The sequence below is a fragment of the Acidobacteriota bacterium genome (assembly GCA_039683095.1).
Lineage (GTDB): Bacteria > Acidobacteriota > Aminicenantia > Aminicenantales > Saccharicenantaceae > RBG-16-66-30.
The window spans coordinates 57672-241341 of record JBDKSB010000011.1; the positions used below are offsets into that span (position 1 = coordinate 57672).

The 183670-nt window shown below is 67.2% G+C and carries 153 protein-coding genes and 1 tRNA gene (1 of these 154 running past the window's edge); 80 read left to right on the plus strand and 74 right to left on the minus strand.

The genetic code is table 11. The features are described from left to right. The 4 genes in view from ABFD52_07065 to ABFD52_07080 are tightly spaced (at most 13 nt apart) and all read left to right on the plus strand, a layout consistent with a single transcriptional unit that may run on beyond the window. On the plus strand, nucleotides 1-510 hold the 3' portion of the coding sequence (locus tag ABFD52_07065) for a hypothetical protein (protein ID MEN6560516.1). 57 nt of this gene lie to the left of the window's left edge; 510 of the gene's 567 nt are visible here — the last part of the coding sequence; its start codon lies off the left edge, out of view; its stop codon occupies nucleotides 508-510. A gap of 13 nt (nucleotides 511-523) precedes the next feature. Further along, nucleotides 524-1153 carry a TlpA disulfide reductase family protein gene (locus ABFD52_07070; protein ID MEN6560517.1) on the plus strand — a complete coding sequence of 210 codons (630 nt, stop codon included), beginning with the start codon at nucleotides 524-526 and terminating at the stop codon, nucleotides 1151-1153. Then, the gene (locus ABFD52_07075) at nucleotides 1150-1284 is read left to right on the plus strand and encodes a CD1871A family CXXC motif-containing protein (protein ID MEN6560518.1); all 135 of its coding nucleotides are present in this window, start codon (nucleotides 1150-1152) and stop codon (nucleotides 1282-1284) included. Before ABFD52_07070 ends, ABFD52_07075 begins: the two co-directional genes overlap by 4 nt. 7 nt (nucleotides 1285-1291) lie before the next feature. After that, nucleotides 1292-2239, plus strand: coding sequence for a 4Fe-4S binding protein (locus ABFD52_07080; GenBank protein MEN6560519.1), 948 nt, complete (start codon nucleotides 1292-1294; stop codon nucleotides 2237-2239). 36 nt (nucleotides 2240-2275) lie between these two features. Here the strand turns inward: ABFD52_07080 and ABFD52_07085 are convergent, their stop codons facing one another. Continuing rightward, nucleotides 2276-6898, minus strand: a complete 4623-nt coding sequence (locus ABFD52_07085) for an AMP-binding protein (protein ID MEN6560520.1) — start codon at nucleotides 6896-6898, stop codon at nucleotides 2276-2278. Between the two features lie 159 nt (nucleotides 6899-7057). Here ABFD52_07085 and ABFD52_07090 point away from each other — a divergent pair, with 159 nt between their 5' ends. Genes ABFD52_07090 through ABFD52_07130 form a run of 9 tightly spaced genes read left to right on the plus strand, consistent with a single transcriptional unit; the run spans nucleotide 7058 to nucleotide 16877 of the window. After that, a complete protein-coding gene (locus tag ABFD52_07090) occupies nucleotides 7058-8062 on the plus strand; it encodes a GntR family transcriptional regulator (GenBank protein ID MEN6560521.1) in 1005 nt (334 codons plus the stop codon). Continuing rightward, nucleotides 8062-8484, plus strand: coding sequence for a methylaspartate mutase subunit S (gene glmS, locus ABFD52_07095; GenBank protein MEN6560522.1), 423 nt, complete (start codon nucleotides 8062-8064; stop codon nucleotides 8482-8484). Before ABFD52_07090 ends, glmS begins: the two co-directional genes overlap by 1 nt. Further along, nucleotides 8484-9905, plus strand: a complete 1422-nt coding sequence (locus ABFD52_07100; GenBank protein ID MEN6560523.1) for a glutamate mutase L — start codon at nucleotides 8484-8486, stop codon at nucleotides 9903-9905. The genes glmS and ABFD52_07100 overlap by 1 nt, the downstream gene beginning before the upstream one ends. Beyond that, on the plus strand, nucleotides 9902-11359 hold the full coding sequence (locus ABFD52_07105; GenBank protein ID MEN6560524.1) for a methylaspartate mutase subunit E: 1458 nt from the start codon (nucleotides 9902-9904) through the stop codon (nucleotides 11357-11359). The genes ABFD52_07100 and ABFD52_07105 overlap by 4 nt, the downstream gene beginning before the upstream one ends. Further along, nucleotides 11356-12612 carry a methylaspartate ammonia-lyase gene (locus tag ABFD52_07110; GenBank protein MEN6560525.1) on the plus strand — a complete coding sequence of 419 codons (1257 nt, stop codon included), beginning with the start codon at nucleotides 11356-11358 and terminating at the stop codon, nucleotides 12610-12612. Before ABFD52_07105 ends, ABFD52_07110 begins: the two co-directional genes overlap by 4 nt. A 2-nt stretch (nucleotides 12613-12614) precedes the next feature. Next, nucleotides 12615-14009 carry an acyclic terpene utilization AtuA family protein gene (locus ABFD52_07115; protein MEN6560526.1) on the plus strand — a complete coding sequence of 465 codons (1395 nt, stop codon included), beginning with the start codon at nucleotides 12615-12617 and terminating at the stop codon, nucleotides 14007-14009. Next, entirely contained in the window at nucleotides 14006-14317 is a 312-nt protein-coding gene (locus tag ABFD52_07120; protein ID MEN6560527.1) for a DUF4387 domain-containing protein, read from the plus strand. Before ABFD52_07115 ends, ABFD52_07120 begins: the two co-directional genes overlap by 4 nt. Nucleotides 14318-14328: 11 nt before the next feature. After that, nucleotides 14329-15276, plus strand: coding sequence for an alanine-tRNA synthetase second additional domain-containing protein (locus ABFD52_07125; protein ID MEN6560528.1), 948 nt, complete (start codon nucleotides 14329-14331; stop codon nucleotides 15274-15276). Beyond that, on the plus strand, nucleotides 15273-16877 hold the full coding sequence (locus tag ABFD52_07130; protein ID MEN6560529.1) for a fumarate hydratase: 1605 nt from the start codon (nucleotides 15273-15275) through the stop codon (nucleotides 16875-16877). The genes ABFD52_07125 and ABFD52_07130 overlap by 4 nt, the downstream gene beginning before the upstream one ends. Here ABFD52_07130 and ABFD52_07135 read toward each other — a convergent pair. The 3 genes from ABFD52_07135 to ABFD52_07145 all read right to left on the minus strand — a co-directional run bounded on the left by ABFD52_07135 (nucleotide 16852) and on the right by ABFD52_07145 (nucleotide 21669). After that, entirely contained in the window at nucleotides 16852-17436 is a 585-nt protein-coding gene (locus tag ABFD52_07135) for a hypothetical protein (GenBank protein ID MEN6560530.1), read from the minus strand. The two genes, ABFD52_07130 and ABFD52_07135, sit on opposite strands and share 26 nt — an antisense overlap. A gap of 64 nt (nucleotides 17437-17500) precedes the next feature. Further along, nucleotides 17501-19603, minus strand: coding sequence for a DUF3857 domain-containing protein (locus ABFD52_07140; protein ID MEN6560531.1), 2103 nt, complete (start codon nucleotides 19601-19603; stop codon nucleotides 17501-17503). Next, nucleotides 19603-21669 carry a DUF3857 domain-containing protein gene (locus ABFD52_07145; GenBank protein MEN6560532.1) on the minus strand — a complete coding sequence of 689 codons (2067 nt, stop codon included), beginning with the start codon at nucleotides 21667-21669 and terminating at the stop codon, nucleotides 19603-19605. Before ABFD52_07145 ends, ABFD52_07140 begins: the two co-directional genes overlap by 1 nt. A gap of 163 nt (nucleotides 21670-21832) precedes the next feature. On the opposite strand from ABFD52_07145, the gene ABFD52_07150 reads away from it, so the two are divergent. Next, nucleotides 21833-22087 (plus strand): DUF4177 domain-containing protein, encoded by a 255-nt coding sequence (locus ABFD52_07150; protein ID MEN6560533.1) that lies wholly within the window; start codon nucleotides 21833-21835, stop codon nucleotides 22085-22087. Between the two features lie 246 nt (nucleotides 22088-22333). Here ABFD52_07150 and ABFD52_07155 read toward each other — a convergent pair whose 3' ends face one another. The 6 genes from ABFD52_07155 to ABFD52_07180 all read right to left on the minus strand — a co-directional run bounded on the left by ABFD52_07155 (nucleotide 22334) and on the right by ABFD52_07180 (nucleotide 25367). Further along, nucleotides 22334-22966 (minus strand): hypothetical protein, encoded by a 633-nt coding sequence (locus ABFD52_07155; GenBank protein ID MEN6560534.1) that lies wholly within the window; start codon nucleotides 22964-22966, stop codon nucleotides 22334-22336. Nucleotides 22967-23016: 50 nt separating this feature from the next. Next, on the minus strand, nucleotides 23017-23529 hold the full coding sequence (locus tag ABFD52_07160) for a hypothetical protein (GenBank protein ID MEN6560535.1): 513 nt from the start codon (nucleotides 23527-23529) through the stop codon (nucleotides 23017-23019). A 55-nt stretch (nucleotides 23530-23584) separates the two neighbouring features. Then, complete coding sequence (locus ABFD52_07165) at nucleotides 23585-24121, minus strand: hypothetical protein (protein MEN6560536.1); 537 nt, start codon at nucleotides 24119-24121, stop codon at nucleotides 23585-23587. Between the two features lie 11 nt (nucleotides 24122-24132). Continuing rightward, a complete protein-coding gene (locus ABFD52_07170) occupies nucleotides 24133-24327 on the minus strand; it encodes a hypothetical protein (protein ID MEN6560537.1) in 195 nt (64 codons plus the stop codon). A gap of 12 nt (nucleotides 24328-24339) precedes the next feature. Beyond that, nucleotides 24340-24969 (minus strand): hypothetical protein, encoded by a 630-nt coding sequence (locus ABFD52_07175; protein ID MEN6560538.1) that lies wholly within the window; start codon nucleotides 24967-24969, stop codon nucleotides 24340-24342. Nucleotides 24970-25272: 303 nt separating this feature from the next. After that, a tRNA-Sec gene (locus ABFD52_07180) sits at nucleotides 25273-25367 on the minus strand. Between the two features lie 170 nt (nucleotides 25368-25537). Between ABFD52_07180 and ABFD52_07185 the strand changes: the two genes are divergently transcribed. After that, a complete protein-coding gene (locus ABFD52_07185; GenBank protein ID MEN6560539.1) occupies nucleotides 25538-28828 on the plus strand; it encodes a PDZ domain-containing protein in 3291 nt (1096 codons plus the stop codon). Nucleotides 28829-28928: 100 nt separating this feature from the next. Beyond that, a complete protein-coding gene (locus ABFD52_07190; protein ID MEN6560540.1) occupies nucleotides 28929-29345 on the plus strand; it encodes a hypothetical protein in 417 nt (138 codons plus the stop codon). 56 nt (nucleotides 29346-29401) lie between these two features. Here the strand turns inward: ABFD52_07190 and ABFD52_07195 are convergent, their stop codons facing one another. Next, nucleotides 29402-31051, minus strand: coding sequence for an AarF/ABC1/UbiB kinase family protein (locus ABFD52_07195; protein ID MEN6560541.1), 1650 nt, complete (start codon nucleotides 31049-31051; stop codon nucleotides 29402-29404). Between the two features lie 113 nt (nucleotides 31052-31164). On the opposite strand from ABFD52_07195, the gene ABFD52_07200 reads away from it, so the two are divergent. Beyond that, nucleotides 31165-31923: a tetratricopeptide repeat protein gene (locus ABFD52_07200; GenBank protein MEN6560542.1), complete on the plus strand. Its 759-nt coding sequence runs from the start codon at nucleotides 31165-31167 to the stop codon at nucleotides 31921-31923. 7 nt (nucleotides 31924-31930) lie between these two features. Here the strand turns inward: ABFD52_07200 and ABFD52_07205 are convergent, their stop codons facing one another. From ABFD52_07205 to ABFD52_07275, 15 genes are all read right to left on the minus strand, one after another. Beyond that, nucleotides 31931-32449 (minus strand): NYN domain-containing protein, encoded by a 519-nt coding sequence (locus tag ABFD52_07205; protein MEN6560543.1) that lies wholly within the window; start codon nucleotides 32447-32449, stop codon nucleotides 31931-31933. Beyond that, the gene (locus ABFD52_07210; protein MEN6560544.1) at nucleotides 32449-33156 is read right to left on the minus strand and encodes an ABC transporter ATP-binding protein; all 708 of its coding nucleotides are present in this window, start codon (nucleotides 33154-33156) and stop codon (nucleotides 32449-32451) included. The genes ABFD52_07205 and ABFD52_07210 overlap by 1 nt, the downstream gene beginning before the upstream one ends. Continuing rightward, the gene (locus ABFD52_07215; GenBank protein ID MEN6560545.1) at nucleotides 33153-34403 is read right to left on the minus strand and encodes a hypothetical protein; all 1251 of its coding nucleotides are present in this window, start codon (nucleotides 34401-34403) and stop codon (nucleotides 33153-33155) included. The genes ABFD52_07210 and ABFD52_07215 overlap by 4 nt, the downstream gene beginning before the upstream one ends. A 70-nt stretch (nucleotides 34404-34473) precedes the next feature. Next, complete coding sequence (locus ABFD52_07220; protein MEN6560546.1) at nucleotides 34474-34983, minus strand: SRPBCC domain-containing protein; 510 nt, start codon at nucleotides 34981-34983, stop codon at nucleotides 34474-34476. 193 nt (nucleotides 34984-35176) lie between these two features. Beyond that, nucleotides 35177-37102, minus strand: coding sequence for a selenocysteine-specific translation elongation factor (selB, locus tag ABFD52_07225; GenBank protein ID MEN6560547.1), 1926 nt, complete (start codon nucleotides 37100-37102; stop codon nucleotides 35177-35179). A 2-nt stretch (nucleotides 37103-37104) separates the two neighbouring features. Then, nucleotides 37105-38367: a selenide, water dikinase SelD gene (selD, locus tag ABFD52_07230; GenBank protein ID MEN6560548.1), complete on the minus strand. Its 1263-nt coding sequence runs from the start codon at nucleotides 38365-38367 to the stop codon at nucleotides 37105-37107. Next, a complete protein-coding gene (selA, locus tag ABFD52_07235) occupies nucleotides 38364-39764 on the minus strand; it encodes an L-seryl-tRNA(Sec) selenium transferase (GenBank protein MEN6560549.1) in 1401 nt (466 codons plus the stop codon). The genes selD and selA overlap by 4 nt, the downstream gene beginning before the upstream one ends. Nucleotides 39765-39785: 21 nt before the next feature. Continuing rightward, the gene (locus ABFD52_07240) at nucleotides 39786-40349 is read right to left on the minus strand and encodes a protein-disulfide reductase DsbD domain-containing protein (protein MEN6560550.1); all 564 of its coding nucleotides are present in this window, start codon (nucleotides 40347-40349) and stop codon (nucleotides 39786-39788) included. 125 nt (nucleotides 40350-40474) lie between these two features. Next, nucleotides 40475-42340 carry a hypothetical protein gene (locus tag ABFD52_07245; protein MEN6560551.1) on the minus strand — a complete coding sequence of 622 codons (1866 nt, stop codon included), beginning with the start codon at nucleotides 42338-42340 and terminating at the stop codon, nucleotides 40475-40477. Between the two features lie 160 nt (nucleotides 42341-42500). Beyond that, on the minus strand, nucleotides 42501-43367 hold the full coding sequence (locus ABFD52_07250; GenBank protein MEN6560552.1) for a universal stress protein: 867 nt from the start codon (nucleotides 43365-43367) through the stop codon (nucleotides 42501-42503). A 20-nt stretch (nucleotides 43368-43387) separates the two neighbouring features. Then, nucleotides 43388-44170 (minus strand): glucosamine-6-phosphate deaminase, encoded by a 783-nt coding sequence (nagB, locus tag ABFD52_07255; GenBank protein ID MEN6560553.1) that lies wholly within the window; start codon nucleotides 44168-44170, stop codon nucleotides 43388-43390. A 16-nt stretch (nucleotides 44171-44186) separates the two neighbouring features. Next, entirely contained in the window at nucleotides 44187-45047 is an 861-nt protein-coding gene (locus ABFD52_07260) for a PIG-L family deacetylase (protein MEN6560554.1), read from the minus strand. Next, a complete protein-coding gene (locus ABFD52_07265) occupies nucleotides 45044-46408 on the minus strand; it encodes an ROK family protein (protein ID MEN6560555.1) in 1365 nt (454 codons plus the stop codon). The genes ABFD52_07260 and ABFD52_07265 overlap by 4 nt, the downstream gene beginning before the upstream one ends. Continuing rightward, nucleotides 46405-47607, minus strand: coding sequence for a DUF4861 family protein (locus ABFD52_07270; protein MEN6560556.1), 1203 nt, complete (start codon nucleotides 47605-47607; stop codon nucleotides 46405-46407). Before ABFD52_07270 ends, ABFD52_07265 begins: the two co-directional genes overlap by 4 nt. A gap of 24 nt (nucleotides 47608-47631) precedes the next feature. Beyond that, nucleotides 47632-48480, minus strand: coding sequence for a YitT family protein (locus ABFD52_07275; GenBank protein ID MEN6560557.1), 849 nt, complete (start codon nucleotides 48478-48480; stop codon nucleotides 47632-47634). Between the two features lie 236 nt (nucleotides 48481-48716). Here ABFD52_07275 and ABFD52_07280 point away from each other — a divergent pair, with 236 nt between their 5' ends. The 4 genes from ABFD52_07280 (at nucleotide 48717) to ABFD52_07295 (ending at nucleotide 52208) form a co-directional block, all read left to right on the plus strand. Further along, nucleotides 48717-49364 (plus strand): bifunctional 4-hydroxy-2-oxoglutarate aldolase/2-dehydro-3-deoxy-phosphogluconate aldolase, encoded by a 648-nt coding sequence (locus ABFD52_07280; GenBank protein MEN6560558.1) that lies wholly within the window; start codon nucleotides 48717-48719, stop codon nucleotides 49362-49364. Next, nucleotides 49361-50590: an MFS transporter gene (locus ABFD52_07285; GenBank protein MEN6560559.1), complete on the plus strand. Its 1230-nt coding sequence runs from the start codon at nucleotides 49361-49363 to the stop codon at nucleotides 50588-50590. The genes ABFD52_07280 and ABFD52_07285 overlap by 4 nt, the downstream gene beginning before the upstream one ends. 27 nt (nucleotides 50591-50617) lie before the next feature. Continuing rightward, nucleotides 50618-51202: a nitroreductase family protein gene (locus ABFD52_07290; protein ID MEN6560560.1), complete on the plus strand. Its 585-nt coding sequence runs from the start codon at nucleotides 50618-50620 to the stop codon at nucleotides 51200-51202. 238 nt (nucleotides 51203-51440) lie between these two features. Further along, nucleotides 51441-52208 carry a DUF4412 domain-containing protein gene (locus ABFD52_07295; GenBank protein MEN6560561.1) on the plus strand — a complete coding sequence of 256 codons (768 nt, stop codon included), beginning with the start codon at nucleotides 51441-51443 and terminating at the stop codon, nucleotides 52206-52208. Between the two features lies 1 nt (nucleotide 52209). Here the strand turns inward: ABFD52_07295 and rnk are convergent, their stop codons facing one another. From rnk to ABFD52_07310, 3 genes are all read right to left on the minus strand, one after another. Then, the gene (gene rnk / locus ABFD52_07300; protein ID MEN6560562.1) at nucleotides 52210-52623 is read right to left on the minus strand and encodes a nucleoside diphosphate kinase regulator; all 414 of its coding nucleotides are present in this window, start codon (nucleotides 52621-52623) and stop codon (nucleotides 52210-52212) included. A gap of 95 nt (nucleotides 52624-52718) precedes the next feature. Continuing rightward, the gene (locus tag ABFD52_07305) at nucleotides 52719-54542 is read right to left on the minus strand and encodes a C69 family dipeptidase (protein MEN6560563.1); all 1824 of its coding nucleotides are present in this window, start codon (nucleotides 54540-54542) and stop codon (nucleotides 52719-52721) included. Nucleotides 54543-54771: 229 nt separating this feature from the next. After that, complete coding sequence (locus ABFD52_07310; GenBank protein MEN6560564.1) at nucleotides 54772-56841, minus strand: glycoside hydrolase family 97 protein; 2070 nt, start codon at nucleotides 56839-56841, stop codon at nucleotides 54772-54774. A gap of 677 nt (nucleotides 56842-57518) precedes the next feature. On the opposite strand from ABFD52_07310, the gene ABFD52_07315 reads away from it, so the two are divergent. Then, nucleotides 57519-60356 carry a M14 family zinc carboxypeptidase gene (locus ABFD52_07315; protein MEN6560565.1) on the plus strand — a complete coding sequence of 946 codons (2838 nt, stop codon included), beginning with the start codon at nucleotides 57519-57521 and terminating at the stop codon, nucleotides 60354-60356. A 265-nt stretch (nucleotides 60357-60621) separates the two neighbouring features. Further along, the gene (locus tag ABFD52_07320) at nucleotides 60622-62775 is read left to right on the plus strand and encodes a M3 family metallopeptidase (protein MEN6560566.1); all 2154 of its coding nucleotides are present in this window, start codon (nucleotides 60622-60624) and stop codon (nucleotides 62773-62775) included. A gap of 103 nt (nucleotides 62776-62878) precedes the next feature. Here the strand turns inward: ABFD52_07320 and ABFD52_07325 are convergent, their stop codons facing one another. Further along, on the minus strand, nucleotides 62879-63580 hold the full coding sequence (locus tag ABFD52_07325; protein MEN6560567.1) for a hypothetical protein: 702 nt from the start codon (nucleotides 63578-63580) through the stop codon (nucleotides 62879-62881). Between the two features lie 158 nt (nucleotides 63581-63738). Next, nucleotides 63739-64899 carry a methionine adenosyltransferase gene (gene metK / locus ABFD52_07330; GenBank protein ID MEN6560568.1) on the minus strand — a complete coding sequence of 387 codons (1161 nt, stop codon included), beginning with the start codon at nucleotides 64897-64899 and terminating at the stop codon, nucleotides 63739-63741. A gap of 149 nt (nucleotides 64900-65048) precedes the next feature. On the opposite strand from metK, the gene ABFD52_07335 reads away from it, so the two are divergent. Together ABFD52_07335 and ABFD52_07340 are read left to right on the plus strand one after the other, a co-directional pair. After that, nucleotides 65049-67853, plus strand: coding sequence for a protein kinase (locus tag ABFD52_07335; GenBank protein MEN6560569.1), 2805 nt, complete (start codon nucleotides 65049-65051; stop codon nucleotides 67851-67853). Between the two features lie 34 nt (nucleotides 67854-67887). Next, nucleotides 67888-68256, plus strand: coding sequence for a hypothetical protein (locus ABFD52_07340; protein MEN6560570.1), 369 nt, complete (start codon nucleotides 67888-67890; stop codon nucleotides 68254-68256). Between the two features lie 42 nt (nucleotides 68257-68298). On the opposite strand, the gene ABFD52_07345 is transcribed toward ABFD52_07340, so the two are convergent. Then, nucleotides 68299-68580: a hypothetical protein gene (locus ABFD52_07345; protein ID MEN6560571.1), complete on the minus strand. Its 282-nt coding sequence runs from the start codon at nucleotides 68578-68580 to the stop codon at nucleotides 68299-68301. A 148-nt stretch (nucleotides 68581-68728) separates the two neighbouring features. Between ABFD52_07345 and ABFD52_07350 the strand changes: the two genes are divergently transcribed. The 3 genes from ABFD52_07350 (at nucleotide 68729) to ABFD52_07360 (ending at nucleotide 72173) form a co-directional block, all read left to right on the plus strand. Further along, nucleotides 68729-69502, plus strand: a complete 774-nt coding sequence (locus ABFD52_07350; GenBank protein MEN6560572.1) for an ADP-ribosylglycohydrolase family protein — start codon at nucleotides 68729-68731, stop codon at nucleotides 69500-69502. A 105-nt stretch (nucleotides 69503-69607) separates the two neighbouring features. Next, nucleotides 69608-71737: a M28 family peptidase gene (locus ABFD52_07355; GenBank protein MEN6560573.1), complete on the plus strand. Its 2130-nt coding sequence runs from the start codon at nucleotides 69608-69610 to the stop codon at nucleotides 71735-71737. Nucleotides 71738-71924: 187 nt separating this feature from the next. Further along, nucleotides 71925-72173, plus strand: coding sequence for an AbrB/MazE/SpoVT family DNA-binding domain-containing protein (locus ABFD52_07360; GenBank protein MEN6560574.1), 249 nt, complete (start codon nucleotides 71925-71927; stop codon nucleotides 72171-72173). A 226-nt stretch (nucleotides 72174-72399) separates the two neighbouring features. Here the strand turns inward: ABFD52_07360 and ABFD52_07365 are convergent, their stop codons facing one another. The 5 genes from ABFD52_07365 to ABFD52_07385 all read right to left on the minus strand — a co-directional run bounded on the left by ABFD52_07365 (nucleotide 72400) and on the right by ABFD52_07385 (nucleotide 75281). Next, nucleotides 72400-73032, minus strand: coding sequence for an HD domain-containing protein (locus ABFD52_07365; protein ID MEN6560575.1), 633 nt, complete (start codon nucleotides 73030-73032; stop codon nucleotides 72400-72402). 51 nt (nucleotides 73033-73083) lie between these two features. After that, nucleotides 73084-73839 (minus strand): N-formylglutamate amidohydrolase, encoded by a 756-nt coding sequence (locus ABFD52_07370; protein ID MEN6560576.1) that lies wholly within the window; start codon nucleotides 73837-73839, stop codon nucleotides 73084-73086. An 18-nt stretch (nucleotides 73840-73857) separates the two neighbouring features. Continuing rightward, nucleotides 73858-74448 (minus strand): GIY-YIG nuclease family protein, encoded by a 591-nt coding sequence (locus tag ABFD52_07375; protein ID MEN6560577.1) that lies wholly within the window; start codon nucleotides 74446-74448, stop codon nucleotides 73858-73860. A gap of 141 nt (nucleotides 74449-74589) precedes the next feature. Further along, on the minus strand, nucleotides 74590-75006 hold the full coding sequence (locus tag ABFD52_07380; GenBank protein MEN6560578.1) for a PIN domain-containing protein: 417 nt from the start codon (nucleotides 75004-75006) through the stop codon (nucleotides 74590-74592). Beyond that, nucleotides 75006-75281, minus strand: a complete 276-nt coding sequence (locus ABFD52_07385) for a type II toxin-antitoxin system Phd/YefM family antitoxin (protein MEN6560579.1) — start codon at nucleotides 75279-75281, stop codon at nucleotides 75006-75008. The genes ABFD52_07380 and ABFD52_07385 overlap by 1 nt, the downstream gene beginning before the upstream one ends. 424 nt (nucleotides 75282-75705) lie before the next feature. Between ABFD52_07385 and ABFD52_07390 the strand changes: the two genes are divergently transcribed. From ABFD52_07390 to ABFD52_07410, 5 genes are all read left to right on the plus strand, one after another. Continuing rightward, a complete protein-coding gene (locus ABFD52_07390) occupies nucleotides 75706-76689 on the plus strand; it encodes a hypothetical protein (protein MEN6560580.1) in 984 nt (327 codons plus the stop codon). 67 nt (nucleotides 76690-76756) lie between these two features. Continuing rightward, nucleotides 76757-76945, plus strand: coding sequence for a hypothetical protein (locus ABFD52_07395; protein MEN6560581.1), 189 nt, complete (start codon nucleotides 76757-76759; stop codon nucleotides 76943-76945). Then, complete coding sequence (locus tag ABFD52_07400) at nucleotides 76942-78177, plus strand: HD domain-containing protein (GenBank protein MEN6560582.1); 1236 nt, start codon at nucleotides 76942-76944, stop codon at nucleotides 78175-78177. Before ABFD52_07395 ends, ABFD52_07400 begins: the two co-directional genes overlap by 4 nt. Nucleotides 78178-78370: 193 nt before the next feature. Continuing rightward, complete coding sequence (locus ABFD52_07405; protein ID MEN6560583.1) at nucleotides 78371-80800, plus strand: 3'-5' exonuclease; 2430 nt, start codon at nucleotides 78371-78373, stop codon at nucleotides 80798-80800. Nucleotides 80801-81437: 637 nt separating this feature from the next. Further along, the gene (locus ABFD52_07410; GenBank protein ID MEN6560584.1) at nucleotides 81438-83129 is read left to right on the plus strand and encodes an NERD domain-containing protein/DEAD/DEAH box helicase; all 1692 of its coding nucleotides are present in this window, start codon (nucleotides 81438-81440) and stop codon (nucleotides 83127-83129) included. Nucleotides 83130-83201: 72 nt separating this feature from the next. Here the strand turns inward: ABFD52_07410 and ABFD52_07415 are convergent, their stop codons facing one another. Further along, nucleotides 83202-83708 (minus strand): O-acetyl-ADP-ribose deacetylase, encoded by a 507-nt coding sequence (locus ABFD52_07415; protein MEN6560585.1) that lies wholly within the window; start codon nucleotides 83706-83708, stop codon nucleotides 83202-83204. Between the two features lie 303 nt (nucleotides 83709-84011). On the opposite strand from ABFD52_07415, the gene ABFD52_07420 reads away from it, so the two are divergent. Next, the gene (locus tag ABFD52_07420) at nucleotides 84012-84176 is read left to right on the plus strand and encodes a type II toxin-antitoxin system RelE/ParE family toxin (protein MEN6560586.1); all 165 of its coding nucleotides are present in this window, start codon (nucleotides 84012-84014) and stop codon (nucleotides 84174-84176) included. On the opposite strand, the gene ABFD52_07425 is transcribed toward ABFD52_07420, so the two are convergent. The 3 genes from ABFD52_07425 to ABFD52_07435 all read right to left on the minus strand — a co-directional run bounded on the left by ABFD52_07425 (nucleotide 84173) and on the right by ABFD52_07435 (nucleotide 90833). Next, nucleotides 84173-85831 carry an AAA family ATPase gene (locus tag ABFD52_07425; protein MEN6560587.1) on the minus strand — a complete coding sequence of 553 codons (1659 nt, stop codon included), beginning with the start codon at nucleotides 85829-85831 and terminating at the stop codon, nucleotides 84173-84175. The two genes, ABFD52_07420 and ABFD52_07425, sit on opposite strands and share 4 nt — an antisense overlap. A gap of 475 nt (nucleotides 85832-86306) precedes the next feature. Further along, nucleotides 86307-89660: a S41 family peptidase gene (locus ABFD52_07430; protein MEN6560588.1), complete on the minus strand. Its 3354-nt coding sequence runs from the start codon at nucleotides 89658-89660 to the stop codon at nucleotides 86307-86309. A 162-nt stretch (nucleotides 89661-89822) separates the two neighbouring features. Continuing rightward, nucleotides 89823-90833, minus strand: a complete 1011-nt coding sequence (locus tag ABFD52_07435) for a 4Fe-4S binding protein (GenBank protein MEN6560589.1) — start codon at nucleotides 90831-90833, stop codon at nucleotides 89823-89825. Nucleotides 90834-90934: 101 nt separating this feature from the next. Here ABFD52_07435 and ABFD52_07440 point away from each other — a divergent pair, with 101 nt between their 5' ends. Further along, nucleotides 90935-91945 carry a 4Fe-4S double cluster binding domain-containing protein gene (locus ABFD52_07440; GenBank protein ID MEN6560590.1) on the plus strand — a complete coding sequence of 337 codons (1011 nt, stop codon included), beginning with the start codon at nucleotides 90935-90937 and terminating at the stop codon, nucleotides 91943-91945. A 208-nt stretch (nucleotides 91946-92153) separates the two neighbouring features. On the opposite strand, the gene ABFD52_07445 is transcribed toward ABFD52_07440, so the two are convergent. After that, on the minus strand, nucleotides 92154-93536 hold the full coding sequence (locus ABFD52_07445) for a TldD/PmbA family protein (GenBank protein MEN6560591.1): 1383 nt from the start codon (nucleotides 93534-93536) through the stop codon (nucleotides 92154-92156). 47 nt (nucleotides 93537-93583) lie between these two features. After that, nucleotides 93584-95029, minus strand: coding sequence for a TldD/PmbA family protein (locus ABFD52_07450; GenBank protein MEN6560592.1), 1446 nt, complete (start codon nucleotides 95027-95029; stop codon nucleotides 93584-93586). 153 nt (nucleotides 95030-95182) lie between these two features. On the opposite strand from ABFD52_07450, the gene nadC reads away from it, so the two are divergent. From nadC to ABFD52_07480, 6 genes are all read left to right on the plus strand, one after another. Then, nucleotides 95183-96031 (plus strand): carboxylating nicotinate-nucleotide diphosphorylase, encoded by an 849-nt coding sequence (nadC, locus tag ABFD52_07455; GenBank protein ID MEN6560593.1) that lies wholly within the window; start codon nucleotides 95183-95185, stop codon nucleotides 96029-96031. Nucleotides 96032-96041: 10 nt separating this feature from the next. Further along, the gene (nadB, locus tag ABFD52_07460; protein MEN6560594.1) at nucleotides 96042-97631 is read left to right on the plus strand and encodes an L-aspartate oxidase; all 1590 of its coding nucleotides are present in this window, start codon (nucleotides 96042-96044) and stop codon (nucleotides 97629-97631) included. Nucleotides 97632-97730: 99 nt separating this feature from the next. Continuing rightward, nucleotides 97731-100523 (plus strand): isoleucine--tRNA ligase, encoded by a 2793-nt coding sequence (ileS, locus tag ABFD52_07465; protein MEN6560595.1) that lies wholly within the window; start codon nucleotides 97731-97733, stop codon nucleotides 100521-100523. Further along, entirely contained in the window at nucleotides 100520-101011 is a 492-nt protein-coding gene (gene lspA / locus ABFD52_07470) for a signal peptidase II (GenBank protein MEN6560596.1), read from the plus strand. The genes ileS and lspA overlap by 4 nt, the downstream gene beginning before the upstream one ends. Then, entirely contained in the window at nucleotides 100993-101796 is an 804-nt protein-coding gene (lgt, locus tag ABFD52_07475) for a prolipoprotein diacylglyceryl transferase (GenBank protein ID MEN6560597.1), read from the plus strand. The genes lspA and lgt overlap by 19 nt, the downstream gene beginning before the upstream one ends. After that, nucleotides 101783-102709, plus strand: coding sequence for an RluA family pseudouridine synthase (locus ABFD52_07480; protein ID MEN6560598.1), 927 nt, complete (start codon nucleotides 101783-101785; stop codon nucleotides 102707-102709). Before lgt ends, ABFD52_07480 begins: the two co-directional genes overlap by 14 nt. Before the next feature lie 15 nt (nucleotides 102710-102724). Here the strand turns inward: ABFD52_07480 and ABFD52_07485 are convergent, their stop codons facing one another. From ABFD52_07485 to ABFD52_07495, 3 genes are all read right to left on the minus strand, one after another. Next, complete coding sequence (locus ABFD52_07485) at nucleotides 102725-104518, minus strand: tetratricopeptide repeat protein (protein ID MEN6560599.1); 1794 nt, start codon at nucleotides 104516-104518, stop codon at nucleotides 102725-102727. An 84-nt stretch (nucleotides 104519-104602) separates the two neighbouring features. Further along, nucleotides 104603-105658 carry a hypothetical protein gene (locus ABFD52_07490; protein ID MEN6560600.1) on the minus strand — a complete coding sequence of 352 codons (1056 nt, stop codon included), beginning with the start codon at nucleotides 105656-105658 and terminating at the stop codon, nucleotides 104603-104605. A 162-nt stretch (nucleotides 105659-105820) separates the two neighbouring features. After that, nucleotides 105821-106183: a helix-turn-helix domain-containing protein gene (locus tag ABFD52_07495; protein MEN6560601.1), complete on the minus strand. Its 363-nt coding sequence runs from the start codon at nucleotides 106181-106183 to the stop codon at nucleotides 105821-105823. Between the two features lie 425 nt (nucleotides 106184-106608). Here ABFD52_07495 and fusA point away from each other — a divergent pair, with 425 nt between their 5' ends. After that, complete coding sequence (gene fusA, locus ABFD52_07500) at nucleotides 106609-108705, plus strand: elongation factor G (protein ID MEN6560602.1); 2097 nt, start codon at nucleotides 106609-106611, stop codon at nucleotides 108703-108705. A gap of 7 nt (nucleotides 108706-108712) precedes the next feature. Here fusA and ABFD52_07505 read toward each other — a convergent pair whose 3' ends face one another. Then, nucleotides 108713-109906, minus strand: coding sequence for an MFS transporter (locus tag ABFD52_07505; protein ID MEN6560603.1), 1194 nt, complete (start codon nucleotides 109904-109906; stop codon nucleotides 108713-108715). Between the two features lie 110 nt (nucleotides 109907-110016). Here ABFD52_07505 and ABFD52_07510 point away from each other — a divergent pair, with 110 nt between their 5' ends. Next, on the plus strand, nucleotides 110017-111339 hold the full coding sequence (locus ABFD52_07510; protein MEN6560604.1) for a ChaN family lipoprotein: 1323 nt from the start codon (nucleotides 110017-110019) through the stop codon (nucleotides 111337-111339). 28 nt (nucleotides 111340-111367) lie between these two features. After that, nucleotides 111368-113107: a M14 family zinc carboxypeptidase gene (locus tag ABFD52_07515; protein MEN6560605.1), complete on the plus strand. Its 1740-nt coding sequence runs from the start codon at nucleotides 111368-111370 to the stop codon at nucleotides 113105-113107. 58 nt (nucleotides 113108-113165) lie between these two features. Here ABFD52_07515 and ABFD52_07520 read toward each other — a convergent pair whose 3' ends face one another. From ABFD52_07520 to ABFD52_07535, 4 genes are all read right to left on the minus strand, one after another. After that, entirely contained in the window at nucleotides 113166-116258 is a 3093-nt protein-coding gene (locus tag ABFD52_07520; protein ID MEN6560606.1) for a DUF5107 domain-containing protein, read from the minus strand. A gap of 198 nt (nucleotides 116259-116456) precedes the next feature. After that, nucleotides 116457-118427: an APC family permease gene (locus tag ABFD52_07525; protein MEN6560607.1), complete on the minus strand. Its 1971-nt coding sequence runs from the start codon at nucleotides 118425-118427 to the stop codon at nucleotides 116457-116459. A gap of 277 nt (nucleotides 118428-118704) precedes the next feature. Then, nucleotides 118705-119637 (minus strand): malate dehydrogenase, encoded by a 933-nt coding sequence (gene mdh, locus ABFD52_07530; GenBank protein MEN6560608.1) that lies wholly within the window; start codon nucleotides 119635-119637, stop codon nucleotides 118705-118707. A 31-nt stretch (nucleotides 119638-119668) separates the two neighbouring features. Continuing rightward, nucleotides 119669-120868, minus strand: coding sequence for an isocitrate/isopropylmalate family dehydrogenase (locus tag ABFD52_07535; GenBank protein MEN6560609.1), 1200 nt, complete (start codon nucleotides 120866-120868; stop codon nucleotides 119669-119671). 243 nt (nucleotides 120869-121111) lie between these two features. Between ABFD52_07535 and ABFD52_07540 the strand changes: the two genes are divergently transcribed. From ABFD52_07540 to ABFD52_07550, 3 genes are all read left to right on the plus strand, one after another. After that, nucleotides 121112-123652 carry a bifunctional aconitate hydratase 2/2-methylisocitrate dehydratase gene (locus tag ABFD52_07540; protein MEN6560610.1) on the plus strand — a complete coding sequence of 847 codons (2541 nt, stop codon included), beginning with the start codon at nucleotides 121112-121114 and terminating at the stop codon, nucleotides 123650-123652. Beyond that, nucleotides 123649-124410, plus strand: coding sequence for an SDR family NAD(P)-dependent oxidoreductase (locus tag ABFD52_07545; protein ID MEN6560611.1), 762 nt, complete (start codon nucleotides 123649-123651; stop codon nucleotides 124408-124410). The genes ABFD52_07540 and ABFD52_07545 overlap by 4 nt, the downstream gene beginning before the upstream one ends. A gap of 98 nt (nucleotides 124411-124508) precedes the next feature. After that, nucleotides 124509-125432, plus strand: coding sequence for a M23 family metallopeptidase (locus ABFD52_07550; GenBank protein MEN6560612.1), 924 nt, complete (start codon nucleotides 124509-124511; stop codon nucleotides 125430-125432). A gap of 15 nt (nucleotides 125433-125447) precedes the next feature. Here the strand turns inward: ABFD52_07550 and fmt are convergent, their stop codons facing one another. The 3 genes from fmt to ABFD52_07565 all read right to left on the minus strand — a co-directional run bounded on the left by fmt (nucleotide 125448) and on the right by ABFD52_07565 (nucleotide 129296). Further along, the gene (gene fmt / locus ABFD52_07555; protein MEN6560613.1) at nucleotides 125448-126398 is read right to left on the minus strand and encodes a methionyl-tRNA formyltransferase; all 951 of its coding nucleotides are present in this window, start codon (nucleotides 126396-126398) and stop codon (nucleotides 125448-125450) included. After that, a complete protein-coding gene (gene def, locus ABFD52_07560) occupies nucleotides 126395-126910 on the minus strand; it encodes a peptide deformylase (GenBank protein ID MEN6560614.1) in 516 nt (171 codons plus the stop codon). The genes fmt and def overlap by 4 nt, the downstream gene beginning before the upstream one ends. A gap of 340 nt (nucleotides 126911-127250) precedes the next feature. Further along, entirely contained in the window at nucleotides 127251-129296 is a 2046-nt protein-coding gene (locus ABFD52_07565; protein ID MEN6560615.1) for an oligopeptide transporter, OPT family, read from the minus strand. A gap of 166 nt (nucleotides 129297-129462) precedes the next feature. Here ABFD52_07565 and ABFD52_07570 point away from each other — a divergent pair, with 166 nt between their 5' ends. The 7 genes from ABFD52_07570 to ABFD52_07600 are packed head-to-tail and all read left to right on the plus strand — an operon-like array spanning nucleotide 129463 to nucleotide 138478. Further along, nucleotides 129463-130494 (plus strand): rod shape-determining protein, encoded by a 1032-nt coding sequence (locus ABFD52_07570; protein MEN6560616.1) that lies wholly within the window; start codon nucleotides 129463-129465, stop codon nucleotides 130492-130494. Between the two features lie 43 nt (nucleotides 130495-130537). Continuing rightward, nucleotides 130538-131368 (plus strand): rod shape-determining protein MreC, encoded by an 831-nt coding sequence (gene mreC / locus ABFD52_07575; GenBank protein MEN6560617.1) that lies wholly within the window; start codon nucleotides 130538-130540, stop codon nucleotides 131366-131368. Beyond that, nucleotides 131365-131871 carry a rod shape-determining protein MreD gene (gene mreD / locus ABFD52_07580; protein MEN6560618.1) on the plus strand — a complete coding sequence of 169 codons (507 nt, stop codon included), beginning with the start codon at nucleotides 131365-131367 and terminating at the stop codon, nucleotides 131869-131871. Before mreC ends, mreD begins: the two co-directional genes overlap by 4 nt. After that, on the plus strand, nucleotides 131871-133688 hold the full coding sequence (gene mrdA / locus ABFD52_07585; GenBank protein ID MEN6560619.1) for a penicillin-binding protein 2: 1818 nt from the start codon (nucleotides 131871-131873) through the stop codon (nucleotides 133686-133688). The genes mreD and mrdA overlap by 1 nt, the downstream gene beginning before the upstream one ends. Next, nucleotides 133685-134782 (plus strand): rod shape-determining protein RodA, encoded by a 1098-nt coding sequence (gene rodA / locus ABFD52_07590; GenBank protein ID MEN6560620.1) that lies wholly within the window; start codon nucleotides 133685-133687, stop codon nucleotides 134780-134782. Before mrdA ends, rodA begins: the two co-directional genes overlap by 4 nt. Then, nucleotides 134775-137267, plus strand: a complete 2493-nt coding sequence (locus tag ABFD52_07595; GenBank protein ID MEN6560621.1) for a TIGR03960 family B12-binding radical SAM protein — start codon at nucleotides 134775-134777, stop codon at nucleotides 137265-137267. Before rodA ends, ABFD52_07595 begins: the two co-directional genes overlap by 8 nt. 56 nt (nucleotides 137268-137323) lie before the next feature. After that, a complete protein-coding gene (locus ABFD52_07600; GenBank protein MEN6560622.1) occupies nucleotides 137324-138478 on the plus strand; it encodes an acyl-CoA dehydrogenase family protein in 1155 nt (384 codons plus the stop codon). 335 nt (nucleotides 138479-138813) lie between these two features. Here ABFD52_07600 and ABFD52_07605 read toward each other — a convergent pair whose 3' ends face one another. The 3 genes from ABFD52_07605 to ABFD52_07615 form a co-directional block, all read right to left on the minus strand. Beyond that, on the minus strand, nucleotides 138814-139293 hold the full coding sequence (locus ABFD52_07605) for a hypothetical protein (GenBank protein MEN6560623.1): 480 nt from the start codon (nucleotides 139291-139293) through the stop codon (nucleotides 138814-138816). A 27-nt stretch (nucleotides 139294-139320) separates the two neighbouring features. Then, nucleotides 139321-139710, minus strand: a complete 390-nt coding sequence (locus tag ABFD52_07610) for a biopolymer transporter ExbD (protein MEN6560624.1) — start codon at nucleotides 139708-139710, stop codon at nucleotides 139321-139323. Between the two features lie 79 nt (nucleotides 139711-139789). Then, a complete protein-coding gene (locus ABFD52_07615; protein ID MEN6560625.1) occupies nucleotides 139790-140185 on the minus strand; it encodes an ACT domain-containing protein in 396 nt (131 codons plus the stop codon). A gap of 342 nt (nucleotides 140186-140527) precedes the next feature. Here ABFD52_07615 and ABFD52_07620 point away from each other — a divergent pair, with 342 nt between their 5' ends. Further along, entirely contained in the window at nucleotides 140528-141244 is a 717-nt protein-coding gene (locus tag ABFD52_07620; GenBank protein MEN6560626.1) for a gamma-glutamyl-gamma-aminobutyrate hydrolase family protein, read from the plus strand. Between the two features lie 84 nt (nucleotides 141245-141328). After that, on the plus strand, nucleotides 141329-142840 hold the full coding sequence (locus ABFD52_07625; GenBank protein MEN6560627.1) for a PKD domain-containing protein: 1512 nt from the start codon (nucleotides 141329-141331) through the stop codon (nucleotides 142838-142840). Between the two features lie 205 nt (nucleotides 142841-143045). On the opposite strand, the gene ABFD52_07630 is transcribed toward ABFD52_07625, so the two are convergent. From ABFD52_07630 to ABFD52_07705, 16 genes are all read right to left on the minus strand, one after another. Then, the gene (locus ABFD52_07630; GenBank protein ID MEN6560628.1) at nucleotides 143046-143336 is read right to left on the minus strand and encodes a DUF507 family protein; all 291 of its coding nucleotides are present in this window, start codon (nucleotides 143334-143336) and stop codon (nucleotides 143046-143048) included. After that, nucleotides 143333-143611 (minus strand): DUF507 family protein, encoded by a 279-nt coding sequence (locus ABFD52_07635; GenBank protein ID MEN6560629.1) that lies wholly within the window; start codon nucleotides 143609-143611, stop codon nucleotides 143333-143335. The genes ABFD52_07630 and ABFD52_07635 overlap by 4 nt, the downstream gene beginning before the upstream one ends. An 87-nt stretch (nucleotides 143612-143698) precedes the next feature. Continuing rightward, nucleotides 143699-144613, minus strand: coding sequence for a tRNA pseudouridine(55) synthase TruB (truB, locus tag ABFD52_07640; GenBank protein ID MEN6560630.1), 915 nt, complete (start codon nucleotides 144611-144613; stop codon nucleotides 143699-143701). Nucleotides 144614-144628: 15 nt separating this feature from the next. Beyond that, on the minus strand, nucleotides 144629-145624 hold the full coding sequence (locus tag ABFD52_07645; GenBank protein MEN6560631.1) for a bifunctional oligoribonuclease/PAP phosphatase NrnA: 996 nt from the start codon (nucleotides 145622-145624) through the stop codon (nucleotides 144629-144631). Beyond that, nucleotides 145614-145964: a 30S ribosome-binding factor RbfA gene (gene rbfA, locus ABFD52_07650; protein MEN6560632.1), complete on the minus strand. Its 351-nt coding sequence runs from the start codon at nucleotides 145962-145964 to the stop codon at nucleotides 145614-145616. Before rbfA ends, ABFD52_07645 begins: the two co-directional genes overlap by 11 nt. Beyond that, entirely contained in the window at nucleotides 145957-146235 is a 279-nt protein-coding gene (locus ABFD52_07655; GenBank protein ID MEN6560633.1) for a DUF503 domain-containing protein, read from the minus strand. Before ABFD52_07655 ends, rbfA begins: the two co-directional genes overlap by 8 nt. Before the next feature lie 18 nt (nucleotides 146236-146253). Further along, the gene (gene infB / locus ABFD52_07660; protein ID MEN6560634.1) at nucleotides 146254-148656 is read right to left on the minus strand and encodes a translation initiation factor IF-2; all 2403 of its coding nucleotides are present in this window, start codon (nucleotides 148654-148656) and stop codon (nucleotides 146254-146256) included. Beyond that, the gene (nusA, locus tag ABFD52_07665; GenBank protein ID MEN6560635.1) at nucleotides 148649-149686 is read right to left on the minus strand and encodes a transcription termination factor NusA; all 1038 of its coding nucleotides are present in this window, start codon (nucleotides 149684-149686) and stop codon (nucleotides 148649-148651) included. Before nusA ends, infB begins: the two co-directional genes overlap by 8 nt. Nucleotides 149687-149777: 91 nt before the next feature. After that, nucleotides 149778-151100: a tRNA (N6-isopentenyl adenosine(37)-C2)-methylthiotransferase MiaB gene (miaB, locus tag ABFD52_07670; GenBank protein MEN6560636.1), complete on the minus strand. Its 1323-nt coding sequence runs from the start codon at nucleotides 151098-151100 to the stop codon at nucleotides 149778-149780. A 38-nt stretch (nucleotides 151101-151138) separates the two neighbouring features. Beyond that, a complete protein-coding gene (locus tag ABFD52_07675; GenBank protein MEN6560637.1) occupies nucleotides 151139-151573 on the minus strand; it encodes a C-GCAxxG-C-C family protein in 435 nt (144 codons plus the stop codon). Then, a complete protein-coding gene (gene recN / locus ABFD52_07680; protein ID MEN6560638.1) occupies nucleotides 151570-153261 on the minus strand; it encodes a DNA repair protein RecN in 1692 nt (563 codons plus the stop codon). Before recN ends, ABFD52_07675 begins: the two co-directional genes overlap by 4 nt. 12 nt (nucleotides 153262-153273) lie before the next feature. Further along, the gene (locus ABFD52_07685) at nucleotides 153274-154647 is read right to left on the minus strand and encodes a S8 family peptidase (protein MEN6560639.1); all 1374 of its coding nucleotides are present in this window, start codon (nucleotides 154645-154647) and stop codon (nucleotides 153274-153276) included. 15 nt (nucleotides 154648-154662) lie between these two features. Beyond that, complete coding sequence (locus ABFD52_07690; protein MEN6560640.1) at nucleotides 154663-155436, minus strand: hypothetical protein; 774 nt, start codon at nucleotides 155434-155436, stop codon at nucleotides 154663-154665. Between the two features lie 29 nt (nucleotides 155437-155465). After that, entirely contained in the window at nucleotides 155466-156290 is an 825-nt protein-coding gene (gene bamD / locus ABFD52_07695; GenBank protein ID MEN6560641.1) for an outer membrane protein assembly factor BamD, read from the minus strand. Further along, nucleotides 156287-156949 (minus strand): ribulose-phosphate 3-epimerase, encoded by a 663-nt coding sequence (gene rpe / locus ABFD52_07700; protein ID MEN6560642.1) that lies wholly within the window; start codon nucleotides 156947-156949, stop codon nucleotides 156287-156289. Before rpe ends, bamD begins: the two co-directional genes overlap by 4 nt. Further along, a complete protein-coding gene (locus tag ABFD52_07705) occupies nucleotides 156949-157665 on the minus strand; it encodes a PASTA domain-containing protein (GenBank protein ID MEN6560643.1) in 717 nt (238 codons plus the stop codon). The genes rpe and ABFD52_07705 overlap by 1 nt, the downstream gene beginning before the upstream one ends. A gap of 123 nt (nucleotides 157666-157788) precedes the next feature. Between ABFD52_07705 and ABFD52_07710 the strand changes: the two genes are divergently transcribed. Further along, on the plus strand, nucleotides 157789-158823 hold the full coding sequence (locus ABFD52_07710; GenBank protein MEN6560644.1) for a GntG family PLP-dependent aldolase: 1035 nt from the start codon (nucleotides 157789-157791) through the stop codon (nucleotides 158821-158823). A 250-nt stretch (nucleotides 158824-159073) separates the two neighbouring features. Then, nucleotides 159074-159835 carry a radical SAM protein gene (locus ABFD52_07715; GenBank protein MEN6560645.1) on the plus strand — a complete coding sequence of 254 codons (762 nt, stop codon included), beginning with the start codon at nucleotides 159074-159076 and terminating at the stop codon, nucleotides 159833-159835. A gap of 7 nt (nucleotides 159836-159842) precedes the next feature. On the opposite strand, the gene ABFD52_07720 is transcribed toward ABFD52_07715, so the two are convergent. Then, on the minus strand, nucleotides 159843-161873 hold the full coding sequence (locus tag ABFD52_07720) for a heterodisulfide reductase-related iron-sulfur binding cluster (GenBank protein MEN6560646.1): 2031 nt from the start codon (nucleotides 161871-161873) through the stop codon (nucleotides 159843-159845). A gap of 194 nt (nucleotides 161874-162067) precedes the next feature. Here ABFD52_07720 and ABFD52_07725 point away from each other — a divergent pair, with 194 nt between their 5' ends. From ABFD52_07725 to ABFD52_07830, 22 genes are all read left to right on the plus strand, one after another. Then, nucleotides 162068-163822 (plus strand): carbon starvation CstA family protein, encoded by a 1755-nt coding sequence (locus ABFD52_07725; GenBank protein ID MEN6560647.1) that lies wholly within the window; start codon nucleotides 162068-162070, stop codon nucleotides 163820-163822. A gap of 16 nt (nucleotides 163823-163838) precedes the next feature. Further along, nucleotides 163839-165239 (plus strand): dihydrolipoyl dehydrogenase, encoded by a 1401-nt coding sequence (gene lpdA, locus ABFD52_07730; GenBank protein ID MEN6560648.1) that lies wholly within the window; start codon nucleotides 163839-163841, stop codon nucleotides 165237-165239. Nucleotides 165240-165369: 130 nt separating this feature from the next. Continuing rightward, entirely contained in the window at nucleotides 165370-165714 is a 345-nt protein-coding gene (locus ABFD52_07735) for an NADH-quinone oxidoreductase subunit A (GenBank protein ID MEN6560649.1), read from the plus strand. Beyond that, entirely contained in the window at nucleotides 165711-166187 is a 477-nt protein-coding gene (nuoB, locus tag ABFD52_07740) for an NADH-quinone oxidoreductase subunit NuoB (protein MEN6560650.1), read from the plus strand. Before ABFD52_07735 ends, nuoB begins: the two co-directional genes overlap by 4 nt. Beyond that, on the plus strand, nucleotides 166169-166654 hold the full coding sequence (locus tag ABFD52_07745; GenBank protein ID MEN6560651.1) for an NADH-quinone oxidoreductase subunit C: 486 nt from the start codon (nucleotides 166169-166171) through the stop codon (nucleotides 166652-166654). Before nuoB ends, ABFD52_07745 begins: the two co-directional genes overlap by 19 nt. A 1-nt stretch (nucleotide 166655) precedes the next feature. Beyond that, complete coding sequence (locus tag ABFD52_07750) at nucleotides 166656-167987, plus strand: NADH-quinone oxidoreductase subunit D (protein MEN6560652.1); 1332 nt, start codon at nucleotides 166656-166658, stop codon at nucleotides 167985-167987. Then, a complete protein-coding gene (locus ABFD52_07755) occupies nucleotides 167984-168466 on the plus strand; it encodes an NAD(P)H-dependent oxidoreductase subunit E (protein ID MEN6560653.1) in 483 nt (160 codons plus the stop codon). The genes ABFD52_07750 and ABFD52_07755 overlap by 4 nt, the downstream gene beginning before the upstream one ends. After that, nucleotides 168459-169709, plus strand: coding sequence for an NADH-quinone oxidoreductase subunit NuoF (gene nuoF, locus ABFD52_07760; GenBank protein MEN6560654.1), 1251 nt, complete (start codon nucleotides 168459-168461; stop codon nucleotides 169707-169709). The genes ABFD52_07755 and nuoF overlap by 8 nt, the downstream gene beginning before the upstream one ends. Continuing rightward, nucleotides 169706-171208: a 2Fe-2S iron-sulfur cluster-binding protein gene (locus tag ABFD52_07765; protein MEN6560655.1), complete on the plus strand. Its 1503-nt coding sequence runs from the start codon at nucleotides 169706-169708 to the stop codon at nucleotides 171206-171208. Before nuoF ends, ABFD52_07765 begins: the two co-directional genes overlap by 4 nt. Next, a complete protein-coding gene (locus ABFD52_07770; GenBank protein ID MEN6560656.1) occupies nucleotides 171198-172277 on the plus strand; it encodes a complex I subunit 1 family protein in 1080 nt (359 codons plus the stop codon). The genes ABFD52_07765 and ABFD52_07770 overlap by 11 nt, the downstream gene beginning before the upstream one ends. Before the next feature lie 7 nt (nucleotides 172278-172284). Then, entirely contained in the window at nucleotides 172285-172752 is a 468-nt protein-coding gene (locus tag ABFD52_07775) for an NADH-quinone oxidoreductase subunit I (GenBank protein MEN6560657.1), read from the plus strand. After that, nucleotides 172749-173630: an MBL fold metallo-hydrolase gene (locus ABFD52_07780; protein MEN6560658.1), complete on the plus strand. Its 882-nt coding sequence runs from the start codon at nucleotides 172749-172751 to the stop codon at nucleotides 173628-173630. Before ABFD52_07775 ends, ABFD52_07780 begins: the two co-directional genes overlap by 4 nt. 56 nt (nucleotides 173631-173686) lie before the next feature. Next, nucleotides 173687-175036 carry an NADP-dependent malic enzyme gene (locus ABFD52_07785; GenBank protein ID MEN6560659.1) on the plus strand — a complete coding sequence of 450 codons (1350 nt, stop codon included), beginning with the start codon at nucleotides 173687-173689 and terminating at the stop codon, nucleotides 175034-175036. Between the two features lie 180 nt (nucleotides 175037-175216). Beyond that, nucleotides 175217-175810, plus strand: a complete 594-nt coding sequence (locus ABFD52_07790; protein ID MEN6560660.1) for a hypothetical protein — start codon at nucleotides 175217-175219, stop codon at nucleotides 175808-175810. Between the two features lie 10 nt (nucleotides 175811-175820). Then, nucleotides 175821-176909 carry a L,D-transpeptidase gene (locus ABFD52_07795; GenBank protein MEN6560661.1) on the plus strand — a complete coding sequence of 363 codons (1089 nt, stop codon included), beginning with the start codon at nucleotides 175821-175823 and terminating at the stop codon, nucleotides 176907-176909. A 1-nt stretch (nucleotide 176910) separates the two neighbouring features. After that, complete coding sequence (locus ABFD52_07800) at nucleotides 176911-177555, plus strand: L,D-transpeptidase (GenBank protein ID MEN6560662.1); 645 nt, start codon at nucleotides 176911-176913, stop codon at nucleotides 177553-177555. A gap of 11 nt (nucleotides 177556-177566) precedes the next feature. Beyond that, the gene (locus ABFD52_07805; protein ID MEN6560663.1) at nucleotides 177567-178271 is read left to right on the plus strand and encodes a hypothetical protein; all 705 of its coding nucleotides are present in this window, start codon (nucleotides 177567-177569) and stop codon (nucleotides 178269-178271) included. Nucleotides 178272-178392: 121 nt separating this feature from the next. Beyond that, nucleotides 178393-180333 carry a molecular chaperone DnaK gene (gene dnaK / locus ABFD52_07810; protein MEN6560664.1) on the plus strand — a complete coding sequence of 647 codons (1941 nt, stop codon included), beginning with the start codon at nucleotides 178393-178395 and terminating at the stop codon, nucleotides 180331-180333. A 33-nt stretch (nucleotides 180334-180366) separates the two neighbouring features. Further along, the gene (gene dnaJ / locus ABFD52_07815; GenBank protein MEN6560665.1) at nucleotides 180367-181482 is read left to right on the plus strand and encodes a molecular chaperone DnaJ; all 1116 of its coding nucleotides are present in this window, start codon (nucleotides 180367-180369) and stop codon (nucleotides 181480-181482) included. Nucleotides 181483-181488: 6 nt separating this feature from the next. Continuing rightward, a complete protein-coding gene (locus tag ABFD52_07820; GenBank protein ID MEN6560666.1) occupies nucleotides 181489-181932 on the plus strand; it encodes a helix-turn-helix transcriptional regulator in 444 nt (147 codons plus the stop codon). A 3-nt stretch (nucleotides 181933-181935) separates the two neighbouring features. Continuing rightward, nucleotides 181936-182778: an RNA polymerase sigma factor RpoD/SigA gene (locus ABFD52_07825; protein ID MEN6560667.1), complete on the plus strand. Its 843-nt coding sequence runs from the start codon at nucleotides 181936-181938 to the stop codon at nucleotides 182776-182778. Continuing rightward, the gene (locus tag ABFD52_07830; GenBank protein ID MEN6560668.1) at nucleotides 182775-183521 is read left to right on the plus strand and encodes an ATP-binding protein; all 747 of its coding nucleotides are present in this window, start codon (nucleotides 182775-182777) and stop codon (nucleotides 183519-183521) included. Before ABFD52_07825 ends, ABFD52_07830 begins: the two co-directional genes overlap by 4 nt. The last annotated feature ends 149 nt before the right edge of the window (nucleotides 183522-183670 follow it).

A 183670-nucleotide genomic window follows, 5' to 3' on the forward strand; every position in this document is an offset into this window, starting at 1 on the left:
CTGCCGGCCCGGGGCGCCGAAACGGCCGCGACCCTCAAGGCCGGCTTCTTCCTGCCCTCGGACAGCGTCTTCCGCGACGTCTACGCCAGCGGGCCGCTCTTCGGCGTCGACCTTTCGATCCCGATCGCCGGGCCCCTGCAGATCTGGGCCGGCGCGGAATACTTCGCCAAGACCGGCCGGCTCACGGTCTCGGAGGAGACGACCAAGGTCCGGATCACACCCATTTACGCGGGGCTGCGGGCCCAGTTCGGCAAGAAGAAAGCCAGGCCGTACATCGGCGCCGCGGCCGCGTATTTCCTGCTCCACGAGGAGAATCCGCTCGGCGAGGCCAGCAAGAACGCGCTGGGGTTGCTGACCCAGGCCGGGGTCCAGCTGCGGCTGGCCGGGCCGGCCTGGCTCGATCTCTTCGCGGGATACCGCCTCTGCACCATCAAGTCGGACGACGGCGAGTCCTTCGAGGCCGGCCTGGGCGGCCTGTCCTCCGGCCTCGGCGTCACGTTCAAGTTCTGATAGACTTGAAGCCATGAACACAGCCGTCAAGACCCTGGCCGCCCTGGCCGCCCTGCTCATCCTTGTTTCCCCGTCGTTCGCGATCCTCAAGGCCGGCGACAAGGTCGTCCCGTTCTCCCTGAAGAACGTCGACGGCAAGGATTACACCGTGACCGTCGAGGACGGCCGGCTGACCCTGACCGTCGCCGAGACCGCCGGAGGCGGGACCAACGTCGTCAAGACGCATCCGGCCGCGGTGCTCATCGATTTCTGGGCCACCTATTGCGTGCCCTGCCGCAAGGCCATGCCGCACATGCAGAAGCTCCACGAGGACTTCAGGCCGGCCGAGGGCCAGGCCGCCGGCGGCCTTCACGTCATCGGCATCGCCCTCGACGAGGCCGGCGGCAAGGTCGTCAGGCCCTTCTACCAGAAGCTCAAGATCACCTATCCTCTCCTGGCCGATCCGCCCACGGCCGGGCCCGCCGCGGGCGTGGCCGCCACGGCCAAGGACATGAAGAAGCGTTACGGCATCCAGGAGATCCCGGTCGTTTACCTCATCGACGCGTCCGGCACCATCACCCACGCCCACGTCGGCGCGACCGAAGCGCAGATGGCCGAGCTCGACGCCGCCGTCAAGGCGCTTGTCGGGGGAGCGGCCCGTTGAGGCGCCGGCTCCCCTGGATCCTGCTCGGGGTCTCGCTGGCGGTCATGGCCGCCGGTCTCCTGCTCGGCGAATATCAGAACGTCCTCGAGAAGGCCGTCACGGTCTGCCTCGACTGCATCGGCATCGGGTGAGCCGCGGATGAGCGCCAGCGCCCGCCCCCCCGTCCCCCGCAAACCGCGGGACCGCCGTCATTGGTACCAGGCCTTTTTCGCCCTCGGCCTCAACGCCTGGCTGCCGTCCTGGTTCAAGGGCGAGATCTTCCAGGGCGGGATCAAGGGCGTCTGCGTGCCGGCCCTTAACTGCTACTCCTGCCCCTCGGCCATGGGCGCCTGCCCGGTCGGGGCCCTGCAGACGTTCTTCGGCGGCCTGCGCTTCAACCTGTCGATCGCCGAGAAGAAGTTCGGCCTCTATGTGGCCGGCTTCATGGCCGCCGTCGGCAGCGCCGTGGGCCGCCTGCCCTGCGGCTGGGTCTGCCCCTTCGGCTTCGTCCAGGACCTCCTGCACAAGATCCCGTCGCCCAAGCTCCGCATCCCGCGGGCCATGACCTTCCTGCGCTACGCCGTGCTGGCGGTCATGGTTGTCGCCCTGCCGCTCCTCATCGTCGACGAGGTCGGCTACGGCCAGACCTGGTTCTGCAAGTGGATCTGCCCGGCCGGGACGCTCGGGGCCGGCCTGCCGCTCATGCTCATCAAGCCGGACATCCGGCCGCTCATCGGCTTCATGTACTACTGGAAGGTCGGGCTGCTCGCCCTCTTCCTGGCCTGGTTCGTCGTCAGCCGTCGGCCGTTCTGCCGGACGATCTGCCCGCTCGGCGCCGTCTGGGGCCTGTTCAACAAGGCCAGCCTTTTCCGCATGGCCGTGGACGACGGGAAGTGCACCCGCTGCGACAAGTGCCGCCGGGATTGCCCGGTCGACATGAAGATCTACGAGTCGGCCAACTCGCCCGACTGCGTCCGCTGCCTGAAGTGCATTTCCTCCTGCAAGTTCGGGGCGGTCAGCTACGGGTTCCTCGGAAAGACGGAGACCGCGCCGGACCTGCGGGCCGGGAAGGCCGCGGGGAGCGGCGCCGCCGGAACGGGCCATTAGGGCCTCGGCGGAGCGTCCCGGAGACGCGGCCGGACCCTAGAGCGTCTTCACCAGCGCGCCCCAGCGCTTGTCCAGCTTGAAGCCGTGCCGGAGGAAGAACCCCGGCAGGTAGAGGTGGGTCATGACCAGGGGCACGCCCTGGCTGGCCATCCGGCCGCAGAAATCCTCCAGGGCCGCCCCGCCCAGTCCCGATGACTTCAGCCGCGACGTGACGGCGATGACATCGATCCAGGCCACCCGGCTGGACAGCATCCGGTAACACAGGCCGCCGACGATCCGCTCCTGGGCGTCCTTGAGCACGAAATGACGGTCCTGCTGCGAGACGATCTTGGGGAAGTTCTCCTTGAAGAAAAGGCGGTAGTTCTGGCCGATCTCGGCCGGGTCGAGCGTCTCGCTGAACGTGTAGGTCCGTCCGGCCCGGTCCTGGAGGAAGGACTGGACGACGACCCGGCGGCCGCCCTCCTCGCCCTGGGTCACGACGTCCAGGCGCCGGTCGGGCTCCATGCGCGGGAAGACCATGCGGCTGAAGACCAGAAGGTCGCGCTCGTCATGGAGGGCCGACTGCAGGTCGGACAGCTCGACCTGCTGGACGGCCGGCTCGTCGAGCGAGGCGTTCATCCGGGCCAGCAGGCGGTCGAACAGGGCCTCGATCTTCTCGCTCCGGCCGGCGAAGTAGGTGTGCCGGTACAGGTAGTAGCGGACGATCTCCGGATAGCGGTCGAGGGCGTAGCGGCGGGCCAGGTCGAGGACCCTGCGCTCGCGGTCGCGCGGCGGGGCCAGCGGGGTTGCCTGCCGCCATTCCTGGTAGGCCTCGACGGCCTGCTCGGCCGGCAGGGGGATGGCGTAGGAACTGTCGAACTCGGCCCGGTAGTGGCGCAGCCGCACGGCCAGGTCCTCGCCGGGGACGAGGGGGGCTGCGGTCCGGTCGAGCGCGGCCTGCAGCTCAGCGAAGAACGCCGAAGCCTTGTCCCGTCCCATGGCGTCGTAGGCGGCGTCGAAGATCCAGTCGAGATCGAGCTGATCCCTGATCCAGGGGTAGTTGGCCGAGGCCCGGCGGTAGAAGCCGTCGATGAGCGGCCGGACGATCGAGAGCGGGCCCGTCGAGGGACGCCAGCCGTCGATCGAGGCCAGGAAGGTGTCGTCGCGGAACTCGAGCTCGGGGACGACGACGTTGACCGGGGAGATGCGGCCGGGCAGGATGCGGCGGCCGCTCGTCTGCCAGGCCCGGAAGAGGGCCGACATGGCCTCGACGTAGAGCTTCCGCCAGATCGAAGGGGCGGGGAGGGGAGCCTCGGCGGTCCGCCTCCCGGCGAACTCGCGGATCTTCTCCCAGACGGTCAGGTCGCCGAGGTGGCGCCAGATGACGGCGCCGGTCTTCTCGTCGGTGGCGCCGAGCGGCGGCAGGACGCGCGGCCCGGCGGGCTGGTCCGACAGGACGGCCGACCAGAGACGGGTCTCGTGTTCCGCCCCGTCGCGGCGGCCCTCCGGCAGGACGAGCTTGAGGTCGTAGTGCCGCCCGGCCGCGGTGTTGACGCTGATCCGGAAGGTCGTCCGGCGCGGGGCGCTGTAGATGCGCGAGACCCAGATGCCGTCGGGCGCGATCCCGGCCGTCTCGAAGCTCTCGGCGCCGCAGGCCAGGCGGACCGAATCGCGGAGGAAACCGGGCAGGTCGAGAACGGTCCGGATGCGGCGCGCCTCGGCCGGGGTGACGCTGTCGTCGCAGACGGCGCGCGGCGGGCGCCTGCCGCCCGCGGCGCCCGCCCGGCGGGACTTCTCGGCGTAGCGCCCGTAGCGGCGGACCATGCGGTCGAGCTCGCGCTCGGCCTCCTCCGCCAGAGCCGGGTCGGCCCGGTGCAGGACCCAGCTCGCTAGCTCGGCCCGGACGGAGCTGAAATAGGACGGTTCCCGGATAGCCAGGTCGGCGAGCAGCCGGAAGATGCGCACGAACTGCAGCCGGCCGCTCTCGTCGACCGGCCAGGGCAAGGTTTCCCGGTAGGCCCGGAGCCGGATCCTGAAGGCGTCGAGACGGCCGCGGCCGAGGCTGGCCGAGACGATCTCGTCCATGCTCTCCCGGTTCAGGAACGGCAGGCCCGAGCGGACGAAGGCCGCGGCCCCGCCCTGGCCGTAGTCGATATCGGGATCGAAGAGGAGGAGGATGCGGTAGGCCCAGCAGCGGAGCCTTTCGCGCGGGTGGCGGGCCAGGGCCCGGAGACGCGCCCGGACGAGCTCCTCCGTCCGCAGCGGGCTCTCGAAAAAGACCCGCTCGACCTCGGCCAGGAGGGTCTCGGGCGGCTGATCGGCGGAGAAAAGAAGCTCGGACAGCCGGACGTGGAGGCGGGCCAGGCCGGGGTCGCCGAGCTTGGCCGGCTCGGCGATGTCCGCGGCCGCGTAGGTCCGGGCCCGGCGCCAGGGCAGGGACATCCGGCCCGTCGCCGGCTCGAGCGGCAGGTCCCAGCCCTCCTTGACCGGGGCGAAGGCGGCGAACGACGGGTTGCCGACCCAGAGCGCCGGCTGGCGGGCGAACAGGCCCAGGTCGAGGACGCCGCCGTCGATCTCGTATTCCAGGTCGCCGACAAGCCAGGTCCGCTCGTCGGCGCCGCGCCGGAGAGGCAGGCGCAGGCCGCGGTTGGTGTCCACGAGCCCCTGGCGGTCGCGGACGATCTCGTCGTGCAGGATGCCCAGGTCGCGGAAGAACCACAGCGGGATGCGAACCAGCAGGCCGGGGCCGGCGAGGTCGATGGCCCGGCGCCGGTAGAGGTCCTCGATGGCGGCGGCGAACGAGGCCTCGATGCGCTTGCGGTTGTACGAGCCCTTGCCGGTGAGCTCGCCGCGCTCGGCGCTGAAGTCGCGGTCCAGGACCTCGAAATTGACGACCCGCTCGTAGGGCGCCAGGCCCTCGTTGGCGGCGGTGACGATGCGGCGGTAGTACTCGCGGGCGTTCTCCCGGGCCAGGCCCTCGGCCAGGACCCGGTCGCTGTAATCGGGAACGATGAACAGGACGTTGTAGGGCTGGCCGTCGCCGACGAGGAAGGTCCGCCTGATCCCCGGCACGCCGGCGAACTTGTCCTCGACCTTTCGCGGCGCGATGGTCTGGCCGCGGTTGTTCTTGTAGATGTCCTTTATCCGGTCGACGATCTGGTAGTAGCCGTTCGCCTGGCGCTCGAAGACGTCGCCGGTCCGGAGCCAGAAATCATCCGCGGGCTCGCCCGGATAGGGGATGATGTCCCCGGGACCGGCGTCCTCGAGATACCTGGCGACGTAGTGGCCGCTGACCTGGAGCTCGCCCTCGGGGCCGAGCCGGGCCTTCAGGCCCGGCAGGGGACGGCCGTGCGAGCCGTCGACGTAGCCGCCCGGGGGGGTCATGGTGATCCCGCCGGTCCCTTCGGTCATGCCGAAGCCGCTCATGAGCTCGATGCCGTGGCTCGTGAAGAAGCGGAAGACGCGCGGGTCGAGGTAGCCGGCGGCGGAGAGGCCCCATTTCAGGCGCGGCCCGACGATCTCCCGGACGACGGCGGCCGGATCGGTCCCGGCCGGGGCGGCGTCGATCCGCTCCAGGCACCTCTCGTGGAGCTGGGCCCAGCGGATCGGGACGCTGATGAAGCCGGTCGGCCGGACCTTGGGCATGAGGCTGAAGAGCGTCTCGGCCGAGGGATTCCCGGCGAAAACATAAGTGCCCCGCCAGTAGATCGCGCCCAGCATCTCGAGGTAGCGGCCGAAGGTGTGGTAAAGCGGCAGGAAGCTCAGGAAAACCTCGTTCGGGCCGACCGCGGGCAGGGCGGCCGCCCGGGCGAAGCGCTTGGCCACCAGGTTGTAGATGGAGAACGAGACGCCCTTGGGCCGCCCGGTCGTGCCCGAGGTGAACATGACCGTGGCCACCTCGTTCAAGCGGAAGCGGCGGCGCTTCTCCAGCCGGGCGTCGATGTCCCGGCCGCTGAGCCGCTTGCCGAGCTCGGTCAGGAAGACGACCCCGCCGTCATCCCGCAGGGCCGGGTCGGTGACCAGGATGAGGAAGGGCCGGGCGGTCCGGCCCCGGGCTTCCTTGAGCAGCTTGATACGTTCGCGGTCGTTGGCCAGGGCCATGTTGATGGACAGGGCGTCGAAGACGGCGACGACGTTGTCCAGGCTGAAATGCGGGTTCAGCGGCGTGTCGAGGATGTCGTAGAACAGGCAGGCCAGGTCGGCGAAGGCCCCCTCGGGGTGGTTCTCGGCGTAGATGGCCAGGCGCGGCTCGCGGCCGTCGCGGTCGGCCAGGGCATGGAGCGCCGCGGCCGTTTCGCGGATGTGGCGGTCCGCCGCCGCGTAGGTCCAGGACCGGGGCGGGGAGAGGGCCATGTCCTGGAAGAGGCAACGGTCCGGCGCCTCCCGGACCCGATCCTCGAACATGTCGCGCAGGCCGTAGCCTGTCCGCTGGATCAGGCGGAACGAAGCTTCGGCCCAGCGCTCGAGGAGTTCCGGCGCCGCCAGCTCGCGCAGAAAAGGCGGGTCGGAGGCAAGCCGGAGAAAGGCCCGGGCGTCTCCCTCGGAGGGGCCGCCCGCCGAAGCGAGACTGAGTTCGATCTTCTCCAGCAGCGCCCCGGCCGGCCGGACGGGATCGAAGCCGCTCTTCTTCGAAAACAGCAGATCTGGCCCCTTTTTCGGGGCTGAACCTGTCCTTTTCATGGTTGTCCCAAATCATTATAATGAAAGTAGCAATTCGGCCGCAAGTGGTTATTTCGTGGACCAGTCCGCTTTCGGCAATTATTTCTTGACAATAACAATATAAATGGTATATATACGGTATAGTCCATTTGATTCCGGTACAGACCATAAGGAGCGAGCATGGACAAGATCAAGCTCGAGAAGTTCCCTGGCGCCAAGCCGGCCTATCAGCAGATCATCTCCTTCTTCGAGAAGGAGATCCAGTCGGGCCGGCTGAAACCAGGCGAGAAACTCCCTGCCGAGCGCGACCTGGCCCAGGAGATCCACACCGCCCGCGGCACGGTCAAGAAGGCCTACGAGGAGCTCGTCCGGCGCCGGCTCATCGAAGCCGCGCCCGGCCGCGGCAGCTTCGTCGCCCCTGACCGCCATGCCCCGGCCGAGAGCCGCAAGGACAAGGCCCTGCGCCTGATCGACGAGGTCATCGACGAGATGGCCCGTCTCAAGTTCAACGCCAACGACATGCGCATCTTCTTCGATCTCCGCCTGCTCGGCCGCGAGGAAGAGCTCCAGAACCTGAACGTGGCCGCCGTCGACTGCAACCCCGAGGCCCTGTCCATCTTCGAGCGCCAGCTCCTCATCATCCCCCATGTCAACCTGGCCAAGATGCTTATCGACGACGTCCTCGTGGACCCGGCCGGCACGGACCGGCTGCGCAGCTTCGACCTCATCCTGACGACCACGACTCACTACCAGGAGCTCCTGGAGCGCTTCCCCGAGCTCCGGCCCAAGCTTGTCCAGGCCGCGGTGGCCCCGACCCGCGCCTCCATCATCGCCCTGGCCCGCCTGGCCCCGTCGCAGAAGATCGGGGTCGTCTGCGAGTCCAAGCGCTTCCTCGACATCGTCCTGGACCATCTCCGGGCCTTCGATATCCCGGCCGGGTCAGTGGCCCCGCTGTTCTGGTCCGAGCTCGACCGGCTGGACAAGTTCCTGGCCGGCCTCGACGCCGTCATCATCCCGGCCGGCTATTCGCTCCAGAAGAGCCGGGAACACCTGGCCGCCATCCAGGAGTTCACGGAGCGCGGCGGCTCCATCGTCACCTTCGACTACCAGATCGAGCGCGGCTCGCTCCTCAACGTCGAGGAGCGGCTGCGGACGCTCCTCGACGAAGCCCGGCGGGGACTCTGATGGACGCCCCGCGGATCGTGCTGGGCGTCATCGGGGCCGACTGCCACTCGGTCGGCAACAAGATCCTCGACGCCTACTTCACCGAGGCCGGCTTCCACGTCGTCAACCTCGGCGTCATGGTCAGCCAGGACGAGTTCCTCGACGCCGCCGTCGAATCCAACGCCGACGCCATTCTCGTCTCGTCGCTCTACGGCCACGGCCTGATCGACTGCGAGGGCCTGCGCCAGAAGGCCGACGAGCGCGGCCTCGACCGGATCCTGCTCTACGTCGGCGGCAACCTGGTCGTCGGCAAGACCCCGTACGACGAGGTCGAGCGGAAATTCAGGGCCATGGGCTTCGACCGCGTCTTCTCGCCCCGGGTCGACCTGGCGGCCGTGGCCGTGATGCTCCGGAAGGACATCGAGGAGAGGAAGAAGGGCTGATGAACGGAAAGCCGCTCCTCTCGGTCGACATCGGGTCGACCTATACGAAGGGAGGACTGTTCTTCCTGGACGGGGAGGAGCTGCGCTGCGCCGGCCGCGAGATCGTGCCGACCACCGTCGCCGACCTGGCCCGGGCCTTCTTCCGGGTCCGCGAGGCCGTCCTGTCCGGCCCCGGCCGCGGCGCCGCGGCCGCCGATATCCCGGTCTACTGGTCCTCGTCGGCCCGGGGCGGGCTCAAGATCGCCGCGGTCGGGCTGACCCCCGACCTGACCCTCTCGGTCGCCCGCATGGCCGCCACCTCGGCCGGCGGCAAGGTCGTCCGGGCCTTCTCCTACGAGCTGGACGACGAGGACCTGGCCGGCCTGCGGGCCGTCGAGCCGGACATCATCCTGTTCACCGGCGGCACGGACGGCGGCAACTCCCGCGTCGTCCTCCACAACGCCGCCCGCCTGGCCGAGCTGGCCCCGCCCGCGGTCATCCTCTACGCCGGCAACCGCAAGGTCCGCGACCAGGTCGCCGACCTCCTCCGCGGCCGCGACGTCGAGACGGCCGCCAACGTCATGCCCGAGGTCGGGACCATCGATATCGAGCCGGCCCGCGACGTCATCCGCCGCATCTTCCTCGAGCGCATCGTCGACGGCAAGGGCCTGTCGTCGGTCGTCGAGGCGGCCGGCCGCGAGCCCCTGCCGACGCCGCTGGCCGTCTTCGAGCTGGTCCGGACGATCGCCGCCCGCGTCCCGGGCTGGGAGGATTTCGCCCTGATCGACATGGGCGGGGCGACGACCGACTTCTACTCGCACACCAAGGCCTTCCACGGGGGCGACTCGGTCATCCTGCGCGGCCTGCTCGAGCCCACGCTCAAGCGCACGGTCGAAGGCGACCTGGGCCTGCGGGTCTCGGCCGAGGCCCTTTGGCGCTCCGAATCGGCCTTCCTCGAGGCGCGCCTGCGGGCCGCCGGGACGGACCCGAAGGAGCTCCGGCGCTACGTCGAGGAGGTCAGCCGGCAGACCGAATACCTGCCCGGCGACGAGTCCGGGAAGGCCTTCGACCGCCTGCTCGCCGCCGCCTGCGTTCGGGCCGCGTCGCTCCGCCACGCCGGCATCCTGCAGCGCGTCTACACGCCCCAGGGCGGCTTCCAGGTCCAGAGGGGCAAGGACCTGCGCCTGGTCCGGCGCCTCGTCGGCTCGGGCGGCTACCTGGCCGGCGAGACCGACGCGGCCGTCCTGCTCGAGGCCTGCCCCAAGGACGCCGACGACGTCGACACCAGGCATCTCGTCCCCGAGGCGCCGGACTGCTACGCCGACGCCGAATATCTAATCCCCCTCCTGGGGAACCTGGCGGCGGACTTCCCCGGCGCGGCCGCCCGCGCCGCCGTCGCCGGGCTGAGGCCGCTTGCGCCGCACGCCGATCGAAGAGGATAACCATGAGATCTCATCGCCTGCCCTGGAAGGACTTCCTGGCCCAGCGCCAGGCCGTCCTCGAGACGTGGCCGACCGGCAAGGACGTCGCCGCGATCGAGGACGGGCTGCGCTACCAGCGCACGATCCCGGAAGAGAAAAATTTCGCCAAGGCCATGGCCAAGGCCAAGGCCTCGGCCCGGACCCTGATCCAGCCCCGGGCGGGCGTGGCCATGATCGACGACCACATCCGCCTGCTCCGCTACCTGGAGACGGAAGGGACGGCCGACCTCCTGCCGACGACCATCGACGCCTACACCCGCCAGAACCGCTACGAGGAGGCCGCCCGCGGCATCGAGAAGTCCCGGGCCGCCGGGGCCTCGCTCCTCAACGGCTTCCCGGCCGTCAACCACGGCCGCGACGGCTGCCGCAAGGTCACCGAGGCCGTCACCAGGCCGGTCCAGGTCCGCCACGGCACGCCCGACGCGCGCCTGCTGGCCGAGATCTCGCTGGCCGGCGGCTTCACCTCCTTCGAGGGCGGCGGCATCTCCTACAACATCCCTTACGCCAAGAAGGTCGAGGTCGGCAGGAGCCTGCGCGACTGGCAGTACGTCGACCGCCTGGCCGGCTACTTCCAGGAGAACGGGGTGACCATCAACCGCGAGCCCTTCGGCCCCCTGACCGGGACGCTGGTCCCGCCCTTCATCTCCCACGCGATCGCCATCCTCGAGGGCCTGCTGGCGCTAGAGCAGGGCGTCCAGTCGCTGACCCTGGGCTACGGGCAGGGCGGCAACATGATCCAGGACATGGCCGCCCTGGCCTCGCTCCGCGAGCTGGCCGACGAGTATTTCCACCGGGCCGGCTACGCCGACTACGACCTGACCCTGGTCTTCCACCAGTGGATGGGCGGCTTCCCGGAGGACGAGGCCAAGGCCTTCTCGGTCATCAGCCTCGGCGCGTTCGTGGCCGCCGCGGCCGGGGTCGAGAAGACCATCGTCAAGTCGCCCCACGAGGCCATGGGCATCCCGACGAAGGAAGCCAACGCGGCCGGGCTCAAGGCCACCCGCCAGGTCCTGAGCATGATGGCCGACCAGACGATCTGCCCGGAAGCGGCGGTCATCCAGCGGGAGAAGGACCTCATCCGCCGCGAGGTCGGGGCCGTCATGGCGGCCGTGCTCGACGCCGCGGGCGACGACCTCGTCCAGGGCATCGTCCGCGCCTTCGCCGGCGGGCTCCTCGACGTCCCGTTCGCCCCGTCGATCTACAACAAGGGCAAGATCCTGCCCATCCGCGACAACGAAGGATACATCCGTCTCTTTGCCAAGGGGAACCTGCCCCTCGGCGAGGACATCATGTCGTTCCACCGGGAGCGCCTCCGGGAACGGTCCAAGGCCGAGGGGCGCCCGGTCACCTTCCAGATGGTGACCGACGACATCTACGCCATCAGCAAAGGAAAACTCATCGGGAGGCCCAAATGAAGATCGTCAAAGCCCTGTTCGTCCCCGGGTCGTCGGCGTTCTACTTCGACGACCAGCAGGCCATCAAGTCCGGCGCGCCCCACGACGGCGCCGTTTACGGCGGCAAGCCCGTCACCCCGGGGTTCAAGGCCGTCCGCGTCGCCGGCGAGGCCCTGTCCATCCTGCTCCTCCTAGAGGACGGCAGCTGGGCCCTCGGCGACTGCGCCGCGGTCCAGTACTCCGGCGCTGGTGGGCGCGACCCGCTCTTCCTCGCCGCCGACTTCCTGCCGCTCCTGGAGACGCGCATCCGCCCGCTCCTCGAAGGCGCTGAGGTCGGCCCCTTCCGCGAGATGGCCGGCCGCTTCGAGGCCCTCGAGTTCGACGGCCAGCGGCTCCACACGGCCATCCGCTACGGCCTGTCCCAGGCCCTGCTTCACGCCCGGGCCCTGGCCACCCGCCGGATCATGGCCGAGGTCGTTTGCGAGGAGTACGGGCTGCCGGTCATCCCGGCCCGCGTCCCCATCTTCGGCCAGAGCGGCGACGACCGCTACATCAACGCCGACAAGATGATCATGAAGCGGGTCGACGTCCTGCCCCACGCCCTGATCAACAACGTCAAGACCAAGCTCGGCCAGGAAGGCGAGCTGCTGCGCGAGTACCTGGGCTGGCTCGTCAACCGCATCCGCACGGTGCGGACCGACCCGTCCTACGCCCCGACCCTCCACATCGACGTCTACGGCACGATCGGCGTCATCTGCGCCCTCAAGCCCGCCCGCGTGGCCGACTATCTGGCCTCGCTCGAGCCAGTGGCCGCGGAGTTCCCCCTGTACATCGAGGGCCCCGTCGATGCCGGCGAGAGAGAGCGGCAGATCGAGCTCCTGGCGGCCATCCGCCGCGAGCTGCGGGCCAAGGGCTCCAAGGTCAAGATCGTGGCCGACGAGTGGTGCAACACCTACGAGGATGTCGTCGACTTCACGGACGCCCAGAGCTGCGACATGATCCAGATCAAGACGCCCGACCTCGGCGGCATCCAGAACACCATCGAGGCCGTCCTCTATTGCCGCAAGCACGGCATGGAAGCCTACCAGGGCGGCACCTGCAACGAGACGGAGATCTCCGCCCGGACCTGCGTCCACGCCGCCGTGGCCGCCCGGGCCGAGCGGGTGCTGGCCAAGCCGGGCATGGGCTTCGACGAGGGCTTCATGATCGTCCGCAACGAGATGGAGCGGGTCCTGGCCGCGCTCCGGGCCCGCAACGGCGTGAAGGGAGCTTGACCATGGCCGCCAAGACCTCCAAGAAGAAGGAGTTCCGGGTCCTTTCGACGACCGCCATCCTCGGCTACGGCTTCCCGGAGAGCTCGTTCCGCGCCGGCCTGGCGAAGAAGCCCGACCTCATCGGGGCCGACGCCGGCTCGACCGACCCCGGGCCCTATTACCTCGGGGCGGGCAAGTCCTTCACCGACCGCTCCGCGGTCAAGCGCGACCTGCGCTTCATGCTGACGGCCGGCGTCCGCCGCGGCATCCCCGTCGTCATCGGCACCGCGGGCGGCAGCGGCGCCCGGCCCCACGTCGACTGGTGCGAGGCCATCATCCGCGAGATCGCCGCGGAGGAGAAGCTGAGCTTCAAGATGGGCGTCATCTACGCCGACGTCCCGAAGGCCCGCGTCCGCAAGCACCTGCGGAAAGGGGAGATCGTGCCCCTGACCTACGTCCCGCCTCTGACCGAGGCAGTGCTCGACGAGTCGGTCAACATCGTCTGCCAGATGGGCGTCGAGCCCATCCAGAAGGCCCTGGCCGCCGGCTGCCAGGTCGTCCTGGCCGGCCGGTCCTACGACCCGGCCGTCTTCGCCTCCCTGCCGATCATGCTCGGCTTCGACCCCGGCCTGGCCATCCACATGGGCAAGATCCTGGAGTGCGCGGCCATCGCCGCGACGCCGGGCTCCGGGGCCGACTGCGCCTTCGGCACGCTGACCGGGGACTCCTTCGTCCTCGAGGCGCTCAACCCGGCCCGCCGCTTCACCAAGCTCTCGACGGCCGCCCACACCCTCTACGAGAAGACCGATCCTTACCACCTGCCCGGCCCCGGCGGCGAGCTCGACCTGACCGGCTGCTCCTTCACCGAGCTTCCCGGCGGCAGGGTCGAGGTCCGCGGCAGCCGCCACGTCGAGACCGAGCGCTACTGGGTCAAGCTCGAAGGCGTCCGCCGGGTCGGCTACCGGACCATCGCCGTGGCCGGGACGCGCGATCCGATCATGATCCGCGAGATCGACGGCATCCTGGCCGGCGTCGAGGCCCAGGTCCACGACCTGCTCAAGGCCGAGCGCGTCGAGGGCCGGATCTTCTTCCACGTCTACGGGAAGAACGGGGTCATGGGCGCCCTCGAGCCCGAGAAGCGCGTCCACACCCACGAGCTGGGCATCGTCATCGAGGCCGTCGGGCCGACCCAGGCCGCGGCCGACTCGGTCTGCAGCCTGACCCGTTCGACGCTCCTGCACTACGGCTATCCCGGCCGCATCTCGACGGCCGGCAACCTGGCCTTGCCTTTCTCCCCCTCGGATGCCAAAATGGGGGAGGTCTTCGAGTTCTCCGTCTATCACCTGATGCCCCTGGCCCGGCCGGACGGATTCCCCCTGCGGGTCGTCACGTTCCGGGGCGGAAAGGAGCCGAAATGAAACGCAACATCCTCACCGCCGCCCGGGTCATCCGGTCGAAGAACTCCGGCCCGTACGAGCTGACCCTGGACATCCTGTTCAAGGACCGGGAGCACTTCGAGCTCTTCCGCCGGCGCAACGTCGTCACCAAGCGCCGGGTCGCCGCCCTCTACGGGCGGCCCGTCGCGGACATCCTCAAGATCGTCTACTTCGAGCCGTCCAACGCCCTCAAGATCACCATGCGCCGGCCCATCCCCTCGGGCGCCGCCGGCGAGACCGACATCTACGGCGCCCAGCAGCACGCGCCGCTCCTGCGCCTGACCTATTGAGGGCGGCGGCCATGATGAAGTTCAGCCAGGGCACCGTCCACCGAGAGACCCTGCTCTATGCGGCCTACTACGCCCCGCGCGGCAGCTACCGGCTCTACATGGTCGCCGCCGAGCTGGCCCAGAAGTACCTCACCCCGACCGACCTGCTGATCGGCATCCTGGGCGCCGAGGGCTCGGGCAAGTCGACCCTCATCAAGGGGCTGTTCCCCGGGCTCGAGCTGACCAACGACGACGAGGGCATCAACGTCAGGCCGACGCCGCTCTTCGACTTCGACCCGGCCGATCCGTTCTCCGGCCACACCTTCCATGTCGACGTCCGCTACGAGCTGGCCTTCCACCAGAAGTACGAGCTGGCCGAGGCCATCCTCAAGGCCATCGGCCACCACCGCCGGGTCGTCGTCGAGCATTTCGACCTGATCTACGAGGCCCTCGGACACAACGCCCAGGTCCTGGTCGGCATAGGCGAGGAGATCATCGTCGCCCGGCCGACGGTCTTCGGCCCCTTCCCCCAGGCCATCAAGACGATCGTCGACAAGACCATCAAGTACCGGCTGATGGCCCACTCGGCCGAGGACATCACGACCATGGTCCTCCAGGAGGACTACAGGATCCCGTTCCCGCCGCTGCACTCCGACGTGCCCCAGGGCTTCGTCCTCAACTTCTCCGAGCGGCCCGCCGTCGACCTGGCCGAGCTCGAGAAGAAGGTCCAGGCCATCATCGCCAGGGACCTGCCCATCTCGCCCTGCGGCGACAACACCATCAGCATCGGCTCGGAGACCATGCCCTGCACGGGCACCCGGACCCACGTCTCCTCGAGCGGCAAGATCGAGAACTTCCGCCTGATCAAGGAATACCGCTACGACCAGATCAGCCAGGAGTATTACGTCATCGGCCTCGTGGGCAGGCGGGGAGAGGAGGCCTTCGAGGACCTGATCGACGTCGAAGGGATCTACGAATGAACCTGATCGATCCCGGCCCGGACAGGGCCGTCTACCGGAAGATCGCCGTCCGCGGCGTCAGCAAGACCGCCTGCGCCGGCCGGCCCGCTCTGCGGGTTGCCGACGGCGCCCTGAAAGCCCTGGCCGGGGAGGCCTTCACCGACCTGGCCTTCAACCTCCGGCCCGATTTCCTGGCGGCCATGCGCCGCATCCTCGACGACCCGGAGGCCCCGGCCAACGACCGCTTCGTGGCCGAGGCCGTCCTGCGCAACGCGGTCATCGCCGCCGAGGGCGTCCTGCCGCTCTGCCAGGACACGGGCTCGATCCAGATCTTCGCCTTTCGCGGCCACCTGGTGATAACCGACGGCCGGGACGAGGACATCCTGGCCGCCGCCGCGTCGGAGGTCTACCGGAAGCGCAACCTGCGCTACTCGATCATGGCCCCGCTCACGGTCATGGACGAGGTCAACACCGGGACGAACCTGCCGGCCCAGGTCGACCTCCAGGCCGCCTCCGGCCCGGAGTACCGGTTCTTCTTCATGGCCAAGGGCGGCGGCTCGTCCAACAAGATCGCCCTGTTCCAGGAGTCCAAGGCCCGGCTCGAGGACGGCGTCCTCGAGGCCTTCCTGGCCGAGAAGATCATGGCCCTGGGCGTGGCCGCCTGCCCGCCCTACCGCATCGCCGTGGTCGTCGGCGGCCTGTCACCCGAGATGACCCTCAAGGCCGTCAAGCTGGCCTCGGCCGGCTTCCTCGACGGGCTGCCCAGGCGCGGCTCGAAGAGGGGCGCCGCCTTCCGCGATCCGGGGTGGGAAGAGCGGCTGATGGCGCTGGCCCGGGCGACCGGGCTCGGAGCCCAGTTCGGCGGCAAGTGGCTGGCCCACGAGGCCCGCTTCGTCCGCCTGCCGCGCCACGCCGGCTCGTGCCCGATCGGCATCGGCGTCTCCTGCAACGCCGACCGCGGCCTGCGCGGCAAGATCACGGCCGAGGGCGTCTTCCTGGAGGCCGTGGAGCGCCATCCGGCCCGCTTCCTAGAAGGGGCGCGGCCGGCCGGCCCGGCCGCCGCCGTGGCCGTCGACATCGAACGGCCGATCGGGGAGATCCTGGACAAGCTCCGCGGCCTTCCGGTCGGCACGCTGGTCAGGTTGAACGGGCCGCTCGTCGTGGCCCGCGACATCGCCCACGCCCGGCTGGCCCGCCTCCTGCGCGAGACGGGAGACGTGCCGGACTACTTCAAGCGCCACCCCGTCTATTACGCCGGCCCGGCCAAGACGCCGCGCGGCCTGGCCTCGGGCAGCTTCGGCCCGACCACGGCCCAGCGCATGGACGGCTACCTGGGGGATTTCATGAAGGCCGGGGCCTCGCTCGTCTCGATCGGCAAGGGCAACCGGACCGCGCCAGCGATCGAAGCGTTGAAGGCCTGCGGCGGCGTCTTCCTGGGCACGATCGGCGGGGCGGCGGCCCTGATCGCCAAGGAGCACATCGTCTCGAGCGAGACGATCGACTTCGCCGACCTTGGGATGGAGGCGGTGCGCCGCATCGTGGTCAGGGACCTGCCCGCCTTCGTCATCTACGACGGCCGGGGCGGCGACCTCTACGCTACTTCGCGGCGGCTTTCGGGATGATCTCCCAGGCCTGGGCCAGGATCTTGGGCGTGGTGTCGTAGGTTTCGAGGGAGATCAGTCCCAGTGAAGGCTCCAGCCGGATCTGGGCGTCGTCATAAAAGCGGCCGTCGCCCTTGCCCTTCCCGTTGAGCGTGAGCTCGATGGCCATGAACAGGTAGCGGCCCATGGTCTTCTGGTAGCCCGGGTCCCACTGCTGCCGGTTCATGAACAGCCAGACTTTCCTGCCCTTCTCCGTGGGCACGGCGATGGCCGCGTGGATGGGGATGTTGAAGCCCCGGGCGTACTTGAACCGGACCACGCCCTTGTCGGCCTTGCCGAAGGCGTTCAGATAGCCCTCGGTCCCGCCCTGCTCGAAGGCCTGCTGCAAGGCCCGGATCTCCTCCGGGGTCGACCACTCCTTGATCTCGATCTGGATCTTGACCATGGGCGCTTCGACCGGGGCTTTGCCGGTCAGCATCTGGGCCCAGAAGATTTCCGAGGCGCCGAGAGGCGCGGCGGCTGCGGCCGCGACGGCGCAAACGGCGAGGACGGCTAAGGCCTTGGGCAACGGCGATGTCATCGTGGCGTACCTCCCTGGATCGTTCCGCATGGCTGACTATGATGCGCAAAAAGGCGCCGGGATGTCAAATGGGCGGCTTTTTCGACGCCGCCAGGACGACCTGGGCCTCGTCGCCGGCCCGGACTCGGTCGAACAGGGCCTTGAGGGTCTTGTACTGCTCGATCGGGAAAAAGCTCTTCCTGATGACGAGGTCGCGCCGGACTCGGAGCCGTCGCGGCCCCTCCAAGGCGCAGGCAAGCGAATAGCTCGCGAAGTCGTTCTGCTCCTTCAGGTCCTCCGGCCGGACCTCGGCGGCCAGCCCTTCGGGCAGGGTGACGACGATGTCGTCGATCTCGCGATAGGGGAACGGGAAATAGACCGGGTATCTGCGCTCGGCGTGGCGGAAGGGGTATTGGGCCTCCCCCGCCAGGGGCGAGACCGGCAGGATCATCTTGTCGCCGGCAACGGCGCCGAGGCCCGGGATGGAGACGCTGAACGTGGCGACGAGATCGGGGTCGCTGCCGTCGGCGTTCTCGAGCTTGGTCAGGCTGACGGCGGCGCCCATGGGCAAGGCGTCGGCCAGCTCCTTCTCCAGGTCCTTAGTGCGGCTCCCGGCGTCGTCGTGGATGTGTTCGAGGCGACGGATCAGGGCCTTGTGGCCCGTGTAGGTCGTCCGGACCGTGCCGGCCAGTCCGCCCCGGAGGTCGAGCGCCAGCGCGGCCTCGCGCCGGGTCAGGCCCTGGTCCGGCGGAGAGGCGGGCGTCACGAAGAACGCGGGCGGGGCGTCGGAATAGCGCAGGCCGGCCGCGTTCGACCGGGTCCAGTGGACGAGCCCGAAGGGGCAGAAGGGGGTGGCGGGATCGAAGAGCAGGGCCTGGCCGCCCAGCTTGACCTGGGCCGCCTCGGCGTCGAGCTGGCTGTAGAAAGACCACAGCGAGACGCGGAAGATCTTGTCGTCCCGGTTGGCGATGCGGACCGGCTCGGCCTCGAAGCCGGCGGCCCGGGCCAGGGCCACGAAAGTCCTGGTGATGTCGCTGCGCACGCCGTAACCGCGGCCGATGACGTCGACGACGCCTCGATTGGACTTGATATCTTGAGCTTTACGCTGGTTCCGGGTCAGGCCTTTCTCGTAGCTGAGGTTGCGGATCTTCTGGACCCCGGCGTAGAGCCTCTTCAGCTTCCCGGCCGGGTCCGTCTCGTCCCCGATGAGCTCCAGGGCCTTGGCGGAGACCTTGTCCGGGTCGCCGATGAACCTTTCGGCGGCCTTCTGCCAAGCCCGGCTTTCCCGTTTCCAGTACTCGTCCCGGTCGCTGATCTTGGCGGCCAGGTAGAAGACGTCCAGCGATATCTGCTCGGCCTGCTCGGAGGTCATCAGTTCCTCCCCCTCGAAGGGCGGGATGTTCTCGAGCGACAGCTCGAGCCGCATGTTCTTGATCTCCGGCCGGACGGGCTCGAGGTTGTGCGAAACCCAGGACAGGCGGCAGGGGCCCATGAAAAGCAAGCCGATATACGGAAAGGAGACGAACCGGTACTTGGCCCTGACGGTGAAGAGGTCGTCCTGAAGGTCCCAGTGGGCGGCCGGGAAGGACAGGAACTCGCTCGACCGCGGCATGCCGCCCTCCGTCGGATGGCTGCCGGAGAGCTGCAGGCTCTCCGACAGGTCCTCGTCGTCGGAGCCGGAAGAGCCGCCGAGATCGGCCTCGATCTTGTAGCGGAGATCGATGATCGAGCCGACCTCGACGTCGGGGACGGCGAAGGTCTTGAGGGCCACGCGCAGGCGGCGATAGCGCAGGGCCGTCTTGTCGAAGACCTGCCCGGTGAACGGCGTGATGGTCCCATTCGGCCCGATGAGCCTGGCCTCGAGGTTGGATACCTTCTGGCTGCCGGAATAATAAGGGATCTCGATATTGGCGTGATCGCGGCCGGATTCCTTGAGGATCTTCAGCCGCTTGAAGACCGTGCGCTTGATATCCTCCTGGTCTTCGACGATCTCCCGGTAGAGCCAGACGGCGTCCGCGCCGGGCTGCAGGGGGCAATCGGTCATGGCCTTTTCCTCCGGGGTCAGGGCCGGCCAGCCCTGGGCCGCGGCGGGCCGGGCCGGGAGGAGGACGAGGGCCGCCGCGACGAGGGCCGGGACGACGGCTAGCGCGATACGGGGCGACCGGCATCGAGCGGGGGTCCGGCGCATTACGGCCTCCTAGGCTCCGGGGACTTCAGGAGCAGGCTCCGCTGCTCGTCGGCGGCCACCCCGAGGAAGAACTTGAGGGCCTCCTCCGAGCGGGAGGCCGGAAGGAGCGGCTCGAGCAGGCGGTACTCGCGACGGTAGACGAGCGTCCGGCCTGCGGCTTCGACGCGGCTGGAGTAGGCGGCGAACCCGGCGTCGAGGGCGACCGGCCCGGGCGGGCTGTCGGCCGTCCGGCCGTCGGGGACCTCGATCGTGAATTCGTCCCGGGCCAGGACGGCTTCGCCGAGGTCGATCGGATGGCGGCGGGGCTTCCTGTCCTTCGGGGCAAGGTCGACGGCCTTGGAGCCGACGACCCGGGGCCGAACGACGAGGTAATTCCCGGCGCGCTTGGCGTAGCCGGCGGCCTGGACGCGATAGCTGACGACCAGGTCGCCCCGGTCGTCCTCGAGGTTCTTGAACTCGTAGCTTTGGAGGGTGAACGAGGCGAGCGAGCGGGCCAGGAAAGTCTCCAGGTACTTGCGGCGCTCCGCCTCGGTCGCGGCTTGGACGGCGTAGCGCAGGGAGTCGGCCTCGGAGCCGCGCCGGGTCTCGACGATCTCGCCGGCCAGGGTCCCGTCGGCCGTCAGGACCAGCCGGCCCTTGCGGTCGAGGAGGTTGCCCTCGGGAGCCGGCCTGGGCAGGCGCATCAGCTCGCCGCCGCCTTCGGCCGCGAGCAGGCCGACGTTGTCCTGGAGATAGAAGGGCAGGCGGCCCAGCGGCGTCGTCGGCATGGTCGGATCGAAGACTAGGAGCCGGCCCAGGCGCGGGTGGCGGACCAGGCCGTCGAGGCCGGCCTCCGGGACGTCGTCGGGCAGGCGGATGGCCAGGATGACGTGGTTGAAGCCGCCGAGAGAGACGGGGGAGTCCGGGTTGACGAAGCCCCGGTTGACGTTGATGACGATGAAGTGCGACCGGACGCCGATAGCTTCGAGGAGGGCGGCCAGAAGGGTCGCCTTGTCCTTGCAGTCGCCGTAGCGGTTGGCCAGGATGCCCGGGGCGGGGTGGGGCTGCAGGCCGCCGAGGCCGATCTGGATGGAGACGTAGCGGATCTCCTTCTGGGCGAACGCGGCCAGGGCCCGGATCTTCGACAGGGTGTCGGCCGCCCCGGCGCAGAGATCCCGGGCCTTTTGCCTGACCGTGTCGTCCGGAAGCCGGCGCGGCCCGCTCAGGTCCTCGTACCAGGCGCCCATGTCGGCCCAGCCGGCGAAGGAGCGGATGCCGGGCCTCGCGGTCTTGAGCCGGACGAGGAGGCGCCTGGCCAACGTTTCCGGCATCGGCATGCGGGGCTCGTCGGCGATGGCCGGGATGTCGCGGACCTCGAAGACCAGGGCTTGGGGCGGCGGGCCGGTCACGCCGGCCGGCTCGACCGGCGGCATGTTGATCCAGGCCAACTCAGGCTGCCAGCCGGCCGGCAGGGTCAGCGCGTAACGGGACCGGAGGACCGGGAATTCCCGCTGGAAGAGGCATTCGTCCTCGACGGCCGGCGGGGTGCGCTCCTCCTGCCATTCGAAGCCGACGACGCTGCCGACGTCCACCTCGGGCACGGACAGCATCATCATCCTGGCGTCCATGTACAGCGTGTCGGGGGCGAGGGAGGAGGAGATGACCTGCTTAATGGTCACCTGGCGCGTCGAGCCGCCCTTGTTTATGACCCAGCCGGACATGGATTTGATCTTGATGTCGTAGGCCGAAGCCAGGATCAGGCGCCGGGCGGGATCCACGCCGCCCGGCCGCAGGACCCGGGTGGCCCGGCGGCAGGTCGTCGTCAGGACGCCCCTGGAGTTGATGACCGTCGACTGCTCGTCGAGGAGCACCAAGGCCTCGGCGTCCGGCGGGGGAGGGGCGGGAAGATCGCGGGCGGCCTCGTCGGCCAGCCACTGAGGCGGCTTGTCGTCGGCCGCGGCGCTTCCGGCGGCAGCGGGCGGGCGTCGGGCCGAAGACGCGTCCGATGAAACGAGCGCGGCGGAGAACGAGAAAAACGCAAGAAAGAGCGAAAGAACGACGCCTTCTACAGACCCGCGATCACTCAACCCGTTATCCCGGAAATTCCCAAGCTATGCCAAGGTTAGCCGCAGTCCGAGGCGGATGTCAAGGACGAATTGAACAGGCTGAACCTTTCGAGCGTCCGCGGCGGGCGCTCGTCGTCTTTCTGGCCTCGGGCCGGGCGTGATATAGTGACGCGGGGAGAAAACCATGAAATTGTCGAGATCCACAACTGTCCTGATCAACGTCGCCCTGATCCTGCTCGTCGCCCTGCTGGCCAAGGCGCTCCTGACCGCTCCGGCCGGCGCCGGGGCCGCCGTGGCCCGGGAGTACAAGGTCGTGGCCTACCCATCGACGGGCCAGAACGTTGGGCAGATGCTCAACGAGTATGCCAACGACGGCTGGCGGTTCGTCTTCGCCTTCGAGTTCGGCCGCCCGCCGTACAGCCTGATCTTCGAGCGCTGAGGCGCCTTGGCGGTCGAGCGCCGATGCGCCTTGGCCGGGGGGGAGTGGCGGGAAGGTGTGGGAGTCGAACCCATCCGGGACGTCTATAGCCCCATACCGGATTCGAAGACCCGAGAAGATCATGGCCAAGTTATTGAATTATTATGGTGATACCCAGTTTTCCCGAGATCAATGTGGCTAAATTGTGGCCAAGTCGATGAAATCCGACGCCTTTCGCAACGACGCCAATTTCCAGTTCTCTGCGAATTAGTCTGTGTAATAGATTATGACGAAATCATCGATAACCGGAATCCAGATCGCGCATCTCCCATAGCTAATAGGATTGACATCAAGGTCAATACCGACGACCCTTCCTTTCTCCATATCGAGCTTAAGCTTATCGACAATCTTCTGGGCTTCGGACAACGTGGCCTTTCCGGTATTGACGATCATCTTCCTTAAGTCAACATATGTCGTACAAGGATAAGGCGATTTCCCGCTCATCTGGTCCGAGGTATCCTGATTAAATGGGCGTAGGAAGGTTCTTAGGATGCCGCTAAAATACCATTCTCTCTTACATGATTCATAATTATTACAGTCTGACTGGTACCAGGGCTGGCTGAAAAGTCCGTCAGATGCCGCGTCCCCTTTTACGGTCATGTAGAAGATCCTCTTTCTTCTTGACAAAACCTCAAGAGTCCAAGAAAAGGGACTCTTAATATCCTTCCCAACCACATGAAGGACAATCTCCTCAGGCCTGCCGTCGCGAGTAAGGTCGACCTTCCGGACGATCGTCCTATCGATCCTTTCTGAAGCCTGATTCTGAATGGCGTTTGTCTGCGCCACTGAAGTTGCCATTCCCACTGAAATGAGGAGCACTCCGGGCAGCGCAGCTCTCATAAGGCTCTCTCCTGGGTTATGCGTTGACTAAAAGAAGACGAAGTCTTCAACTACTCGCCACACTCAAAGGGAATTGTTTTCGTAAGCGTTCCGATATCAACCTTTGATGCTGACATATTTTCCAGCGCAGCTGTGATCTTGACTTCCTCACGGCCTGTACCGCAGACCAAGAAGGGCAATATCACCTTGCCACCCTCATTAAAACAAAGGCTGAGCTCAAGCTTTTGGTCTAGAAGCGTTTTCTGGCTATCCGTCGCTATCAGGCTGAGCCTGCCCTCGCATTGAGTGAATCCAGGGCCGACTAGATCCACGAGCACCATTATCGCAGACGAAGGCTCCCTGGCTTCCCCCTCGCCAATGATGGTATTCCACAAAACATGGGTTTTGCCATCGAGAAGGTCGATTGGGTTGATCTTGCCTGTCGCATGGTAATAGAGATGTGCGTGAATGGCGGCCACCGAGTATTTCCCGCCTTCTTGATTGGGATTGCCAGGGGCAGTTATGCCGAGAAGGAGCACAAATGCTAGAAGACCAATAGATATTTTCATTGCATAGTGCTCCACTCTACGCTTTAGTGTTCTTTGCGAACCCCCACTCGACGTATCGCTTTGCTAGGTTTCATTTCTTTGCTTTTCCGCCTAGCCAGGAAAATGAGCGGATTAATGATAAAAAGTCCTTCTCATACTTTGAGCTCTCTTCTTTCGGCCCATTTAGGACGAGAACCAAATAGAGAGGGGAATCCTCGTCAGGGTCGAGAAAACAGACATAGTCAGTCGTTTTATCATCATATGAATATACCTTGGACAGGACCTTATAAGCCGGATCGTTTATAGGGAATTCATTTAGCTCGAGTTTCTTGTGCTGCTTTTTATAGTCTGCGACGTCAGAGTCCATCTTCTGCTGCAGAGTCTCTCCTCTTTTGCTATTTACCGAAATGTGCATAACAACTGGCGATTTGCGGAAGCTCTTTTTCCCCAAGCAGAAATAGACATTGACGCGATACCGATATGCATCTTCCGTATGGCCTGTCCAGCCCGTTGGTTCCTTTACATTGAACATCCAACCATTCCCAAAAATAAGCAACTCGTCCATTTGTGAAGAACCTGCTGTCACGGCAAGAAAGAAGATTATGATGGACCAAAGGCCTTTTTTCATTGATCCTCCTCCTATGACGCAGGCTGTGTAGTTTCGCTATTGGGATGACTGGGCCCGTCGATACCAGGCACAAAGAGCTCAGCAAGTACTTCGACCGCCCGGCGCTTATTTTCAGGTGTCGGATGAGCATAGCGCATGGTCATTTTGATAGTCGCATGCCCTAGAATCTCCTTGACAGTTACTAAGTCGATCCCACCTATGACCATATAGGTAGCCGCTCACATTATGGGTGGATCAGTTTTCAGGGATGAGGTCCATAACTTCCCCAAAGGGATCTTACCTGAAGGAGAGGACGGGGGGGGTTCTGTGGCCACAATCCTGATGTATTTCACGATATCGTCAAATGTCTTTTTGTCTGAACGCTTATAGAACGGCTTGAGGATTCGAATTACTGCCCAATAGCCGCGATAAGATAGGTAATAATTAAGGAACTTTGACACGACAACTTCCCCGCTAGTGGTCCTAAATAAAGGGTCCTTAATTACGATCTCTTTTATTGCTGCATCTCCGACCTCATATTGTTTGATGTCTGCTTTAAGGCGTAAATTCTCCTTCTTCGCATAATATTCTCTAAGAGCTTTTGAGTCTCCTTCGCTGGTAGCTTTTTCCAGCTCGGCCGTAATGCCAAAGTCCGTTTTGCCGTCTCGTAGTTCGAGAAAACTCTCGCTTTCGAGTTTCTTATTCGACGAGAATTGGGGTGATACCCGTATCTCAACCCCCCATGAGCTACCCGGAAGGACAAGTCTATAGGTCTTCAGTTCATTTGGCCTTTCTTGTGAGGCTTTGACTCCATCAGGATAGCTAGATAATGCAACAGCGATCAGAGCGTAGAAAAAGACCTTCTTCATATTCTCACCCTCTCTGAGTACATTTATGCGATTGAAATTATTCTCCACATGCTGGACGCCTCAGTCAATGATGATCATAGTCACGAATCATTCCTATCCTAAGGCTTTTTGCGTATGGTAACTTGATTGACAGGCTCTTAATCAAATGCGTTAGAAAAGATACCTAAAATCACTATGACCAAATTATGACCAAGAATGTCCAAAACGGTGCTAAATCGTACTAGTGCGTACTAAACAATTAGCAAATAATTACAGAACCGATGGACTTCCTAAAGCACTGATAAATATCTCTAATAGGGGGAGTGGCGGGAAGGTGTGGGAGTCGAACCCACCCGGGACGTTTATAGCCCCATACCGGATTTGAAGTCCGGAAGGATCACCGGATCCTTCACCCTCCCGCGGGCGAAGTGATGTTAATCCGTCCGGCCAGATGAGTCAAGGCGCGCCGGCCGGCTCCCTCAGGACCTTGACATCCCCATCGGGCCAGGAATATCCTCAATTCGCGCCGCGGCCGGGTCCCCGGATCGAGCGGCGCGAAACGATGGCTCAAAGTCACAAGGGGGGAATCATGCGGCGCTTGATGCTCGTTCTGGCGGCGGTCGTTATTCTGTCGGCGGGGGCCGCTCCGGCGGCGGACGAGACCCCGGTCCTGGCCAAGGCGCCGACCCTAAGCCGGACGGCGGTCGTTTTCGAGTACGGCGGGTACCTCTGGAGCGTTCCCCGCGAGGGCGGGCCGGCCCGGCAGCTCACGACAGGCGGCCATGAGGGCTTCCCGTTCTTCTCGCCGGACGGCCGGTGGATCGCGTTCTCGGGGACGTACGACGGCAACGCCGAGGTCTACGTGATGCCCGCCGCCGGCGGCGTGCCCAGGCGGCTGACCTGGCATCCCGACATGGACATCGTCGATGGCTGGACGCCCGACGGCAAGAGCGTCCTCTTCAAGTCGCCGCGCGAGGCCTACGCCGATCTCGATCGGCTCTACACCGTGCCCATCGAGGGCGGCCCGGCCGCGGCGCTGCCGATGTGGCGCGGCGAGGACGCCTGCTTTTCGCCGGACGGGACGCGCATCGCTTACGTGCCCAACACGGTCTGGCAGACCTCCTGGAAGCGCTACCACGGCGGGCAGACGACGCCCATCTACATCGTCCGGCTGAGCGATCTCGCGCTCGAGAAGCTGCCGCGGGAGAACTCCAACGATTCGCGGCCGGCGTGGTACGGAGACAAGGTCTATTTCCTGTCCGACCGGAACGGGCCGAAGACGCTCTTCGCCTACGACACGAAGACGAAGGCCGTCACCCAGGTCCTCGAGAACGCGGGCCTCGACCTGAAGTCGGTCTCGGCCGGGCCCGACGCCCTGGTCTACGAGCAGTTCGGCGGCATCTTCGTGTTCGACCCGGCTTCGGGGAGTTCGCGGCGCGTTCGGATCGAAATCGCCGGCGACCTGCCCGCGACCCGGGCGCATTACGATAAAGTGACGGGCCGGATCCAGAACGCGGACATCTCGCCGTCGGGCGCCAGGGCCGTATTCGAAGCGCGCGGCGAGATCCTATCCGTCCCCGCCGAAAAAGGGGACTTCCGCAACCTGACCAGGACGACGGCCGTGGCCGAGCGCGATCCGGCCTGGTCGCCGGATGGGAAGTCCATCGCCTTCTTTTCCGACGAGTCCGGGGAATACGCGCTCCATATCGTCGATCAATCCGGGCTCGGCCCGGCGAGGCGGATCGGCCTGGGCGAGCCGCCGTCATATTTCTACAAGCCGATCTGGTCGCCCGACGGCAGGAAGATCGCCTGCACGGACAAGCGGCTCAACCTCTGGTACGTTGACGTCGACAAGGGGACGCCGGTCAAGGTCGCCACCGACCGGTTCGACGATCCGTCGTCGGCCATGAACCCGGCCTGGTCGCCCGACAGCCAGTGGCTGACCTACACCAAGGAGCTCGAGAACCATTTCCACGCCGTGTTCGTCTATGCCCTGGCGAGCGGGAAGGAATGGCGGATCACGGACGGCATCAGCGATGTCCGCTATCCCGCCTTCGACAAGGGCGGCAAGTACCTGGTCTTTGCCGTCAGCACGGACGTCGGGCTGTCGGTTGGCTGGCTCGATCTTTCGAGCTATCAACACCCTATGCTGCGGAGCGTATACGCCGCGGTCCTGAAGAAGGGCGATCCGTCGCCCGTGCCGCCGGAGAGCGATGAGGAAAAGGTCGAGCCGGCGAAGAAAGAGGACGAGGGCCCGGCCAAGGGCGCCGGCGCGGACAAGGGACAGGCGGCCAAGGGCAAGGAGGCGCCGGCCGAGGGGCCGGCCAAGGTCGCCATCGACTTCGACGGCCTCGGGCAGAGGATCGTCGCCCTGCCCATCCCGGCCGCGAACTACGTCGGCCTGAGCGCCGGAAAGGCCGGAACGCTGTTCCTGGCGGAGATCCCGGACGTGCCGCGCTTCGATGCGCCGGGGACCGCGTCCATCTCGAAGTTCGACCTGACGACGAGGAAGACGGAGCCGTTCGTCGCGGGCGTCGGAACGTTCGTCGTTTCCGCAAACGGCGAAAAGGCGCTATATTCCCAGGGCCCGGTCTGGGCCATCACGGGGACGGGGGGTCCGGCGAAGCCGGGCGAAGGCGCCCTCAAGCTGGACCAGGCGGAGGTCTACGTCGATCCGCGGGCCGAATGGGCCCAGATGTATCATGAGGTCTGGCGGATCGAGCGGGACTTTCTCTACGACCCGAACCTCCACGGGCTGGACCTGAAGGCCGCGGAAGCCGGGTACGCGCCGTATCTCCAGGCGGTCGGCGGCCGGGAGGACCTGAACTACCTGTTCGACGAGATGCTCGGCGAGATCACGGTCGGGCACATGTTCATCGGCGGCGGCGATTCTCCGCAGCCCAGGCGTGTCGCCGGCGGGCTCCTCGGGGCGGATTACCGCGTCGAGAACGGGCGCTTCCGCTTCGCCCGGGTGTACAACGGCGAGAACTGGAACCCCGACCTGCGGGCGCCGCTCACCCAGCCGGGCGTGGACGTCAAGGCGGGGGAGTACCTCATCGAGGCGAACGGCCGGGACGTCCGCCCGCAGATCGAGGTCTACGGCTACTTCGAGAACACGGCCGGCAAGCAGATCACGATCAAGGTCGGGCCGTCCCCGGACGGCAAGGACGCGCGTTCGCTGACCGTCGTGCCGGTCGCGAGCGAGTTCGCCCTGCGCAACCGCGCCTGGGAAGAAGACAACCGCCGCAAGGTCGACGAGCTGAGCGGCGGGAAGCTGGCCTACGTTCACGTGCCCGATACGGCCGCCGGGGGCTATGTGAACTTCAACAGGTTCTATTTCGCCCAGGTCGACAAGCAGGGAGCGATCATCGACGAGCGGTACAACCACGGCGGCCAGATCGCGGATTACATCGTCGACATGCTGAAGCGGCCGCTGCGCAACGCGGCCGTCACCCGCGAGGGGGAGAAGCTCACGTCGCCGGCGGCCCAGATCTACGGGCCCAAGACGATGATCATCAACGAGATGTCCGGCTCTGGCGGCGACGCGCTGCCGTGGATGTTCCGCCAGGACAGGATCGGGCCGCTCGTGGGGATGCGGACCTGGGGCGGCCTGGTCGGCATCTGGAACTATCCGCCGCTCATGGACGGCGGGTCGGTCACGGCCCCGCGCGGCGCCATCTACGGGCTGAACGGCGATTGGGAAGTCGAGAACCGCGGCATCGCGCCCGATATCGAGGTCGAGAACGACCCGGCCTCGGTCGCGGCCGGACGCGACCCGCAGCTCGAGAAGGCGGTGGCGGTCACGCTCGAAGCCCTGGCAAAGAACCCCGTGGTCATCCCGGGGCCGCCGCCCTACCCGAATTACCACAAGAAGAAATAGCGGTTTGACATCCCCGGCCGGCCGGGGGTAGGATTATGGACATAAAGAAAAGGGGCCTCTTTTCCTGTCCGAAGACCGCGATCTTCTCAAGGAGGAGGAAATGAACTGGAAACGCTTTTGGCTGGCAAGCGCGGCGGCCTTCGCCGCCGTCGAGGCGATCGGTCTCCTGGTCGACACCGTCTTCATGAAGCAGGATTATGAGTCGCTGAGGAGCCTGTGGCGGCCGAACATGATGTCCAGGCTCTGGGTGACGTACGTCGTCGGAGCGATGGCGGCGCTGCTGTTCACCTATATCTTCGTCAAAGGCCGGGAAGGCAAGGGGATCCTCGAAGGCGTGCGCTACGGGATCATCATCTGGCTGTTCGTCAGCGTGCCGATGGGCGTGTCCACCTGGGTGACCTTCCCGATCGGATATCGGATCATCCTGAAGGGATTGATCTTCGGACTGTTGGAGATGCTGGCCGCGGGGGTCCTGGTGGCCGTCATCTACAAGCCTAAAGCGCCCGTCAAGGCCTAGGGAACAGATCGTCCCGTCCGGTCCATCCTACCCGGCCTCGCCGGCTGGGGGCGGGCCTACCTGATGTCCCGGAAGATCCTGACGAACGAGACGACGGCGAAGACGAGCGACGCCGCATAGCCTAGAAGGCCAAGCAGGGAGAAGCCCCGGACCAGGGGGGGCAGGTTGCTCCGGACGACGAGGGCCGAGGCGACGAGGACGCCGGCTACGAGGACGCCCGCGGCCAGGCGGCTGCTGGCCTTCTTGATCCCGAGGTTGATCTCTTCCAGGCCCCGGTGGTCGACCTTCAGCTCGGCCTTCCCATTGACGATACGATAAAGGAACCGCATCAGATCGCCGGGGAACGATTTCATCATCCAGAAGTTCTTCCGGAAGAATTCGCCTATGTCCTTGACGACCTCGGTCGGCTTGAACTCCTTCTCCAGGGCTTGCCGGGCATAGGGCATCAGGCTCCGGGCGGGATTGAATCCCGGCTCGAGCTGCCGGCCGACGCCCTCGAGGATGATGAGGCAGCGTACGAGCAGGATGAAGTCCGAAGGCATCCGGACCCGATGCTTCTGGATCAGGCCGATAAACGTGGTGAGGCCGGCCGCCAGGTCGATATGATCAAGATCGGCGCCGTAATATCGGTCGAAGAGATCGTCCAGATCCTCCTTGAACGCCCTCAGATCGGCGTCCTCGGGGACCATGTCCCCGTCCCGGAGGACGGAGACGAGATCCGGGACGTCGCGGTAGGCGACCGCGATCAGGACCCGGTCGAGCAGGCCGCGCGCTTCCGGGTCGAGAACGCCGACCATTCCCACGTCGATGAAGCAGACGACATCGTCCTTCATGATGATCAGGTTGCCCTTGTGGGGATCCGCGTGGAAGAAGCCGTCCTCGAAGATCTGCTTGAAGACGGCCCGGACGCCCCGCTCCGCGACCCGGCGCCGGTCGTGCGCGGTGTCGCTGCGCAGCAGCGAGTCGATCCCGGCCCCGTGGATGTACTCGAGGGTCAAGACGTCCCGGCCCGAGTGCTCCCGGTAGACCCTCGGGAAATAGACCCCGGGATCGCCGGCGAAGTTCTTCCGGAATCGCTCGTAGTTGTCGGCCTCCAGCCGGAAATCTATCTCCTTCTCGATCGACCGCTCGAACTCGGCGACCAGGCCGGGCAGATCGTATCTTCGGAGCTCGGGGAAATGCTTGTCCAGGAGGCGGGCCAGCAGGCGCATCAGATCCAGGTCCCCCCGGATGGCCTTTTCCAGGCCCGGCCGCTGGACCTTGACGGCCACCCTTTCTCCCGAGGCCAGACGGGCGTGATGGACCTGGGACAGTGACGCGGCGGCAAAGGGAACCGGGTCGAACTCCGGAAAAGCCGCCTTCACCGGCTTCTTGAGCGTCCGGGCGATGATCTTTTCCGCCTGGGCGGAGGGGAAGGTCTCGGCCCTTTCCTGGAGCTTCTCCAGCTCCTGGATGATGTCCCGGGGAAGGATGTCCGGATGGCAGCTCAGGGCCTGCCCGAGCTTGACATAGGTCGGGCCGAGCTCCTCGAGGATGGCCCTGACCTTCTGTCCCAGGGAAAGAGGGCTCCGACCCCTTTTGGCGAAAAGCCTTTTCGGCAGTCTCAGCTTTTCGGCGACCTCCCGCAGGCCGTACTTGGACAGAACGAGGCCTATATCCTTCAGGCGGACGAAGGTTTCCTCCCCGGCGAACGAAAATCCCCCCATGGCCCGAGTATAGTGGTTTGGGCGGATGGTTTCAACCGCCTTGACATCGTCGCCACGGGCCCTTATAAAGAGAATGAAACCAAGGTCCGGGGGGACCGGCCGGGAGAACGAATATGGGAATTCCTCGCGTTGTGGCCCTCGTCGTCTGCATCGTCGCGGCGGCCGCCTGCGCCGGCCGTCCGGCTCCGTCCGCGCCGGGCGGCGCAGCGGGCCAACCGGTCTTCGAGCGGGCCCTTGACCAGGGCGTGCTGTTCCTGGCCCGGGGCGAATATGGCAAGGCCGCGGCCGCGTTCCGGACGGCCGTGGAGGCCAGGCCCGATTCGGCCAAGGCCCGCAATTACCTGGGGCTCTGCTATTTCCATGACAAGGACTATGCCCTGGCCAGGGAGCAATTCGAAAAAGCGATAGCCGCGGACGCGTCGTTCGCCACGGCCTACAACAACCTGGCCGGGGTCTGCTCCATCAAGAACGAGTTCGCCCGGGCCGCAGAGCTTTACAAAAAGGCTCTGGCGATCTCGCCGGACATGGTGTCCGCCAACTACAACCTGGGCGTCCTGCTCTGCAACATCGGCCGCGCCAAAGAGGGGTTCGGGTATATCTCCCGCGGCATCGCCCTCGACCCGGATTACCTGGAGAAGAACGCGGAGATGACCGCGGCCTTCTCTTCCCGGTCCGGCGACATGAAGGAAGCCTACTTCGCCTATGCCAGGGCCTACGCGGCCGCCGGCGACATCGGCAAAACCGTGGAATACCTGAACAAGGCCCGGGACGCCGGCTTCACCGACTGGTCGAGGATCCTCCGCGACCAGGAGTTCGTGAAGGTCCTCGGCGACCCGAGGATCAAGAGCTTCGTCAGGGGCCCGGGCCTCTGAGCGCGGGTCAAAGCCCGAATCTCTTTTTGAGCTCGGCGTCGATCTCCGCGGCCGCCTTCCGGCCGAGGCCCTTGGCTTCGGCCGGGCTCTTGGCCCCCTCGCCGCCGCCGGCGGGAGCGGCCGGACGCGCTTTCGTGACCGCGAGGAAGCCGGAAGGCCTGACGGCCGCGCCATGGGCCCGGCAGTTGTTGCCGACGTAGTTGTCGTCCGAGACCACGGTGACGTCGGCCTTCCGGCCCTTGAATTCCCGGACCAGGCGGACGATCTCGGCGTCGCCGCCGTGGGCGGTGAGCGAATAAACGCAGCGGATCCCGGCGATCCGCTCGCCGCGGCCGCCCGAATGCTCGAACGCGCCGTCGAAGACGATCACGCACTCGACCCCTGGGTGCTTCCGGCTCCAGCCGGAAACGCGAAGGGCCAGCTGATTGCGGGCGTTCTGGAGCCCGCCGTCCAGGCCGGCTTCGAGATCGGGCAGGCGATGGATGATGTTGTACCCGTCGACGAGAAGGAGGCGGCCGGCGGGCATCAGGCGGCTCCCCCGGTCCGGCCCCGGGCCAGCGCGTCGAGGAACCGCAGTCTCGATGCCGCGTCGGCGGGGATGTCCGCGTGAAGCTCGGCCGAGCCGTCATGCACGGTCACGGCGCCGGTCGCGAGGCCGGCCAGCGGCTCGAGCGAGTGCGAGACCACGACCATGGTCGCCCCGGCGGCCGTCCGCTCTCCGATCCAGCGCAGGACGTCGTCGGCGATCTGCCGGTCGAGCGAGTCGAGCGGCTCGTCCAGGAGGACATGATCGGGCCGTCCGACAAAGGCCGCGGCGAAGAGCGCCCGTTTCCGCTGCCCGGAGGACAGCTCCCGGACCGAACGTCCCGATTCGGCGGCCAGCCCGAAGCGGTCGAGGGCCTGGGCGCCCGCCCGCCGCGGCTCGCCCCGGAGGCGGCAGACCAGGCGGAGAACGTCGTCCAAAGTGGCATAGGGCGTGATGTCGGGGAATTCGGGCAGATAGGCCAGCCGCCGCCGCGCCTCCACCTCCCGCTCCCAGAGATCGAACCTGTCCACCAGGATGCGGCCCCGGTCCGGGCGCTCCACGCCGGCCGCCAGCTTGAGCAGCGTGCTCTTGCCGCAGCCGTTCGGACCGACGAGAAGGGTCAGGCCCGGGCCCAGCGCGAGCGAGGATTCGCGGACGACGGGACGTCCCGGCTCGTAGCCGAAGGTGACGCCTTCGAAGACCATCATGATGCGCTCCAGGAAAGGGGATCGCCGGCGCCCGAGTGATGGCGCTCGACCCAGAGGGTCGGCTTGAAGCGCCGTTCTGCGTTACGGGCCAGGACGAAAGCGACGGGCGACGCGGCGGCCAGCGCGAACGACGCCGGCGGCAGGAGGGCGATGACCAGCGCCAGGATGGCGCCCTCGACCGCGACCTGTCCGAACGCTCCGAAGGGACGGTCGGCCGCCTGGCGCATGGCCGCGGCGCCGCGGATCGCGAGCCAGGCCAGCGGGCCGGCCAGGTAGACCGCTTCCCGGGCCGGGCGCCCGAGCAGGGCCAGGCCTCCGGCCAAGGGCAGGGCCAGCATCGCGAGGAGGAGGGCGTCGTCCCGGACCCGGGCGGCCGCCGACCGGGGCAGCGAATGCAGCCAGGGCCAGGCGGGCCGGCGCGAGGCCAGAACGTCCGCGACGACGGCGATGAACACGACCAGGGCCAGCGCCAGGCCGATGAGCGAAACGGCGAAGGCGGGACGCGCCGCGAGGTCGTTGTTCCTCAGGAAGAGCCAGGCGGCGCCGAGGGCGGCCGCGGCGGGGATGTAGGCGATCAGGATCGGCCCGCGGACGGCCCGCAGGGCCAGGGCAGGAAAGAACCCCCGGGCCGGCAGGCTTCGCCGGGGCCCGCGCCGGTTGCCCGGCGCGACGTCCAGACCGGGCCGGGCCATCGAGATCGCCAGGACGGCCGCGGCCAGCCCCACGATGACCGTATCGCCGGCGAACGAGAAAAAGCAGGCGGCCAGGGGGACGAGCCGCATCCAGGGATAGCGTCGCGCCGGAAGCCAGGCCAGGCCGGCCGCCGCCGCGCCGATGAGCAGGCCGGCGATCCGGATCGCGACGCGCCGCGGATCGGGCGCCGCGACCACCCCGGCCAACCCGCCCAGGACGACGAGCATCGGCGTTTCGGCGACGATGACCGAGAGAACGGTGGACAAGCGCCGCATCCCGGCCCGGGCCGGAAGGGAGCGGGCCCAGCCGCCGCTGCCCGCCGCTATCCGCGGCACGACGATCCGGGCCAGCCCCAAAAGAAGGACCGATCCGGCCAGGCCGGACTCCACCGGGCTGCCGTCGACGAAGAGGATCCTGGCCAGTTCCAGGCTGAACTCGGGCCGGAGGATGTAATAGAGAAAGAGACAAACGGCCAGCACCGGGGCCAGGACGCGCAGGGCCAGCCGGGCCCCGACCCGGAGATGGAAGAGGAACAAGGCCGGCTCGGGCTTCATCTGCGGCTTATTATACCGTATAAAGCCGGAACCGGGCAGCCGGGATGTGCCGCCGGCGCCGGTCGCCCCTTTATTCGGCCAGCATGGCCGCCAGCCTGTCGAAGGACTCGTTCCAGCCCCGCCGGGCGCCCTCCATGTCCCGGCCGGGCGGCAGGCCGGCGTGCTTGAGGGTCAACCTGGTCTTCCCGGCGTCTTCCTCGAAGATCACGGTCATGAGCATCTCGAGAGGGAAATCGTCGCTCAGGCCGTAATGGGACGCGGGGACGACATTGCCCTTATCGTCGGCGAAGCTGTCGGTGGCCACCAGCCGCTGGAGGGGGACGATCTCTCGGAAAAATCCCGTGCTCCAGGTCTCCTTGCCCTCCGGGGAGCGCAGGCAGTAGAGGTACGAGCCGCCGACGCGCAGGGAGACGCGGGCGACGGGCGCGGCGTATCCTTTGGGCCCCCACCAGCGGGCGATGAGGTCGGGGGTCGTCCAGGCCATCCAGACCTTCTGGAGGGCCGCGTCCAATTCCCGCTCGATCGTCAGGATCGAGCCGGGGGAAGGCGTCGCCAGGGCCTCGCGCTTCTTATCGTTCATGGGATCCTCCGTCCGAATAAAATCCTTCTCGGCCATCGGACATGCGGGAAACTTGCCAAGTGCCGCGGTTCGGACGGGAAAAAGACCTTCGCCTGAAAAGACCGACCAGGGACCGCGGAAGAGAGGGGCCTGGCGGCTGCGCCAATCCCGCGGCGTGGGACGCTTTTCCTGCCGGGACGGAACGGCGGCCGGCTCAGGGCCGCTTGGCCGGGACGTGCCGGTCCTCGACGCGTCGCGTGTAGCCGGCCCGGTCGAAGTGCTCGAGGATGGCTTGGGCGTACTTGCGGGACAGGTCCAGACGGTCGCGGAGCTCGGCGATGGTGACGCTGCCGCGGCGTTCGATCAGGCCGGCGACCGCGGCCCGGGCCGCCTCGAGCGCCTCCCGGTGATAGACCACCTTGGGCGCCAGGCGGACGAGATCCCCGGAGCGAAGGAGGGAGTTCAGGACACGGTTGAAGGCCGACGGGTTCAGGCCGAGCCGGGTCCGTACCTCCTCCTCGGGCGGGGCGGAGAAGCGGGCCGCTCTGTAGGCGCCTTCGATCCGGGCCCGGAGCGCGGCCTCGACCGGGTCGGTCCGGGCCTCGCGGCCGGCCAGGCCGATCTCCGCGCCCTGGCGGACGAGAACGCCGCCGGCGACGAGGGAGTCGAGGACGAGCTTGAGCGTGGCCGCGTCGCCCGTCTGGAGGAAAGCCGCCCTCAGGTCCGAATAGGGCATGGCCGGGCGGGAGGGGTTCTTCTCGAAATAGCCGCGGACCGCGGCCGCGAGCCCGTCGGCGAGGCGGTCGAAGGACGACTTGTGGAGGAAGCGGACGGGAGCTTCGCCGGGCAGGGCGACCAGCCGGCCTTCGGCGGCGAGGGCGGCGACGGCCTCGGCGACCTCGGGCTCGGCCCGGCCGAGCTTGAGGGCGATATCGGCGGCGGCGCATGGCCGGGCGCCCGCCTGGACGAACATCTGGTCCACGGCCTCGCGGGACGTTCCGCCCAGCTTCTCGAGGCCCTCGAGGACGCTGCCGCTGAAGCGCTTGTGCTTCTCCGGCGCGGCGTCCAGGACCTGGCCGCCGCCGATCGTCACGACGGGGGAGAAGGACCGGATGACGAAGCGGTCGCCGGGCAGGGCGACGGTCGGGCGCTCGAGGACGAGCTGGACGGGGGCCGACGCGCCCGGGGCGATCGTCCGGCCGCCGATGACGGCCAGGCGGGCCATGACCTCGTCCGTGCCGACATGGAGGCGGACCCGGTCGCGGTGCTTGATCTCGCGCGGCGCATCCGGCAGGACGTCGAGGCGGGCGTCGAGGCGCGAGGTCGGCGCCAGCGAGCCGACGGCGGCGGCCAGCTGGCCGCGGCGCAGGTCCTCCTTGGCGAGATCCTGGAGGTTGAGCGCGGTGCGGCGGCCGAGGCCCGAGCAGTCGGCCTTCGAGCCGTGGACCTGGACGCCGCGGACGCGCGTCTCGAGCCCCTCGGGATAGACGGCGATGCGGTCGCCGGCACCGACCGTCCCGCCGAGGATGGTCCCGGCCACGACCGTGCCGAAGCCGTGGACCGTGAAGACGCGGTCGATGGGCATGCGGAAGATGCCGTTGTCGGGGCGCGGCGGGACGCGGCCGCCGATGGCCTGGAGGGCGGCCTTCAGCCCGGCGACGCCCGCGCCGGTCAGCGCCGAGACCGGCAGGATGGGGGCCTCGGCCAGGAACGAGCCGGCGACGAAGGCGCGGACCGCGGCGGTCACCTCGGCCAGCCGGGCCTCGTCGACGAGATCGCACTTGGTCAGGGCGACGAGGCCGAGCCTGACGTCGAGGAGCCGGAGGATGTCGAAGTGCTCGCGGGTCTGGACGGCGATGCCCTCGTCGGCGGCCACCACGAGGAGGGCGGCGTCGATGTGGCTGGCGCCGGCGGCCATGGTCTTGACGAACTTCTCGTGGCCGGGGACGTCGATGAAGACGATCTGCTTCGGGTAGGCCGGGTCGTCGAGGAAGACGAAGCCGAGCTCGATGGTCATGCCCCGGGCCTTCTCCTCGGGCAGGGTGTCGGGGTCGATCCCGGTCAGGGCCTTGACCAGGGCGCTCTTGCCATGGTCGATGTGGCCGGCGGTGCCGATGATGACGTGGTCGAGGCCGGGCATGATCAGGCCGAAAGGACGATGCGGGCCGGGCCCTTGCGGACGACGCGGCCGATGACCGCGGCGGCGGGGGCGCCGCCGGCGCGGAGGGCGGCGACGAGGGCCGCGGCCCGGGACTTGCGGACGGCGATGAGCAGGCCGCCGGAGGTCTGGGGATCGTAGAGCAGCGTCTCGAGGTCTTCGCCGGGCCGGTTGGCGCCCCCGGCCCGCCGGACGAAGCGGCCGGCGTACTCGCGGTTGCGCTCGACCGCGCCGGAGACGACGCCGTCGCGGATGAGGTCGAGGACGCCGGGGAAGACGGGGATGGCCGAGGCGTCGACGGCGATCTCGACGCCGCTCTGGGCGGCCATCTCGGCCAGGTGGCCGGCCAGGCCGAAGCCGGTGATGTCGGTGGCCGTGGTGACGCCGAACCCGGGCATCAGCTCGGCGGCGGCCCGGTTGAGGGCGCGCATGGACAGCTCGGCGGCGGCCAGGCCGTCGGCCGGGGCCCGGCCGATCTGGCGGGCGAAGCTCAGCGTGCCCGTGCCGATGGGCTTGGTCAGGACGAGGATGTCGCCGGGACGGGCCTTGGCGTTGACGGTCATGCGCCGGGGATCGACGACGCCGGTCACGGCGAAGCCGAGCTTGATCTCGCGGTCCTTGAGGCTGTGGCCGCCGAGGAGGACCACGCCGGCCTCGCGCAGCTTGGCCACGCCGCCCTGGAGCATGCGGTTCATGATCCGGGGCGAGAGCGTCTCGACGGGGAAGGCCATGATCGAGAGCGCGGTCAGGGGCCGGCCGCCCATGGCGTAGATGTCGCTGACCGAGTTGGCCGCGGCGATCTCGCCGAAGGCGTAGGGATCGTCGACGACGGGCGTGAAGACGTCGACGGACTGGACGAGGGCGGTGCGGGGCGTGAGCCGGTAGACGCCGGCGTCGTCGCAGGTCTCGGAGGAGACGAGGACGCGCGGGTCGCAGAGGCGCGGCAGGCCGGACAGGGCCCGCTTGAGGTCCTCCTGGCCGATCTTCGAGGCGCAGCCGGCGTTCTCGACCAGGGTGGTCAGGGCGACGTCGCCGGGGGCGTCCTCCAGGCGCTCGCCGGCGCAGAGGCAGACGTTGCGCCGCTTGAAGAGATCGCAGGGGCAGGGGTCTTTGGGATTGCAGATGCAGTGGCCGAGCCGGATGGACCGGGCCATGATCCGCTTCCGCCGGGCGAAGAAGCGCGACTGCCGCCGCGGCGGCTCGCCGGCGGGGGACCGGCCCCCGGCCGCTTCGCCGCGCTTGCTCATTTCAGGGCCTCCCGGATGGCCCGTTCGACGATCTCCTCCTCGCCCGGCTGGATCGTCCGGAGATCGAACAGGACGGCATCCTTGTGGATGCGGGCGAAGACGGCCGGCGCGCCGAAGCGGAGGCGGCGGGCCAGCTCCTCGGGGGCGACGGCATTCGAGCGCACGGCCAGGACTTTAGACGGCAGCGTTTCGGCCGGGACCGCGCCGCTGCCGACCTCCGAGGCGCCGTCCTCGACGGCCAGCCCGGCCGAAGCGGGGAGGGCCCGGCGGAGCGAGTCGGCCAGCTTCGCGGCCCTGCGGCCCAGCTCGTCGGGCGTCAGGGCGAGCATCCGGTAGATGGGATGGGCCTCTTCGAGCTTGTCGGGGGCGAGGAAGAGCTTGAGCGTGGCCTCGAGCGCGGCCAGAGTGAGCTTGCCGCAGCGGAAGGCCCGGGCCAGGGGGTTCTTGCGGATCCGGGCGATACAGGCGCTCTTGCCGGCGATGAGCCCGCTCTGGGGGCCGCCGATGAGCTTGTCACCGCTGAAGCAGACGACGTCGGCGCCGGCCGCGATGCTGGCCTGGACGAGGGGTTCGGCGGCCAGGCCGTAGCGGGCCAGGTCGACGAAAGCGCCGCTGCCGAGATCGTCGACGACCGGGACGCCGCGGGCCCGCCCGAGCGCGGCGAGGTCCTCGATCGGCGGCTCCCCGGCGAAGCCGACGATGCGGTAATTGCTGTGGTGGACGCGCAGGATGGCGCCGGTGGACTCGCCGATGGCCGCCTCGTAATCGGCCAGGTGGGTCTTGTTTGTGGCGCCGACCTCGCGGAGGACGGCCCCGCTCATGGCCATGACCTCGGGCATGCGGAAGGAGCCGCCGATCTCGACGAGCTGGCCGCGGGAGACGATGACCTCTTTGCCGCGGGCGAGGGTGTTGAGGATGAGGACGGTCGCGGCGGCGTTGTTGTTGGCGACGGTCGCGGCCTCGGCCCCGGCCAGCTCGCGCAGGAGCCCCTCGACGTGCCGGTCGCGGGGCACGCGCTTGCCCGAGTCGAGGTCGAGGGCCAGGGTCGAGTAGCCGGAGGCGACCGCGGCCAGGGCCCGGCCCGCGGCCGCGGGCAGGACGGCCCGGCCGAGACCGGAATGCATGATGACGCCCGTGGCGTTGACCGCCGGGGCGAGCGAGGGGGAGAACATGCGCTCGAGCCGGGCCAGGAGGCGTTCGGCCAGGGCCGCGGCGGAGACGTCGGGGTCGGCTGCGGCCGCGATCGCGCGCCGGACGGAGCCGAGCTCGTCGCGGGCCGCGGCCACGACGGCCTCGCGGCCGAAGCGGTCGAGGAGCGGGACGGCGGCGGGGTCGGCGATCAGGGCGTCGAGGGAGGGGATGCGGCGGAAGGCCGTGTTCCTGTTCGCGTCCGTCATCGCGTGCCGTCCCGGAGCCGCCTATTTCGTGAGGGAGCTGAAGCGGAGCTTGTCGAAGATCTCGGGATGAAGGTCGGTGCCAGCGCCGGACGTCACGACCGGCACCGCGATCTCGAACGGCACTTCCCTCGGGGGCAGGCAGGAGGCGTCGTTGCAGGCCTGGTAGCTCAGCGCGCCCTTGAGCGTGCGCGGCCCCGCGGCCAGCCCGCTTTTGGCCTTGAGGAGCGCGCCCAGCACGACCTGACCCTCGTAAACGACGAGCTCGGCCTCCGAATAGGAGAAGCGGGCCCGCCGGCCCTTGGGATAGGCGATCTCGACGACCTCGAAGTCCGGGTTGTCGGCGATGGCCAGGGCGGTCGGGATCATGAATTCGTCGAGCGGGGAGTTGTCGTTGATGTGGTAGCCCGCCTGGACGTTGAGGATGAGCGCGGCCTTGAAGGTCTCGCCGGGGCGCACGGCGTCCCGGGACAAGCAGCCCTTGACCTGGACGATCTGCGGTTCGTCCTGGGCCAGGACCCGGCCCGGCGAAAGGGTGAACGCTGCCGCCAAGACGAGCAAACCCACCGGGCTGAATCTCACGCGCATCTTGGTTTTCCTTATTGTCCGATCTCGCCGTCAATTAGAGACGTTCGAGCCGCTTTTGTCAACACGCCGGGCCGGTCCATTCCGCTAAGGTCCCTTCCACAAAGGGCAGGAGCTTCCCCGGATCGTCATTTCCGGCGAATGCCGCCGGTGGCGCCCTGGACGCCCTCCTCGAACGGCTCGGTCAGAATAGGAACGACCCAGCCCTCGGGGCTTTCCTTGAAGGTCTCGATGTCCTCGCTCACCGCCAGCGGGTGCTTCAGCGCGTTGAACCGGCCGTCGATGTAGGCCCCGATGCTCTCCGTCTTCGGCATGGGGAAGGCGATCCAGGCGCTCCGGTCGTAATAGACGCTCCCGCCCTTGACCGGCAGCATCCGGGTCTGGTTGTTCGTGGCGAACGAATAGACGTAGCCGCGCGACACGTAGAACCAGGGCCCGTTCTGGATGTAGATGAACGGCTGCTCGAGCGAGGCCGGGCCGCCGTTGAGGTTGGGCGTGGCCATGTCCAGGTAGAGCGAGGCGAACCCGACGCCCTTGGCCTCGTCGAAGAAGCTGACCCAGGGCGTGTCCGGCCGCAGGACGGCGGCATGGTCCGGGTGCATCTTCGACGCGAGCAGGTCCAGCACCTCGGTCTTGCCGTCGCGCTTGAACGCGGCCTTGGTGAAGACGGCCTTGTTGAACACGGCCTCGGCGTTGCGCACGGCCATGACGAACGTGTCCCGGTTCATCGTCAGGATGGACTCGACCAGGACCGCCGGCGACCCCGCGTAGAAGCGGTAGCGGATGCCGATGTCGACGCCCTCCGGCTGCGGCAGCTTGCCCTTGAGGTTGAGCGAGTAGAAGACCGGCCCGCCCGTCACTTCCGCCGCCTCCGGGTCCGTCCAGTCGGAGCTGTGGTACCAGGCGTGGGGCGGCGCGTAGACGTCGGGGTTCCAGTGGATGGCGCCGTTGGTCTCGAGCTTGTGCTCGAGCTTGATCCCGGTCGATCTCTCGACGATCTCGTAGATGACCCCGCTTTTCTCCTGAAGCGCGATCTTGTAGAAGGCGTTCTCGATCGTCCGGCCCAGCCCCCGGCCCGTGGTCACGACCAGGTCGGTCTGGTAGGCCGGCTTCGGCGCCCCGGGGTTGTTATAGAAAACGATATAGGTCGCCTTCGTCCCGGCCTTGATGTCCGCCAGGAAGGCCAGGCTGAACGAGGTCGTCGGGTGATAGCGGACCACCGGCTGGCCGGTCTTGGCGTCCCTCTCCACGGCGCCCAGGACCTTCGGGTCGTTCCAGGTGACGACGTCGTAAACCTGGCTGGGGATCTCCCGATAGGTCACGTCGCCGCCCCGCCTCTCCGCCCGCACCACGCGGATCTCGTCGGGCGAGGCGAAATAATCGGCCAGGATGCCCAGCGTGGCGTGCACGGGATAGGCCGTCCGGTCGTATCCCTGTTCCTCGGAGACGACGAGCGCCAGGTAGTTCTTCCAGGCCGGGTCCCAGTAGCCTTTCCCGGCCGGCGCCGCCCCCGACGCCGCGACCACCCGGATCTCTCCCGACCTCGGCTCGACCAGGTCCACCTTCATCTCCGCGGCGGCCCTCGGCGTCCAGGCGTGCCGGGCCTTGACCTGGAAGCCGACCTTCCCGCCGGCGGCCTTGACGCCGTGCCTGTCGATCTCGCGCCCGTCCTGGTACACGAGGAAGTCCCGGACCCGCGTCCCGTCGACCGTGACCTTGTCGACGCTCCAGGCCGCGCCTGCCTCGACGCCGGCCGGGAGCTCGGCCAGCTCGAGCGCCCCCCTGACGAAGTACCAGGGCTCGCCGTCGACCGGGTAGCCGAACGACGTCGCGCCGGCCGCGATGTTGTCCGCCGCCGCCGCGGCGAGCCGGCCTGCGCCCTCCGGCCCCGTCGCCGCGCTCTGCGGGCCCTTGCCGCAGCTCGCCGCCCCGAAGGCGGATAAAATAACTAGGAGGGCGAATAGGAGCGTCCCGGTTCTTTCCGTCAACTTCATTTTCATTCCTCCCAAAAGGGTTCTTCTCCCGATCCGGGAAGATCCGTCTCTCCCGCCCGGCCCAGGCTCCGTCGCCTCCAACGGCGGCCCGCCTCCGCCGCGGGAGGGAGCCCTAAAACCGGAGAAGAACCCGATAAAGGTCCCGTCGCCCGCCTGGGCTTTATTTCCCGCGGGGGATGGCGTAGACGGGCACGTCGCTGTGGGCGATGACCTTTTCGGTGGTGCTGCCCAGGAAGAACCGCGACAGCTTCTTCACGGTCGTCGACATGACGATGAGCTCGTAGCCCTTCGTCCCGGCGTATTCGACGATGCCCTCCCAGCCGTGCACGGCCTTGACCACGTCCTCGCCGATCTCGACGGCCTTCTGCTCCCTCTTCTTGCGGGCCTGGAGCTTCTTGAGCACGGCGTTGAACATCTCGTCGGTCAGCCGGAAGTCGTGGCCGAAGAGCTCGAGCACGTAGACGAACATCAGGCTGGCGCCGAGCGCCTTGGCCAGCCGCCAGGCGTGGTCGCGCTCGATGTCCTCGGCGGCCGAGAAATCGGTCGGAACGAGGATCTTCTTGATGGCCTCGGGCCTGGCCGCGGTCCCCTTGGTCACCAGGACGGGCACGCGGGAGCCCCGCAGGATACGGTTGGCGACCCCGCCGATGAGGTTCTGCCCGCCGCCCGAGCCGCCCTTGCGGCCGATGACGATGAGGTCGGCGCCTTCCTTCTTGGCCGTCCGGAGCACGGTCTTGGCCGCCGTGCCCTCGGTGACGACGATCTTTGCAGGGCAGATGTGCTCGGCCTCGCACAGCCGCTCGATCCGGGTCCTGGCCTCGGCCTTGTTGAGCTCGATCTGTTTGAGGAGCTCGGCCTCCGCCTCCGGCCAGGTCTCATAAAGGGCGGGCGCGAAGTCGGGCACGACGTGCAGGGCCGTCAGCTTGGCCTTGAACGTCCTGGCGAAGAAATCGGCGTAGGCCAGGGCTTCCTTCGACTCGGCCGAGAAGTCCGTGGCCCAGAGGACATGCTTGATCGATCGGATCATGGGTTCCCTCCTTGACGATCTCAGTATTTCTGCCAGTCCGGCTTGTGTTCGTTGACCCAGATATAATAGTCGGCCATCTTCAGCTGGCTCGCGGCCTCCCTGTCGAGGACGAGGATAGCCCTCGGGTGCATCTGGAGGATCGAGCCGGGGACCATGGCCGTGACGGGCCCCTCGACCGCCTGGGAGATCGCCCGGGCCTTCTTCTTGCCGAAGCCCAGGAGCAGGCACAGGCGGCTGTCCATGATCGTCCCCAGCCCCATGGTTATGACGTGGTTCGGCACGGCCTCCTCGCCCCCGAAGTCGGCCGCCGCGTCGGCCCGGGTCTGTTCGGTCAGGGTCTTGATCCGGGTCCGCGACGACAGCGACGAGGACGGCTCGTTGAAGCCGATGTGGCCGTTCGTGCCGATGCCCAGGACCTGGACGTCGATGCCGCCGGCCGAGCGGATGGCCTGCTCGTACTTGCGGCAGGCCGCGGGGATATCGGAGGTCATGCCGTCGGGGATGTTGATGCGGTCCTTGGGCATGTTGATGCTGCTGAACAGGTGGGCCCACATGTAGCTGTGGTACGACAGCGGGTGGGCCGGCGGGATGCCGACGTACTCGTCGAGATTGAAGCTGGTCACGCCGCCGAAGTCGAGCCCGTCCTCACGGTGCATGCGCACGAGGTTGCGGTAGAGCTGCAGCGGGGTGTTGCCGGTGGCCAGGCCGAGCACGGCGTGGGGCTTCTCCCGGACGATGCGGGCGACGATGCGGGCCGCGATCTCGCTGGCCTGCATGCTGTCGGGCTGGATGATGATCTCCATGGGCGTTCTCCTTCGCCTAGCGCTTGACGATCCAGTACTTCCGGACCTTCTCCTCGACGCTGGCCCGGAACCGGTCGACGTGGCCGAGGACGTAGCGGCCGACGTCCATGGCCGGGTCGAGGACGAGCGGCGTCAGGTCCATGGCGAACTGGAGCGCCTCGGCCTGGTCGGTGGCGTGCGACTGGAAAAAGACGGCGTTGGCCCGGCGCCGGCCGGGGGCGGCCAGGTCGTAGCGCTTGCCGCCCTCGACCTGGGAGTCGTAGACGCCGATGAGCCCGACCGCCAGGGCCTCGCGGCGGCCGACGTCGAGCGGGACCTTGTCCTCGTCGTCCAGCCAGTCGAGGTCGCGCCAGACCTCGCAGCCGTAGACCGTCGTCGGCCGCTCGTCGGGCTCGAGCTCGCGCAGCGCGGCCAGGACCGTGTAGGCGACGGCCACGTGGGTGTCGTGCTTGTCGGCCGGGTTGTGGGTGTAGACGACCTCGGGCCGGACGGCCTTGAGGATCTTGACCAGGTCGGCCTTCAGCCGGCCCGTGCCAACGTCCTTGGCCTCGGCGCTGGCGTAATTGAGCTGGACCAGGGCGCCGTAGTTGCCGAGGATGGCCGCCTTTTCCTGCTCCCGCCGCCGGAGCGCGGCCATTTCGGCGTCGCCGCAGGCGGCGTACTCGCCGGCCCGGGGCGAGCCGGCCCCGTTCGTCGAGACGACCCCGCCGAACCAGAGCTCGTTGCTGCTGAAGCACTTCTGGATGCCGTGGAAGGCCATCATCTCGAGATCGTCCTGATGGGCGCCGATGCCCAGGTGGGTCACGCGCCGGAAAGCGTCCTCGACCGCCAGGCCGTCGGGGATGAAGACCGAGGCGTCGGGTTTATGGAATTTCATGAGCGATCTCCTTTGATATCGGGCAGGCTGGCCGCGGCCACCGCCTGGCCCACGCGCCGGCTCTTTTCGTCGAGCAGGTGCAGGCGCACCCGCCCGGCCGTCGCCGGGTATTCCGTCCGCAGGACGTCCGCGGCCTTGTCCATGATCAGCTGGCCGCCCGGCCCGGACATGACCCGGCCGAGGACGAGGAGGTTCTTGAGGCCGTAGAAGACCTCGTACCAGGGGATGGTGTGGCCGAGGTAGGCGCCGATCTGCTCGAAGATGCGGGCCGCCGGGATGTTGCCCTTGGCCACCAGGGTCTGGACCTCTTTGAGCCGCTCGGGCAGCTTCATCCCGGCCGGGAACGACAGCCCGGCCGCCGCGGCCAGCCGGCCGACGGCCTGCTGGGAGAAATAGTTGGCCCCGACGCCGCGGTCGCCCGACCATTCGTCGGCCACCGCCCCCGGGTTGAGGTCGACCGGGGCGAAGGCCAGCTCGTCGAGCCAGCCCGGGATGTGGCCCTCGCCGTCGAGGAAGCCGGCCGCCTCGCTCGAGCCCATGGCCACGCCCAGGATGCCGGTCTGGCCGAGCGACAGCCGGCCGGCCAGGGCCGTGACCTCGCCGTCGTTGATGACCTCGAAGGGCACGCCCCACTCCCGGGCGACGCGGTCGAACAGGCCCTTGACCTTGGTCTCGAAGTCCGCGGCCGGCACCGAGCGGAAGAGCGAGGCGACGCGGACCTGCCGGTGGATGAGGATGCCGGCCGACGAGCCGCCGATGGCGTCGACGCGGGGCAGGTGGGAAGCGGCCTTCTTCAGGCCGGCCTGGATCATCCCGAAGTGGTACTCCGGGTCGGCGTGCTCGCCCGGCGCCCAGGGGATCTCCTCGCTCCAGACGGCCTGGCCGTCGACAACGGCCGCCACCTTGTAGTCGCTGGCGCCGAGGTCGAAGCCGATGCGGAAGCCGTCGAGGTAGCCGCCCGGGAAATGGACGGCCTCGCGGGCCTCGGGGAAAGTGGCCGGGCTGTGCAGGGCGACCTCGAAGGGATGTTCGTAGACGCCGCCCATGGTCCGGGCGTCGAAGGCCCGCGCGCCGTTCAGGGCGTAGTCGGCCTTGAGGCGCCGGCCGATCGCGGCCGGGCCCTGGACGTGGATGCGCCAGCCGCCGCGGGACCAGAGCAGGAACTTGACGACGCGCTCGACGAGACGGTAGGTCCCGTCGGGATCCGCGTCCGTCGCCGGCGCGACCGTGTCGAAGACCGAGACCAGGCCGTCTTCGCGCTCGACGGCCAGCCGGAGAGGGGCCCCGCCCGAGGCCTTGGCCCTGTCGAGGTAGGCCAGCCAGGCGGGATAGATGGGCCGGAAGCCCGGATCGTACGTCATCTGGCCTTGAACTCCACTTTCACCGGGGCGAGCAGCCGGGCGGCCAGGCCGCCGACGCGGCGGGCCCAGGCCTTGGCGTCGGCCGGCTCGGGCGCCGTGACGCCCCGCTCCCAGCCGCCGGCCACCCAGAAGGTGAGCGACGCGCCGGGACGGGCGGCGAGCTTGAGGGCGTGGTCGGCGCCGGAATCGTTGCTGCCGCGCAGGTCGGAGGGGGCGAAGACCGCCGCCAGGCCGACCTGGCCGGCCTGTCCGGCGCCGCGGCCCCAGGAAGAGAGGGTCCCCGCGGCCTTGTCGAGCGCGAAGGTCTCGCCCTCGAGCTTGCCCAGGCCGGGGCCGAGGACGATCGCCGCGCCCGGCTTCGCCGTCACGACGACGTCCTGCCGGGAATAGGGGTTTTCGGCGAAGGCCGAGTAATAGACCGTGACGGCGGCGTCGCCGGCGGCGGTCTTGACGGCCGGGTACTCCACCTTGACCAGGCCGCGGACCGGGCCGGGGGAGATCACCGTGACCTTGGCCTGGGGCGCGCCGGGTCCGTAGAGAGGGATGCGGGCGGCGCCGTCCCAGACCGATAGGCCGCCCAGGCCGGCCGACCCGCCGGCGCCGAGAAGGTCCTGGCCCCAATCATGACCCTTCGTCTCGGCGGCGGGGAACTTCGGCAGGATGAGCCCGGCCTGGAGCTTGCCGTACAGGCCGATCCGTCCGCGGCTGAACTTGAAGGCGGCCAGGTCGGATTCCCAGCCGGCTTCCGCGCCGCCCGGCTCCCAGGCGCCGCGGGCGAAGGCCTTCTGCGTGGTGATGACCTGGGGCCAGCTCCGGGCCGGAGTGTAGTAACAGAGGAGCCGGGTAGTCGAGTTAGGCGGCAGGGTGCGGACGAAGGCGATCTGGTCGTGGTAGCGGTCCTTGTCGAGGTCGTCGGCCTGTGAGATAACCAGGCCGTATTCGTCCTTCCTCGAGACGTCGAAGAGGGCGTACATATAGGTATTGAAGTCGGCCGCGACCGCGGCCCGGATCCCGGCCACGTCGAGGACGATGGCCTGGTTCTCGAGGTGAAACGGCGTCGGGTTGACGATCTCGACGACGAAGTGCCTGGTGAAGCCCAGGGCCTCGGGGCCGGCCGCTCCGGCCTGGGCGGCGGCCCGGACCGGGACGAGGGCGGCCATCACTGCGGTGGCGATGACGGCGGCGCGGACGTGACGCATCGGCGGATCTCCTTTCCTTGTCCCTCAGGTGATGAGGTGCGACTTGAAGCCCTTGCCCAGGACGTCGTAGGTGTCGTTGATGATGACAAAGGCCTCGGGATCGATCCTCCGGATGGACGTCCGCAGGTCGGCGAGCTGCTTGCGGTGGATGACGGTCAGGATGATCTCGCCTTCGCGGTTGAGGTAGAGCGACCGCGAGCGCAGGGCCGTGCCGCTGCGGTCGAGGCCGTGGAGGATGTAGTCGGCGATCTCGTCGGTCCGCGACGAGGTGATGATGACCAGCTTCGAGTAGTTCCAGCCCTCGAGGACCATGTCGATGGCCTTGGTCGAGAGGAACAGCACGATGTAGCCGTAGAGCGGCGCCTCCAGGCTGTGCATGACGAAGCCCGAGGCCGAGATGACGACGAAGTCCGTGATCATGATGCCGAAGCCGAGCGACACCCCGGTGTACTTGCTGATGATCATGCCGATGATGTCGGAGCCGCCCGTCGAGGACCGGCCGCGGAAGACGATGCCCAGGCCGATGCCGAGCATGACGCCGCCGTAGATCGAGGCCAGGACGGGGTTGTCGGTGGCCGGCGGGAGCTTCAGGACCTTGTTGAAGAGGTCGATGAAGACGGACGAGACGACCATCCCGGCCAGGCTGTTGAGGACGTACTTCTTGCCCATCGTCTTCAGCCCCAGCAGGAAGACGGGGACGTTGAGGACGATGATCAGGGCGCCGACCGGCAGGGCCGAGAAGTAGTTGACGATCATGGCCAGGCCCGAGACGCCGCCGGGCACGAAGTGGTGGGGGATGAGGAACAGGGCGTAGGCCAGGCCGCTGATGGCGCAACCGAGGAGGATGAGGAGGGCGTTTTTAAGTTTGTCCATGGTTCGACCGGGATATTTTACTCCGTTGCCGGGCCAAAATAAATGGGCGGGGCGTCGCCTTTCCGGAACCGTCCCGGGGCGGCTCGCGGGAAATAGAAACACTCCCGCTCTTTGATATATGATAGCGGGGACGCGCGGCCGGGAGTTTCCGGCCGAAGGAAATGACCCGCTGGCCGGCGCGGCCGCCGGCGGCCGTTCGGGCGGGTCCGGCGATAGATCGAAGCGGGGAGGCGGACATGACGAGAGACAAGGCCCTCGAAGGACTGCTGGCCGCCAAGGCCGTGGCCGTCATCCGGATGAAGGACGCGGCCCGGGTGGCCGCGACGGCCGACGCGCTCCGCCGGGGCGGCGTCACGGCCATCGAGATCACCATGACCGTGCCCGGGGCCGTCGCCATCATCCGGGAGATGGCCAAGACCAAGGCGCCGGGAACGCTGGTCGGCGCGGGCACCGTGCTCGACGCCAAGACGGCCGCCGAGGTCATCGCCGCCGGCGCCGACTTCGTCGTCTCGCCGATCTGCGACCCGGGGATGATCGCGGCCTGCCTCGAGGCCGGCGTCCTCGCCGCGCCGGGCGCCTTCAGCCCGACCGAGATCGTCACGGCCTGGCGGGCCGGGGCGGACATCGTCAAGGTCTTCCCGGCCACGTCGCTCGGGCCGCGGTTCTTCCGCGACCTGCGGGGACCGCTGCCCCAGGTCCGGCTCATGCCCACCGGCGGCGTCACGCTGGAGAACGCCCGGGAGTTCATCGCGGCCGGGGCCAGCTGCGTCGGCCTGGGCACGGCCCTGGTCGACGCCAAGACGGTCGAGCGCTGCGACTGGCCGACGCTCGAGACGCGGGCCCGCGTGCTGATGGCCTCGTTCGGATCCGGCAAAGACCGATGAGCCCCGATCGCGGGCCGGGGGCTTCGAGCGGCGACTCGCCCGGAGCCTCCTTCTGGAACCGGGACTTCCTGCTGGCCCTGACCGGCTATTTCTTCCTGTACCTGGCCGTCTCGCTCTTCTTCTTGTTCCCGGTCGTCCTCGAGAGGTTCGGCCCCAGCCAGAGCCGGATCGGCCTGATCATGGGCATCTACAGCGTCGTGGCCATCGCCGTCCGGCCGTTCTTCGGGCATTCCATCGACGTGCGCGGCGGGCGGCGCTTCGCCGTCCTCGGCGTCCTCCTGCTCATCGCGACGACGCCGCTCTTCCATCTCGTCCATGACGCGGGCTGGCTGCCGGTGCTGCTGCGGGCGCTGGCCGGGCTGGGATGGGGCGTCAGCATGACCGCCGCCATCTCCATGTGTTCCGACCTGGGGCCGGTCGACCGGCTGGCCAAGTCGATGGGCGTCATCGGCGTGGCCGGGCTGGTGGCCAACGCTCTCGGGCCGCTGCTGGCCGAGGAGCTGCTCCGGGGCGGCGGTCCGGGGCGGCTCTACAACGCCAGCCTCCTCTTCCTGGCCGCCGCCCTGGCCTGCTTCCTGGCGGCGCGCGAGCTGCCCCGGTGCGAGGACGGGCCGGCGGCCGGCGGCGCGAAGGCCCTGAAGGCGGTGCCGTGGGCGCTGGCGCTCGTCATCGGGGCGGTCCCGGTCTTCCATGGGGCCATCCGCGGGGCGATGATCTTCTTCATCGCCGTCTTCGCCAACTCGATCGGCCTCGGCCGGGTCGGGCCGTTCTTCGTGGTCTTCTCGCTGGCCGCGATCGTGACCCGGTTCCATCTCGGCGACGTGTCGGACCGGCGCGGGCGGAAGGCGGTCATCCTGCCGGCGGCGCTGATCATAGCGTTCAACCTGTTCGCCATCGCCCAGGTGCGGAGCTATCCGCTTCTGCTGGTCACCGGGTTCGTGGGCGGGCTGGGGCAGGGCCTGATCTTCCCCGCCCTGAGCACGTACATAATCGATTTTCTCGGCCGCGCGAACAAGGGGCTGGCCATCAGCCTGTACAACTCGCTGTTCGACGTCGGGATGGGCCTGGGGGCGCCGTTCTTCGGCTGGATCTCGGACCTGGCCGGATACAGGTGGATGTACCGGGTGGCCGGGCTGCTGCTCGTCGTCTCGACGGCGGTGTTCATGGCCAAGGCCCCGGCGACGGAAAAGCAGGAAGGGGCCGAACCTCTGACAAGGCGGGCTTGACCCTCTCTTTTTGAAAGGAGGCGCGCGATGTGCCAGGATGACATGTACGAGACGATAGTGGCGCGGCGGACCATCCGCAAGTTCAAGCCGGAGCCGGTGCCGCGGGACCTGCTCGAGCGGCTGATCGAGGCCGGGCGGCTGGCGCCGTCGGCGGCCAACCTCCAGCCCCTCGAGTTCGTCGTGGTCGACGCGGCCGGGCCCCGGGCCGAGATCTTCCCTTGCCTGAAGTGGGCGGCCTATATCGCGCCGGACGGCGATCCGCGCCCCGGCCAGGAGCCGGCGGCCTACGTCGTGACCCTGGTCCGCACGGACATCCGGGAGAAGATGTTCGAGTACGACGTCGGCGCGGCCATGGAGAACATGATCCTGACGGCCCTGGCCGGGGGCGTCGGCAGCTGCTGGCTGCTGTCGGTCGACCGGGACCGGCTGAGGACGATCCTGGGCGTGCCCGAGCAATATCGCATCGACTCGGTCCTGGCCCTGGGCTATCCGGCCGAGGAGCCGGCGGCCGAGGTCATGGCCGGATCATGCCGGTACTGGAAGGACGCCCAGGGGCGGCTCCACGTGCCCAAGCGGCCGGCGGCGGCCGTCGCCCATTTCAACCGGTTCTAGCGGATCCGGCGGCTCCGGCGGGGCCGGGGGGCTGGGTCCAGACCACCCCTGGCGCAGGTGGGAACCCCAACTCCGCCATAACAACCACCTGGAACGGATCTGCCGATGAGAAAAGCGGAACAATTCACGTTGGCGGAAACAGGAACGATTCACGTTGACTTGACGGGGCCTGCGCCGGGCTTGACTTGGGGGAGAGGCGGGTCTATAAAGACTTGTACCGATCGAAGGGGGTGTCATCATGAAAAGAACGCGCATCGCTCTGACTTTCGGCTTGGCGGCCCTGGCCGGCTTCGTCCTGGCGGCCCCGGCCCGGGCCGACATCTACATGAAGCAGCGGACGCATACGGACGCTTTCCAGATGATGGGGAAGAGCCAGCCGGCCAAGGACTCGACGGCGGTCATCTGGCTCACGGAGAGCATGGCCCGGATCGACCACGACGAAGGGATGTCCACGTTGCTCGCCGCCGACAAGAAGATCCTTTATATGATCGATCACAACAAGAAGCAGTACGCCGAGATGCCGCTCGACTTCGACAAGATGATGCAGGAGGCGGCCGGCGAGGACGCGGAGGCGAAAGAGGCCATGGCCAAGATGCCCGGCTTCATGAAGAACATGATGCAAGGCATGTCGGCCAAGGTGACCGACACGGGCGAGACCAGGACCATCAACGGCTGGCACTGCCGCAAGTACCTGGTCGAGATGAACATGGGCATGGCCGGGACGACCTCGTCCGAGTCCTGGGCCACGGAAGACCTCAAGATCGATTACCTGAAGTACTTCACGGCGGCCAGCGCCATGATGGCCCGCATGCCTGGCTTCGAGAACATCATCCAGGAGATGAGGAAGATCAAGGGGTTCGTCGTCTACCAGACCGCCAAGGCCAAGATGATGGGCGGAGAGGTCGGCTCGACGACCGAGCTGCTCGAGGCCTCGGAAAAGGCCGCTCCGGCCGGGACCTACGACCTGCCCGCCGGCTACAAGAAGGTCAAGGCCATCCAGGGCTAGATCAGACGTCCTGGCCGGACGATTCGGGTTGGTAGAGGACGGATTCGACCTTGAGGACCCGGGTCCCCGACGGCACTTTCCATTCGATCGTGTCGCCCGCCCGGTAGCCCAGCAGGGCCGTGCCGATCGGCGCCAGGATCGAGATCAGCCCGCCGGTGATATCGGCCTGGTGAGGATAGACGAGCGAATACTCGTGGAGCTCGCCCGAGGCCAGGTCGCGGACCTGGAACCGCGAGTTCATGGTGATGACGTCGGCCGGCACCTCGCCCGGCTCGACGACCGTGGCCCTCTCGAGCTCGGTCCGGAGCTCCGACAGGTGCTCGCGGTCGGGCCCCCGCTGTTCGGCGGGGGAGTTCAGGATGGCCATGAGGCGCTCCCGGTCCAGACTGGTGATGATGATCTCTCGTCCTGGCATTTCTCGCCCTCCGTGCGGTACGAGGGCATTATACTACACTTCAAGAGGGGGACAAACCCATAGGTTCAGCCCCCTTCGAAAATCCCTCGGCCGGGTCAGACGCCGTCGCCGGTGTATTTCGTCAGGAGCGCCTTGCGCAGCCCGCGGTAGAGGCCGACGAGCTTGTCCATGCGCGTGACGGTCAGGTCCGTCAGGTAGCGGGCCGCGGCGGCCGGATCGGACTTGAGCAGCTCGACGGCCTTGGCGTCGACGGCAGCCTGCTCGTCGAAGAAGCCGTTTTCGACGGGATCGCGAGCCGCCCGCACGTCCCGGAGGGCCGGCTGCCAGCGCAGGAGCATCAGCTTCTCGACGAAATCGTAGGCCCAGCGGGCCGAATCCTCGCTGAACTCGCGGAAATCGTAAACCTTGTAGAGAGGGGAGACGTCGGTGGCGCCGGCGTAGACCGGGGCGTACGGCCCGACCATGGGGTTGTCGACGTAGACCCAATAGATGCCGCCGACCGCGTCGGGCAGCCACGACCGCAGCTGGGCGACCATGCCGTAGCCCTGGCCGGCGATCGTCCGGTGATGGCGGACGCGCAGGACCTTCTCCATGTCGGCGGAGATGTAGGGCGAGGCCAGGGGGCTCTTTTCGAGGCGGCCGCCGCCGGCCGGGACCATCCAGGCCGGGTCAAGGGTCATGTCGTAGACGGTGTTCTCGAAGGCCGAGCGCTGGAAGGCCATGATGTCCCGGACGGAGACCTTTTTCTCCGGCTTGAACGAGTAGGGGTAGAAGGCGGCGCCCTCGAACGGCTGGGAGTAGATCGTGCGGGGCGCGGCCGGATCGGTCAGGGCGCGCCGGGGCCAGGGCTTGAGCGACGGCGCCAGCGTGCTCATGATGTACCACATCCGGCTGATGTTGCCCTCCATGACCGGCGGCGCGTAGGCCTCCTGCCAGACGAACGGCCGGCCGCTCTTCGGGTCGTACCAGCCGCGGTCGACGGCCTCCTTTATATAGTTGGGAGAGGCGAGGCAGTCGGGGCTTCTGGGGTCGATCTCGCGGATGCGGAAGTAGTTGGCGATGACGGTGACGTGATCGTCGGGCACGCGGCGGGCCGCCCAGATGGCGCCCGGCTTGCCGCTTTCGGGGGTCCACTCGGGGCCGACGCTGCAGATCTCCATGGTCCAGAGCTCGCGCGGGTCGGCGACGCAGAGGGACTCGGAACCGCCGCAGGAGGGGAGGAAGCCGTATCTCTCGACGAGCGAGCCGACGAGCTTGACCGCGTCGCGGGCCGTGGCGCAGCGCTCTAGGGCGAAGACCTGGGCCTGCTCGATGGTCATGATCTGGCGCGTCAAACCCTCGACGTAGGGGACGTCGAGCTCGGCCCGCTGCGAGCACGTGCTCTCGCCGATGGCCAGCTGCTTCTCGTTCATCTGCGAGTAGCCGGTGTGGAAGTAGGTGTAGGTGCGCTCGACCTGAGGGATCAGGCCGATGACCTTGCCGAAGTCGCCGAGCGGCAGGGCGTGGCGGTCGTCCTCGGCGCCGAAGTAGACCATGCCCCAGTGCACCGGGGCCAGGGCCCCCTGGGGGAAGGTCCGGCCGGGGACGACCTGGATGCGGCACTCGCTGCAACAGTCGGTGTGCGAGGTGATGACCGAGCCGTCGGCGCTGGCCAGGCGGCCGACGCCGATGACGGTGCAGCTCTCGAGCCTGGCGCTGTGACTTTCGGCGGTGCTTTCGGTGTTGGTCTTGGTGCAGGTGTTGCTTACGGTGCAGGTCCTGCTATCGGCGTTGGCCTTGCTTTTAATGTCGGCGTTGCTTTCGCTGTCGGCGGCGTTGGCCTGGTTCCTGTCGGCGGCGTTGGCATGGTTCGGGCTGATCAAGGCTGCGGCGACGAGAATGGCGCCTACAGCCAATCCGATCGACGTCTTGTTCTTCATCTTATTCTCCTGCCTTGGCTAAGGCAAATCATAGATAATAAAGCATTAAACTGCGGTTTGCCTTTGCACTCCTATCTTATGGAAGACGGTTTTTTGCCCAAAAAACAACCTTCTCCCCTTAGGCCTGCCGTCGACTCGCGACGAGTTGCTCCGTTTTGCCATTTTCCCCCGATTTTATTGGCTTCTAAACTGAAGGGCATACCTCCAAAGTCACGCAAATATTTCAATATCAATATGATGCGTTAGCCAAGGCGGGCTTCAGCATGATTGCGGCGCCGCCGCCGGGCGCGAGCTTCAGGGGCAGGCGGTCGCCTGTCCGGACCGTCCTCTTGGCGATGTCGAGGCTGATCCCCTCCGTCGCCGCATCCGGCCCGTCGGCGAACACCGTCGCCGTGTATTCGCCGGCCCCCAGGAAGTCGAGCGGCAGGTCGAGGTCGCGGCCGTCCCAGTTCGTCATGGCCCCGATCCACCAGCCGTCGCCGCTGCGCCGGGCGATGGCCACGAACTTGGCCGGCTCGCCGGCCAGCAATTTCGTGTCGTCCCAGACAACAGGCACCTTCTCGATGAACTCGAGCCCCGGCTGGCCCTCGTAAGCCTCCGGGTAATCGGAGACCATGACCAGCGGGCTTTCATAGACGACGTACATGGCCAGCTGATGGGCCCGCGTGCCCTGGGCCATCGGCGCGATGTCCCGAGCCTCGAACCTTCCCCTGGCGGCGTTCCGCATGGCCCCGGGCGTGAAGTCCATCGGCCCGGCCAGCATGCGCGTGAACGGGATGGTCACGTCGTGCTCGGGGGTGATGCGGTCACTCCACTTGCTGTACTCGAGGCCCATGACGCCTTCTCGCGTCAGCAGGTTCGGGTAGGCCCGCCGCAGTCCGGTCGGCTTGTAGGCGCCATGGAAATCGACGGCGAGATGGTGCTCGGCCGCCGTCTTCACGACCTTGGCGTAATAGTTGACCATGTCCTGATCGTCGCGGTTCATGTAGTCGACCTTGATGCCGGCGGCGCCCCACTTCTCGTAGAGGGCCATGGCCTCGTCCATATGCCGGCCGAGGGCCTGCCATTCGACCCAGAGGAGCGTGGCCACGCCCTTCGACCGGCCGTAGGCGATGATCGCCGGGAGGTCGACCTCGGGCTTGTAGCGGAGGATGTCCTCGATCCGGCCGTCCTCGGACATAGGCGCCCAGCCGGCGTCGACGAGCATGTACTCGAACTTGTGGCGGGCGGCGAAGTCGATGTAGTGCTTCATCGTGGCCGTGTTCATGCCCGGCTTGAACGGCACGCCCGTGGCGTAGCTGCCCGACCACCAGTCCCAGGCCGCCTTGCCCGGCTTGATCCACGACGTGTCGGCCAGGGCGCAGGGCGCGCTAAGGTCGAGGACGAGGTAATTATGCTCGATGAACCGGGCCGGGTCGGGCCCGATCATGAGGACGCGCCAGGGGGTCGATTTCGGCGTCGTCCCGACGACGACGGGGCGGTCGAAGGGGCGGCGCGGCGCGACGGACAGGCGGGCCGTCAGGGCGTCGGGGACGCCGGCCACACCGCCCACGTACATCCCGGCGTAGTCAGTGAGGTCGGCCTCGAGCAGGGCCGCCCAGAGCTTGGCGGCGGGGAGCTCGACGAGGATGGGCAGGTTGACGAGCGAGGCCGGCTTGATGGCGCTCAGGGGCGTCCGGACGAACTCGCCCTCGTTGCTGGTGTCCCAGCGCCCGAGGTTCAGGGCGAAGGCCGAGGCCTCGTGGGCGAAATAGAAGCCTGTCGTCTCGGAGGCGATGGCGAAGTCGCCGAGGGAGTCCTGTTTCGGCAGGACGTAACGGAAGGCCAGGCCCTCGTCGTAGGCGCGCACGACCACGTCCAGGCGCCGGTTCGGGGCGGCCTTCTCGCGGAGATGGACCGTCAGCTCGTTGTATTTGTCGGGGACCGTCCGCTTGGCCCCGAAGGGGTTCTCCCAGATCGCATCGTTCGAGCGCTTCTCCGTCGCGACGATCTCGAAGTCGTGGTCGAGCGCGGGGGCGCCGCCGGCGAGGTCGAGGCCGAGCGGCGAATCGGCGAGGACCGGCGCGGCCTTGTAGTCCACGCGGTAGTAGAGGCGCTCGCCGGGCAGATAGGGTTGCGGTTTAGCGGCCAGCGAGAGCGAGAGGACGAGCGCGCCGTCCGGGGAGGCGACGGAAAGCGAGGCGCCTGCGTTCTTCGCCGGGGCGCAGGCCGACGCGGCGGCGAGGGCGAGCGACAGCGCGGCCAGGATAACGGCAATTGATGATTGCGACGAATGGGCATGACGATGCAGGGACTTCATTGATTTCCTCCGTAATCCCGGATTATAACCGCCCGTCCCGGCCGACACAACCTTGTTGCCTTGGACTATAATCCCGCCTTGGCTAAGGCAACGAATTGATTATATTGATATAGGATGCGGTTTGCTCTTCCACTCCTATCTGATGGAAGACGTTTTTCAGCTAAGAATCGTCTTGTCACGCTGGGCATCGTTCCTCGGCCAACCGCCCCGTTATGTTTTTTGCCTGTTTTTCTCGGTCTCTAAGCTGATAGGCAGGCCAAAAATGCAACGTATATATAATAATAACAATAAGTTGCGTTAGCCAAGGCAAGCCTTGGAACCTTATACCCGCTTGCCGGGGCATTCGGAAATTGATATTGTGTCCCGGTTGGAGGCGAATCATGCTCAAGCCCCGGTCCGCCAGGCCGATGCTCCCCATCCTGATCTTGGCGCTCGCGTCCGTCGCCATCCTTGTCGCTGCGGCCTACCAGGCCCCCCGGCCGCCCCGGCCTGATCCGCGAACGGCGCTCGCCGCCTACGCGCTCGCCGCGCCCGTTTCATCGGCTGCCGCCCCCGTACCTGCACCCGCACCCGCACGTGCCCCCGCCCCCGCACCTGCACCCGCCACACCCGCCGCCGCTGCGCCCGCTTCATCGGCCGCTGCGCCTGCCGCGGCTGCCCGGCAACCCCGCCCTGATGTGTCTGCCGAGCCCGCCGCAGGTGGCCGGCAGCCCCGGCCTGCCGCTCAGGCCCCGGCCGGTAACCCTTACGCGCCCGACAAGCCCGAGCCGGGATCGGTCGAAGCCATCGCCAAGTTCACGACCGAGCCCCGCTTCGGCAACCCCTGGGTCGCCTACCTGCCCGACTCGGCCACGGTGCCGTCGCCGGCCGAGTACCTCGGCCACGCGGTCGGCGCCGCGGGCGAGCTCACCTCGACGTCGAAGATCTACGGCTACTTCCGCAAGCTGGCCGAGACCTCGCCGCACGTCCGCGTCGAGACGATCGGCCGCACCGAGGAGGGCCGCGACATCCTGCTGGCCCTCGTCGCCGACGAGGCCGGACTCGGCGACCTGGCCCGTCTCAAGGACGCGACCGCGGCCCTGGCCGACCCCCGCAAGACCACGCCCGAGGCCGCCGAAGCCCTGGTCGCCTCCGCCCGGCCGATCTACTATTTCAACGCCGGCTTGCACTCGACCGAGCTCGGCAGCCCCGAGATGGTCATGGAGCTGGCCTATCGCCTGGCCGTCTCCGACCAGCCGATGATCAAGAGGATCCGCGAGAATATCCTGGTGCTCATCAACCCCGTCTCCGAGCCGGACGGCCGCGACAAGGAAGTCGATTGGTTCTACCGCTGCCTCAAGGGCCGGACGGACATCGACAACCTGCCTCCGGAGTCGCCGCCGTACTGGGGTTACTACGTCTTCCACGACAACAACCGCGACTCGCACCAGGAGGCCCTCCAGCTCTCCAGGGCCGTCAGCCGCATGTTCTTCGCCTATCATCCGCAGGTGGTGCACGATCTCCACGAGTCCATCCCGCTGCTCCAGACCTGGAACGGCACCGGCCCTTTCAACACCAACCTCGACCCGATCCTGCTCAACGAGTGGTTCGCCATGTCCCTGGCCGAGATCGGCGCGCTGACCTCGGCCGGCATGCCCGGCGTCTGGACCTGGGGCTTCAGCGACGGCTGGGAGCACGTCTTCCTCGATTCGATCGGCGTCAACCACAACAGCATCGGCCGCGGCTACGAGACCTTCGGCAGCGGCACGGCCGAGACGGTCGAGCGCGTCCTGCGGCCGAACGAGGAGCGCTACGCCGGGCGCCCGGTGACGAGCCAGGAGTGGTACCGGCCGATGCCGCCGCCGCGCAAGTTCCTGTGGTCGCTCCGCGACAACACGAACTACATGGAGAGCGCCTGCCTGGCCGCCCTCGACTACACGGCCAAGAACGCCAGGGAGATGCTCCGCGATTTCTACCGCAAGGGCTATAACTCCTGGCAGAAGGGCGTCAAGGGCGGTCCGTACGCCTTTGCCATCCCTGCGGAGCAGGGGGACCGGAGGCGCGTCGCCGACATGGTCGACCTGTTGATGCGCCACGGCATCGAGGTCGGCCGGGCCGCGGCGCCGTTCAAGGTGGCGGAAGGGGAGTTCCCGGCCGGGACGTACGTGGTGCGGCTCGACCAGCCCTATCGCAACTACGCCGTTGATCTGCTCGCGCCGCAGAACTTCCCGGCCGACGCGACCTATGAGCCCTACGACGACGTGTCGTGGGCCCTGCCGGTGCACTACGGGCTCGAGGCCAGGCGCATCGACGACGCCAGGATCATGGACGCCGCCGGGATCGCGCTCGAGGCCCTCAAGCCCGGCTTCGCGACGACCGGGACCGTCAACATCACGGCGGGCGGCGTGGGAGGCGTCGGCGCCGGCGCCGGCAGCGCAGTCTTCCTGCTCAAGGACACGGGCCAGGAAGAACTGATGGCGCTCCGCGCCCGCCTGGCCGCGTTCCGGGTCGAGATCGCCGAGAAGCCTTTCAAGAGCGGCGACAGGGACTATCCGGCCGGGTCGTGGATCATGGCCGGCCAGCCGGGGCTCGGCGACGCGGTCCGGAAGGCCGCGGCGGAGCTGGCGCTCGACTTCGACGCCGTCGCGGCCGTCCCGGACGTCGCCCGCCACGAGTCGAAGCTGCCGCGCCTGGCTGTCTGGCATTCGTGGGCGGACACGGAGGCGGTCGGCTGGGTCCGCTTCGTCCTCGACCGGGAAAAGGTGCCCTACGCCTACATCCGCGACGAGGATGTCCGGGCCGGGCGGCTCAGGGACCGCTTCGACGTCATCATCTACGGCCACAACTACCTCGACCTGCAGGAGCAGGTTCTGGGCATCGATAAAAAGTGGGGCCCCCTGCCCTACAAGAAGACCAGGGAGACGCCCAACCTCGGCGTGCCCGACGCCTCCGACGACATCACCGGGGGGATCGGCTGGGCCGGCATGGGCAGGCTCGAGGAATTCCTCGGGGCGGGCGGCGTCCTCGTGACGCTCGGCAACGGCTCGGCCCTGGCCCTCCAGGGCGGGCTCGTCCGCGACGTCGACCGCAGGGGCGGCGGCGTGTACACGCCGGGCTCGGAGCTCCGGGTCAAGTTCGCGCGGCCCGGACATCCGCTGGCCTACGGCTACGGCGAGACGACGTCGGTCTTCCGGTCGATGATGCCTGTCTACGACGTGGCCCGGTCGATCCGGGGCACGGTCGTCCTCCAGTGGGGGACCAAGCTCAGGGCGGAGGACCGCGAGGAGGAGAAGCCCGGAGAGGAGAAGCCGGGCGAAAAGCCCGGCGCGGCCGCCGCGTCGAAGAAGGAGGAGGTCAAGATGCTCGTCAGCGGCGCGATCAAGGGCGAGGACGAGCTCGAGGGGCGTCCCGCCATCCTCGACCTGCCCGTGGGCAAGGGTCGGGTCGTGGCGTTCCTGTTCAACCCGATCCACCGCGACCTCAACCGCTCCGACCACCGCCTGCTCTGGAACGCCCTCCTCAATTGGGGGACATGATACCCGTTTCCTATTTTTCCGGGCAGGAAAAGAGCGGGACATGTTACCATTTTTATTCGGGAATGACCGGGAACCGGCAACATGTCCCAAGAGGATACGAGAGGATATGAGGACGCGATGCCCTTTTCGAGATATTGCGGTCGCGAGCTCAGGATTGAAGCGCGACACGAGAGCCGGTCTTAGCGGGCAAGTGCTATCCATTTCCTATCCGGGAAAATAGGAAACGGGTATCATGTCCCCCATTTTATAGGAGGTGAGACGGACCATGAGAGGCAGAGCCATGATCACCCTTATCCTTTCCGCGCTGGCCGTCATCGGCGCGACCGCCGCCTGCAAGAGCGGGGCGACCGCCGCCGACGCCGCGGCCGCCGCCGATGCCGACAACCCGTTCTTCAAGCCCTACGGCACGCCGTTCAACGTCCCGCCGTTCGACCTGATCAGGACCGAGCATTTCCTGCCGGCCATCCAGGAAGGCATCCGCCGCGAGCAGGCCGAGGTCGACGCCATCACGGCCGACAAGGCCCAGCCGACCTTCGAGAACACCATCGCCGCCCTCGACCACGCCGGGATCTTCCTCACCGAGGTTGACAGCGTCTTCAGCTCGCTCCAGAGCGCGCTGACGACCAAGGAGCTCCAGGCCGTCGACCGCCAGACGGCGCCCCTGCTGGCCGCCCACGCCGACAACATCTCCCTTGACGGGAAGCTCTTCGCCCGGGTCAGGGCCGTTTACGATCAGCGCCAGGCCCTCGGCCTCAACCGCGAGGAGCTCTTCCTCCTCGAGAACACCTACAAGAATTTCGTCCGCGGCGGCGCCCTCCTCGACGCCGCGCAGAAGGCCCGCTTCCGCGAGCTCAACCAGCAGCTCGCGCTGCTGACCGTCAGCTTCGGCGAGAACGTCCTGGCCGAGACGAACGCCTTCCGCCTGATCATCGACAACAGGGCCGACTTGGCCGGCCTGCCGGCCTCGGTCGTGGCCATGGCCGCGGCCGCCGCGAAGCAGGCCGGGCTCCCCGGCGGCCAGTGGCTCTTCACCATCCACGTCCCGAGCATGACTCCGTTCCTGACCTATTCCGAGCGCCGGCCCCTGCGCGAGAGGATCCACCGGGCCTACTTCATGAAGGGCGACAACGACAACGAGTTCGACAACAAGGAGAACGTGCGCAAGATCGCCGCCCTGCGCCTCGAGCGGGCCAAGCTCCTCGGTTACCCGAGCCACGCCGCTTACGTTCTTGAGCGCAACATGGCCAAGACGCCGGAGAAGGTCAACGAGTTCCTGGCCAAGCTCTGGACGCCCACCCTGGCCAAGGCCAGGGAAGAGGCGGCCGCGCTCCAGGCCCTGATGGACCGCGACCCGAAGGCCGGCCGGGGCGCGCTCGCCTCCTGGGACTGGTGGCTGTACACGGAGCGGCTGCGCCAGCAGAAGTACGCCCTCGACGACGAGGCCCTGCGGCCCTACTTCAAGCTCGACAACGTCCGCGACGGCATCTTCGCCCTCTGCGGCAAGCTCTACGGCCTGAAGTTCATCCCCCGGCCCGAGCTGCCCCGCTACCACCCGGACGTCCAGGTCTTCGAGGTCCAGGAGGCCGACGGCAGCCACACCGGCATCCTCTATATGGACTTCCACCCGCGGCCGGGCAAGCGCAGCGGGGCCTGGTCGGGGGCGTTCCGGCGCTCCTACTACGAGCGCGGCGTGCGCGTCCCGCCCATCTCGACCATCACCTGCAACTTCACCGCTCCTGCTGCCGACGCCCCGGCCCTGCTTTCTACCGACGAGGTCGCGACCTTCTTTCACGAGTTCGGGCATTCGCTGGCCACACTCTTCTCGCAGTCCCGCTTCCGGACGAGGACGGTGGCCCGCGACTCGGTCGAGCTGCCGTCGCAGATCATGGAGCACTGGTGCTTCGAGCCCGGGCTGCTGGCCCTCTACGCCAGGCACTACAAGACCGGCGAGGTCATCCCCGCGGCGCTCGTCGGGAAGCTCGAGAAGAGCAAGCTCTTCAACCAGGGCTTCCTGACCGCCGAGTACCTGGCCGCCTCGATCCTCGACATGGCCTGGCACACGGCCGCCGATCCCGGCGCCGCCGACGTTCGGGCCTTCGAAAAGGAGGCCATGGACGGGATCGGGCTCATCCCGGCCATCGTGCCCCGCTACCGCTCGACCTACTTCAGCCACATCTTCAGCGGCGGGTACTCGGCCGGCTACTACGCCTACATCTGGTCGGAGGTCCTTGACTGCGACGCCTTCGAAGCCTTCCGGGAGAAGGGTGTCTTCGACAGGGCCACGGCGGACTCGTTCCGCAAGAACATCCTCGAGCCCTTCGGCACCGAGGACCCGATGACCCAGTACGTGAGGTTCCGCGGCGCCGAGCCCAAGATCGACGGGCTGCTCAGGAACCGCGGCCTGACGGTGAGCAAATAAGCCGGGATCGAAAGAAGATCCGACGGGAAGCTTTGACGGGAGGGTCAGACCTGCTTTTCGTCCAATAACGGGCAAAAAGCAGGTCTGACGCTGTCTTGTTTTCTTATTTAAGGATATAAACGAGACCGGCGGAGATGGCGAAGGTCGTGTGGCCGCCCTTTTTCAGGTCGAAGGTCAGGCCGGGCTGGACGACGAGCAGGGCTTTCGGCGCGAGGCCGTAGACGACCGGAACGCCCGCCGCGAACGAGGCCATCGAATCTTCGCCGCTGACCGCGTAGCCGCTGGGATCCGAGAGCTTCAGCCTGGTGCTGGAGTAGGCGATCCCGGCGTAAGGCTGCAGGTAGGCCGCCCCCGAAAGACGGACGTCGCGATAGACCGTTCCCCCGATCATCAGCGTATTGGCCCACATCTTGAAGTCGATCAGGTCGAGGTCAGGCGACGAGAAGTTGTCCCGGGCGTAGCCGACCGTGACCGACACCGAGACGGGCGATTTGGACGAGTTCTGCTTGATGACATGGGCCGTGAGCTGCGGGGTGAGCGAGGCGGCCGCAAGGGAGGTGAATTCGCCGGCGTCGGAGTAGGTCACGTGCCCGGCCGAGAACGAGAGGTCGAATACCCCCGCGAGCCCGATGCTCAATCCCCCCGATAAGCCGTGGGCGGCGCTGTCCGTGGCGTAGGCGCCGGTCAGGCCCAGGCCGTACTGCCCAGCCTTCAGGAAGCTGCTCTGGGGGAACGCGGCCAGGGCGCTCAGGAAGAACAGGCCGATAAAGGCGACGGACGCTTTCTTCCCCATCATCATTTTCATTGCTGCGCCTCCTTGACCGCCATTATAACGGTTCCCGAGGGCGGATAGAATAGAAACGGGGATGTTTCAATTTTCGGAATGTCCCCGCCCTCGGCCGCCGGCTCGATGTCCGCCCGAAACGAGGCCCGACGGAACGCAAGCGGGCGAAGCTCAAAAGGCTAGTCGAGGCCGGCGGCGGTGCGCAGGCCGGCCGCCTTGTCCGTCTTCTCCCAGGTGAAGTCCGGATCGTTGCGGCCGAAATGCCCGTACGCCGCCGTCTTCTTGTAGATCGGCCTCTTGAGCTTCAGGTGGTCGATGATGTCGGCCGGCCGGAGCGGGAAGAGCTTCCTGATCAGCCCGGCGATCTTCTCGTCCGGGATCTTGCCCGTCCCGAACGTATCGACGAACACGGCCATCGGATCGGGCACGCCGATCGCGTACGACAGCTGAACCTCGCACCGGTCGGCCAGCCCGGCGGCGACCACGTTCTTGGCGATGTAGCGGCAGGCATAGGCGGCGCTCCGGTCGACCTTGCTCGGGTCCTTCCCGGAGAAGCAGCCGCCGCCGTGCCGGCCCATGCCGCCGTAGGTGTCGACGATGATCTTGCGGCCGGTGACGCCCGTGTCGCCCTCGGGCCCGCCGATGACGAACCGGCCGGTCGCGTTTATAAAGACCTTGGTCTTCTTGTCGAGGTACTTGCCGCACACCGGCCGGATGACCTTCTCCAGGATCAGCTTTCTCAGCTCGCGCTCCGAGAGGTCGGCGATGTGCTGTTGGGCGATGACCACGGCCTCGAGCCGCGCCGGCTTGCCGCCGCGGTATTCGACCGTGACCTGGCTCTTGCCGTCCGGCCCCAGGGCGTGGCCGGCGTTGTGCCGCCGGACCTCGGCCAGCCTGGCCGTCAGCCGATGGGCGAGCATGATCGGCAGGGGCATCAGCTCCGGCGTCTCGTTGCAGGCGAACCCGAACATCATGCCCTGGTCGCCCGCGCCCTGCCGCCGCTTCTCGGCCTTGCCGACCCCGCGGGCTATGTCCTTGCTCTGGGCGTGGATGGCGACCCAGACGCCGGCGTCCTCGCAGTCGATGCCGTAGCGCGGGTCCGTATAGCCGATCTCCCGGAGCGTCCGCCGGACGATCTTCTGGACGTCGGCGTAGCCGTCCGTCGTGACCTCGCCGGCGACGTGGACCGTGCCGGTCGTCGTCAGGGCCTCGATGGCCGTATGGGTTTCCGGATCCTGGCTGAGCAGGTCGTCCAGGATGGCGTCGCTGATCTGGTCGCAGATCTTGTCAGGGTGGCCTTCGGTGACGCTTTCGCTCGTGAAATAATATTTTTCGCTCATCTCGCACCTCCGCGCGGCCGAAATCAAGGAGGCCATTATGGGCCATCGCGCGATTTTGTCAATGCCGCGCGTCACATTTTCACGTCTCCGGGTCAGTTGACTCGGGCGGGGATTCGGCCTATCGTTGAATCATCTGGGGGAGCACGAAGTTGGACTGCCCGCGGTGCGGGGCCCCGAACCCCGGCAACTCCCGCTTTTGCGCGGCCTGCGCCTTTCCGCTCGCCGCAACCGGCGCGCCTGACGCGTCCGCCGCGCCAGCCGACGCTTCCACCGCCCCGCCCTCCGTCACCACGACTGTCGACCCCTTCGCCCGCGCCCCGGCCGCGGCTGCCGTCGTCGCCGGCAAGTACCGCATCCTCGGCGAGATCGGCCGCGGCGGCATGGGCGTCGTCTACGAGGCCGAGGACCTGCGCCTGAAGCGGCCGGTCGCCCTCAAGTTCCTGCCGGCCGGGCTGACCGACAACCCCGAGGCCCGCGAACGCTTCGTCCACGAGGCCCGGGCCGCCTCGATCCTCGACAACCCCCACATCTGCACCATCCACGAGATAGGCGAGAGCGAGGACGGCCGCATGTTCATCGCCATGGCCCTTTGCCGCGGCGAGAGCCTGCGGACGATCATCCGCCGCGGCGCGCTCCTCCCGGCCGAGGCCCTGTCGCTCGCCGCGCAGGTGGCCGAAGGCCTGGCCGCCGCCCACGCCGCCGGCATCATACACCGCGACATCAAGCCGGCCAACATCCTGGTCACCTGGGAGGGCACGGCCCGCATCGCTGACTTCGGCCTGGCCAAGATCGCCGGCCAGGCCCGCCTGACCCGCGACGGCCGGGCCGTCGGCACGGTCGCCTACATGTCGCCCGAGCAGCTCCAGGGCGCCGACGTGGACGCCCGCTCCGACGTCTGGTCGCTCGGCATCGTCCTCTACGAGATGCTGACCGGCTCGCTCCCGTTCCGGGGGGAGAACGAGCATTCCCTGGCCTACGCCATCGTCAACGGCGGGGCGCCGGCGTTCGACGCCCTCCCGGCCGGCACGCCGCCCGGCTGCGCCGAGATCCTCGAACGGGCCCTGGCCCGGGACCCGGCCGGCCGCTATGCCTCGGCCGTCGAGATGGCCGGAGCCCTCGAGGCCGTCAACGAGAAGACCGGCTATTCCGGGCACGTCCACGCCGTGGCGGGGGAGAGGCCGTCTGTCTCGGGTGCCAGTCCCCGGCCCCGGGCCCTTCCGCCGCTGGCCCGGCTGTCCATCGCGCTTTCCGCCGTCCTTGTCGTTCTCGTCGGGGCCGTCTTTCTCGGCCTCCCGCGCAAGGTCGCCGTCCTCCTCGGCTTCGTCTCTGCGCGTCCCGAAGCCTCGCGCCGCATCACCGTCTTTGCCCCGGCCGTCCTGGGCGAGGCCGCGTCCGACCGCGTCCTGGCCGCCGGCCTCGCGGAATACCTCCGCGTCAGGCTCGACGCGATCGCCCGCGCCTCCCGCTCCTGGGTCACGCCGGTCGACCATCTCTACACCTACGACGTGCTCGAGGCGTCCGACGCCTTCCGCGTCCTCGGCTCCAACGTCGTCGTCGCCGGGACGCTCAGGCGCGTCGGCGACACCCTGACCCTGACCCTCGACGCGCTCGACCCGGTCCGGGCCAGCCGCCTGGCCTCGGTGCAGAAGACCGACCATATCGCCAACATCGCCACCTGGCGCGACGATCTCGTCCGCGAGACCGCCGCCCTGGTCGGATTGGCGATGCCGGCTTCCGCCTCCCTGCCCGCCGTCACGACCGTGCCCGGGGCCTTCGAGGCCTACCTCCGCGGCCTCGGCCACCTGGCCCTCAGCTACGCCGAGGCCCAGGACCCGGCCTCGCCCGCCTGCGCCGAAGCCCTCGCCTCGGCCATAGCGGCCCTCGAGGAAGCGGTCCGCCTCGACCCCTCCTTCACGGAAGCTTCGATCGACCTGGCCGAAGCCTGCCGGATGAAGGCCGTCCCGGACAAGGACCCGGCCCCGGCCGCCCGGGCCGAGTCCCTCATCCGCGCGGTGCTGGCGACGAACGGCGGCCTGGCCCGCGCCCACCTCGTTCTCGGCGCGATCCTGCGTCGGCTCGGCCGAGACGCCGAGGCCCGCCCGGAGATCGAACGGGCCGTAGCCCTCGATCCCCTCTGCTACGACGCCCAGATCAGGCTGGCCTACGTCTACGAGGACGCGAACGAGCCGGCCAAGGCCGAGGCGGCCTACCGGGCCGCGATCAAGGCCCGGCCCGGCTACTGGGCCGGCCGGTCCTTCCTGGCGATCTTCCACTTCTATCGCGGCGACTACGTCCGGGCCAGGGAAGAGCTCGAGGCCGCCAGCCGCGACTGCCCCGGCAACATCGTCGTCCTCAACGACCTGGGAGCCGTGCACTTCAAGCTGGACGCCTATGACCGGGCCATCGCCGTCTTCGAGCGCTCCAACGCCATCAAGCGCAACCCCGACGCCTGCGGCAACCTGGCCACCCTCTACTACTACAGCGGCCGCTTCGCCGACTCGGTCAACATGAACGAGGCCTCGCTCGGCTTCGGGCCGAGCGTTTTCGCCTACGTCCTCTGGGGCAACCTGGGCGACGCTTACAGCTTCACCACGGGCAACGGCGACAAGGCTGACGCGGCCTACGGAAAAGCCATCGACCTGGCCGAGCAGGCCCTGGCCGCCGATCCCGGCAACGCCCGGGCCCGGGCCACCCTGGCCGTGGACCTGGCCAAGGCCAGGCAGGCGGCGCGCTCCCGCCGGGAGATCGAGGCCGTCCTGAAAGCCCGGCCCGGCGACACGGCCATCATGCAGCGGGCGGTCTTCGCCTTCGATCTCGTCGGGGACCGGCCGCGGGCCCTGGCGATCCTGCGCGAGTACGTCAAGCTCAAGGGCCCGATGGAAGAGATCGGCCGCGATCCGCTCCTGGCCGCCCTGCGCCGGGACCCCGGCTACGTCGCTATCACGTCGAAATGACGGATAGATCAGGCCCGCGAAGGAGGGGAATACGATGGCCAAAATAACAGTGAAACCAGGACCGCGCGAAAAGCCCGGGCCGAGGCCCAGGGCCGACGTCGTGGTCGGGGTCAAGCTCGGCCGGATCGCCTGCGAGCCGAGCTGCCTCTACGTCAACCGGGGGGACAAGATCGTCTGGCGCTTCGATCCGAGCCACGCCTACGCGGTCATCATCAAGGTCTTCGCCGGACCGCTCGATTGGGATTACGCGGTCGTCCGCCGGGGAGCAGGCCGGCTCAGGGCGGCCGTCGCCCGCGACGCCAAGCCCGGGTTCTATCCCTACGCCGTCGTCGCCGAGGTCGAAGGGCGGCTGCTCGTGGCGGACCCGGAGATCATCATCCCGCCGCCGAGGGGCGGCCACTGATCGAGGGCCGGGCCCGGGGGGAGAGAGGGAAGGGCGCCCGGCTCAGAACTCGCGGTCGTCGCGCTTGCAGTAGTAGTTGTAGGGGCTGATGTCCAGGCCGCCGAGATAGACCTCGCCGCGGTCGGCCCTTTTGAAGGCCTCGTGAGTGGGGAAGCCGTAGAGGATGGGGATGACCTCGTCCTTCTCGCGGCAGTACGGGCAGACGACCTCGAGCTTCCGGCCGTGCCCTTTCGGCGCGGGCCTTCGGCCGCGGGCGACGTGCCCATGCCCCTGGCCGTGTTCGTGCTCGTGGCCGCGAGCCGTCTCGCAATGCGTGTTCATCATCTCGCACCTTCCTTCGTACGCGCCCATTCCTTTTCGCCCTCCATGCTAGGGGCGGGCCGGCTAGCCCTCAATCGCCGCCGGGGGTGATAAGAGGGGGTATTTTCCGCCCCGGACAGGGGGGACTGTGATATAATCCCGGCGGGGAAACATGATCGGTGCCATCGCCGGCGACATCATCGGTTCGGCATACGAGTTCGGCCGGACCAAGAGCAAGGAATTCCCCTTGTTCGGGCCGAAGTGCACGTTCACCGACGATTCCGTCCTGACCGCGGCCGTGGCCCAGGCCATCCTGACGGACGGGGACTACGCCCGGGCGCTCCGGGAGTTCGGCCGGCGCCACCCGGGCCGGGGCTACGGCGGCCTCTTCCAGGGCTGGCTCATGTCGCCCGACCCCAAGCCCTACAACAGCTGGGGGAACGGCTCGGCCATGAGGGCCGGCCCGGTCGGGTTCGCCTTCGATACGGTCGAGGACGTCCTGCGCGAGGCCAAGCGCTCCGCGGAGTTCACCCACGATCACCCCGAGGGGATCAAGGGGGCGCAGGCCGCGGCGCTGGCCGTCTTTCTGGCCCGGACTGAGTGGGACAAGGACCTTATCCGGACCGAGATCACGGCTCGCTTCGGCTACGACCTTGACCGCACGGTCGAGGGGATCCGCCCGGGCTATAGGCACTACGAATCGTGCCAGAAGACCGTGCCCGAGGCCGTCATCGCCTTCATCGGCTCGGCGTCATACGAGGACGCCATCCGGAACGCGGTCTCGCTCGGCGGCGACGCCGACACGCTGGCCTGCATCGCGGGCGCCATCGCGGAGGCCTTCTACGGCCCGGTCCCGGCCGAGATCCGGGCCAAGGTCAAGGAGATCCTGTCGCCGGACCTGTGGCAGGTCGCCGAGACGTTCTGTCATAAATATAAGATCGTCTAGCTTCATCTCCTCATATTCCGCACCCTCGTATAGTGCCCTCTTTTCCTTTATCGGGGCTTTGCCCGGCCGCCGAGTGAGCATATAATCCCCGCTCGGAGGTTGCCCATGACGAGATCGCGCTTCTTCGCCAGGCTCGCGGCCGCGGCCCTGCTCGCCGCCGCAGCCGTTCCCGCCGCAGCTCTCCTGGCCCAGGAAAGCCCCTTTGTGCCGGAAAAGCTGGCCCGGACGCTCCGCAACGAGATCTCCGGCGACCGGGCCTACAATTACGTCCGCCGCCTGACGCCCTATCATCGCATCATGGGGTCCGACGCCTTCGTCCAGGCCGCGGAGATGCTGGCCGGGCTGGCCCGCGAGTACGGGTTCGAGAACGTCCGGGTCGTCCGGCAGAAGTTCGACGGGGGCATAAGCTGGGATCCCCGCTCCGGGAGGCTGTGGCTTCTCGGCCCCGACGAGGAGAAGCTCTGCGATTTCCCCGAAGTGCCGGTCTCGCTGGCGGTCTTCAGCCGGTCCGCGCGCGCGGAGGCCGAGCTCGTCGATGCCGGCCGCGCCGCCTCGCCGGAGGATTTTGCCGGGATCGACGTCGCCGGGAAGATCGTCCTGACCACGGCCCCGCCGGCCCTGGCCGTGCGGACCGCCGTCTGGGAACGGGGCGCGCTCGGCGTCGTGTCCTGCGCCAGCGTTCATCCCGAGGCCCGCTTCGACACGCCCGACCAGATCGCCTACATCAAGGTCCCCGCGATCTGTCCTCCGGGCCAGGCCGCCCCGTGGGGCTTCATGATCTCGGCGCGCCGTTATGGGACCCTCCAGGACCTCCTCCGGAAGGCCAAGGCGCGGGGGACGCCGGTCAGGGTCCGGGCCGAGATCGAGGCGGACGTCCGCGAGCCGGGCCAGCAGGCCTATCTCATGGCCGAGATCCCGGGCTCGGAGATCCATGACCAGGACATCGTCCTCGTCGCCCACCTGGACGAGGAAAGCACCTCGGCCAACGACAACGGCAGCGGCTGCGCCTCCATCCTGGAGATCGGCCGGGCCATCAACGCCCTCATCAGGGAGGGGCGGATCGCCAGGCCCAGGCGCGACATCGTCTTCTGGTGGCCGAACGAGCACACCTCGGAATACCAGCTGCTGCGGGAGCAGCCGGAGGCGCGCCGGTCATGGCTGGCGTCCATCAACCAGGACATGGTCGGGGCCCGGCAGGGGATGGGCTCGCGGATCCAGCACATCATCCGGACGCCGTATTCTATGCCGAGCTATCTCAGCGATGTCATCCAGTCCGTGGCCGAATACGTCATCCTGGGCAACACCTCGTTCCTGGCCGCCGAAGAGGCCGGGACGCCACAGCCGTTCGGCAAGCCGATCCTCGCGGCTTACGGGTCGCGCGAGCGCTACGGGGCGATGGTCATCCCGCACAGCGGGGCCTCCGACCAGGAGGTCTTCTGCGAGGGCGTCGTCGGCGTGCCGGGCGTCGCCCTGATCAATAATCCGGATCCCTACATCCACTCGAGCTACGACGACCTGCCGAACATCGACCCGACCCAGCTCGGGCGGAACGCCTTCCTGGTCGCGGCGGCCGCGCTGTTCCTGGCCGACGCCGGGGACAAGGACGTGCCTATGCTGGCCGGGGAGGTTTTCGGCCGTGGCCTGGAAAGGCTGGGCGCGGATCTGAGGACCGCCCTGGCCCGCGTCCGGGACGACAAGGCGGGCGCGCCGGAGCGGTCGTTCCGGGAAGCGCGGAACCTGCTCGAGCGGGCCGGGGAGAGGGAAAGCGCCGCGGTGAAGTCGGCGATCGTTTTCGCGTCGCCGGGAGGCGCAGGCGCGGACTACGCGGGCGAGCTGGCCCTCCGGATCGGCGAGAGAGCCAAGGACCTCGTCCGCGAGCTGGAAGCCGCGTTCCCCGCGGTCGCCGGGCGCGCCAGGAAGTCGGGCCCCGCGGGCGCCGGCGGGCTCAGCCCGGTCGAGAAGGAACTGGCCGCGCTCGTGCCGGTGAACGCCGCCAGCCTGGACGAATACTTCGGGAAGCGGGGCTGGAACGTCGCTTTCCCGGGCCTCCACCCGATCATGGCCAAGGAATGCTACTGCTTCGTCGACGGGAAGCGGACCGGCCTGGACATCTTCCGGGCCGTCCAGGCCGAGGCCCTGTCGGTCGGAGCATACTATTACGGAACGGTCACCCCGGAAGCGGTCCTGGGGCTCCTCGACGAAGCGGTCAAGAAAGGCGCCCTGAAGCTCCGCTGAGCGAACCGAAAATGGGGGCACGCACGTACGTGTCCCCGCTCATCCCGCGTTGCGGCTGGCGCTTCCTCTGAGCCGGGTTTTCCGTGAGAATCGGGCGCCGGTGCGGGCGTCCCTTATATCGACGGAGGGCCGGTCCGTGGTTATATTCATTGAGGAAACGTTGAACGCAGCGGACAGGGGTTCTACCATGGCCACGGCCGTCACCTCCGCCAAGGGGCAGGTCGTCATTCCCAAGAAAGAGCGCGAGCGGGTGGGGCTCCGGCCCGGGATGCGCGTCTCGGTCTCGGTCGTGGAGGATCACATCGAGATCCGGCCCCTGCCGGACAAGCCGGTCGAGCACTTTCACGGGTTCTATAAAAAGGGCGCATCCCTGACCAGGGCCCTGCTGGGCGAACGGCGGAAGGAGCGCCGGCACGAAGATCAGAAAGGTGCCTGACGCCTTCGCGCTCCTTTCCTACCTCGAGGGGGAAAAAGGGCAAAGCCGGATCAAAGAACTCCTGGCTTCGGAAACGACCGACTTGCCGATGAACGCCGTCAATGTCGGCAAGGTCTTCTATATCGTCGCCCGGGGACGAGGCCTGCGGGAGGCCGAATACTTCCTGGGCGTCATCTTGCCCAGCCTGCCGATCAGGGTGGGCGATAACTCGTTCGAGGATGCGATCTTATCCGCGCCGCTCCGAGCGTTCCATCTGCCGTATGGCCAGCTCGAGTTCCGCGATGAGCGCCGGGACGCCCGTCAGACGCCGCCGGAAGACATCCAGGAGCGAGCGGTAATACCAGAGCTCGTCCTCGCGGCCGGCGTTGAAGCGGTCCCAGACGGACGGCCCTTGGTCGCGCAGGTCGGCGGCGATGGCCCGGGCGTTGTGGAGCTTGTCCGCGGCGGAGACGAGGAGCACCGGGCGGTCGGCCGTCTCGAGATGGGCGATGTAGCGCTCCTTGCGCTCGCGCCAGGGCGGCTTCGGGTGGGCGCTCGAGTCGCTGCAGCCCTCGACGATCCGCAGGACCTCCGGGCCGAACGTGGCCACGGCCGCCCGCGCCTCCTCGGCCGGCCGGACGTCCTCGATCATGTCATGGAGGAGCGCCGAGACGGCCTCGTCCTCGCCGGCGCCGTGCTCGAGGGCGATGGCGCAGACGCCCATTAGGTGCGAGATGTAGGGGATGAGCCCGCCCTTCTTGGTCTTGCCGGCGAACTTGTCGGCCGCGACCCGGAAGGCCTCGGCCAGCTTTGTCGTCGTTGACCAGGGCCGGGGCGGCGGCGGGAAGCTGGGAAGCGAGGGGCTGACATCAGCGGACATCGGGGCGGCTCCTTTTCATTGATTTCGAGACTCTGTCTGATTATATTGCGCTCATACCAGGCCGGGCATAAGCCCGGAAGCATAACGGATCCACTCGCCCAAGCCAGCCAAAATCCCTTCAGTAGTCGAGACTCTGGCCCCGGTCCGGGGATCCGATAGCCATTTCCGGTTCATCTCAACCATGATCGACGAGACCCGTTTATCCTTTTTATAGAACTCCGTGGGAACCATAGTGCCGGCGAAAGGGGCATTCTCTTTCACGACAAGGCCACGTCCTTCGAAGAACCTGCGAGCCGCGGCGCACAGGATCCCCGGGGTATGGAACGGATCGGTGCCCAGGCAGACGTCGGGGCGGGGGACTTCTTTAGTTGGCTCATGGGGGAGCGGCGCGTCGGAGAACGAATGGACATCGATGATGAGGCAGCGGCCATGGCCCTGGAGAGCCGCCCGCGCCGCTCGGGCCAATTCCCGATGGTGCGGATCAAAGTACCTTCCCAGGAGGTCCTGCCTGGTCTCCTGCGTCAGCGTCCGAAGTTCCCGGCCCTTGTGCGTGCTCGTGTAAACGGCCCCCATGCCGGCCTGTGACATCGGCTCGTCGGCGTCGTTCCTAAAACGTTCGACGTCAACGACCAACCGGCTCACCGGCGCCACGATCACCCTGGCGAGACCGGGGTCGATCCGGACCTCGTTCGTATAGAGGTCCGTCATGATCAGCAGCTCATGCCGCAGCTCCTCGTCGGATAATAATATGGACGACCGGACATCCGACGGGATGTCCGTCGAGGCATGCGGGATATGGATGATCAAGGGCGTCGGCATGGGATCCTAATGTCCGCCGCTGACTTTATAGCCCATCTCCCTCAGCTTGGCCGCCCATCTCTTCTCGGCGGCCTTCGATGCGGCCTGGTCGTAATACCTAGTTTCGGGGGCCAGGTCCAGGCGCAGGCGCCGCCCGAATTTCCGGACGACGGGGGAAAAGAGGGGCCCGCGCCTGTTCCTCTTGCCCTTCCGATGCTCTTGGAAGCGCTCTTCTGGTGTCTTCGAGGTCTCGCCCACGTAAACGAATCCCTTTCCGGGATCCTTGCAGCCTTTCGGGTCGAGATCGATCACGTAGACTGTCCAGACTTTCGCGTCGCGGTTGACCGTGAATCCCTCTGCCTTGAGGCACTTGATTGCCGCCCGCTTTTCCTCGTCGGCTTCCTCCCGGAGCAGAAAGGGGCCCGACGTCAGGTCATCACGGAGCGCGATCAAGTGGTCCCGAAGCCAGTCGGGGCCTTTGCCCTTCAGCAGGGCCGCGAACCTGTTCGCCGGCTCCTGGGTCGTGATGGCCACATAGAGATTGGGCTTCCCGCGATCGCGGCGCGGCACGACGTCGTCGAGTTCGACCACCAGGACATAATTCCGCGGCTCTCGCATGGACCGCCGCGGCCGTCGCGTATAGAAGCGCTTCCTCAAGGCTTATGTGCCCCCGAAGAAAGCTATCATCGGCCGGCGTAGCCTGTCAACGGAGCAAGGCGCTTGAGGATGCCGCCCTCGCTTGGCGCACATCGATCGGCCCTAGGCCAGCCAGTTCTCGACCTTGACGCCGGGGATGCCCTCGAAGTGACGGACATTCCCGGTCACCAGGATAAGGCGGTGCGTCAGCGCGATGGCGGCGATCTGCAGATCGGCCTCGAAGCGGGTTCGGCCCTGGCGCTCGAGCGTCGCCCGGATCCGCCCATAGGTCCTGGCGTCGGCCCGTTCGAAAGGCAGGATGGTCAGCCGCGGGAAGATCTGGCCCTCGAAGAACTCCAGCAGCCGCGCGCCAGCGCCGTCCTCGGCCTGAAGGCTGAATAGCCCATGATAGATCTCGGCGGCGTTGATCGCGCTAGTGAATTGAGCGGCGACGGGCGCGGCCGCCAGCTGCTTCGTCAAGCCCTCGGGCCGGCGCTTTTCAGCGAGATAGCTCAGGACGTCCGTATCGAAGAGGTACATCAGAGGTCCGTCTTGCGGGTCCGGGCCTGCGTCCGCGCCTCGTGGATCCCTTCGACCAGGGCGTCGATGGTCGCGTCGTCGTCCTCCGCGGGCGCGGGAACCGAGGCCAGCCCTCCGGCCTTGGAGGCCGTCAGCTCCTCCCAATCATCATAGGGGATGAGCGCCGCGACGGGCCGGCCGTGCTTGGTGATCACGATGTGCTCTTTCAAATTGAGGAGACGCTCGACGAGGCCGGAAATTCCCGCTTTCACTTCGGTGATGGGAATTGGGATCATAGCCGCCTCCTGAGGACCAGCGGGCTCATAAAAATATGGTCAAAATGACCAGAAATGTCGATAAAGCGCGCGCCACTGCCCGTTTACGGTCGGTTTCCTTGACATCGGGCCAGCCTGGGCGTTATGTTCCGCTCTCAAGACTTCAAGCGGGGCGCAGGGAAAATGGACCGATCCCTCGAGAATTTTTTTCTCCGGCGCGAACTTCGGCCGCTTTCTGATGTCTTTGCCCTATGTAAACGTATGTTTCCGAAAAGAGGGGCCACGGGGGCAGGCGGGCATGGTGGACTGGGATGAACATAATGAAACAAGCCAAAGTCCGCGAGCTGGTCATCGACCTGGGGACCACGAACTCTGCCGCGTCTGAGATCGTCTGGGGCCCCGAATCCGGAGCCCAGCCGGAAACCGGTATGAAAGAGAGTAGCTCATGAAATCAGAAATCTGGCGTGTCCAGAGCGAGAAGATTGGCTCTCTCGAGGCATTCAGATCCGAGCGCGACATGGAGTCGTTCCTCATCAATAACCCGGCCATAGTCGGTTGCTGGGATCCCGACGCCAGCAGCTCGATTCCCGCGCTCATCAGGGAGCAGATTTCCACCCTCACCGAGAAGTTCGATAAAGGCCGGATGGACCTGGTTGGCCTCGCTCGAACCGAGAACGGATACGAACTGAGGATATTCGAGCTGAAAGCAGTTGAAATCACAGATAAGGCGGTAGACCAGCTTGACCGCTACCTCAAAGGCTGGAGGGCTCAGGCGTCGGCGAAAGAAAAAATCAAGAAGTGGGTCGTCGCGCTCGATCTCGAGGGCCTTACCGAAGCAGGCATCAAGGAGATCGTCGACAAGCCGGTCGGCGTGCTTGTCGGTCCGAAGTTCCTGCTTGAGGCAGCTGTCAAAGCAAAGTCCCTTAAGATACGGGCGGTCCGCCTGGCAAGGTTCAAGGCGGCTTCGGCTGCTGAATACTACGTCATCGTTGAAGATGAAGTCGGTGACGTCGTCGACACGAGCCGCAGGAGTTGGAGCTGGAAAGATCTTGCCGAAACCGGTCTTATTTCGGAGGGGGACTGCTTTGTCATCCGGCATGGCAAGGATGCCCTCAGGGCGAAGCCCGACCCCGCCGCCTGGGATTGGTACAAGAAGAAGGTGATATTCGACGGGGATTCGACACGGAAGTTGATCGATAACGAAGTGGCGGTTCGCGCCCGGGCTAACAAGGATCACAAAAGATGGCTGGACAAGGAATATCGATCGCTGAAGGCCGGGTCAGGCGTCTTCCTTTCCAACGCGGCGGGCCTTTGTTATCTTGCGTTCGGCGGACCTACTCCTACATATTGGGTTTCCAACTGGTGCTGGACCCATGAGAAGACCGGCCAGAAGTTGGACAGGCTTGTGCAGATTTTCATTGATAAATAAAAATGATCGATATGAAATACCGGGGTCGTCTTTTCATTGAGGCGGGGGAGAAGGGCCCTAAAAAATCATGAAACTCTGGATCGGCCTGACGGACGAAGAGTGGTTCGGCGTCGTCTCGTCCGTTACCGATATTGACGAGGTGAATTTCTGGCAGCCTGGGGGCGGCGGCCGGCAATTCCGGGCCCTCCTGCCGGGTGAGCCGTTCCTGTTCAAGCTGCACAGCCCGAATAACTATCTGGCTGGACAAGTAGAATGAAAATACCATTCTCCAATGAGAGGATGCAGGCGGGCCACCGTAAGTGGCGGCGGTGCATAGCTCGGGAGGGACACCTATATGAGCGCAAGGGCGATCCGCGGAGCGAGTTCTATCGCGATTATGCACGCATCTTGCATTCTACGGCTTACCGCCGTCTGAAGCATAAAACCCAGGTATTTTTCGCCACGGAGAACGACCATATATGCACTCGCATCGAACACGTCAACCATGTAGCCTCGGTCAGCTATACTATCGCAGATAATCTAGGCTTGAATACTGAGCTCGTCTCTGCCATAGCTACAGGTCACGATTTGGGTCATGCGCCGTTTGGGCATCAAGGGGAGATTATACTGAACGATCTTTCCCGTAAGGCTCTTGGCGAGGATTTCTGGCACGAGAGAAATAGCCTGCGTTTCGTGGACCGCATCGAGACCCTGCCGAATCCTGCTGGCCTCCAGGAAAACCTTCATCTGACCTATGCCGTCCGAGACGGCATTATTTGCCACTGCGGGGAGATAGACCAGAAGACCTTAAGGCCGCGCGAGAAAGCCGTAGATCTTTACGACATCGAGGAGGCCGGCAGGACGTCGCCGTTCACCTGGGAAGGTTGCGTAGTGAAAGTTTCCGACAAGATAGCTTTCCTCGGCCGCGATATCGAGGATGCCATCGAGCTCGGAATTCTGGACAAGGCCGGCATTAGACGCCTTGGCGAGATAATAGCCGCGCTGGGCCCGGGGCTTAAACCTCGGGAGATCAATAATACTGTTCTAATGAATGAATTCATCCAAGATCTTTCTCGCAACAGCAGCCCCAAGGAAGGCATTCGCCTTTCGCCCGAATATGTTAACGCTCTTAAGGCTATTAAAGAATTCAATTACGGATATATCTATGAGCATGAACGGCTAAGTCCGTTCAAGGAATATGCAAGGCTGATATTGACCGCCTTGTTTGATCTTCTTCGGTCGATGTACGGAAGCCGCAGAGAGAAGGCGAAGGCCGGCATAAATAAGAATCGGCATTGTTACCCGCTTCTGGCCGAGTATTTCGAAGACTGGCTGGTCAAATATTCCGATCTTGATCTCCTGGAGAAACGCAAGCGTAAGTACGCAAGCGGCCGGCTTTACCGGATTGAGGACGATCGCGACTTCACCCGAGCCGTCATAGAGTTCATCTCTGGTATGACCGACAAATTCGCTATCCGGTGTTTTAATGAAATGACCAGCTTTAAATGAAAAGATAATGGGACTAGATTCCTTGGCACAGAGAGCACTGGCATTAGGGGGTAATCGACGAAAAGCGCGGCCTGGGGGGCAATCCAAGTCTAAATGAGCGTCACGAAAAGCATATCGATGGCGGGCGCTTCATGCGCATTGAAAACTGCCTCCGGCCGGAGTTATGGAATCTTCCTGGAAAGAGGGGGATATCTTGGCCAAGAATGAACTCAATAGAGAGCAAAGGGACGTAATTGAATGCCTCAGAGGCCCGGTCCTCGTCTTGGCCCCGGTCGGCACGGGTAAGACGCTCGTACTCGCGGAGCGTGTCAAGCATGCGATCGCTACAGGCGTGGTTCCGGAGCGGACCCTCTGCTTGACGTTCACGAACCGAGCTGCCGGTGAGATAGCGGCGCGAGTTCGGAGCCAGTCCCCTGAGGCTGCTCCCAGGCTACTGGTTAAAACGTTCCATGGCTTGTGCGCGAGGATGCTTAGGATGGAGGCCCGGGCAATCGGCATGTCGCGCGATTTCGTGATATTTGACGATATGGATAGCATGGAGCTACTCCATGACCTTTTTTCGCTGGACATGAAGGAAGCGAAAAGCCTTTATTATGAAATCGAAAGGATCAAAAGTGACACACTAGAGGATATGGGTAATTATGGCGAAACCTCACGGAAGGTCAACCGTTATCAGGCGGAATTACGGAAGATGTCGGCTCTTGATTATGCTGATCTCATTCGATCCGTCCGGGTGATGTTGAGTACTTCTGAAGAGATAAAGAACAGGTGGAGAAACCGATTCGACCTTATTCAAGTCGATGAGGTCCAAGATACTCATAATTCCGAATACGAGGTGCTGAGAACGCTTGCCGAGCAGTCGCGGAACATCGCCTTGATAGGCGACTTGGATCAGACGATTTATGAATGGAGAGGGTCAGAGCCAGATGAGATATTGGCCCGGTACAGAAAAGAATTCAACCCTCGGGAATTTAGTCTGATAAAGAATTACCGGGCAACGAAAACCTTGCTGCATGCTGCTTCTTCTTTCGCGAACATTCTCGAGGACCGACGAACATCGATAGTCCCAGCGGCCTCATGCGGCATAGGACAGCCGATTGGCATACGGCGGGAACCGAATGAAGCGCAGGAAGCGAGTTGGATCGCGCAGAAGATCAGGGCTATTGCATCATCGGATTATAGCCGCATCGCAGTACTAGTTCGGAAAAATGACAGGGCGGCCCTCATATCTGATGTGTTAGAGCATCATGGAGTTCCATGCTTTACGGTGGAACAGTATGAATTCTTCCGACGCCAAGAGATCAAGGATGCCCTGGCATACCTTAAGCTGTTAATGAATCCCGAGGATCGCAACAGTCTGGGCCGTGTATTGCTCCGTCCGCCGTGCGGCATTGGGGATGCGACGATAGCTCGGATAATCTTTGAAGGCGCGACATGCGGCTTGCGATTGAACGACATGGTGTCTGCTTCATTCGATGAGGACGGCGAACCCTATGGTCGGCTGATACGGGATTTTAGAGGAGGAACGATATCGGTCGTTGATGTCGAAACCACGGGACTGGAGACTGGTCGTGATGAGGTCGTAGAGATAGCAGCCGTTCGGATCGATAGGGGGCGCCCGGCGGAAACATTTCACCAGTATATCGCGAATACTGTGCCTGTCGCCGACTCCGAAGCCATACATGGCTGGTCAGATGCATTCCTCAAGCAGAATGGGCTCCCGGCAGCCGAGGTCTATAGGGAGTTCAACCGGTTTATTGAAGGAGGACTGGTTGTAGGACATAACATCCGGTTCGATTTACGAATGATGGCAGCTCACGCGAGACGCGCAGGGCAGACGATGCCGAATATCCGCTCCTTTGATACATGGGCGATCGCCCTCCGGCTCCTGCCCGGGCTCGAAGACTACAAACTCGGGACGGTCGCCGGGCATCTTAGGATAACAGGGAAACCGGAACATAAAGCCGAGGCCGACGTAATGGCGACTGAGCAAATATTGGAGCGTATGATGCCGGTGATCGAGGAGGGTTCGGCACGTAGACAGACAATCGTTGCCAGGCATAAGAAAGCATTCGATCCGCTGAAAGCCAATATAGCGTCCTTAAGCGCGAAAATGGATTTTATGAGCCCCGCAGAGCTTCTTGAAAACACTCTAGAGCAATCGGGGTTGCGCGAATATTATCGGTGCAACGGCGAGTCCAGGCGTCTGGAACATCTTGAGCGTCTGAAACGCATTTTTAAAGAAAAGGGCGAGCTCGGCTCAGCTAGCCGTTTAGCGCCTCGGGATGCGCTGGCCTCGATACTCGAATATGCCGCCTTAGCGAGGAATGTGGATCACATCTGCGATCAAGACAACCTAGTTGCCGTTATTACAATCCATCAAGCGAAGGGACTTGAGTTCGATATTGTGTTCATAGCCGGTGCTTCCGAAGACGAGATTCCAAGCTACCTAAGCGTGCAGGGAGGACGGGCAGAGGAGGAAAAGAGGCTTTTCTATGTGGCTATGACCCGAGCCAAGCGCCAGTTGTTCATATCGAGCTACGAACAATCGGTCAAAGGACGAATTAAGGAACCAAGCCGTTTTCTATCTGCGCTCCCTGAACGGCTGATAGAACAATTATAAAAGGCAGCGAGATTGGGAGGTCGGGCGACATGTGTGTCGGCCATGTCAGGCTCAGACGTGCAACGGATCAATGAGAGAATAACCGAGTTAAGCTTAAAGGGGTGAACTGAGCCAGGGGATAAAGTGATCTCTTGAAAACGGGGTTTGATCGTGTTTATAACGCCCGCATCAGAGCCGTAGCCTTTGAATGGCTGACCGATCAGGTCCTTCGCTATGGAGACGTGTTGCCGCGGGACCTCCTGGTCCAAGGGTTTCATTTCGAGGAAGCGAGGGTTCCGCTCGTCGGCCCGCAGGGGATCTTCAAACCTCGCATTCTCGAGTTTCCGCTGTGGATCACGACGGCACTGGATGGGCCCTATAATGACGCCCTTGGCCCGGACGGTTAGGGGACTGACCTGAACCATCGAGATAATCGGGGCGTGCGCGACGACCGCGTCGACTTCCTCCAGGCCAGTATCATTACTGACCGGCGGATCTCACGAAAAATATTTTTTGCCGGCGCGAAGTTCGGCCCCTTTCCGGTGTCTTTAGCCTATGTAGATATCTGTTTTCGACGGGAGGGGCCTGTTGGGAAGAAGGTTTTGGGGGCTTGACCCCGTCGGAAGGCCGTGCCGGATGGCCCTGATGAAAGGGATCGATGGCTAGCGCGGGGATCTCCGGCATCTACCCCAGGGGCGGGCCGTCGCTCGACTGGCCCGAGTCCGAGCAGGACGTCTATCGGCGCCTCAAGGAATCCCTCCCGGGCGGCTGGGTCGCCTGGCACTCGATGAAGATCCGGACGCACGGGGCGGAATTCGCCGAGTCCGACTTCGTCATCGCCGACCCGGCCCGCGGCGCCCTGGCCCTTGAGGTCAAGGGCGGCCTGATCGATAAAGGAGAGGGAGTCTGGCGGCAGAACGGCCAGGCCATGAAATCCTCGCCGCTCGACCAGGCCCACCGCTTCGTCCGGATGCTCCTGGCCAAGTTCAAGGACAAGCGGCTGGTCTCGCCGCCGATCGGCGTCGCCGCCGCCTTTCCGGACACGGATTTCGAGATCCCGCCCTCCCAAGGCGACCTCGAGGGCATCGTCATCGGGGCCCGCGACCTCCCGTACCTGGAGGATGTCCTGCCGCGGGTGTTCAAGACGGCCTTGAGGCCGAGCACGTGGGGCCCGGCCTCCCCGGGCTGGGTCGAATTCCTGCATGGCCTGTGGTGCGAGAGCTGGCCGCAGGGCATGACGCTGTCCCAGCTCGTCCGGGGGCGCGAGGCCGGGCGCGTCAGGATGGACGCCGAGCAGTTCGCGGCCCTCGAGAGCATCCTGGAGAACGACCTCGTGCTCGTCCGCGGCGGCGCCGGTTCGGGCAAGACCCTGCTGGCGCGCGAGCTCGCGATCCGCGAGGCGCGGGCCGGGCGCAAGGTCCTGCTGCTGACCTTCACCGACGCCCTGGGCCTCGAGCTGGCGGCGCGCATAGGCGAGCCGGGCGCCGTGGTTTCTCCCGTCGGCAGGTTCGCCCTGGAGAAGCTACGGAAGAGCGGCTTTGACGATCCGGAGCGCTATGAACCGGAATTCTGGAACGGGGTGACGCGGCGGGCCGCCGAGACGGTCGGGCTCTGGGAGGACCGAGGCGGTTTCGACACGGTCATCGTGGACGAAGGCCAGGACTTCGGCCAATGCGAATGGGAGATCGTGGAGCGGTGCGCGGGACGCGGCGGCCGGCGCCGGATCTGGGTTTTCGCCGACGAGAAGCAGGCCTTCTGGGAGGGCCGGCGGATCCCTGCCGGGATCGAGGAGCGGGCGGTCAAGTTTGGATTGAGGCGCCCCTACCGCTGCCCCTCGGCCGTCCAGGCCCTGGCGGACGCCTATGCCGACGGCGGATGGGGGGACGGCTGCGAACGGCTCGAGGCCATGGCCCAGGGGCTGGCCGAGGGCACGGTCAAGGTCATCGCAAGCGACGGGGCCGGGCCCGAGATCCACTCCGCGGTCGGGGACGAGATCCGGGCCGCGAAGAAGCGGGGATTCGCCGAGAGCGACATCGCCGTGGTCTCGCTGCGGGGCCTGATGTACGCCGGCAACATCATGCACAATCCGTCGCTCGGGAGATGCGAGCTGGTCCAGGCTACGGACCTGGAGCGCCGGGACCGGGTCATCTGCGACACCTTCTTGAGATACAAGGGCCTGGAGCGGCCGATGGTCATCGTCGCGGACGTGCTGACGGCGGCCTCGCGGTATCGGGTCCGCATGAACATCGCCGTCAGCCGGGCGTGCGGCGCGCTGCGGATCGTCGTTTCCCGGGCCGAGCTCGAGCTGGACCCGATATTGAGGCGCGTCGCCGAAATGCAGGGGGAGTGACGACCGGGGGTGCGGCGGCAGCGGCGCGGTCACGGAGGCAATATCGGGGATCGTCCCCGGGCGCGAATCCCCTTATTCCCGGAGCAGGGCCGCGTAGATCGCGTGATCGGCGTCCGAAAAGCAGCAGAATGTAACTTCGATGGCGGCCGGGTGCTCGTCCAGGAATTGCCGGACGGCAGTGACGGCGACCTCGGCGGCGAGGTCCTTGGGATAGCCGTAAACGCCCGTGCTGATCGCCGGGAAGGCGATCGACCGGACGCCGTTCGCGAGAGCGACCTCGAGCGACTTGAGATAACAGCTCCGGAGAAGGTCCTCCTCGTTCGCGCGGCCGCCCCGCCAGATGGGGCCGACCGTATGGATGACGAACCTGGCCGGAAGCTTGTAGCCCTTGGTGATCTTGGCATTGCCGGTGGCGCAGCCGGCGAGGGCGCGGCATTCTTCGAGAAGCTCCCGTCCGGCGGCCCGGTGGATGGCCCCGTCGACGCCGCCCCCGCCCAGGAGGGAGGAGTTGGCGGCGTTGACGATCGCGTCGACCTCGAGGGTCGTGATGTCGGCGACGACGGCTTTCATTTTTCTCATCGGGCCATGCCATTGACGGCATTTGGCCGGGTCCGGCCTGCCCCGGCCTTCCTTGAGCGGGCGTCTTCACAATAGGAGCATGAACGGGGGCAGTCAAGCGCGGGGCGCGATCCATCTCAAGCCGGAGTTCCATAAGGCGCTGAAGGTCAAGGCCGCGGAAACGGAATATTCCGTCTCCGACCTGGTCAATGCGGCTGTCAAGCGGGCCTTTGTCGAGGACGCCGTCGATCTCGAGGCCTTCGAAAAGCGGGCCGGGAGATCCCCGGGAAGGACCTGGCCCGCGTCGTCGCCCGGATCGGGAAGCTGGCGTCGCAGCCGAGGCCCAATGGGTGCGAGAAGCTCTCCGGACAGGAGCGATACCGGGTCAGGCAGGGAGATCATAGGATCGTTTATTCGGGCGACGATGATGGCCGGGTCGTCGAGATAGTCAAGATCGGCCGCCGCGGCGATGTCTATCGCCGAGCCTAATTATCCTGACCGATCTCGAGGATGCGGTCGAGGCGGAAGGTCCGGCACTCGCCGCGCGAGTGGCAGTAGGCGCGCAGGCCCTCGAAGGTCCGGCCGCGATACTCCATGGTCTCGACGGCCTCGGGCCGGATGCGTCGGCGCGACTTAGTGTCGTCGGGCTTGAGATAGACGATCTCGAGCTCGCGGCCGTCGCGGATGGCCTCGAGAAGGAGGGCGCGCTTGGCGGCGAGAGGCAGCGCCTGGTCGGCCTTCTTGTACTGGAAGCGGGTCAGGAAGCGGACGATGCGCCAGTCCATCAGGATGTGGCCGCGGCGGATGGGCGTCCGCAGGACCAGGCCCTCGAACGAGGTGCAGCGGCTCAAGGCGACGTAGACCTGGCCGTGGGCGAAGGTGCCGCGGCCGATATCGACGACCACCCGGTCGAAGGTCTTGCCCTGGCTCTTGTGGATGGTCACGGCCCAGGCCAGGCGCAGAGGGTACTGGGTGAAGGCGCCGACGGCCTCGGAGTCGATGCGGTCTTCCTCGGCGTCGTACTGGAAGCGGAAGAGCTCCCAGGTGTTGGGGGTGACGTCGACCTCGGCGCCGCCGGGGAGCTCGACGGTGACGATGTCGTCGGCGTCGATGTCCTCGGACTTGCGGATGCGGGCGACGCGGCCGATCGTACCGTTGACCCAGCGGCCCTTGCGGTCGTTGGTCAGGAGCATGACCTGGGCGCCGGGCTTGAGCTCGAGGGCCTCCTCGGTCGGGAGGGAGCGGCGGTCGAACTCGCCGTCGATGAGGCCCTCGTAGCGGCGGGCGCGGCCGCTGAGGGCGGCCAGCTTCTCGCGGTTGCGGGCGGCGGCCAGGTCGTTGGTGCTGGTCAGGGTGATGTAGAACCGGTCGTCGGGCGGGACGAAAGCCGGGTCGAGACGGCTGTTGAGAAGGGCCAGATGGGCGTCGTCGACCTGGCGGTTTCGGATGGCGTTGAGAAGGCCGATGAAGACGGCGTCGCTCTGGCGGTAGACCTTCTCGAGCTCGATGAAGTCCATGTCGAAGCCGGGCTCGGAGAAGATGCGGGCGGAGAAGAAATAAGGCGATTCGTAGCGGGGGGCGGAGGCGCCGGAAGTGAGGAGGGCGGGCGAAGAGGCGGAGGACGGAGCGGAGGAAGAGGCGCGACCGCCGGCGCCGGAGGCGGCGCGGGAGGCGAAGCCGCGGCGGAGCGACATCGGGTCGGGGGCGAAGAGCCCGCGCTCCTCGCCGGTGACAACGGGCGGCAGCTGGTAGAGGTCGCCGATGAAGATCATCTGCAGGCCGCCGAAGCGTTCCTTGGGCCGGGGGCCGTTGAGGCGCAGGAACTTCTCGACGCAATCCATCAGGTCGGCCCGGACCATCGAGACCTCGTCGATGACGATGGCGTCGAGGTTGCGGTAGAGGGCGATGCGGTCGGCGGTGGCGCCGCGGGCCTTGGGGAGCTTGCGGACCGACTCGGGCGTGACGTCGGGCTTGAAGCCGAAGAACGAGTGGATGGTCTGGCCGCGGACGTTGAGGGCGGCGACGCCGGTCGGGGCCAGCACGGCGATCTTCTTGAGGGTCTGGTTGCGCCAGAGCTCGAGGAGGGTCGATTTGCCGGTGCCGGCTTTGCCGGTGATGAAGACGTGGCGCGACGTCCCCTCCATGACGTCGAGGGCCCGCCGGAAACCGGGGTTGATCTCGATGGGGGGCGGAGACGGGGCGGACGAGGCGGGCGCGTTCGGGGCTCCGGCGGCGCTCTTTTTCGCTGACATGTCTTTCAATTCTACCGGATTCGGGCGGTGGCTGTCATCGTGGATGTGCCTTGGCTAAGGCAACGAACAGAATCTAAATGAAATAGTCGCGTTTTGGGGTTCCGCCATCAGTTTGCAGGTCCCATTTTATCGGCCGGTTTCAGGGCGGACGATGGTCAGCTACTTGCCTTGGCTAACGCAATATAAAGATATTAAATGAATTAGATTAATTTCCAGCTCCGGGATAAACTGATCAGAAGGTGGTTTTTCAGGACATTTCTCCGCCCGGCATACCAGTCAACAGAACGCGGAAAAGATCTTTTTCCGCCAAAAAAAGGCAGTCCCAAACTGTATAGATCAAGAGCAAACCAATACAACTTCTATATTATCAGTAAGATGCCTTAGCCAAGGCACCAAGGAGCTCGGCGACAGCCGCCTCCAACTGCTCGTCGTGGCCCTTGACCACTTTCTCGTACGCGTTCATGACCTTGATGTCGGGCTCGGTCTGGTGATTGTCGAGGTAGCCGATGCCCTCGACCTTAACCCCCATGGGCACGACGCCCCAGCGCACGCCGCTGTCCCCGAGCATCTCCCAGCCGGCGAACGAGCACGTGCCCGGCACGGGCATGCCGACAAGCTTGCCCAGCTTGAGGTACTGGTAGGCGAAGGCGTAGCAGTGGCCGTCGCTGTACTGGGCCTCGCCGACGATCGAGATCGAGGGCTTGGTCCAGCGGAAATTGGGCTCGTAGCCGGTGCTCCGCTTGTCGGTCGTGTAATCGAAGAATTTCTTGCCGCTCAGGAACATGGCCAGGTCGGCCACGAGGTCGCCGCCGCCGTTGAAGCGCGTGTCGACGACAAGCGCCTCCCTGGTCGCGAACTTGCCCATGACCTCCTCGAAGGCCGAGCGGTAGGCGCTGTCGCTCATGCCCGGGACGTGGATGTAGCCCAGCCGGCCGCCGCTCAGCTTCTCGACCTCGGCCTGGTTCCGCAGGACCCAGCGCCGGTAGAGCAGGTTGCTCTCCTCGCGGGGCGAGACCGGCTTGACCGCAATCTCGCGCCTGGCGGGCGCCGCGCCCTTGACCGTGCCTTTTGCCGTACCCTTGTCCGGACCCTTGGCCGCCGCCTGGCCCGTTTGGCCTGCCGCGGCCGTCGCCGTCCCCGGCACGGACACGGTCAGCAGGACGTTCTGGCCGGCCTTGCGGTTGAGGTATCGCTCGATGTCCTTGTCGGGCCTGACGGCCTCGCCATCCACGGCCTCGATGATCGTCCCGGGGACGATGTCCATTCCGGCCTTGTCGAGCGGCCCGCCTGCCATGACCTCGACGATCCTGACGCCTGGTCCGGCGTACGCCGTGTCGTAGAAGACGCCCAGCGAGGCCGTCTCGTCGGCGTTCTCCATCTGCCGTCCGTAGCGCGCCCCGCTGTGGCTGACGTTGAGCTCGCCCAGCATTTCGCTCAGAAGCTCGGCCAGGTCGTAGCCGTCGCCGATGCCGCTGAGGTGTTTCTCATAAACGGACTTCAGGCCGTCCCAGTCGGCCCCGTGATACCCGCTCCTGTAGAACGTCTCCAGCACCCGGCGCCAGACGTGTTCGAACTGGGCCTGGCGCTCGGCGGCGACGTCGACGGTCATCTCGCCCTTGATGTCGATCGGGTCGCGCTTGCCGCTGGCGGGATCGACCTTGGCGATCGAGCCATCGGACATCAGGAAGATCGACTTCTGGTCCTTGTCCCAGACCATCCGGCCGCCGTTGGCGTTGAGGGAGGCGAGCATCCTGGTCTCGCGGGTCTTGAGGTTGGTCGTCCACAGGTTCAGGCCCTTCTCGAAGCGGGACAGGTAGTAGAGGATGTCGCCGTCCTTGTTGACGAGGGCGTCGCCGAGCGACGACGAGTGGATGGTCAGGCGCGACTTGCGCAGGGCCAGGTCGGTCCAGTCGATGACCAGGGGCTTTATTTCCTCCTTCTTCTCCTTCTCCGTGGCCTCCTTCTTTTCCCCGGCCGCCCCGGGCTTGGCCTTCTTCTCCTCGATGTCCTTGAGCAGGGCTGCCTCCTCCTTGGTCAGCCGGAAGCGGTCCCAGGCGTCGCGGGTGAAGAACAGGGCGTAAGCGTCGTATTGCGCGCCGCCGCTCTGGGCCACGGCCTTCAGGCCGTCGCGGTTGCTGAACCAGAGCATGGCCTGGCCGCCGAGGATCCACTTGGCCTGGCGGTCCTCGAAGCCGCTCTCGCTCAGGTTGACGATCTTGCCGGAGCCGTCGGCCTTGACCAGGCCGATCTCGCCGGGAGCGAAGCCGGGGACGGCGTAGTCGAAGAGAAGCCACTGGCCGTCCGGGCTCCACTGGTAATACTGGCTGCCGTCGGCCGAGGGGGCCAGCTCGCGGTCGGTCAGGAGCGTCACGGCCTGCCTGGTGGCCAGGTCCAGGACTTTGAGGGTGGTGCGGTCCTCGACGAAGGCCAGCTTCCTGCCGTCGGGGGAATAGGCCGGCTGGGTGTTCTGGCGGGCGTTGACGACGAGCGGCGTTTCCTTGAGCACCGTCGAGGCGCAGAAGTAGGGCTCCTCGGCGCGCGTGCGCCGGGTCTCGTAGACGCCCCAGCGGCCGTCGCGCTCGGAGGCGTAGAGGATGGCGTTGCCGTCGGGGGAGAAGGAGACGGCGGTCTCATCCCCGAACGACGAGGTGACGCGCTTGGTCATGCCGCCGTCGACATTGGCGGCGAAGATGCCGCCGCGGACGACGACGGCGATCTCCTTGCCGTTGGGCGAGACCGCGAACTCGCGGGCCCCGCCGCTCGCGGGCACGACGACTTCGTTGTTGGCCCGGGCGTCTGACGAGAGGAAAACCGGGACGACGGCGGGCGCGGCCGCGTCGCCGCGCTGGGTGTAGATCGCGCCGTCGTAGCCGAAGCAGAGCGTGCCGTTCGCGGAGCGCGACAGGAAGCGGACCGGGTTCTTGGCGAAGTTCGTGATCCGGGTCGAGGCGCCTCCGGCGACGCTCATGCGGTGGACGTTGAACGAGCCGCTCTCCTCGCTCAGGTAGTAGAAGGCCTGGTCTCCGTCGGCCAGGACGGGCGAGCGGTCCTCGCCGGCGAAGTTCGTGACCTTGCGGTGCGTGCCGGCCTGGACGTCGCAGACCCAGATGTCGCGGGCGATGGCCGAGGTGTGGTGCTTGCGCCACTCGTTCTCGCCGCCCTTCTTGTCGTGGTAGACGATGAACCGGCCGTCCGCGCTGAAGCGGGCGTCCTCGGCCGGCGTGCCGAGGATCTGGACGGCGCGGCCGCCGGCGGCCGGGACCTTGTAGAGCTCGGGCTGCGAGCCGGCCGGGAAGGTCCGGTTGTCGGCGGCGTCGAGCCGGGCGGCGCCGAAGAGGACGGCCTGGTCGTCCGGCGTGAAGGAGAAGGGGATCTCGGAGGCCGAGTGATAGGTCAGGCGCCGGGCCTCGCCGCCGGCCGCGGGCATGATGAAGACGTCGAAGTTGCCGTAGCGGTCGCTGGCGAAGGCGATGGACTTGCCGTCGTGGCTCCAGACGGGATTGGTGTCGTGGGCCTCGTGCAGCGTCAGGGGGACGGCCACGCCGCCGTCGGCCGGGACGCGGTAGATGTCGCCCTTATAGACGAAGGCGATAGCCGCGCCGTCGGGCGAGATGGCCGGGTAGCGCAGCCACATGGGCACGTTGTCGGCGGAGGCGACGGCGCACAGGCCGAGGACGGCCAGGACCGGGATGAGGGCGAGGACGGCTTTCTGACGCTTCATCTGGGGCTCCTTTCTCGGGGCTGAGACGGCGATGATACCAGAAAAAAGGGGGACACAATACCTATTTCCCATTTTCTCCAGAGCGCGCGGGCCGCTCAATAAAATAGGGAAATAGGTATTGTGTCCCCCATTTTCGCCGCCTATAAAATCAGGAAATAGGTATCATGTCCCGCTTTTGGGTCCCTTTTTATTCCTGACGCCGAACGAAAGCGCGCCCTTCGGGCAGCAGGAGTTAACGCAGACGGTGCAGGAGAAGCAGTCCGGCCGGAAGGCAGCGTCCTTCAGGATCTCGGGCACGGTCGGGCAGGGCGACTTCGCGGCGCAGGCGGCGCAATCGGTGCATTCGGATTTGCGCCGGACGACCCGGAACAGGGCGAAGTTCTCGACCAGGTTGGTCAGCAGGCCGATGGGGCAGACGAGGTAGCAGAACGGCCGGTAGACGACGAAGGCGAAGCCGAGCGTCAGGAGGAACGGCAGGAAATGGAAGATGTTGTCGAGCAAGGTCGGCTGGATGGCGACCTCGTAGCCGTGGAAGGCGTTGATATAGTCGTAGAAGGACAGGGCCGCCGTCTGGCCGTTCTCCAGCGTCGTGTGCAGGACGGCGGTGCCGCTGAGGAAGACGAAGAGCAGGAAGAGGCCGACACGGACGCCCTGCGTGACCCGGAAGTTCCATTTGCGGCGGCGGATGCGGAGCTTGTCGGCGAGCATGGCGATGAGCTCCTGGACGGCGCCGACCGGGCAGACCCAGCCGCAGAAGAGCCTCGGCCCGACCAGCGTCAGGATGAGGATGACCGCGAGGAAGGCGATCATGGGCGGCCGAAAGCCGTAGAGGATGGACTTCGTCGCCGAGCAGACGGGGGAGGGGTGCATCGCGAACCCGGCGAACAGCTTCGTCGGCAGGTTGGCGGCGATGCCGTAGAGGAAGGTCGAAAGGAGCAGGATCGGCACCTTGACCGTGTTCTTCATCTTCCGGGTGAGGAGCAGGGCCAGGGCCACGAAGCCGATGACGAGCATGGTGGCGAACTTGGGACGGGCGAGGAAGGCGAGGATGCCGGCGGCTCCCTGCCGGCCGCGGCCCTGGCCCTGTTGGGCGGCGGCCAGGCCGGCGGGAAGCGCGATCAGAAAAGATGAAGCGAGGCCGGCGATCCGGCCGGCGCGTTGAGCAGATCTCATGACAACCTCCGGGGTTCAAGTCCGCCCATTTTAACCGAAACGGCCCGCTCTGGCCACCGATTTCGTTTTGGGGGATAATGGTCCCGCGACGGGGGAGGGCCATGATCGAGGAACGCCTGCGGGAATGGGCCGCGGCGCGCGGCTACGCCTGCGCTATGACGGATCTCGGCGTAGTTGAGACCGTCCGGCGGAAGCTCGAGGAGCGCCGGGCCGCGGGAATGATCGAGGCCGGTTTTTTCGCGGATAGCCTGACCGGGTTCCGCTACCTCGAAGGAAGCTCGATCACCGGTCCGGCTTGCGCAGTGGTGCTGGCCGTCCCGTCGCCGATCAGCGTCCTTCCGGTGACGGTCGACGGGAGGAAGGTCGAAACCCTGATCCCGCCGACCTACGTCCGCTACAACGCGACCTTCGAAGACGTCCTCGCGGACATGAAGGAGAACGCGCTGCGCGGCGACTTCGAGGCGGCCATCCTCAGGGCCCCCCTGAAATCGTTGGCCGCGCACATGGGCCTGGTCGCCTACGGGCGGAACAACATCACCTACCGGCCCGGCTTCGGCAGCGGCCACCAGCTCTGCGGCTATGTCGTCGGGGCGGCATGGGAAACGGGCGAACGGCCGATGGCCGACGAGCCGCCGGCGGCGCAGCGGGCCGAAGCGAGGCTGGAGCGCTGCGGCGATTGTCGGGCCTGTCTCCAGGCTTGCCCGACGGGAGCGATCCGGGAGGACCGCTTCCTCATTTCCGCCGAACGGTGCTTCACCCTCCATTCCGAGAGCCGGAAGCCGATGCCGGCCTGGGCGCGGCCGGCCGGCCCCCTGTGTCTCATCGGCTGCCTGGCCTGCCAGCTGGTCTGCCCGGAGAACAAGGGCCGCCTGACGACGGCGCCCTCCGGGGTGGAATTCACGGCCGAGGAAACCGACGCGGTCATCGGCGCGGGCCGGGACCTGGAGATGGCGGCCGGGGCCGGCCTGAGCCTGGCCGCCCGGGCCGAAAAGAACGCCGCGTTAGCCTTGGCCCTGGCGAAGTTCGAGCGCCTGGGCATGACTGAGGACATCGAGGTCATGGGCAGGAATCTCTGGTTTGCCTTGGCTAAAGGAAACAATAGAAAACAATAATGTTAGCCATATAAAACCAAAGAAAAGCGGGCCTTTTTAACCCTTTTTTGGCCGATTTTCCGAAATCGCGGATCATAAAGATTTAGCGCTGGGGGAAATCGCTGCATCGAGGTTTTTGTGGGGAAAAAGAGGCGTTTTTCAGCTTAGAACAGGCCCTGAATATCAGTTATCGTTATGAATATCAGCAAGTTGCGTTAGCCAAGGCACGTTAAGACCCGGCGATGGTCATCTCGGCGACCTTGACGGTCGGACCGGTGATCGAGCTGTTGAAATCGAGGTCCGTCCCGACGGCCTCGATCGTCTCGAGGATGCGCCCCAGGTTGCCCGAGATCGTGATCTCGCTCACCGGGTAGGCGATCTGCCCGTCCTCGATCCACAGGCCGAAAGCGCCCCGCGAGATATCGCCCGTCACCGCGTTCAGGCCGTGGCCGATCGTCCGGATGAGCAGCAGCCCCTTCTTCGTACCGGCGATTATGTCCGCCGCCGGCGCCGCTCCCTGCCCCGGCTCGAGGTAGAAATTCGCCGGCCCGACGCCCCCGCCGTCGGCGCTCCCTGTCGACTGCAGCCCGAGCTTGCGGGCCGCGTAGTAGTTGCAGAGGTAGCTTTTCAGCACGCCCTTCTCGACGACCATGGTCCGCCGGCAGGGCAGGCCGTCCGAGTCGAACGGATGCGACCCCAGCGCGCCGCGCATGAGCGCATCGTCGATCACCGTGATCCGCTCGTTGCCGATCCTCTGCCCCAGCTTGCCCTCGAGGAAGGTCGCCTTCTGGTAGACCGCCGTGCCGGTGACGCACCCGAACAGGAACCCCAGGAGCCAGCCGGTCTGCGTCGGCTCGAAAAGGACCGGCGCGTTCTGGGTCGGGACCTTGCGCGGATGGAGCTGACGCACCGTCCGCTCGACGGCCTTGCGGGCGATCTCCTCGGGCGCTCCCAGGTCTTTGAAATGCCTCTTCGACGAGGACCAGGAATCCTCGACCCGGTCGTCCGTGCCGCCGGCCTGCAGCCCGACGCCGAGCCCGCAGTAGGTCTGCTCGTACTCGCCGACGAAGCCGTTGGTCAGGGCCAGGACGGAACGGATCTCGTTCGAGGAGAAGGTCGCGCCGTAGGAGTTGGTGATGCGCTTGTCCCGCAGCGCCGCCCTCTCGGTCCGGAGGGCCAGGTCGATCTTGGTCTTCGAATCCAGCCCGGCGATGGCCGGGTCGTAGAGATCGAGCCCGACGGCGTCCACCCGCTCCCCCGAGAGCGGGGCCAGCGCCGCGAACTCGTCCGGGCTGCCAAGCTCGGCCCGCCGCACCGCGTTGCGGACGAGGCGCCGCAGCGTCGCCGGGTCGAGATCGGACGAGCTGGCGTAGGCCGTCTTCGTGTCCTTGATGATCCGCACGCCGGCCGACCGTGAGCCCGCCTCGACCAGCGTCTCGATCCGGCCCTTGCGGACGTCGACGTTGAACTCGTAGCCGTCGACGATGGAGACCTCGGCCTCGCCGGCCCCGCACTTGCGGGCGTATTCGACCAGTGACTCGGCCAGGTCGCGCAGGGCCGGCGCCGGCCTGGCCGTTTCCCGCCGCTTCGCGACCTGTCTTGCCGCCGGCATCCCGCGCCGCCCCGCGACCCGCCCCGGCGCCTGTCCCGCCGCCCGCCTCACGACCGCCCTCCGACCGTCATCTTGCCGATGCGCAGCGTCGGGCAGCCGTCGTTGACCGGCACATCCTGGCCGTCCTTGCTGCACGTCCCTGTTTGCAGGCCGAAGGCCAGGTCGCCGCCGACCCGGTCGATGCGCTTCAGGATGTCGATGTTCGTCCCGATGAGCGTCGCCTGCTTGACCGGGGCCGTGAGCCGGCCGCCCTCGATGAGATAGCCGAGGGTCACGGAGAAGGTGAACTTGCCTGAGTCCTCGACCTGGCCGCCCGACAGGCTGGCGACGTAGAAGCCCTTGTCGACCGAGCGGACGATGTCCTCAGGCGCGTCCCCGCCCGCCGCGATGTAGGTGTTGGCCATGCGCGGGATGGGCCAGTGGCCGTAGTCCTGGCGCCGCCCGTGCCCCGTCAGCGCAGCGCCGCGCATCAGCCGCGACGAGAGCTTGTCCTGAAGCAGTCCGCGGACGACGCCCTTCTCGATGAGCAGGGTCCGGCGCGGCGCCGTGCCCTCGTCGTCGACGTTGTAGGAGCCGCGGAACGAGGGGATGGTCGGATCGTCGTAGATCGTGACCAGCTCCGAGCCGACCCGCTTTCCCATCTTGTTCCAGAAGATCGAGGTCTTCTTGCGGTTGAAGTCGGCCTCGAGCAGGTGGCCGACGGCCTCGTGGATGAGGACGCCGCTGTGGCCCGGGGCCAGCACGATGGGCATCTCGCCGGCCGGCGCGTCGGCGGCCCCGAGCAGGACGACCGCCTCGCGGGCCGCCCCTTCGCCGATCTGGCGCGGCGTCAGGACGTCGCGGAAGTACTCCAGGCCGACCCGGCCGCCGCCGCCCCAGAAGCCCGCCTCGCGCTTGCCGTCCTTTTCCGAGATGGCGACGCAGACGAGCTTGATCATCGGCCTGGTGTCGCGGACGAGCAAGCCCTCGGAGTTGGCGATGCAGACGTGCGTGAGCGAATCCGAATAATAGGCTTTGACCTTGGCGACGCGCGGGTCGTGTGCTTGGGCCGCGCCGTAGGCCTCGCGGACGAGCTTGATCTTCTCGCCGAGGCCCGATGCGCTCGCCGGCCGGCGGACGGCCAGCCGCTCCGAAGCCCTGGTCCGGTCGCGGAGAGGCGGGGGAGGGGCGTCGGCGCCCCGGCCGCGGGCGATGGCCGCGGCCGTCCGGGCCGTCTTGCGGACCTTGTCCATGGAGAAGTCGTTGGTGTAGCCGAACCCCGTCCGGTCGCCGCGGATGACCCGGATGCCCAGCCCCAGGCTGACGGACTCGGCCGTCTCCTTGATGATGTCCTCCTCCATGTTGACGAAGTCGTAGGTCCGGTGCTCCATGAATATCTCGGCGAACTCGCCGCCGCTCGACAGGGCCTCGCCGAGGACCGACCGCAGGTCGGCCGGGCTCAGGCCGAAGTGGTCGACGTAGGGGATGGCTTTCGGTTTCGTCTGGCGCGTCAAGATGCAGCCATGATGGCATATTTGCCGGGCGGAGGCAAACGCGGCGACAGGAACATCCCGCCTCGGGGACGGCCCCCGGCCTGCTTCCTTGACACCCGGAGGGCCCGGCGGTTTGACGCCCAAGCCCGGGAAGTCCTATAATTTACGCCTGCCATGGGAACGCAGCAGGACCTCAGACAAGCCGTCGATGCCGCCATCGCCGCCGCCCTCCGCGAGGACATGCCCGAGGGCGACATCACCTCCGAGAGCATCATCCCGGCCGAGGCCCGGTCCGAGGCTTGCTTCCTGGCCAAGGAGGACGGCGTCCTGGCCGGCCTCGACGTCGCGGCCCGGGTCTTCGCCACGATCGACCCGTCGATCATCTTCATCGCCCGGTTCAAGGAGGGCGACGCCTTCCGCCAGGGCGACAAGCTGGCCCGCGTGAAGGGGCCGACGGTCGTCCTGCTCAAGGGCGAGCGGACCGCTCTCAACTTCCTCCAGCACCTCTGCGGCGTGGCCGCGGCCACCCGCCGCTTCGTCGAGGCCGTCGCCGGCACCAGGACCAAGATCCTGGACACGCGCAAGACGACCCCCGGCCTGCGCCTGCTCGAGAAGTACGCTGTGCGCGCCGGAGGCGGCACGAACCACCGCATCTCCCTGTCCGACATGGTCCTGATCAAGGACAACCACCTCCGCTTCGTCGGCAGCGTGGCCGAGGCCGTTCGCCGGGCCCGGGCCAAGGCCCGGCCGGGCGTCCGCGTCGAGGTCGAGGCGGCCAGCCTGCTCCAGGTCCGCGAGGCCCTGGCCGCGGGCGCGGACATGATCATGCTCGACAACATGCCCACCGAGATGATGCACCAGGCGGTCACCCTGGCCGGCGGCCGCGTCCCCCTCGAGGCCTCGGGCAACATGACCCTCGACCGCGTCCGGGCCGTGGCCGAGACGGGCGTCGACTTCATCTCCGTGGGCGCCCTGACCCACTCGGCCAAGGCCGTCGACATCAGCATGGACTTCGTCAAGTGAGGCGGCCCGGATGAGCGATCGGAGCGCGCGCGAACCCGACCTCAGGGCCGACGTCCTGGTCATCGGCTGCGGCATCGCCGGGGCCTCCGCCGCCCTCGAAGCGGCCCAGGCCGGTCTGCGCGTCGTCGTCATCACCAAGGACGCCCGGGCCGAGGAATCCAACACCCGCTACGCCCAGGGCGGCATCGTCTCGTTCGCGCCCAACGACCGGCCCGTCCTGCTCAAGCACGACATCCTCGAGGCCGGCGACAGCGTGGGCGATCCGGCGGCCGTCGACATCCTCGTCGCGGACGGCCCCCGGCTCGTCCGGGAAACGCTCATCGACAAGCTCAAGATCCCGTTCACCCGGAGCTCGCCGGACGCCCTCGACTACGCCCTGGAGGGCGGACACTCGCGCCGGCGCATCCTCCATGTCGAGGACGCCACCGGCCGGACGATCGAAGACCGCTTCCTGCGGGCCCTGAGGAAAGAATCCCGGGTGACCGTCCTCACGGGACGGACGGCCGTCGACCTCATGACCGTGCCCCACCATTCGAAGGACCCGGTGGCCTATTACCGCGAGCCCCGGGCCATCGGCGCTTTCGTCCTCAACAACGCCACGGGCGCGGTCGGCCGCATCTTCGCCCCGTTCACCGTCCTGGCCACGGGCGGCTGCGGCTCCGTTTTCCTTCACACCTGCAACCCGCCCGGGGCGGACGGCTCCGGCTACGCCATGGCCTACCGCGCCGGGGCGCGCATCGGCAACATGGAGTACATCCAGTTCCATCCGACCGTCTTCATGCGCGGCTCGGGCGACGGCTTCCTCATCTCGGAATCCGTCCGCGGCGAGGGGGCCCGCCTCAAGACCAGGGACGGCAGGACGTTCATGGAGAAGTACTCGCCGCTGCGGGACCTGGCCCCGCGCGACGAGGTCTCCCGGGCCATCTACGAGCAGATGATCCTGACCAACACGAACTACGTCCTGCTCGACCTCGCCTCGTACGCCAGGCCGGATGTCATCCGCAAGCGCTTCCCGACCATCCTCAAGACGTGCCTCGAGGACGGGGTCGACATCACCCGGCAGCCCATTCCGGTCGTGCCGGCGGCTCACTACTGCTGCGGCGGCGTGCTGGCCGACGGCTGGGGCCGAACCTCGCTCAAGGGCCTCTACGCGGCCGGCGAGGTGGCCTGCACGGGCGTTCACGGCGCCAACCGCCTGGCCTCGACGTCGCTGCTCGAGGGGCTGGTCTGGGGGACGCGGGCGGCCCAGGACATCGCCGTCCGCTTCGACAGCGAGCGGCCCTGCAAGGCCTCGGAGATCTACCGCTGGCGCTATCCGAAAAAAGAGGACGACCTCGACCCGGCCCTGGTCAACCAGGACTGGCTGACCATCCGCTCGACCATGTGGAATTACGCCGGCGTCATCCGGACGCGCAAGCGCCTGGAGCGGGCCAAGGCCGACCTCGACTACCTGCGCCACCGCATCGAGCAGTTCTACCGGGCCGCCCCGGTCAACCCGGCCATCGTCGGCCTGCGCCACGGCATCCTCGTGGCCCTGATGATCACCCAGGCGGCGCTGGCCAACCCCGTCTCCCGCGGCGCCCACTTCATCAAGGAATAGGGGAGGCCGGCGGGCCGCGGATTCCAGAAGGGCCGGGTGGCGGGAACGGGCAACTTGTTCTATAATGGGCCGTTGTATTTTGTTTAACGGAGTCCCCCGATGGCCGACAAGTCCGACGTGAAGGCGACGCTCAACCTGCCGCGCACCGATTTCGCCATGAAGGCCTCCCTGGCCCAGAAGGAGCCGGAGATCATCAAGAGCTGGGAGACCGGCCGCCTTTACGAGAAGATCCTCGAGAAGCGGGCCGCCGCCGGCCGTCCGCCGTTCATCCTCCACGACGGGCCGCCCTACGCCAACGGCCACATCCACCTGGGCACGTCGATGAACAAGATCCTCAAGGACTTCATCGTCAAGTCCCAGTCCATGCTCGGCCACTACGCGCCCTATATCCCCGGCTGGGATTGCCACGGCCTGCCGATCGAGATCCACGTCGACCGGCAGCTCGGCGGCAAGAAGAAGGACATGCCGGTCATGGCCGTCCGCGAGGCCTGCCGCAAGTACGCCGAGAAGTTCATCGACATCCAGCGCGGCGAGTTCAAGCGTCTGGGCGTCCTCGGCGCCTGGGAAAAGCCCTACCTGACCATGGCCCCGGCCTACGAAGCCAAGGTCCTCGAGTACCTGGGCGCCTTCTTCGAGCACGGCGAGGTCTATAAGGGCAAGCGGCCCGTCCACTGGTGCATCCATGACCGGACCGCCCTGGCCGAGGCCGAGATCGAATACAAGGACAAGACCTCGCCCTCGATCTATGTCCGCTTTCCGGTCGTCTCCGGCCTCGGGGCCAAGTTCCCGGCCCTGGCCGGGCGCAAGGTCTCCGTCGTCATCTGGACGACCACGCCCTGGACCCTGCCGGCCAACATGGCCGTCGCCTTCCATCCCGACCACGAGTACGTCGCGGCCGAGGCCGGCGGCGAGGTCTTCATCCTGGCCAGGCGCCTCCTGCCAGTCGTCGCCGGGGAGCTCGGCTGGCCGGAGCCCAAGGTCCTGGCCTCGTTCCCTGGCCGCGCCCTCGAGGGGCTCAAGGCCCGCCACCCGTTCATCGACCGTGATTCGGTCTTCGTCCTGGCCGAGTACGTCACCCTCGAGGACGGCACGGGCTGCGTCCACACGGCGCCCGGCCACGGCCACGACGACTACCTGACCGGCCTGGCCTACGGCCTCGACATCTACACGCCGGTCGACGACGAGGGCCGGTTCACGCCCGAGGTGCCGCGCTACGCCGGCCTGCAGGTTTTCGAGGCCAACGCCCTCATCACCGCCGACATGAAGCGGGACGGGACGCTGCTCAAGGAGACCCAGATCACGCACTCGTACCCCCACTGCTGGCGCTGCAAGAACCCGGTCATCTTCCGGGCCACCGAGCAGTGGTTCATCTCCATGGACAAGGGCGGGCTGCGGACCAAGGCCCGCCAGGCCATCGCCCAGGTCAACTGGATCCCCGAGTGGGGCCAGGACCGCATCGACGGCATGGTGGCCGGCCGGCCCGACTGGTGCATCTCGCGCCAGCGCTCCTGGGGCGTGCCCATCCCGGCCTTCAGGTGCCGGGCCTGCGGCGCGCCGCTGGCCTCGGCGGGCGTGGCCCGCCATGTCGCCGGCATCTTCGCCGTCGAGGGCTCGGACGCCTGGTTCGTCCGCGACGCCGCCGCGCTCGTCCCGCCCGGCGCCGCCTGCGCCTCCTGCGGCGGGACGGATTTCGAGAAGGAATACAACATCCTCGACGTCTGGTTCGAGTCCGGCTCGTCCCAGAACGTCATCGAGCGCGCCCCCGGCCTGTCCTGGCCGGCCGACGTCTACATCGAGGGCCATGACCAGCACCGCGGCTGGTTCAATAGCTCGCTCCTCGTCGGCGTCGACGCCAAGGGCGGCAGCCCCTTCCGGACCTGCATCACCCACGGCTTCATCCTCGACGAGCAGGGAAGGGCCATGTCGAAATCGATGGGCAACGTCATCGAGCCCGGCGAGATCATCAAGCGCAGCGGCGCCGAGATCGTCCGGCTCTGGGCGGCCATGCTCAACTACAAGGAGGACGCCCGCTTCGGCCCGGAGATCGAGCAGCGGCTGGTCGAGGCCTACCGCAAGATCCGCAACACCTGGCGCTTCCTCCTCGGCAACGTGGCCGACTTCGTGCCCGGCCGCGACGCCGTGGCCGAGGCCGACCTCGTCGACCTCGACCGCTGGATCCTCCACCGTTTCGAGGAGGTCCGGGCCCGGGTCGTCAAGTCCTACCGGGAATTCGAGTTCCACCCGATCCTCCACGATATCCTCGACTTCTTCACCGTCGATCTGAGCGCTTTCTATCTCGACGTCGTCAAGGACCGGGCCTACTGCTCGGCCAAGGACGCGCCGGAGCGGCGCTCGGCCCAGACGGCCATGTTCACGATCCTGCACGACTCGCTGCTGCTCATGGCCCCCGTCCTGTCGTTCACGGCCGAGGAAGCCTGGGCCTTCGTCCCGGCCTTCGAAGGCAAGGACCCGTCGATCCACCTGGGCGAGTTCCCGGGCCCCACGGACTGGCTGAAGTCCGCCCCGCGCGGCTTCACCGCCGACATGGAGCGCCTGCTGACCGTCCGCGAGAAGGCCCTCAAGGAGCTGGAGAAGGCCCGGGAATCGAAGCTGATCGGCAACTCCCTCGAGGCCCGGGTGACGCTGAAGGCCTCCCCGGCCGACGCCGGCTTCCTCGAGGCGCGCCGGGCCGGCCTGGCCGCGCTCTTCATCGTCTCCCAGGTCGAGGTCGAAAAGGCCCCGGGCGGCGCGGAGCTGGTCATCGCGGTCGACAAGGCCGCGGGCGCCAAGTGCGAGCGCTGCTGGAACTACTCGACCTCCGTCGGGACGAGCCCGGACTGCCCGGCCCTGTGCGCCCGCTGCGCCCGGGCCGTCAAGGCAGGCCGGGCATGAAGGCGAACGGCCCGTACTTCCTGCTGGCGGGCGCCCTGATCGCCCTGGACCAGGCGACCAAGAACCTCGTCGCCCGCAAGCTCCCGCTCTACGACTCCGTGCCGGTCATCCCCGGCTTCTTCAACATCACCCGCGTCCACAACAAGGGCGCCATCTTCGGCACCTTCTCCCAGACGGGCAACACGCTCGTCTTCGCCCTGCTGACGGCGGCCTCGCTGGCCGCCCTGGCCTTCGTCGTCTACTACTTCTTCAAGACGCCCGCCTCGGACAAGCTCATGAAGGTCTCCCTGACCCTGATCATGGCCGGGGCGGTCGGCAACCAGTTCGATCGGCTCGTCCGCGGCTACGTCGTCGACTTCCTCGACTTCTACGTCGGGAAAGCCCATTGGCCGTTCTTCAACGCGGCCGATTCCTGCATCACCATCGGCGCGTGCCTGATGCTCGTCGTCCTGTTCAGGAGGAAACCCGCATGTTCCCCGTCCTCGTGAAGATCGGCCCCCTGACCGTCCACACCTACGGCTTCATGATGGCCGTCGGGGTGGCCTTCGCCCTGTGGTTCATATTCCGGCAAGCCAAAAAGGCCGGCCTGGACGCCGACCGGATCATGGACGCCTCCTTCTACACGATCATCGTCGCGCTCGTCGGGGCCAAGCTCATCCTGTTCCTCAGCAACATCTCCTATTACACGGCCTATCCCAAGGAGCTCCTGTCGCTGGCCCAGTCGGGCGGCGTCTTCCAGGGCGGCCTGACCTTCGGCGTGGTCTTCGCCCTGTGGTACTTCCACCGCCGGAAGATCCCGACCTGGAAGACGGCCGACGTCATCGTCCCGGCCCTGGCCCTGGGCCACGGCTTCGGCCGGATCGGCTGCTTCAGCGCCGGCTGCTGCTACGGCCGGGAGTGCGCCGCGCCCTGGGCGGTCACCTTCACTAGCAAGTACGCGGCCCAGCTGACCGGCGTCCACCTCGAAACGCCCATGCACCCGGTCCAGCTCTACGAGGCGGCCCTCAACTTCGTCAACTTCGTCGTCCTGTACTTCATACTGAAGAAGAAGAGGTTCGACGGCCAGGTCTTTGCCTTCTACATCATCAACTACTCCGTCATCCGCTTCTTCACCGAGTACTTCCGCGGCGACCACGGCGACAAGGCCTACTTCCTGCGCGGGGCGACCGCCTTCGCCAGCCTGTCCTACCCGCAGCTCTACTGCCTGCTCGGGCTCATCGCCGGGGCCGTCTTCTATGTCATCATGAAGAGGCGACAGGTTGCCCACAGCTGATTTCGTGGCCGGGCCCGAGGCCGACGGCGGCCTGCGGCTCGACGTTTTCCTGGCCGACCGGATCGAGGGCCTGTCGCGGGCCCAGGTCCGCAAGGCCATCGACGCCGGCGGCGCGCGGGTCGGTACGTTCACGCGGAAAGCCGGCTACAAGATCAAGCCCGGGGACCGCGTCCACGTCGAGTACCGGATCCCCGAGCCGGAAGGCGTCCTCGTCGCCCAGAACATCCCCCTCAAGATCATTTACGCCGACCCTGACGTCATAGTCATCGACAAGCCGCCGCACCTCGTCGTCCACCCGGGGCCGGGCCATCCGTCGGGGACGCTGGTCAACGCCCTGCTCCATCACTTCCCGGAGGTCGCCGCCGTCGGCAGCGGGGAGCGTCCGGGCATCGTCCACCGCCTGGACCAGGACACCTCCGGGGTCATGGTCGTAGCCCGCTCGAGCCGGGCCTTCTCCTACCTCCGCGACCAGTTCAAGCGGCGCGTGGTCTGGAAGACCTACCTGGCCCTGGTCTGGGGCCGGATGTCGGACACCGCGGGCAAGCTCGACTGGCCGCTCGGACGGCACCCCACGGAGGGCTCGCGGATCTCCATCCGGGCCCGGAGCCCTAAACGGGCCGAAACCTTCTTCCAGGTCCAGCGGGCTTTCGTGGATACCACGCTGCTCGAGGTCAAGCCGGTCACGGGCCGGACCCACCAGATCCGCGTCCATATGGCCGCGGCCGGGCACCCCGTCTGCGGCGACCCGGTCTACGGCCGGAAGCGCGAGCCGCGCGAGTTCCCCCGCATCTTCCTCCACGCCCACACGCTGTCCTTCCTCCACCCGGACAACGATAAGCGGCTGACCTTCGCTTCGCCCCTGCCGCCCGATCTGGAGGCGGTCATCGCCCGCGAGCTGTCCCTGAAGACCTGAACGGGGCAGGATCCCTCAGAGCCCGCCGAGCTTCTTGCGGAGACTGTCCTTCTCGGCTTCGACCTGGCGCAGGATCTGGCGGTAGCCGGGGTGGTTGAGGATGACCCCGCAGACCGGGCCCAGCGGGCCGTTCAGGAGCGGGAAGGGGTAATCGACCCGGTGCAGCCTCCGCCGGGAGATCTCGAGTCCCGCCCGGATCTCGGCCAGCATCTCGTCGGGGAGGCAGAGAAAAGCATATACGGCGGTCGCGTCCATCCCCGGGACAGGCGAGTGGTTCCGGAAAGCCCGCAGGGCTCCGATGGCCTTGTCTTTCTCTCCCTCGGCCGCCCAGAGGACGGCCTGGGCCAGGCGGACGTCCGGGTCCTCCGGGGCCAGGACCATGGCGACCGTGATCTCGTGCCGGGCCCCCTCCAGATCATTCAGCAGCAGCAGGGACCGGGCATGCACGGCAAACGCCCGGGCGCTGGCCGGATTCATCACGCAGAGCCTGGCCGTATCCCGCTCGGCTGCGCCGAACTGACCCGCCAGCGTCTCGTAGAAGGCCCTAAGGCGGTAGGCCCGGGTCGACCGGTCGCCCAGGTCGATCGCCCGGGTCAGGTAGAAGACGGCCCTGTCCGCCAGGCCGATATGTCCGAGGAAAGCCCCGGTGTAATAGTTCACCTCGAGTTCGGCGGGAGCCAGGTCGCGGGCCTTCTTGAACCAGGCATAGGCTTCGTCCACGTTGCCGCTGAGAAGCTGCGTCCAGCCGGCGCCGAGGAGCGCCTCGGGCAGGCCCGGGTTCAAACGCAGGGCCTCCCGGTAAGCGGCGGCCATGGCCTCGAGAGCGGCCTGGTCGCTGCCGCCGGAGCCATAATACTCGTTCTGATAACAATGCCCCAGGCCGAAATGGGCGCGCGCGCTGCCCGGCCGGGCCGCGATGGCCTGGCGATAGAGGCCGACGGCCTGCCGCAGCCGCTCCGGGTCGAATTCCGAGACGGAAGCCCGCTCGGCCGCCTGGGCCTCCTCGAGGAACGGTCCGGGGTCGTCGCCGGCTGCCTTCAGGCCCGGCTCGAGGCCAGGGGAGCGGCCTGGGGACGCGGTCAGGCCCAGGGCGGGGAGAAGCTTGTCCGCGACGAGGGGCGCCAGGTCCAGGGGATCCTCGCCGGCGCTGACCGATGCGCTGGCGGGCCGGTCACTCGGGCCGAAGAGGTCATAGCTCAGCGTCCAACCGCCGGCTTTCTTCCAGAAATGGCCGACGAAAAGATGGGTCGCTTCCGTCCTTCTCATCAGGGACCGGATCAGGGATTCGGACGGGTCAACGCGGCCGGAGGCGTCGAGGGCCTTCAGGGATTCCGCCACCGCCGGCGCGTTGACGACCGCGAGGCCCTCCCCGGTCTTGGCCCTGATCTCGGCGATGATCCGGCGCTGGAGCCGGCCGCCGAGGACCTCGCGCCCGGCGTCCCCCGTATCGTTGAGGACCGGCAGGACGGCCAGGGAGACGGGCGGCCTCGACGGAGCATCGACGCTTTTCTTCAGCCGTCCGGCCCGCAGGGCCACGAAGACCGTCACGATCAGAACAACGAGGTAGCCGACCGCGAGGCCCGCCCGCATGATCAGCCGGCGCCGCGACGACGGCAGGCCGTGATGTTTCGCTCTTCTGAGCCACTGGTCGAGCTCTTCCGAATCGGCATAGACCCGGGACTTGGGCGAATCATCGACGCGGTGGATGGGCAGCCCGGCCTCGCGTTCCAGGCGCTGGCAGGTGCGGATGCTGTGGTTCAGGTAGTCCGCGACGGCCTTCCAGGAATCGAGAATGACCCCTGATCCCATTCCTGCTTTCCCCGAAAAAATTGTAGCGGACCCGCCTTTGGAAAGCAAGAGGGGCCCGGGGAACCAGGGGCCCCGGCCTCGGGCCTAATTGACGATGATGTACCTGAAGTTCCCCTGGGCCAGGGCGTCCGCGGCATAAGCGCTGATCTGCCCGGGAGGCGCCGGACCTTCGCAGTTCATCTCGAGCAGCAGGTACCGGACCGACTGGAAGGTCAGGGACGAGCCCGGCAAGAGCGGCACGGCGACCCCGGCGAGCATGTGCTCCGGCACGCGGATCAGGATGACCCGGTAATTCGAGAGCCGGAGCCAGAGCGCCGCGAAGAGCACGGCCTTGGAATCGCAGTCGCCGTTGTCGTCGACGAGAACCCGGAGCGGCACATCGACCCCCGAGCAGAACCGGCCGCCGTCCACGGCCGGGGTCGGCCGGTAGGGGATGGCCTGAACGAAGGAATGCAGGGCGGCCAGCAGACCGGCCTTGGACGGCCCGAAGGACCGCCGGAAGGCCTCGGCGATCGGCTTCATCCGGGCCGAGCTGGCCCGGACGAGGCGCCGATAATCGACGGCCAGGCCGCCCGATGCGAGCCGCATGCCATGGGCTTCGGCGTACTTCTTCAATTCTGCCCGAAGGCGCTCCTCCACCTCCTTATGGGTGGCCTCCCACCGCTGCTCGAAAGCCGATATGATGCTCGCCGCCTCGGCTTCGCCCGCCGTCCACTCGGGCAGGTCGGACTTCAGGACGAATTCGAAATCCCTGGCCGGAGCCTGGCTGACCTGGAAGCCGGCGGGGACGGGCGCATCGGAGACGGCTCGCTTGGCGATGTCAAGGGCGGACAGGCCCCGTTCCCGGCGGATGCGGGCCTCGGCCTCGAGAAGATGCCGCCTCAGATCCTCGATCGGGAATCCCAGGGCCTGCTCGGACTCCGCCAGGTCCGCATCCGATATGGCCAGCTCGATCGACCGGACCAAGCCCTTCGTGTCCGTCCATCGGTAGGCAATCCGGCAGCCGCCGGGCACGATCGTCTTCCGGACCGAGCGGTCCGGGTCCGCGCTCCCGGGCCCGGTCCCCGGCCGGGCGAACGCGTAAAGGGCCGCCCACAGGACGAGCGCGCCCCCGACGATCTTTTCCCGCCAGGAATGCATCCGGCACCTCCCCCGATACCGGCCGCCGTGAATCTCGGCGCGGCAACCCGGGATTCAAGAGCCTGACGCATCATGGCCGACGGGCGCCGCGACGCTTCGCATCGCGTTGCTTCCGGGGCCGGGCGGCCGCGGCGGCGCTGCCGGGGCGCTATCCGGGAACGTTCACCTTTTTGAACGAACGTGATATTCCTGAACGCCGGGGGAGGGCCGGGAGGGAGGAAGCGAAGCGGCCTCGAACACGCGGACGGGCGTGATGCCAAGCTTGCGGAGCTTGTAATGCAGCGTCGTCGGCTTGATCCCGAGGATCTTTGCCGCCTGGTTCTGCCGGCCGTTCGTCTGTTCCAGCACATAGACGATGATGTCCCGCTCGAGCCGGTCGAGGGCTTTCTTCAGGCCGGCGCGGTCGTCCAGGCAGACGTGGCGGACGTAAAGCGAGATGAGCTCCCGGGACAGGGCCGCCGGGCGGGCTTCAGGCTGCCCATCCTGTCCGGCCCCCTGCTTCCCGGCTTCGTTCGGCTGGATCATGTCTTTCCCGGACCCTGCGGCCGTCGCTCTCCAATAATTTCAATCCACTTGAAAACATTAGATCGCCGCACGCCGATGGCAAGTGGAAAAATGCGACTGGGATGAGCGGAAGTGCGACAGGGATGCGCCAGACAGCGTGTTTTCGCCTCGCTCTGGTTACGCGGGTCCCGACGCGTTCATCGTCCCCAGGCACTCTCTTTATGCCGCTGACCCGTTCCTGAAAACGGGGCTATTTCCCGTCGAATATCGGGCTTCTCTGAAGAGAAACGGTTAGAACGCGTGAGAAGGGCGCCGAAAGAGGGGCGGAGGCGACCCCCGAGCCCTGCGGCGCCCTCCGTCATAACGTGGATATTCCTCTTGAGCCCGATGCCCTTTTTGGGTAAAATAGCCTTTCGTTTTCGCCGAGAATCCCAGGAGGCTCGAGGATGAAAGACTATTCGGCCGAAGCAATAAGAAATATCGTCCTGGCCGGGCACGGCTCTTCGGGGAAGACGACGCTCGCGTCGGCCTTCCTGTTCGATGCCGCGGCGACCAACCGGCTGCTCAAGGTCGACAAAGGCAACACCATCACCGACTACGATCCCGACGAGATCGAGCGCAAGATCTCGATCAACGCGACGCCCTGCTTCTGCGAGTGGGCCAGCCACAAGATCAACGTCATCGACACGCCCGGCTACAGCAACTTCCTCTGGGACACCCGGGCCGCCCTGCGGGCCGTCGACGGGGCCGTCGTCCTGATCGACGCCGTGGCCGGGGTCGAGGTCGGCACCGAGAAGGTCTGGGAGATGATCGAGGAGCGCGGCCTGCCGCGCCTTTTCGTCATCAACAAGATGGACCGCGAGAACGCCAACTTCGGCCGCGCCCTCGAATCCGTCCGCGAGTTCTTTGGCCGCCAGGCCGTCCCGGTCCAGCTGCCGATCGGCGAGGAGAAGAACTTCGCCGGCGTCGTGGACATCGTCGAGCGGAAGGCCTACCTCTTCGAGAAGGATGAGAGCGGCAAGATGACCGAGGCGGCCGTCCCCGAGGCCCTGGCCGGCGAGGTCGAGCGCCGCTACAAAGAGCTGATGGAGATGGTCGCCGAATCCGACGAGAAGCTCATGGAGAAGTATTTCGACAAGGGCGAGCTCGCGCCGGAGGAGTTCAAGGCCGGCCTCAAGAAGAGCATCCGCCGCCACCAGATCTACCCGGTCTTCGCGGCCTCGGGCCTGGCCAACATCGGCGCCCAGCCGCTCATCGACGGCGTCATCGCCTACCTGCCGTCGCCGGTCGAGGCCGGGGCGGTCAAGGCCGCGATCAAGGGCGAGGACAAGGCCGTCGCCCCCTCGGCCGACGGCCCGTTCGCGGCCATCGTCTTCAAGACCATCTCCGACCCCTACACGGGCCGGATCTCCCTGATGCGCGTCTTCTCCGGCCGGGTCAACCCCGACGGCGCGGTCTATAACCCCAACCGCGACGCCGACGAGAAGCTCGGCGGCCTCTTCTTCCTCCAGGGCAAGGAGCAGATCGCGGCCGGCCAGGCCAAGGCCGGCGACATAGTGGCCACGGCCAAGCTCAAGGTCACGGCCACGGGCGACACGCTCTGCGTCAAGGGCTCCGGGATCGTCTTCCCGGACATCAACTTCCCGCTGCCGTCCATCTCCTTCGCCATCGAGCCCAAGACCAGGGCCGACGAGGACCGCATCTCCCAGGCCACCCACCGCATCACCGAGGAGGACCCGACGGTCCGCATCGAGCGCGACCCCAACACCTCCCAGCTCATCATCTCCGGCAACGGCGAGCTCCACGTCCGCATCATCACCGAGCGGCTGAAGAAGCGCTACAACGTCGACGTCGACCTCAAGCCGCCCAAGATCTCCTACCTCGAGACGATCAAGGGCAAGTCCGACGTCCAGGGCCGGCACAAGAAGCAGACCGGCGGCCGCGGCCAGTTCGGCGACTGCTGGATCAAGTTCGAGCCCCTGCCGCGCGGCAAGGACTTCGAGTTCGAGGACAAGGTTTTCGGCGGGGCCATCCCGCGCAACTTCATCCCCTCGGTCGAGAAGGGCCTCCAGGAAGCCCGCAAGAAGGGCGTGCTGGCCGGCTACCCGACGGTCGATTTCAAGGCCATCCTCTACGACGGGTCCTACCACGATGTCGACTCGTCCGACATCGCCTTCAAGATCGCGGCCAACAAAGCCTACAAGAAGGGCATCCGCGAGGCCAAGCCGACCCTGCTCGAGCCGGTCATGAACGTCGAGATCTACACGCCCGAGGCCTACATGGGCGACATCATGGGCAACCTCAACGGCCGGCGCGGCCGGGTCCAGGGCATGGAGCAGAAGGGCCCCATGCGCGTCCTCAAGGCCCAGGTGCCGATGTCGGAGATGCTCGACTTCGAACCGACCCTGACCTCGATCACCGGCGGCCGCGGCTCCTTCCTCATGGAGTTCTCGCACTACGAGGAAGCGCCCTCGAACATCCAGCAGAAGATCATCGCCGAAGCGGTCAAGGAAGGCCGGGTCAAGCCCGAAGAAGAGGACTGACCGGTCCTTAAGCCGCCGGCTTCTTCGTCCCCTTGACGAAGATAAGGAGCAGGGCGGCCGCCGCCGTCAAGCCCAGCGAAAGAACGAAGGGGGCCTGTCTGCCCATCTTGTCCCAGAGGACGCCGGCCGCCATGGAGGCCGGGAAGGCGCACACGCCGATGACCATCTGGAATCCCCCCAAGACCGAGGCCCGGTAGGCGTCTGGCGCGAGCTCGGCGGCGATCGTCTTCTGGACCGGGTCGAGGGCGGCCTTGTGGACGCCGTAGAGGACGAACAGCAGGCCGACGGCCGCCAGGCCGCGGGCGAATATGACTCCGGTGCAGACGACGGCCCAGGCGCCGAGGGCCAGGAACATGACGGGCTTGCGCCCGATCCGGTCCGAGAGCCGGCCGAAGGGGTAGGACAGGAAGGCGGCCACGGCCGAGTAGACGAGGAAGAGGACGGGGATGGCGCCCGTCTTGAAGCCCTCCGACTTGGCGTAGAGGAGCAGGAACGAATAGGTGAAGGCGCCCAGGGCGAAAACGGCGTTGAGGACGATGTAGAGGGACAGGTTCCTGCCGACGTCCTTGAACGACAGGCCCTTGAAGACCCGGGCCACCGGGGTTCTTTCCTCCCGGATGTTCCGCAGGATGAGCAAGACGGCGACGATGGAGGGGATGGCGGCCAGGGCGAAGAGGAGCCGGTAGCCCAGGACGCTGAAGAAGGCGATGGAGATGAGGATGCCGGCGACGGACCCGGAGTAGTCCATGGCCCGGAGCAGGCCGAAATTACGGCCCCGGTTCGCGTCAGTCGAGATATCGGCCAGCATGGCGTCCCGCGGAGCGCCGCGGATCTTGCCGGCCCGGTCGAGGACGCGGAAGGGGATGAGGTGCTGCCAGACCGACGAGGCGGCGTAGCCCAGCCGCGAAACCGCGCCGCAGAGATAGCCGGTCCAGATGAAGACCTTGCGCTTGCGGATCTTGTCCGAATAGTAGCCGGCGACGGCCTGCGACAGCGAGACGACGGCTTCGCCCAGGCCGTCGAGAAAGCCGAGCGCGGCCATGTTGGCCTTGAGGACCTGGGTGACGAAGAGGGGCCAGACGGGGTTGATGATGTCCGAGCCCATGTCGTTGAGGAACGAGGCCCAGGCGAACGTGCGGATGGTCTCGCGGGTCCCTGGCGGCGCCGCGGCCTTCGTCCCGGCAAGAGGTTCTTGCGGCATGGACGATAATTATAGCGCGTCGGCAGGGAAAAAGAACTATCCCGGACGCGTTGACAGGTCCGGAAGGCCGCGGATATGATACGGGGGCAATCCGCCGGACGGAGGGTCTCATGACGCATTTCCAGCGCGCCGCGGGCTTTGTTTTCCTGATCGCCTGCATCCTTGCCGTCGCTCCCGGCTTCGCCCAGGCCCCGGCGTCGCCCTCGACCCCGGCTCGGGGCCAGGAGGCGGACAAGCCCGCCGCGGACAAGCCCGATCCCACGCTGACTCTCAAGATCGGCGATCCCCGGCTCAGGGACAAGGTCATGGCCGTCGCGCCGGGCGATATCCTCTCCGGGCGGACCGGCCGGCCCCTGGGCTTCGAGCGGATGGCCGACGAGATGATGGCCGCCCGGATCGTCCACGTCGGCGAGACCCACAACTCGATGCCCATGCACGAGGTAGAGTTCCAGGTCATCCGGGCCCTCTACGCCAGGGACCGGCGCCTGGCCATCGGCCTGGAGATGATCCCCGTGACCCTCCAGGAGGCCCTCAACAGGTGGACGGACAGCATCCTGACCAGGGACGAGCTCCTGCGCCAGCTCAACTGGTATGTCACCTGGAACTTCAACTTCGGCTACTACGAGAAGATCTTCGACTTCGCCCGGGAGCACCGGCTGCCGGTCTACGCCCTGAACGCGCCGGGCGAGGTCATCAACACGATCCGCATGGGCGGCTGGGAGGCCCTGAGCGACGCCGAGAAGGCCTTCTTCCCGGGGCCTCCCGATCTCGCGAACCAGGACCATCGGACGCTCATCAGGACGGTCTTCGAGTCCTCCGACATCCCGGAGGCGATGAAGGGCGCCGGACTCGACATGATGTTCGAGGGCCTCTATCGGGGCCAGTCGGCCTGGGACGAGGTCATGGGGGCGAACGCGGTCAGGGCGGCCCAGGCCGAGGGGCGGCGCGTCGTCGTCTGCGCCGGTTCGGGGCATCTCCTCTACAACCTGGGCCTGAACCGGCGCGCTTTCGAGCGGTCGAAGCTGCCGTTCAGGACGGTCATCGCCGTCGAGGTCCCGGCCGGGAAGAAGGACCTGACGGTCAGCCGGGCGATCGGCGACTATGTTTTCGGCCTGGCGGCGCAGGACAAGCCCGCCTTCCCGAACATCGGCCTGGGGCTCAAGAAGGTCGAGGGCCTGGAGAACCTGGTCGTCGACCCGAAGCCGGCCGAGGGCGCCTCGAGCCGGGCCGGCTTCGAGAAGGGCGACGTCATCCTGTCCGTCGACGGGAAGGCTTACACGGACATCAACGAGCTGCGGATGGAGCTGGCCAAGCTCCGCTGCGGCGGCGAGGTCAGGTTCGAGGTCCTGCGGGCCGGCGCGGTCAAGGACGTCGCGCTCAAGTGCGAGCGGTCCGCGGCGCCCGCAGTGGCCGCGGACAAGGAATTGCCTTAACATACTTCCGCTCCAGGAGAAAAGACCCATGAAGCGATTCAATTCGGCGCAGATATCGGCGATCGCGATCCTCACCGGCTGCCTGATGGCGATCGGGGCGGCCTCCGCCGGGACCGCGGAAGAACGGCCCCGGGCCGCCGGGCAGGCCATCTTGAAGACCCCCGCGGAACTGGCCGACTATCGTGAATACAGCCAGAACGAGGCCGTCGCGGCGTTCCTGAGCGGCCTCGCCGCGGCTTCCGACCGGGTCGCCGTTTCGACCGCCGGGCGGAGCCTGCCGGCCGACGCGTATGGCGCCCGGGAGATCTTCCTGGCCGTCCTCAGCGCGAACGGCGCGGCGACGCCCGGGGCGCTCGACCGGAAGAAGCCGACCGTCCTCCTCACGGCCGCCCAGCACGGCAACGAGCAGTCGGCCAAGGAAGCCGTGCTCCGGCTCGTCCGGGACCTGGCCGTCGGAGAGCTCCGTCCGCTCCTCGACAAGATCAACGTCCTGGCCATGCCCCAGACCAATCCCTACGGCAACTTCATGGACGTCCGGGTGAATGAGCTCGACCTGGACATGAACCGCGACCACGTCAAGCTCGAAGCCGAGGGCGTGCGGGCCATCCACCGGGTTTTCCGCCGCTGGACGCCCGAGGCGACGATCGACGTCCACGAGAAGGGCGACGATTATTACCGGGTATCCATCGGCTGCGTTTCCAACGCCAACATCGGCAAGGACCTGCAGGAGTTCTCGCGATCGGTCCTTCTGGCCGAGATCGAGAAGGCCCTGAAAAAAAAGGGCGTGGCCTTCCACGAATACCTGGTCACCGAGGACCTCGGCCTGGACACGTCGTCGGGCGCGGCCTATGCCCAGGGGGCGTCCGGCCCGCGCGAGGAGATGAAGCGCTTCTCGACGACCGACCTCAACGACGGCCGCAACAGCCTGGGCATCTTCGAGACGCTGTCCTTCATCCAGGAAGGCGCGTCGCGCCACGATATCGGGACGCTCGAGGCCCGGACGGGCTGGCAATACCAGGGTTTGAGGGCCTGGCTCGAGTCGGTCGCCGGCCACGCCGCGGACGTCCTGGAGATGGTCCGCCGGGACCGGGCCCGGCTGCTCGAGCGGGCCGCCGTCCGGGACGCGGCCGATCCCGTCCACCTGCGGATGAAGTTCGCCCGCGACCCGAAGGAGCCCCAGCTGCTGCTCAAGGCGTTCGAGACGGTCGAGCCGCCAATCCGGGGCGTCCTCAAGGTCGACAAGAAGGCGGGGGAGACCCTCACGGCCGCCGACATCGCCCCCTATCCCGCGCCGCGGAACGTCAAGATCGTCGACGAGGTGGTCAAGAACTGGTTCCCGAACGTCGAGCCGACGCTTTCGGTGGCCAGGCCGCGCGGCTACATCGTCCGCGGCGACCGGCTCGATATCGTCGAGGCCCTGCTCGGCCTGGGCGTCGAGGTGGGACTCGTCGTCAGGGACGGGGTGGCGAGCGCCGAAGCCTACGACGTTAAGGAGATCGTCCCGGCCGGGCTCGATTACCTGGCCCCGGAGAAGATCGCCGTCGCCGCCAGGGCCGTCGAGGTCCCGGTCCGGAAGGGCGATTTCTACGTCGATTGCGTCCAGCCGGCGGCCAACCTCGTGCCCTGCCTGCTCGAGCCGCAATCGGAGTTCGGCCTCATCCGCTACTGGAAGTTCAAGCTCGTGCCGGAAGCCGGCGGCGTCTTCGAGATCCTGCGCTTCACGGGCAAGACGGCGCCCGCCGTCGTTCCCTACAAGCGTTGGGAATAGGCAGGACCCGCCCCGGGCCCGGGCGGCGCGAAAGCCCGGGGTGGGCGGCCGGCCGGCGCTAGCCGAGCCGCTTGATCATCTCCAGCACGCCGGCCGGCGGCTTGGGCCGGCCGAGGAGCTCGCGGGCTTTGAGCCGGTCCTCCTTGCGGCCGAGCTTTTCCAGGACAAGCCCGCCGTAATATCCGTAGGGCTGGTTCTCGTCCCAGTATCTCAGCGTGTAATCGCGGATGGACTCGCGCAGGGCCGCGGCCTTGTCCTTCTCGCCCATCTTGTCGCGGCAGAGGGCGATGAGATAGTCCTGCATCCGGCTGTCGGGGTGGAAGGGGGCGCCGGTGCCGAGCTTCTCCGGGTAGAGCTTGGAGAGCTCGAAGGCCTGCGCGGCCTCGGCCCAGGCGGCCTTCTTCATGGCCTCGAGGCCGATCCCGACGTGGGCCCGGACGTAGAGCCCGTGGATGTCGCTCGCGCCTTCGTAGGGAAGGGCGGCGACGGCATCGAGGACGGTCGCGGCCTCGTGGGGATCGCCGGCGGAGAGCAGCGCCTCGGCCAGGTCGACCTGGAGCGGGACCTCTGCCGGGAAGTCGGCCGCCGCTTTCCGGGCCGCGCCCAGGGCCTCGGCGGCCTTGCCCTGCCGCAGGAAGCAGGCGGTCAGGGCGTGGCGGGTCCGCCAGGCGGCAGCGTCGATCTCGACCGCCCGCCGGTAGTCCGCGACGGCGCGCTCCGGGTCGGTCTTCTCCAGGAAGGCGCCGCGGGCGATGTAGAACGGCGCGAAATCGGCGTTCTCGATCATCTCCAGGAGGTCGCTCGACTCATCGAGGCGGCCCTTGCCCCAGAGGATCAGGGCCAGGTAATACTTGGGCTTCCAATCCGCCGGCCTGGCGGCCAGGGCCCAGGAGAAGACGGCGATCTCCTCCTCGCGGAATGGAAAGACGAGGAGCGGCGAGGCCGACGAGGCCTTCTCGAGACAGGCGGCGCTCTCGGCCGGGGCGCTCTCGCGCAGGAGATAGGCCAGGGTATAGAGGACCGTCGTCTGGGCCGGGGCCGCCTTCAGGGCTTCGACCGCGTCGGCGTCCAGGCCGAGGCGGCGATAGAACGCGGCCATCTCGAGCCAGGTCTCGTGCGGCAACTCGCTGCGGATCAGGGACTTGCAGGCTTCGAGGTCCCCGGCCTTGCGGCTGTGGAGGTACTTCTCGAAGCGGGCCAGGTGGTCGAGCGGATCGACCTCGAGGAGCCAGGCCAGGACGCGGTTGGCGTCGGACTCGCGGCCGGCCAGGCGGTCGGCCAGGGCCAGGACCTCGAGCGCGTTGATGTTCAGATCGTCGGCGACCAGGGCCTTGAGGGCGTACTCGACCGCGGCCGGATAGTCCTTTTCGACCAGGGCGATCTCGGCCTGCTGGACCCTGGCCACGGCCTCGAACTGCGGCGAGCGGGCCGCCCAGCCGAGGGTCTCCCTGGCGTCGATGAGGCGGCCCAGGCGGCGGGCCGCCACGGCGTAGACGTAATTGGCCTCGGGATCGTACATCGACACGGACAGGGCCCTGCCGGCCAGCTCGAGGGCCTTGGCCGGCTCGCCCCTGCGGGTATAGAGCTCGGCCGCCCGGGCCAGGGCCCGGACATGGAGAGGCTCCGCGGCCGCGGCGGCCAGGTACTTGTCGAGGGCCTCGGGGAGGCGGCGTTCCCGCTCGAGGCCGCGGGCCTGCAGGAACAGGGCCTCGGCCGAGCCGCCCGACGGCGCGCTGAAATGGATCGGCCGCTCGAGGTCGCCGGCGCCGGGCGCGCTCGCGTAGAGGAGCTGGGCGCCCAGCCGGACCTCGAGGGAGGCGCCGGCGGGCGTGCCGGCCAGGGCGACATTCTTCTTCCAGGTCTGCTCGGGCCGGAGGGCGACGCGTTCGCGGAAGATCTCCTTGCCGGCCGCCGTTACGGACAGGTCGCCGGCGAGGGGCCGGATCGCGTAGAGACCGAGATCCAGCGTGTCGCCGCCGCGGACGGCGCTGAGCGCGGCCTCGGGCGTGGCCCTGGTCATGGGCCCGATGCCGCGGTAGGGGAACCAGTGTTCCTGCCAGCGGTCGGCCGAACCCGGGGCGAAATCGCCGTGGTCGGACTGGTTGAGCAGGCGGCCGGCCTGGGGCTCGGTGTACTGGCCGTCCTTGTCGGTCAGCAGGTCGACCCAGATCTCGCCAGAGCGCGAGAGGTCCCAGATCCAGACCTTGCGCCCCGGCATGTCCTCGTAGGGGGACCAATGGCCGAAGCCGGCGTCGGCCTTCTCATACCAGCCGCCGTAGAAATCGGCATACTGGCCGACCGTGAAGTAGCTCTTGGAGCCAGGCGTGGCGTTGTTACGGTACCAGGAGAGGTCGCGGCCGGTCCGGTCGACGGGCCAGGACTCGAGCGGCACGGAATAGTCGTGGCCGATGAACCACTGGCCTGGGAAGATGTACCTGAGGTCGTCGGCGGCCTTGATCGCGGCGCAGGACCAGGCGTAGTAGGACTGGCTGAAGGGCGTCGGGTTGACCCACAGGGCGTGGGTCTCGAACGCGGCGCTGTCCTTGGGCAAGGTCACGGTGACGCTCCAGCGTGTCCGCGAGGCCAGGTCCATGGCGCCGACGACGACGCTGGCGCTGCCGTCGCGGTTCCGCCGGACGAGGTAGTCGACCGGCGTGGCGGTCGTCGGGGCGTGGCCGACGACGCCGAAGTTCCACTCGATGCCGCCCGACGTCCAGGGCCCGCGCATGGCGATCTGGCGGAACTTGAGGACATGGTTCCAATAGAGGAAGTCGCGGCCGGTGGCCAGGTCCCTGGCCCCCCAGACCTTGCCGCCGGCCCCGGGCAGAACGGCGACCTCGACGTAGGGGTTCTTCAGCCGGACGACGGTCCAGGGCCGATCGACGCCCTCCGCTGTGAAGCGGTCGAACATGAAATAGGGATAGAGCCTCGCGCCCTGGCCCCACATCGACGACCGGGCGAATATGGGCACGGGGTCGGGATCGGCGAAGGGGTAGGTCCGGATGGTTTCCGTCTTCTCCTCGGCCGTCGCGCCGGGGGACGAGCCGAGGCGGCAGGCCGCGCCGGCGGCGAGGGCCAGGGCCAGGAGGAACAAGGCGCCGGCGAAAGCGGGCGGAGAGAGCGGGTTTTTCCCGGCGCGATTCCGGATCATGCGAGCCTCCTAATCCTGCGGCGATCTTGTCCCTCCCTTATTATGCGCACGGCGGGCTTTTGTCAACGCCGCTCGGCTAATGGCGTCGTTGGCTCGATCCCCGCGCTTCAGCCGAAAGGTTTCCGCGGCGGGGGGGCAAGGAGCGATATCCCGGGCACGGCCGGGAGAAGGAGTTCGGCCGATGATCCCGGATCGAACCTAGATGTTGATCCGGATCGGCAGGATGACCGTCGTGATCCCTTTCCAGCGCAGCTCCTGCTGGATGGCGAAGGCGGTCTCGTTGTGGAGGATGCGGTTGATCATGCCCGGCCGGCGAAAGACGGTCTGGCCGGCGAAAACAGTGGACTTGGGGAAATCCTTGGTCACCGATTCGCACAGGGCCGTGGCGGTGGCGACGACGTCGATGCCCGCATCGAGGCGCGACTCGGCCGGGAAGCCCAGATGCCGGGCCAGGTCGACGTATTTTTTGAGGGAATCCTTGGTCGCGGCGGTCAGGTGGGCGACGGACTCGGACTCCTTGAACGCGCCGGCGTCCACCTCGGCCACGGAGATGAAAACGAAGTTCTTGTAGAGGCCGGGGAAGCCCCGGATGATCGACAGGAAGGTGTGGACGCCGAAGCCGGAGTAGCCGCTGACCAGCTGGATGGCCGTCATCTCGTTGGGATTGGTCGGGTCGGCGTTATAGTCGCCCCGGTGCGGGATGGCGACGAGCATGTCGTCGAGCTCCCGGACGCCCCGGCGGACCCGGTTGTAGTGGCCCTTGATGGCGTAGCAGAGGGCGATGACGACGGCCGTGATGACCAGGGTCAGCCAGCCGCCGTGGGTGAACTTCTCGATTGTAGTGATGATCAGGATAGTCAGGCAGAGCGTCAGGCCGGTCAGGTGGACCGGCAGGTGCTTCTTCCAGTTCGGCTCCGTCTTCCGGCTGCGGATGAAGAAGCGGGACATGCCCAGCTCCGAGAGCGAGAAGGTCATGAAGACGTTGATCGAGTACATGACGACCAGGGTCGAGATGCGCCCCTTCGAATAGACGAGGAGGGCCAGGGCGGCCCCGCCCATCAGCAGGACGCCGTTCTGCATGGTCAGGCGGTCGGAAAGCGAGGCGAAGCGGTGGGGGAACCAGTAGTCGACGGCCATGTTGCCGATGACCCGGGGCCCGTCGACGAAGCCAGTCTGGGCCCCGACGAGAAGCAGGGCCCCTTCCGCGAATATGGTGACGAGCGCCAGGACGGGCCCGAAGCCCCAGCCGGCGAAGACCTTCTCCGCCAGCACCGCGTTCAGCGTCTTCCCGGCGATGGGCGCGACGCCCAGGAGGAGATAGCAGACGAGGATGCCGCCGGCGGTGACCGCCAGGGACGTCGCCAGGTAGACCATGGTCCGCTTGCCGTTCTGGACGCGGGGCTCGCGCAGGATCTGCAGCCCGTTCGAGACCGCCTCGATGCCGGTGAACGTCCCGCCGCCCATGGAGAAGGCCCGCAGGAACAGGAACAGCACCCCCCAGCCGCCGAGCGCGGCCAGCCCGGACCTGTAGTCCGCGGCGATCCTCTGGGAGACCGGCCCGACCTGGCCGAGGTGGGACAGGAGCCCGTAGCCGATCAGGAGGACATGGGTCACGACGAAGGTCAGGAAGATCGGGGCCAGCAGGGTCACGGATTCCTTGATGCCGCGCAGGTTGATGACGACGAGGAACAGGACGGCTCCGACTTCGAAGACCGTCTTGTACGGCTGCCAGGCCAGCGGGAAGAAGCTGAACAGGGCGTCGCCGCAGGAGACGATCGAGACGGTGATCGTCAGCATGTAATCGACGAGGAGCGCCGCGCCCGAGATGACCCCGAACTTTTCGCCCAGCGTATGCGTCGCGACGATGTAGCCGCCGCCGCCGGACGGGAAATATTCGATGATGCGCGAATAGGCGTAGGAGATGATGAAGACGGTCAGGGCCGTGGCCAGGGCCAGGCCGACGGCCAGGTAGGTGTGCTGGCCCAGGGTCCGAAAGGCTTCCTCCGGGCCGTAGGACGCCGAGGACAACCCGTCGGCGCCGAGCCCGATCCAGGCCAGGACCGGGATCAGGGCGAGCTTATGGAAAAGCGACGGGTCCTTGATGTTGCGGGGCTTGCCGAAGAGCGTCCGCCTGATCCGGCCTCCGATCGTCTTGTTTTCGTCGTTCATATTGGAACCTGGAGGATATTGCGGGGTTATTCGAGGGTTCGATGGGGAAGTCGATTGCGCTTTATTATAGGCGTTCGGCGGCGAAAAGCAAGGGCGGGATCTGCCGTGAGTCCTGCCGGACAGGACGGAGGCAACGGGCTTCCCGATCCGGGCCGGATTGCGGACCATCCGGCCGCCGGCGTCGATGAAGAAGGGACCTGGGAAAGAAGGGAGAAACGAAAAAAAGGCCGGAGGCGGATGACCCGCCTCCGGCCGCATAATCGCGCGTTAGGACGTCTTAGAGCTTGGTCTCCTCGACCGTCTTCTTGACGACGCCGATCGTCTTCTGGAGCATGGCCGTCTCTTCGTCGTTGAGCTTGATCTCGTAGATCTTCTCCATGCCCCGGCCGCTGATCAGGCAGGGCACGCCGATGAACAGGCCCTTGACGCCGTACTCGCCGTCGCACAGGGCCGCGCAGGGCAGGATGCGGCGCTTGTCCTTGAGGTAGGACTCGGCGATGACGATGGCGCTCCAGGCCGGGCTGAAGAAGGCCGAGCCCTTGCCGAAGAGCTTGACGATCTCGGTGCCGGCCTCGCGGGTGCGGGTGGCGAGCCTGTCGATCTGCTCCTTGGTGGCGATCTCGGTCAGGGGCACGCCGCCGACCGTGGTCAGGCGGGGCAGGGGCACCATGTCCGGGCCGTGGCCGCCGAGGACCGTGCCGGCGACGTCGCTGACCGACACGCCTAGCTCCATGGCGATGAAGGCGCGCCAGCGGGCCGTGTCGAGCGTCCCGGCCATGCCGACGACCTGGCTCTTGGGGAAGCCGGTCAGCTTCGAGAACGCGTAGACCATGGCGTCGAGCGGATTGGTGACGATGATGCAGAACGCCTTCGGGGCGTACTGCTTGACCCCCGCGGCCACCTTGGTGATGATATCCAGGTTGACCGCCAGGAGGTCCTCGCGGGTCATGCCGGCCTGGCGGGGCCGGCCGGCCGTGATGATGACGACGTCGGCCCCGGCGATGTCCTTGTAGTCGGAGGTGCCGGTGATCAGGGCGTCGTAGTTGCCGTGGGGGGCCATCTCCATGAGGTCGAGGGCTTTCCCCTTGGCCGGGTTCTCGAGCTCGGGGATGTCGAGGACGACGATGTCCCCGAGCTCCTTCTGGGCCGCGAGCATGGCCAGGATCTGGCCGATCTGCCCGCCGCCGATGAGGGCGATCTTCTTCCGCATGCAACAACTCCTTTATGAGGTTCCGCCCGGATCAGCCCTTGACGAAGGCCTCCCAGGCGTCTTTGAGCTTGGGGTCGCGGACCCAGTCCATGACGTAGTTCGTGAAGTCCTCGCCGGTGGCGCCGCTCGAGCGCCCGGTGACGACCAGCTTCTTCTCGTACTGGCCGGTGATGTCCAGGGCCATCTCCAGGCCCCGGCCGAGCTGCGGGCGGCCGATATGGACGAGGAGCATGGCCGCCGCCCGGATCATGCTGCTGGGATCGGCGTACGCGGCCCGACCCTCGGTGACCATGCGGGGCGCCGAGCCGTGGATGGCCTCGAACATGGCGTAGCGCTGGCCGATGTTGGCGCTGCCGGCCGTGCCCACGCCGCCCTGGAACTCGGCCGCTTCGTCGGTCAGGATGTCGCCGTAGAGGTTGGGCAGGACCAGGACCTGGAAGTCCCGGCGGCGCTTCTCGTCGACGAGCTTGGCCGTCATGATGTCGATGTACCAGTCGTCGGCGTCGATCTCCGGGTAATCCCTGGCCACGCGGTAGAAGCATTCGAGGAACCGGCCGTCGGTCGTCTTGACGACGTTGGCCTTGGTGACGCAGGTGACGCGCCGGCGGCCGTTCTGCCGCGCGTCCTCGAAGGCCAGTCGGCAGATGCGCTCGGCGCCCGGGCCGGTGATGAGCCGGAAGTCGATGGAGATGTCCTCGTCGACGTCGAGGCCGTTGGAGCCGAGGGCGTAGAGATCCTCGGTGTTCTCGCGGAAGAACTTCCAGTCAATGCCCTGCCGGGGGATGCGCACGGGCCGGACGTTGGCGAAGAGGTCCAGCGACTTGCGCAGGGCCACGTTCGAGCTTTCGATGTTCGGCCAGGGATCGCCCTTGCGCGGCGTCGTCGTCGGGCCCTTGAGCGTGACCGGGTACTTCCTGATCTCCTCCAGGACGTCGGCGGGGACGGCGCAGCCGTGGGCGGCCCGGTTCTCGATGGTCAGGCCGCCGATCTCGGCGATGACGACCCGGCCGGAGGCGATCTCCTCCCGGAGCAGGAATTCGAGGACGCGCCGGGCTTCGGCCGCGATGAACGGCCCGATGCCGTCGCCGGGCAGGACGCCTATCTTGAGCGGGGATAGCGACTTGTAATCGATCCAGCCGGGGGCGGACTTGACCGCTTCCATCCGCTTCGCCTGGGCTTCGAGGAGCCGGCCGAAGTGCTCCTTGGCCCTCTTGATCGCGGCGTGGTCCATTTGAGCCCAGATTCTAGCCGTCTTCGGCCGGTAATGCAAGCTTGAAGGGCCGTCGCCTCCAGGAACACCCCAGCGCGCGCGGGCCTCTTCCGGTGGCACTCGTTTTTGATGCACGCCAAGGCCAAGCGGGCGATGATCAACCCAGCCTTCAGTGGATCAGAGCGCCTTGAGCCAGGGGGCTTTGACAAGCGCGCCGGAAAACCGATAAATTAGACGCGCAAAATCGGACGCGAGGAGAGAACAATGCTCGACGATTATCGCCAGATGGAAAAAGACCGGGCCCGGGCGGGGCTGCCGCCGCTGGCCCTGACTCCGGCCGAGGTAGCGGAAGCCTGCCAGGGCCTGGAAACGGCCGGCCGGGACGCGGGCGCGGAGCTCCGCGGCCTGCTCGAGGACCGGGTGCCGCCGGGCGTGGACGCCGCGGCCAAGGTCAAGGCCGAATGGCTGGCCGCCGTGGCCAGGGGAACGATCAAGTCGCCGGCCGTGACCCGGCAGGACGCGGTGGCCATCCTCGGCACGATGCTCGGCGGGTATAACGTCGAGCCGCTGGTGGAGGGCCTGTCCGATCCGGACCTGGCCGCCGCCGCGGCCGGGGCTTTGAAGAAGATCGTCCTCGTCTACGGCCAATTCGACACCATCGTCATGATGTCGGCGAAGAACCCTCACGCCAGGGCCGTCCTCGAATCCTGGGCGGCCGGGGAGTGGTTCCTGTCGCGGCCCGCCTTCCCCGACCTGCTTGTCCTCAAGGTCTTCAAGGTCGACGGCGAGATCAACACGGACGACTTCTCGCCGGCCGGGGACGCCCCGACCCGCCCGGACATCCCCCTCCACGCCCAGTCCATGGGCCGGAAGCGCTTCCCGGGCGGCAACGAGACCATGAAGAAGTTCCGCGACGAGGGCCATCGCGTCGCCTTCGTCGGCGACGTCGTCGGCACAGGCTCGAGCCGCAAGTCGGCCTGCAACTCCCTGATGTGGCACATAGGCGAGGACATCCCCTGCGTGCCGAACAAGAGGCGGGCCGGCGTCGTCATCGGCGGCCTCATCGCCCCGATCTTCTTCAACACGACCGAGGACTCCGGCGGCCTGCCCCTCATGGCCGACGTGACGAAGATGAAGACGGGCGACATGATCACCCTGGACTTCCGGGCCGGCGTCATCCTCGGCCCGGACGGCGCGGAGATCTCCAGGCTGGCCGTCAGGCCGGCGACGCTCAAGGACGAGTTCCGGGCCGGCGGCCGCCTGACGCTCATCATCGGCCGACAGCTGACGGCCAAGGCCCGCAAGGCCCTCGGTCTCGGCGAGCCGGACTTCATCACCACGGTCGAGAACCCCGCGCCCAAGCCGGACCAGGGCTACACCCTGGCCCAGAAGATCGTCGGCCGGGCCTGCGGCGTCGCCGGCGTCCTGCCCGGCACCGCCTGCGAGCCGCACATGACCACGGTCGGCTCCCAGGACACGACCGGGCCGATGACCGCCGACGAGCTCAAGGAGCTGGCCTGCCTCGAGTTCCAGGCCGACCTGTTCATGCAGTCGTTCTGCCATACGGCCGCCTATCCCAAGCCGGCCGACGTCAAGGTCCACAAAACCCTGCCGGGCTTCATGATCGCCCGCAAGGGCGTGGCCCTGAAGCCGGGCGACGGGGTCATCCATTCCTGGCTCAACCGCCTCGTCCTGCCCGATACGGTCGGCACGGGCGGCGACTCGCACACCCGGTTCCCCATCGGCGTCTCGTTCCCGGCCGGCTCGGGCCTGGTGGCCTTCGCCGGCGCCCTGGGCTTCATGCCGCTGGACATGCCCGAGTCCGTCCTGGTCAAGTTCACGGGCCGGCTCAACCCCGGGCTGACCCTGCGGGACGTCGTCAATTCGATCCCGTACTTCGCCGTCAAGAAGGGACTCCTGACGGTCGAGAAGAAGAACAAGAAGAACGTCTTCAACGGCTGCGTCCTCGAGATCGAGGGCCTGGAGGACCTGAGCGGCGACCAGGCCTACGAGCTGACCGACGCCTCGGCCGAGCGCTCGGCCGCCGCCTGCGTCATTTCCCTAAAGGAAGAGCGGGTCGCCGAGTTCCTCAAGAGCAACGCCGCCCTGATGGAGGAGATGATCAAGGAAGGCTACCAGGACGCCGAGACGCTGCGCCGCCGCATCGACGCCTGCCGGGCCTGGCTGGCCAAGCCCGCTCTCCTCAAGCGCGACGCCCGCGCCGAATACAAGGCCGTGCTCGAGATCGACCTGGGCCAGATCACCGAGCCGCTCGTGGCCTGTCCGAACGATCCCGACGACGTTCGACCCCTTTCGGCCGTCGCCGGGGACCCCGTCCAGGAGGTCTTCATCGGCTCGTGCATGACCAACATCGGCCAGTTCCGGGCGGCCGCCAGCATCCTCGACAAGTGCGCCCCCAAGGCCAAGGTCTGGATCACGCCCCCGACCAAGATGGACGCGGCCCAGCTCATGCGCGAGGGCTATTACGCCGCCTTCATCGGCTTCGGCGCGCGGACCGAGATGCCCGGCTGCTCCCTGTGCATGGGCAACCAGGCCCGCGTGGCCGCCGGCACGACCGTGTTCTCCACCTCGACCCGGAACTTCGACCACCGGCTCGGCGACAACACCAGGGTCTACCTGGGCTCGTCGGAGCTGGCCGCCCTGACGGCCCTCCTGGGCCGCGTCCCCGAGGTCGGAGAATACATGGCCGTCATGAAGGAGAAGGTACTGCCCAGGGCCGCCGAGATCTACCGCTACCTCGAGTTCCACAAGATGGGCGACTTCAGCCTGGGATACGTCCGATGATCCGCCTCGACGGGCGCAGGGCCCTGATAACCGGTGGCTCGCGCGGCATCGGCCGGGCCACGGCGGTCCTGTTCGCCCGAGCTGGGGCCGACGTGGCCATCAGCTACGTCAGCAACCGGGAGGCTGCCGACCAGGTCTGCCTGGAGGTCGAGAAGCTCGGCCGCCGGGCCCTGGCTTACAAGGCGGAAATGTCCTCTAAAGCGGACATCGACCGCATGGTCGCCGACATCCTGGCCAAGTGGGGCGAGCTCGACACACTGGTCAACAACGCCGGGATCTGGACCTACTTGGAGATGGGCAAGATGGCGGAGGCCGTCTACCACGAGACGATCGGCGTCAATCTGGACGGCGTCTTCTACGCCATAAATGCTGTGGTCCCGGCCATGAAGGAGCATGGCCGGGGCTGGATCGTCAGCGTGTCTTCGACGGCCGGGGTGCGGGGGGAGGCCCTCCACTCTCATTATGCCGCCAGCAAGGGCGCCCTCCATTCCCTGACCAGGTCCCTGGCCGTGGAACTGGCCCCCTGGGGCATCCGGGTCAACGCCGTGGCCCCGGGCTGGACCGATACCGACATGAGCGCCGGGTCCTTCAGCCAGCCGGGCTTCCGGGAGAAGGTCAGCCAGTCCATCCCCCTGAAGCGCATCCCGCCGCCTGAGGACGTGGCCGGCCCCATCCTGTTCCTAGCCTCCGACCTGGCCCGGCACGTCACCGGGGAGGTCCTGGACGTCAACGGAGGGGCGGTCCTGTGCGGCGGATAGGGGAGCGGCCGCCGGGCTAGCCAAACCGGGGGGAAATTATATCCCCCTTTTTAAGTATTGACACTTTTCAGGCGGATATGGTAATTAAAGCGGGTCAAATGCCCAACAAGCATCTGTCGGTCATCATCGTCCCGCACACCAAGACCAGCACCAGAACGCTGTGCTTTTCCCGTAAAAGGCTGAAATTCATGGGGATCGGCGGCGTCGTCATGGCCGTGGCCCTCCTGGCCATGGTCGTGGACTACACCAGGATGAGCTTCATCAGGGGCCGGTACAAGGCCCTCAAGGCGGAGACGGCCGAACAAAGAACGGCCATCGCCGGCTATGAAAAGTCCATCACCGAGCTCCAGGCCAAGATCTCCAGCCTCGAAAGCTATACCAAGAAGCTCAACGTCATGGCCGGACTGAAGTCGCCCGATGTCCTGACCGCTCCGGCCGGCGTCGGGGGCGGCGGCCCCGAGACGGACGATCCGGAGCCGGCCGGCGGGCCGAACCAGGTCCCGGCAATGAACGCCCCCCAGGCCATAAACCCGGGGACCATCCAGAACCTGAACCGGAAGGCCCAGAGCATCGAAAGCAACCTGAGCAGCCTGGTCAATTACTTCGAGAGCAACAACCTCCGCCTGGCCTCGACCCCTTCGATCATGCCGGTCGCGGGCTGGATCAGCTCGGTGTTCGGCCACCGGAACGACCCGTTCACGGGCGCCTGGGCCATGCATTGGGGGCTTGATATCTCCACGAACATGGGCAACCCCATCATGGCCACGGCCGAAGGCATAGTCATCAAGGTCGAGACGGACCGCTACCTGGGCAAGAACGTCACGATCAGCCACAGCAGCGGCTACTCGACCGTTTACGGCCACATGAGCGGCTTCGCCGTCAAGCCCGGCCAGAAGGTCAAGAGGCGGGATGTCATCGGCTACGTTGGCCAGACCGGCAAGGCGGCCGGTCCGCACGTCCATTATGAGGTCTGGAAGGACGGCAAGCGGATCGACCCCCGGAACTTCCTGCTCGAAGAATAGCTGCCCGTTCTCGCCTTAATCCCCTAATCTGGCTCCTGGAGCGATTCGTGCCCCCAGGGAAAAGGCATAGGCGGACATGACGTTCTTGCCCTCGGGCCGCAACTCCTCGACGAGATAGGCCGTCCCCGCGCCGCAGGCGACCTCGAGGCCGGCCTTGCCCGCCGCCAGGACGGTCCCGGGCGCGGCCCCGGCTTCAGCCGGCTGACGGTCCGGGGATCCGGCCGGCCGGCCGCTGACGATGCCCAGCCGCCTCATCCCGAAAAAGGTGAAGACGCCCGGCCGGCCGGTCAGGGCCCGGACCCTCCGGTCGACGGCCGCGGCCGTGTCCGCCCAGGCGATGCGGCCGTCCTCCTTGCGGAATTTCGGGGCCAGGGTGGCCAGGGCATGGTCCTGGGGGGCGCGCTCGACCCGGTCGATCCGGTCGAGGGTGGAGAGAAGAAGGCTCGCGCCCAGGACGGCCAGCCGGGCTTCCAGGCCCGCGGCGGTCTCGCGCGGCCCCACGGCCGCCGTCTCACGGGCCAGGATGTCGCCCTCGTCCATCCGGTCGTTGAGCTCGATGATGGTCACGCCGGATCCGGCATCGCCGTTTAGGACGGCCCATTGGACGGGCGCCGCGCCGCGGTACCGGGGCAGGAGCGAGAAATGGACGTTGATCGAGTGGTAGCGGGGGAAATAGTGGATGGCCCGGGGGATGATCTGGCCGTAGGCGACGACGACATTGACCTCCGGGGCGGCCGCTTGGATGCGCTCCAGGGCCGCCGCGTCCGACCGGATGCGGGCCGGTTCGATCGTCGGGATGCCCCGCTCCAGGGCGAACGATTTGACCGCCGAAGGCGCCGGCCGGAGGCCCCGGCCGGCGGGCTTATCGGGCTGGGTGACGGCCAGGGCGACGGTGTGGCCGGCCGAAAGAAGCGCCTCGAGGGAGGGAAGGGCCGAGGCGGGGCTTCCGAAGAAAACGATCCTCATGGGGTCATGGCGGAGGCCGCGCTCTTCTTGAGCTTCTTCCTGATCAGCGTCCGCTTCAGGGCCGAGAGCTTGTCGACGAACAGGATGCCGTCGAGATGGTCGATCTCATGGCAAAGGGCGCGGGCCAGAAGGTCCTCGCCCTCGACCTCGACCGTTTTCCCTGCCAGGTCGAGCCCGCGGGCCACGATCCGGTAGGGGCGGGCGACTTTCTCCTTGATGTCGGGGATCGAAAGGCAGCCTTCCTCGCCCAGGACCTCGCCCTCCTTCTCGATGATCTCGGGATTGAGAAGGATATGGAGGGCGTTCTTGTCCTCGCCCACGGAGACGTCGACGACGATGAGCCGCTTGCTGACCCCGACCTGGGGCGCGGCCAGGCCGACGCCCGGAGCGGCATGCAGGGTCTCGACCATGTCCCGGGCCAGGCGGACAAGCTCCTCGGTGACCGCGGAGACAGGCTCCGACTTCCGGGTCAGGATCGGATCGCCGATGATCAGGATCTCGCGCAGGGCCATCTTCGTTTTCCAGGCCTATTTTAACCGAAAACCGGCCTTCTCTGCAAAGCCGCGCCTTGACTCAGCTTATATGCAGCCGAACGGGAGCTTGTTGGATCAAACAAAATGTAACCGAGATCCCTGAGATAGAGGACGGTTACCGGAGGACATGGATATGGCCTCGCGGCAACAGTACCTTCGAAGAAGGGTGGACCGGGTCTTCGCGTGACGGAACGGACCAGGTCTTCGCAAAACGGAAGGCTTGCCGTTCTGCGAGGCCTGGTCCGCTCTGGGAGGGCCTGGTCCGCTCTGCGATAAAGAAAGGGGACATGTGCCTGAGGCACATGTCCCCCTGGAGAGCTCAGATGACGGCGGAGGGAGGCGCCGGTTCGTCGGCGGCTCCGGCGTTCTTGAGCGGGATACGGATGAGGTAGAGGGCGATCAGCGCCAGGACGGCCAGGCCGCCGACGTAGAGGTCGACGGCGCCGAAATATTTGCCGCCCTTGAACACCGTCGGGATGTCGACGTGGATTATGTTCTGCAGGAAGAAGAACTTCCAGGCCGCGCGGACCAGGCCCATCAGGCCCTCTCCGGCGATAAGACCGGCCGCGAGCAGGATGCCGACGTTGGTCGTCCGGGCCGTCTGCGCGGCGTTGAAATTCCGCTTGGCCATGGCCTTGTCGACCAGGCCCTTGATCATGCCGCCGACGAAGATGGCGAACGTCGTCTCGAGCGGCAGGTACATGCCGACCGCGACGAGCATGGGCGACTTGACCTGGACCAGGATGAAGGCGAAGCCCATGAGCATGCCGACGATGACGAGGGGCCAGGCCATCTCGCCGCCGACGATGCCCTTGGCCAGCGCGGCCATCAGGCCGGCCTGGGGCGCGGGCAGGTCCTTGCTGCCGAAGGTGAACGCGCCGTTGAGGAGCATCAGCGGGAAGTACATGACCAGGGCGGCGACGAGGATCCCGAAGATGTTGCCGATCTGCATCTTGTAGGGCGTGCCGCCCAGGATGTGCCCGACCTTGAGGTCCTGGAGCATCTCGCCGGCGACGGCCGAAGAGACGCAGACGACGGCGGCGACGCCGAGGACGGCGGCGACGCCCTCCGTCCCGGTGGCCCCGACGAGGACCATCAGCAGGGCGGCGATGATCAGGGTCGACAGGGTCAGCCCCGAGATGGGGTTGTTGGACGAGCCGATCGTCCCGACCAGGTTGCCGGAGACGGCGGCGAAGAAGAATCCGGCTATGGCCATGACCACCGCGGCCAACAGGGCCGAGCCGAACGACTTGGAGAAGGCCTGGTAGACGAAGACCATGAGGACGAAGGCCAGGGCCATGAGGGTCATGACGACCTTCGGGTTCAGGTCCTTCTCGATCCGGGAGACTACCTCGCCCTGGCCAGCGGCCTTCTTGACGTCGCCGATCGAGCGCTTGAGGCCGGCGGCCAGGTTCTTGCGCATCTTGTAGAGGGTGTAGCCGGCGCCGACGAGCATGCCGCCGACGGCGATCGGCCGGATGATGAACTTCCAGACGTTGGTGACCAGGTCGACCCAGCCGATGTCGGCCGCGGCCGCGCCGGGCCCGTAGAACATCGGGATGAGCTGCGGGCCGAGGAAGTACATCAGCAGCGGGGCGAACAGGCCCCAGGCCAGGAGGCCGCCGGCGAAGTTGAGGGCGGCCAGGCGCGGGCCGATGATGTAGCCGACGCCGATGTAGGCGGGGAAGATGCCCGGCCCGGAGACGGCCACGGTCCCGCCGGTGCCGAGCGTCGGCGAGTCCTTGGCGGCGCCCAGGCGGACGAAGCTCGAGCCGATCCTGCCGACCTTGAGGATGAAGTCCTTGCTGGCCGAGAAGATCTGGATGACGCCCAGGGAGTAGATGAGCGCGCCCAGGCCCATGGCCTGGAAGAGGTGCTTCGAGCCCTGGCTGCCCTTCTGGCCGGCCTTGTGGATCTCGGCCGCGGCGACGGACTCGGGGAAGACGAGGTCGGGATCGGTGACCATGACCCGGCGCAGGAAGGTGACGAAGAGGATGCCGAGCAGGCCGCCGACGAACATCAGGAGCGTCGACTTGATGTAGGCGTCGAGGGTGTTGAAATTGGCCCAGGCCCCGGAGATGACGAAGGCCGGGATGGTGAAGATGGCCCCGGCGGCGATCGATTCGCCGATGGAGCCGATCGTCCGGGCGATGTTCTCCTCGAGGATCGATCCCTTCATGATCCGCAGGACGGCCATGCCGATGACGGCGGCCGGGTAGGTGGCCGCGATGGTCATGCCCGCCCGGAGGCCAAGGTAGGCGTTGGCCGCGCCGAGGATGACGGTCAGGACGAGGCCGATCAGGACGGCCCGGAGGGTGAACTCCTTCTGGTCCGTTTTTTCGGGGACATAGGGCTGATAACTCAAGGGCGGACTCCTTTCGGAAGGTGGCGGGCCGCGCGCCGCGCGCGAACCCTGTACCTTCTTAATGGAAAATCGGCCCCAAAGTCAAGCCGGGAAACGCCTTCCGGGGGCCGTATTTGCTTCGGCCGGGGAAATGTGCTACAAAAGGCGGGACGGAGAGAAGCCGAACATGAGCGTTATCAGCTGGTTGAAAGACAGGCTCTTTTGCGACCTGGCCATCGACCTGGGCACGGCCAACACCCTGGTCTTCCTCAAGGGCAAGGGCATCATCGTCCAGGAGCCCTCGATCGTCGTAGTCAACAAGGGCACGGGCAAGGTCGAGGCCGTGGGGTCGCGGGCCAAGGAGATGCTCGGCAAGACCCCGACGAGCGTCGTGGCCATCAAGCCCATGCGCGACGGCGTCATCGCCGACTTCGAGATCGCCGAGAAGATGCTCGACTACTTCATCAAGAAGGCCATGAACAACCGCGGCTTCCTTCTCCGTCCGCGGATCGTCATCGGCATCCCGACCGGCATCACCCAGGTCGAGCGGCGGGCCGTCAAGGACGTGGCCATGCGGGCCAAGGCCTCGGAGGTTTATCTCATCGAGCAGCCCATGTCGGCCGCCATCGGCGCCGACCTGCCGATCTCCGAGCCGACCGGCAACATGATCGTCGACATCGGCGGCGGCACGACCGACATCGCCGTCATCTCCCTCGACGGCATCGTCTTCAACCACAGCATCCGCATCGCCGGCAACGAGATGGACGACGCCATCATCCATTACCTCAAGAAGAAGTACAACCTCCTCATCGGCGAGCGGACGGCCGAGATCGTCAAGATGCAGATCGGGTCGGCCTACCCGCTCGACGAGCCGATGACGATGGAGATCAAGGGCCGCGACCTCCGCGAGGGCATCCCCCGGACCATCGTCGTCGACGACCAGGAGATCCGCGAGGCGATCGAGGAGACCGTGGCCGCGATCGTCAACGCCATCCGCATCGCCCTGGAGCGGACGCCGCCGGAGCTGTCGGCCGACATCATCGACCGGGGCATCATCCTGACCGGCGGCGGCGCCCTGCTCAAGAACCTGGACAAGCGGATCCGCGAGGAGACGCAGCTGCCCGTCTTCATCACCGACGACCCGCTGACGACCGTCGTCCTGGGCGCGGGCAAGATGCTCGACGATCTCGAGCTCCTGAAAAAGATCTCGCTGATCTGAGGGACCAGGCCGCGGCTGTGCGAGAGGTTCCATGCCCCTTGGGGTGAAACGTCGAGGCGCGCTGGTCCTGCTGGGATTGACGGCCTTCCATGTCCTGCTCGTCTCCATCCAGGTGCCTCGGGGGGCCGAGAAATCGTACTTCGAGAGGGGCGTCTTCTTCCTGTTCGCCCCCGTCCAGCAGGCCGCGACCGGCGCGGTCCGCGGCCTCGGCTCGCTCTGGCGGAATTACTTCGACCTGCGCCGGGTCCGGGCCGAGAACAAGGCCCTCAAGCTGAAGAACTTCTTCCTGTCCCAGGACCTCCGCTTCCTCGAGGACCGCCTGAAGCTGGCCGGGTCCGAGGCCCAGGTCCGGGAGAGCCTGGCGGATTTCGAGGGCTCGATCGTCACGGCCCGGGTCATCGGGGTCGACAGCGTCAACCCCCACCAGTCCATCGTCATCAACAAGGGCAGCCTCGACGGCGTCGGCCGCGACATGGCCGTCTGCGACCGGACCGGGGCCCTGGTCGGCCGGACCATCCCGCCGATCGGCTTCAGGGAGGCCATGGTCCAGCTGATCACCGACAAGGACAGCAGCGTCAGCGTCAAGTCGGTCGTCACCGGCCTGACCGGGTCGGTGACGGGGCGGGCCGCCGCCCTCTGCGATCTACGCTATGTCCTGGCCAGCGTCGGCGGCGCGGACGCGAAGGGGGAGGAGGTCCGGACGACGGGCTTCGACAAGATCTACCCGGCCGGCCTCCCCGTCGGGGTCATCCAGTCGGTGGACCCGGACGTGGCTTCGCCGATCTTCCGCCGCATCGTCGTCGCGCCGTACTTCCGCTTCGACACGATCGACATCGTCGCGGTCCTGACCAGGCGCCCGGGAGGCGGGGGATGAGGGAGACCGCGGTCAAGGACATCCTGAGGGCCGTCCTGGCCACGGCCCTGGCCGTGTTCGTCTACTCCGTGGCCGGCGCCGGGGCGCCGGCCCTGCTCGTCGTCTTCAACGCCTTCTCCGTCGTCGTCCTGTACTTCGCCGTCCGCCGCGGCGAGATCTTCGGCGCCGTGCTGGGGACGATGGCCGGCCTGGTCCAGGACGCCTTCTCCCTCGGCGTCTTCGGCGTCGCCGGCCTGACCAAGACCCTGCTCGGCTTCTGGGCCGGATTCATCTCCCGGAGGATCGACGTCGCCTCGTTCGGCCGCAACATCCTGTTCACCTTCGCCCTGTCCTTTCTCGAGATGGCCCTGTGGGTGCTCCTCACGGCCGTCGTCCGGCTGAGATCGGTGAACCTCGAGGGCGGGCTCGTCGCCCTGCAGCCCGTCATCACCGCGGTCCTCGTGAGCGGCCTGCTTGCCCTCGATCGCCGGCAGGCGCGGACCCGGAGCTCCCGAGGCGCCTGATGTCGCAGGATCACATCTACGAGGACCTCTCGCTCGTCGTCCGCCGGTCCCGGACGGTCTTCTGGATCGTGGCCGGCCTGACCTTCTTCGCCCTGTCCTATTACTGGAAGCTCCAGATCCTGGATCACCGGAAATACGAGCAGATGGCCGAGGCCAACCGGAGCCGGATGCGGGTGCTGGCCGCGCCGCGGGGCCTCATCCGCGACCGGAACGGCGATATCCTGGCCGACAACGTGGCCTCGTTCGACATCGCCTTCGTTCGCGAGAACGTCAAGGACGAGGCCGCGGCTTACCCCGGGATCAGCCGCCTGCTGGGGATCGACGAGGCGACCCTGCGGGCCCGCATCGACATGCACCGCGACCTGCCGCTGTGGGAGCCGATCGTCATCGCCGACCGCCTGGGCCCCAACGACGTCGCGCCCGTCGAGAGCCGGCGGCTCGAGTTCCCCGAGCTCGTCGTCGAGGCCGAGCCGCGGCGGACCTACCCCGGCGGGACTCTGGCCGCCCACGTCCTGGGCTACCTCCAGGAGCCCACGGTCGACGAGATCCGGGCCCGCCCGGACCGGAAGTACCGGCCGGGGCAGATGGTCGGCAAGAGCGGCGTCGAGCGGGCATACGACGACGTCCTGAAGGGCCAGGACGGCTCCATCTACGAGATCGTGGACAGCCTCGGCCGGGTGATCGAGGAAGGCGGCCGCGTCTACCCGATCCAGGGGCACGACCTCAGGCTGACCATCGACCGCCGGCTCCAGGCCGAGGCCGAGCGGGCGCTCGAGGGCCGCGAAGGCGTCATCGTCGCCCTCGCGGCCGATACGGGGAACGTCCTGGCCCTGGCCAGCTCCCCGACCTTCGACCCGAACAAGTTCATCACCCGGTTCACCCCGCAGGAGTGGCTGGCGCTCCAGAGCGACCCGCTCTCGCCGCTGGAGAACCGGTCGATCCGCGGCCTCTATGCGCCGGGATCGATCTTCAAGCTGGTCATGGGCCTGGGCGGGCTCGGCCTCGGCTTCGTCACCCCGGACACGACGGTCTACTGCTCGGGCTCGGCCGAGATCTACGGGACGGTGCGCCACTGCTGGTTCGCGCCCGGGCACGGCTCCATGGATCTGGCCGACGCGATCAAGAATTCGTGCAACATCTACTTCTATTCGCTCGGCCGGCGCATGAGCATCGACCAGATCGCCCAGGCCGCCGGCCGCCTCGGCCTTGGCCGCCGGACGGGCCTGGACCTGCCCGGCGAAAAGGATGGCCTCGTCCCGAGCAGCGACTGGAAGAAGAAGGCCCTCAACGCACCCTGGTATCCCGGGGAGACCATCTCCGTGGCCATCGGCCAGGGCCAGCTCCAGGTGACGCCGATGCAGGTCGCCGCCATGACGGCCCGGATCGCCGGCCGGGGCAGGCCGGTCCGGCCCCGGCTCGTCGAAACCGGCCCGCCCGGGCCCGCCGAGGGGGAGCCCGCGCCGCCCGGGCCCGGCGATCCGCCGGCGTTCTCCCCGGCGACCTACGAGGCCGTCATCGCCGGCATGTGGAAGTCGGTCAACGACGGCGGCACGGGCCAGGGGGCCCGCGTCGCCGATTTCGACGTCTGCGGCAAGACGGGCTCGACCCAGACAATGAGCCGCGAGAACGCCGAGCGGCTGGCCCGGGCCGGCCACCCAGTCAAGACCCATTCCTGGTTCTCCGGCTTCGCTCCCCGGGTCAACCCGAAGATCGTGGTGACCGTCCTGGTCGAGTTCGGCGGCGGCGGCGGGGCGACGGCCGCTCCGGTAGCTGGCCGGATCTTCGACGTCTTCAAGCATGAGGCGGCCGGGCAATGATCATGATCGACCGGCGGCTCGTCCGCGAAATCGACTGGGTGCTCCTGGCGCTCGTCCTCGCCCAGTCGCTCATCGGCGCCGCCTTCATCTACAGCTCGTCCCATTTCCTGCCGGGCGCCTACTCCGTGCGCCAGCTCATCTGGATCGGCATCTCGCTCCTGGCCCTCTTCCTCGTCCTGGCCGTCGACTACAAGTTCTTCGTCGCGCTCTCCGGCTATTTCTACGGGCTCGTCATCCTGCTCCTGGCCGCGATGCTGGTGTTCGCCCGGCTGGTGGCCGGCACCCGGAGCTGGCTGACCTTCGGGCTGATGCAGCTCCAGCCCTCGGAGCTGGCCAAGATCGTCATGATCCTTGTCTTCGCCCGGATCTTCGCCGAATACAAGAGCCCGTATCTGACGACGCACCACACCCTCGGGGCGCTCCTCGTCGCCGGCGTGCCCCTCCTGCTCATCGTCGCCCAGCCCGACCTGGGCACGGCCATGACCTTCCTGGCCATCATCGGCGGATCGTTCATCCTGGCCGGGCTGAAGCGCAAGACGATCATCCTGCTGGTCGTCGCCGCCCTGGCCCTGGGCATCGGCGGCTGGAACCTCGGCCTCAAGGACTACCAGAAGAAGCGGGTCACGACCCTGATCAACCCGGCCGGCGACCCGCGCGGCTCGGGCTACCAGGTCAACCAGTCGAAGATCGCCATCGGCTCCGGCGGCCTGGCCGGCAAGGGCTTCACCCGGGGCACGCAGAGCCGGCTCCGGTTCCTGCCGGCCCGGCACACGGACTTCATCTTCTCCGTCATCGGCGAGGAGACGGGCTTCATCGGCGTCCTGGCCGTCATGGCCCTCTATTTCGCCATGCTGGCCCGGATGTTCCTGGCCGTGCCCAAGGCCCGCGACCGGGCCGGGGTCTACATCGTCTTCACGGCCTCGCTCCTCATCGCCTTCCAATTCCTGGTCAACGTCCTCATGATCGTCGGGCTCTTCCCGGTCGTCGGGATCACCCTGCCGTTCCTGAGCTACGGCGGATCGTCGCTCCTGACGAGCTATGTCGCCGTCGGGCTGGTCCTGAACGTCCGGATGAGGCGGTTCGCCAATGTCTGACCGGGCCCCCCTGGGGGGCGTCCTGGCCCGGGTCGAGAAGCCGGGCCGCTATGTCGGCGGCGAATGGAACGAGATCCGCAAGAACCCGGCCCGGGTCCGGACCAAGATCGTCCTGGCCTTCCCCGACGTCTACGAGATCGGCATGTCCTATCTCGGCCAGAAGATCCTGTACGCCCGGCTCAACAAGGACCGGGACGTCCTGGCCGAGCGGGTCTTCGCGCCGTGGCCGGACCTCGAGCGGGAGCTGCGGGGGGCCGGGCTGCCTCTGGCCAGCCTGGAGAACGGCCTTCCCCTGCGCGACTTCGACATCGTCGGCTTCTCGCTGCTCTACGAGCTCAACTATTCCAACGTCCTGACCATCCTCGACCTCGGCGGCATCCCCCTGACCGCCGCGGAGAGGGGAGAGGGCGACCCGCTGGTCATCGCCGGCGGGCCGGCCGCCTTCAATCCCGAGCCGGTCGCGGACCTCTTCGACCTCATCTTCATCGGCGACGGCGAAGAGGGCTTCCCCGAGATCGTCGGGGCCGCCGCGGACATGAAGCGGCGGAACCTGCCGCGCCGGGAGCGCCTGCGCGAGCTGGCCCGGATCGCGGGCGCCTACGTCCCATCCCTCTACCGGGCCGAGGCGGCTGAGGGTTCTCGGCTGGCCGTGCCCCGGCCCGGGGCCGGCGCCCCGGCGGCGGTCCGCAAGCGCCTGGCCCGGGATTTCGCCCGGTCGCCGTTCCCGGAGAAGATCGTGGTGCCCGGCCTGCGGGTCGTCTTCGACCGGGTGGCCATCGAGGCGGCCCGGGGCTGCCCGCAGAGCTGCCGCTTCTGCCAGGCTTCGACGCTCTACTTCCCGCACCGTCCCAAGGACCCGGGCGTCATCTGCCGGACGGCGCTCGCCAGCCTGCGCCAGACGGGCTACGAGGACCTGTCCCTGTCCGCCCTTTCGGTCGGCGACCATCCCCAGCTCGAGGCGGTGGTCGGGGCGCTCATGGACGACCTGGCCCGGGAGAAGATCTCGCTCTCGCTGTCGTCCCTCCGGCCGGGGCGGCTGTCGCGCGAGCTGGTGGCGAATATCCTCAAGGTCCGCAAGACCGGCTTCACCCTGGTCCCCGAGGCCGGCACCGAGCGCCTGCGGGCCGTCATCAACAAGAAGCTCGACGCCGCCGAGATCCGCGACGCCCTGACCTTCGCCTTCGAAGGCGGCTGGCAGCTGGTCAAGCTCTACTTCATGGTCGGGCTGCCGACCGAGACCGACGAGGACGTGGCCGGGATCGTCGACCTGGTCCGCGACGTCCTCGACCTCGGCCGGTCCATCCTGGGATCGACGCCGCGCGTCCACGTCAGCGTGTCCTCGTTCATCCCCAAGCCGCACACGCCTTTCCAGTGGCTGGGCATGGAGGACGAGGCCCGGCTCGCGGCCAAGCAGGATCTCGTGCGGCGGGAGCTCCGCCGCTTCCGCACGGTCGAGGTCAAGACCCATCCCCTGAACACGTCCGTCCTCGAGGCCGTCTTCTCCCGGGGCGACCGCCGGCTCGGCCCGGTCCTCGTCGACGCCTGGCGGCGCGGCGCGCGCTTCGACGGCTGGGACGACAAGCTCGATCTTCGGGCCTGGCAGGACGCCTTCGCCGCGGCCGGGATCGATCCCCGGGACTACCTCCTGCCGCTGCCCCGGGAAGCCGTCCTGCCCTGGGACCATATCGACACGAGGATCAGGAAGAGCCGGCTGGCCGCCGAGCTCGAGGCCGCGCTCCGGGCCGAGCGCACGCCCGATTGCCTGGAGCGTTCCTGCGGCGAGTGCCGCGGCTGCGACGAGCGGGCCTGGAAGGCGCCCTCGCGGCCGGCCCGGATCAGGCCCGTGCCGCCGGCCGCAGGGCCGGCGGGGGAACCGGCGGGGACGACCCTCCGCTACCGGGCCTTCTATGCGAAGCGCGGCAAGGCCCGCTTCCTGTCCCATATCGACCTCATCCACATCATCCAGAGGAGCTTCCGGCGGGCCGGGCTGGAGGTCCGCAAGACCCAGGGCTTCCACCCGAAGATGGACTTCTCCTACGGGCCGGCCCTGCCGCTCGGCATGGAAGCCCTGAAAGAGGTCCTGGAGTTCCGGACGGAGCGCCGCCTCGACCCCGCGGATTTCCTGGCCAGGATCAACCGCAGCGTTCCGCCGGGCCTACGCTTCTCGGGGCTGGAAGAGGTCGCGGCCGGAGCCCCGTCTCTCCACAAGGCGACGGAGCGGCTGGTCTATTCGCTCGACCGGGCCGGCGAAGGCCTGGGCCCGCGCCGGAGCGCCCGGGAGATAAGGCAGGCGTTGAGCCGGCTGGCGGGAGCCCCCGGCGGGGCGCCCGCCCCGGAGGTCCGGTTCGCGGGACGCCGGATCGTCTTCACCCTGCCTCCCGACCCGGGCAAGGGGGGCCGGATCCAGGACATCGTCGCCGGGATCTTCGGCGCCGCCGAGCCCGCCTTCCTGATCCGGCGGGACGAGATCGCCCTGAAAAATTGACACATCCCTCCGAATCCGATACGATTCGGCATGAATTTCCCAGGGGAGAATCAACCGTGATCGATTTCGAACTGACGGAAGACCAGATCGCCCTCAGGGACATGGCCCACGAGTTCGCCGCATCCGAGATGCGGCCGAAGGCGGCCCGCTATGACCAGGGCCACGACTTTCCCGAGGACGTCATGCGCAAGGCCTTCGAGGTCGGCTTCCTGACCTGCACCGTGCCGGCCGAGTACGGCGGCGTCGGCCTGGGCGACCTCGACACGGCCATCGTCAGCGAGGAGCTGGCCTGGGGCTGCGCCGGGATGTACACGACGATGATGGCCAATTCGCTGGCCTTCACGCCGCTGCTGCTCTTCGGCACGGACGAGCAGAAGAAGCGGCTGTTCGCGCCGTTCCTAAAGGGCATGGCCTTCGCTTCGTACTGCCTGACGGAGCGGGAAGCGGGCTCGGATACCTCGGCCGTCAAGACTACGGCCCGCAAGGACGGCGGCGTTTTCGTCATAAACGGCTCCAAGTGCTTCATCACCAACGGCGGCGTGGCCAGCCTCTACATGGTTTTCGCCAACTCGGCCCCGGAGAAGGGGCCCCGCGGCCTGAGCGTCTTCGCCGTGCCCCGCGACACGCCGGGGATCACCGTCGGCAAGGTCGAGGACAAGTTCGGCCACCGGGCCTCGAACACCACGGAGCTGTTCTTCGAGGACGTGCGCGTCCCGGCCGCCAACCTCATCGGCCGGGAAGGCCTCGGCTTCATAGCCGCCATGCGGACCTTCGATAAGACCCGGTCGGCCGTCGGGGCGGCCGGCGTGGGCATCGCCCGCGCGGCGCTCGAGCACGCGGTCGAGTACGCGAAAACACGGGTCCAGTTCGGCAAGCCCATCGCCACGTTTCAGACCACGGCCTTCAAGCTGGCCCAGATGGCCATGGACGTCGAGGCGGCCCGGCTGGCCGTCTGGCGGGCGGCCTGGCTGATGGACAAGGGCAAGCCCAACGGGAAGGAATCGGCCATGGCCAAGTGCCTGGGCTCGGACGCGGCCATGCGCAACGCCCTGGAGGCCCTGCAGATCTTCGGCGGCTACGGCTACATGAAGGATTATCCGGTCGAGAAGCTCGTCCGGGACGCCAAGCTGCTCCAGATCTACGAGGGAACCAACGAGATCCAGCGGCTGGTCATCTCCCGGGAAGTCATCGGGCCGATCCGCAGCCGCTGAAGACCGCGTGTTGGGCAGTCCCCTCTCTCCGGCTTAGCTCAGGGTATTGCCTCTGGCTCCCCGGCCGGCGGGGAGCGGACTCTTGGGAGCGGACCTCAGAATCACGGCTGAGCACTCGAGGCCGGGATTCCGATAAATATCTTAGGCAAGCGCTTTCTTCAGAAATTCCCCGGCCCCGCCCCTTCGAGCCGCTCCGGTGCGGCGCTGATGGTCGCTTCGGAGACTCCGCTCCCTGCCGGTCCCCCCTCCAAGGACGGGGATCTTCGAAGCAATACCCATCGCAGCCGCGAGAGGGATGCCAGCAAGCGGGATAAAGAGCCGTGGATGCAGGCTGCTCAGAGACCGAGGATCTTGACGAGGTCCGCTTCGACGGACTTATTGGGGGCCTCGACGATCCGGCCGGCCTCCCGGCCGTCGACGAGGACGACGAACGTCGGCAGCTTCTCGATCTTCCGCTCCCGGACATACGGCGCACGCTTGTCCCCGGCTTCGGGCACGCCGACATAGACGGCCTGTAGCAGGGGCGTATCGGCCAGGTCGAGCACTTTGAAGAAGGCGCTGACGTGGTCCTTGCTGTCCGGGCACCAGCTCCCGAAATAGACCTCGACCCGGACCTCGCGGGCCAGGCCGCGAAGCTTGTCGAGGGCTTCGGGATCGGGCTGATAGGCGGCGACGACGTCCTGCCAGGCGGGGCAACGCTCGAGGATGGCCTCCCGGCCGGCGGGGCCGACGATCTCCTGGCCGAAAACGGAAGAGGGGAGCGGGACGCTCCCCAGGATGATCACGGCGATTAGGACTATGAACGGCTTGCTCACGGCAGCGCCGCGGGGAGTCGGCCCCCCTTAGTTCTCGATGTATTCGGGGATCAGGGCGATGGTCTCGATCCCGGCGCCGCGGGCGATGTCGATGACTTCCATGACCTTGGCGAAGGGCAGCTTGGCCAGGGCGCGGATGAACACGGTCTTGTCCTGGCGCGTGCTGTAGAGGCGCCGGAGCTCTTCGAGCAAGCCGCGGAGCTCGTACTTGATCTGGTTGATCTCGACGACATCCTTGTCCTGCAGGGTCACGACGATGAGGCCGGTCGGCTGGCCGCCGCCGCTCGAGGAATCGGAGGTCTCGGGCAGCTTGACATCGATGCCTTTCTGAACGAGGGGCGTGATGACCATGAAGATGATGAGAAGAACGAGAAGGACGTCGCACAGGGGAACGACGTTAGGCTCGGCTTTTGCCATAATGGCCTCCTTGATACAACTCTCAGCCCATTATTCTAGGATAACCGCCGGGTCTTGTCAACGGTATTTCCCGGGCGGATCATTTCAATGTGTCGACCGCCTTGCGGTTGTTGCTGGTGTGGAAAACGAGCAGGGTCTTGCCCTCCCCGGAGGACGAGCCGTAAGCGTAGCGGATGTCGACGACGGCGTTGCCCAGGAGAGCCCCGATCTCGGCGCCGGCGCCGATCCGGTCGGTGACCAGGACCGTGACGACCTTCTTCGATTTGACCTTGTAGCCGAGGGTCCGCAGGGACGTTTCCGCCTTCTTGGCGTCCGAGGTGACCAGGTGGAAATGGCCCGCTTCGCCCTCGGAGTAGACGTAGAAGGCCTTGACGTTGACCCCCGCGTTGGCCAGCGTCCCCAGCACGCGCCCGAAAATGCCGGGCTCGTCCGGGGCAGTGACCGTCAGTTCTGTTTCCTCGCTCAGTTGTGTCACGGCGGTTCTCCTGTGATTGAGGGGCATTATACCAGATTCGGCCCGGACGCGACAAATCGGGCTTGCGTTTTTCGCCGTCCCCGGTACAATGATCCTTCTCCTGTCTCCGGGATTGCCTCTCGCGGCGGCGATGGGCGTTGCCTCGAAGATCCCCGTTGCTGGAGCGGGGGGGACCCGCGAAGCGGGGGGGAACCGTGCGAACTGGTTCCCAGGGGAGCCGGGGAGCTAGAGGTAATGCCCTGAGCAAAGCCGAAGAGAGGGATCCTCCCGGAATCGGGAGAAGAACCTGCATAATGCGGGGGCGGGCGTCCGCCAGGCGGCGCCTGGGGAGGAGGACGGGACATGACCCGAAAAACCGGCGTGTCGGTGGCCATCGTTGATAACTCCATCGATCCCGCGGTCTACCGGCCTGTCGAGCACTGGAGCCGGAATCTGGACGCGCCCTGGGAGGCCTTCACGGCCCGCGAGGGGCGTCTGCCGGAGCCGGGAGCCTTCAGCCACATGATCCTGACGGGCTCGGAGGCTTCCATCGTCGAACGCGATCCCTGGGCCGAGGCGGAGGCGGCGATGGTCCGCGAAGCCGTCTCCCTCGGGACCGCGGTCCTCGGCAGCTGCTGGGGCCACCAGCTCCTGGCCTTCGCCCTGGCGGGGGAGGCCTGCGTCCGCAGGGCCGCGAGGCCGGAGATCGGCTGGATCGCCATCAGGCTGGACAGGACGAGCGACCTGCTCGGCCCCGCCGGGACTGCCCCCTTCACGTTCTCGAGCCATTTCGACGAGGCCTGCGACCTGCCGCCGGGCTTCGACATCCTGGCCTCGACCGACAGCTGCGCCGTCGAGGCCTTCCACGTCCAGGGCCGGCCCGTCTGGGGGCTGCAATGCCACCCGGAGATCGACATTCCCGAGGGGCTTCGCTTCTTCCGCGACCTCGCCGCCCGGGGTTTCAAGGGGCGCGAAGCGCTCCTGACGGCCCTGTCCGAGACGCCGCGCGACTCCGGCCTCATCCGCAGGATCGTCCCGGCCTTTCTCTCCTCGGGCGGTCCCGGCGCGGGAAAGTGTTGATTCGGCTTGACAATTGGGCCGGGCTTAAATATAAATCTAGTGATCGGATTCGTTTCCCTACATAAGCTTCAGAGGAGGATACTGATGATGAAGCGCCCTCAATCTACCCTGATCGTTGTCGTGCTGGCGCTGGCCGTCCTCACGACGATGTCCTTCGCCCAGACCACCAAGCTCAAAAGGATCGGGCTGTACACGTTCTGCACCGTCAAGGGGCAGGAGCCGACGCCGGCGACTATGAAGGGCCTCTTTGACGCCCACGCCGCCGAGATCAAGACCGGCTTCGAGCTGGCCGGCAACCCCGAGCTCTATGAGCCCTTCATGGAGCAGATGAAGACCGCCGAATGGGTCGACACGACCATGCCCGTCGGCGATGTCCTTCCCTGGATGCTCTTCAAGTCCCACGGCCAGGTCAAGGTGGCCAGGAACGTCGAGTGGGCGGGCAAGGCCCCCGCTCCGGTGTTCCTCGTCCCGATCACCAAGGATTGGAAGCAGTACGAGTTCGTCATCCCCAAGGGCTGCGGCAACATCGCCCTCAGCAGCAAGGTGACCGACCTCATCCAACCGGCCGTCTGCAGCCTGTCCGTCACCCCGGCCCGGGCCAACGCCAACGACCCGATCACCGTGGACATGAGCGGCTCGCAGAACGCCAGAGCCATGACCGTCGAGGTCACGGATGCCCAGGGCAACAAGCTGGCCACCCAGGAGCTGACCTCCCAGTCGCCCAAGTGGCAGACCAAGTTCGACAAGCCCGGCGAATACACCTTCAAGGGCACGGCCGTCGGCATGGACAACAAGGCCGCCGACTGCGCCGCCGCGGTCAAGGTGGCGGTCAACTTCCCGCCCATCTGCAAGCTCTGGACCTCGTGCATGCCCTGCGAGGACTATGTCGGCCGGCCGATCACCTTCGACGCCTCCGGTTCGAGCGACCCGGACGGCCAGATCGTCAAGGTCGTCTTCGAGCTCCTGGACGCCAAGGGGAACGTCATCGACACGTGCGTGACGACCCGGAAGCCCTGGACCTGGGAAAAGGTCTTCACCAAGGCCGGGTCCTACACGATCAACACGACCGTCTTTGACAACGACGGCGCCCAGTCCCCGGCCTCCGATCCCTGCCGGCTGACCTTCGAGGTCACCCAGAAGAAGCTCTTCTGGAACGTCGGCGTGGGCCTCGGGCTCTATGCCGGCGGCAAGTACGCGAACGGCGAGACCGCTCTCGGCACGACGCAGGCCCTTTACGGCTTCCTGCGGGCCGGCCTGTTCGCCTGGCTCACGCCCGACAAGTGGAGCCTGACCGTGACCGGCGGCGGGGCCATGCCGTTCAAGGGAGACCCCTGGAAGTTCGTCTTCACGGGCGACGCCCTCGTCAACGGCCACTTCAAGAGCTTCTTCCTGGGCACCGGCCTCGGCGTCAGCTCGCCGACCCAGGCAAAGGACGAGAACCACAAGTTCGGCCTTGACATCCCCATCCAGGCGGGCTTCAAGGTCTTCGACAACTGGAAGGACTTCGGCCAGCTGTTCTTCGAATTCCGCATGCCCATCGGCCGGTCCTTCGACCACAACTGGAAATCCGGCGCCGGCTTCCGCTTCCTGTTCTGAGCCGCGCCGCGAACGCGCCTTCAACGGGCCGGGGAGCGCACGCTCCCCGGCTTTTTTTTGAGAAGAGGGGACCAGGTCTTCGCAAAACGGCAGGCCTGCCGTTTTGCGAGGACCTCGTCCCGGCGAAAAGCTGGCCCGGAGCAGGGAGGGAGGCGCGTGAATATCCGCCGACTATGATAGAGCTAAGAGGGGAGCGAAAGCGGGTTTAGTCGGAGAGCTTGCCGAGCTTGGCCAGCTCGTCGTTGTAATACTTGCGGTAGAGGATCTCCCATTCCCGGGAGCCCTCCTCGATGGGCTTTTTCTGGGCCTGGATCTTGTCGATGGCTTTCTTGTCGATCGCCTCGTAGAGGCGCATTTCCTCTTCGACCGACTTGACGATGACCAGGCGGACCTCGTTCGGGTCGTCCAGGAAATCGACCTGGTCGTCCTTCTCGAGGACGTTGAGGATCTGGCGCGAGAGGTAGTTGATCTTTTCCCGGGACAGGCGGTTGCTCACAGGACGATCCCCTTTTCGCGGGCCAGCTTCTTCTTGACCTCTTTGAACATCGCCTGGTACTCGATGTTCTCCTTGCGGATCTTCTCCATGTGCTTGCTCAGGAGCTCGCGGACCTCCTGGTCGAGGCGGTCCTCCTTCTGGAATTCCTCGACGAGCACGTTGGTGACCTCCTCGAGCAGGCGGCCCTTGTCCTCGACGATGATCTTGCCTTCCTTGGCCAGATTACGGAGGATGATCGAGGCCAGGTGTTCGATCTGGTTCTTGTTGAGCCGCATAACCCGGGTACTTTACACCGTTTGCGGCAAAAATTCAATGATCCGCGGCAACGTCGTCATAATTAGGCCGGCCCCGGATCTCCAGGCTCAGGACAGGACCAGGAAGGGATGGAGGAACGCGCCGCCGGGGACCGGGCGGGCCAGGGCGAGGAGGCGGCCGTCGCGCGCGATCAGGCGGGCCAGGCCGGCCGCCGTCACGGCGGCGAGATCGGGCAGGGGAGCGGCCAGGTCGGAGGGCCCGAGCGGCCGGCCGTTCCGGACGAAGGCCTCCGCCTCCGGACGGACGGCGACGGCCGGAACGTCCGGCAGGAGCCGTTCGAGGGGGATGAGCAGCCGCTCCGCCTCGCCCCGCGCGCCGGCGTCCTCAAAAGCGTCCAGGGCGACGGCCTGGCCCAGGCCGTAAGGGCCGACGCGGGTCCGGCGCAGCGCCGCCAGGTGGGCGCCGCAGCCGAGGCGCTCGCCCAGGTCATGGGCCAGGGAACGGACATAGGTCCCGGCCGAGCATTCGGTCTCGAAATCGAGGTCGGGCGGCCGGTAGCCCGTCATATCGAAGCGGACGACCGTGACCGGGACCGGCGCCAGGGTGAATTCCCGGCCGGCCCGGGCCAGCTTGTAGACCGGCTGCCCGTTGAGCTTCTTCGCCGAGAAGCGCGGCGGGGTCTGGAGGATCTCGCCGACGAACCCGGCCATGGCCGCGGCGACCTCGTCCCGGCCGGGCAGGGCGGACGCCTCCGGCGAGGCCGGGCGGCCGGAAGCGTCATAGGTGTCCGTGGCGAAGCCCAGGCGGATGCGGCCCTCGTAGACCTTGCGCTCCCTGGAAAGGAAGGGGAAGAACCTGGTCGCCTGGCCGGAGGCGACGAGCAGGACCCCGGTCGCGTCCGGATCGAGCGTGCCGCCGTGGCCGGCGCGCCGCGTGCCCAGGACCCGGCGCACGCGCCGGACGACGTCATGGGAGGTCGGGCCGGCAGGCTTGTCGATGACGAGAAGCCCGTCGCGCGCCACGGCTCCGCCCCGCCCTCAGCGGGCCGGCTCCGAGGACGGCCGGCCGGGATCGCCGTCGAGCAGGGCCTCGACGGTCGCCGGCACCTCGCGGACGAGGCGCTCGTAGGGGCCGTAGACGGTGAAGCCGGAGGCGTGGACGTGGCCGCCGCCGCCGAAGTGCTCGGCCACCTTGGCCGCGTTGGCCGTGCCCCGCGAGCGGAGGCTGATCCGGAAGGTCTCCGGGCCCATCTCCTTGAAGAACATGACCATCTCGACGCCCTTGATCGACCGGGCCAGCGTGGTGATGTCCTCGGTGTCGACGTCCCTGAGGTTGAGGCTCTCGGTGTCGCGCTTGAACATGCTGATGACGGCGATCGTGCCCCGGGAGTTCATGGTCAGCGTCGAAAGGACGCGGCCCAGCAGCTGGATCTTTTCGGGAGGATTGTTGAAATAGAGCTTCTCGGCGACCCGGTTGGGGCAGGCGCCCAGCCTGGCCAGCTCGGTCGCGGCGGCCAGGGCCCGGGCCGTGGTGTTGGAGAACTGGAACGAGCCCGTGTCGGAGGCGATGGCGCAGTAGAGGTTCTCGGCGATCTCCGGCGTCGGCCGGACGCCCAGGGCCGCGCTCAGGTCGAAGACCATCTCCCCGACGGCCGGAGCCTCGGGGTCGATCCAGTTGATGTCGGCGTAGGGCGTGTTCGAGTAGTGATGGTCGATGTTGACCTTGAAGGCGCCGCCGAGGGCCTCCTGGCCGGAGCGGGAGACGTCGGCGCACTCGAGCAGGATGACCGTGTCGAAATCGGCCCCCCTGATCTGCCCGATGCGGATGCCGGCCAGGTCGGGGAAGCCGGAGAAGGGGAACGGCGTGGGGTCGCGGTTTATGACGACCGCCTCGCGGCCCAGGGCGCCGGCCATCAGGGCCAGGGCCCGGGCGGTGCAAAGGGAATCGCCGTCGGGCCGGAGATGGGAAGTGACGGCGATGCGGCGCGACGCCCCTATGCGGCGGGCGATGAGTTCGCGCGGGTCAGCGGCCATGCTTCCTGGTCTCCTCGATCAGCTGGTCGATCCGGTCCTGGTGGTCCAGTCCCGGATCGAGGGCGAAAAATAGCTCGGGATTATACTTCAACTTGACCCGGGAGGCAAGGGCCCGGCGCAGGGCGCCCTTGTGGCGCTCGATCCGCTCGAGCCGGGCGGCGGGATCGCCGCCGAACACGGACAGGAAGACGCGGGCCGTCATCAGGTCGGGCGTCATCTCGACCCGGGTGACGGTCAGGAGACCCGCCCCGGGCTCCTGGAACTCGGCCAGGAGCAGGCGGCTGAGCTCGCTGCGGATGAGCTCGGCCACGCGGCGCGTCCGGAAGCCCTTCTCAGGCATAGCGGATCTCGTGGCCGGCGATCTCGGCCTCCTCGAGGTTCCTGGCGTCGGCCAGGACGCGGCCGAGGATCTCCTCGACGACGGCGGCGTGGTTGTTGAGGGTGACGACGCCCAGCCGGGCCCGCTGCCAGAGGTCCTGGAAATCGATCTCGGCCAGGGCGACGTTGTGGCGGCGCAGGCGGTCCTTGAAGCCGTGGAGGATGCGCCGCTTGTCCTTCAGGGACCGGGCGTAGGGGAAAAAGAGATCGAGCGTCAGCACGCCGACGACCATCGCCAACCTCCGGCCCCGCTAGACGGGCTGGACTTTTTCGCGGATGAAGGCCTCGATCGTGTCCCCCGGCTGGAAGCCGTTGAACCCGCCGACGCCGATGCCGCACTCGTAGTCCTTCTTGACCTCGGTGACGTTCTCTTTGAGGTGCTTGAGCGAGGTGATCCGCCCCTGGTGGAGGACCTCCCGGCCGCGCAGGACGCGGGCTTCGGCGTTGCGCGGGATCCGGCCGTCCTGGATGTAGCAGCCGGCGATCGCGCCGACCTTGGGGATCTGGAAGACCTTACGGACCTCGGCCCGGCCGAGGTAGGTTTCCTTGATGACCGGCTCGAGCAGGCCGATGACGGCCTTCTTGATGTCGTCCGTGAGCTGGTAGATGATCTTGTAGGTCCGGATCTCGACCTCTTCCTTCTTGGCCAGGTCCTCGATCTTCGGGGCCGGCTTGACGTTGTAGCCGACGATGATGGCCTTGGACGCGGAAGCGAGGAGGACGTCGGCCTCGGTGATGTTGCCCGTGCCGCCGCTGATGATCCTGATCTTGACCTTTTCGGTGCTCAGGGGCGGGATGACGTCCGAGAGGACCTCGAGCGATCCCTGGACGTCGGCCTTGAGGACGAGGTTGAGCTCCTTGGCCTGCCCGCCCTCGATCTTCTTGAACAGCTCGTCGAGGGTCACGCCGGCGTCGCGGGCCGTTTCCGGCTTCCTGGCCTGGAGCTTGCGGAACTCGACGACGTGCTTGGCCGCTTCCGGATCTTCCATGACCTGGAACGGGTCGCCGGAGACGGGGACGTCGGCGAAGCCCATGATCTCGACGGGTATGGACGGCCCGGCGCTCTTGAGGACCTTGCCGTGCTCGTCGAACATGGCCCGGACCTTGCCCATGGTCAGGCCCGAGACGAAGGCCTGGCCCTGTTCGAGCGTGCCCTGCTGGATGATGACGGTGGCCAGCGGCCCCTTCTGGCTGTCCAGCCGGGCCTCGAGGACGACGCCCTGGGCCGGGACCTTGGGATTGGCCTTGAGCTCGAGCATGTCGCTCAGGAGCAGGATCATTTCGAGCAGGTCGCCGATGTTCTTGTTCTCCCTGGCCGAGATCTCGACGCAGATCGTCTTGCCGCCCCAGTCCTCGACCAGGAGGTTCTCTTTCGAGAGCTGCTGCTTGACGCGGTCGACGTTGGCCTCGGGCTTGTCGATCTTGTTGATGGCCACGATGATCGGAACGTTGGCCGCCCGGGCATGGTCGATGGCCTCCTTGGTCTGGGGCATCACCCCGTCGTCGGCCGCGACGACCAGGACGACTATGTCCGTGGCCTTGGCGCCCCGGGCCCGTATGCGGGTGAAGGCCTCGTGGCCCGGCGTATCGATGAAGGTGATGGTCCGGTTCTTGACGGCGACGCGGTAGGCGCCGATGTGCTGGGTGATGCCGCCCGATTCCTTGTCGACGAGGTGGGACGAGCGGATGGCGTCGAGCAGGGTCGTCTTGCCGTGGTCGACGTGGCCCATGATGGTGACGACCGGAGAGCGCGGGGCGAGCTGCGACGTCTTGGCCTCGGCCATCTGGCGCATGGCCTGGTCGAGGCTGACGAGCTCCGCGTCGAAATGGGTCGCCCTGGTGACCGCCGCGGCCGCGTCGGCGTCGACGAAGTCGCTGAGGCCGGCGTTGAAGCCCTTGGCGGCCAGCTTTTCGAGCAGGTCTTTCGGCCGGATCTTCATGGCCTCGGCGGCGTCCTTGATCTGCCAACCCTCGCGGAACGCGATCTTCTGCCGGGGCTTCGGCGGCGCCGGCGGAGGCACGGGTTTGGCGGGGACGCGGGGCACGGGGGGCCTCGGGGCGGGCGCCGCCGGTCCGGCGGGCTTGTGAGGGGCCGGGTGCGGCGCTCCCGGCCTGGCCGGAGCGACCGGCCTGGGCGCGGGGGCCTGGGCGGGCCTGGCGGCTGGCGCGTGGGGCAGGGGGGGCTTCGGAGTTGGCGCCGGGGCCGCGGGTTCGTGTTTCGCGGGCGCGGGCGCGGGCGGCTTGGGCGCCGCTGACGGAGCGGGCGCGGGCTTGGCGGCGGGGGCCTGGGGCGCCGGGGCCGCGGGCTTAGCCGCCGGGACGTGGGCCTTGGGCGCCTCCGGCGCGGGAGCGGCGGGCTTCGCGGGCGCGGCCGGCTTGGCAGGGACGGCGGGCTTGGCCTCGGGCTCCTCGCCGGGCTTGACAGCCCTCTTCAGCGGCGGGGCCGCCTTGACGACGGGCACGGGCTTGCCGGGCGCGGCCGGCTTGGTCCCCGGCTGGACTCCCGGCTTCTGGACGGCGGGCTTGGCCGCGGGCTCCTCGCCGGGCTTGACGGCCCTCTTCAGCGGGGGGGCCGCACGAACGACCAGAGGGACCTTCGGTTCCTCCGGTTTGAGGGGTTTCTTGACGAGTGGTTTCTTGAACGGTTCAGTCATGGGCGTCTTCTTGTTTGATGGAGATTTTCCAGCCGACCAGCCGGGAAGCCAGCTTGACGTTGATGCCCTTCTTGCCGATGGCCAGCGAAAGCTGGTCCTGGGGCACGACGGCCAGGACGGCCTTCTCGCTGCGGCTGGCGACCTGGAGCCGGTCGACCTTGGCCGGGCTGAGGGCGGCCTTGGCGTAGCTAACCAGGTCGGGCGACCAGGGGATGATGTCGACCTTCTCGCCCTGCAGCTCCTTGGAGATGGCCAGGATGCGGTTCCCCTTGACGCCGATGCAGGCGCCGACGGGATCGATGTCGCGCTCACGGCTGACCACGGCGACCTTGGCCCGTTCGCCGGGCTGGCGGACGATGTCCTTTATCTCGATCGTGCCGTTGGCGATCTCGGGTATCTCGGTCTCGAGCAGCCGGGCCAGGAAGCGGGGCGCGGACCGGGAGACGAGGATCTGCGGCCCCTGGTAGCCCTTGAGCACCTGGGTGATGACCGCCTTGATCAGGTCGCCGCGGCGCATCTCCTCGCCGGGCAGCTTCTCGCGCAAGGGGAGGGCGACCTCGGTCTTGTTGACCTCGAGGATGACGAAGCCCTCCTCGATCCGCCGGACGACGCCGGTGACGATCTCGCCGATCCGGGGGGCGAACTCGCTGATTATCTTCTCCTGCTCCGCGTCGCGGACCTTCTGGAAGATGACCTGCTTGGCCGCCTGGGCGGCGATCCGCCCCAGGGTGTCGGAGGGCAGGTCGACCTCGACCGTCTCGCCCTCCTGGACGTCGGGGCGGATGGCCCGGGCCTCGGCCAGGGAGATTTCCTCGGCCGGGTTCTTGGGGCGCTCGGCGGCCCGCTTGACGGCATAGACGCGCAGCTCGCCCTTCTCGGGCTTGAACAGGACCTGGACGGTCTCTTTCTGGGAGAAGAACTTGGCGGACGCGACCTTAAGGGATTCCTCGATCGCCTGGATGATGACGCGAGGCTCGACCCCCCGCTCTTTGCTGAGCTGCATGATCGTGTTCCAGACGTTGACTTTCATCCGCTTTTCTCGATTCCCGGGTCAGGGGGTTCAAGGACGAGTGATTATATCGGAATTCACCCCGGGATGCAACGCGGCCGGCCCGCCGATCCTATCGGATCTCTGCGCCGTGGAGGGAATAGGGGCCGGAGCCGGTGATCCGGACCGGGACGAAGCGGCCGGAGGGGTCCGCCGGCGCGTCGAAGTTGACGACCAGGTTCCCCGCGGTCCGGCCGGAGAACCGGCCGCCGCCCTTGGGGCTGGGCCCGGCGCCGAGGACCCGGAGCTCGCGGCCGACGAAGGACCGCAGGATGCCGGCCTGGATCGACCGCTGGAGGGCCTGGAGGGCGACGAGGCGCCGCCGCTTGACCTCGAGAGGGACGTCGTCGGGGACGGCCGCGGCCGCGGTCAGCGGACGGGGAGAGTAGCGGAAGGAGAAGACGCCGGCGCAGCCGACCTCGCGCAGGAGGCCGCACGTGGCCTCGAAATCCTCCTCCGTCTCGCCGGGGAAGCCGACGATGATGTCGGTCATGAGGAGGATGTCCGGGACGGCCCTCCTCAGCCGCCCGACGAGGGCGAGGTAGTCCTCGCGGGCGTAGCCCCGGTTCATCCTGTCGAGCACGCGGGACGAGCCGGACTGGACCGGCAGGTGCAGCGCCGGGCAGACCTTCGGGTTCGCCGCCATGGCCCGGATGATGTCGTCCCCGAAGTTCTTCGGGTGGGAGGTGATGAAGCGGATCCACTCGACGCCCGGCACGGCCGCGACGGCCCCGAGGAGCCCGGCGAAGCCGAGGCCGGAGCCCGGGTCCCGATAGGAGTTGACGTTCTGGCCGAGCAGCTGGATCTCGGGCCGGCCCGCCGCCGCGGCGGAGCGGACCTCGGCCAGGACGTTCGCCAGCGGCCGGAACTTCTCGCGGCCGCGCGAAAAGGGCACGATGCAGTAGGCGCAGAAGTTGTCGCAGCCCTCCATGACCGGGATGAAGGCGCTCCCCGGGGACTCGCGGGCCGTGGCCTCCGCCCCGACCTCGCGCCAGTCCCGGCCGAAGTCCGTCCGGATCACCGGGGCCTCCGCCGCCCGGGCGACGATCTCCGGCAGGTCGAGGTAGTTGTCGGGCCCGACGACGAAATCGACGGCCGGGATCCTTTCGACGAGGCCGGCGCCGCGCACCTGGGCGATGCAGCCCGCGACGCCGAGCAGGAAGGGCCGCTTCTTCCGGAGACCGGCCAGGCGGCCAAGGTAGGAATAGAGCTTTTCTTCCGATTTCTGGCGGACGGCGCAGGTGTTGACGATGACGATGTCGGCGTCCTCCGGGGCGCCGGCCCGGGCCGCGCCCGCGGCGGCCAGGACGCCGGCGATGTGCTCCGAGTCGTTCTCGTTCATCTGGCAGCCGAAGGTCCGGACGAAGACCTTCAGGCCGGAGAGGCGGGCGCTCATGGGAGGGACATTATACACGAAGCCGCCGGGGGGGCGGGTCAGAGGATCTCTTCGAGGAGGGCGACGGCGTCGGCGACCAAGCCTTCGCACTTCGTCTCGTGGAGCTTCAGCTCGCTCGCTTTCCGGCTTCCTTCCGGCGTGCCGATCTCGCAGCCGAGGAGGTCCCGGCACCTGACCGCTCCATGCCGCGAGCCGAACCGGGCGATGAGCTCCCGGACGAGGGCGTAGGTCTTTTCTTTGGCCGCCGCGTCCTCCGGCCGGACGCGGCCGTACTTGAGGCCGACGGCCAGGAACGCCCCGGTCAGGGCGCCGCACCAGTCGCCGCCGGCGGCGATGCCGCCGCCGAAGGGCTGGGACAGCCGCAAGGCCGTCTCCCGGTCGAGCCCCTGGTCCTCGGCGAAAGCGGCGAAGACCGACTGGGAGCAGCTGAAGCCGCGGCGGAACAGGCAGAGGGCGACCTCCGATCTGCTCATGATCTTCGTCCTTTCGGCAGGCCGCCGTCGAGCATCTCCCGGGCGATCTGACGGGAGGCCTCGGTCAGGCGGCTGCCGGCGACGAGCCGGGCGATCTCCTCGATCCGCTCCTCGCGTCCCAGCCGGCGCACTCCGGTGAATGTCCGCTCCTTCTCGACCCGCTTGTCGACGCTGAAGTGATGGGCCGCGGCCGAGGCGATCTGGGGCAGGTGGGTGATGCAGATGACCTGGTGGCGGGCGGCCAGCTGGTCGAGCTTGCGGGCGATGAACTCGGCCGTTTTGCCGCCGATCCCGGCGTCGACCTCGTCGAAGATGAGGGTCTGTTGCCCCTCCCGGTCCTTGCCCGCGGCCTTGAGGGCCAGCATCATCCGCGACAGCTCGCCGCCGGAGGCGATGCGCCGCAGGGGCCGCAGGTCCTCGCCGGGATTGGGCGAGAGGAGGAATTCGGCGTCCTCGGCGCCCTGGTCCCGGATGGTCGACGGGTCCTCGAGCGAGGGGGTCCGCGTCTCGAGCCGGACTTCGAAGCGGGCCTTGGCCATGCCCAGCAGGCCGATCTCCTTTTCGATGGTCCGGCCGAGCCTGTCGGCGGCCTTCTTCCGCTCGGCGCCCAGGAGGGCCGCCGTCCGGGCGTACTCGTCGAACTTCGAGCCGATCGCGGCCTCGAGCTCCTGGAGCCGCTCCTGGCCGGATTCGAGCCCGGCCCGCTCGCGGCGCAGGCTCTCGCCGTGGGCCAGGACCGCTTCGACCGAGCCGCCGTACTTGCGCTTGAGCTTCTCGATGACGCTCAGCCGCTCTTCGACCTCCTCGGCGTTATCCGGCGCCCCGGCCCTCCGGTCGCGGAAGCGGACGAGCAAGTCGGCGGCGTCCTGCAGGAGGATGGCGGCGTCCTGGAGGCCGGGCCGGAACTCGCCGAAGGACTCCTCGTAGGCGGCCAGGTCGGCCAGGACCGACTTCAGCCGGGCCAGGCGGGGGACGAGCGAGTCTTCGCCGGTGTAGGCTAGGTCGAGGGCCTTGTCGACGAGGCCGGCGATCTTCTCGGCGTTCCGCAGGATCTCGCGCTCGCGCAGGAGGGCGTCGTCCTCGCCGGGCTTGAGCCCGGCCGCCTCGATCTCCTTGAGCTGGTAAGCGATGAAGTCCAGCCGTTGCTCGCGCTCCTTCTCCCGGCCCTGGAGCTCGCGCTGCTCCTGGAGCAGGCGCCGCAGCTCCTGGGCCGTCCGGGCCGCGTCCCGGACGAGGCCGGGCGCGCCGAGGGTCTCGTCGAGGTAGGCCAGGTGGTTCTCCAGGTGGAGCAGGAAGATGTGGTCGTTCTGGCCGTAGATATCGATTAGCTGCGGGCCGAGCTCGCGCAGCCGCCGGACCGGGACAAGGACCCCGTTGACGAAGGCCTTGCCCGAGCCCTGGTCGGTGACCGAGCGCTGGACGAGGAGCTCGCCGTCCTCGGGCTCGGGCAAGCCGGCCAGGTCGAGGGGCAGGCCGGTCACATCGAAGACGGCCTCGACGAAGGCCTCGGCCTTGCCGGTGCGGACGAGGTCGGGCGAGCCCTTCTCGCCGAGGATCAGGCGGATGGCGTCGATGATGATCGATTTGCCCGCGCCGGTCTCGCCCGTCAGGATGGAGAAGCCGGGCTCGAGCGGGACCTCGAGCTCCTCGATCGTGGCCAGGTTCCTGACCCGCAGCAGCTTGATCATATCGGCCGGGCCCTAGTGGAGGATGTACGGGACGAGGGCCCGCTCCATGTTGATCCGGCCGTAGCCGGCGCGGTCGTCGCGGCCCGGCAGGGTCGCCTTGTTGATGTCGTCGGCCGTGTAGCGGATGATCTGCATGATCTGGTCGGCCGTCAGGTCGGGCTTGGCGCTCTTGAGCAGGGCGGCCATGCCGGCGACGTTCGGGGAGGCGGCCGAGGTCCCGGAGGCGAAGAGATAAGGCTCATAGCCCTGGCCGACGTACGACTGCGGGGCCGGGCCGAGGATCCAGACGCCGGGCGCGGCGACGTCCATCTGGGGGCCGTAGTTCGAGAAATCGGCGATCTGGTCGTTGTAGTCGCTGGCGGCCACGGCCAGGACATAGTCGTCGTAGGCGGCGGGGTAGAGGACCCCGGCCAGCCCGTCGTTGCCGGCGGCGGCGACGATGACGACGCCCTTGTCGTGCGCGTAGCGGCAGGCCTCCTCGAGGAACGGGTCGTCGATATCCCCGCCCAGGCTGAGGTTGATGACGTCGGCCCCGTGGTCGGCGGCCCAGGTGATGCCGTCGATGATCCAGCTGTAGTAGCCGTTGCCCTGGGCGTCCATGACCTTGACCGGCAGGACCCGGCAGTTCCAGGCGACGCCGGCGATGCCGACGGCGTTGTTCGTGTCCGCGGCCGCGACCCCGGCGACAAAGGTGCCGTGCCAGTGATCGTCGGAAGCCTCGTCGTCATCGTTGACGAAATCGTGCCCGTAGCCGGCCAGCTTGGCGGCGAGGTCGGGGTGGGAGAAGTCGACCCCCGTGTCGATGACGGCGATGACCGTTCCGTCGTCGCCCTTGGCCTGGTCCCAGGCCTTCACGGCCTTGATGTCGGCGCCGGAGGTCATCTGCGGCTGGATGCCCGGAGCGATGTCCAGGATGCCGCCGAGGTTGCGGAGGTTGTACTGGTAGCCGGCGAAATAGGGATCGTTGGGGAAATCGGCCAGGCGGGTCCGGTAGTCGGGCCGGGCCATGGCCACGTCGCCGTTGCGGCGGAGCATGGCCAGGGTCTCGGGGACCGAGACGCCCGGCGCGGTCCTGACGCTGTAGACGCCGATCCCGGCGATGCGGTGGACGGCGGGGAAGCCGTAGGACCGCAGCAGCCCGTCGGCGTAATCCCCGGAAACCTCCGGGCGGAAGCTGACGAGGACGCGGTCGGTCGCGTAGCGAAGAAGGCGGCGGCGGAAGATCTGGCGTTCGGCCCGCAGGCTGGTCCGGGCCTGCCGCACCGGGGTCAGGGGGAGGCGCTTCGGAAAACGGGGCCAGGCGGAATCGCTGGCGCCCAGGGCGGCGCAAAGGACGGCGAGGAGCGCGAGGGCGGTCCTGGCGAGATTCCTGGGCGTCTTGGTCATGGTCATCTCCTTCCCCTAGAACGCGCAGGCGAGGCCGGCGGAGAAAAGCCCGTCCAGGCCGCCCGGACGGGGCGAAACGCCGGCCTTGGCCCGCAGGGACAGCCGGCCGGTCAGGGCGACGTCCGCGCCCAGCGCGGCGCTGAACGAGAGATCGCCGGCATGCTTGGCCTCGCTCCCGGCCAGGTCCCCGATGGTCTCGGCCATCTTGAACGCGGCCCTGAGCCAGCGGGCCTGGACCTCGAGGTAGGGGGCGGCCCTCCTGAGCTTCCTGTATGTCAGCCGCGGCCCGGCCGCAACCTCCAGCCAGCTCGATCTCCCCTCGGCGCCGCCCTCGACCATGAAGCCTTCGAGGGGCCAGGTTTTCGACATCCCGAATGAATAGACGATCCGGCCCGTCCCGCCGATCTCAAAGCCCGAGAATCCGGCCAGGGGGGCGACGACCTCGGCGCCGAAGGCCAACCCCAGGAGAGGTGCGGCGTCGTATTCGAGGCTGATCGGCAGGCCGGAGAAGGTCAGGCCGCGGAAGTCCGTCAGGACCGCCCCGGCGCTGAGGCTCAGGACGGCGCCCTTGGTCAGGACGAGATCGGCCCGGGCGGAGATGAGCTGGCCCCCGATCCTGGACGACGCGGCGTCGCCCTTCCAGACGACCGTGCGCGCCAGGTTCTCGTAGGTCAGGCCGACGGCGATCGACTTGACGTTCGGCTCGGCGGCCGCGGCCGCGCCGGCGACGAGGGCGGCAGCCGCCCACAGCCCCAGAACGGCACCCAGGCGCCTGCTCCGCTCCCCCATGAAGATCCTCCCCGACCCCCGCCGGGGGATCAGCCCGTCTTGACTTTCGGCTTGGGCGTCTCGGCTTTGAGCCGAGGGATATCGGCCAGCCGCTTGGTCGCGGTCTTGGCCAGCTTGTCCCCGGGATAGTCAGTCACCACCTTGGTGAAGTAGGGGAACGCTTGGTCGAATTGCCGGATCATGAAATAGCAGTCGCCGAGGTAGAAGTAGACCTTGGCCAGGCCGGTATAGTCCGGGTACTTGCTCATGACCTCGGACAGCCGGCTGATCGCGGCGCGGTAGGCGCGGCGCCGGTGGTAGCTCAGGGCGATCTCCGTCTCGTGCCCGGCCAGGCGCTCCTCGCACTCCTTGATCTTTGCCTGGGCCTCCTTGGCCTGGTCGCTGGCGGGATAGTCCGCGATGACCTTCTTGAATTCCGCCAGGGCCTGGATCGTCTTGGACGGGTCCCGGCCGGGCTTCAGCATCTTCCTGTAGAAGGTCATGGCGATCTGGTACTGGCTGTAGGCCGCCGACGGCGAATACGGGTAGCTGCGGATGAACTCCCTGTACTCGGCCGCGGCCAGGATCATGTTGCTCTCGTCGCCCTTCCGGAAGTAGGCGTCGGCGATCAGGAGCTTGGCCCGCTGGGCGTAGAAGCTCTTGGGGAAGGAGTCGATGACCTGGCGGAGGTAGAGCAGGGCTTTCTCCGTGTCCTTCTTGACGTATTGTTCGCCCAGCCGGTACAGGGCCTCGTCGGAGGAGGCCAGGTCGGGGGCCAGCGCGATCTGCTTCTTGTGGCAGCCCGTCGCCAGGATCGAGAGGGCCAGGATGGCGAGCAGCGCCGCGAGCGTGGTCTTGGGAGAGCGTTTTGTCATGAGGCTTTCCTAGCGATGTCTTTCAAAGTCCGGATGGCCGCGGCCGGGTCCGGCGCGTCGTAGACGGCCGAGCCGGCGACGACGATCCCGCACCCGTCCCGGATGATGTCCCCGGCGTTGTCGAGCTTGATCCCGCCGTCGACCTCGATGGGAACGGCCAGGCCCAGCTCCCGGACGCGGTCACGGAGCCGGCGGATCTTGTCCCGGCAGGAGGGGATGAAGGATTGGCCGCCCCAGCCGGGATCGACCGACATGATCAGGACGTAGTCGGCCTCGGCCAGGACCTCCTCGATCGCACCGATCGGGGTGGCCGGGTTGAGCGCGACGCCGGCCCTGCGCCCGAGGGAGCGGATGAGCGACAGGTCCTTGTGCAGGTGGGCCGTGGCCTCGACGTGGAGGGAGATCCAGTCGGCCCCGGCCTCGTGGAACAGGGGCACGAAGGCGCGGGGCTCCTCGACCATCAGATGGACGTCGATGGGCAGGCGCGTCTCGCGCCGGATGGCCGCGACGAGCTGGGGGCCCAGGGTCAGGTTGGGCACGAAATGCCCGTCCATGATGTCGACATGGACGAGGTCGGCCCCGGCGTTCTCGGCCAGGCGGACGGCCTCGCCGAGGCGGGAGAAGTCGGCCGACAGGATGGACGGGGCGATGAGGACCATCAGCGGCTGACCTCGAAGGAGATGCGGTTGCGCTTCTGGATGCGGTAGCCGTTGGCCGGCTCCTGCTTGACGATGAGGCCGGCGGCGGCCCCCGGATAATAGACGTAGCGGATGTCGGCGACCTTGAAGCCCCGGGCGTCGAGGCCGGCGATGACGCCGTCGGCCTTCCGGCCGATGAGGTCGGGCATGACGTAGCGGTCGTCGACGTCGCCCTGGCTGAGCAGGAGGCCGATGGCGGAGCCCCGCTCGACGACGCTCCCCGGGGCGGGTTCCTGATCCAGGATCCGGCCCGCTGGCAGGCGGGGCGAATGGACCTGGCTGAGCCGGCCCTTGGTCAGGCCGGCCGCCTGCAGCAGGGACAGGGCCTCGTCCAGGCTCTTGGAGGCGAGCTCGGGCACGGTCACGGTGCCGCTGCCGGAGCTGGTGTAGACCTGGACGGGAGTGGTGATGCGGATCTTCGAGCCGGCGGCGGGCTCCTGGCGGACGATGAGCCCCCGCTCGACGCGGTCGCTGGGCTCGCTGCCCTTTTGGGCCATGCTCAGGTCCTTCTTCTTGAGCTCGGCCCGGGCCTGGGCCGAGCTCCGGCCAGTGACGTCGGGCACGGAGACGACCTCGCTCTTGAGCAGGACCTGGGAGAAGATGACGGCGCTCAGGAAGAACAGGATGAGGAAAAGGAGCGTGCCGACGGCCGCGTTATAAAGGAATTTGTTCGCCATGTGCTGTGGTCACGCTCGGGATCGCGGGATTATTATTAGCATAGTTTCCGAACCAAGTAAACGAGCGGCGCGTTGCGCCGGCCCCGGGCCGGGCGATATAATGGCGCTTTCGGAGGAGCGAACATGGACATCACCTATTCAGACTTCCGCAGCGACACGGTCACCAGGCCCACGGACAGGATGAGGCGGGCCATGGCCGAGGCCGTGGTCGGCGACGACGTGCTCGGCGACGACCCGACCGTCCAGGAGCTCGAGCGGCTGGCCGCCGCGACCATGGGCAAGGAAGCGGCGCTGTTCTGCCCGTCCGGGACCATGGCCAACTCGATCGCCGTCAAGATGTGGACGAGCGCCCTCGAGGAGGTCATCGTCGAGGAGCGGTCGCATATCTACAACATGGAATCGACCCACATGACCTTCATCTCCGGGGTGACGCCGCGGCCGGTGCGGTCGGCCCGCGGGGCCATGGACCCCGCTGACGTCGTCGCCGCCATCCGCAGGCCCAACGTCCACACCCCGCAGACGACCCTCATCTGCCTCGAGAACACCCACAACAATTGGGGCGGAGCGGTCATCCCGCTGGCGAACTTCAAGGCCATGCGCCGGATCGCCGATGAGCACGGGCTCAAGGTCCATCTCGACGGGGCCCGGATCTTCAACGCCAGCGTCGCCTCCGGCGTCCCGGTCCGGGAGTTCGCGGACCAGGTCGACTCCCTCCAGTTCTGCCTGTCCAAGGGCCTGTCGGCGCCCGTGGGGTCGATGCTCGCGGGGCCCCGGGAGAGGATCGAATTCGGCCGTCGGCTGCGCAAGGCCTTTGGCGGCGGCATGCGCCAGGCCGGCGTGCTGGCCGCGCCCGGCATCATCGCCCTGACCGAGATGGTCGACCGGCTCGCGGACGATCACGCCCGGGCCAAGCGGCTGGCCGCGGGGATCAGCGGCCTGCCTGGAGTCCGGCTCGATCCCGGAACGGTCGAGACCGACATCGTCATTTTCGGCTTCTACCATCCGAAGCTCAGCGTCGAGGCGATGCTGGCGAAGATGAAGGACAAGGGCATCCTGGCCCTGTCCGTCGCCGGCGGCATCCGCCTGGTCACCCACAAGGACGTCGGCGACGAGGACGTCGACCGGGCGATCAGGGTTTTCAAGGAGATCCTGGCCTAAACCGCGGAGGGGCCGGCAGGGAGCGGAGTCATCGAAGCGACCATCAGAAGCATGGCGGAGCGACTCGGAGCCATGCTTCTGGGAAATATCGGAAGAAAGCGCTTTCCTGAGATATTTCTCAGAATCCCGGCCTCGAGTGCTCGGCCGTGATTCTGACCTCCGCTCCCCGGAGTCCGCTCCGCGCCGGTCCTGGGCAAAGCCGAAGAGAGGGACTCTCCCGGAATCGGGAGAAGAGCCTTATAATGGCCTCATGACCGGGCCGGTCGTCCGCGAGATCGAGGCCAAGTCCATCCTCAACGCCTCGAAGATCTACGATTACTGCGTCAATCCGTACACCGGCTGCCAGGTCGGCTGCGCCTACTGCTACGCGGCCCTGTTCATGCGGCGCTACAGCGGGCACAGCGAGCCCTGGGGCGACTTCGTGGACGCCAAGATCAACGCGCCGTCGTTGCTGGCCCGGCAGATCGTCAAGGCCAGGCGGGGCACGATCTGGTTCGCCTCGGTCTGCGATCCCTATCAGCCGCTGGAAGAGCGATATGCCCTGACCCGGCGCTCGCTCGAGGTCCTCGCCGGCCGGGAATTCCCGGTCGTGATCCAGACCAAGTCCGCCCGCGTCCGGCGGGACCTCGACGTCATCAGGCGCATCCCCGACGTCGAGGTCGGATTCAGCGTCGCCAGCGACGACGAGACGATCATCCGGGCCTTCGAACGGATGTCGTCGCCGGTCGGGGAGAGGATCGAGGTGCTGAAGGAGTTCAAGGCCGCCGGGATCCCCACCTTCGCCTTCGCCGGGCCGCTCCTGCCCGGCAACCCCGAGCGGCTGGCGGCGCTCCTCGACGGGGCGGTCAGCCATGTCCTCATCGACCGGATGAACTATGTCCCCGCCGTGAAAGCCGCGTATGCCCGTCTCGGGCTCCTCGAGGCGTTGACGGATGCCTTCTTCCGGACCCAGGCGGAGCGCCTGTCCAAGGCCCTCCAGGCCCGGGGCATCGGGGTCAGGAAGGTGTTCTAGACGCGGCTCAGGCCTTGTGCGGGGCGGCCAGCCTTTCCGCCACGATCTCCGCGATGTCCTTGACGGCGATATCCTCCCGGCCCCCGTCTTTCAGCCCGTCGCGGAGCATGGTCAGGCAGAAGGGGCAGGCCGCGGCCGCCAGCGGCGCGCCGGAGGCGGCGATCTCGTCCGTGCGCAGGCGGTTGATCCGCGTTCCCAGCGATTCCTCGGTCCACATCAGCCCGCCGCCGGCGCCGCAGCAGAAGCTGTCGTCGCCGTGCCGCTTCAGCTCGCGCGGCCCGGCGCCGAGGGCCGCGCGCAGGACCCGCCGCGGCTCTTCGACCAGGCCGTTATGGCGGCCGAGATAGCAGGGATCGTGGAAGGTGTAGGGTCCGGCCGCGGTCGGGGCGAGCGCGAGCCGTCCCTCGTCGATCAGCCGGGCGATGAGCTCGGCGTGGGAGACGACCTCGATCAACCGGAGCCCGGCCTTGTCCTCGTCCGCGAGGTCCGGGACGATGTCGAGCAGCCTGGGATATTCGTGCTTGAGCGTGTTATAGCCGTGCGGGCAGATGGTGACGATCTTCTTCACGCCGTAGCGCTTGAACAGGGCGATGTTCTCCGCGGCCAGGCTCTGGAAAAGATACTCGTTTCCGAGCCGGCGGGCCGAGTCGCCGCAGCACTTCTCTTCGGCCCCGAGCGTGCCGAACTTGACCCCGGCCGCCCGGAGGACCTTGACGAACGAGGAGGCGATGGCTTTCCCGCCGTCGTCGTAGGAGCCCAGGCAGCCGACCCAGAAAAGATATTCGGCGTCCGGGACGTCCTTGATGGGCCGGACCCCGAGCGGCTCGCCCCATTCAGCGCGCTTGGCGAAGCCGATGCCCCAGGGATTGGAGTTCGTCTCCATGTTGCGGAAGAAGGCATTGAGCTCCTGGGGGAACTTGCTCTGCATGAGGACCTGGCTGCGGCGGGCGCCGACGATCTTGCGGATGTGCTCGATCTCGACCGGGCAGACCTTCATGCAGGCGCCGCAGGTCGTGCAGGTCCAGATCTCGCCCTCGGTGAACACGGCCGGGACGAGGCCGGGGAGATCGTCGCGCTTCCTGGCGACGAGGGCCTTGTCGCCGGCGAGCAGGGCCTTCTCCATGTTGAAGAGGATCATCTTGGGCGACAGGGGCTTGCCGCTGGCGAAGGCCGGGCAGGCGTCCTGGCAGCGGCCGCACTCCATGCAGGCGAAGGCGTCGAGGTCGTCCTTCCAGGTGAAATCCGGGAGCTTTTCGACGCCAAAGACCTCGGACTTCTCGAGATCGAGGGCCGCCAGCTCGCCGCTCGGCGTCGACCGGCGGAAGAAGACGTTGAACGGGCCGGCGAACATGTGCAGGTACTTGGAGCGGGGGACATAGGCGATGAAGGAGTAGACGGCGACGACGTGGGCCCACCAGGCCGCCTTGAAGTGCGAGGCGATCGAGGCCTGGCTCAGGCCCGAGCGGCCGATCATCCCGGCCAGCCAGGGCCCGAGGAACGACCACCGCGCCGTCTCGGGACGGGCGGCGACCGAAAAGGCCTCGAAATAGAGGAAGGTCGCCGTGGCCGCGGTGATCAGGAGATAGATGATCGCGGAATCGCCGCGGGTCGTGGCGTAGGCCTTGGGCCGGAGGACGAAGCGCCGGAAGGCCAGGAAGACGACTCCGGCCATGACCGTGCACGCGGCGACGTCGATGAGCGACGAGAAGAAGAGCCCGAACGCCGTCCGGCCGAAGAGATAGAAGCCGTCGAAGAAGCCTTCGAGCGTGTGGCTGACCGTCATGGTGTCGAAGGTCAGGGCGCCGTAGAAGATGCCGGCGTGCATCAGGCCGGTGAAGACCCGCTCGCTGCGCAGGGTGCAGCGCTGGAACAGGACCCTGCCGACGGCGCGCCGGAACCGCTTCCAGAGGTCCCGGAACCGGTCCTCCGGCGCGCCGGCCAGGACGATCCGGACCCGGCGGACGATAGGGACGAAGAAGGCCGCCGCCGTCGCGACGATCAGCAGGGCGAATACGTACTTTTCCGGCGTCGATAACATGCGCGGTCTCCTTCTCTCTCGCCGCGGCCCCTTTTTACAGATTTTCGGGGACGCCGTCAAATCCGGCGCTTCGGCGAAGGCCGGGGCCGGCGGCGGCGCCGGGGGAAGCCTGACCGGTCGCCTTTGACTCGATATTTCCGAGGTGTTATAAAAGTCTATTCTGCGCGGGGCCGGGCCCCGCCGAGGAGACCTTCATGAACGTTCTCGTCGTGCTGCTCGTCGCCGCGGCCATCTTCGCCCTGGCCGGGCGGTTCTATTCCCGGTTCGTGGCCCGCCGCCTGGGAGAGGACCCCGGCCACCCGACCCCGGCCGTGACCTTCAACGACGGCCACGACTATGTCCCGACCAAGCGCTTCGTCGTTTTCGCCCACCATTTCTCGGCCATCGCCGGCGCCGGCCCGATCCTCGGCCCGACCATGGCCATCCTCTACGGCTTCGGCCCGGCCTGGCTCTGGGTCGTCTTCGGCGGCGTGTTCATCGGCGCCGTCCACGACTACACGAGCCTCTTCATCAGCATGCGCGAGGGCGGCAAGTCCATGGCCGAGGTGGCCCGCAAGACCCTCGGCAACTCGGGCTTCAAGCTGTTCATCGCCTTCACCATCGTCATGATCGTCCTGGTGACCTCGTCCTTCCTGAGCGCCACCTCGATCTCCCTGACCTCGGTCTGGCCGCTGGCCAAGATCGGCGTCAAGGAGGGCCAGACCTTCCTCAAGACGGTCGTCCGGGACGGCGTCGTCATGGGCCGCATCGGCGGCATCGCCTCGATGTCGGTCATCGTCATCACCCTCTGCTCGCCGCTCCTCGGCTTCCTGCTCTTCAAGAAGAACCTCAAGACCGTCCCGGCCTATCTCCTGGCCTCGGTCATCTGCGTCGGCTCGGTCCTCCTGGGCATCGCCTATCCCGTCACCCTGGCCCCGACGACCTGGATGCTGATCATCTCGGGCTACGTTCTCATCGCGGCCGGCGTGCCGGTCTGGCTCATCCTCCAGCCCCGCGACTTCATCAACGTCCAGATCCTCTACGGCGGCATCGGCCTGATGATCGTGTCGCTCTTCAGCTGCGGCTTCCAGGGGCTGAAGGTGTCCATGCCGACGTTCAATCTCGCCGAAGGCTCGCTGAACCTTGGCTTCGTCTGGCCGATGATGTTCATCACCATAGCCTGTGGCGCCATCTCGGGCTTCCACTGCCTGGTCGCCGGCGGGACGACCACCAAGCAGCTGTCCAAGGAGACCGACGCCCGGGTCGTCGGCTATGACGGCATGCTGCTCGAGTCGCTTCTCTCGGTCTGCGTCCTCCTGACCCTGGGCGCGGTCATGGCCTTCTCCGACTACAAGGCCATCGTCTGGCCGACCGACCCGGCGGTGAAGTCCAATCCCATCCTGGGCTTCTCGCTGGCCGCCGGGCGGCTCTTCCACCAGGGCCTGGGCATCCCGGTCGCGCTGGGCACGGTCTTCGGCATCCTGCTCGTCGAGGGCTTCGTCATCACCACGCTCGACGCGGCCGTGCGGCTCAACCGCTACCTGTTCGAGGAGCTGTGGGCCATCATCATCAGGAAGGTGCCGCGGCTGCTCAAGCACTTCTGGTTCAACTCCGGCCTGGCCGTCGCGCTCATGTGGGTGCTGGCCTATTCGAACGCCTTCAACTCCCTCTGGCCCATCTTCGGCACGGCCAACCAGCTTCTGGCGGCCATGGCCCTGCTGACGGTCTCGGCCTGGCTCCTGCTGCGCAAGCGCCGGAACTGGTTCACGCTCGTCCCGGCCGCCTTCATGGTCGTGACCACGCTGGTAGCGCTCGGCATCCTGCTGGCCGGGTATCTCAAGCAGGGCAACTGCATCCTGATCGCCGCCGACCTGCTGCTCTTCGCCTTGTCGGCCGGCGTCGTCGTCCTGTTCCTGAAAACATTCCTTAAAAAGCGGAGCGCGTCCGGCGGCGAGCCGGCCGCGGCCTGATCGGGAAGGAGGCACCATGGCCGAGCACAGGGACATTGTCATCATCGGCGCCGGGCCGGGCGGCTACCTGGCCGCCATGCGGGCCGCGCAGCTCAGGAAATCGGTCACCCTGATCGACCAGGACCGCGTCGGCGGCACCTGCATCAACTACGGCTGCATCCCGACGAAATACCTCCTGCACCAGACCCGGGTCCTCAAGGAGCTGGCCGGGATGAAGACGCTCGATGGGCCGGCCGGCGAGGTCCGGCTGAACTGGCCCAGGGTCCAGCAGGGCCGGCAGGCCGTCGTCGACCAGCTGGTCAAGGGTCTCGTCTTCCTCCTCGAAAAGGGCCGGGTCGAGATCGTCAAGGCGCCGGCCCGGCTGCGGGCCGACCGGACGGTCGTCGCCCGGACCGAGGCGGGGGAGAGGGTCTTCGAGGCGGGCGCGGTCATCGTGGCCGCGGGCAGCCGGGCGGCCGGCCTGCCCTTCCTCCAGGCCGACGGCCGGACCGTGATCACCAGCACGGAGGCCCTGGCGCTGGCCGAGGTCCCGAAGAGCCTGCTCATCGTCGGCGCGGGGGCGATCGGCCTGGAGATGGGCTCGATCTACCGGCGGCTGGGAACGGACGTCACGGTGCTCGAGATCCTGCCGCAGATCCTGCCGGGGTCGGACAAGGAGGCGGTCATCCGCCTCGAGCGGGCCCTCAAGAAGCAGGGCCTGAGGATCTTCACGGAGATGAGGATCGACGGGGCCGCGGCCGGGGCGGACGGCGTCGCGCTCAAGGGCGTCTCGCTCAAGACCAACGCGCCGTTCGAATACCGGGCCGAAAAGGTCCTCCTCTCGGCCGGCCGCAAGCCCAACACCGCCGACCTCTTCGATGGCGAGCCCTGCCTGGCCATGGACCGCGGCTTCATCAAGGTCGACGCGGGGCTGCGGACGAGCCTGCCGGGCGTCTTCGCCATCGGCGACGTCATCGGCGGCAAGCTCCTGGCCCACAAGGCCTACCATGACGCGATCGTGGCCGTGGAGAACGCAGCCGGCCTGGGCCGGACCGTCGACTACGCGGCGCTCCCGGCGGCCGTTTTCACCGAGCCGGAGTTCGCCTCGGTCGGGCTGACGCAGGAAGAGGCGGCGGCCAGGGGGATCAAGGTCAAGGCGGGCGTGTTCCCGCTACAGGCCAGCGGCCGGGCCCTGACCATGGAGGCGACCGACGGCCTGGTCAAGGTCCTGGCCGGTGAAAACGACCGGGTCATCGGGGCCCACGTCGTCGCGCCCGGCGCCTCGGACATGATCCCGGTCCTGACCATGGCCGTGTCCAGGGGCCTGACCCTCAAGGAGCTCGACGGCATCATCTATATCCATCCGACGCTGTCCGAGGCGATCGGCGAGGCGGCCCTGAAGGCCAACAACGAAGCGCTCCACATCCTCAATACTTGAGGTTCTTCTCCAGATTCCGGGAAGGTTGCCCGCAGGCGGCGGAAGAACCATATACATGAGGGACGGTCCGTTCCGGCGTTGACGAGTGGGGAGGCTTTCTATAGAATCGGGGCGCCTTCCCGGGGAAAACATGAGAGAGCTGGTCATCGCCTTCGCCGTCTTCGGGCTCATGTCGGTCTTCATGGTCTTGGTCAACAGGATCCTGGGGCCCCGCAAGCCCGATCCGGCCCGGGAGAGGCCGTTCGAGTGCGGCAGTCCTCCGCTCCAGGCCGGCATCGGGCCGGTCAACATCCCGTTCTTCCTCGTCGCCCTCCTGTTCCTGGCCCTGGACGTGGTCGTCGTCTTCCTTTTCCCGCTGGCCCTGTCCATCCGCGGCCGCGGCCCCGGAGGCTTCGCCGCGCTCGCCGCCTTCGTCCTGGTCCTGGCGGCGGGGTTCGTCTATGCCTGGAAAAAGGGGGTCTTCCGCTGGTCATGAGCGGCTTCGACTTCGTGGCCACGCGCCTCGACACGGCCATCGGCTGGGGCCGCAAGTTCTCGCTCTTCCACTACCCGTTCGTCACCGCCTGCTGCGGCATGGAGTACATGTCCACGGCCTGCGCCCACTTCGACATCGACCGCTTCGGCGCCGGGCTGACCCGCTTCTCGCCGCGCCAGGCCGACCTGCTCCTGGTCGTCGGCACGATCACCCACAAGCTCGCCCCGGTGCTCCGGACCGTTTACGACCAGATGCTCGAGCCCAAGTGGGTCATCGCCTTCGGGGCCTGCACCGTGAGCGGCGGCATCTACAGGAACTACGCGGTCGTCCAGGGCATCGACAAGATCATCCCCGTGGACGTCTACATCCCGGGCTGCCCGCCGCGGCCGGAGACGGTCCTCGACGGGCTCCTCAAGCTCCAGGACAGGATCCAACGGCAGAAACAGGATTGGCGATGGGCCCGGAAACCCTGATCGGGGAGATCCGGGCCAGGCTCGGCCCGGCCGTCGAGGGCGTCGCCGATTCCTTCGGGGACCCGGTCCTCGTCCTCCGCGCCGCGGACGTCCGCCCGGCCCTGGCCGCCCTGCGCGAGCCTCCGTTCGACTACGCGGTCCTCCTCGACCTGACCTGCGTCGATTACGCGGCGGGGGAGGGCCGGTTCGAGCTCGTCTACCACCTCTATTCGCTCTCCCGCAACGTCCGCCTGCGGCTCAAGGCCTCGGTCCCGGCCGCCGACCCGGCCGTCGGGAGCCTGGTCGGCCTGTGGAAGAACGCCGAATGGCTCGAGCGCGAGGTCTTCGACATGTTCGGAGTCCGGTTCGAGGGCCACCCCTATCTCCGGCGGCTCCTGACCTACGAGGGCTTCGAGGGGCACCCGCTGAGGAAGTCCTATCCCTGGCGGCTGGAGCAGCCCCGCATCCCGATGAAGGGCGAGGGCTGACGTGGATCCCCGGACACGGCTCGAGCGGCAGGCCCGGCCCGAGAGCATGCTGGTCAACATGGGCCCGTCCCACCCGGCCATGCACGGCACCATGAGGATCATGCTCGAGCTCGACGCCGAGAGGATCGTCAACGCCGAGTGCGAGATCGGCTATCTCCACCGCGGCTTCGAAAAGACCTGCGAGAACAGGACCTGGTTCAACCTGCTCATCTACACCGACCGGCTGAACTACGTCTCGCCGCTCATCAACAACCTCGGCTATGCCATGACCATGGAGAAGATGCTCGGCCTGGCGGTCCCCGAGCGGGCCCAGCTCATCCGGGTCCTCATGAGCGAGCTCTCGCGCGTCTCCGACCACCTGACCTCGCTCGCGGCCATGGCCATGGAGAACGGCGCCTTCACCGTCTTCCTCTATATGATGAAGGCCCGCGAGTTCCTCTGGGACGTTATCGAGCAGACGGCCGGGGCGCGGATGACGACCTCCTACATCCGCATCGGCGGCGTCCGGGCCGACCTCCGCCCCGGCTGGCGGACCTCGCTGGCGACGGCCGTCGGCGAAACCCGCCGGGTCCTCAAGGACGTCGCCGGCCTGCTCGACAAGAACAGCATCTTCATCGGCCGGACCCGCGGCGTCGGGGCCATCTCGAAGGATGACGCCCTGTCCTACGGCTGGACAGGCCCCTGCCTGAGATCGACGGGCATCGCCTACGACGTCCGCAAGGCCCATCCCTATCTCGTCTACGACCGCCTCGACTTCGAGGTGCCGGTCGGCGAATGCGGCGACAGCTACGACCGCTACAGCGTGCGCATGCGCGAGATGGAGCAGAGCCTGAGGATCCTCGAGCAGGTCGCCGCCCTCATCCCCGATGCGGCGCCCCTGCCGGCCGGGCCGGCGATCGAGCCCGGGGAGGCCATCCGGAGGTCCCGGCGGGCGCGCGCGGCCGGGCCCATCCGCCTGTCCCCGAACCTGGAGGGCTCCGAGAAGGAGCGCCTGGCCGGCCTGACCGCCGGGGACGGCCGCGCGGGCGTCCCCCCGAAAGAGGACGCCTACACGACCATGGAAGGGCTCATCGCCCATTTCCTCTTTTTCATGAACGGCAAGGGCATACGGCCGCCCAAGGGCGACGTCTATTTCTCCGTCGAGGGCGGCAACGGCGAGGTCGGCTTCTACATCGTCTCGGACGGCACCGACCGTCCCTACCGGCTCCATCTCCGGGCGCCTTGCTTCCATATCGTCTCGGCGCTCGACGAGCTCATCAAGGGGCGGCTCGTCGCCGACGTCGTCCCGACCTTCGGCTCGCTGAACATGATCGGCGGGGAGCTCGACCGATGACCTACTCCCCCTCGCCGGACGCCCTCCGCAGGATCGAGGAGGCCATCGCCCTCTACCCGGAGAGGACCGCCGCCCTGCTCCCGGTCCTCCGGATCATCCAGGAGGAGGCCGGCTTCATCCCGCCGGCCGCGGAGATCTGGGCGGCCGCCAAGCTCGGGGTCAGGCCGGCCAGGGTCCGCGAGGTCCTTTCGTTCTACAGCATGCTCCGGCGGGCGCCCGGCGGACGCCACACCCTGGAGATCTGCCGGAACATCAGCTGCTACCTGGCCGGCGCCGAGGATCTGCTGGGCTTCATCTCCGGCATCCTGGGGATCAAGCCGGGCGAGACGACGCCCGATGGGGCCATCAGCCTGGCCGCGGTCGAGTGCCTCGGGAACTGCGACCACGCGCCCTGCCTCCAGGTCGACGGCGTCGATCGCGGGCCGATGACCCGCGAGGCGGCCGCGGCCCTGATCAAGGAGCTCAAAGGGAATGGCTGAGACGACGAGCGTTCCGCTCCTGCCCGCCGACGAGGGCGCCTGGCGGCTCGAGTCCTACCTCCGCGGCGGCGGGTACGCGACGGCCCGGCGGGTCATCACCTCGATGGCTCCGGCCGACGTCGTCGCCGAGGTCCGCAAGGCCTCGCTGCGCGGCCGGGGAGGGGCGGGCTTCCCGGCCGGGACGAAATGGGGCTTCGTGCCGCAGGGCGGGAGCGGTCCGAGATACCTCTGCGTCAACGCCGACGAGGCCGAGCCGGGGACCTTCAAGGACCGGCTCGTCCTTCTCCGCGCCCCGCACCGGCTGCTCGAGGGCATGCTCATCACGGCCTTCGCCGTCGGCATCCGGAGCGCCTTCATCTATGTCCGCGGCGAATACGGTCCGATGGCCCGGCGCCTGGAGGAGGCGATCGTCGAGGCCCGGGCGGCGGGCCTGGCCGGGCCGGGACTCTTCGGCACGGGATTCGGGCTGGAGATCGTGGTCCACCGCGGCGCCGGGGCCTACATCTGCGGCGAGGAGACGGCGCTCCTCGAATCGCTCGAGGGCCGCCGCAGCCAGCCCCGGGTCAAGCCGCCGTTCCCGGCGGCCGTCGGCCTGTTCCGCTCGCCCACGGTCATCAACAACGTCGAGACCATCGCCTCCGTGCCCGGGATCATGGCCCGGGGCGCGGACTGGTTCCTCGGCCGGGGGCGGCCCAACGACGGCGGGACCCGGCTCTATTGCGTCAGCGGCGCCGTCCGGAAGCCCGGCGTTTACGAACTCCCGGTGGGCACGCCTCTCCGGGAGATCATCGAGCTCCACGCCGGGGGGCCGCCCGAGGGAACGGCGATCAAGGCCGTCATCCCGGGCGGGCTCTCGGCGCCGCTGCTCGCCGCCGGGGAGATCGACGTGGCCATGGACGTCGGATCCCTGGCCGGGGCCGGCTCAATGCTCGGCTCGGCCGGCATCATCGTCGTCCCTCGGGGCGCGCCCATGCTCGACGTCCTTCTGACGACGGCCCGCTTCTACGCCCACGAATCCTGCGGCAAGTGCGCGCCCTGCCGCCTCGGGACGTCCTGGATCCTCAAGATCGTCGAGCGGCTCCGGCGCGACGGAGGGAGCCCGGCCGATCTCGATCTTGTCCTCGATCTGGCCGACGGGATCAGGGGCCGGACGCTCTGCCCGCTCGGCGACGCGGCGGCCCTGCCCATCCGCGCCCTGGTGACGAAGTTCCGCGGCGAGCTCGATCAGGCGGTGTCCCGGTGAGCGGAGCCGGCCGCGTCGGCCTGACCATCGACGGCCTCAAGATCGAAGCGGCCGAGGGGACCAACGTCCTCCGGGCCGCCGAGCAGGCGGGGATCGCCATTCCGCACTTCTGCTATCACCCCGGCCTTGACGTCGAAGGCAGCTGCCGGATGTGCCTGGTCGAGATCGAAGGCCTGCCGAAGCTCGAGCTGGCCTGCTCCACGGTCGTCCGCGAAGGGATGGCCGTCCGGACCTCGACGGAGCGCGTCCGCGAGGCGCGCCGGGACGTCCTCGAGTTCCTGCTGGCCGAGCATCCGCTCGACTGTCCCATCTGCGACAAGGCGGGCGAGTGCCGCCTTCAGGATTATTACGATCTCCACGGACGGCGCGCCGGCCGGATGTCCGAGCCGCGCGAGCGCCGGGACAAGAAGGCGCGGATCGGCCGCGGCCTCATCCTCGACCGGGAGCGCTGCGTCCTCTGCACTCGCTGCGTCCGCTTCCTGCGGAATGTGACCGGAACGGGAGAGCTGGGCGTGTTCGAGCGGGCGGTCCGGTCGGAGATCGGCGTCTTCGAAGGCTTCCCGGTCGACAACGACTATTCGGGCAATCTCGTCGATATCTGTCCCGTCGGGGCAATCACCGCCGAGGACTTCAGGTTCCGGACCCGGGCCTGGTTCCTGTCCCGCAAGCCCTCGGTCTGCCCCCATTGCGGCCGCGGCTGCGCCGTCAGCGTCGAGTCCGTCGCCGGCTACCCCCTGGATAACGGGGAGAGGCGGGTCTATCGCGTCGCCTCCCGCGAGAACCAGGCGGTCAACGGCTTTTGGATCTGCGATCTCGGCCGCGAGGGGCGGCGCGACATCGACGAGGCGCGCCGCGCCGTCCCGCTGAAAAAGGGCGCCCCGGCTCCCGGCCTGTCCCTGCCGACGGCCCTGGCCGACGTCGCCGCGGCCGTCCGCGGCCTCCCGGCCGGGGAGCGGGCGGGCGGGATCGCCGTGGTCCTGAACGGCCGCATGACCTGCGAGGAGCTGGCCCTGGCCCGGGCGCTCTTCGCCGGCGCCATGGGTCTCCGGAACGTCTTTTTCGCCGACCGGAAGCCGGGCCAGGCCGACGATCTGCTGCTGACGGCCGAGCGGACGCCCAACCTCCGCGGCGCCGTCGAGGCCGGCTTCGCGCCCCGGCTGCCGGCCCTCGACGATGTGGCCTCGGCGAAGGTGCTGATCGTCTTCGGCTCCCGCCTGGCCGAGCACTATGCCGGGCCCGATCTCGTCCGGGCCCTGGCTTCCGTTCCGGCGAAATTCCTTTTCTCGGCCCACGCCGGGCCGCTCGACGGTCTCGTGGACATCGCCTTTCCGGCGACCGTTCCGGCCGAAAAATCAGGGACTTACATCAACATCGAGGGCCTGCGCCAGGTTTTCGCCCAAGCCCTGGAGCCGGCTCCCGGCGTGGCTTCTGACGGCGACATCCTGACCCAGCTAGCCGGCCTGCTGGGCTCCGGCCGCGGAGACGCCGATGGCCGCTGACGTCCTCATCATCCTGGCCAAGGTCGTCCTGACCCTGGCCTGGACGCTCCTGCTGGCCCTGTTCCTGACCTGGGTCGAGCGGAAGCAGAGCGCGGTGATGCAGGACCGGATCGGGGCCAATCGCGCCTCCGTCCTCGGGCTGCGGCTCTTCGGCCTTTTTCAGCCGTTCGCCGACGCCATCAAGATGTTTTTCAAGGAAGACTTCGTCCCGTCCTTCGCCCAGAAGCCCCTGCATTGGCTGGCGCCCGTGGTCTCGTTCTTCTGCGTCTCCGTGACCATGATCGCCGTGCCCTTCGGCGACACGGTCCGGCTGTTCGGCCGGCGGATCCCCCTGCAGGTGGTCGATCTCAACGCCGCCGTCGTCTTCGTCCTGGCCATGCTCGGCCTGGCCGTCTACGGCATCCTGACCGGCGGCTGGGCCTCGTCGAGCCGGTTCGCCCTGATCGGCAGCCTCCGCGGCGCCGCCCAGCTCGTCTCGTACGAGGTCGCCCTCGGCCTGTCGCTCGTCGGCCTGATCATGGTCTTCCCGTCCCTCAGCCTGGCGAAGATCGTCGAGTGCCAGGGCGGGCTGCTGTTCGGGTTCCTGCCCAAGTGGGGGATATTCCTCCAGCCCCTGGGCTTCGCCGTCTTCTTCCTGGCGGGGCTGGCCGAGACCAAGCGGGTGCCCTTCGATCTGCCGGAGGGCGAGTCCGAGATCATCGGCTTCTACACGGAATATTCCGGGCTCAAGTTCGGGCTGTTCATGTTCACCGATTTCCTCGAGGTCATCGTCTTCGCCGCCATGGCCGCGACCCTCTTTTTCGGCGGCTGGCAGGTGCCCTGGCTCGGCGATGGAGGCTTCGTCTTTCCCTGGGGCGGCCGGATCGCCGCGGCGCCGTGGGCCGTGACGGTCCTGCGCGTCCTATCCTTCAATCTCAAGGTCCTGTTCTTCTGCTGGCTCCAGATCCTGACCCGGTGGACCTACCCGCGCTTCCGCTACGACCAGGTCATGGACCTCGGCTGGAAGGTCCTCGTGCCGGCCGGGGCCGTCAACATCCTCGCGACCGGGCTCTTCCTGGCGGGGCGATAGGAGGACCATGAGCAGCGCCTGGACCGTCGCCAAGGAGATCGTCAGGGGGTCGGCCATCACGGCCCGCCACTTCTTCGTCAACATGACCTTCCACACCCTGCGGCTGCTCGGCATCCGGAACCGCAGAAGGGGAGCGGTGACTTTCCAGTACCCCGAGGAGGTCAAGCCCCTGGCCGCGCGGCACCGCAGCCTGCACCGCCTCCGGCCGCGGCCGGACGGCCGGCCGAGCTGCGTCGCCTGCATGCTCTGCGTCACGGTCTGCCCTTCGGAATGCCTGTCCGTCGAGGCGGCCGAGGACCCGGACCCCGAGATCCAGAAGCTCCCGGCCAGGTTCGTCGTCGACCTCGACCGCTGCTGCTTCTGCGGCTTTTGCGTCGAAGCCTGTCCGGTCGACGCCATCCGCATGGACACCGGCGAGATCCGGCTGGCGGCCACGGACCGCGCCGGCCTGAGAGTCCGGTTGGACAAGCCATGAACGCCGCCGACAGGATAGCGGTCGGGGAGATCGAGGTCGTCCGCCTGCTTGACGGCACCTTCCGGGTGGACGGCGGGGCCATGTTCGGGGTCGTGCCCCGGACCCTCTGGGCCGCCCTGGCGCCGCCCGACCGCGAGAACCGGATCACGCTGGCCCTGAACTGCTATCTCGTCCGCGCCCCGGGCGCGACGATCCTGCTCGACACCGGCGTCGGGCCCGACCTCGGCCGTCGGTATGCGGACTTCTACGGCGTCGATCGCCGCCCCGGCCTCCTGGCGGGGCTGGCCGGCCTGGGCCTCGGGCCGGAGGACATCGACCTGGTCGTCAACAGCCACCTCCACTTCGATCACTGCGGCGGGAACACGATGAAGACGGCCGGCGGGACTTGGGCGCCCGCGTTTCCCGGGGCGCGCTACGCCGTCCAGCGCGGCGAATGGGAGCAGGCCCTGCATCCCGTCGGGCGGGACAAGCCGAGCTACATGCCGGCCCGGCTCAAGTCCCTGGCCGACTCGGGCCGCCTGACGCTCCTCGACGGCGACGGGCCCGTGGCGTCAGGCATCGAGGCCGTCATCGTCGCCGGCCACACGGCCTTCCACCAGGGGATCAAGGTCTCGTCGGCCGGCCGGACCTTTTTCTTCGCCGCCGACGCCGTGCCCACGGCGGCCCACGTCGGGCTCGACTGCATCATGAGCTACGACCTCTACCCGGTCGACACGTACGAGACGAAGAAGGCGCTCCTGGAGCGGGCCGAGGCCGGCGGCTGGGCCCTGGGCTTCAGCCACGACCTGGCGATGCCGTTCGGCCGCCTGCGCCGCGCCGGCCGCCGGCTCGAGGCCGCGCCCGCGGAGGGCGACGCGGCCGGGCCCGAAAGAGATTGACTTTTCGGAAGCCCGTCTTTAAGATGAGCCTTCTGCAAATTCCGAGGAGGTTGTCAATGAAGAAAGTGACCGTCGAAGAGCTGCTCGCCAAGGCCCAGCAGCCGTCCCTGGACGCCCCGAGGCTCCACAGGTTCTACAAGGGCAAGATGGGCACCGCCGTCAAGTGCCGCGTCCGCGATTTCAACGACTTCGCGATCTGGTACACGCCCGGCGTCGCGGCCGTCTGCAAGGAGATCCAGGCCGACAAGCAGAAGGCCTACGAGTACACGAACAAGTGGAATTCCGTGGCCGTCATCAGCGACGGCACGCGCGTGCTCGGCCTGGGCGACATCGGTCCCGAGGCCGGCCTGCCGGTCATGGAAGGCAAGGGCATCCTCTATAAGTACCTGGGCGGCGTCGATGCCTTCCCGATCTGCCTCGACGAAAAGGACCCGGACAAGCTCATCGAGATCTGCCGGGCCCTGCAGCCGTCCTTCGGCGGCTACAACCTCGAGGACATCGCCCAGCCCAAGTGCTTCCGCATCCTCGACGAGCTGCGCGGGAAGTGCGAGATCCCGGTCTGGCACGACGACCAGCAGGGAACGGCCTGCGTCACTGTGGCCGGCCTGATCAACGCCCTCAAGATCGTCAAGAAGGACATCGCCGAGGTCAAGTGCACGGTCATCGGCTCGGGGGCCTCCGGCATCAACATCGCCCGCCAGATCATGCTGGCCGGGTCCAACCCCGCCAACATGCTCTCGGTCGATTCCAAGGGCATCCTGTCCCGCGACCGGGCCGACAAGGACGTCCTCCAGGCGAAGTTCAAGGAGAAATGGGACCTCTGCCTGAGGACCAATCCGAAGTGCAAGCAGGGCTCCATGGCCGACGCCATCAAGGGCGCCGACGTGCTCATCTGCTGCTCGACCCCCGGCCCCGGGACGGTCAAGCCGGAGTGGATCAAGACCATGGCCAAGGACGCCATCGTCTTCGCCGAGGCCAACCCCATCCCCGAGATCTGGCCCTGGGAGGCCAAGGAGGCCGGGGCCCGCATCGTCGCGACGGGCCGGTCCGATTTCCCCAACCAGGTCAACAACTCCCTCGGCTTCCCCGGCATCTTCCGGGGCGCCCTGGACGTCCGGGCCAAGACGATCACGGACGGCATGTGCATCGCCGCCGCCCGGGAGCTGGCCAAGGTGGCCGAGGACAAGGGCATCCACGAGGACTACATCATCCCCAACATGGACGAATGGGAGGTCTTCCCCCGCGAGGCCGTGGCCGTCGGGTCCAAGGCCATCGAGGAGGGCGTGGCCCGGTTCACTTTCCCGGCCGACGTCCGCTTCAGGATGGCCGAGGAGATCATCCGCGCCTCCAGGGAGGACGTCCAGAAGAAGATGAAGGAAGGCGTCATCATCGATCCGGACAAATGATCCGGCGCGCCCACCAAGCCGGGCGGGGGGAGGGGGCATGGCGCCCCTTCCCCCGCTTTTGTTCGTCCGGATTTGACAAAGCCCCCTTAAAGTGATATAAGTTTCCGCAATCAGGACATCTCAATCACACGGCGCCTATCTCACGTAATTCATACAAAAGCTACCAAAGGAGGTACAATCATGAAGAGCATCGTGAAAGGCTTAGCGCTGGCGCTCGCCCTCGTGTTTGTGTTCACGAGCTGCGCCAAGGCTCCCACCCAGTTGATGGACCAGGCCAAGGCCGGCATCCAGGGCGTCATCGACGCCAAGGGCGGCATCTACGCCAAGGATGAGCTGAACAAGCTCCAGGGCGACCTGCAGGCCGCTCTTGATGCGGTCGCGGCCCAGTCGAAGAAATTCTTCAAGAAGTATGGCCCGGCCAAGGAAATGCTGAACAAGGTCATCGCCGACGCCGAGCAGGTCAAGGGCCTGATCCCCGGGCGGATCGCTGAGGCCAAGGCTGCTGCCGAGACCGCGATGAACGAAGCCAAGACGGCCGTCGAACAGGCCAAGGCGCTCCTCGAGAAGGCCCCCAAGGGCAAGGGCACCAAGGCCGACATCGAGGCCATGAAGGCTGACCTGGCTGGTCTCGAGACCGCGATGGCCGACGTTACCACCGCCCTGAACGCCGAGGACTATTTCGGCGCCAAGGACAAGGCCAACGTCATCAAGGAAAAGGCTGCCGGCATCACCGAGCAGATCAACGCCGCCATCGCCAAGGTCAAGGGCCGCTAAGTCACAGGACTTGAAGCTCAGTAAAACAGCCGCCTTCGTACTGGCTGTTTTGCTCTTTGGTTGTCGGACCGCACCGGTCCCGACGGAGGTCCTTGACGCTGACCGTCAGGAAAGAGACCTTCGGGGGACCGGTGCTTCTCTTTTTGCCGGACCGGAGCATGCGGCCTACCTGCGGAGCCTGGCTAACGCCCGCCAAACCCTGGAAAGGGAGAACCTCAAGCTGGGCTGGTTCCGCGATTACGGCAAGGTCCGCCGGGAATTCGCGGCCGTGCTGCGGACCGGCGAGGCCGTCGGGGCCGAGGCCCGGACGGCCATCTCCAGCCGGTCGGCGTCCCTGAGCCAATCGGTCCAGGCGATCCGCCGCCGGCTGATGACGCTCGACGACCTGACCTTGTCGCTGGTCGAGCGGGGCCCGGCCCGGAGCCGGCTGACCCAGGCCTCCCTGGCCCTGACCGAGGCCGAGGAGATGATCGACCGGAGCCGGTTCGACCAGGCGTCGTCCCGCCTCGAGAAGGCCACGAGCCTGACGGCCGAGGCCGAAAAGGCCGTCATCGCCCACATCTCCCGGTACCTCGATCCGGCCCAGGTCAGGAGCTGGAAGACGGCCGCCGAAGAGACCATCGCCGATTCGCGGGAGCGAGGCCTGACCGTCTTCATCGTCACCAAGCTCGAACACCGTCTCCTGGTCTACAGGGCCGGCAAGCTCATCCGCACCTACGATGTCGGGCTGGGCTTCAACGGCCTGGCCGACAAGCGCTATGCCGGCGACAATGCCACTCCGGAGGGACGCTACAAGGTCGTCCGGAAGATCCCCTCGAGCCTCTATTACAAGGCCCTGCTCATCGATTATCCGAACGACGAGGATCGCCGCTGGTTCGCCCGGGAGAGGGCCCGGGGGACGATCCCCAAATACGTCGGGATCGGGGGGGACGTCGAGATCCACGGCGGCGGCCAGGACAGCCTGACCCGGGGCTGCGTCTCCCTGGACAACAACAGGATGGACGAGCTCTACGACCTGGCCGCGGTCGGGACGCCGGTCACGATCGTCGGCACGCTGGAGCTCGAGAATTACGTCATCAAAGCCATCGGGAACAACTGATATGTTTATCAAGCGAATCCTCCTCGCGGCGACGGCCCTGGCCGCCCTTGGTTTCCTGGCCGTCCTCGGTGCCTCGTATTTCATCGGCCTCAAGGAGGCCTCGGGCTGGCCGGCTCCGGGCCCGGTCCTGTCGGACAAGGACGCTCCCAAGGTCGAAAAGAACGTCCAGCAGCTCGAAAAGCGGATGTCGGCCCTGCAGCCCAAGGGCCTCTACATCGTCATCGATACGGCCGAGAACCGGCTCCAGCTCAGGGACGGGGACAAGGTGCTGCGGACGGCCGTCGTCTCCTGCGGCAGCGGCGTCGTCCTCGAGGAGCAGGGCGGCCGGAAGCGCAGCTGGGTCTTCGACACGCCCCGGGGCGAGTTCAGCGTCAAATCGAAGATAACCAATCCGTACTGGGTCAAGCCGGACTGGGCCTTCATCGAGGAAGGGGAGAAGATCCCCAAGGCCATGGAGGACCGGATCGAGGCCGGGACGCTCGGGGATTATGCCCTGGGCTTCGGCCAGGGGTTTTTCATCCACGGCACCCTGTATACCCGGCTCCTCGGCCGGAACGTCACCCACGGCTGCGTCCGGGTGGGTGACGAGGACCTGAAGTACCTGTTCAAGACGGTCCCGATCGGGGCGAAGATCTACATCTACTGATGAGGGCGGCGATGAGAAATGCAGCACGTGTCGCGGGTCTCGCGGTCCTGGCCGGGATCGGGATATTCGCCCTCGCCGGGCCGGTCCCGGGCGCCGAGATCGACCGGGCGGCCCTGGGGAAGAAGCAGGAAACCCTGACGGCCGAATACGGCCTGGCCAAGGACGCCAAGTTCTATTTCGTCTTCGACGTCCGGGGGCATAAGCTGGAGCTGAGGGTCCGGGGCATGGTCCTGAGATCCTGGCCGATAGTCGGCATGAGGTTCTGGGGCAGGCCGGAATTCTCGGGCATGGTCGAGCTGACGAGGAAGACCACGCTGAAGGCGCCGGAGCGGATCATAATCAAGCCGGGGCAGGAAGAAGCCCTGGTCAAGGTCCCCGCGCCCGCGCCGAAACCGGGCGCGGCCGCCGCGGCGGCGCCGGTGGCCGCCGACTACGACCTCGAGGCCCTGGAGATCAGGGATATGCCGACGCGCTTCAGCATGGATTTCGACAACGGGCTCCACGTCTCGCTCGCGGCCAGGTCGGGGGAGGCCCCCGGGCTGATCGCCCGGCTGAAGGAAGCCTGGCGCTGGTACATCGCTCTCCCCCTGGGCGATGTCTTCGGCCGGGACCGGCAAAAGGCCCGGCCGGTGCTGGAACTGGTCTTCGAGGACGAGAAGGCGCCCCAGGGGATATACTGGCATTTCTTTGACGGGATCAAAGGGATCATTCTCTGATCTCTTCGGGCTGACTGATTGAAAAACAAAGCCGGGGAAGATTTTTAATTAATACTTGACACTAAAGGACTAAGATTATATATTGTATTAGCGCTAAATTGAATATGTCAGGAGGGCTCCAATGAGCAAGATAATCGGAATCGATCTGGGTACGACGAATTCGGTCGTCGCGATCCAGGAAGGAGAGAAGACGACCGTCATCCCGAACGAGGAAGGCGGGCGGACGACGCCGTCCGTCGTCGCGTTCTCGGCCAAGGGCGAGATCCTGGTCGGGCAGGTCGCCAAGCGCCAGCGGGTGACGAACCCCGAGAACACCATCTACTCGATCAAGCGCTTCATGGGCCGGCGCTTCGGCGAGGTCGGCCAGGAGATCAAGCAGGTCCCGTTCAAGGTCACCGAGGCCCCGAACGGCGACGTCCGGGTCGAGGCCCACGGCAAGCTCTACGCCCCGCCCGAGATCTCGGCCTTCATCCTGCAGAAGCTGAAAAAGGCCGCCGAGGATTACCTCGGGGAGAAGGTGGAGCGGGCCGTCATCACCGTCCCCGCCTATTTCAATGACAGCCAGCGCAAGGCCACCAAGGACGCCGGTCAGATCGCCGGGCTCAAGGTCGAGCGGATCATCAACGAGCCGACGGCCGCGGCCCTGGCCTACGGCATGGACAAGAAGAAGGACCAGACGATCGCCGTCTACGACTTCGGCGGCGGCACGTTCGACATCTCGATCCTGGAAGTCGGGGAAGGCGTCGTCGAGGTCAAGGCGACAAACGGCGACACCCACCTCGGCGGCGACGACCTGGACCAGCGGGTCCAGGACTGGATCGTCCAGGAATTCAAGCGCGACTCCGGCATCGACCTGACGCGCGATAAGATGGCCATCCAGCGCCTCAAGGAGGCCGCCGAGAAAGCCAAGGTCGAGCTCTCGACCACCATGGAGACCGAGATCAACCTGCCCTTCATCACCGCCGACGCCTCCGGGCCGCGGCACCTGCTGATGAAGATGACCCGGGCCAAGCTCGAGCAGCTCTGCGAGGACCTCATCCAGAGGTCCGTCGCCCCCGTTCGGCAGGCCCTGGCCGACGCCAACCTCAAGGCCTCGGACATCCACGAGGTCATCCTCGTCGGCGGCCAGACCCGCATGCCCCGCATCCAGCAGCTCGTCCAGGAGCTGTTCGGCCGCGAGCCGCACAAGGGCGTCAACCCGGACGAGGTCGTGGCCGTCGGCGCGGCCATCCAGGGCGGCGTCCTGTCGGGCGACGTCAAGGACGTGCTCCTGCTCGACGTCACCCCGCTGACCCTTGGCATCGAGACGCTCGGCGGCGTGTTCACCAAGATGATCACCCGCAACACGACCATCCCGACCAAGAAGACCGAGATCTTCTCGACCGCCTCGGACAACCAGCCGAGCGTCGAGATCCACGTCCTGCAGGGCGAGCGCGAGATGGCCTCGCACAACCGGACCCTCGGCCGCTTCCACCTCGACGGCATCCCGCCGGCTCCCCGGGGCATCCCCAAGATCGAGGTGACCTTCGACATCGACGCCAACGGCATCCTGCACGTTTCGGCGAAGGACCTTGGCACGGGCAAGCAGCAGGCCATCACGATCACGGGCCACAGCGGGCTCGACGAGAAGGAGATCAACCGCATGGTCAAGGACGCCGAGTCCAACGCCGCCGAGGACCGGAAGCGGCGGGAGACGATCGACGCCCGCAACCACGCCGATCAGCTCGTCTACAGCCTGGAGAAGCTGCTGCGGGAGAACAAGGACAAGGTCCCGGCCGAGGAGGCCGACCGTGTCCAGAAGGAGATCGAGAACACCAAGAAGGCCATCGAGTCGGACGACCTCGACAGGATCCGCAAGGCCTCCGAAGACCTGGCCAACGCCTCGCACAAGCTGACCGAGATGATGTACCGGCAGGCCGGGCCGCAGCCCGGCGCCGAAGCCGGGGGCGCCGGCTATCAGGCCGGCTCCCAGCAGCAGTCCTCCGGAGGCGGCAACGGCCGCAGCGAGGAGGGGGAGGTCATCGACGCCGAAGTGGTTGATGACGATTCGAAAAAGAAGTAAATAATATCGCCGGGCCGGGTCCAGGGAGCGGAGATGGCGAAGGATTATTACCAGGTCTTGGGCGTCGACAAGGGCGCCGCCTTGCCCGAGATCAAGAAGGCCTACCGCCGGCTGGCGCGCAAGTACCATCCCGACCTCAATCCCGGGGACAAGACGGCCGAAGCCCGCTTCAAGGAGATCCAGGAAGCCTACTCGGTCCTGAGCGATCCCAAGAAGCGGGCCCAGTACGACCAGTTCGGCGATCTCGGCGGCATCCCGCCGGGCGCCGGGCCGGGCGCCGGTCCCGCCGGCGGCGGCTTCGAAGGCTTCGATTTTTCCGATTACGGCTCGTCGACCTTCCGGGACTTCTTCGAGAACCTGTTCGGCGGCGGCGGCGTTCGGGGGGCGGGGCCGTCCGCGGGCGCTGCCGAGCGGGGCGAGGACCTTCAGTACTCCATGTCCGTCGGGTTCGAGGACGCCATCCGCGGCGTCGAAGCCCGCATCAGGGTTAACCGCCTGGCGGCCTGCAAAGCGTGCGGCGGCACCGGCCGGGCCTCCGGCTCGCGGCCGCGGGCCTGTCCGGCCTGCGGCGGCAGCGGGCGGGGCACCACGCAGCGGGGCTTCATGAAGTTCTCGGGCGTCTGCCAGGCCTGCGGCGGCACGGGCCAAGCCGCGGGCGAGCCCTGTCCGGCCTGCGGCGGACAAGGCCTGGCCCAGATATCGGACCTCATCACCGTCCGCATCCCCGCGGGCGTCGACAACGGCTCCAAGGTCCGCGTCCCGGGGCGCGGCAACGCCGGCCGGAACGGCGGGCCGCCGGGCGACCTCTACATCGTCATCGAGGTCGCGCCGCACGCCATTTTCAAGAGGGAAGGGGCGAATATCTCGGTCCGGGTGCCGGTCACGGTGCCCGAGGCCACGCTGGGGGCCAAGATCGAGGTGCCGACCCTCTGGGGCCGGACGACCATCCGCATCCCGCCCGGGACGAAGTCGGGCCAGAAGTTCCGCATCAGGGAACAGGGCGCACCGGTCGCCGGCCGGCACGGCCGCGGCGACGAGTTCGCCGAGGTCTACATCGTCCCGCCGCCGTTCGAGAACCAGCGGGTCCGGGAGATCATGAAGGAGCTGGAAACGCTCTCGGGGCCGAACCCGAGGCAGTCCCAGGGATGAGCCCAGATGAAGAAGAACAGGGAAGAGAAGAAAGAGAGGCTTAAGCGGCCGGCCTCGGCCAAGGGGGCCGGCGGCCCGGTTTACCATATCTCGGCCGTCGCCGAGATGTACGGGCTCCACCCGCAAACTCTCCGGATGTACGAGCGGGAGGGCCTGCTCATGCCCTCCCGGAGCGAGGGCAACACCCGCCTGTATTCGGCCGAGGACCTCAAGCGGCTGGAGATCATCCTGAATCTCATCCGCGACCTCGGGGTCAACCTGGCCGGGGTCGAGGTCATCCTGAACATGAGGGACAAGATCGAGCGCATCGAGTCCGAGGTCGGCGAATTCCTCGGCTACATACAGCGGGAGTTCTTCCAGGGCAAGGAGGAGGAGTTCGAGGCCCGGAAGCGGGCCCTGATGAGCGTCCGGCCCAGCGGGGTGGTCAAGGTCAAGAACCGGGATGAGTGAAGCATGGACCCGCGGGACTTCTTCGACTCGAGGAACATCAAGCATTACCTCGAGGACATCTCGAAGTTCCCGGCCCTGACCGAGGACGAAGAGAAGAAGCTCGGGGAGAAGATCCGCCAGGGCGACGCGGAAGCCCTGCAGGCCCTGGTCCGGTCCAATCTCAAGTTCGTCGTCTCGTACGTCAAGAAGTACCGGGGCATGGGGCTGGGCCTGCTCGACCTCATCGACGAGGGCAACGTCGGGCTGATCGAGGCGGCCAAGCGCTTCGATCCCTCCCGGGGCGTGCGCTTCGTCTCCTACGCCGTCTGGTGGATCCGCCAGGCCATCCTCCACGCCCTGACCCAGTCGGCGCGGATCACCCGGATCCCCCAGAAGCTGGCCGACCAGATCTCCCAGATGAAAAGGAAGACGGCCGAGCTCAAGGTCGCGCTGGGGCGGGAGCCGGTCCGGGAGGAGATCGCCGCGGCCATGTGCGTGTCGGAGACCGACGTCGAGGACCTCGAGATCCTCGCGGAGCGCAACCTGTCCCTGAGCGACAAGGTCAACGACGACGACCTGGAGGTCGAGGACCGGCTCAGCGACCCGGACTCGCCCTCGGTCGAGTACCAGATCATCAAGGCCTCAATCCAGCAGCAGATCCGGGACATCCTGAGCGAGCTGGATGAGAAGGAGGCCCTTGTGCTAAAATTACGGTTCGGGTTGGACGACGACCGGCCGCGGACCCTGCAGGAGATCGGCGACCAGCTCAATCTGACCCGCGAGAGGATCCGCCAGATAGAACAGAAGGCCATGAGGAAGCTCAGCCGGTCGCAGAAGCTCCAGCACCTTCGGGGGTACCTGAATTGAGCGAGCCGGCGGTCTGCCCCAAGTGCCGGGGGACGGGCTGGGTCCTCGAGGACGCCGCAGGCTCCCGGGTGGCCAGGCGCTGCGCCTGCTACGGCGAGCGCTGGAAACAGTCCCTGTTCGACCAGGCCAACATCCCCCGGCGCTACCAATCCTGCACCCTGGACAGCTTCGAGGTCCACAACGACTCGCACCGGGACGCCCTCAAGATCTCGCGGCAGTTCGTCAAGAACTACCCGGCCCAGGATGTCGGGCTGCTGTTCATCGGGCCCTGCGGGGTGGGGAAGACCCACCTGGCCGTGGCCGTCATCCAGGAGCTCATCCGGACGAAGGACGCTTCCTGCATCTTCTACGATTTCCGCGACCTTATCCGCGAGATCCAGAGCACCTTCACGCCGGACTCGACGCTGTCCGAATCCGACGTGCTGACGCCCGTCTTCCAGTCCGAGGTCCTAGTCCTCGACGAGCTCGGGGCCAAGCGGACGACGGCCTGGGTCGAAGAGACGGTCTTCTACATCATCAACCATCGCTACAACCACAAGAAGATGACCTTGTTCACGACCAACTACCCTGACCTCGACGAGGAGGAGGACAAGCGTGACTCCTTCTACAAGAAGGGCGGTGACAGCCTGATCGACCGCATCGGCGTCCGTCTCCGCTCGCGCATCTACGAGATGTGCAAGGTCGTCGAGATCACGGGCGAGGACTATCGCAAGATCGCCAAACAGGCCAGCTACCGGTTCTGAACGCTCTTCTTGCTCGTGTTGTCTGTTGCACCAACGTGATAACTTCCGGATTGGCCAACGTGAAAACTTCCGCTTTTTTCGGCTAAGGTATGGCCTCCTGAGGAAGGAGGCCGGACTTGAAGCGGAAGGAACTTATCACATTGAGCCGG

What these genes read in the sequence shown, in the direction of transcription:
- ABFD52_07070 (MEN6560517.1), top strand. Translation starts at nt 524, where the DNA reads ATGAACACAGCCGTCAAGACCCTGGCCGCCCTGGCCGCCCTGCTCATC.
- ABFD52_07080 (MEN6560519.1), top strand. Translation starts at nt 1,292, where the DNA reads ATGAGCGCCAGCGCCCGCCCCCCCGTCCCCCGCAAACCGCGGGACCGC.
- ABFD52_07085 (MEN6560520.1), bottom strand. Translation starts at nt 6,898, where the DNA reads ATGAAAAGGACAGGTTCAGCCCCGAAAAAGGGGCCAGATCTGCTGTTT.
- ABFD52_07090 (MEN6560521.1), top strand. Translation starts at nt 7,058, where the DNA reads ATGGACAAGATCAAGCTCGAGAAGTTCCCTGGCGCCAAGCCGGCCTAT.
- glmS (MEN6560522.1), top strand. Translation starts at nt 8,062, where the DNA reads ATGGACGCCCCGCGGATCGTGCTGGGCGTCATCGGGGCCGACTGCCAC.
- ABFD52_07100 (MEN6560523.1), top strand. Translation starts at nt 8,484, where the DNA reads ATGAACGGAAAGCCGCTCCTCTCGGTCGACATCGGGTCGACCTATACG.
- ABFD52_07110 (MEN6560525.1), top strand. Translation starts at nt 11,356, where the DNA reads ATGAAGATCGTCAAAGCCCTGTTCGTCCCCGGGTCGTCGGCGTTCTAC.
- ABFD52_07115 (MEN6560526.1), top strand. Translation starts at nt 12,615, where the DNA reads ATGGCCGCCAAGACCTCCAAGAAGAAGGAGTTCCGGGTCCTTTCGACG.
- ABFD52_07120 (MEN6560527.1), top strand. Translation starts at nt 14,006, where the DNA reads ATGAAACGCAACATCCTCACCGCCGCCCGGGTCATCCGGTCGAAGAAC.
- ABFD52_07125 (MEN6560528.1), top strand. Translation starts at nt 14,329, where the DNA reads ATGATGAAGTTCAGCCAGGGCACCGTCCACCGAGAGACCCTGCTCTAT.
- ABFD52_07130 (MEN6560529.1), top strand. Translation starts at nt 15,273, where the DNA reads ATGAACCTGATCGATCCCGGCCCGGACAGGGCCGTCTACCGGAAGATC.
- ABFD52_07135 (MEN6560530.1), bottom strand. Translation starts at nt 17,436, where the DNA reads ATGACATCGCCGTTGCCCAAGGCCTTAGCCGTCCTCGCCGTTTGCGCC.
- ABFD52_07140 (MEN6560531.1), bottom strand. Translation starts at nt 19,603, where the DNA reads ATGCGCCGGACCCCCGCTCGATGCCGGTCGCCCCGTATCGCGCTAGCC.
- ABFD52_07150 (MEN6560533.1), top strand. Translation starts at nt 21,833, where the DNA reads ATGAAATTGTCGAGATCCACAACTGTCCTGATCAACGTCGCCCTGATC.
- ABFD52_07155 (MEN6560534.1), bottom strand. Translation starts at nt 22,966, where the DNA reads ATGAGAGCTGCGCTGCCCGGAGTGCTCCTCATTTCAGTGGGAATGGCA.
- ABFD52_07165 (MEN6560536.1), bottom strand. Translation starts at nt 24,121, where the DNA reads ATGAAAAAAGGCCTTTGGTCCATCATAATCTTCTTTCTTGCCGTGACA.
- ABFD52_07170 (MEN6560537.1), bottom strand. Translation starts at nt 24,327, where the DNA reads ATGGTCATAGGTGGGATCGACTTAGTAACTGTCAAGGAGATTCTAGGG.
- ABFD52_07175 (MEN6560538.1), bottom strand. Translation starts at nt 24,969, where the DNA reads ATGAAGAAGGTCTTTTTCTACGCTCTGATCGCTGTTGCATTATCTAGC.
- ABFD52_07185 (MEN6560539.1), top strand. Translation starts at nt 25,538, where the DNA reads ATGCGGCGCTTGATGCTCGTTCTGGCGGCGGTCGTTATTCTGTCGGCG.
- ABFD52_07190 (MEN6560540.1), top strand. Translation starts at nt 28,929, where the DNA reads ATGAACTGGAAACGCTTTTGGCTGGCAAGCGCGGCGGCCTTCGCCGCC.
- ABFD52_07195 (MEN6560541.1), bottom strand. Translation starts at nt 31,051, where the DNA reads ATGGGGGGATTTTCGTTCGCCGGGGAGGAAACCTTCGTCCGCCTGAAG.
- ABFD52_07200 (MEN6560542.1), top strand. Translation starts at nt 31,165, where the DNA reads ATGGGAATTCCTCGCGTTGTGGCCCTCGTCGTCTGCATCGTCGCGGCG.
- ABFD52_07205 (MEN6560543.1), bottom strand. Translation starts at nt 32,449, where the DNA reads ATGCCCGCCGGCCGCCTCCTTCTCGTCGACGGGTACAACATCATCCAT.
- ABFD52_07210 (MEN6560544.1), bottom strand. Translation starts at nt 33,156, where the DNA reads ATGATGGTCTTCGAAGGCGTCACCTTCGGCTACGAGCCGGGACGTCCC.
- ABFD52_07215 (MEN6560545.1), bottom strand. Translation starts at nt 34,403, where the DNA reads ATGAAGCCCGAGCCGGCCTTGTTCCTCTTCCATCTCCGGGTCGGGGCC.
- ABFD52_07220 (MEN6560546.1), bottom strand. Translation starts at nt 34,983, where the DNA reads ATGAACGATAAGAAGCGCGAGGCCCTGGCGACGCCTTCCCCCGGCTCG.
- selB (MEN6560547.1), bottom strand. Translation starts at nt 37,102, where the DNA reads ATGCCCGGCCTCGACCACGTCATCATCGGCACCGCCGGCCACATCGAC.
- selD (MEN6560548.1), bottom strand. Translation starts at nt 38,367, where the DNA reads ATGAGCAAGCGCGGCGAAGCGGCCGGGGGCCGGTCCCCCGCCGGCGAG.
- selA (MEN6560549.1), bottom strand. Translation starts at nt 39,764, where the DNA reads ATGACGGACGCGAACAGGAACACGGCCTTCCGCCGCATCCCCTCCCTC.
- ABFD52_07240 (MEN6560550.1), bottom strand. Translation starts at nt 40,349, where the DNA reads ATGCGCGTGAGATTCAGCCCGGTGGGTTTGCTCGTCTTGGCGGCAGCG.
- ABFD52_07245 (MEN6560551.1), bottom strand. Translation starts at nt 42,340, where the DNA reads ATGAAGTTGACGGAAAGAACCGGGACGCTCCTATTCGCCCTCCTAGTT.
- ABFD52_07250 (MEN6560552.1), bottom strand. Translation starts at nt 43,367, where the DNA reads ATGATCCGATCGATCAAGCATGTCCTCTGGGCCACGGACTTCTCGGCC.
- nagB (MEN6560553.1), bottom strand. Translation starts at nt 44,170, where the DNA reads ATGGAGATCATCATCCAGCCCGACAGCATGCAGGCCAGCGAGATCGCG.
- ABFD52_07260 (MEN6560554.1), bottom strand. Translation starts at nt 45,047, where the DNA reads ATGAAATTCCATAAACCCGACGCCTCGGTCTTCATCCCCGACGGCCTG.
- ABFD52_07265 (MEN6560555.1), bottom strand. Translation starts at nt 46,408, where the DNA reads ATGACGTACGATCCGGGCTTCCGGCCCATCTATCCCGCCTGGCTGGCC.
- ABFD52_07270 (MEN6560556.1), bottom strand. Translation starts at nt 47,607, where the DNA reads ATGCGTCACGTCCGCGCCGCCGTCATCGCCACCGCAGTGATGGCCGCC.
- ABFD52_07275 (MEN6560557.1), bottom strand. Translation starts at nt 48,480, where the DNA reads ATGGACAAACTTAAAAACGCCCTCCTCATCCTCCTCGGTTGCGCCATC.
- ABFD52_07280 (MEN6560558.1), top strand. Translation starts at nt 48,717, where the DNA reads ATGACGAGAGACAAGGCCCTCGAAGGACTGCTGGCCGCCAAGGCCGTG.
- ABFD52_07285 (MEN6560559.1), top strand. Translation starts at nt 49,361, where the DNA reads ATGAGCCCCGATCGCGGGCCGGGGGCTTCGAGCGGCGACTCGCCCGGA.
- ABFD52_07290 (MEN6560560.1), top strand. Translation starts at nt 50,618, where the DNA reads ATGTGCCAGGATGACATGTACGAGACGATAGTGGCGCGGCGGACCATC.
- ABFD52_07295 (MEN6560561.1), top strand. Translation starts at nt 51,441, where the DNA reads ATGAAAAGAACGCGCATCGCTCTGACTTTCGGCTTGGCGGCCCTGGCC.
- rnk (MEN6560562.1), bottom strand. Translation starts at nt 52,623, where the DNA reads ATGCCAGGACGAGAGATCATCATCACCAGTCTGGACCGGGAGCGCCTC.
- ABFD52_07305 (MEN6560563.1), bottom strand. Translation starts at nt 54,542, where the DNA reads ATGAAGAACAAGACGTCGATCGGATTGGCTGTAGGCGCCATTCTCGTC.
- ABFD52_07310 (MEN6560564.1), bottom strand. Translation starts at nt 56,841, where the DNA reads ATGAAGTCCCTGCATCGTCATGCCCATTCGTCGCAATCATCAATTGCC.
- ABFD52_07320 (MEN6560566.1), top strand. Translation starts at nt 60,622, where the DNA reads ATGAGAGGCAGAGCCATGATCACCCTTATCCTTTCCGCGCTGGCCGTC.
- ABFD52_07325 (MEN6560567.1), bottom strand. Translation starts at nt 63,580, where the DNA reads ATGAAAATGATGATGGGGAAGAAAGCGTCCGTCGCCTTTATCGGCCTG.
- metK (MEN6560568.1), bottom strand. Translation starts at nt 64,899, where the DNA reads ATGAGCGAAAAATATTATTTCACGAGCGAAAGCGTCACCGAAGGCCAC.
- ABFD52_07340 (MEN6560570.1), top strand. Translation starts at nt 67,888, where the DNA reads ATGGCCAAAATAACAGTGAAACCAGGACCGCGCGAAAAGCCCGGGCCG.
- ABFD52_07345 (MEN6560571.1), bottom strand. Translation starts at nt 68,580, where the DNA reads ATGATGAACACGCATTGCGAGACGGCTCGCGGCCACGAGCACGAACAC.
- ABFD52_07350 (MEN6560572.1), top strand. Translation starts at nt 68,729, where the DNA reads ATGATCGGTGCCATCGCCGGCGACATCATCGGTTCGGCATACGAGTTC.
- ABFD52_07355 (MEN6560573.1), top strand. Translation starts at nt 69,608, where the DNA reads ATGACGAGATCGCGCTTCTTCGCCAGGCTCGCGGCCGCGGCCCTGCTC.
- ABFD52_07360 (MEN6560574.1), top strand. Translation starts at nt 71,925, where the DNA reads ATGGCCACGGCCGTCACCTCCGCCAAGGGGCAGGTCGTCATTCCCAAG.
- ABFD52_07365 (MEN6560575.1), bottom strand. Translation starts at nt 73,032, where the DNA reads ATGTCCGCTGATGTCAGCCCCTCGCTTCCCAGCTTCCCGCCGCCGCCC.
- ABFD52_07375 (MEN6560577.1), bottom strand. Translation starts at nt 74,448, where the DNA reads ATGCGAGAGCCGCGGAATTATGTCCTGGTGGTCGAACTCGACGACGTC.
- ABFD52_07380 (MEN6560578.1), bottom strand. Translation starts at nt 75,006, where the DNA reads ATGTACCTCTTCGATACGGACGTCCTGAGCTATCTCGCTGAAAAGCGC.
- ABFD52_07385 (MEN6560579.1), bottom strand. Translation starts at nt 75,281, where the DNA reads ATGATCCCAATTCCCATCACCGAAGTGAAAGCGGGAATTTCCGGCCTC.
- ABFD52_07390 (MEN6560580.1), top strand. Translation starts at nt 75,706, where the DNA reads ATGAAATCAGAAATCTGGCGTGTCCAGAGCGAGAAGATTGGCTCTCTC.
- ABFD52_07395 (MEN6560581.1), top strand. Translation starts at nt 76,757, where the DNA reads ATGAAACTCTGGATCGGCCTGACGGACGAAGAGTGGTTCGGCGTCGTC.
- ABFD52_07400 (MEN6560582.1), top strand. Translation starts at nt 76,942, where the DNA reads ATGAAAATACCATTCTCCAATGAGAGGATGCAGGCGGGCCACCGTAAG.
- ABFD52_07410 (MEN6560584.1), top strand. Translation starts at nt 81,438, where the DNA reads ATGGCTAGCGCGGGGATCTCCGGCATCTACCCCAGGGGCGGGCCGTCG.
- ABFD52_07415 (MEN6560585.1), bottom strand. Translation starts at nt 83,708, where the DNA reads ATGAGAAAAATGAAAGCCGTCGTCGCCGACATCACGACCCTCGAGGTC.
- ABFD52_07425 (MEN6560587.1), bottom strand. Translation starts at nt 85,831, where the DNA reads ATGGAGGGGACGTCGCGCCACGTCTTCATCACCGGCAAAGCCGGCACC.
- ABFD52_07430 (MEN6560588.1), bottom strand. Translation starts at nt 89,660, where the DNA reads ATGAAGCGTCAGAAAGCCGTCCTCGCCCTCATCCCGGTCCTGGCCGTC.
- ABFD52_07435 (MEN6560589.1), bottom strand. Translation starts at nt 90,833, where the DNA reads ATGAGATCTGCTCAACGCGCCGGCCGGATCGCCGGCCTCGCTTCATCT.
- ABFD52_07440 (MEN6560590.1), top strand. Translation starts at nt 90,935, where the DNA reads ATGATCGAGGAACGCCTGCGGGAATGGGCCGCGGCGCGCGGCTACGCC.
- ABFD52_07445 (MEN6560591.1), bottom strand. Translation starts at nt 93,536, where the DNA reads ATGCCGGCGGCAAGACAGGTCGCGAAGCGGCGGGAAACGGCCAGGCCG.
- nadC (MEN6560593.1), top strand. Translation starts at nt 95,183, where the DNA reads ATGGGAACGCAGCAGGACCTCAGACAAGCCGTCGATGCCGCCATCGCC.
- nadB (MEN6560594.1), top strand. Translation starts at nt 96,042, where the DNA reads ATGAGCGATCGGAGCGCGCGCGAACCCGACCTCAGGGCCGACGTCCTG.
- ileS (MEN6560595.1), top strand. Translation starts at nt 97,731, where the DNA reads ATGGCCGACAAGTCCGACGTGAAGGCGACGCTCAACCTGCCGCGCACC.
- lspA (MEN6560596.1), top strand. Translation starts at nt 100,520, where the DNA reads ATGAAGGCGAACGGCCCGTACTTCCTGCTGGCGGGCGCCCTGATCGCC.
- lgt (MEN6560597.1), top strand. Translation starts at nt 100,993, where the DNA reads ATGTTCCCCGTCCTCGTGAAGATCGGCCCCCTGACCGTCCACACCTAC.
- ABFD52_07485 (MEN6560599.1), bottom strand. Translation starts at nt 104,518, where the DNA reads ATGGGATCAGGGGTCATTCTCGATTCCTGGAAGGCCGTCGCGGACTAC.
- ABFD52_07490 (MEN6560600.1), bottom strand. Translation starts at nt 105,658, where the DNA reads ATGCATTCCTGGCGGGAAAAGATCGTCGGGGGCGCGCTCGTCCTGTGG.
- ABFD52_07495 (MEN6560601.1), bottom strand. Translation starts at nt 106,183, where the DNA reads ATGATCCAGCCGAACGAAGCCGGGAAGCAGGGGGCCGGACAGGATGGG.
- fusA (MEN6560602.1), top strand. Translation starts at nt 106,609, where the DNA reads ATGAAAGACTATTCGGCCGAAGCAATAAGAAATATCGTCCTGGCCGGG.
- ABFD52_07505 (MEN6560603.1), bottom strand. Translation starts at nt 109,906, where the DNA reads ATGCCGCAAGAACCTCTTGCCGGGACGAAGGCCGCGGCGCCGCCAGGG.
- ABFD52_07510 (MEN6560604.1), top strand. Translation starts at nt 110,017, where the DNA reads ATGACGCATTTCCAGCGCGCCGCGGGCTTTGTTTTCCTGATCGCCTGC.
- ABFD52_07515 (MEN6560605.1), top strand. Translation starts at nt 111,368, where the DNA reads ATGAAGCGATTCAATTCGGCGCAGATATCGGCGATCGCGATCCTCACC.
- ABFD52_07520 (MEN6560606.1), bottom strand. Translation starts at nt 116,258, where the DNA reads ATGATCCGGAATCGCGCCGGGAAAAACCCGCTCTCTCCGCCCGCTTTC.
- ABFD52_07525 (MEN6560607.1), bottom strand. Translation starts at nt 118,427, where the DNA reads ATGAACGACGAAAACAAGACGATCGGAGGCCGGATCAGGCGGACGCTC.
- mdh (MEN6560608.1), bottom strand. Translation starts at nt 119,637, where the DNA reads ATGCGGAAGAAGATCGCCCTCATCGGCGGCGGGCAGATCGGCCAGATC.
- ABFD52_07535 (MEN6560609.1), bottom strand. Translation starts at nt 120,868, where the DNA reads ATGGACCACGCCGCGATCAAGAGGGCCAAGGAGCACTTCGGCCGGCTC.
- ABFD52_07540 (MEN6560610.1), top strand. Translation starts at nt 121,112, where the DNA reads ATGCTCGACGATTATCGCCAGATGGAAAAAGACCGGGCCCGGGCGGGG.
- ABFD52_07545 (MEN6560611.1), top strand. Translation starts at nt 123,649, where the DNA reads ATGATCCGCCTCGACGGGCGCAGGGCCCTGATAACCGGTGGCTCGCGC.
- ABFD52_07550 (MEN6560612.1), top strand. Translation starts at nt 124,509, where the DNA reads ATGCCCAACAAGCATCTGTCGGTCATCATCGTCCCGCACACCAAGACC.
- fmt (MEN6560613.1), bottom strand. Translation starts at nt 126,398, where the DNA reads ATGAGGATCGTTTTCTTCGGAAGCCCCGCCTCGGCCCTTCCCTCCCTC.
- def (MEN6560614.1), bottom strand. Translation starts at nt 126,910, where the DNA reads ATGGCCCTGCGCGAGATCCTGATCATCGGCGATCCGATCCTGACCCGG.
- ABFD52_07570 (MEN6560616.1), top strand. Translation starts at nt 129,463, where the DNA reads ATGAGCGTTATCAGCTGGTTGAAAGACAGGCTCTTTTGCGACCTGGCC.
- mreD (MEN6560618.1), top strand. Translation starts at nt 131,365, where the DNA reads ATGAGGGAGACCGCGGTCAAGGACATCCTGAGGGCCGTCCTGGCCACG.
- mrdA (MEN6560619.1), top strand. Translation starts at nt 131,871, where the DNA reads ATGTCGCAGGATCACATCTACGAGGACCTCTCGCTCGTCGTCCGCCGG.
- rodA (MEN6560620.1), top strand. Translation starts at nt 133,685, where the DNA reads ATGATCATGATCGACCGGCGGCTCGTCCGCGAAATCGACTGGGTGCTC.
- ABFD52_07595 (MEN6560621.1), top strand. Translation starts at nt 134,775, where the DNA reads ATGTCTGACCGGGCCCCCCTGGGGGGCGTCCTGGCCCGGGTCGAGAAG.
- ABFD52_07610 (MEN6560624.1), bottom strand. Translation starts at nt 139,710, where the DNA reads ATGGCAAAAGCCGAGCCTAACGTCGTTCCCCTGTGCGACGTCCTTCTC.
- ABFD52_07620 (MEN6560626.1), top strand. Translation starts at nt 140,528, where the DNA reads ATGACCCGAAAAACCGGCGTGTCGGTGGCCATCGTTGATAACTCCATC.
- ABFD52_07625 (MEN6560627.1), top strand. Translation starts at nt 141,329, where the DNA reads ATGATGAAGCGCCCTCAATCTACCCTGATCGTTGTCGTGCTGGCGCTG.
- ABFD52_07635 (MEN6560629.1), bottom strand. Translation starts at nt 143,611, where the DNA reads ATGCGGCTCAACAAGAACCAGATCGAACACCTGGCCTCGATCATCCTC.
- ABFD52_07645 (MEN6560631.1), bottom strand. Translation starts at nt 145,624, where the DNA reads ATGGCCGCTGACCCGCGCGAACTCATCGCCCGCCGCATAGGGGCGTCG.
- rbfA (MEN6560632.1), bottom strand. Translation starts at nt 145,964, where the DNA reads ATGCCTGAGAAGGGCTTCCGGACGCGCCGCGTGGCCGAGCTCATCCGC.
- ABFD52_07655 (MEN6560633.1), bottom strand. Translation starts at nt 146,235, where the DNA reads ATGGTCGTCGGCGTGCTGACGCTCGATCTCTTTTTCCCCTACGCCCGG.
- infB (MEN6560634.1), bottom strand. Translation starts at nt 148,656, where the DNA reads ATGACTGAACCGTTCAAGAAACCACTCGTCAAGAAACCCCTCAAACCG.
- nusA (MEN6560635.1), bottom strand. Translation starts at nt 149,686, where the DNA reads ATGAAAGTCAACGTCTGGAACACGATCATGCAGCTCAGCAAAGAGCGG.
- miaB (MEN6560636.1), bottom strand. Translation starts at nt 151,100, where the DNA reads ATGAGCGCCCGCCTCTCCGGCCTGAAGGTCTTCGTCCGGACCTTCGGC.
- ABFD52_07675 (MEN6560637.1), bottom strand. Translation starts at nt 151,573, where the DNA reads ATGAGCAGATCGGAGGTCGCCCTCTGCCTGTTCCGCCGCGGCTTCAGC.
- recN (MEN6560638.1), bottom strand. Translation starts at nt 153,261, where the DNA reads ATGATCAAGCTGCTGCGGGTCAGGAACCTGGCCACGATCGAGGAGCTC.
- ABFD52_07685 (MEN6560639.1), bottom strand. Translation starts at nt 154,647, where the DNA reads ATGACCAAGACGCCCAGGAATCTCGCCAGGACCGCCCTCGCGCTCCTC.
- ABFD52_07690 (MEN6560640.1), bottom strand. Translation starts at nt 155,436, where the DNA reads ATGGGGGAGCGGAGCAGGCGCCTGGGTGCCGTTCTGGGGCTGTGGGCG.
- bamD (MEN6560641.1), bottom strand. Translation starts at nt 156,290, where the DNA reads ATGACAAAACGCTCTCCCAAGACCACGCTCGCGGCGCTGCTCGCCATC.
- rpe (MEN6560642.1), bottom strand. Translation starts at nt 156,949, where the DNA reads ATGGTCCTCATCGCCCCGTCCATCCTGTCGGCCGACTTCTCCCGCCTC.
- ABFD52_07705 (MEN6560643.1), bottom strand. Translation starts at nt 157,665, where the DNA reads ATGGCGAACAAATTCCTTTATAACGCGGCCGTCGGCACGCTCCTTTTC.
- ABFD52_07710 (MEN6560644.1), top strand. Translation starts at nt 157,789, where the DNA reads ATGGACATCACCTATTCAGACTTCCGCAGCGACACGGTCACCAGGCCC.
- ABFD52_07715 (MEN6560645.1), top strand. Translation starts at nt 159,074, where the DNA reads ATGACCGGGCCGGTCGTCCGCGAGATCGAGGCCAAGTCCATCCTCAAC.
- ABFD52_07720 (MEN6560646.1), bottom strand. Translation starts at nt 161,873, where the DNA reads ATGTTATCGACGCCGGAAAAGTACGTATTCGCCCTGCTGATCGTCGCG.
- ABFD52_07725 (MEN6560647.1), top strand. Translation starts at nt 162,068, where the DNA reads ATGAACGTTCTCGTCGTGCTGCTCGTCGCCGCGGCCATCTTCGCCCTG.
- lpdA (MEN6560648.1), top strand. Translation starts at nt 163,839, where the DNA reads ATGGCCGAGCACAGGGACATTGTCATCATCGGCGCCGGGCCGGGCGGC.
- ABFD52_07735 (MEN6560649.1), top strand. Translation starts at nt 165,370, where the DNA reads ATGAGAGAGCTGGTCATCGCCTTCGCCGTCTTCGGGCTCATGTCGGTC.
- nuoB (MEN6560650.1), top strand. Translation starts at nt 165,711, where the DNA reads ATGAGCGGCTTCGACTTCGTGGCCACGCGCCTCGACACGGCCATCGGC.
- ABFD52_07745 (MEN6560651.1), top strand. Translation starts at nt 166,169, where the DNA reads ATGGGCCCGGAAACCCTGATCGGGGAGATCCGGGCCAGGCTCGGCCCG.
- ABFD52_07755 (MEN6560653.1), top strand. Translation starts at nt 167,984, where the DNA reads ATGACCTACTCCCCCTCGCCGGACGCCCTCCGCAGGATCGAGGAGGCC.
- nuoF (MEN6560654.1), top strand. Translation starts at nt 168,459, where the DNA reads ATGGCTGAGACGACGAGCGTTCCGCTCCTGCCCGCCGACGAGGGCGCC.
- ABFD52_07770 (MEN6560656.1), top strand. Translation starts at nt 171,198, where the DNA reads ATGGCCGCTGACGTCCTCATCATCCTGGCCAAGGTCGTCCTGACCCTG.
- ABFD52_07775 (MEN6560657.1), top strand. Translation starts at nt 172,285, where the DNA reads ATGAGCAGCGCCTGGACCGTCGCCAAGGAGATCGTCAGGGGGTCGGCC.
- ABFD52_07780 (MEN6560658.1), top strand. Translation starts at nt 172,749, where the DNA reads ATGAACGCCGCCGACAGGATAGCGGTCGGGGAGATCGAGGTCGTCCGC.
- ABFD52_07785 (MEN6560659.1), top strand. Translation starts at nt 173,687, where the DNA reads ATGAAGAAAGTGACCGTCGAAGAGCTGCTCGCCAAGGCCCAGCAGCCG.
- ABFD52_07790 (MEN6560660.1), top strand. Translation starts at nt 175,217, where the DNA reads ATGAAGAGCATCGTGAAAGGCTTAGCGCTGGCGCTCGCCCTCGTGTTT.
- ABFD52_07800 (MEN6560662.1), top strand. Translation starts at nt 176,911, where the DNA reads ATGTTTATCAAGCGAATCCTCCTCGCGGCGACGGCCCTGGCCGCCCTT.
- ABFD52_07805 (MEN6560663.1), top strand. Translation starts at nt 177,567, where the DNA reads ATGAGAAATGCAGCACGTGTCGCGGGTCTCGCGGTCCTGGCCGGGATC.
- dnaK (MEN6560664.1), top strand. Translation starts at nt 178,393, where the DNA reads ATGAGCAAGATAATCGGAATCGATCTGGGTACGACGAATTCGGTCGTC.
- dnaJ (MEN6560665.1), top strand. Translation starts at nt 180,367, where the DNA reads ATGGCGAAGGATTATTACCAGGTCTTGGGCGTCGACAAGGGCGCCGCC.
- ABFD52_07820 (MEN6560666.1), top strand. Translation starts at nt 181,489, where the DNA reads ATGAAGAAGAACAGGGAAGAGAAGAAAGAGAGGCTTAAGCGGCCGGCC.
- ABFD52_07825 (MEN6560667.1), top strand. Translation starts at nt 181,936, where the DNA reads ATGGACCCGCGGGACTTCTTCGACTCGAGGAACATCAAGCATTACCTC.